The 230686-nt window shown below is 49.6% G+C and carries 221 protein-coding genes, 1 tRNA gene and 1 pseudogene (2 of these 223 running past the window's edge); 92 read left to right on the top strand and 131 right to left on the bottom strand.

Features of this window, described 5'->3' with window-relative positions; genetic code table 11:
- A protein-coding gene (locus ACZ5ZV_RS04355; protein ID WP_464120201.1) for a flagellar basal body-associated FliL family protein crosses the window boundary here: on the bottom strand, positions 1-148 show its beginning. Its footprint begins 842 nt before the window's first position; only the first 148 of its 990 coding nucleotides appear in the window; the start codon lies at positions 146-148; its stop codon lies off the left edge, out of view.
- A 96-nt stretch (positions 149-244) separates the two neighbouring features.
- Here ACZ5ZV_RS04355 and ACZ5ZV_RS04350 point away from each other — a divergent pair, with 96 nt between their 5' ends.
- Positions 245-883 carry a hypothetical protein gene (locus ACZ5ZV_RS04350; RefSeq protein WP_464120200.1) on the top strand — a complete coding sequence of 213 codons (639 nt, stop codon included), beginning with the start codon at positions 245-247 and terminating at the stop codon, positions 881-883.
- A 24-nt stretch (positions 884-907) separates the two neighbouring features.
- Here the strand turns inward: ACZ5ZV_RS04350 and polA are convergent, their stop codons facing one another.
- From polA to ACZ5ZV_RS04335, 3 genes are all read right to left on the bottom strand, one after another.
- Positions 908-3502 carry a DNA polymerase I gene (polA, locus tag ACZ5ZV_RS04345; protein WP_464120199.1) on the bottom strand — a complete coding sequence of 865 codons (2595 nt, stop codon included), beginning with the start codon at positions 3500-3502 and terminating at the stop codon, positions 908-910.
- 64 nt (positions 3503-3566) lie between these two features.
- Positions 3567-3866: a helix-turn-helix domain-containing protein gene (locus tag ACZ5ZV_RS04340; protein WP_464120198.1), complete on the bottom strand. Its 300-nt coding sequence runs from the start codon at positions 3864-3866 to the stop codon at positions 3567-3569.
- Between the two features lie 99 nt (positions 3867-3965).
- Positions 3966-4271: a septum formation initiator family protein gene (locus tag ACZ5ZV_RS04335; protein ID WP_464120197.1), complete on the bottom strand. Its 306-nt coding sequence runs from the start codon at positions 4269-4271 to the stop codon at positions 3966-3968.
- Between the two features lie 151 nt (positions 4272-4422).
- Between ACZ5ZV_RS04335 and ACZ5ZV_RS04330 the strand changes: the two genes are divergently transcribed.
- A complete protein-coding gene (locus ACZ5ZV_RS04330) occupies positions 4423-4914 on the top strand; it encodes an ankyrin repeat domain-containing protein (protein WP_464120196.1) in 492 nt (163 codons plus the stop codon).
- A 4-nt stretch (positions 4915-4918) separates the two neighbouring features.
- Positions 4919-6355 carry a catalase gene (locus ACZ5ZV_RS04325; RefSeq protein ID WP_464120195.1) on the top strand — a complete coding sequence of 479 codons (1437 nt, stop codon included), beginning with the start codon at positions 4919-4921 and terminating at the stop codon, positions 6353-6355.
- A 57-nt stretch (positions 6356-6412) separates the two neighbouring features.
- On the opposite strand, the gene eno is transcribed toward ACZ5ZV_RS04325, so the two are convergent.
- The 6 genes from eno to ACZ5ZV_RS04295 all read right to left on the bottom strand — a co-directional run bounded on the left by eno (position 6413) and on the right by ACZ5ZV_RS04295 (position 11623).
- Entirely contained in the window at positions 6413-7681 is a 1269-nt protein-coding gene (eno, locus tag ACZ5ZV_RS04320) for a phosphopyruvate hydratase (RefSeq protein ID WP_464120194.1), read from the bottom strand.
- Positions 7674-8699 (bottom strand): hypothetical protein, encoded by a 1026-nt coding sequence (locus ACZ5ZV_RS04315; RefSeq protein ID WP_464120193.1) that lies wholly within the window; start codon positions 8697-8699, stop codon positions 7674-7676. Before ACZ5ZV_RS04315 ends, eno begins: the two co-directional genes overlap by 8 nt.
- A gap of 257 nt (positions 8700-8956) precedes the next feature.
- Positions 8957-10063 (bottom strand): CpaF family protein, encoded by a 1107-nt coding sequence (locus ACZ5ZV_RS04310; protein WP_464120192.1) that lies wholly within the window; start codon positions 10061-10063, stop codon positions 8957-8959.
- A gap of 22 nt (positions 10064-10085) precedes the next feature.
- On the bottom strand, positions 10086-10598 hold the full coding sequence (locus tag ACZ5ZV_RS04305; protein WP_464120191.1) for a cupredoxin domain-containing protein: 513 nt from the start codon (positions 10596-10598) through the stop codon (positions 10086-10088).
- The gene (locus ACZ5ZV_RS04300) at positions 10558-10836 is read right to left on the bottom strand and encodes a cytochrome (protein ID WP_464120190.1); all 279 of its coding nucleotides are present in this window, start codon (positions 10834-10836) and stop codon (positions 10558-10560) included. The genes ACZ5ZV_RS04305 and ACZ5ZV_RS04300 overlap by 41 nt, the downstream gene beginning before the upstream one ends.
- 169 nt (positions 10837-11005) lie before the next feature.
- The gene (locus ACZ5ZV_RS04295) at positions 11006-11623 is read right to left on the bottom strand and encodes a hypothetical protein (protein WP_464120189.1); all 618 of its coding nucleotides are present in this window, start codon (positions 11621-11623) and stop codon (positions 11006-11008) included.
- A 146-nt stretch (positions 11624-11769) separates the two neighbouring features.
- Between ACZ5ZV_RS04295 and ACZ5ZV_RS04290 the strand changes: the two genes are divergently transcribed.
- Positions 11770-12552, top strand: coding sequence for a DsbA family protein (locus ACZ5ZV_RS04290; RefSeq protein WP_464120188.1), 783 nt, complete (start codon positions 11770-11772; stop codon positions 12550-12552).
- Positions 12553-12672: 120 nt separating this feature from the next.
- Entirely contained in the window at positions 12673-13056 is a 384-nt protein-coding gene (locus ACZ5ZV_RS04285; protein WP_347359667.1) for a HEPN domain-containing protein, read from the top strand.
- Here ACZ5ZV_RS04285 and ACZ5ZV_RS04280 read toward each other — a convergent pair whose 3' ends face one another.
- The 5 genes from ACZ5ZV_RS04280 to sfsA form a co-directional block, all read right to left on the bottom strand.
- Positions 13057-14922, bottom strand: a complete 1866-nt coding sequence (locus ACZ5ZV_RS04280; protein WP_464121387.1) for a hypothetical protein — start codon at positions 14920-14922, stop codon at positions 13057-13059. It lies immediately after the preceding gene.
- 53 nt (positions 14923-14975) lie between these two features.
- A complete protein-coding gene (locus ACZ5ZV_RS04275; RefSeq protein ID WP_464120187.1) occupies positions 14976-17168 on the bottom strand; it encodes a fibronectin type III domain-containing protein in 2193 nt (730 codons plus the stop codon).
- Between the two features lie 250 nt (positions 17169-17418).
- On the bottom strand, positions 17419-18189 hold the full coding sequence (locus tag ACZ5ZV_RS04270) for a murein L,D-transpeptidase catalytic domain family protein (RefSeq protein ID WP_464120186.1): 771 nt from the start codon (positions 18187-18189) through the stop codon (positions 17419-17421).
- A gap of 205 nt (positions 18190-18394) precedes the next feature.
- Positions 18395-19441 (bottom strand): NAD(P)-dependent alcohol dehydrogenase, encoded by a 1047-nt coding sequence (locus tag ACZ5ZV_RS04265; RefSeq protein WP_347359531.1) that lies wholly within the window; start codon positions 19439-19441, stop codon positions 18395-18397.
- An 11-nt stretch (positions 19442-19452) separates the two neighbouring features.
- Complete coding sequence (gene sfsA, locus ACZ5ZV_RS04260) at positions 19453-20184, bottom strand: DNA/RNA nuclease SfsA (protein ID WP_374001347.1); 732 nt, start codon at positions 20182-20184, stop codon at positions 19453-19455.
- Positions 20185-20512: 328 nt separating this feature from the next.
- Here sfsA and ACZ5ZV_RS04255 point away from each other — a divergent pair, with 328 nt between their 5' ends.
- The 3 genes from ACZ5ZV_RS04255 (at position 20513) to ACZ5ZV_RS04245 (ending at position 24417) form a co-directional block, all read left to right on the top strand.
- A complete protein-coding gene (locus ACZ5ZV_RS04255) occupies positions 20513-22126 on the top strand; it encodes a 2-oxo acid dehydrogenase subunit E2 (RefSeq protein WP_464120185.1) in 1614 nt (537 codons plus the stop codon).
- A gap of 64 nt (positions 22127-22190) precedes the next feature.
- Positions 22191-23612 (top strand): dihydrolipoyl dehydrogenase, encoded by a 1422-nt coding sequence (gene lpdA, locus ACZ5ZV_RS04250; RefSeq protein WP_464120184.1) that lies wholly within the window; start codon positions 22191-22193, stop codon positions 23610-23612.
- 79 nt (positions 23613-23691) lie between these two features.
- Complete coding sequence (locus tag ACZ5ZV_RS04245) at positions 23692-24417, top strand: substrate-binding periplasmic protein (RefSeq protein WP_464120183.1); 726 nt, start codon at positions 23692-23694, stop codon at positions 24415-24417.
- 33 nt (positions 24418-24450) lie between these two features.
- Here the strand turns inward: ACZ5ZV_RS04245 and ACZ5ZV_RS04240 are convergent, their stop codons facing one another.
- Together ACZ5ZV_RS04240 and ACZ5ZV_RS04235 are read right to left on the bottom strand one after the other, a co-directional pair.
- Positions 24451-25185, bottom strand: a complete 735-nt coding sequence (locus tag ACZ5ZV_RS04240; protein ID WP_464120182.1) for a hypothetical protein — start codon at positions 25183-25185, stop codon at positions 24451-24453.
- Positions 25186-25368: 183 nt separating this feature from the next.
- Positions 25369-26118, bottom strand: a complete 750-nt coding sequence (locus ACZ5ZV_RS04235; protein ID WP_464120181.1) for a tyrosine-protein phosphatase — start codon at positions 26116-26118, stop codon at positions 25369-25371.
- Between the two features lie 265 nt (positions 26119-26383).
- On the opposite strand from ACZ5ZV_RS04235, the gene ACZ5ZV_RS04230 reads away from it, so the two are divergent.
- Entirely contained in the window at positions 26384-27373 is a 990-nt protein-coding gene (locus ACZ5ZV_RS04230) for an extracellular solute-binding protein (protein WP_464120180.1), read from the top strand.
- 2 nt (positions 27374-27375) lie between these two features.
- Positions 27376-29571 (top strand): TonB-dependent receptor family protein, encoded by a 2196-nt coding sequence (locus ACZ5ZV_RS04225; RefSeq protein WP_464120179.1) that lies wholly within the window; start codon positions 27376-27378, stop codon positions 29569-29571.
- A 169-nt stretch (positions 29572-29740) separates the two neighbouring features.
- Here the strand turns inward: ACZ5ZV_RS04225 and ACZ5ZV_RS04220 are convergent, their stop codons facing one another.
- Positions 29741-30754 (bottom strand): sterol desaturase family protein, encoded by a 1014-nt coding sequence (locus ACZ5ZV_RS04220; RefSeq protein ID WP_464120178.1) that lies wholly within the window; start codon positions 30752-30754, stop codon positions 29741-29743.
- A 109-nt stretch (positions 30755-30863) separates the two neighbouring features.
- Here ACZ5ZV_RS04220 and ACZ5ZV_RS04215 point away from each other — a divergent pair, with 109 nt between their 5' ends.
- Positions 30864-32174 (top strand): imelysin family protein, encoded by a 1311-nt coding sequence (locus ACZ5ZV_RS04215; RefSeq protein ID WP_464120177.1) that lies wholly within the window; start codon positions 30864-30866, stop codon positions 32172-32174.
- Positions 32175-32220: 46 nt separating this feature from the next.
- Here ACZ5ZV_RS04215 and ACZ5ZV_RS04210 read toward each other — a convergent pair whose 3' ends face one another.
- From ACZ5ZV_RS04210 to ACZ5ZV_RS04200, 3 genes are all read right to left on the bottom strand, one after another.
- Complete coding sequence (locus tag ACZ5ZV_RS04210; protein WP_464120176.1) at positions 32221-32949, bottom strand: Rossmann-fold NAD(P)-binding domain-containing protein; 729 nt, start codon at positions 32947-32949, stop codon at positions 32221-32223.
- Between the two features lie 163 nt (positions 32950-33112).
- Positions 33113-33694, bottom strand: a complete 582-nt coding sequence (locus tag ACZ5ZV_RS04205) for a hypothetical protein (protein WP_464120175.1) — start codon at positions 33692-33694, stop codon at positions 33113-33115.
- Positions 33695-33703: 9 nt separating this feature from the next.
- Positions 33704-34735: a hypothetical protein gene (locus tag ACZ5ZV_RS04200; RefSeq protein ID WP_464120174.1), complete on the bottom strand. Its 1032-nt coding sequence runs from the start codon at positions 34733-34735 to the stop codon at positions 33704-33706.
- A 177-nt stretch (positions 34736-34912) separates the two neighbouring features.
- On the opposite strand from ACZ5ZV_RS04200, the gene lipB reads away from it, so the two are divergent.
- Positions 34913-35602 (top strand): lipoyl(octanoyl) transferase LipB, encoded by a 690-nt coding sequence (gene lipB, locus ACZ5ZV_RS04195; RefSeq protein ID WP_464120173.1) that lies wholly within the window; start codon positions 34913-34915, stop codon positions 35600-35602.
- A 69-nt stretch (positions 35603-35671) separates the two neighbouring features.
- Here the strand turns inward: lipB and ACZ5ZV_RS04190 are convergent, their stop codons facing one another.
- The 5 genes from ACZ5ZV_RS04190 to ACZ5ZV_RS04170 all read right to left on the bottom strand — a co-directional run bounded on the left by ACZ5ZV_RS04190 (position 35672) and on the right by ACZ5ZV_RS04170 (position 39053).
- Positions 35672-36100: a DoxX family protein gene (locus ACZ5ZV_RS04190; protein ID WP_464120172.1), complete on the bottom strand. Its 429-nt coding sequence runs from the start codon at positions 36098-36100 to the stop codon at positions 35672-35674.
- Between the two features lie 70 nt (positions 36101-36170).
- Positions 36171-36599: a BLUF domain-containing protein gene (locus tag ACZ5ZV_RS04185; RefSeq protein WP_464120171.1), complete on the bottom strand. Its 429-nt coding sequence runs from the start codon at positions 36597-36599 to the stop codon at positions 36171-36173.
- Positions 36596-37015, bottom strand: a complete 420-nt coding sequence (locus tag ACZ5ZV_RS04180; protein ID WP_464120170.1) for a MaoC family dehydratase — start codon at positions 37013-37015, stop codon at positions 36596-36598. The genes ACZ5ZV_RS04185 and ACZ5ZV_RS04180 overlap by 4 nt, the downstream gene beginning before the upstream one ends.
- Positions 37016-37034: 19 nt before the next feature.
- Positions 37035-38378 carry a PhoH family protein gene (locus ACZ5ZV_RS04175; RefSeq protein WP_464120169.1) on the bottom strand — a complete coding sequence of 448 codons (1344 nt, stop codon included), beginning with the start codon at positions 38376-38378 and terminating at the stop codon, positions 37035-37037.
- A 165-nt stretch (positions 38379-38543) separates the two neighbouring features.
- Positions 38544-39053: a PilZ domain-containing protein gene (locus ACZ5ZV_RS04170; RefSeq protein ID WP_464120168.1), complete on the bottom strand. Its 510-nt coding sequence runs from the start codon at positions 39051-39053 to the stop codon at positions 38544-38546.
- A 92-nt stretch (positions 39054-39145) separates the two neighbouring features.
- Here ACZ5ZV_RS04170 and ACZ5ZV_RS04165 point away from each other — a divergent pair, with 92 nt between their 5' ends.
- The gene (locus tag ACZ5ZV_RS04165; RefSeq protein WP_464120167.1) at positions 39146-40036 is read left to right on the top strand and encodes a TonB family protein; all 891 of its coding nucleotides are present in this window, start codon (positions 39146-39148) and stop codon (positions 40034-40036) included.
- Here the strand turns inward: ACZ5ZV_RS04165 and ACZ5ZV_RS04160 are convergent.
- Both ACZ5ZV_RS04160 and msrB read right to left on the bottom strand, forming a co-directional pair.
- On the bottom strand, positions 40033-40746 hold the full coding sequence (locus ACZ5ZV_RS04160) for a DUF3750 domain-containing protein (RefSeq protein ID WP_464120166.1): 714 nt from the start codon (positions 40744-40746) through the stop codon (positions 40033-40035). The two genes, ACZ5ZV_RS04165 and ACZ5ZV_RS04160, sit on opposite strands and share 4 nt — an antisense overlap.
- A 69-nt stretch (positions 40747-40815) precedes the next feature.
- On the bottom strand, positions 40816-41232 hold the full coding sequence (gene msrB, locus ACZ5ZV_RS04155; protein WP_464120165.1) for a peptide-methionine (R)-S-oxide reductase MsrB: 417 nt from the start codon (positions 41230-41232) through the stop codon (positions 40816-40818).
- An 89-nt stretch (positions 41233-41321) separates the two neighbouring features.
- On the opposite strand from msrB, the gene ACZ5ZV_RS04150 reads away from it, so the two are divergent.
- The 9 genes from ACZ5ZV_RS04150 to ACZ5ZV_RS04110 all read left to right on the top strand — a co-directional run bounded on the left by ACZ5ZV_RS04150 (position 41322) and on the right by ACZ5ZV_RS04110 (position 52113).
- Complete coding sequence (locus tag ACZ5ZV_RS04150) at positions 41322-41894, top strand: outer membrane beta-barrel protein (protein WP_464120164.1); 573 nt, start codon at positions 41322-41324, stop codon at positions 41892-41894.
- The gene (locus tag ACZ5ZV_RS04145) at positions 41882-42946 is read left to right on the top strand and encodes an aminopeptidase (RefSeq protein ID WP_464120163.1); all 1065 of its coding nucleotides are present in this window, start codon (positions 41882-41884) and stop codon (positions 42944-42946) included. Before ACZ5ZV_RS04150 ends, ACZ5ZV_RS04145 begins: the two co-directional genes overlap by 13 nt.
- A 250-nt stretch (positions 42947-43196) precedes the next feature.
- Positions 43197-43733, top strand: coding sequence for a protease (locus ACZ5ZV_RS04140; protein ID WP_464120162.1), 537 nt, complete (start codon positions 43197-43199; stop codon positions 43731-43733).
- A 21-nt stretch (positions 43734-43754) separates the two neighbouring features.
- Entirely contained in the window at positions 43755-46463 is a 2709-nt protein-coding gene (locus ACZ5ZV_RS04135) for a hypothetical protein (protein WP_464120161.1), read from the top strand.
- A 3-nt stretch (positions 46464-46466) separates the two neighbouring features.
- Positions 46467-47048 (top strand): cation-transporting ATPase, encoded by a 582-nt coding sequence (locus ACZ5ZV_RS04130; protein ID WP_464120160.1) that lies wholly within the window; start codon positions 46467-46469, stop codon positions 47046-47048.
- Positions 47049-47080: 32 nt separating this feature from the next.
- Positions 47081-48217, top strand: a complete 1137-nt coding sequence (locus tag ACZ5ZV_RS04125) for a protease (RefSeq protein ID WP_464120159.1) — start codon at positions 47081-47083, stop codon at positions 48215-48217.
- A gap of 32 nt (positions 48218-48249) precedes the next feature.
- Complete coding sequence (locus ACZ5ZV_RS04120; protein WP_464120158.1) at positions 48250-49830, top strand: hypothetical protein; 1581 nt, start codon at positions 48250-48252, stop codon at positions 49828-49830.
- The gene (locus tag ACZ5ZV_RS04115) at positions 49827-50891 is read left to right on the top strand and encodes a hypothetical protein (RefSeq protein WP_464120157.1); all 1065 of its coding nucleotides are present in this window, start codon (positions 49827-49829) and stop codon (positions 50889-50891) included. Before ACZ5ZV_RS04120 ends, ACZ5ZV_RS04115 begins: the two co-directional genes overlap by 4 nt.
- 4 nt (positions 50892-50895) lie before the next feature.
- Entirely contained in the window at positions 50896-52113 is a 1218-nt protein-coding gene (locus tag ACZ5ZV_RS04110) for a hypothetical protein (RefSeq protein WP_464120156.1), read from the top strand.
- Between the two features lies 1 nt (position 52114).
- On the opposite strand, the gene ACZ5ZV_RS04105 is transcribed toward ACZ5ZV_RS04110, so the two are convergent.
- From ACZ5ZV_RS04105 to ACZ5ZV_RS04095, 3 genes are read right to left on the bottom strand one after another with little or no spacing between them, the layout of a single operon-like run.
- Positions 52115-52600 (bottom strand): hypothetical protein, encoded by a 486-nt coding sequence (locus ACZ5ZV_RS04105; RefSeq protein ID WP_464120155.1) that lies wholly within the window; start codon positions 52598-52600, stop codon positions 52115-52117.
- Between the two features lie 24 nt (positions 52601-52624).
- On the bottom strand, positions 52625-53104 hold the full coding sequence (locus tag ACZ5ZV_RS04100; protein ID WP_464120154.1) for a hypothetical protein: 480 nt from the start codon (positions 53102-53104) through the stop codon (positions 52625-52627).
- Between the two features lie 9 nt (positions 53105-53113).
- The gene (locus ACZ5ZV_RS04095) at positions 53114-53734 is read right to left on the bottom strand and encodes an RNA polymerase sigma factor (protein ID WP_464120153.1); all 621 of its coding nucleotides are present in this window, start codon (positions 53732-53734) and stop codon (positions 53114-53116) included.
- Between the two features lie 362 nt (positions 53735-54096).
- Here ACZ5ZV_RS04095 and ACZ5ZV_RS04090 point away from each other — a divergent pair, with 362 nt between their 5' ends.
- On the top strand, positions 54097-54447 hold the full coding sequence (locus tag ACZ5ZV_RS04090; protein WP_464120152.1) for a hypothetical protein: 351 nt from the start codon (positions 54097-54099) through the stop codon (positions 54445-54447).
- A 2-nt stretch (positions 54448-54449) separates the two neighbouring features.
- Here the strand turns inward: ACZ5ZV_RS04090 and ACZ5ZV_RS04085 are convergent, their stop codons facing one another.
- From ACZ5ZV_RS04085 to ACZ5ZV_RS04070, 4 genes are all read right to left on the bottom strand, one after another.
- Entirely contained in the window at positions 54450-55382 is a 933-nt protein-coding gene (locus ACZ5ZV_RS04085; protein WP_464120151.1) for a diguanylate cyclase, read from the bottom strand.
- A gap of 37 nt (positions 55383-55419) precedes the next feature.
- Complete coding sequence (locus tag ACZ5ZV_RS04080; RefSeq protein ID WP_464120150.1) at positions 55420-56637, bottom strand: glucose-6-phosphate isomerase; 1218 nt, start codon at positions 56635-56637, stop codon at positions 55420-55422.
- A gap of 223 nt (positions 56638-56860) precedes the next feature.
- The gene (locus ACZ5ZV_RS04075) at positions 56861-58000 is read right to left on the bottom strand and encodes a hypothetical protein (protein WP_464120149.1); all 1140 of its coding nucleotides are present in this window, start codon (positions 57998-58000) and stop codon (positions 56861-56863) included.
- Position 58001: 1 nt separating this feature from the next.
- The gene (locus ACZ5ZV_RS04070) at positions 58002-59345 is read right to left on the bottom strand and encodes a hypothetical protein (RefSeq protein ID WP_464120148.1); all 1344 of its coding nucleotides are present in this window, start codon (positions 59343-59345) and stop codon (positions 58002-58004) included.
- 545 nt (positions 59346-59890) lie between these two features.
- Between ACZ5ZV_RS04070 and ACZ5ZV_RS04065 the strand changes: the two genes are divergently transcribed.
- Together ACZ5ZV_RS04065 and ACZ5ZV_RS04060 are read left to right on the top strand one after the other, a co-directional pair.
- Complete coding sequence (locus ACZ5ZV_RS04065) at positions 59891-61687, top strand: alpha/beta fold hydrolase (protein ID WP_464120147.1); 1797 nt, start codon at positions 59891-59893, stop codon at positions 61685-61687.
- Positions 61688-61694: 7 nt separating this feature from the next.
- Positions 61695-63386, top strand: a complete 1692-nt coding sequence (locus ACZ5ZV_RS04060) for a GMC oxidoreductase (protein WP_464120146.1) — start codon at positions 61695-61697, stop codon at positions 63384-63386.
- Positions 63387-63412: 26 nt separating this feature from the next.
- On the opposite strand, the gene ACZ5ZV_RS04055 is transcribed toward ACZ5ZV_RS04060, so the two are convergent.
- From ACZ5ZV_RS04055 to rlmN, 3 genes are all read right to left on the bottom strand, one after another.
- Entirely contained in the window at positions 63413-64321 is a 909-nt protein-coding gene (locus tag ACZ5ZV_RS04055; protein WP_464120145.1) for a hypothetical protein, read from the bottom strand.
- A gap of 173 nt (positions 64322-64494) precedes the next feature.
- A complete protein-coding gene (locus ACZ5ZV_RS04050; protein ID WP_464120144.1) occupies positions 64495-65403 on the bottom strand; it encodes a PfkB family carbohydrate kinase in 909 nt (302 codons plus the stop codon).
- A gap of 10 nt (positions 65404-65413) precedes the next feature.
- Positions 65414-66613 (bottom strand): dual-specificity RNA methyltransferase RlmN, encoded by a 1200-nt coding sequence (gene rlmN / locus ACZ5ZV_RS04045; protein ID WP_464120143.1) that lies wholly within the window; start codon positions 66611-66613, stop codon positions 65414-65416.
- Between the two features lie 330 nt (positions 66614-66943).
- Here rlmN and ACZ5ZV_RS04040 point away from each other — a divergent pair, with 330 nt between their 5' ends.
- The 6 genes from ACZ5ZV_RS04040 to ACZ5ZV_RS04015 all read left to right on the top strand — a co-directional run bounded on the left by ACZ5ZV_RS04040 (position 66944) and on the right by ACZ5ZV_RS04015 (position 71832).
- Entirely contained in the window at positions 66944-68119 is a 1176-nt protein-coding gene (locus ACZ5ZV_RS04040) for an MFS transporter (protein ID WP_464120142.1), read from the top strand.
- A gap of 60 nt (positions 68120-68179) precedes the next feature.
- Positions 68180-68965 carry a hypothetical protein gene (locus tag ACZ5ZV_RS04035; protein WP_464120141.1) on the top strand — a complete coding sequence of 262 codons (786 nt, stop codon included), beginning with the start codon at positions 68180-68182 and terminating at the stop codon, positions 68963-68965.
- Positions 68966-69065: 100 nt separating this feature from the next.
- Positions 69066-69368, top strand: coding sequence for a KH domain-containing protein (locus ACZ5ZV_RS04030; protein ID WP_464120140.1), 303 nt, complete (start codon positions 69066-69068; stop codon positions 69366-69368).
- Between the two features lie 8 nt (positions 69369-69376).
- Positions 69377-70102: a substrate-binding periplasmic protein gene (locus tag ACZ5ZV_RS04025; protein WP_464120139.1), complete on the top strand. Its 726-nt coding sequence runs from the start codon at positions 69377-69379 to the stop codon at positions 70100-70102.
- A gap of 141 nt (positions 70103-70243) precedes the next feature.
- Positions 70244-70987: a TIGR02147 family protein gene (locus ACZ5ZV_RS04020; protein ID WP_464120138.1), complete on the top strand. Its 744-nt coding sequence runs from the start codon at positions 70244-70246 to the stop codon at positions 70985-70987.
- Positions 70984-71832, top strand: a complete 849-nt coding sequence (locus ACZ5ZV_RS04015; protein ID WP_464120137.1) for a hypothetical protein — start codon at positions 70984-70986, stop codon at positions 71830-71832. The genes ACZ5ZV_RS04020 and ACZ5ZV_RS04015 overlap by 4 nt, the downstream gene beginning before the upstream one ends.
- Before the next feature lie 31 nt (positions 71833-71863).
- Here the strand turns inward: ACZ5ZV_RS04015 and ACZ5ZV_RS04010 are convergent, their stop codons facing one another.
- From ACZ5ZV_RS04010 to rfaE1, 3 genes are all read right to left on the bottom strand, one after another.
- A complete protein-coding gene (locus ACZ5ZV_RS04010) occupies positions 71864-72343 on the bottom strand; it encodes an FKBP-type peptidyl-prolyl cis-trans isomerase (protein ID WP_464120136.1) in 480 nt (159 codons plus the stop codon).
- A gap of 202 nt (positions 72344-72545) precedes the next feature.
- Positions 72546-72923, bottom strand: coding sequence for a DOPA 4,5-dioxygenase family protein (locus ACZ5ZV_RS04005; protein WP_464120135.1), 378 nt, complete (start codon positions 72921-72923; stop codon positions 72546-72548).
- A 16-nt stretch (positions 72924-72939) separates the two neighbouring features.
- Positions 72940-73968: a D-glycero-beta-D-manno-heptose-7-phosphate kinase gene (gene rfaE1 / locus ACZ5ZV_RS04000; RefSeq protein WP_464120134.1), complete on the bottom strand. Its 1029-nt coding sequence runs from the start codon at positions 73966-73968 to the stop codon at positions 72940-72942.
- A gap of 115 nt (positions 73969-74083) precedes the next feature.
- Here rfaE1 and ACZ5ZV_RS03995 point away from each other — a divergent pair, with 115 nt between their 5' ends.
- On the top strand, positions 74084-75001 hold the full coding sequence (locus ACZ5ZV_RS03995) for an alpha-ketoglutarate-dependent dioxygenase AlkB (protein WP_464120133.1): 918 nt from the start codon (positions 74084-74086) through the stop codon (positions 74999-75001).
- Here the strand turns inward: ACZ5ZV_RS03995 and ACZ5ZV_RS03990 are convergent.
- Positions 74973-76682, bottom strand: a complete 1710-nt coding sequence (locus ACZ5ZV_RS03990) for a hypothetical protein (RefSeq protein WP_464120132.1) — start codon at positions 76680-76682, stop codon at positions 74973-74975. The genes ACZ5ZV_RS03995 and ACZ5ZV_RS03990 overlap by 29 nt on opposite strands.
- 109 nt (positions 76683-76791) lie before the next feature.
- Between ACZ5ZV_RS03990 and ACZ5ZV_RS03985 the strand changes: the two genes are divergently transcribed.
- From ACZ5ZV_RS03985 to ACZ5ZV_RS03960, 6 genes are all read left to right on the top strand, one after another.
- Positions 76792-78066 (top strand): Glu/Leu/Phe/Val family dehydrogenase, encoded by a 1275-nt coding sequence (locus tag ACZ5ZV_RS03985; RefSeq protein ID WP_464120131.1) that lies wholly within the window; start codon positions 76792-76794, stop codon positions 78064-78066.
- A 30-nt stretch (positions 78067-78096) separates the two neighbouring features.
- Positions 78097-79083 (top strand): quinone-dependent dihydroorotate dehydrogenase, encoded by a 987-nt coding sequence (locus tag ACZ5ZV_RS03980; protein WP_464120130.1) that lies wholly within the window; start codon positions 78097-78099, stop codon positions 79081-79083.
- A complete protein-coding gene (mutT, locus tag ACZ5ZV_RS03975) occupies positions 79070-79531 on the top strand; it encodes an 8-oxo-dGTP diphosphatase MutT (protein ID WP_464120129.1) in 462 nt (153 codons plus the stop codon). Before ACZ5ZV_RS03980 ends, mutT begins: the two co-directional genes overlap by 14 nt.
- Complete coding sequence (locus ACZ5ZV_RS03970) at positions 79519-80631, top strand: hypothetical protein (RefSeq protein WP_464120128.1); 1113 nt, start codon at positions 79519-79521, stop codon at positions 80629-80631. The genes mutT and ACZ5ZV_RS03970 overlap by 13 nt, the downstream gene beginning before the upstream one ends.
- A 3-nt stretch (positions 80632-80634) precedes the next feature.
- Complete coding sequence (locus ACZ5ZV_RS03965) at positions 80635-81894, top strand: glycosyltransferase family 4 protein (protein WP_464120127.1); 1260 nt, start codon at positions 80635-80637, stop codon at positions 81892-81894.
- A gap of 114 nt (positions 81895-82008) precedes the next feature.
- Complete coding sequence (locus tag ACZ5ZV_RS03960; protein WP_464120126.1) at positions 82009-82305, top strand: HU family DNA-binding protein; 297 nt, start codon at positions 82009-82011, stop codon at positions 82303-82305.
- 49 nt (positions 82306-82354) lie between these two features.
- On the opposite strand, the gene ACZ5ZV_RS03955 is transcribed toward ACZ5ZV_RS03960, so the two are convergent.
- The 5 genes from ACZ5ZV_RS03955 to ACZ5ZV_RS03935 all read right to left on the bottom strand — a co-directional run bounded on the left by ACZ5ZV_RS03955 (position 82355) and on the right by ACZ5ZV_RS03935 (position 89877).
- The gene (locus ACZ5ZV_RS03955; RefSeq protein ID WP_464120125.1) at positions 82355-82636 is read right to left on the bottom strand and encodes a hypothetical protein; all 282 of its coding nucleotides are present in this window, start codon (positions 82634-82636) and stop codon (positions 82355-82357) included.
- A gap of 155 nt (positions 82637-82791) precedes the next feature.
- Positions 82792-86463, bottom strand: coding sequence for a tail fiber domain-containing protein (locus ACZ5ZV_RS03950; RefSeq protein ID WP_464120124.1), 3672 nt, complete (start codon positions 86461-86463; stop codon positions 82792-82794).
- Between the two features lie 208 nt (positions 86464-86671).
- Positions 86672-88258 carry a hypothetical protein gene (locus tag ACZ5ZV_RS03945; protein ID WP_464120123.1) on the bottom strand — a complete coding sequence of 529 codons (1587 nt, stop codon included), beginning with the start codon at positions 88256-88258 and terminating at the stop codon, positions 86672-86674.
- A 152-nt stretch (positions 88259-88410) separates the two neighbouring features.
- Positions 88411-89628: an EF-P lysine aminoacylase EpmA gene (gene epmA / locus ACZ5ZV_RS03940; protein ID WP_464120122.1), complete on the bottom strand. Its 1218-nt coding sequence runs from the start codon at positions 89626-89628 to the stop codon at positions 88411-88413.
- 12 nt (positions 89629-89640) lie between these two features.
- Complete coding sequence (locus tag ACZ5ZV_RS03935) at positions 89641-89877, bottom strand: hypothetical protein (protein ID WP_464120121.1); 237 nt, start codon at positions 89875-89877, stop codon at positions 89641-89643.
- Between the two features lie 256 nt (positions 89878-90133).
- On the opposite strand from ACZ5ZV_RS03935, the gene ACZ5ZV_RS03930 reads away from it, so the two are divergent.
- The 11 genes from ACZ5ZV_RS03930 to ACZ5ZV_RS03880 all read left to right on the top strand — a co-directional run bounded on the left by ACZ5ZV_RS03930 (position 90134) and on the right by ACZ5ZV_RS03880 (position 103332).
- Positions 90134-91537, top strand: a complete 1404-nt coding sequence (locus tag ACZ5ZV_RS03930) for a TldD/PmbA family protein (RefSeq protein ID WP_464120120.1) — start codon at positions 90134-90136, stop codon at positions 91535-91537.
- 11 nt (positions 91538-91548) lie between these two features.
- Positions 91549-92886 (top strand): TldD/PmbA family protein, encoded by a 1338-nt coding sequence (locus tag ACZ5ZV_RS03925; RefSeq protein ID WP_464120119.1) that lies wholly within the window; start codon positions 91549-91551, stop codon positions 92884-92886.
- A gap of 8 nt (positions 92887-92894) precedes the next feature.
- Entirely contained in the window at positions 92895-93218 is a 324-nt protein-coding gene (locus tag ACZ5ZV_RS03920; RefSeq protein ID WP_464120118.1) for a DUF4286 family protein, read from the top strand.
- Between the two features lie 65 nt (positions 93219-93283).
- Positions 93284-93757 carry an actin-binding protein gene (locus tag ACZ5ZV_RS03915; RefSeq protein ID WP_464120117.1) on the top strand — a complete coding sequence of 158 codons (474 nt, stop codon included), beginning with the start codon at positions 93284-93286 and terminating at the stop codon, positions 93755-93757.
- 278 nt (positions 93758-94035) lie between these two features.
- On the top strand, positions 94036-94368 hold the full coding sequence (locus ACZ5ZV_RS03910; RefSeq protein ID WP_464120116.1) for a hypothetical protein: 333 nt from the start codon (positions 94036-94038) through the stop codon (positions 94366-94368).
- Positions 94369-94480: 112 nt separating this feature from the next.
- Positions 94481-96238: a phospholipase D-like domain-containing protein gene (locus ACZ5ZV_RS03905; protein ID WP_464120115.1), complete on the top strand. Its 1758-nt coding sequence runs from the start codon at positions 94481-94483 to the stop codon at positions 96236-96238.
- A 39-nt stretch (positions 96239-96277) separates the two neighbouring features.
- The gene (locus tag ACZ5ZV_RS03900; RefSeq protein WP_464120114.1) at positions 96278-97054 is read left to right on the top strand and encodes a hypothetical protein; all 777 of its coding nucleotides are present in this window, start codon (positions 96278-96280) and stop codon (positions 97052-97054) included.
- 58 nt (positions 97055-97112) lie between these two features.
- Positions 97113-98297: an MFS transporter gene (locus ACZ5ZV_RS03895; RefSeq protein WP_464120113.1), complete on the top strand. Its 1185-nt coding sequence runs from the start codon at positions 97113-97115 to the stop codon at positions 98295-98297.
- A gap of 130 nt (positions 98298-98427) precedes the next feature.
- Positions 98428-101301 carry an aminomethyl-transferring glycine dehydrogenase gene (gcvP, locus tag ACZ5ZV_RS03890; RefSeq protein ID WP_464120112.1) on the top strand — a complete coding sequence of 958 codons (2874 nt, stop codon included), beginning with the start codon at positions 98428-98430 and terminating at the stop codon, positions 101299-101301.
- Between the two features lie 3 nt (positions 101302-101304).
- On the top strand, positions 101305-102306 hold the full coding sequence (locus ACZ5ZV_RS03885; RefSeq protein ID WP_464120111.1) for a glycosyltransferase family 9 protein: 1002 nt from the start codon (positions 101305-101307) through the stop codon (positions 102304-102306).
- Between the two features lie 9 nt (positions 102307-102315).
- The gene (locus tag ACZ5ZV_RS03880; protein WP_464120110.1) at positions 102316-103332 is read left to right on the top strand and encodes a small ribosomal subunit Rsm22 family protein; all 1017 of its coding nucleotides are present in this window, start codon (positions 102316-102318) and stop codon (positions 103330-103332) included.
- Here the strand turns inward: ACZ5ZV_RS03880 and ACZ5ZV_RS03875 are convergent.
- A complete protein-coding gene (locus ACZ5ZV_RS03875; RefSeq protein ID WP_464120109.1) occupies positions 103279-104073 on the bottom strand; it encodes a substrate-binding periplasmic protein in 795 nt (264 codons plus the stop codon). The two genes, ACZ5ZV_RS03880 and ACZ5ZV_RS03875, sit on opposite strands and share 54 nt — an antisense overlap.
- 171 nt (positions 104074-104244) lie before the next feature.
- Between ACZ5ZV_RS03875 and ACZ5ZV_RS03870 the strand changes: the two genes are divergently transcribed.
- Positions 104245-107427 (top strand): Ig-like domain-containing protein, encoded by a 3183-nt coding sequence (locus ACZ5ZV_RS03870; RefSeq protein WP_464120108.1) that lies wholly within the window; start codon positions 104245-104247, stop codon positions 107425-107427.
- A gap of 164 nt (positions 107428-107591) precedes the next feature.
- Here the strand turns inward: ACZ5ZV_RS03870 and ACZ5ZV_RS03865 are convergent, their stop codons facing one another.
- Positions 107592-108017, bottom strand: a complete 426-nt coding sequence (locus ACZ5ZV_RS03865) for a DUF4423 domain-containing protein (RefSeq protein WP_464120107.1) — start codon at positions 108015-108017, stop codon at positions 107592-107594.
- Between the two features lie 154 nt (positions 108018-108171).
- Positions 108172-108678, bottom strand: a complete 507-nt coding sequence (locus tag ACZ5ZV_RS03860; protein WP_464120106.1) for an SAM-dependent methyltransferase — start codon at positions 108676-108678, stop codon at positions 108172-108174.
- 54 nt (positions 108679-108732) lie between these two features.
- On the opposite strand from ACZ5ZV_RS03860, the gene gcvT reads away from it, so the two are divergent.
- The 8 genes from gcvT to ACZ5ZV_RS03820 all read left to right on the top strand — a co-directional run bounded on the left by gcvT (position 108733) and on the right by ACZ5ZV_RS03820 (position 115473).
- On the top strand, positions 108733-109821 hold the full coding sequence (gene gcvT / locus ACZ5ZV_RS03855) for a glycine cleavage system aminomethyltransferase GcvT (RefSeq protein ID WP_464120105.1): 1089 nt from the start codon (positions 108733-108735) through the stop codon (positions 109819-109821).
- 10 nt (positions 109822-109831) lie between these two features.
- Positions 109832-110221, top strand: coding sequence for a glycine cleavage system protein GcvH (gene gcvH, locus ACZ5ZV_RS03850; protein WP_464120104.1), 390 nt, complete (start codon positions 109832-109834; stop codon positions 110219-110221).
- A gap of 100 nt (positions 110222-110321) precedes the next feature.
- A tRNA-Leu gene (locus ACZ5ZV_RS03845) sits at positions 110322-110404 on the top strand.
- Positions 110405-110557: 153 nt separating this feature from the next.
- Positions 110558-111313, top strand: coding sequence for an SDR family NAD(P)-dependent oxidoreductase (locus ACZ5ZV_RS03840; RefSeq protein ID WP_464120103.1), 756 nt, complete (start codon positions 110558-110560; stop codon positions 111311-111313).
- Position 111314: 1 nt separating this feature from the next.
- Entirely contained in the window at positions 111315-112961 is a 1647-nt protein-coding gene (locus tag ACZ5ZV_RS03835) for a CRTAC1 family protein (RefSeq protein WP_464120102.1), read from the top strand.
- Positions 112958-113290: a nuclear transport factor 2 family protein gene (locus ACZ5ZV_RS03830; protein WP_464120101.1), complete on the top strand. Its 333-nt coding sequence runs from the start codon at positions 112958-112960 to the stop codon at positions 113288-113290. The genes ACZ5ZV_RS03835 and ACZ5ZV_RS03830 overlap by 4 nt, the downstream gene beginning before the upstream one ends.
- Before the next feature lie 145 nt (positions 113291-113435).
- On the top strand, positions 113436-113888 hold the full coding sequence (locus ACZ5ZV_RS03825) for a hypothetical protein (RefSeq protein WP_464120100.1): 453 nt from the start codon (positions 113436-113438) through the stop codon (positions 113886-113888).
- A gap of 127 nt (positions 113889-114015) precedes the next feature.
- Positions 114016-115473 carry a substrate-binding periplasmic protein gene (locus ACZ5ZV_RS03820; protein ID WP_464120099.1) on the top strand — a complete coding sequence of 486 codons (1458 nt, stop codon included), beginning with the start codon at positions 114016-114018 and terminating at the stop codon, positions 115471-115473.
- A 10-nt stretch (positions 115474-115483) separates the two neighbouring features.
- Here ACZ5ZV_RS03820 and ACZ5ZV_RS03815 read toward each other — a convergent pair whose 3' ends face one another.
- Both ACZ5ZV_RS03815 and ACZ5ZV_RS03810 read right to left on the bottom strand, forming a co-directional pair.
- Positions 115484-117346, bottom strand: coding sequence for a hypothetical protein (locus ACZ5ZV_RS03815; protein WP_464120098.1), 1863 nt, complete (start codon positions 117344-117346; stop codon positions 115484-115486).
- Positions 117347-117519: 173 nt separating this feature from the next.
- The gene (locus ACZ5ZV_RS03810) at positions 117520-118581 is read right to left on the bottom strand and encodes a linear amide C-N hydrolase (protein WP_464120097.1); all 1062 of its coding nucleotides are present in this window, start codon (positions 118579-118581) and stop codon (positions 117520-117522) included.
- Positions 118582-118715: 134 nt separating this feature from the next.
- On the opposite strand from ACZ5ZV_RS03810, the gene ACZ5ZV_RS03805 reads away from it, so the two are divergent.
- On the top strand, positions 118716-119081 hold the full coding sequence (locus tag ACZ5ZV_RS03805) for a zinc ribbon domain-containing protein YjdM (protein WP_464120096.1): 366 nt from the start codon (positions 118716-118718) through the stop codon (positions 119079-119081).
- A gap of 29 nt (positions 119082-119110) precedes the next feature.
- On the opposite strand, the gene ACZ5ZV_RS03800 is transcribed toward ACZ5ZV_RS03805, so the two are convergent.
- Positions 119111-119668 (bottom strand): hypothetical protein, encoded by a 558-nt coding sequence (locus ACZ5ZV_RS03800; RefSeq protein WP_464120095.1) that lies wholly within the window; start codon positions 119666-119668, stop codon positions 119111-119113.
- A gap of 72 nt (positions 119669-119740) precedes the next feature.
- On the opposite strand from ACZ5ZV_RS03800, the gene ACZ5ZV_RS03795 reads away from it, so the two are divergent.
- Positions 119741-120898, top strand: coding sequence for a DUF2914 domain-containing protein (locus tag ACZ5ZV_RS03795; protein WP_464120094.1), 1158 nt, complete (start codon positions 119741-119743; stop codon positions 120896-120898).
- Positions 120899-120954: 56 nt separating this feature from the next.
- Here the strand turns inward: ACZ5ZV_RS03795 and ACZ5ZV_RS03790 are convergent, their stop codons facing one another.
- Together ACZ5ZV_RS03790 and ACZ5ZV_RS03785 are read right to left on the bottom strand one after the other, a co-directional pair.
- Positions 120955-121197, bottom strand: coding sequence for a hypothetical protein (locus ACZ5ZV_RS03790; RefSeq protein ID WP_464120093.1), 243 nt, complete (start codon positions 121195-121197; stop codon positions 120955-120957).
- 236 nt (positions 121198-121433) lie between these two features.
- Positions 121434-123287: a monovalent cation:proton antiporter-2 (CPA2) family protein gene (locus ACZ5ZV_RS03785; RefSeq protein ID WP_464121386.1), complete on the bottom strand. Its 1854-nt coding sequence runs from the start codon at positions 123285-123287 to the stop codon at positions 121434-121436.
- Positions 123288-123402: 115 nt separating this feature from the next.
- Here ACZ5ZV_RS03785 and ACZ5ZV_RS03780 point away from each other — a divergent pair, with 115 nt between their 5' ends.
- Together ACZ5ZV_RS03780 and ACZ5ZV_RS03775 are read left to right on the top strand one after the other, a co-directional pair.
- Positions 123403-124605 carry a TCR/Tet family MFS transporter gene (locus tag ACZ5ZV_RS03780; RefSeq protein ID WP_464120092.1) on the top strand — a complete coding sequence of 401 codons (1203 nt, stop codon included), beginning with the start codon at positions 123403-123405 and terminating at the stop codon, positions 124603-124605.
- A gap of 49 nt (positions 124606-124654) precedes the next feature.
- The gene (locus tag ACZ5ZV_RS03775) at positions 124655-125254 is read left to right on the top strand and encodes an NUDIX hydrolase (RefSeq protein WP_464120091.1); all 600 of its coding nucleotides are present in this window, start codon (positions 124655-124657) and stop codon (positions 125252-125254) included.
- Positions 125255-125581: 327 nt separating this feature from the next.
- On the opposite strand, the gene ACZ5ZV_RS03770 is transcribed toward ACZ5ZV_RS03775, so the two are convergent.
- Positions 125582-126520, bottom strand: a complete 939-nt coding sequence (locus ACZ5ZV_RS03770) for a hypothetical protein (protein WP_464120090.1) — start codon at positions 126518-126520, stop codon at positions 125582-125584.
- Between the two features lie 90 nt (positions 126521-126610).
- Positions 126611-127456 carry an NAD(P)H-hydrate dehydratase gene (locus tag ACZ5ZV_RS03765; RefSeq protein ID WP_464120089.1) on the bottom strand — a complete coding sequence of 282 codons (846 nt, stop codon included), beginning with the start codon at positions 127454-127456 and terminating at the stop codon, positions 126611-126613.
- 25 nt (positions 127457-127481) lie between these two features.
- Between ACZ5ZV_RS03765 and map the strand changes: the two genes are divergently transcribed.
- From map to ACZ5ZV_RS03745, 4 genes are all read left to right on the top strand, one after another.
- The gene (gene map / locus ACZ5ZV_RS03760; RefSeq protein WP_464120088.1) at positions 127482-128240 is read left to right on the top strand and encodes a type I methionyl aminopeptidase; all 759 of its coding nucleotides are present in this window, start codon (positions 127482-127484) and stop codon (positions 128238-128240) included.
- A 77-nt stretch (positions 128241-128317) separates the two neighbouring features.
- Positions 128318-128821, top strand: coding sequence for a GlcG/HbpS family heme-binding protein (locus ACZ5ZV_RS03755; protein WP_464121385.1), 504 nt, complete (start codon positions 128318-128320; stop codon positions 128819-128821).
- 107 nt (positions 128822-128928) lie between these two features.
- On the top strand, positions 128929-129324 hold the full coding sequence (locus ACZ5ZV_RS03750) for a hypothetical protein (RefSeq protein WP_464120087.1): 396 nt from the start codon (positions 128929-128931) through the stop codon (positions 129322-129324).
- A gap of 213 nt (positions 129325-129537) precedes the next feature.
- Positions 129538-130065 carry a MarR family winged helix-turn-helix transcriptional regulator gene (locus ACZ5ZV_RS03745; protein WP_464120086.1) on the top strand — a complete coding sequence of 176 codons (528 nt, stop codon included), beginning with the start codon at positions 129538-129540 and terminating at the stop codon, positions 130063-130065.
- 63 nt (positions 130066-130128) lie between these two features.
- Here ACZ5ZV_RS03745 and ACZ5ZV_RS03740 read toward each other — a convergent pair whose 3' ends face one another.
- From ACZ5ZV_RS03740 to ACZ5ZV_RS03730, 3 genes are all read right to left on the bottom strand, one after another.
- A complete protein-coding gene (locus ACZ5ZV_RS03740; protein WP_464117088.1) occupies positions 130129-130974 on the bottom strand; it encodes an IS3 family transposase in 846 nt (281 codons plus the stop codon).
- Positions 130971-131375, bottom strand: a complete 405-nt coding sequence (locus tag ACZ5ZV_RS03735) for a transposase (RefSeq protein WP_464117089.1) — start codon at positions 131373-131375, stop codon at positions 130971-130973. Before ACZ5ZV_RS03735 ends, ACZ5ZV_RS03740 begins: the two co-directional genes overlap by 4 nt.
- A 127-nt stretch (positions 131376-131502) precedes the next feature.
- Positions 131503-132750, bottom strand: a complete 1248-nt coding sequence (locus ACZ5ZV_RS03730; RefSeq protein WP_464120085.1) for a hypothetical protein — start codon at positions 132748-132750, stop codon at positions 131503-131505.
- A 207-nt stretch (positions 132751-132957) separates the two neighbouring features.
- On the opposite strand from ACZ5ZV_RS03730, the gene ACZ5ZV_RS03725 reads away from it, so the two are divergent.
- The 3 genes from ACZ5ZV_RS03725 to ACZ5ZV_RS03715 are packed head-to-tail and all read left to right on the top strand — an operon-like array spanning position 132958 to position 134809.
- Positions 132958-133260: a hypothetical protein gene (locus ACZ5ZV_RS03725; RefSeq protein ID WP_464120084.1), complete on the top strand. Its 303-nt coding sequence runs from the start codon at positions 132958-132960 to the stop codon at positions 133258-133260.
- Positions 133257-134156, top strand: coding sequence for an SAM-dependent methyltransferase (locus tag ACZ5ZV_RS03720; RefSeq protein ID WP_464120083.1), 900 nt, complete (start codon positions 133257-133259; stop codon positions 134154-134156). The genes ACZ5ZV_RS03725 and ACZ5ZV_RS03720 overlap by 4 nt, the downstream gene beginning before the upstream one ends.
- Positions 134132-134809, top strand: a complete 678-nt coding sequence (locus tag ACZ5ZV_RS03715; RefSeq protein WP_464120082.1) for a flagellar brake protein — start codon at positions 134132-134134, stop codon at positions 134807-134809. The genes ACZ5ZV_RS03720 and ACZ5ZV_RS03715 overlap by 25 nt, the downstream gene beginning before the upstream one ends.
- A gap of 145 nt (positions 134810-134954) precedes the next feature.
- On the opposite strand, the gene ACZ5ZV_RS03710 is transcribed toward ACZ5ZV_RS03715, so the two are convergent.
- A complete protein-coding gene (locus ACZ5ZV_RS03710; RefSeq protein WP_464120081.1) occupies positions 134955-135737 on the bottom strand; it encodes a hypothetical protein in 783 nt (260 codons plus the stop codon).
- Between the two features lie 76 nt (positions 135738-135813).
- On the opposite strand from ACZ5ZV_RS03710, the gene ACZ5ZV_RS03705 reads away from it, so the two are divergent.
- Complete coding sequence (locus ACZ5ZV_RS03705; protein ID WP_464120080.1) at positions 135814-136473, top strand: hypothetical protein; 660 nt, start codon at positions 135814-135816, stop codon at positions 136471-136473.
- Here ACZ5ZV_RS03705 and smpB read toward each other — a convergent pair.
- From smpB to pal, 6 genes are read right to left on the bottom strand one after another with little or no spacing between them, the layout of a single operon-like run.
- Entirely contained in the window at positions 136418-136876 is a 459-nt protein-coding gene (gene smpB / locus ACZ5ZV_RS03700) for an SsrA-binding protein SmpB (RefSeq protein ID WP_464120079.1), read from the bottom strand. The two genes, ACZ5ZV_RS03705 and smpB, sit on opposite strands and share 56 nt — an antisense overlap.
- On the bottom strand, positions 136873-137700 hold the full coding sequence (gene rsmA / locus ACZ5ZV_RS03695) for a 16S rRNA (adenine(1518)-N(6)/adenine(1519)-N(6))-dimethyltransferase RsmA (protein WP_464120078.1): 828 nt from the start codon (positions 137698-137700) through the stop codon (positions 136873-136875). Before rsmA ends, smpB begins: the two co-directional genes overlap by 4 nt.
- Positions 137697-138734, bottom strand: a complete 1038-nt coding sequence (gene tsaD, locus ACZ5ZV_RS03690) for a tRNA (adenosine(37)-N6)-threonylcarbamoyltransferase complex transferase subunit TsaD (RefSeq protein ID WP_464120077.1) — start codon at positions 138732-138734, stop codon at positions 137697-137699. The genes rsmA and tsaD overlap by 4 nt, the downstream gene beginning before the upstream one ends.
- A gap of 4 nt (positions 138735-138738) precedes the next feature.
- Entirely contained in the window at positions 138739-139416 is a 678-nt protein-coding gene (locus tag ACZ5ZV_RS03685; protein WP_464120076.1) for a tetratricopeptide repeat protein, read from the bottom strand.
- Positions 139413-139724: a DUF4398 domain-containing protein gene (locus ACZ5ZV_RS03680; protein ID WP_347358989.1), complete on the bottom strand. Its 312-nt coding sequence runs from the start codon at positions 139722-139724 to the stop codon at positions 139413-139415. The genes ACZ5ZV_RS03685 and ACZ5ZV_RS03680 overlap by 4 nt, the downstream gene beginning before the upstream one ends.
- A gap of 19 nt (positions 139725-139743) precedes the next feature.
- The gene (gene pal / locus ACZ5ZV_RS03675) at positions 139744-140247 is read right to left on the bottom strand and encodes a peptidoglycan-associated lipoprotein Pal (protein WP_464120075.1); all 504 of its coding nucleotides are present in this window, start codon (positions 140245-140247) and stop codon (positions 139744-139746) included.
- A 122-nt stretch (positions 140248-140369) separates the two neighbouring features.
- Here pal and ACZ5ZV_RS03670 point away from each other — a divergent pair, with 122 nt between their 5' ends.
- Positions 140370-143327, top strand: coding sequence for a TolB family protein (locus tag ACZ5ZV_RS03670; protein ID WP_464120074.1), 2958 nt, complete (start codon positions 140370-140372; stop codon positions 143325-143327).
- 125 nt (positions 143328-143452) lie between these two features.
- Positions 143453-143962 (top strand): hypothetical protein, encoded by a 510-nt coding sequence (locus ACZ5ZV_RS03665; RefSeq protein WP_374001263.1) that lies wholly within the window; start codon positions 143453-143455, stop codon positions 143960-143962.
- Positions 143963-144311: 349 nt separating this feature from the next.
- Here the strand turns inward: ACZ5ZV_RS03665 and ACZ5ZV_RS03660 are convergent, their stop codons facing one another.
- The 8 genes and pseudogenes from ACZ5ZV_RS03660 to ACZ5ZV_RS03625 all read right to left on the bottom strand — a co-directional run bounded on the left by ACZ5ZV_RS03660 (position 144312) and on the right by ACZ5ZV_RS03625 (position 152303).
- Entirely contained in the window at positions 144312-144497 is a 186-nt protein-coding gene (locus ACZ5ZV_RS03660; RefSeq protein WP_464120073.1) for a YgaP family membrane protein, read from the bottom strand.
- Positions 144494-146683, bottom strand: a pseudogene (locus ACZ5ZV_RS03655) (efflux RND transporter permease subunit); the annotation flags it as partial. The gene ACZ5ZV_RS03660 and the pseudogene ACZ5ZV_RS03655, both read right to left, overlap by 4 nt.
- Positions 146684-146759: 76 nt before the next feature.
- On the bottom strand, positions 146760-147509 hold the full coding sequence (gene istB / locus ACZ5ZV_RS03650) for an IS21-like element helper ATPase IstB (protein WP_464117240.1): 750 nt from the start codon (positions 147507-147509) through the stop codon (positions 146760-146762).
- Between the two features lie 14 nt (positions 147510-147523).
- On the bottom strand, positions 147524-149140 hold the full coding sequence (gene istA, locus ACZ5ZV_RS03645; protein WP_464117241.1) for an IS21 family transposase: 1617 nt from the start codon (positions 149138-149140) through the stop codon (positions 147524-147526).
- A 99-nt stretch (positions 149141-149239) separates the two neighbouring features.
- Complete coding sequence (locus ACZ5ZV_RS03640) at positions 149240-150343, bottom strand: efflux RND transporter permease subunit (RefSeq protein ID WP_464120072.1); 1104 nt, start codon at positions 150341-150343, stop codon at positions 149240-149242.
- Between the two features lie 2 nt (positions 150344-150345).
- Entirely contained in the window at positions 150346-151677 is a 1332-nt protein-coding gene (locus ACZ5ZV_RS03635) for a TolC family protein (RefSeq protein WP_464120071.1), read from the bottom strand.
- A gap of 71 nt (positions 151678-151748) precedes the next feature.
- Positions 151749-151946, bottom strand: a complete 198-nt coding sequence (locus ACZ5ZV_RS03630) for a YgaP family membrane protein (protein ID WP_464120070.1) — start codon at positions 151944-151946, stop codon at positions 151749-151751.
- A 21-nt stretch (positions 151947-151967) separates the two neighbouring features.
- Complete coding sequence (locus ACZ5ZV_RS03625) at positions 151968-152303, bottom strand: ArsR/SmtB family transcription factor (protein ID WP_464120069.1); 336 nt, start codon at positions 152301-152303, stop codon at positions 151968-151970.
- 46 nt (positions 152304-152349) lie between these two features.
- On the opposite strand from ACZ5ZV_RS03625, the gene trxA reads away from it, so the two are divergent.
- Positions 152350-152724, top strand: coding sequence for a thioredoxin (gene trxA, locus ACZ5ZV_RS03620; RefSeq protein ID WP_464120068.1), 375 nt, complete (start codon positions 152350-152352; stop codon positions 152722-152724).
- Positions 152721-153167 carry an OsmC family protein gene (locus ACZ5ZV_RS03615; protein ID WP_464120067.1) on the top strand — a complete coding sequence of 149 codons (447 nt, stop codon included), beginning with the start codon at positions 152721-152723 and terminating at the stop codon, positions 153165-153167. The genes trxA and ACZ5ZV_RS03615 overlap by 4 nt, the downstream gene beginning before the upstream one ends.
- A 459-nt stretch (positions 153168-153626) precedes the next feature.
- Here ACZ5ZV_RS03615 and ACZ5ZV_RS03610 read toward each other — a convergent pair whose 3' ends face one another.
- On the bottom strand, positions 153627-154076 hold the full coding sequence (locus tag ACZ5ZV_RS03610) for a trypsin-like serine protease (protein WP_464120066.1): 450 nt from the start codon (positions 154074-154076) through the stop codon (positions 153627-153629).
- A gap of 28 nt (positions 154077-154104) precedes the next feature.
- Here ACZ5ZV_RS03610 and ACZ5ZV_RS03605 point away from each other — a divergent pair, with 28 nt between their 5' ends.
- Positions 154105-155040 (top strand): hypothetical protein, encoded by a 936-nt coding sequence (locus tag ACZ5ZV_RS03605; protein ID WP_464120065.1) that lies wholly within the window; start codon positions 154105-154107, stop codon positions 155038-155040.
- Here ACZ5ZV_RS03605 and ACZ5ZV_RS03600 read toward each other — a convergent pair.
- A complete protein-coding gene (locus ACZ5ZV_RS03600) occupies positions 155037-155279 on the bottom strand; it encodes a hypothetical protein (protein ID WP_464120064.1) in 243 nt (80 codons plus the stop codon). The two genes, ACZ5ZV_RS03605 and ACZ5ZV_RS03600, sit on opposite strands and share 4 nt — an antisense overlap.
- Positions 155280-155282: 3 nt before the next feature.
- Entirely contained in the window at positions 155283-156194 is a 912-nt protein-coding gene (locus tag ACZ5ZV_RS03595) for a DUF2802 domain-containing protein (protein ID WP_464120063.1), read from the bottom strand.
- A 161-nt stretch (positions 156195-156355) separates the two neighbouring features.
- Between ACZ5ZV_RS03595 and ACZ5ZV_RS03590 the strand changes: the two genes are divergently transcribed.
- The gene (locus ACZ5ZV_RS03590; RefSeq protein WP_464120062.1) at positions 156356-157573 is read left to right on the top strand and encodes a hypothetical protein; all 1218 of its coding nucleotides are present in this window, start codon (positions 156356-156358) and stop codon (positions 157571-157573) included.
- Between the two features lie 71 nt (positions 157574-157644).
- Here the strand turns inward: ACZ5ZV_RS03590 and ACZ5ZV_RS03585 are convergent, their stop codons facing one another.
- The 14 genes from ACZ5ZV_RS03585 to ACZ5ZV_RS03520 all read right to left on the bottom strand — a co-directional run bounded on the left by ACZ5ZV_RS03585 (position 157645) and on the right by ACZ5ZV_RS03520 (position 170591).
- Positions 157645-158847: a pyridoxal phosphate-dependent aminotransferase gene (locus ACZ5ZV_RS03585; RefSeq protein ID WP_464120061.1), complete on the bottom strand. Its 1203-nt coding sequence runs from the start codon at positions 158845-158847 to the stop codon at positions 157645-157647.
- Between the two features lie 23 nt (positions 158848-158870).
- Entirely contained in the window at positions 158871-159353 is a 483-nt protein-coding gene (gene coaD / locus ACZ5ZV_RS03580; protein ID WP_464120060.1) for a pantetheine-phosphate adenylyltransferase, read from the bottom strand.
- A complete protein-coding gene (gene rsmD, locus ACZ5ZV_RS03575; protein WP_464120059.1) occupies positions 159346-159927 on the bottom strand; it encodes a 16S rRNA (guanine(966)-N(2))-methyltransferase RsmD in 582 nt (193 codons plus the stop codon). Before rsmD ends, coaD begins: the two co-directional genes overlap by 8 nt.
- The gene (locus tag ACZ5ZV_RS03570) at positions 159924-160277 is read right to left on the bottom strand and encodes a response regulator (protein ID WP_464120058.1); all 354 of its coding nucleotides are present in this window, start codon (positions 160275-160277) and stop codon (positions 159924-159926) included. Before ACZ5ZV_RS03570 ends, rsmD begins: the two co-directional genes overlap by 4 nt.
- Positions 160274-162310 (bottom strand): ATP-binding protein, encoded by a 2037-nt coding sequence (locus tag ACZ5ZV_RS03565; RefSeq protein WP_464120057.1) that lies wholly within the window; start codon positions 162308-162310, stop codon positions 160274-160276. Before ACZ5ZV_RS03565 ends, ACZ5ZV_RS03570 begins: the two co-directional genes overlap by 4 nt.
- Entirely contained in the window at positions 162231-162914 is a 684-nt protein-coding gene (locus tag ACZ5ZV_RS03560) for a hypothetical protein (RefSeq protein ID WP_464120056.1), read from the bottom strand. The genes ACZ5ZV_RS03565 and ACZ5ZV_RS03560 overlap by 80 nt, the downstream gene beginning before the upstream one ends.
- Positions 162901-164355, bottom strand: coding sequence for a glycosyltransferase family 9 protein (locus tag ACZ5ZV_RS03555; protein WP_464120055.1), 1455 nt, complete (start codon positions 164353-164355; stop codon positions 162901-162903). The genes ACZ5ZV_RS03560 and ACZ5ZV_RS03555 overlap by 14 nt, the downstream gene beginning before the upstream one ends.
- Positions 164356-164411: 56 nt before the next feature.
- Entirely contained in the window at positions 164412-165974 is a 1563-nt protein-coding gene (locus tag ACZ5ZV_RS03550) for a glycosyltransferase family 9 protein (protein WP_464120054.1), read from the bottom strand.
- Complete coding sequence (locus tag ACZ5ZV_RS03545; RefSeq protein WP_464120053.1) at positions 165974-166585, bottom strand: hypothetical protein; 612 nt, start codon at positions 166583-166585, stop codon at positions 165974-165976. Before ACZ5ZV_RS03545 ends, ACZ5ZV_RS03550 begins: the two co-directional genes overlap by 1 nt.
- Before the next feature lies 1 nt (position 166586).
- Positions 166587-167633 (bottom strand): tetratricopeptide repeat protein, encoded by a 1047-nt coding sequence (locus ACZ5ZV_RS03540; protein ID WP_464120052.1) that lies wholly within the window; start codon positions 167631-167633, stop codon positions 166587-166589.
- Positions 167634-167779: 146 nt separating this feature from the next.
- Entirely contained in the window at positions 167780-168205 is a 426-nt protein-coding gene (locus tag ACZ5ZV_RS03535) for a hypothetical protein (RefSeq protein ID WP_464120051.1), read from the bottom strand.
- 23 nt (positions 168206-168228) lie between these two features.
- Complete coding sequence (fliS, locus tag ACZ5ZV_RS03530; protein ID WP_464120050.1) at positions 168229-168636, bottom strand: flagellar export chaperone FliS; 408 nt, start codon at positions 168634-168636, stop codon at positions 168229-168231.
- Positions 168637-168672: 36 nt separating this feature from the next.
- A complete protein-coding gene (gene fliD / locus ACZ5ZV_RS03525) occupies positions 168673-170040 on the bottom strand; it encodes a flagellar filament capping protein FliD (protein WP_464120049.1) in 1368 nt (455 codons plus the stop codon).
- A gap of 173 nt (positions 170041-170213) precedes the next feature.
- Positions 170214-170591, bottom strand: coding sequence for a flagellar protein FlaG (locus tag ACZ5ZV_RS03520; RefSeq protein WP_464120048.1), 378 nt, complete (start codon positions 170589-170591; stop codon positions 170214-170216).
- 156 nt (positions 170592-170747) lie between these two features.
- Here ACZ5ZV_RS03520 and ACZ5ZV_RS03515 point away from each other — a divergent pair, with 156 nt between their 5' ends.
- The gene (locus tag ACZ5ZV_RS03515; protein ID WP_464120047.1) at positions 170748-173096 is read left to right on the top strand and encodes a phosphoenolpyruvate carboxylase; all 2349 of its coding nucleotides are present in this window, start codon (positions 170748-170750) and stop codon (positions 173094-173096) included.
- Here the strand turns inward: ACZ5ZV_RS03515 and ACZ5ZV_RS03510 are convergent.
- Both ACZ5ZV_RS03510 and ACZ5ZV_RS03505 read right to left on the bottom strand, forming a co-directional pair.
- Positions 173086-175242 carry a zinc-dependent metalloprotease gene (locus ACZ5ZV_RS03510; RefSeq protein ID WP_464120046.1) on the bottom strand — a complete coding sequence of 719 codons (2157 nt, stop codon included), beginning with the start codon at positions 175240-175242 and terminating at the stop codon, positions 173086-173088. The two genes, ACZ5ZV_RS03515 and ACZ5ZV_RS03510, sit on opposite strands and share 11 nt — an antisense overlap.
- A gap of 316 nt (positions 175243-175558) precedes the next feature.
- The gene (locus ACZ5ZV_RS03505; protein ID WP_464120045.1) at positions 175559-176392 is read right to left on the bottom strand and encodes a flagellin N-terminal helical domain-containing protein; all 834 of its coding nucleotides are present in this window, start codon (positions 176390-176392) and stop codon (positions 175559-175561) included.
- Between the two features lie 421 nt (positions 176393-176813).
- On the opposite strand from ACZ5ZV_RS03505, the gene ACZ5ZV_RS03500 reads away from it, so the two are divergent.
- Positions 176814-177470 (top strand): transposase, encoded by a 657-nt coding sequence (locus ACZ5ZV_RS03500; RefSeq protein ID WP_464120044.1) that lies wholly within the window; start codon positions 176814-176816, stop codon positions 177468-177470.
- A 182-nt stretch (positions 177471-177652) separates the two neighbouring features.
- Here ACZ5ZV_RS03500 and ACZ5ZV_RS03495 read toward each other — a convergent pair whose 3' ends face one another.
- The 6 genes from ACZ5ZV_RS03495 to ACZ5ZV_RS03470 all read right to left on the bottom strand — a co-directional run bounded on the left by ACZ5ZV_RS03495 (position 177653) and on the right by ACZ5ZV_RS03470 (position 183575).
- Positions 177653-178477, bottom strand: coding sequence for a flagellin N-terminal helical domain-containing protein (locus ACZ5ZV_RS03495; protein ID WP_464120043.1), 825 nt, complete (start codon positions 178475-178477; stop codon positions 177653-177655).
- 468 nt (positions 178478-178945) lie between these two features.
- Positions 178946-179902, bottom strand: coding sequence for a hypothetical protein (locus ACZ5ZV_RS03490; RefSeq protein WP_464120042.1), 957 nt, complete (start codon positions 179900-179902; stop codon positions 178946-178948).
- Positions 179902-180933: a hypothetical protein gene (locus ACZ5ZV_RS03485; RefSeq protein ID WP_464120041.1), complete on the bottom strand. Its 1032-nt coding sequence runs from the start codon at positions 180931-180933 to the stop codon at positions 179902-179904. The genes ACZ5ZV_RS03490 and ACZ5ZV_RS03485 overlap by 1 nt, the downstream gene beginning before the upstream one ends.
- Complete coding sequence (locus ACZ5ZV_RS03480; RefSeq protein WP_464120040.1) at positions 180924-181862, bottom strand: N-acetylmuramoyl-L-alanine amidase-like domain-containing protein; 939 nt, start codon at positions 181860-181862, stop codon at positions 180924-180926. Before ACZ5ZV_RS03480 ends, ACZ5ZV_RS03485 begins: the two co-directional genes overlap by 10 nt.
- 105 nt (positions 181863-181967) lie before the next feature.
- Positions 181968-182720, bottom strand: a complete 753-nt coding sequence (locus ACZ5ZV_RS03475) for a 3D domain-containing protein (RefSeq protein ID WP_464120039.1) — start codon at positions 182718-182720, stop codon at positions 181968-181970.
- Positions 182721-182831: 111 nt separating this feature from the next.
- Complete coding sequence (locus tag ACZ5ZV_RS03470) at positions 182832-183575, bottom strand: substrate-binding periplasmic protein (protein WP_464120038.1); 744 nt, start codon at positions 183573-183575, stop codon at positions 182832-182834.
- A gap of 118 nt (positions 183576-183693) precedes the next feature.
- Here ACZ5ZV_RS03470 and ACZ5ZV_RS03465 point away from each other — a divergent pair, with 118 nt between their 5' ends.
- Positions 183694-186423, top strand: coding sequence for an ATP-binding protein (locus ACZ5ZV_RS03465; RefSeq protein WP_464120037.1), 2730 nt, complete (start codon positions 183694-183696; stop codon positions 186421-186423).
- Here the strand turns inward: ACZ5ZV_RS03465 and ACZ5ZV_RS03460 are convergent.
- The 6 genes from ACZ5ZV_RS03460 to ACZ5ZV_RS03435 are packed head-to-tail and all read right to left on the bottom strand — an operon-like array spanning position 186420 to position 190907.
- Positions 186420-187058: an ATP-binding cassette domain-containing protein gene (locus tag ACZ5ZV_RS03460; protein ID WP_464120036.1), complete on the bottom strand. Its 639-nt coding sequence runs from the start codon at positions 187056-187058 to the stop codon at positions 186420-186422. The genes ACZ5ZV_RS03465 and ACZ5ZV_RS03460 overlap by 4 nt on opposite strands.
- Positions 187030-188493, bottom strand: coding sequence for an ABC transporter permease (locus ACZ5ZV_RS03455; protein WP_464120035.1), 1464 nt, complete (start codon positions 188491-188493; stop codon positions 187030-187032). Before ACZ5ZV_RS03455 ends, ACZ5ZV_RS03460 begins: the two co-directional genes overlap by 29 nt.
- On the bottom strand, positions 188490-189530 hold the full coding sequence (locus ACZ5ZV_RS03450; RefSeq protein WP_464120034.1) for a thiamine ABC transporter substrate-binding protein: 1041 nt from the start codon (positions 189528-189530) through the stop codon (positions 188490-188492). Before ACZ5ZV_RS03450 ends, ACZ5ZV_RS03455 begins: the two co-directional genes overlap by 4 nt.
- 3 nt (positions 189531-189533) lie before the next feature.
- Positions 189534-190016: a DoxX family membrane protein gene (locus tag ACZ5ZV_RS03445; RefSeq protein WP_262553639.1), complete on the bottom strand. Its 483-nt coding sequence runs from the start codon at positions 190014-190016 to the stop codon at positions 189534-189536.
- Positions 190017-190030: 14 nt separating this feature from the next.
- Positions 190031-190684, bottom strand: a complete 654-nt coding sequence (nth, locus tag ACZ5ZV_RS03440; RefSeq protein ID WP_464121384.1) for an endonuclease III — start codon at positions 190682-190684, stop codon at positions 190031-190033.
- Entirely contained in the window at positions 190671-190907 is a 237-nt protein-coding gene (locus tag ACZ5ZV_RS03435; protein ID WP_464120033.1) for a ferredoxin, read from the bottom strand. Before ACZ5ZV_RS03435 ends, nth begins: the two co-directional genes overlap by 14 nt.
- Positions 190908-191071: 164 nt before the next feature.
- Between ACZ5ZV_RS03435 and ACZ5ZV_RS03430 the strand changes: the two genes are divergently transcribed.
- The 5 genes from ACZ5ZV_RS03430 to ACZ5ZV_RS03410 all read left to right on the top strand — a co-directional run bounded on the left by ACZ5ZV_RS03430 (position 191072) and on the right by ACZ5ZV_RS03410 (position 197015).
- Positions 191072-192163 carry a GNAT family N-acetyltransferase gene (locus ACZ5ZV_RS03430; RefSeq protein WP_464120032.1) on the top strand — a complete coding sequence of 364 codons (1092 nt, stop codon included), beginning with the start codon at positions 191072-191074 and terminating at the stop codon, positions 192161-192163.
- On the top strand, positions 192160-193029 hold the full coding sequence (locus ACZ5ZV_RS03425) for a hypothetical protein (RefSeq protein ID WP_464120031.1): 870 nt from the start codon (positions 192160-192162) through the stop codon (positions 193027-193029). The genes ACZ5ZV_RS03430 and ACZ5ZV_RS03425 overlap by 4 nt, the downstream gene beginning before the upstream one ends.
- 70 nt (positions 193030-193099) lie before the next feature.
- Positions 193100-193753, top strand: coding sequence for an isoprenoid biosynthesis glyoxalase ElbB (elbB, locus tag ACZ5ZV_RS03420; RefSeq protein WP_464120030.1), 654 nt, complete (start codon positions 193100-193102; stop codon positions 193751-193753).
- Between the two features lie 44 nt (positions 193754-193797).
- Positions 193798-194889, top strand: coding sequence for a D-alanine--D-alanine ligase family protein (locus tag ACZ5ZV_RS03415; protein ID WP_464120029.1), 1092 nt, complete (start codon positions 193798-193800; stop codon positions 194887-194889).
- Between the two features lie 191 nt (positions 194890-195080).
- Entirely contained in the window at positions 195081-197015 is a 1935-nt protein-coding gene (locus ACZ5ZV_RS03410) for a response regulator (protein ID WP_464120028.1), read from the top strand.
- On the opposite strand, the gene ACZ5ZV_RS03405 is transcribed toward ACZ5ZV_RS03410, so the two are convergent.
- Positions 197012-197956, bottom strand: a complete 945-nt coding sequence (locus tag ACZ5ZV_RS03405; RefSeq protein ID WP_464120027.1) for a hypothetical protein — start codon at positions 197954-197956, stop codon at positions 197012-197014. The two genes, ACZ5ZV_RS03410 and ACZ5ZV_RS03405, sit on opposite strands and share 4 nt — an antisense overlap.
- A 195-nt stretch (positions 197957-198151) precedes the next feature.
- Here ACZ5ZV_RS03405 and ACZ5ZV_RS03400 point away from each other — a divergent pair, with 195 nt between their 5' ends.
- Entirely contained in the window at positions 198152-198358 is a 207-nt protein-coding gene (locus ACZ5ZV_RS03400) for a hypothetical protein (RefSeq protein ID WP_464120026.1), read from the top strand.
- A 43-nt stretch (positions 198359-198401) separates the two neighbouring features.
- Here the strand turns inward: ACZ5ZV_RS03400 and ACZ5ZV_RS03395 are convergent, their stop codons facing one another.
- The 12 genes from ACZ5ZV_RS03395 to ACZ5ZV_RS03340 form a co-directional block, all read right to left on the bottom strand.
- On the bottom strand, positions 198402-199790 hold the full coding sequence (locus ACZ5ZV_RS03395) for an aldehyde dehydrogenase family protein (protein WP_464120025.1): 1389 nt from the start codon (positions 199788-199790) through the stop codon (positions 198402-198404).
- Between the two features lie 5 nt (positions 199791-199795).
- The gene (locus tag ACZ5ZV_RS03390; RefSeq protein ID WP_464120024.1) at positions 199796-201358 is read right to left on the bottom strand and encodes a chemotaxis protein CheB; all 1563 of its coding nucleotides are present in this window, start codon (positions 201356-201358) and stop codon (positions 199796-199798) included.
- Positions 201355-202122: a chemotaxis protein CheW gene (locus ACZ5ZV_RS03385; RefSeq protein WP_464120023.1), complete on the bottom strand. Its 768-nt coding sequence runs from the start codon at positions 202120-202122 to the stop codon at positions 201355-201357. Before ACZ5ZV_RS03385 ends, ACZ5ZV_RS03390 begins: the two co-directional genes overlap by 4 nt.
- Positions 202119-203855: a chemotaxis protein CheA gene (locus tag ACZ5ZV_RS03380; RefSeq protein WP_464120022.1), complete on the bottom strand. Its 1737-nt coding sequence runs from the start codon at positions 203853-203855 to the stop codon at positions 202119-202121. The genes ACZ5ZV_RS03385 and ACZ5ZV_RS03380 overlap by 4 nt, the downstream gene beginning before the upstream one ends.
- A 350-nt stretch (positions 203856-204205) precedes the next feature.
- The gene (locus ACZ5ZV_RS03375; protein ID WP_464120021.1) at positions 204206-205714 is read right to left on the bottom strand and encodes a di-heme oxidoredictase family protein; all 1509 of its coding nucleotides are present in this window, start codon (positions 205712-205714) and stop codon (positions 204206-204208) included.
- A 12-nt stretch (positions 205715-205726) separates the two neighbouring features.
- A complete protein-coding gene (locus ACZ5ZV_RS03370; protein WP_464120020.1) occupies positions 205727-206812 on the bottom strand; it encodes an imelysin family protein in 1086 nt (361 codons plus the stop codon).
- Positions 206813-206849: 37 nt separating this feature from the next.
- Complete coding sequence (locus ACZ5ZV_RS03365; protein WP_464120019.1) at positions 206850-208187, bottom strand: hypothetical protein; 1338 nt, start codon at positions 208185-208187, stop codon at positions 206850-206852.
- 151 nt (positions 208188-208338) lie between these two features.
- Complete coding sequence (locus tag ACZ5ZV_RS03360) at positions 208339-209361, bottom strand: NAD(P)H-dependent flavin oxidoreductase (protein ID WP_464120018.1); 1023 nt, start codon at positions 209359-209361, stop codon at positions 208339-208341.
- A gap of 9 nt (positions 209362-209370) precedes the next feature.
- Positions 209371-209613, bottom strand: coding sequence for a DUF1653 domain-containing protein (locus ACZ5ZV_RS03355; RefSeq protein ID WP_464120017.1), 243 nt, complete (start codon positions 209611-209613; stop codon positions 209371-209373).
- A gap of 1 nt (position 209614) precedes the next feature.
- Positions 209615-210166 carry an inorganic diphosphatase gene (locus tag ACZ5ZV_RS03350; RefSeq protein ID WP_464120016.1) on the bottom strand — a complete coding sequence of 184 codons (552 nt, stop codon included), beginning with the start codon at positions 210164-210166 and terminating at the stop codon, positions 209615-209617.
- A gap of 16 nt (positions 210167-210182) precedes the next feature.
- Positions 210183-210581: an HIT family protein gene (locus ACZ5ZV_RS03345; RefSeq protein ID WP_464120015.1), complete on the bottom strand. Its 399-nt coding sequence runs from the start codon at positions 210579-210581 to the stop codon at positions 210183-210185.
- 103 nt (positions 210582-210684) lie between these two features.
- On the bottom strand, positions 210685-212202 hold the full coding sequence (locus ACZ5ZV_RS03340) for a L,D-transpeptidase family protein (protein WP_464120014.1): 1518 nt from the start codon (positions 212200-212202) through the stop codon (positions 210685-210687).
- Positions 212203-212446: 244 nt separating this feature from the next.
- Here ACZ5ZV_RS03340 and ACZ5ZV_RS03335 point away from each other — a divergent pair, with 244 nt between their 5' ends.
- Entirely contained in the window at positions 212447-214177 is a 1731-nt protein-coding gene (locus tag ACZ5ZV_RS03335; protein ID WP_464120013.1) for a hypothetical protein, read from the top strand.
- Positions 214178-214258: 81 nt separating this feature from the next.
- On the opposite strand, the gene ACZ5ZV_RS03330 is transcribed toward ACZ5ZV_RS03335, so the two are convergent.
- From ACZ5ZV_RS03330 to ACZ5ZV_RS03305, 6 genes are all read right to left on the bottom strand, one after another.
- Positions 214259-215398, bottom strand: a complete 1140-nt coding sequence (locus ACZ5ZV_RS03330; RefSeq protein ID WP_464120012.1) for a citrate synthase — start codon at positions 215396-215398, stop codon at positions 214259-214261.
- 131 nt (positions 215399-215529) lie between these two features.
- Complete coding sequence (locus tag ACZ5ZV_RS03325; protein ID WP_464120011.1) at positions 215530-216423, bottom strand: PP2C family protein-serine/threonine phosphatase; 894 nt, start codon at positions 216421-216423, stop codon at positions 215530-215532.
- A 23-nt stretch (positions 216424-216446) separates the two neighbouring features.
- Positions 216447-217616, bottom strand: a complete 1170-nt coding sequence (locus ACZ5ZV_RS03320; protein WP_464120010.1) for a hypothetical protein — start codon at positions 217614-217616, stop codon at positions 216447-216449.
- Entirely contained in the window at positions 217594-218346 is a 753-nt protein-coding gene (locus tag ACZ5ZV_RS03315) for a class I SAM-dependent methyltransferase (RefSeq protein WP_464121383.1), read from the bottom strand. Before ACZ5ZV_RS03315 ends, ACZ5ZV_RS03320 begins: the two co-directional genes overlap by 23 nt.
- Positions 218328-219395: a prenyltransferase gene (locus ACZ5ZV_RS03310; RefSeq protein WP_464120009.1), complete on the bottom strand. Its 1068-nt coding sequence runs from the start codon at positions 219393-219395 to the stop codon at positions 218328-218330. Before ACZ5ZV_RS03310 ends, ACZ5ZV_RS03315 begins: the two co-directional genes overlap by 19 nt.
- A complete protein-coding gene (locus ACZ5ZV_RS03305) occupies positions 219392-220348 on the bottom strand; it encodes a polyprenyl synthetase family protein (protein WP_464120008.1) in 957 nt (318 codons plus the stop codon). The genes ACZ5ZV_RS03310 and ACZ5ZV_RS03305 overlap by 4 nt, the downstream gene beginning before the upstream one ends.
- A 92-nt stretch (positions 220349-220440) precedes the next feature.
- On the opposite strand from ACZ5ZV_RS03305, the gene ACZ5ZV_RS03300 reads away from it, so the two are divergent.
- From ACZ5ZV_RS03300 to ACZ5ZV_RS03290, 3 genes are all read left to right on the top strand, one after another.
- Positions 220441-220869 (top strand): acyl-CoA thioesterase, encoded by a 429-nt coding sequence (locus ACZ5ZV_RS03300; protein ID WP_464120007.1) that lies wholly within the window; start codon positions 220441-220443, stop codon positions 220867-220869.
- A gap of 9 nt (positions 220870-220878) precedes the next feature.
- Positions 220879-221334, top strand: coding sequence for a YkgJ family cysteine cluster protein (locus ACZ5ZV_RS03295; protein WP_464120006.1), 456 nt, complete (start codon positions 220879-220881; stop codon positions 221332-221334).
- Positions 221335-221486: 152 nt separating this feature from the next.
- Positions 221487-222098 carry a L,D-transpeptidase family protein gene (locus tag ACZ5ZV_RS03290; protein ID WP_464120005.1) on the top strand — a complete coding sequence of 204 codons (612 nt, stop codon included), beginning with the start codon at positions 221487-221489 and terminating at the stop codon, positions 222096-222098.
- Positions 222099-222114: 16 nt separating this feature from the next.
- Here the strand turns inward: ACZ5ZV_RS03290 and ACZ5ZV_RS03285 are convergent, their stop codons facing one another.
- Positions 222115-222774, bottom strand: coding sequence for a hypothetical protein (locus ACZ5ZV_RS03285; RefSeq protein WP_464120004.1), 660 nt, complete (start codon positions 222772-222774; stop codon positions 222115-222117).
- Between the two features lie 153 nt (positions 222775-222927).
- On the opposite strand from ACZ5ZV_RS03285, the gene ACZ5ZV_RS03280 reads away from it, so the two are divergent.
- On the top strand, positions 222928-224850 hold the full coding sequence (locus tag ACZ5ZV_RS03280) for a hypothetical protein (RefSeq protein ID WP_464120003.1): 1923 nt from the start codon (positions 222928-222930) through the stop codon (positions 224848-224850).
- Positions 224851-224856: 6 nt separating this feature from the next.
- Here the strand turns inward: ACZ5ZV_RS03280 and ACZ5ZV_RS03275 are convergent, their stop codons facing one another.
- From ACZ5ZV_RS03275 to menA, 4 genes are read right to left on the bottom strand one after another with little or no spacing between them, the layout of a single operon-like run.
- Complete coding sequence (locus tag ACZ5ZV_RS03275; RefSeq protein ID WP_464120002.1) at positions 224857-225174, bottom strand: (2Fe-2S) ferredoxin domain-containing protein; 318 nt, start codon at positions 225172-225174, stop codon at positions 224857-224859.
- Entirely contained in the window at positions 225171-226334 is a 1164-nt protein-coding gene (locus ACZ5ZV_RS03270; protein ID WP_464120001.1) for an AMP-binding protein, read from the bottom strand. Before ACZ5ZV_RS03270 ends, ACZ5ZV_RS03275 begins: the two co-directional genes overlap by 4 nt.
- A complete protein-coding gene (gene menC / locus ACZ5ZV_RS03265; protein ID WP_464120000.1) occupies positions 226310-227302 on the bottom strand; it encodes an o-succinylbenzoate synthase MenC in 993 nt (330 codons plus the stop codon). The genes ACZ5ZV_RS03270 and menC overlap by 25 nt, the downstream gene beginning before the upstream one ends.
- Positions 227299-228186: a 1,4-dihydroxy-2-naphthoate octaprenyltransferase gene (gene menA / locus ACZ5ZV_RS03260; RefSeq protein WP_464119999.1), complete on the bottom strand. Its 888-nt coding sequence runs from the start codon at positions 228184-228186 to the stop codon at positions 227299-227301. The genes menC and menA overlap by 4 nt, the downstream gene beginning before the upstream one ends.
- Before the next feature lie 118 nt (positions 228187-228304).
- Between menA and ACZ5ZV_RS03255 the strand changes: the two genes are divergently transcribed.
- Together ACZ5ZV_RS03255 and ACZ5ZV_RS03250 are read left to right on the top strand one after the other, a co-directional pair.
- Entirely contained in the window at positions 228305-229528 is a 1224-nt protein-coding gene (locus tag ACZ5ZV_RS03255; RefSeq protein ID WP_464119998.1) for a DNA recombination protein RmuC, read from the top strand.
- A gap of 91 nt (positions 229529-229619) precedes the next feature.
- On the top strand, positions 229620-230570 hold the full coding sequence (locus ACZ5ZV_RS03250) for a hypothetical protein (protein WP_464119997.1): 951 nt from the start codon (positions 229620-229622) through the stop codon (positions 230568-230570).
- A 50-nt stretch (positions 230571-230620) separates the two neighbouring features.
- Here the strand turns inward: ACZ5ZV_RS03250 and fliW are convergent, their stop codons facing one another.
- Positions 230621-230686: the final stretch of a flagellar assembly protein FliW gene (fliW, locus tag ACZ5ZV_RS03245; protein ID WP_464119996.1), read on the bottom strand. The gene runs 462 nt beyond the window's last position; 66 of the gene's 528 nt are visible here — the last part of the coding sequence; the start codon falls outside the window, past its right edge — the gene reads right to left on this strand; it ends in the stop codon at positions 230621-230623.

The following is a 230686-nucleotide window of genomic DNA, read 5'->3' as shown; positions in this document are numbered from 1 at the left end:
TCAGGGATTTGGCAAACTCCGGATCTTCTTCGGCCAAAACAGAGTCCAAGGACTCCAAGGACATCAAATCTTCGCCTTCCCCTTCGGCGGCGCCATCTTTGATCTCTTCCTCAACTTTGGTCGTGTTTTCCTGTTCAGCCAACTGCATTCCCCCAAGACGATTGTAAGGAAGGAATCAAATACGCCGCAAGAACAATTTATAAACAGAAGTCCATCGGCTAGCATTAAAAGGTAGGAGTTTTTAATGAGAGTATTGATTTCGGTATTGGTGGCCGCAATGGCCTTGTCGGGTTGTGCAAATTTCCATCGTTCCGCAGAAAGTGGATACGCAGGCAGTCCTGAAGACATCCGCTACAGCGATCAAGCAGATCGCGGCAGCTATGATCGCGAAACACGCCAGACCGCCTACGAACTGGGCAAAGACCCCGCCTATCTGAGCAGCAAAGACCTGCAGGATATCCGCAATCGTCAGCAGGTTCGCCAGCTGGAAAGAAGCCTGTCCTCGCGCAAAGAGCGCGAACAGTACTCAAAAATCCTGCCCTGGCTGAAGAATGACGCCGAAAAGATTGAGTTTCTGTCGGTACCTTCCATTGAAGGACGTCAACAATGGATCAATCGCAACAATGTCTGGAGCCGGGCACAAGCTCCCCAAGAGGAGATGAAAAGCCTGATCGAAACCCAGGACATCGCCGTGGGCATGCCCCAGGATTATGTGAAACGATCCTGGGGAGACCCCATGAGTGTCGAAGTGTCCGGAAATCCGATCTATAAGAACGAACGCTGGAAGTACCAGAAATTTGTCTCCGCCCCCGAAGGCTATCGCAAAGAAACGCGATACGTTTACTTTGAAGGCGGGCGCGTGGTGGGTTGGGAAACAGAATAGTTTCCCTCCCCCTGCAAGGCCGGCTTAGTGGGCCTCGTCCCAGTTGTTGCCAATGGCGTAATTCACCTTCAGAGGCACTTTCAACTTCACCACATTTTCCATGATAGAGACCAACTGAGGTGTGTGCTTCTTTAAGCTTTCTTCAAAATCCTCAAAGATCAACTCGTCATGCACCTGCAACAGCATGCGCACAGGCACTTTTTCAAACACTTCGATCATGGCCTTTTTCACCAGATCGCTGGCAGTCCCCTGAATGGGAGCATTGATGGCTGCCCGTTCACCGAACTTCTTTAGGGCCATGTTCTTTGATTGAAGCTCTTCGATATAACGACGGCGGCCGAACAGAGTTTCCACGTAGCCCTTTTCGTGCGCCATTTTTACCGTGCCATCAATATACTCACGCACATTCTTGAAGCGATTAAAGTAGCGTTCGATAATGTCCTTGGCTTCAGTTCTGGAGATTCCCAGGTTTTCTGCCAAACCAAAAGCTCCCTGCCCATAAGCGATCCCGAAGTTCACCGCCTTGGCGGAGCGACGCTGTTCGGAAGTCACATCTTTCAAAGGAACTCCGAAGACTTCAGAGGCTGTCGCCGCATGAATATCCAGATCATCAGCAAACGCTTTACACATATTCGGATCTTCTGAAATGTGCGCCAAAATACGCAGTTCAATCTGCGAATAATCGACAGAAAGAAGTTTCATGCGAGGAGCCGCGATGAAGGCCTTACGCACCTGCTGACCGCGCTCTGTTCGAATGGGAATGTTTTGCAGATTGGGCGCAGTGCTGGAAAGACGTCCTGTGGTCGTTAAAGCCTGATTGAAGCTGGTGTGCACACGATCATCCTTCGGATCAATCATGGCTGGCAAAGCATCCACATAAGTGGATTTCAGTTTCGACAGTTCACGCCAGCTTAAAACCAATTTGGCGATCGGATGATCCAGCCCCAGCAAAACTTCCTCGTCCGTCGAATAGCCTGTTTTCGTCTTCTTACCCGCTGGCAGCCCCAGTTTTTCAAACAAGACCACGCCCAGCTGTTTGGGGCTTCCGACATTGAAGGACTCTCCCGCGGCGGCATGGATCTTTTCTTCCAAACTGGAAATTTCTTTGGCCAGATCCGCACTTTGTTGCGCAAGCAGCTCTTTATCAATCCGCACACCATAGCGCTCCATGGACAGAAGCACCCGGGCCAGTGGCAGGTCCAACTCACGATAGACTTTTTCGCCCTGGACGTTTTTCAGTTGATCCTGAAGAGTTTTGGCAAAGTTTAAATGTGCATTGTACAAATACGCCGGCGATGCCAATTCTGGCAGAACATCTGCCATGAAACGCGTGTAGATCTTACCGAAATCTGATGTGTCTCCGGCTTTCAGTACATAGGCCGCCAACTGAGAATCCCATGCCGCCGTCGGAGTTCGTGCACCGATTTTGTGCCAGAAACTTTTCAGGTCATATCCGTGCCATTGAATCTGGAAGGTGTCTGTCAACTTGCCCAAAAATTCTGCGTCAGACACCTCAATGATCTCGGTCTCGGTGCCAACAAAAACACCGCGAACATTAGCAAAGCCCCACAAGTTCTGTTTTTCACTCAAAATCTCGGCAAGCTCGCGTGTGCTCAGGCTTTTTTCAACGAAGTTTCTTTCATCCTTGGCGATCACGAGTGTCGGAACCACGTCATCTGGTTCAGACGAGGTCGTCCCGACAGGCGCTGCCGTCACCAGCTCTTTTGAGACTGCCGCAGGAGGTGGTGTCGCGGGGGCTGTTTCGGAAACAGTTCCAAACAAGCTCTTTTCAAAGCTCTTGAAGTTCAACTCATGCAATAGTGCTTTGAGCTCTTCTGTATGGAAAGGTCTTAATCTGTACGCCGCCAGATCATCCGGCATTGGCACATCCAGAGAAATCGTGACCAGCTTTTTGGACAAAAGAGCATTTTCTTTCGACGCCAGCAGCTTTTCTCGGACGCTCTTGCTTTCAACCTTGTCGATGTTTTCGTAGATATCCTCTACGTGCTTAAACTGCTCCAGAAGCTTGATAGCTCCTTTTTCTCCGATACCCTTCACTCCAGGCACGTTGTCTGAGGTGTCACCCACAATTGCCAAATAGTCTATGAATTGATCAGGGCGCACGCCCCATTTTTCAAAGACACCCTGGGCATCGTAACGGACACCTTTCATAGTGTCGTAAAGAATGATGTGATCATCAACCAACTGCCCGAAGTCTTTATCACCACTGACAATGAAAACTTCCATGCCATTGCGGCGGCCCCATTTGGCGGCAGTTCCAATGATATCGTCGGCCTCAAAGGATTCCACTTCAAAGGAAGGAATTCCCAGTAAGTCCGCCAGCTTTTTGATGTAAGGCACCTGTTGCGCCAGCTCATCAGGCATTTCCGTACGGTGAGCTTTGTAGGCCTCATACATCGTTTTACGGAAAGAAGGTTCTTTACGGTCATAGCAGAACACCAGGTACTCAGGCTTTTCTTCCTTGAGCAGCTTGATGATCATCGCCAAGAAGCCGTAAATGGCATTGACTGGCAATCCTGAAGGTGACGACAGCGGACGAATCGCATAATAAGCGCGAAAGAACATGGCGCTGACGTCAATGAGGTAGAGTTTTTTCATGAGGACCTCCGGATGTAAAACCTAAGGTCTACACCGCAGGGGCCCGAATGTCGATGCTTGATGCTTATTCCAAGTCGGCTTTCACGCGGGAAAAGTCGATCTGTTCCAAGGCCTTTTTATCCAACTCAGCTTCAGCAGCTGGTGTGTACATGACCTCATCACAGCAAGCCTCCGCCTGACGAAGCAGGATCTCCAATTGACCCTTCAAGGCTCCCTCTATAGAGCGGTGGCCCGCTTCAAGCGCTTCAACATCCAAAGATGAACAATTTAAACGACGGGCCAGATCAGAACGGCTCCAACCCAAACGAAGGCGAAGCGTGTGAAGAGATTCTTTAGTCCAATCAAGCATTTGATTCTCAAGCATATAAACCCCTAGATTCACTTAAAAAAGTATCCTCTAATAGAGCAGGAATACTATTTCTATTATAGGCGGTTTGCACTAGATAATGCGACGAGCTACAGACTATTGTTCAGGGAAAACAAAGACAAGGTCGTGTTCGCCCGCCAGATCCAATTTATCACGGGCCTGACGCTCGATAAACGCGGGGTCTTTGGCTTGTTTGAGCTGCCCCGACAACGCTGCAATATTCTGACGCGTTTGCTGAATCTCATAAGTAATACGATCGAAATCCCGGTGCAGACCCCATAGACGGAAGGCATTGCCATTCACAACGATGGAAGTGGAAAAGACCGCCAGACAAGCTACGGCTACTTTTCCCGGGCTGTTTAGAAAACGTCGCAAACCTACTGCAAACTGAGTGTAAGACATGAATTTATTCTAGCCAGATCTTGGGTGTGTGGCTACAGGACTGAGGCCTAGGTCCAGCTCTTCACCCATAGATAAAATCAATAACATAGATGACTTTTATCGATTCGATTTATTCATGGAAATCACCGATCTTAGCGGCATGAGAGGTGTTATGAGAACATGGTCCGACTATCTTAAAACGGCGCAGATCGAAGACCCGATTTTTGCGTCTGTGCGCGAGGGTCAATATGCCGAGGTCCTGGAGTATTTGGAGAACCTGGGAAATCCCAATTTGCGTAATCACAAGGGGTATTCCCTGCTGATGCTGGCAGCCTACAATGGGCACCTGGCCTTGGTCAGCCTTCTGATTTCCTGCCATGCAGATGTGGACTCTCGCGATGATTCAGGCAACACCATCCTGATGGGTGCGGCTTTTAAGGGCCACAAACAGATTGCCCAGCAACTGCTTCGCGCCGGAGCCGATCCGCATGCAGTGAATCCCAAAGGGCAAACGGCTTTGACCTTTGCCGAAGCCTTTGGACGCCATGAAGTTGCGGCATTGCTGGCGGATCTGGATTCCGAACGTCTGTCGGACCGCCCCCGTTTTCTTCGTCGCATTTCAGCCTTGATGAAACTTTTTTCCCTTCCCGTAAAAGGAGCTTAATTCCATGAGCAGAAAAACACTGACGACAACAGCAGGTATACCCGTTTCTGAAAATCAGCACAGTCTGACCTCCGGCCCCCGTGGCCCGGTGGCCTTACAGGATTACCATCTGATTGAAAAGCTGGCCCACTTTAACCGCGAACGCATTCCCGAACGCGTGGTTCATGCCAAAGGTTCTGGAGCTTACGGCACCTTCACTGTCACTCACGACATCACCCGCTTTACTAAAGCAAAAATCTTTTCTCACATCGGCAAGAAGACTCCTGCCTTCCTGCGCTTTTCAACCGTTGCGGGCGAAAAAGGCTCGGCCGATACGGAACGAGACCCCCGTGGCTTTGCCTTGAAGCTGTACACCGAACAGGGCAACTGGGACATTGTCGGCAACAACACACCGGTGTTCTTTGAACGTGATCCTTTAAAATTCCCGGACTTTATTCATTCACAAAAACGCGATCCGCAGACCGGTTACAAAAACCCTGTGCGTATGTGGGATTATTGGGCCAATGCGCCCGAAGCCCTTCATCAGATCACAATCTTGTTCAGCGATCGCGGCCTTCCCGATGGCTATCGCTTTATGAATGGTTATGGCAGCCACACCTTCAGCTTTATCAATGACAAGAACGAACGCGTGTGGGTGAAGTTCCATTTCAAATCCATGCAGGGAATTAAAAATCTGTCTGTCGAAAAAGCCGTTGAACTGGCCGGTACAGATCCGGATTATGCAGGTCGTGATCTCTTTGAAGCTATTGAGCGCGGCGAGTTCCCCAAGTGGGCTTTGAAGGTACAAATCATGAGCGAACGTCAGGCTGAACAATTCCGCTTCGACCCCTTCGATCTCACCAAGGTGTGGCCACACAAGGAATTCCCCCTGATGGATGTGGGCGTGCTGGAACTTAACCGCAATCCAGAAAACTATTTTGCGGAAGTGGAGCAGGTCGCCTTTTCGCCTAGCAATGTGCCTCCGGGAGTGGGGTTCTCTCCGGATAAAATGCTGCAAGGACGATTGTTTGCCTATCCGGATGCCCAACGCTATCGACTGGGAGTCAATTATCAGTACCTGCCGGTAAATCGACCGCACTCGGAAGTAAACAGCTATCACCGCGACGGAGCCATGCGCTTTGACGGCAACAGCGGCCGCTTAGACAACTACGAACCCAACGGCTTTGGTGGACCTGTGCAAGACGCCTCCGTGCGCGAACCCGCTCTGGCCTTGTCAGGCACTTTGGATCGCCACGACTCTCACAAGGACAATGATGACTTTACGCAAGCCGGGAACTTATACCGCATTCTAGGTGAAGCCGAAAAAGACCGCCTGACCACCAACATAGCAGGCACCATGAAGTCGATCCCCGAAGAACTGCAACGCCGAAACATCGCCCACTTCATGAAATGCGATCCAGACTACGGAACACGCATCGCCACCAAACTAGGTTTGAAATAAAAAAAAGCCCTGTGATTTTGACCTCACAGGGCTTTTTAAGTTCTCTTTTTTTGCAGACTATCTGAAAGCTGCTTTGTCCCAGTAAAGACCCATACCGCCCAAGTCTTCTTCAATGCGCAGAAGCTGGTTGTACTTCGCGGTTCTTTCGCCACGGCACAAGCTGCCGGTTTTGATCTGATGGCAGTTCAATGCCACGGACAAATCAGCGATCGTCACGTCTTCGGTTTCACCAGAACGGTGAGACATGATCGTGCGATATTTGTTTCTTTGCGCCAAATTCACGGCATCAAACGTTTCAGACAAAGTACCGATTTGGTTTACTTTCACAAGCAAGGCGTTTCCGGCTTTCTTCTCAAGGCCCATACGCAGACGTTTTGGATTGGTCACGAACAAGTCATCACCGATCAGCTGCATGGTGGAACCCATCTCAGATGTCGCCTTCACCCAGGAATCCCAGTCGTCTTCAGCAAAACCGTCTTCGATGGAAACCAGTGGGTATTTCTCAGCCCATGATTTGTAGATACCCAGAAGTTCTGCTGGGCTGATGTGGCCACCTTGCCATTCGTATTTACCGTCTTTGTACATTTCAGTGGATGCCACATCCAAAGCCAGGAACACGTTTTGACCTGGATCATAACCAGCGTCCACGATCGCGTTCATCAACAAATCCAAAGCCTCCTGATTGGAACCCAATTTCGGAGCAAAACCACCTTCGTCACCCACTGCTGTGGAAAGACCTTTTTTCGCCAGAATCTTTTTCAGCGTGTGGAAGATCTCTGCACCGGCGCGCAGGGATTCAGCGTAGGAGTTATTCACAGTCGGAACAACCATGAATTCCTGAATATCCAGGCCGTTGTTCGCGTGCGCACCACCGTTTAGGACGTTCATCAACGGAACCGGCAAACGAGTCGCCTGAGAACCACCCACATAACGATACAACGGAAGATTGCAGTCAGCGGCTGCGGCTTTTGCCACCGCCAAAGAAACACCCAGAATCGCGTTTGCGCCCAAGTTTGATTTATTTTCAGTGCCATCGATATCGCGAAGGATTTTGTCGATGTATGTTTGTTCAGTCACCTGCAGACCGATAATTTCCGGAGCGATCTTCTCCCGAACGTTATCCACAGCCTTGAAAACGCCTTTGCCAAGGAAACGGTTTTTGTCGCCATCACGAAGCTCGCAAGCTTCATGGGCACCCGTGGACGCTCCAGATGGAACCGCAGCACGGCCCATGTTGCCATCTGCAGTGGTCACCTCAACCTCAACAGTTGGGTTGCCACGGCTATCAAGAATTTCACGAGAGACGATGTTGATAATTTCAGACATGATGAGTTCCTTCCTTCTCGGCGTTCTTATTCATAGTTTTCTTTACCAAGTCCATGCTTTCAAAGACCGTACGTGGATACTGGGTCTTGACGAACTCCCAGTCCACTCGGCGCATGGCCTCTTTCACCGCCGGGGTCATTTTCCCCTGAGCAGCGAGCATGGTGATCAGTTGCTGCGCTCGCACCATGTAGTCGTGCAAGCGAGCCAGATTCTGACTCAGAACATACCCCGGTGTTTCGCTGTCAAAGTTCAAGTGTGACAGAGATCCTTCGTGAGGCAACAGGGAAGAAGCATTATTCGTGGCTTCCTCCGCCTGCACTCCCGTGGAGGTTTTCAGATTCTGTTTTTCAATTGTGCGGATTTTTTCTTCCAGATCGCCGACGTATTTTTGCAGATCCTCACGCTCACGCTGAGTGCGCTGAAGATCGTCAATCAGACTCTGGAACAAGGCCGGACTGACTTGATGTCCGACGCTTTCACTGAAGATCGAACTCTGCTGTGTGGACCAGTTCAACTGGATCGTGATGCCTTCCCAGTGACAGACCGCCGGCGGTTGACCGACATAGACTGGCAACGACTCAAAGGCCGATTTCAGGTATGTCGTCACCAAAGGGTACTGCTCTGCCGGAAGTGGCAGATCAAAAGAGATGCTAACTTCGTCACGACGAAGATTTTCAATCGGCGGTTTCGGAGAAATAAAGTACGACAGGAACTGTTCCGGCTGATTGAAGATCTCCTGAGGATGCGGCATCATGCGCAGAACGCTATCCAGCACACCCCAGGCACGCAGCTCCGGGCCTTCATGCCCTGCCCGCTGCAGAATATTTTCTTCTCTTTTCAGGGGAAGACGCAGCACCGACTCCAGAAAATTTTCCATTTCTGGCGCCGTCATCCAATACGACGAGTCCTTGAGCAGCTCCATCGGAAGATGGGCCTGCTCATACAGCTGGCTAAGGTCTTCGCCTTGCTGTTCCAGAACGGTTAAAACTGCGTTTGAAATCTTACAACTAAAGTGCACGAAGTAGGTCTTAGCCTAGTTTTCCCACTCTTTAAACACAAAAAAACACACCCTCTTTTCACTCGAAAAAGAGCACCCGCGTCACAATCATGACGCAATATCGCCAGAAAAAACAACCAGGCACCTTTTAAGGTAAAGCGGTCAAAACCGTTCCAGCGCAAGGCGGAGGGCGTTTCGCGCAGCGGAGGCGTGCTCCCAGCACGTCGGAGTGAAGCGGAAGGCCCGACAACGCAGTCGATGGGGCGGTTTTCACCGCTTTAAGCGGCTTTGGTAAATTTGGATTTGGGGAATGGGAGGTTATTGTCGATGATCTCTTCCATAAACGAGGGAACGTTTCCGGTTGGGATCAGCTTGCCTTCCAACGTTCCGTCGGGACGGCGTGTTAGGCGCGACATTTCAAAGATCGGAATCACGTTGTATGAACCATCTGCATTGAATCCGCATACTTCGCTGATTGCCGCAATACGTCGAGATCCATCGGAAAAACGCGAGACCTGGATGATAATTTCGATCGCCGAAGACACTTGAGAGCGCAAAGCCTTCTCACTGACCTTGGCGTCGCCCCCTTGAGCCAGGGCTTCCAAACGCACAATCGCATCTTCGGGCGTGTTGGCGTGGACCGTTCCCATACAGCCTTTGTGACCGGTGTTCATCGCATTAAGAAGTTCCATCGCTTCACTGGAACGAACCTCCCCCACAATGATTCTGTCGGGACGCAAACGCAGAGCGGACTTGAGCAAGTCCTTGATCGTCACTTCCCCCTTGCCGGCCGCATCGGCCTGGCGGGTTTCAAACATCACCACGTGCTCATAGTCGACCTGAAGCTCGGAAGAGTCCTCAATCACCATCACACGCTGACCTTTCGGAATGCGCGTGCACAGCAATGACAACAGCGTGGTTTTACCAGAGCCGGTACCACCGCTGACGATGATGTTCTTGCCAAGGAACATGCAAATATCCAGGAAGCGCGCACCATCTTCGGTGATCGCTCCGAACTTGATGTAGTCGGCGAAAGTGATTTTGTTATTGGTGAACTTACGAATGGAAAGAGTTGTTCCCTTGCGCGACATGGGCGGGATCACCGCCGCAATACGCGAACCATCCGGCAGACGCGCATCCAGACGAGGCGATTCATCGTCGATACGTCTTCCCACGCTTTGCGCGATACTGTTGACCGCCGCACGCAGATCATCTTCTGACGGGAAAGATTCCGCAACCCTTTCGAGTTTGCCTTTTCTTTCCACAAAGATTTCCTTATGGCCGTTTACAAGAATTTCCGACACACCCTTGTCTTCGAGGTATTTCGCAACAGGACCGAGATTCTGCTGAATGGTCTGTTTGAAAACGTTCGACTGATCAGACATGGGTGCCTTTCCTCACTAAAGATTAGTTCGATGCGGGCTTGCGGTCTGCCGCAGCCGAATCTGAATAGATGATGAACTTCCCCTGCACCGCGGTTTCAGGGCACTGATAAGAGAAAATTCCATCGGTCTTTGGATTCACAAAGAAAGTTTTTTGTTCGCCAAACACCGTGTTGTGGTGCTCGGAAAATGCATCCAGCACGAAGCTGACGTTCTTTTCCTTGCTGTTCACATTCACGATATGAACCCGGTAGTTACCCCCCTTTTTAAGGCGCACCTGCTCGGGCACAAAGCCCTTGTCCGTATTCATGATAACGATGTCCTGAGTCGGCTCTACCGAATCAAAGACCTTGCTTAGAATATTGACGGATTGATCCTCCTGCACACTGGCCGGAAGACGGTCTTCATTTTTGACTTTATTGAATTCGACCTGACGACGGGAGAAGTCCACTTCCCACGCATTCGCTACAGAAGAAAACAACAACAGGCAAAGAACCTTAGTGCAACTCTGTGCGATCCTGGAACTCACAAAACTCACGGGCCACCTCCATAGCGATATAATTCACGGACCTTGGGTCCATCATGTGGAGCTTCTGAATCAGAAGATCTTTGTCGCCGCGGCAGCCGTTGATTGTCTGAAAAGCGTCGCTCAGGATTTGTGGGTTTGCCATCATCTCCTTCGTCACTTCACTCCAATCCAACTTCAATACAGGGTCGATCGCCCCTACGCTGTAGAGAGCATCAAACACTAATTGCAAATCGCCTTGCAGAAACATCGAATCCTCCTAATTGCTCAAGGGCATCCAGCCCACATGGTGTTTCTATCGGTAGGAGTTCATTAGAACTTGAGTCAATTTGAGGCGATTTTTGAGGACTTGAGGAGATCTATCGTTTGACGCTGGCCCAGAGTCGAATCGGACTTGGGCCCGGTCAAGTCGAGGGAAATTACTGTTCGGAGGCGGCAGAATCTGCCGGTTTTTCGGTTGGAGCTTGAGAAGATTCAGTCAGAATTTTGCCCGCAATTTCGGACGGAGACGTTGTGTCCTTCATCATACGCAGCTTTCTTTCACCGACCGCTTCTTTAGAAACTTGGATTTTTGCATCCCGAATGCGCTCGGCAATCTTTCTTTCAAATCCGTCATTCTTGATATAGGGCTTGATCTCTGACAATAGATTTTCAAGAAAAACGACGTAGGTTGTTTGGACGACGGGTTTAAAAGCCCGAGGATTTTTCAGAGCATTGATGGCTTCGTCAGTAAGTTGACTGATCGTTTTTTCCCAGGACTCCAACTCATCGAGGTTTGAACGCAAAGGTGACACGATTTTTTCGATCATCTCATCATCGTTAGGACGAGAATACACAGCTTGAAGTGCCTCTTTCAAAGGCACCACTTTGCCGCTGGATGACTTTTTGGACTCAGTCACCTTGTCACTGACCAACTTGTTCATTTGATCCAGATCTTTCAGGGCCAGTTGAGAATAGTTAAACAGCAAACCAGCATGCGCCGTGCCGCCAAGAAACATAAGAGCGAACATTGTTAAAAGGAAATTTGATTTATTCATAGAACTCAGTTTAAAGGGGTCCCAGAGTGAGACAAGTCCTGATTAGCAGGACCTTGGACCGGGATTTTTTCCTTCCCTCTAAACTGAAAATGATGTCAATATAAAGGGGCTCAAAAAATTACAATCATCCATCTTGGAGGAAGACATTGAAAGCACTTAAGTTATTTGGAATTTCAGCACTGGCACTTACCCTGGTAAATTGTGCCCCTTCAGCTAAACAACTCAAGGAAGCAGTAGAAAAGGATCCGAGCATCGTTTTCGCAGCGATCGAAAAAGATCCTGAACAATTCATCGAAGTGGTGAACAAAGCCGCCCAGAATGCTCAACGTAAAGCTCAAGAAAAAGCTGTTGCCGAAGAAGGCAAAAAACGCGATGACGAATTCAAAAATCCGTTGAAACCAGCTATCGAAGAAGGCCGTGTTATCTTTGGCCCTAAAGATGCTAAAATCACGATCATTGAATACTCTGACTTCGAGTGCCCATACTGCGCTAAAGGTCACGCGACTGTTGATGAAGTGATGAAAGCTTATCCAAAAGACGTTCGCGTTGTTTACAAGCACCTTCCTTTGGATTTCCACCCAATGGCTATGCCTGCGGCTGAGTACTTCGAAGCGATCGCTCTTCAAGATCACGCTAAAGCTGAAAAGTTCTACAACCTAGTGTTTGAGAACCAAGGTGACCTGCGTACTAAAAAGGAAGGCGCTTTGAAAGACTTCGCTAAAAAAGTAGGCGCGGACCTGAAGAAAGTTGAAAAAGACCTTAAGTCTGAAGTTGTGCAAAAGCGTATCGAAGCGGACATGGAAGAAGCTCGTAAATTCAACTTCTCCGGCACTCCAGGCTTCCTGATCAACGGTGTTTCTTTGCGTGGTGCTTATCCATTTGCGGACTTCAAAGAAATCATCGATCGTCACCTTAAAGAAGCTAAGTAATTCTTCTTTAAAAAAGATCAAAATAAAAACCCACAGCCTCAAAACTGTGGGTTTTTTATTTGCCCAGACCCACGTCCTGCCTCTAAAGTGGAAGAGAACCAAACACCAAGGAGCTCCACCATGAGCGCGCACGCCAAGTCGATGATTCTCAAAGCCCAGGACGATCTCGACATCGCCAAAAAACACCTGAACGACGAAAAACAGCACGACCTGGTTGGCTACAACCTGGCACAAGCCTGCGAAAAATTCCTGAAAGCTCTTTGTGAAATGCGTGGTTTGGAATATCCCCACGACGACGAAGGCCATGACCTCGATGCCCTGATGCAAGTTCTGGAAGAAAATAACTTCTCCGCGATTTCCTCTCACGCGGATGTGATCGAACTGACCCCTTACAACTCTCCGAACGCCCATGTCCGCGCTGATGAACGCTTGGATATGGAAGAATACGTTGGCTACGTCGAAAACCTGAAGAAACTGGTCGGCGAGCAACTTCGCCTTCTGTAGCTACTGAGTGGGGCTTCCATCCCCAGCTAACGGCACAATCGCAAAGCCACTGCGCGGCTGGAAGTTGACACGATCAAAAGATCCTCCGACCAGCACCTTATCTGATTGGGCACTGAGTGGAACTATATTGGCATTGCTCTTTGCCGACCAGGATGCATCGATATTCAGCGAACTCCCTTTGGGGGTTCGCACCAGAGTATAACCAGGAACTGGAACCGCCCCGAGCGTATACTGATATACTGAACTGTTTGATACAAAGATATGCGCGTCTCCGACCTTCACGCTGATACTTCCAAGACCATTCGATTCTGGGGTATTCCAAATCAGGTTAAGATTCTTATCGAAGCAGGCCAAATTTCTTTGCGTGCCACCAACGATCGCACCGCTGATAACGAGGTTGTCGGCATCAGCATCCACCCGCGTATACGAGGTATGACCGGATATAACCTGAGGCTCTAACTGCAGATTGTTATTGAATATCGCAAATCCCGTCCGACTTTCACCGGCAATGACATTGAAAGATCCAGTTGCGATGAACCTATCAGCACCAAATTTCACAAGTTGGGTAACCGTGCTTGACGGGAATGGGTCCCAGGAATCCAACACACCCGTCAAAAAATCCACGGCCCCCATGCGTGTACGACTGTTATTATTCAAACCACTAAATGATCCAGCCAACACCGCCAGGTCGCCATTTGCTATAATTCCATTAACGGCTCCTGCTGCTGCAATATTCGCCGGCTTCACGTTACCATTAACACTATCAAGTCGGGTTACCGAACTGGTGTTCACTCCTGATGTGGAACTAAAGCCTCCAACCGCAAAAATATCACCGTTGTATTTAATAACATCTTTGACGTAGGAGTTTGCAGATGGACTCCAGGCAGTAAGACCGCCTGAGGCAAGATCCACCGCTGCCAAATTGCTTCGGTTCACAAAGCTATCAATAGTCATAAAGCTGCCCGCAAAGAGATATTCCCCACCCAGAGGTACAATCTTCGTTGCCGAGCCTCCTTTTACTGACATGAAATAGCCGCCAAAAACCGGGGGACTTACGCCTGGTAGCGCATCACGAATAACTCCGGCACTACCACCAAGTAAAATTTTAGAATCGAGCTCCCCAATGACCCTGGTGCCACTAACACCGGAATTAAGAATGGAAGGAACGTGTGTGGAAGTGTTGATTCGGCTGAAGGTTGAGTTTTGAGTCGCATACAAGTCCCCGCCTTTTTCAAACAAGCTTGTTATCGCAAATGAACTGGAAGTCGAGGTAGAAAAAGAGGTGCCTATCGGAGTAAACACACCCGTTGCCAGGCTCATTTTCGTCAGGAAAATACTGGAGCTGCCATTGACCGTTGTGAACTTACCGCCAATAAAAAGATTTGAGCCCACTGTCACCACATCCGTCACAGTCGAACTAAGTACCGGGCTCCAACCATTATCCAGGCTTGCACCTAAAGTATCCGGGGTCGAAAGTCTTACAAGAAACTTTCTGCCTTGCCCGGCGAAGCTCGTAAAAGAGCCATACACATACAACTTGTTATCACTGCTTTCATAGTGCATTCCATTTATACTGCCGCCGACTGAAAAAGCGGATCCCATCAATACCGGAGCGCTCGGAGCCGTGATATCAAGATGAACAAGACCTGTCCTTGCTTGCCCGTTGATACTTGAGAAGCTTCCTGAAATATAGAGGTTTGTTCCAAAAACTATAGCTGTACTAATGACCCCATTCGCTGTCAGGCTCAAACTTGTATCAACGGACTTATCTGCCTTGATGCGGATGATATTGGCCGCTGTATAAGCTCCCTGCTTATACACAAAGTCACCATGAACATAGTAACCGCCGAAGCCGTCGGAAACCATTCCAGACACACTCCCCGCCACGTTGAATGATGAAACAAATTCACCACTAGAATTCAACAGGACCAATCCGCCCCGACAGGTGCCGACCTCTGTAAAGGTTCCGCCCAAGTAAGCGACATTCCCCTGCGTAGTGACTGCATCACGCTTCCTTTATTATTCCCATTTGTAAAACAGAGTGGACCCGGCAATGTCGTTTCAGCCTGAGCTGTCCAGCCATCTGAAGATAGCACGGCAGATACATTTCCCGCTGCGTCCGTGGCCCGAATCTCCACTTTGTAGGCAGTACCGGCGGTAAGACTTAATCCAGCAAAAGTATAACTTCGCACATCCCCCACGGACACCCACGGTTTAACCACCGTAAATGGAGTTGCAGCCAGCTTTATCTGCAGTTCATACTTGGAAATACCTGAAAGATTGTCCGTGGCTGGGCCCCAGGAAAGATAAGGACTGAATGACTTCAGTGCCATAGCCCCATCATCAAGCACCGCCATGGTTGCAGGCGGTGAATTGTCAAAGGTGTAGCTGAATGAACCTGCAGAACAACTGGAGTAATTTGTTCCATTAAAAGCCCGTGCATGAAATTTATAAATACCATTCGTCGACAACGATGGCGACAGTGTGGCGGAAGAACCTGTCGCTGTCACACTGGCCAGTGGGTCATCACTGCAATCGACTGTTGCATGCAGGAAAATGATATTACCACTGGCGGTCCCCGCGACCTGAATTGACGGCGCATTCACATTGGAAACAGGGGTCGCGGGCGACAACAATGTCAACGTGCTGGGTGCATCCGGGAAGTCACCCACAACAGCCAGGTAATGTTCCGTTGTGGATATGTTCCCGGCTGAATCTTTAGCCCGGATATGAAGGTAATAAAACGCGTCCGGCGATCCCACGGAAATCGCATACGAATTGGTGCCTACAAAGTTATTTCCGGGCTCTGCCGTCGGGAATTCATCCACGACAAAATCATAAGTGCACGGAGGCTCAGAGCACCCCCAAGTCCACGTATGCGACGGCACTGCGGTAGTACTGCTGGAAAGCCCGGTCAAACTCGGTGGTGTTGTATCCAAAGCCACGGAAGTACTGGCGCAAGTTGAAATATTCCCGGCGATATCTTTAAACTCCACACTGATATTTTTGACGCCATCACCAGCCCCCATATTCCAGGCAGGATATTGAGGTGCATAAGCAGTCCAGGCAGAGCCCCCGACCGAACAGGTGGCATCATTGAATATACGCATCAATTCCGGCCCGTCTCCGGCTGCCAGAACCAAATTCACATACTGGGTGTTTACGACCGCCGGTGTATCCGCGACCAAGACCGCAGGCCCCGTGGGTGCCATGCGATCCAGTGAATACGCCAAAGAGGCACTGGAACAGGCCGATTCATTTCCGAAACTGTTCCGACGTTTTGCATGAAGGCTATAGACTCCATCAGAACCCAAAATCGTGGCATTTAGAGTCGCGGTGCTGCCCGCGGCAAGTCCTGAAACCATTAAAGAGGCGGGATTACAATCGCCCGCTGAATACACAAATACCGTGTCCCCTGATGCAACCCCGTCCACTCGAACAGTTAGAGTCAGCTCATTGGAAATACTTTGCAGCGGAAAGAGCAGTGCCAAAGCGGTCGGTGCTGTCACCGAACTATCCACAGTCAAGGTCAACAACTGACAGGGACTTTGATTCCGGGCAAAGTCCTGAACCTTATAGTAAACTGATTGCGTGCCCTCGGTAGCGAAGGTCCATGGCAGTCTGTTCTTGTCGAGGCTGCGCCACTGACCACCACTCAAACAGGTGTTTTGATCGGTAAGGTATATTTGAAAAATATCGCTGTCTGTGGTGATCAATTCCAAAACTGTTGTTGGATTAGGCAGATTGGTAATCGCTCCTTCAGCTTGCAAAACGGCAGTGGGTGCGGTCATGTCGATGGCGATGGTCTTTTCCAAAACATTGGAATACCCCGACGGCATCACACTTCGCAGACCCACTTTGGAAACTTGCGGATAACCCGAAAGATCCAATGCGAACGAAAATTCTTTTTTGGTTTCACAGTCCAAAACCAGGTTTTTTACGACAATGGATTCTTTGGCGGACTGCCAATTCGTACCGCCATCCAAAGAGTACTGAATGTCGATGGTCTTGCTGTGACATTTTCCATCAACAAAGAACTCCGTCGAAACCTGCCCGGCAATATTTGGCGCTGGAACGGCAATGCCATCTGCGGGCGTCAGCAGTTGTTTCACCTGGGAAACTACAGGGGAACAACCTCCTGCCACCAATAGCAACAAGACAAGAGTGCATTTAACATAGAGTTGCCGGAGAGCCTCGAACATGAGGTTCGTTTCGGAATAAATACAAATATGCTAAGTCCTGTTTATAAAACTCGACCAAAGGCATGTCAGACCGAAAGAAGAACAGAATAAAAGAAGCTCATAGGATTTTTATCGGAGGAATGCCGTCGTCCTATGAGCTTTAAAAAAACGAACTGAATTACTATTTAAATGCATAGAGCAAACTGCCGCCCTTGATCAGGTTGATGACCTTGTCGCGGTTGGCTTGGGACACCGCCGGGCAGCCCCAACTGCGCCCCTGGATCACAGTTGAATCCTGAACATAGCTGGCCCCGTGAACCACAATGGCGCGAGAGCGCGCATTGGAGTTGGTGGAAGACAGCCCATCCAGGCGCAAAGAGTAGCCGTTGCTGCCTTGGTAGGTTTCTGCGGTTTTATAGGCCCCTAATGAAGAAGCATTCGAACCAGACACGTTACTGAATTTTTCAGCAAAACCGTCATGGTTGCTGTCTGATCCTTTTCCATGGGACACATGCACATTCCACACGGCCCCGGTTTTCATATCGATAAAATACCAGCGTTTTTGCGAGGATTTCTGACTGAAATCCAAAACCGAGATCACAGACTGATTCTTAAACTGGGTCTTGTTCTTATGGAAGTACAACACCGCCGCCTTCAATCCCGCTGTCGGCACGATATGGTTTGGATCAAGATAGTCGTACTGTTTTAAAATCGCCTCGTCCCCGTCCACAACCTCGTCAGGCACAGTCGGAGTTGGTGGTGTTGTTACCGTGGGAGGTTCAACAACCCCCGGAGTTTCAGTACTGCCTTGCGAGTTATTGCCTTCACTAGGCATCTCGGCAGTCGGTTCGTTATTCGGGTCGTCCGGCAACACGGGAAGCCCAGGTCCGCACGCTGCCAGTAAAAATGTCGTGGAAAGTACCAAGAGTGTTTTTGAGTTTATAAGAGCCATGGTGATCCTCCGTGATAGTTCACGGAAGGCAGATCGGCCGCTCATATTTGAAACTTTAAAGACCGAAGAACTGGCTGAATACTGGTCAGACTTTCAGAGGGAAAGTGTCGAGATTTCAGACACTTTCCAGACCTTGGAAAAGGCCTCAAAAAAAGGGCGAGGATCACTCCTCGCCCTCTCTGAATAATCATTTTACGAACGCGTCTTACTTCAAAGAAGCAATATCAATCACGAAACGATATCGCACATCACCCTTGAGCATTCTTTCATAGGACTCATTGATTTTGTCGATGTTAATCAACTCGATATCAGAGGTGATTCCGTGATGAGCACAGAAATCCAGCATCTCCTGAGTCTCTTGAATCCCACCAATCAAAGAGCCCGCTAGACTGCGACGCCCGCCGATCAGAGGGAAGGCATGAATGGCTTCTGGTTTGTCAGGCACACCCAACAACACCATAGTTCCGTCACGTTTCAGCAACTGCAGGTGAGCGTTGAGATCAATCGGCGCAGACACGGTGTTGATAATCAAATCAAAGCTGCGATTGTATTTTTTGAAGGTTTCTTTTTCAGAGGTGGCAGCGTAATTATGCGCCCCCAGGCGATGTGCATCGTCCTTCTTTTTATTGGAAGAACTGAGCACCGTAACCTCTGCCCCCATCGCAGCAGCCAACTTCACGGCCATGTGACCCAGGCCACCCAACCCCATCACTGCCACTTTCTTACCAGGGCCGGCTTGCCAATGACGAAGCGGCGAATAGGTTGTAATTCCCGCACACAAAAGCGGAGCCGCTTTATCCAAGGGCAACTTTGGAGAAATCTTCAGCACAAAGTCTTCATTCACCACAATCTGAGTGGAATACCCACCTTGAGTGACCGTCACACCGTCCTTTTCAACAGAGTTGTAAGTGCCGACAGAACCATTTTCACAGTACTGCTCAAGCCCTTCCCCACAAGACGGACAAGTACGACAGGAATCCACCAAACATCCCACCCCGACCGAGTCGCCCACCTTGAATTTCTTCACGGAGCTTCCGACGCTGATCACCTTTCCCACGATTTCGTGGCCCGGAACCATCGGGAATTTAGAGCCACCCCACTCATCACGCACCTGGTGCAGATCTGAATGACAGACGCCGCAGAAATGAATGTCGATTTGGACATCATGAGGTCCCGGTTGACGGCGTTCAAACTTGTAGGGCTTCAAAGGTTCTTTGGATTGATAGGCGGCATAGGCGTTCACTGGAATCATCACAACACTCCTTACAGTTTAAGCGGAAGAACTGTCTCTGATAGTTCAATGGCTTCCGGGGTCAAGTCCAGCACAAGCGGCGAAACCTTCACACCTTTTTGATGAGCCTCCCGAAGCAAACGGCCATACTCAGGATCGATATCATCTGCCGGAGCAAACGTTCCGCAGTCGTGACGTTGAACAGTGAAAACAATTTCAGCAGTGTGCCCTTGATCCATCAAAGCCATCAGCTCACGCAGATGCTTTTGCCCCCGCTCAGTCACAGCATCCGGGAATTTAGCCACGCCATCTTCCCCTAAAGTCACATTCTTCACTTCGATAAAATGCAGGGACTCGCTGCCTGTTTTCTTCAACGCAAAATCCAAACGGGTCTCTGCGCTGATCTTGTATTCAGGCTTCACCTCATCAAAACCCGCCCAATGGGCAAAAGTGCCAACGACCTCTTTTTTGTGACCCACGACATGCTGTAAAGTCTCACGCACCACGGTGTTCGGTGTGGCGGTGTTAACCCCTACCCACGCTCCCGTTGGAGATTTGATCATTTCCAATGTGAACTTCAGCTTGCGTTCCGGATTGGTGCTTTCAGAGAACAGACAGTGCTGTCCCGGATTGTTCACGCTTTTTAGGCTGCCCGTGTTAGGCACATGGGCCGTGATGGTCTGGCCTTTCCACTCAATGTCTGCAAAAAAGCGCTTATAGCGTTTCAGGAAAATACCTTCTTGCAACTTGCTGTGAAACTTCATGAAAACCTCATTTGAAAATCGAATTCTTTCTCATGAAACTAGTCTGTGAGGCGCCCTTTTGTCGATTCCTTTCAAGCCCCGCCCGACACCCTACAGCTTTAGGGCGTCCCTGCAAAAATGACACTGTTGCCTAGCAGCCAGGAAGAGCCCTTCAGATATCCCTTTATGCGGGGTGTTAATGGGTGCAAATACTCTACCGTGAGCATAGAACGGGATGCTGCTCTCAACCCGCCACTTTGATCTTCGCTAAAGTCTCTTCTTTGCGAAAGGCGAGAGCTTTGAATTTGATTTGTTTAAGTTATGCAACAAGGAAAGGAACTTTCTCAACATGGCAACTGATGTAAAACTGCCCGAACTTGGTGAAGGTGTTACTGAAGGTGAATTGGTAAAATGGTTGGTGAAACCCGGCGATTCTGTAAAAGCTGATCAGGCAATCGCAGAGGTATTGACCGACAAGGCAACGGTTGAAGTTCCGTCTCCTGTTGCTGGCGTGGTGAAAGATTTAAAATTCAAAGCCGGCGACGTCGTTAAAGTCGGCTCCACTATGATCACTCTTGATGGCGCGGGTGCGGCTGCAAAACCAGCGGCGCAACCAGCAGCAGCAGCGGCTCCGGCCAAACCTGCGACTGCCGCCCCTGGCAAAGCCCAAGACATTAAGCTTCCTGAACTGGGTGAAGGCGTTACTGAAGGTGAACTGGTTAAATGGTTGATAAAACCAGGTGACTCTGTCAAAGCAGACCAGGCAATTGCTGAAGTTCTGACTGACAAAGCGACTGTCGAAGTTCCGACTCCAGTTGCAGGTCTTGTCAAAGAATTGAAATTCAAAGCAGGTGAAGTTGTTAAAGTCGGCTCCACCATGATCACTCTTGAGAGTGCAGGTGGCGCAGCTTCTGCTCCGGCTCCGGCAGCTCCAAGTGCTGGTCCAGTGCAGCCTGCGCCTGCACACTCCGCAGCTACCGCCGCCAAAGCAGCTCCAGCGGCAACAGCTTCCACTTCCGCAGGCATCTTCCCGCCTGTGGCTGACTCCAAAGTATTGGCAACTCCGGCGACTCGCCGTCTGGCGCGTGAAATGGGTGTTGATATCAACTCTCTGACCGGTACTGGTCTTGCGGGTCGTGTGACTCGTGAAGACGTGATGGCTTCCGGTGGCGGCGCAGCTCCTGCGGCAGCGAAATCTGCTCCGGCAGCAGCGGGCTCCATCTCTATTCCTAAGCCTTCTTATCAGGGCCCTGCCGGTGCCGCGGAAGAGCGCGTTCCATTGATCGGTATTCGCAAGAAGATTGCTGAAAACATGCAGCGCTCCAAACACGTGATCCCTCACTTCACCATCATGGATGAAGCAAAAGTGGATGCGATGGTGGCCCTTCGTGAAGGTCTGAAAGACCATGCTGAGAAAAACGGAACGAAGATCACTTACCTTCCAATCGTGATGAAGGCTTTGATCGCAACGATCCGCGAATTCCCAATGTTCAACGCGTCCATCGACGATGCGGCTGGCGAAATCGTTTACAAAAAATACTTCAATCTGGGCTTCGCAGCGGACACTCCAAACGGACTTGTTGTTCCGGTGATCAAAAACGCGGATCAGAAATCCATCCTGGAAATCTCCAAAGAAATATTGGATCTTTCCAAGCGTGCTCGTGACGGCAAGTTGAAACCGGATGAAATGAAGGGTGCGACTATCACTGTGACTAACATCGGTTCCATCGGTGGAACTTATGCGACTCCGGTGATCAATCACCCTGAAGTTGCGATTTTGGGCATGTACAAAATTGACGAAAAAGTCGTTCTGAAAAACGGTCAGGTTTCTGCGATCAAAGTCATGAACTATTCAATGACTGCGGATCACCGTTTGATCGACGGCGCTGTTGCTGCAAGATTCCTTGCTGCCTTCATCGGCCGCATCGAAAACCCAGGCAAACTTTTGGTGGAACTGGTTTAATCGGCCCCGCCGAAGAGGCTGAAACGCCAGCCGGCGTTTCAGCTGGACTAAATTTGGAGATTATATGCAAAATTTTGACGTAGTAGTTATTGGTGCGGGTCCCGGCGGTTATGTCGCTGCGATCCGTTCTGCACAACTTGGTTTTAAAACAGCAGTTATCGAACGTGAATTCCTGGGTGGCGTGTGCTTGAACGTGGGTTGTATCCCGTCCAAAGCCATGATCACTGCGACTCACCTGTTGCATAAAGCTCAGCACAATTTCAAGGAAATGGGCTTGAACATCAAAGGTGGCATCGACGTGGATATGAAACAGCTTGTGAAATGGAAACAATCCGTTTCAGACAAGATGTCCGGCGGTGTGAATCAGCTTCTTAAAGGTTACGGCGTAACCATCATCAAAGGTGATGCTGAATTCAAATCCTCTAAAGAAATCTCTGTGAAATCCTCTGCAGGCACTGAGTCTGTTCAGGCGAAGTACTTCGTTGTGGCAACAGGCTCCCGCCCGATTGAAATCCCTGGTTTCAAGTTCGACGAAAAAGACATCTGCTCTTCCACTGGCGCGTTGGCGTTTGACTCCATCCCTAAGCGCGTGGCGGTTATCGGTGGTGGTTACATCGGTCTAGAGATCTCTTCTTACCTGCGCAAGCTGGGCACCGAAGTGACTGTGATCGAAGCACAATCGGCTTTGTTGGCGGGTGTGGTTGATCCGGACTGCGCGCAGATCGTGACTCGCAAGCTGACCAAAGCGGGCGTGAATGTTCTTTACGGAGCAAAAGCCAAGGGCCAGAAAAAAGTTAAAGACGGTTACGAAGTCACTGTTGAGATCAATGGCAAAGACGAAGTTGTAAAATGCGACAAAATCCTCGTCACTGTCGGCCGTCGTCCAAATGGCGATCAGGCAAACCTGAAAGCGGCTGGCATTGCCGTGGACGAGCGTGGCTTCGTAAAAGTCGATGCTCAACGCCGCACGAATGTTTCCAACATCTTTGCTATCGGTGATATCGCCGGTCAGCCGATGCTGGCGCACAAAGCATCCCACGAGGGTGTTCTGGTTGCTGAAGTGATCGCGGGCCATAACCGTGTTTACGATGCGAAAACAGTTCCGGCAGTTGTCTTCACCGATCCTGAAATCGCAGCAGCCGGCATGACTGAAGCTGAAGCGAAAGCCAAAGGTCACACCGACCTTCTGATCAGCAAGTTCCCGTTCGCAGCCAATGGCCGCGCGGTGAGCATGATGGAAACAGACGGCTTCGTGAAAATGATCGCTGATAAGAAAACCCACGTTTTGTTGGGCGTTCACATCGTCGGTCCGGAAGCTTCCAACTTGATCTCTGAAGCTGTTTTGGCGATCGAGATGGGTGCACGCATTGAAGACCTGGCGCTTTCCATCCACCCTCACCCAACTTTGGGTGAAACCATGATGGAAGCCGCTGAGGCGACTTTGGGTCACGCGATCCATATCATTCAAAAACCTTTGAAAGCATAAGCTTTCGCACAAAGGCCGGCCGTCAAAAACCGGCCTTTTTTTTAGCTGCACTCCAACCTCAAGCTGCTATCATCTTTTCATGCGCCATTTTTTGCTGCTGATATCGACATTGCTTCTATGTGGTCCCGCGTGGTCGGCAAAAACCAAAGCTCCGCTCAGGGTGGCTATCCCTTACAGTCTGGCCCCCCCTTTATTGATCACTGACGCGAAAGGCCAGGCCACTGGGATTGTGCGGGACTATATTCATGCCATTGAAAAGCGCGTTGATCGCAAATTCGAATTCATCGTCATTCCCAAGTTCCGTATTCACGAGATGATCAGCAAGGGTTTGGCCGAAATCAACTGCTACACCAGTCCGTCCTGGGTTCCGAACCCTGAAAAATTCACTTGGTCCAAGGTTCTGTTTATAAAAAAAGAAGTGCTGGCCTCACGCAAGAGTGTGCACTCTTATTCCGATATTAGGGGTGAGCGCGTGGGAACAGTTCTGCGCTATATTTACCCGAGTCTTGACCCACTCTTTAAAAATGGCCGGCTGATTCGCGAGGACGTTCCCACCGAAGAACAGAATCTGCGAAAGTTCGTCAATAAACGCATCGACAACGTCGTGGCCGACGAAACTCATCTGGATTATTTCCTGAAGATCGATAAAAACAAAGCCCCTATTTATAAGATGGTTATACAGGAATATCCGATTCACTGCCTGATCGCCGCCAAAGACACTGAGTTGACTGCTTCATTTAACAAAGCCATTGAGGACATCAAAAGCTCAGATGAGCTGGACCGCATTTTTGCTCATTACAAATGATCGGAATCCACGATTCGTAAAGTCGAAAAATCTTTATCGGATTCGAAGCCAGGTCCTTTTCACATTCAGATCCCACAGCCGTTTTCGCAAAGGCTTCTTTCGCGACTCCACTGTGCTGTCAGCGAAGAACACTTTGGTTGGCGTCGACTGGCTGAGAATGGAGCTGACGTCGGCAAAAACGGCAAAACCACTTTGCCCGGGTTGCACACCACTGTAAAGACCGCCATAACCTGAGACGCCGTTTGAACTAAATCCCGTAAAAAGGTTGGCGATAATCCCGGCACTGATTGCATCTGTGCCCAAGGCATAACCCAGAACCACTTTCGATGCCGCCAGGTCCACATTCAAATAGAGTTTGGAAATACGACTGTCACTTAAGGCGATCGAATACCAATTGTCAGTTTTAACCCCCATCACCGGGAAGAAGGTTCCATTGGGAAGACCTTTTTCCGCCTTCATTGATGGAATCTGCGTCACACGCGTAAAGTTCACCAATAGATCCACTTCTGTGGTTCCGGGAACTGGAGAGTTCACTTGCAGCATACCCAAAATTTCCAGCGGACTGTCAGGATTATAGATCGGCAGCTGGACATTCATAATCTGAATACTGTTGGAATCCAGATGCGTCTTCAGGCCCACAAACAGGTTTCCCTGCTGGGTTTGAGTGGTCAATTGAGCCCCCTTGATCACACTTTCCTGAGAACAGGCGGTCAAACTGACTACGGCGGCAAGGGCCAAAAACAGATGTTTCAACGGGGATGCAATCATTCTGAGTCTCCTTGTTGTTGCAACTCGCGCACTAAGTTTCGGCAGGCCGGGCCTAGACTTAAGCCCCAGCATCAGAATCTTTGCAAAAAGGAAACAGCGCCAGAATGTGGTTTATGAAGTTCTGGCTCAGAATAAGACGAATTCTGGTCAGTGAGTCCCAAGCTCGTAGAGAATCTAAAATAGCTATTCCAGGTATTTATCCTGAAGGGCTTTCAGACGATCTGGTGTTAAATTGAACTCTGCCGCAAAATAGCGATCCATGCTGCCATAACGCTGATGGATTTCGTGAAAAGCCGCATTCAGGAACTGCTCTTGGACAGACATCAGATAGTGCAAGGTCTCAAGACTTTTACTGGAAAGTTTCTTTTCGTTCTGATTCAGGATCAACTCGCGGAAAGGCTGCAGGGTCTGTTCGGTGCGCAGATAGTCCTCGATAACTGTTTCCTTCTTCACACCCAAAGACATCAACATCAGGGCAGATCCCACGCCGGTGCGATCCTTTCCCACTGCGCAGTGCTGAACCAGGGCCCCGTTTTGCAAGGGCTCCACCCGCTCAAAAAGACGCTTGTAAGCGTTATTGGAAAACGGCAGCTGCTGATACAGGCTTTCCATAAAATTGCCGGGAATTGCCCGCAAGGATTCTTCGGCATAAAAGTCATGACCCGCGACATTCACTGCATGAGAGTCCGGGTTCGCCGGGCAACATTCATAGTGAGCTCCCTCCCAAATCACGTCCTTATCTTGTTCAGACTCCTTGATGTCGCGATAGTCATGTATGTGGGTGATCGACAAAGCTTCCAACTGAGCACAGTCTTCAGCGGTCAGACGAGAGAGGGAACCTGATCGATACAAGCGGTTCTTCTTCACACGACGGCCATCGGCCGCCAGATATCCACCTAAATCTCGAAAATTAATTCCGCCCTGTAGTTTCATTCCAACTCCTTCCACAAAAGACCATCATAACACGAAGCGCACCTATTTTATTTTCATTTAACTCGGCCCTGATTTGAAAAATACACAAATTCCATCAGTCCACCCGGGTGGCAGATGCAATTAATCGCTATTTGAGGGTCTCTAGCACTTTCATTTGGTTTTCATCTTCAGTCGCTTCTCATTTAGACCCACTTATCAATCATCAGTTGTGAATCGGGCTTCTTTTGAGGTATTTCCTGCGCCATTAACTAAAAGGAGTCTTTCCATGAAAAAGCTTATCGCCGCCGCACTTGTCTCTTTGACGGCTGTTGTTGCTTCTGCAGAAACACTGACAATCTACACGGACCGCCCTACCGCACGTGTTCAACCGATCGCGGATCAGTTTAAAGCACAAACAGGTGCAGATGTTGTGATCGTGGAAAAAGCTTACGCTGACGTTTTGGCGCAGCTCCAGGCTGAAGGCGAAGCAACTCCCGCAGACCTGATCTTCACGAAGGATCTTGTTTTCCTTTCTGACCTGACTCAAAAAGGTTTGTTGCAGCCATTGGCTTCTGCTTCCTTGAAATCTCGCGTTGCTCCGGCAATGAAAGATCTGAACGACAACTGGATTGGCATCACTTACCGCGCCCGCACTTTGGTGTATGCACCAGACCGTGTAAATCCGTCTGAGATCTCTGAATACGCAGACCTTGCCGATCCTAAATGGGCTGGCCGTGTGTGCATGAGAACTTCCAAAGGCACTTACAACGTGGCATTGATCGCAAGCCTTGTTCACCACAAAGGTGCTACCGCGGCGAAAGACATCATGGCTGGCATCCTGGACAACCTGGCAGTTGACGTTTATCCGAACGACACAGCGATGATGACAGCGATGGCTAACGGTGTGTGCGATATCGGTATTGCCAACACTTACTACCTGGCGGGCATGTTGGATCAGAATCCAAACTTCCCAATCAAACCATTGTTCGCAAACCAAAACTCCACAGGTGCTCACGTTAACGGCTCCGGTGTTGGTATCGTAAAGTATTCTAAGAAAGCGGCTTTGGCTGAACAGTTTATCTCTTTGATGCTGCAAGAAGATAATCAACTTTGGTTGTCTGGCAGCCACTTGGAATACCCAGCAGCTTTGGGTGTGACTCCAAACACTGTCATCAAAGACTGGGGCACTTTCAAAATTGACCCAACAAACTGGACTGTGCTTGGCGAATCTGTTCCGGCAGCAAAAGAAATCATCAAGGAACTTGACTACAAATAATCATGAACAAGTTTGTTTCCACACTTTTTGTTATTTCCCTCTTCGGCCTGTCTTCACAGGCCGAAGACGTTTCTGAGGTCTCCACTTCAATGTCCGAATTGGGCGCCGTGAAGGTCATTGGCAGTTCTGAAGAGGAGCTGACTCAGCCCAATTCCGCCCACTTTTTCGGCAAAGAAAAACTGGAGCAGCAACAACAGACCGACGTGACCCGCGTACTAAAACAAATTCCCGGCGTTTACGTGCAGGAAGAAGATGGTTTCGGTCTTCGCCCGAACATCGGGTTGCGTGGAACGCATCCTCACCGCAGCCGTAAAGTTGTTATTCTTGAAGACGGCATTCTGATCGGGCCGGCTCCCTATTCAGCTCCGGCGGCTTATTATACTCCTTTCATGAGTAAGATTGAGTCCCTGGAGGTCTTTAAAGGGGTCGCCTCTGTTCCCTATGGCCCTAACTCCATCGGGGGCGCGATCAACTACATCACGCGCAGCCTTCCCACACAAAACCGCGCAGAAGTGGAAGTGGCTGGTGGCAGTTACAACACGCAAAAATATCGAGGCAATCTGGGCTATGTCTGGGACCGCGGTGCCATCATGTTTGAAGGCACACACCTGAAGACAGACGGTTTCAAGAAACTTGATACGGGTCGCAATACCGGCTTTGATAAGAATGACATTCTGATCAAAGGTGAATACAGACTGCCCGGAGACCGCCAGCAGTCCCTTTCTTGGAAGCTTGGTTATGCCGACGAAGCCTCTGACGAAACCTATCTGGGGCTGACCCTGGATGATTTTGCCAGCTCGCCGTTCCGTCGTTATGCCGCTTCTGAAAATGATTTGATGAAGTTCGAACATGAGCAAATGCAGTTGACCTATAAAACCCAAATGACTTCCACTTGGGGCCTGTGGTCCACCGCTTATCGCAACAACTTCCACCGTGACTGGAATCGTTTTAACAACTTCCGTGACACGACCGTCGATGTGAACAAAGTTCTGCGTGATCCGACAACGGGTTCTAATCAGCTGTACTATGACGTCATCACAGGCCAAGCGGATTCCTCCAGTGTAGGTGCTGGTGCGGATATCGTGATGGCGAACAACGATCGCTATTTCTACAGCCAAGGTCTGCAATTGGGGTCTTTCTCGGCTCATCAGGCTGGGGAATTCCTGCACCAGGTAAGTCTGGGACTTCGTCTGCATGAAGATCAGATTCGCCGCGATCACACCGAGAACATTTTCTCGATGACCAACGGACGCCTGGTACGCACCGCCGATGCGGAAAAGAACACCAACAAGATCCAGGACACAACTCAGGCAGTCACTGTCACCGCTTCGGACGAGATTCTGTGGAACTCTTGGAAGTTCACAGCCGCCGGCCGCTTTGAAAGTCTGAACTATGAATCCTACAACGGTCTGACCGGTGTCACCACCGACGGCAGTCAAAGTGTCTTTGTTCCGGGCGTGGGAACGCTATATCAGTTTAATGAAAACTGGTCCTGGCTTGCCGGGGTCAATCGCGGCATGAGCGCCGTAGGACCTGGCCAGACACAAAGCAATAAGGCGGAAGAAAGTGTGAACTACGAAACAGGCGTGCGTTATTCCAATGCCGATCGCGAGTTCTTTGCTGAAGCCATCGCCTTCCGCGCCGACTACAAGAACATCAAAGACACCTGTTCGTTCTCTTCCGGCTGCACTGGCAATTCATTGGATCAGGAATTCGATGGCGGCAAAGCCTTGATTCAGGGTCTTGAGGCGCGCTTTGCTAAGGGCTTTCAATATAAGAACGTATATATGCCAGTCAGTTTGAATGTGACTGTGACCAAAGCAGAGTTTGCCTCGGACTCTCAGTCTTCCAATCCTGAATGGGGTGTGGGGAACATTCAATCCGGTGATCCATTGCCTTACGTACCGCAAGCCCAGTACAGCCTGAGCTTCGGAACTCAATACCGCAAGTACACCCAGGAAGTGATCCTGTCCTGGACTGGAAAAATGTACGACCAGACTGTCGAAACCGATCGCTCTGAAATCCCTGCTTACGGGGTCGTGGATTGGACAGCGAAGTATCAATACAACAAACAGGGTAACTTCTATGCCCGTGTTGATAATATCTTCGACAATGACTATCTGGTTTCTTTGCGCCCGTTTGGTGCGCGACCAGGCAAAGCCAGAAGCCTTCTGGTGGGAATCAAACACGTATTCTAAACATGACCATCCACCCGTCGAGGACCCGAAGGGCTGCTTGCAGCACGTCGCTTCGGACAGTCCTCGCGGACGCCCCTCCCCTTGGGAGGGTGCTGCTGTGGAACTTGCGTCGTGCTGCAAGCAGCCCTTCGGGCCCTCGCCGGACGGCGTTCGGTTTCTTTAAGTCTATTTAATTACTTTTTGGGGAAGGTGCGTGGGGGGAGCGCTTTTTTGGCAATAGAGCCAGGAATGGGTCTTTGTAGTGGTGCCATAGGGATGTGCGGAAGCGTTCGTTGAGGCCGACTTTTAGTTTTCCTACTTGTTTTGACAAGATCAGGGTGCCGAAGAGGGCGTCCCAGATTGACAGGCTGACTCCGAAGTTTTTGTCGTAGTGGGCCTCGTCTTTAGAGTGATGCACTTGGTGCTGGATCGGGCTGATCAGAAGTCTTTCAAAGGGGCCGAAGCTTAACGGGATATGGCTGTGTCTTAGGTTCGCGCCGACCAGATTGAACAGAAAGCCGAAGCCGTTGATTCCCAGTAGCGTCCACAGCGAAAAGCTGGAACCGAAGAGGAAAATGAAGACCCCGATGGAGGTTCCCAGGCTCAAGCTGTTGCGGAGGATGGCCAGGACGGATTCCACGGGATGAGCTCGGTACAAAGTCACCGGGGTCAGGACGCGGGCACTGTGATGCAACTTGTGGAAGTGCCACAAAAACGGAACTTTATGCATCAACCAGTGGTGGAAGAATCTGAGGAAGTCGTCCCAGACGAACACTCCCAACGTGAAGGCCAGCAAATAACCGTTGTTCACCGGGATGTTCAGAACGTCGCCATCACTGAAGCGCACAAGGAAACGAATCACGATTTGTGAAATCACGAAGCTGCATTCAAACAAAGGCACAAACAGGAAGCTTTTGAACAAAGCATTGAGGAAATAGATCAGATAGTCCTGCTTGGCCGAATGATTCCACCAGTATTTTTTGCGCAGAACCCAGCGGCGTAACAACGTCCCCAAGGGGGTTTTCTGCTGACGGGCCAGAACAAACAAAACCACCAGAATCAAAGCCAGGCTGGACAGAATATTGACGTGATAAAGCCTTGATGTGGGCTCATCAAACTGAAAGAGTAATTTTTGCAGCCTTGTCCAATTCTCGGGCATTTCCAGCATGGATTCTTTGTAGCATAAAACGCTGCTGAAGAACACTCGCAAGTCCCGATCCTCATTGGGTTTTCAATTATACAGGGGTCCCTATGAAAACTTGTCATTTCGGGGGGTTTTCAGGCACAAAGAGCCTTTGAAAAGTGAGGAATTCATGATGGCAAAATCTATGATTTTGAAGGTTTCTTTAGGGGCCGCGGCCTGCCTGCTAATGGCATCCTGCTCGGACTTCTTTGACACTGACAAACCCACCACTTCACGTGGCACTCTACCGGGCAACAACTCTAACAAGCCCCAGGACGGGTCCTTACCGGGTGAGTTCCAAAAACCCAACGACGGTCCTTTCACAGAAGAAAAAATGCTGATTAATATCGGCGTGAATGTTCTTTCCCGTTCGGCTGATAACTTCGCTGCCACAATTCCAGTTCTAAAAAACTCTTTGCGCCAGTACTGTGAAGCTTTGTCCAGTGGTTCTTCCGCGCGCCGAGAAGAAACCCAGGCCCAGTTGGACTGGGAACGCGCCATGCTGGCTTTCCACGAGCTGGAAGCCGCCCCATTTGGACCCTTGATGGATGATGGCCGCTTTCTGAACGATTACATCTATTCCTGGCCTTACCTGAACACCTGTGACATCGACAAAAAGGCTTATGAAAACTCCAACTCATCCATCAGCAGCGATCGCCTGTTGTTCAACGTGCGTGGTCTGAGCGCGATTGAGTATCTTTTGTTTGAAAAGTCCCTGAAGAGCACCTGCAACCTGCGCGCAAACCCAGCGATGAAGGAATGGAATGATCGTCCAGCCTCCCAGAAAAAGCTGGACCGCTGCTTGTGGGCCCAGGAACTGGTGAAGGATGCCGAAGCCAAGTCCGCCACTTTGAAATCCCGCTGGTCTGTTGCTGAAGGCAACTTCACCAAAGCGCTGATTGATGGTTCCCGCTACAAAAGCATCAAAGAATCCATCAACGGCTTGACCGATGCTCTGGCCCATATCGAAAAACTCAAAGACGCCAAACTGGGTGCACCCATGGGACGCCACAAAGACTGCAGCGAAGACAAATGCGCTCGCACGGTGGAGCACCTGTACTCAGGACTTTCTTTGGGATCTGCCGAAGCTCAATTGAGAGGCTTCCGTGCGATCTTCACAGGCAGCTTCAGCAACCAGCCAGCTTATGGCTTGGATGATCTTCTGGAAAGATCCGGCCGTAGTGACGTGGCTGCCAAGGTTGTAGCAGCCCTGGACAAGGCCATTGCCTCTCTTCAAGCGGCTCAGGACAAAGGTTCCCTGTTTGACCAAATCGAAGCCGTGGACCCCGCTCTGTGCAAAGCCACCACAATGACTGACCGTAAAGAGGAAATCTGCGCGGTTCACGCGGATGTCCGCGAAGTGGCATTCCTGCTAAAAACAGAAGTGCTGGCGGCTTTGGCATTGCGTGCACCGCCGACTCATCAGGGCGACAACGACTAGATCCCGGCCCGAACTTCCTGCAAGGGGTCCTTTTCGTGGACCCCTTTTACAGTCTATCCAACAGCGGACAGCTCCACTGTGTGTGGATACTTGCCAAAACTTCGGATTTCACAAGTTTTGCGTTCCCCGCTTCCTGACGAAATGACATTTCTGCCAACCCCAGCTTCCGGGCCCAACCGGTATAATAATCCATTCTGCTGAGATGAAAAGGCGCCACCGCATTGATCAAAGACGGTGGCGATGGCACTTGTGCCACCGCCATGATGATCTTTATCAGATCTTCACGATGAATCAGATTCACCGGAGCAAGCCCGTCGGCCAGCATTTTGCGACCGGCAAGATGATAGACCGGATGCCTTGCTCCACCAATCAAGCCTCCCGGCCGAATGACGATGACTTGATCTTTAAACTTTGCCACAAGCCCCTGCTCGACCTGGCGCAACCATATCTGGGAATCATTCAGAGGCTGCGGCAAGGTGCTCTCGACCACCTCACCCCCCTGGCCACCGTAAACAGAGGTGGAACTGATGAAGATAATCCGTTGTCCTTTTTGACTTGGAATCTTATCGATATAGTCCTCGGGGGACAGGTTAGGAAGTGGTGGCGTGTTCAAGAAAAGAACATCACAGAAATCCCCCGGGAAGCGATCTTTGCCCCAATCAAAGTCACTTCGGTGAGTGCCCCAAAAAGGCTGCCCGGCCAGCTCCAGTTGCTGCGCCAAAGCGGATCCCAGCCAGCCTAATCCAATGATTCCCCAGGTCTGTTTTTTTCCCATAACAAAGGCTTACTTTGATTCAAAGTCAGTTTCAAACAAGAAAAACCACCCCCCAAAATCAGAGGTTGTTCAAAAGGGTTCAAGCGCAAGGCGGACAAGGGCCCTCGCAGCGCAGGCGTGCGCCAAGCACGTCGGAGCGAGAAGGCCCTTTTCACCAACCGACCTATTTTAGGCAAGAGTAATAAACTTCGTAGTTACCTTGAGGCAGCATCTGGTCGAACACCAGGTTAAGGCCTTCCATTTTTCTTGTTCCATCATACACCTGCCCGTCTTTCAGGACCAGGATCGAGCGCATAGCATCGACCACGGGCGCACAGGACAATGTGATGGACTTCAACGTTTTGCGTACACCTTCCGCGATCCCCTGCACTTGCGCAGCATAGTCTGTCGCACAGACGTCACCGATCACACCACCAGTAAGTTTGGAAATCTGCTCATAGCGGAAGCCGGCAGAATAACCTTCACCCTTCAGACACGCCTGGTCCCCAGGACGTGCAATGATGGAATGGAAGCTCATGGCCTTCTGGGAACCAAAGCTGTCCTGCACGAACTTCACAAAGTTGGCCGGATCATTCTTAGCTCCATTGGCGGATTCGTCTTCATCTGAAATCACCACCACAGCCAGCTGCGAATCATTGCGGATAAAGTTGGCATTGCCACCGGTAGCGCTCAGGGATCTTTCTATCGCTCGATAGGCGGCATAGATACCCTGCTCACTTCCGCTGCCTGTTTCACTTCTTTGCAAAGTGTTGCTCTAAGTGTTTCTGGCATCTGTGTCATTCATGGAAGATGTCAGAATGTACTGACCCGGCTTGTTTGCAAGTTGCACCAGACGACCGTCACCCAAAGTCTTATGAACCGGATCTGTGGTCGTCACAGCAATCTGCCAATCAAGACCCTTCACAACATCCAGGAAGTTGCGTACACGCGAAGCCATGCTTTTCTGTTCGTATTCCATCGAACCGGAGTTATCGACCACGAACAAAATATCCACTTTCTGATACTCGTTCACACGCACATTGTTCACCATCTGTTTGTACATGGACGACACTTTAAAGCTGACGGATTTTTCTGAAGCATTTCCCAGCTTGTCTTTGGCGGCCACCTTCAATGTATAGTCGCCACCGGCCATTTTCGGGAACGTGATCTTGTTCGTTCCCGCAGCACAGGCCTTCGTGGTCGTGCCGAGCGAGCATGTCACACTCGCCACCCCGGCTGGCACGTCAGAAACAGTGAAGACAATCTCCACATCCAACCCTTCTTCCACCGGAGCAGATGGATACTTGGCAAAAATGATTTCCGGACCTGCCTGGTCAATATAAATGCTTCGGGTATAACAAGAACTGGTTCTGCCGTCATGGTCGCGGAACTGCGCACTGACTGGAACATTCTGATTGATCTTAGAGCTGTTCAGAACGCCGGAATCCACATAGTCCACCCAAGTGCCTGTGGCGCAGGTATCACCTTCAGAAACTTTCACATAAGCTGCAACAAACGGAGAGTAGAAATCCAGAGTCAACTTGGCGGAACCTGTCAACGTGGCACCTTTGTTTATTTCAAGCCCCTCCGTCACCGGCACAGGAGGAGTCGTTGGAGTGGAACCACCCCCGGCGCTGCCCTCGTCGGTATTGCCGCCAGAGTTGCCGCCACCATCTTCCGGATCTGTAACAACACTGAAGTCTCCGTTGTTGAGGTCTTGTTTGACCTCGGAGCCACCACCGTTATCAAGACACCCTGTCAATGCGATCATCGCCACCAAGATGCCCATCAGTCCTAGATTTTTCATAAGATCCTCTCCCTGCTCTATGTGATCCTGAATCCATTGTGACGGCATCTTTTGGGGCTTTTCAAACGAATCTCATTTTGAAATTTTTGTGACCAAACCCTTTACACACTCAAAAACATTGCTGTCTAAAGATTTCTCACTCCCCTCTGAATTGGACCTTCGAAGAGAATACATGACATGTCCAAAGATCAGTGGCACAAAGAATTCATGGCAGATCTGATTTTTCAGGATTGGGGTCTCATCGACTATGAAGAGGCTCTAAAAAAACAAAATGAGCTGGTGGAAAAGGTCCATAACAACGACCTTCCCGGCTATCTTGTCTTCTGCTCTCACCCACCGGTTGTGACCGTGGGCAGAGCCACCAAGCCTGATGATGTTTTCGCGTGGGAGGGCCGCATCGTTGAAGTCACACGCGGAGGCCGCGCCACTTATCACGGCCCCAGCCAACTGGTTGTGTATCCAATTTTGAATCTGACAATGAATCGTAAGGGACGCCAGGAACGCGACATTTCCGCCTACCTGCGCGTTTTGGAAGAAGCAATTGTTGACGTGGTCAGAAGCTATGGTCTAACAGGCGTGGAAAGCCGTTCGTCGGCAAAACATGCCCAGGCTCCGGGTGAAGCCGACGAAACCGGCGTGTGGGTTCAGGGGAAAAAATTGGCGTCCGTCGGTGTGGGCGTGCGCAAATGGGTGAGCTTTCATGGCGCCGCCATCAACATCACTCACGACCCCAAAGCCTTCCAGGGACTTCACCCCTGCGGCTTCAGCTCAGACACCATGATCAGTCTGGAAGATCTGCTGAAGCAATCCCTTCAACTGCCGGAGTTCAAAGAAAAACTTAAAAGACGTCTCCTCGACGTCCTTTAAATAAACACCACACTTTAAAACCGTCAAAAAGGTTCAGCTGCAAGGCGGAGGGGCCTTTTTCCCGGTTTTTTACTTGGATGACAACTTGTGGTCGATGGACCAGCGACCAGCACCGTGAATAACGAAGAACAAGCTGGCGAACAGATACAAAAGCGACATTTCCTTTTTAATAAATGGATCGGCCGCGTGGACCCCAAAAGCTGCAACGGCCATCGTGAACACCACAAAAGCTGCTGCAGGACGAGTCAGAAGACCCAACGCCGACAAGATTCCACCGACAAACTCAGCCAGGCCGGCACACCATGCGAAAAACTCTGGCATAGGGAACCCCAGAGAGGCAACTCCACTCACCAGCATCTCTGGTGGGGGCAACTTACCCAAACCGTGAGAGAACGCCATCGCCAGACCGATGAACACACGTAAAATCGTCAGTGCCATATCGTCATACTTGGTGTTGAAGTTTCTTGAAGACATGATTTTTTTAAGTAGAGATGTCATGAGGAAAACCTTTCTTTCGATGTTTAACTCCTGATGCATTGGCGATCCAAAAAAAGAACCAGGAACCTTTTTACTTCAAATCGGGGGCAGAGGCGCGGAACTTTCTCAGAATCGGCATGATCAGATTTTTCTTGGTCATGCCACCTTCCAAAACCGCTTCAAACAAATCCACCAAATACTGCGTGGAATTCGTCGAAATGTCTCCGTCGTAAAAGGCCATGGACCAACCCTCAAAAAGGCGGTCGGCACTTTCTGTTTCAATCATCACTCGGATAGAGTAATTGCGATCATCTTCACGGATTCTGTTTAATATATCCCGAACGTCTTTTTCTGCGCCTTCCAGAAGCTGCAAAAAGAATCCATCCCGAAAAATCAGCAGGCCGGTAATGCCCAGGGCGGTGTTATTCCGCCGGGACACATCAAGGACCTCACGGATGTCCGTGTAACTAAGATCCTCGGCCGCCCTGCTGTAGTAGACAAGATGGAAAATGGAACTCATATACCTGCAGGACCAGTGGATGACATCATGATAACAGCATCACCCTTCACCACAACATCGCCATTAAGTTTCGCGACGTTTGTTTCAACCGTGGCAATGCCTTTTTCTTTTCTAAGACCTGTGATTTTGATGGTGATCACAATTGTGTCGTCAACAAAAACCGGGTTCACGAATTTCATGTTTTGCGCCAGGTAAATACCACCCTGACCGATACCATCAACAAGCGCTCTGGAGATCAGAGCGCCGACGATCATACCGTGAGCGATACGACGACCAAAGCGTGTTTTTGATGCATATTCATCACTTAAATGAATGGGATTATGGTCTCCGGATAGCTCCGCAAATTGCTGGATCATTTTATCCGTCACTTGCACAGTTACCTTTGCTTCAAATCCTACATCAATCACTTCAGCCATGAAATACTCCTAAAAAATCCTACAAGATATTAGCTGCCAGTTCAGCCAGCTCAGATCTTTCACCCTTCGTCAGAGTCACATGGGCAGCAATTGGATGGCCCTTGAATCTTTCGACCGCGTAAGTCAAACCACTGTTCGCGGAGTCCACGTAAGGATTGTCGATCTGATAAACGTCACCCGTGAGGACAACCTTCGTCCCACGACCGGCACGCGTAACAATTGTCTTGATCTCGTGCGGAGTCAAGTTTTGTGCTTCATCGACGATCAGGTATTGCTTTGGAATGCTGCGACCGCGAATGTAAGTCAGCGGTTCAATATTCAACATCCCTTGATTGATCAATTCCTGTGCACGACCCGCAGCTTTTTTGTCCGCACCCATCAAGAACTCAACGTTATCAAAGATAGGCTGCATCCAAGGATTCAATTTCTGCTCGATGTCACCCGGCAGATAACCGATATCGCGGCCCATAGGGAAGATCGGACGAGAAACCAACAATCGTTGGAACTGACCTTGATCCAAAGTTTTATGAAGACCTGCCGCGATTGCCATCAAGGTTTTACCCGTACCGGCTTTACCCACCAGCGATACGAACATGATTTCATCATTCAACAAACAGTCTAATGCGAAGGCTTGCTCGACATTTCGCGCATGAATACCCCAGATCGAATCAGCCGCCTGCATCAAAGGCACAATCGCTTTTTCTGCAAGGCTGTAACGACCAATCGCCGAGTGATTCGGATTCGCTGTGTCTTTCATGATCACGTACTGGTTGCCGTAAAGTTTCACATCCGTGACGAAACGCTTTTCTTTGTAGAAAGCATCAATCTGGCCAGGTGACACCATGATTTCTTGATAACCTTCATACAGATCATCACGGTTGATGTCGTTGGCATCGTAGTCATTGGCGATGACACCATAAACGTCAGCCTTGATACGAAGATTGATGTCCTTGGTGATCAGCTCCACCTTGTAGCGCGGATGCTGCTTCTGCAAAGCCAACGCCGTATTCAGAATACGGTTGTCCGCCTTTTGGTGATCCAGTTCTGATGGCATACCTGCCAACATCAGATCCGTGTTGATGTAGACCATCGTTTCTGAATTGTCGATCTGAACACCACTGGCCAAGGAACCCTTGGAGCGCAAAACGTCGATAAAGCGGCTGAACTGACGGGCATTGCGTCCGTTCTCACCCTGATCTCTTTTGAACTTGTCCACTTCCTCGATAACAGAGATAGGGATATGAACATCCGCCTCTCCAAATCTCAAGATTGCCTGAGAATCGAAAAGGATTACGTTCGTATCGACCACGATTTTTCTGCGTTTTGCTTTACTCAATGGACACCCTCCGTAGTTATAGTCCATGTGATCTGCCGCTTAAGAGCTGCAGATACTCCACAGCTAAATTGCAACAAATCGCAGGACCAAAGTCCACGTAAAAAGCATCACTAAGCAGACAGGTCAAAATCACCGTCTGAAAAATAAAAAAGCGAGGGGACTGTGATCCCCTCGCCAGTTATCAAACTTTTTTTAGGAAATATGAGATACGAGCACGTCGCCCGTGTCGGTTTTCAGACTTGCACTGACGTTTTCGATGAACTTCACAAAATGATGAAGTGCAACATCATTCATCGTGCCCTTTACAAAGCCCGCACCATGACGAACAACGCCTTCGTCTTCAATCGCACGGCTGTTGGACACAACAATCGTGAATGGGAAGTACGTTGAATGATTCAGGTACACGCGCATTGCCACTTCATCCCCTGGAGCAAAACCACCATCGGCCAACTCCAGGTCAAAGGCCATCCCGTTTTCTGAGATGTCATACAAAGCGGCCTTCAAAAGACCCCTTTCAGGCAATACGACAAAAGCTCCTACAAATTCAGTTAAAATGGTTCTTTTTACATCACGGCGATCGCGGCTCAGAATCTCTTGACGAGCCTCCGTAATGTCGAGCACCTCCGCACGAGCCTCAATTCCCTTTTTTTCCGAAGAATTTTGAGATCTTAGGCGTGGTGTGATATCCAGAATTTTCCCCATTTGTCCCCCTGTGACCTAATTCTTATCGGCAAGATGTGTTTCAACTTTAGCCGTCTTGCCCTTAGGTCTAGTTTCGGCTTAAAATGAGACACATGGCGGTTGTCAGGGCGATTCTATGCAGTTTTATGTTCCATTTGCTGGTTATCATCGGCCTGATCTGGCTTGCGCCCAAACTGCAAATGCCCGAACCCGAAGTGATCGAAGTCACACTTTCCCCAGAACAGGAAATCCTGCAGGCGCTCAAACCCAAAGACCGCAGCGTGGTTCGTCAGGCTTTGGTTCCCGAAAAGGTGAAACTTCCCGAAGACGACACGCTGGCGCGATTTCTCTCTGAAAGAAATCAGCGCGTGAAAGAAGAAACTCAAGCTGCGAAAACCGGGATGACTCAAAACCGCAGCAACCGTGACAGCAGCGTTCCACAACAAGACCTCAACAAAGCTCCTCAAGTGGCCGAACAAAAACGCGAGCAGCTCAAGACTGAAGAAACCGACAAAGATGGCTATCGCAATGTGGATATCAGCAAAGAACTGGCTGAAATGAAGCGCTTCAATGATGGTTATTCCTCCGTCGGTGAATCTCTTCCCACGGACGTCAAGGTGGGCTCGTTCACGGCCCTGAACACGGACCGCTATTTGTTCTATACATTCTATGCACGCGTGGAAGAGCTGATTCGCTTCCGTTGGGAGACCCGGGTCCAGCAGGCCATCGACAGTTTCGATCGCATTGATCGTATCAACGCTGGCAACCGCAACTGGGTGACTCAGGCCGAGTTCATTCTGGATAAAAATGGAAACCTAAGATCGGCTTTGATCATGAAAAGTTCAGGCATTAAAAACTTTGATATGGCCGCGATCAATGCCTTTAAAGAGGCCCGCATCTTCCCCAATCCCCCGCAAGAGATGGTCAAAGAAGATGGCTTTATTCACCTGGTGTTTTCATTCACAGTGCGCTACAGCCCGCCAGCTCTGGTGAACCGCAACTAAGGCTTGTCGGTCATTCCCACCCTGCCGACCATCGGAAGCTTCAAGGCCGGACGCCAGAAGTCGACACCGAAATTCAGACCCAGCAAATTAATCTCCACGCCTTCATGCAGCCCCACGGTCAACCCCAGCATTCCCAGCAGTGAAAACTGCACGCCAGTTCCGGATTCACTCCAGCCCACGACATCAGCATCGTTGATCCAGTCCTTGCCGATGGCGTTGGGAGGAAGCTCCACCGTCAACTCGGGAACATTACGAATGATATGTGAAATGAAAGTGTTGCTGTTCGGACCCGGATAAGCCCGGTAGGTGTTTTTATAAACATAGTTCCGCGCCAGTTCGTCAATCTTGGGAATGGCCGCCTCAGCCCTTTCGCCACGCAGATCCTCGATAAGTTCGGGCTTGGCTCCAAACCAGTGACGGTCCGGGATGTCGTTTTCGATTCTGACGGACTCCAGCCCCCGCTTCACGCGCCAGCCGATCACGTGATAGGTGGTGTATTGGGAAGCGTCTTTGGCTTTGGTTGCAATCCAGGAGTGAACGGAAAAGTACCCGCGCCAGCTGAAGGTGCGTGCCGCATAGACCTGCACCACGGCCTGCTTTTCTTCCTGAGGGGTCGGCGCAAGATGAGCGCTTTCACGCGTGGCGGTTCGCCAATCCTGAGCAAAAACTTGAGAACCCCAAACGAACAAAGAAAGAAAAAGTCCGAACATTTTCATCGTCACATTATGGACGATTTTCCCTTCCATGCGGGAAAAAAATGCTGAGCCCGCCTCAGCACATCAGGACTTCTTGGGAATAAAACGCAAAGACGCCGAATTGATACAATAGCGCAAACCTGTCGGGCCGGGGCCATCGTCAAACACATGCCCCAAATGCGAATTGGAATCCCTGGAGCGCACTTCGATCCGGGTCATACCATGGGAATGATCCACAATTTCCTGCACAGCCGCCTTGTCAATAGGGCGTGTGAAGCTGGGCCACCCCGTTCCGGAATCAAACTTGTCCTGACTTGAAAAAAGGGGCGTGCCAGAAATCGCATCGACATAAACCCCTTCCTCATGATGATTCCAATAAGCATTTTGAAAAGGTCTTTCCGTGCCGTTTTGGACCATGATTTGAAATTGTTCAGGGGTCAGTAGTTTTCGCAGTTCCACCTCATCCGAGGGCAATCCGCATTTTAAAGTCTTTCCATCCATACTTTGGTTTTACCCGGTCCAGCAGCTTTAGTCCAGAGTGTGAATGAGGACATGTCGTTCGCCATTCAACCTTGCTAAGATCTAAGGATATGAAGAAGTTTTTATCTCTGACCACTCTGGCCGTTTTACTGTCAACTTCCCTGCCCGCACACGCCCTGTTTACCGAACTCGGGCTTTCCTACGGAAGAAAAACCACCACGTTCGACCAAGACAACTCCTTCGACTCTGAGTCCATCACCGGCTCGCTTTCTCTTTACTTCCTAGAGCGAATGGCGCTGGAGCTCAGCTACACCGATGCCAAAGGTGTGCGCGAAGAAAAAGCCAGTGCAAGTGATGCTCGTCGTACCACGACTCAAAAATCACAAATCCTGGGGGCCGACTTGATTCTGACCTTTGCCGACCGTAAAGCGCTTTTCCAGCCCTACATCAAAGGCGGCGGAGCCCAGATCAGTCGATTCCAACAAATCAAGATCGAAGGGCAGGACACCTATACCATTGAACCTGAAAGTGTCACTGTGCCCAGCTACGGAGCCGGTTTGAAAATTCAAGTGACCGAGTCACTGGGAATCAAGCTGAGCTATGATGTCTGGAAAACACCCATCGGTGGCGGCCTGCAAACGGATGACAGCTCCGTGCGTGCGGGTGTGACTTGGGCTCTATAAAACAGCTCCTTCCGGTGACTCTGCTGGCAACAGCCCTGCTCAACAGTGGTTGCCAGATGGGCTATCTGATGAAGTCAGGGTACGGCCAGATGAAACTTCTTGGCAGTCGCGTTCCTCTGAACGAAGCACTGGAAGATCCGAACCTGGACGAAGCAAAGAAAAGAAAATTGCGTCTGGCCGAGGAAGCCCGCGTTTTTGCCGAGCGGGAACTGCATCTGGCAACCTCTAAGAATTACACCTCTTATGTCGAACTCGGGCGCCCCTACGTCACCTATGTCGTCAGTGCAGCTCCGAAGTGGGAACTGAAGCACTATCAGTGGTCGTATCCCTTCATGGGGAAAATGCCCTACAAGGGTTTCTTCAATGAAGCCGATGCTGTGGAAGAGGAAAGATCCCTGCAGCAAGAAGGGCTGGACACCTACATGCGCGGTGTTTCTGCCTATAGCACCCTGGGATGGTTCAACGACCCTATTCTGAGTTCGATGCTTCGCTATGACGACTATGATCTGGTCAACACCATCATTCATGAAACCGTGCACGCCACTTTGTACATCAAACATGCAGCGGACTTCAACGAACGCCTGGCGACCTTTCTGGGTAACAAGGGGGCCGAACTGTTCTATCTGAAAAAAGAAGGAGCTGACTCAAAAACCCTGAAGCAGATACAGCTGGAAAATGAAGACAATAAACTGTTTTCCACCTTCATTTCCTCTGAGCTAAAACTACTGGAACAATGGTACAAAGAACTTCCACCCGACGAGCGAAAAGAAGAAAAACGCAGCGAACGCATTCGTGAAATCCAAAAGAAATTTGCCGCAGAGGTCATTCCGCAACTGAAGACCGACAACTACAAAAAATTCGGCGAGGCCCGCCTCAACAACGCCCGCCTTCTGGTTTATAAAACCTACCTTCAGGATCTCAGTGACTTTGAATCCCTCTACAACCTGGTAGGACAAGACTACTCAAAATTCATTGAAAGTTGCCGCAGCCTTGAAAAAGCTCAAGATCCAGCCTCCGCCCTCAAGGCTATCCTTGCAAAAATGCAACAATAGAGACCATTTTCAGTGTCTAAAAATGGTCAAACATTCACATTCTCCTGTGAAAATTTAAACAAATAAAAGTTTTCAAAAAGACGTAGCCCATTCGGGCTACTCCATGCAGTAAAAATTCTTTACACTCGCCAAGTTTACAGTGGCGAAACGTGAGGATTAGGACTAAAACCCAACCACTTTTTAAAAACCTGTCAGGAATCAAAGGTACGTGCACAGCACCTGACGGATCACAAAAAAATCGGAGAGCAATATGAAATTGAAGTTCCTTGCTGCAGGCCTTGTCGCCTTGGCAATGTCCCTGAACGTTCACGCAGATGAATTCGACGGTGGCAGCCCAGATTACGATCCTCGTCCCAACCCACACTACTCTGAAGCCGAGATTCAAAGAAAGATCGAAAACGAAATGGCCGTTGCTTGCCGAGGCAACCTTTGCTCGATCGTGGGCACCGATGGTCACGGCGAAGGTTGGACTGTCAGCTTCCAGGTTGGCTACGGTAACAATCCAAACTCCGGCGGCAACAACTTCTACATCGGTGATGGCAAAGGCTCTCAACAGCAGGATGGCTCCGATTACTACGCGGGCATCACTGTGACTTACAAGAACTACTCCTGTAACTCCACCCTGCGTGTGACTCCATCCGTTTATCGCTTCGTGAACACCTACATGTACAACATGGTGAACTCTGACGGCTCTACAAAACGCAATTTCTCTCCGGCTGATCAGACTGTGATCCTGTTCTACACAACGATGTTGAACAAAGTTGATAACTGCAAAGCACTAAACTAATTGCTCACTGACTGAGGACTCATGAAGATCACTGCAAAGATCTCAATTCTAATTTCCGGATTTATTCTGGCAGGATTCGTCCCTGGAATGGCGCTGGCACAGGTGCCAGCGCACCAGACGACACTTCTGAGTCCTCTGAATTTCACCAACAGAGCGCAATGTGCCTTGGATGCTGACAAACCGACTTCGTCAGTTTTGGTGATGATCGATGGTTACAACGCTGGGAAACTGGCTAACTCCGTCGCAAAACTTCAGGGTTTTGCCCCGGAAGAGTACAGCAATAAGGCCATGAAAGAATTCCGTCTTTCTGTGGCTTACATGACCCTGAATATCATGAACAAAATGATTCGTGGCCACTTGCCGGTTTTGCCAACGAATCTGAAAACGGCCCAGCTTCCCAAGTATGTGGGTGCCTCCCAACGATGTGAAAAAGCCGGCAACAACTGCAGCGACATGAACGATTATCTGGCGGGCATCTGGGCCCGAGCTGGCAAACGTGCGGACCTGACCGCTTATGATCGCTTCACCCAGGACAACTTCCCTCTGCATGCTTCCAAGGACCGCCTGGGCTGCTACTACATTAAAAAATTCTCGGCCCTGCAAGGGCACCTTCACAACTCCGAGGTCAACAAAGCCAATTTGCAGGATATCGCCCTGGCGTATCTGAACGAGGCGGACTATCTGACGGGCTGCTTTGATTCTGATGACAAACTGCCGAATCGTTTTGTGACTTTGCAAATCGACTGGGAGACCAACAAAAACTCTCTTGAAATTCAGGGCTTCGATTTCTGGAACAGCCTGAAGATCTATCTTTCCTGGGCATGGCGCAACACCAATGAAGTGGAAATGCTAAGCCCTTCCTTTGGTCGTTTGTTCCGCTCTATCGCGCTGGAAGAATCCATCATGTTCTCTCCAAACGGCTGCAAGAGCATGAACAAGCCTTCCTGTGACAGCGAATATCTTTCCGTCAACAGTGTTCGTGAACTGGCAAAACTCAGTGACTCCGTGACTCCGGAACAATTCGACAATGTCCCGGTAGGCACCGAACTGGAGCTTCTTGAAAAAGGCGTTCGTGGCGTCAACAACGACTTCCTGGGCACGCAGTCTCACGACACAGCTCAGGGCTGGCTGTCTAATTTCCGCAAGAACCTGATTCAGTCTCGTGCGCTGATCAAAACCAAATATCAGGCGGCCACCATGCATCTGAATCTGTTGCAGGATCAGTTGGGCGTGGATCTCTTGACCCATGGATTGAACAAAGAACTGGCCTCCAATACTTCATCGGAAAACCTGATGAACGAGCTTTATTATCTGTGCACGGAAGTGCGCCTGGCCGGTGATAACTCTTTGGATTTCCTTAAATCCAATATCGACCGTATTGCTGAACTTAAGAACATGACTCAGATGCAGTACTCCGAAAGAAGACCCATCAAAGAGCACATTGATTTCTTCAACAAGCTGGCCGCTCCGATTCTGGCGACCTGCAATCAGCTTGAAAAACAAAACTTCTGGAATAAACCCGGCTACACCGTCAGCAAAAACGGTTTTTCCGCCTGGGCCAAAGAAATGCTGCAAATCGGTCCAGATCCCGAGGCCGCTCCGTTTGTGCCAGCCACATTCTCTGGAAAGCCCACTCTTTCCTGGAGCAGTCAGACTGTCGGCGGCGCTCAAGCCATCTGCAGCAGCTCCATTGACTGCGCCCGTTTGGCCGTGAAAAGCGTTGTCGATCTTTATGCGGTTTCCGTCTATGCGGATGCGCTGATCCCACTGGCTGGCAAATCCTCAGATCCCAATCTGTTCAACCCGTATGCGGAACTGACGACTTGCAAAATGTATGATCCATGGTTTCAAACCCAGCGCATGAACAAGGTGTTCATGATCGATCTTGCCAACACAGCTCTTTTCGGCTGGAACATCCTTCCCATCTATCTGGACGTGAATTTCACCGCCCCGAAAGTGGTGTCGTTTAATCAATTGATGAAGAATGGGGTCCTGAAGTTTGATCCTCGCCTTGAAAAGTCCAAAGCCCAAACTTCGCTGGTTGCTGACTTCGGTCCTTTACTGGGAGCCCCTTGTGCGGTGTCCTTGAACACCAACGGGATCAAACACTATAATTTCTATTCTTTCACAGGTCTGACCGTGAACTACTGTGATTCCAAACAAAAAAGCGAAGTCATCTCGTTGAAAGCAACAGACTTCGCCAACGGGGCCAGCACCGAGCGTTCTTTCTGCGGTGGCTGCACCTTGAATTTCACCGCGGTGGCAGCGGCCTCTACGGCCAGCTGGAGTGGTGGCGTGAATCCGGCCAAGTTCATCGTTTATCTGTTCCGCACATTCCAGAAGTACTTCAAAGCCAAAAAAGACAAGGTCAACATTCCACGTGGATGGACAGTGAACCCGGCTTATGCCGCCGAGGTTTACAAAAAGTATGGCGAGATCCCTACTCACTGCGTGGACATGCTGGGAAAAGGCCTCAACTGCTTCGCGGACACGTGTGCCGCCAAAGCGGCTCAGTACTTTGAGCAGACCTATAATGCCAAGGTTCACAGCGCCTACATCCACAATAACGGGGACTACCAAGGTTTGAGCACGGACACTGTCCTCAGAACCAATCTTTGCGAAGGTGATATTTCTATCACCGCATACTGCAACGAAAACCGACTTGAGAAGTTCCGGGTCACGAATGTTTATGGCTGGAGCAAAAGCTGCCGCAGAGCTTTGGGGAAATAGACTATGAAGCATTTTTTGACCGCCCTTATTCTGCTAGGAACCATGAACGCCCAGGCCTGGACTATTGAATCCAAAGTCCAAGTGGGGTCCAAAGGGGAATTCATCGACACCGTGACTTTGTTCTGCCGGGCTGATGAAAGCCTGTGTGAAACCGTCTGCAGTGACAAAAACGCCTGCCACAAAGAACAGGAGCTCTGCTTCAACTGCCTGGGCACAGCCAACCCGGTTCTGCGCACAGTCTTCACTGAGGTGGACCGTCTTTATCGCAACACCCTTCAGGCTGTTCCGGTGCAGGATACGGCCAAAGTTTTTAAAAGCAGTCACGTCTTTATTGCGGCTCGAAGCATTTATAACTTCTATTCGGCTATCGACAGCGTTGAAGTGCAGACTCGTTTCCAGAATCTGTGCCCCAACCCTTCCGCGCAGCCGTTGCTGGTTCTGGAAAAGAACCTCAACAATGAGCCGACTCGTATCAAGTACGTCATCTGTGACGGTACGGGTCCTTATAATCAGGAAATGCAGGTGCTGGAATACTCACCCCGAGTCGAATCCGGCGCCCAAGAAATTAAGTTAAACAAACCTTAAAAACAGAACGTTAGATCAACAAGGAGAAAACAATGACTAACATTATGAAATTCGCAGCAGTAGCTATGCTATTGATCTCTGCACAAAGCGCGAACGCAATTTCTTTGCGTTTCAAATTCAAAACATTCAGCTCTGGTCCAAGCATCTATGCTTGTAACGCGGGTATCCGTGCAGCAGCTCAAACTGGCAAAGTTTGCTACAACCAAACAACAGGTGCTTCCTGTACTCCAACTGCGTGTGACACAGCCAAAGAAATCTGTGACACTCAGTGCGTGTGCTCTGGCACAAACGGCGGCGACACTTTGATGAACTACATGAAAGTTAGCTATGCTCCTTGGACAGATCACCCTTCTGCTGGTTCCGCTGGTCAAGCTTTCACTAACACTGTAACTAGATCTTCTGAAGACGGTGGTGCTTGGAACGCATTGTTCAACGGCAGCAACGGTGAAAACGAAGCCTATGGCAACCGCATCGGTGACCTTTCTTTCAACTTGGGTTCTGAGCTTTATATTGCTGAGTACTTCGTTGATATCTGCTACCGTGGACCACAGATCGAGTACAATGCTGACAATGTTGTTGCTAACTTCAACATCATCGCTCAGGTTTCTGCAACTGACTTCCTGAACTCTGCAGTTGGTCACGCACAAGACGGCACTGGCGCAGTAGGTACTCCTGGTTTGGAGCAAGCTACCGCTGAAGCTTTGAAATACACTAAGCTTTCCGGTCTTCAAGTTAAAGCTCACGTAGTTTGTGACCAACAAGGTTTGGGCAGCTTGCAAAATGCGGCTAACAACCAAGGTTACTATGACACTACTATCAACGAAGCGACATTCCAGTTCAACGCTTCCAAAGCAACTGAGAAACTTGCTGGTGACTTGTTCGCAACTGCGACACCTGCTTCTTCCTCTTCCTTTGGGACAACTGATTTCGGCAGCAGCGCTTTGAACCTGAACTTCTCCGGACTTCAGTCTGTTGGTGGAAACAACGGTCAATGGTTGAACGTAAACAACACAAAAACTCCACGTTTCTGCAAAGTTAGATACGTATTCACAGAGACTAACGGTCGCCAGACTTTGAACTCTGCAAATGCATTGAAATTCAACTTGAGAAAATGGCAGCGTCACGGCGCTGAGCTTTGCACTCACACAACTATTGAAGAAGTTCACTAGTCTCTGACACCGGATAGCTCCAAGAGGATGTTATGAAATCAAATGTTTTTAAAATATTTATCTTCGCGACTCTTCTTGGGGTTCTGGTCTCTGCATCGTCGGCCTTTGCGGTCTGCAAAATGCAGAATCTCGGTGCCTTGAACATCTTTTTGAATTCTGAAACTGGTGGCGTTGGAAGATTCTCCAACGGTGCCAAGACTTCCCAAGTTCCCTCTCTTGTTGAACACTGTGCTGCGACGGATGGTCCTTTCCTGATGTTGGCAGTCGGCATTGTTTCACCTCAGGTGGATGCCAACTTTTCTGATTTGGTGTTTGACGGTAAAATGGAAGCACCCCGCTGCTCCTTCAAAAACTCTCCGTTCCAGCTTAAGGAACCGACTTATCCCACAGCCGGACTGGTGGCGCGACAACATCAGATCCTGAAATCATGCACCTACCTGTCAGTTGCTGATCTCGAAGGTCGCGCCCTCAACTTCAAAGTCGATCAAAAAGCCTGCAAGGTCACGAATGACAATCGTGGTTACATTCGTATGGAAGGCGATTATTGCTTCCTAAGGCTCAGACCTTTCAACCGTGTCTCTATCAGCGTAGCGATCAAAGAAGAATGCCAAAGCCCTGAGTTCCTAAAAACTCACGGCATCAATCCTCAGGATATCCCATTTGCTCTAAACTCTTATCTTTCCGGCGATGACTCCGGCCTAAGCCCCGATCTGACGGCCTTGGGAACACGCCAGGGGCGCCTTTATATTCAGCCTTCTCAGCAGCTTCTGTCTTTAACGGAAGACAATGGCGAAGAAAATCCCCGCTTCCCAACCGACTTTATGGTTGATACCCACATGGGCAATATCAGCATCACGGGTCAAAACAACACCTACACCATCATCACGTCTTTGGCGGCTTCGAATCTGGGCCAAAGCAGCTGCAAACAAGGGGTCTGCTCAACACCGAACAGTTTTATGGCTCCGGTGGCAGCCGAGATGGAGCTTTATCGTTTATCCCCGAACGGCAAAAAGGAACTTGTCGATTCATGGTGGTACGCGGATTTTATCTTCCCACAATGGCAGGGTCTTTTGAAAACTGTGCCACACAATCTGCAAGAAACTCACATCGAAACCGGTGACGAATACGAATTAGTCACTCTGTTCGTTGACCCCCTTGACGACTTTACCATGGCAACTCAAGACTTCTTCCAGTTCCTGATCAATATCCAGGGAACGCTGGGAACTGCGGGCATCGACCCTATCAGTTCTTTGCCGGGTTTCACGAGCAGTCGCGGCTTAAGACCGGTGGCAGGTTTGCCCTCTTTGAGTTCAGGCGATGCCAATCAAATCGTAGAGCAGGCTATTCAGTCCCTGCGCATGTTTGGCGACAACAACCAATGGCCGTCTTATTACAAAAAAGTCTGCAATCCGTCCAAGTCATCCTGTGCTGATGCCGGGAAGACTAAATTCTACTCCAAGCTAACAACGCGCTTTAAGGTTCTTGAAGCAAACCCGTCATCCGGAGCCATCAAGCTGGGTGAATACACTTACAAGCGCGAATCTCCTGTCTTGGGCAATTACAGCAAGTCCTTCCAGCAGGATCCTGCAGTTCACTGTGAGGCTCCGCAATGATTCGCCTGGTATCAGTCCTGTTTTTGATTCTCTTTCTGGGCCTGCAAGCTTCAGCCAAGGTGAATGTAAATAAAAAGAAAGACGAGCCCCTTCCCAACGGAGCTTATTCCGAGGACCTTTATCTGTGCAATGTGGGGATCTCTCATCCTCGACAGCCCGCGCCCGTCTCTGGAGCCTGTGAAAACTCGAACTGTGAATCAGATGTCATCACCAACCCAATGGCAGGAAGTGACTCCCTGATCTTCGAACTTTCTGACCGTCACAACAATCCGATCGATAAAGATGTGCTGGTGTCTTCTTCGGAGCCTCTGGTTTATTCCCCTCCACAAACCCAGTGGTTTAACAACATCACCGAGCTGACCGTGAACTTGGCCAGTGAGCGCTATGGAGCCACCTACCACCTTGATTTCTGCTATCTGGGACCGGTGTATGAAACGCCTTCCAAAAATGGGGTTTGCGACAAGGGATTGAAAAAAAGCAATGGCAACTGCTATGGCCAGTTCAAAAATCCCAACAATGCCAACGACCCAGAAAGCGTCGGCAATGAAAACCCTGGAAACGGAAACGGCCCCGGGGGAAATGGCAATGGCAATGGCAATGGCAATGGCAATGGCAATGGCAATGGCAATGGCAATGGCAATGGCAATGGTGGGTCCAATCCTCTCGAGGATCTGTCAATTGGTAAATACAGCATCCAAACTCTTTTGGGGGCAACCCACCGCAAATACATTCAGAATTCGGGTCTGCAAGTTCGCTCTTATTATGTTTGCGACTACCGCAGCAACGGTGGGCCTCGCGAATTGGACGAAGTTTCCGCTCCGGGCCTGATCCTGGGTGATTCCAGCGCGCCCTTCATGAACTTCCCTTCGCTGCAATTGACATTCTATCGTCTGCTTCTGAATTCAAACCCGATGAATGTGCCGCGTTTCTGCCTGATTCGTTTCGAATTCCAGGAAACCAGTCAGGCCCCCCGCAAGAATACAGAAGATCAGGTTGAATTCACCGTCGGAACCGACATCATCAAAGAGGCCACGGAATCCTCCTGGCCCGGATTGAACTAACACGATGAAACAGCTGGTTCTTTGGTCCTTGTTTCTTCTGCTGCCTTCATGGGGACATGCTGCCGTGTGGAGTATCCACCAATCGTGGACTCCCCAGCATGAAGTGGCCTTTTCTGTTTTCATTGAAAAAGACTTTCATGCCGAGATCTTTTCATCCCCCACTTCGCCGTTCTATGGTCTGAAAACTGACTGTGCAGATGCCGTCTATGCCGCGCGAATTATCTTTGCGGCGAAAAATGGTCTGCCGGTTCAATTTGCCGACCCGACTAAAAGTGGCAGCTACATCACGCAGAAGATGTCCCGCTGGGATCATCTGCCCGAGGCACAGCGCCTGCGCGGCTTTCTGGAATATGTCAGCGATCTCAGCTCCACCTACACGCTGGAGCTGGACACCTATCACGTGCAGATTTCCAAAGAAGGCTTCCGCCCAGGCGTGATCTTCCTAAGCCCCCACCTGTCGGACGAGGAAAAGCGCCGCACCGGCTTTAATGGCGGACATGCAGAGTATGTCAAATCCATCACCGACACCGGTTTTGTGGAGGTGATTTCATCTACCTCTCCGAGGCTGGTGCGCACTTTGAGTCAGAGTAAAAATCCGTATATGGCGCCGCTTTTAAAAAGAGCCGGTTACAGAATCTGGAAACAACCCGGTCACTATGGCCAGCACCCGGAAAATCTGCCCAATTTCGGCTTGAATCAGTTTGAGCTTGCAGACTGGGCACCGCTAAAACTGATCAACCGCCGTCAGATCTTTCAATGGCACGAAGAAATCCGCCGGCTGCTGCGCACGCGCATCCCGACTTTTGAAGAACGTGTGGATGTCGTCGTGGAAAGTATCTGTGGCCTGCTAAAAACTCGCGCCAAGCTGGTTCATCAGGGATGGAGCCAAGTCGCCAGCAATGGCAACCGCTGCCTGTCGGGTGACTTGCGCGACGAGTTCTCAACCGACAGCCGCGACAAACGCATCCGGGATGCTTACCTGCAAGTGCGCGATCTTTATGACTGGAAGAAAAGAACTGATGGCGATGCCGATCTGGCTGGTGATATCAGCGATGGCCAGGCTCTACTGGAACAGTGCCGCTTTGAGCACTGGCCCGGCCGACAGACATCCGCCTGGGAAATGGCCTCCAGATCCCTTCAAGGGGAACTGGTTTCTTCAGCAGACTATGCCCCCGCCGTACGCTGGGGGGACCGACGTCCTGCCGGGAAAGACTGCCGTTAGTTTATTTTTCCTCGATCAGCTTGGGTGAAGGCAGCGGCTTGGTGGCCTTGGGACTGCCTTCAGGATTGGTCAGCATCGTCTTGATTCGATTGGTAAGATCCTGCTTGATTTGCAGATACTGCACCATGCGCTCCGGCCCCAGCAGAGTCTTAAGCTTGTCGAACTCTTCCTCGCTCATACGACCATAACTCTGCAAGGATTTGCGATAAGAGGTCAGTTCCTCCTCTTTGGCTTTGGTCGTCGCCGCTTTATTCATCCTTTCAACAGAAACCTGAAGCTCCTGGTTGAATTGGGCTTTCTTTTTATTGATCTCCCGGACGATGTCGGAAAACTTCTTTTCCTCAGCGGTGTTGAGCTTCAGCTCATCGCTCAGTTTCCAGATTAATAGTTCTTCGAGTTGGTTGCGTTTCTCCGCAGCGTGGGCCGCCACGGAGAAAGCCGAATTTAGACAGAAAATTGAAAGTAAGAACAGAGTCAGTCTGCGCACGTCTTATCACCCGAAGTCAGGGTGTTAGCGTCCGCTTTCACCCATGATTTTATTGAATTTATCTACTGATAAATTTTCGAATGATTCGCGAGCTACGTCCATAAAAAAGTCAGATTCGCTCTGCGTGGAGATCAAGGTCTGGGAAATTTCCTCTGGGGACAAAAGGGCCTCAGAGACAATTCTTTCATGGCCATCACTCAGCAGGCCGGCGCGGGTCATCGTCTGGTTTACTTTTGACACCTGAGGGATCAAAAGTGACGCCAGTACGAACAGGGATGCTACGCCGCTGACGGGATAAAGCCATCCTCGCCAGTGCGAGCGCAGCAAGTTTCTGGGGGTCATCAACACGGGGGTGGGTTGAATCACGGTTTGTTCAACCTCTGCCATGATCTTGTCGTGCAAACGATCGAAGAAATCGTCGTTCATGGGCAGTTCAAGATCATCGGCTGATTTCAACCCCTTTCGCACTTTATCCATGCGATCCATACGGTCCACTTTGTCCATGTGCTATTCCTATCCTTCTGCTTCCGCAAATCTCTGGTTTACTTCGAGGAAGAAGCCACCTACTTCTTCCGTCCAGTTTTTGAGCTCTGATTGTTGCTCAAAAGTCTGACGAAGTTTCATCAACGCATGTCTGTAATTCGCCTTCGCTGTGTCGTATGGACATTCCATGATATCAGCGATCTCGTTAAAGCTGAGATCCTCGTAAACACGAAGAACCAGGGCTGTTTTCTGTTTAAATGGCAACTTTTCTACTTCATTCTTAAGAATGTCAGAAACCGCCGTATGAACCAGTGTCGTTTCAGCTTCCGCATCCACTGCCAACTGAACATCATCGATATCCACGGTGTCTCTTTTCCACTCGCGAATTTTGTTCCTGGCAGTGTTCACTGCAATCTGGAACAACCAGCTCTTGAAAGAAGCGCGACCTTCAAAGGTATTGAGCTTCTCGTAAGCTTTGATGAACGCTTCTTGCGTCACATCCTCCGCTGTGTCCATGTCCTTTACAAACCTCAAACTCAACCGCAGCACACTTCTTTGATGTCGTTTCACGAGTTCGGAAAAAGAACGTCTGTCCCCAGACTTAACTTTTTCTACCAGTTCAAGATCCGTCACGTTTAGATCTCTCTCCATACTTTGACTCGTTTCTGTCTAAATTCGGTTAACGTCCTGAATTTTTTTCCCAGAAGAGCCATTCTGCCCCCCTCAGCCCCCGGTAAATTCGCCCCCAAACCCGCGGTGCCTACACTCTTTCACTACTGCAACGATGATGCCTAAATGACAGGAGTCAAAGTGGCTCTAAATATATGAAATATCTTAGAAATTATGCATTTTATTATGACACCCATAAGCATCACTTATGGGCTGGACCAAGGTCTATAACGTTGCATTCTGCTTTCTGCGCAGCAGTGTTTGACCCGTCCTCTATATAATATGTTAAAGCCGCCGGCTTTCTTGGATAGAGTTTCAGGGAGCCCTTAAAAACAGGAGGCCTCGTGAAACACCTGTCTGTCTGCCTTTTCCTGATTCTGCTTTCTTCGCTGAGCCATGCCACCAGTGTGCGCGCTTTCCGCATTTATTCTGTGCGGGAGCTGACCCCTGTTGTGGATCGCTATTACGGTCAGGATGGTTCTGCCTTTGCGACCTTGTTCTGCAATGACAAAACGTCTGAGGTCATGTTTGTGGACAGCCGTTATTCTGATCTGGATGGCAAAGTGTTTTATTTCAGTTCGCAGGAAGCCTGTGCAGAGGCCCGCCGAGTTGCCAAAACCAGCCGCTGTGGCGCAGATCTGGTTTTGAATACAACAACCACCGGAGCCGCCATTACAGCAGCCCGATGCAAATAGTTTTATGAAACAATCGTGGTGCGGTTACGGCCGCCCTGTTTGGATTGGTACAAGGCCTTATCGGCACGGTCGTATACTTGAGTCCACTCGGTCTCGTTCGGAAGTTTTGTGGCAACCCCAACAGAGATTGTCACCGGAATCTTCTTCCCTTCAAAAACAAAGTCATGGGCCTCAATAGTCTGGCGAATACGCTCGCCGACTTCGCCAGCAGTCTTTGACGGAGATCCGGACAACAGCAAGACGAACTCTTCTCCGCCATAACGGGCAAAGAAGTCATTGGAACGAATCAGTTTCGTGATCACGATACGGCACAGCTCTTTGAGAACATAGTCACCGCCCGGGTGACCAAAGCTGTCGTTGATTTTCTTAAAGTGATCAATATCAAAAGTCACAAGACTGAAGGGTTCATTCAGAACTTCGGCGCGCTTCATGGCCTCAGGTCCCTTATCCAAAAGAGCCCCTTTGGAATGAGCCCCGGTCAAAGCATCCTTCTGCGCACGATCGTACATCGCCGCGTTGGTCATGGCTTCAATACTGCCTTTTTCCAGGAACTTGAAAATCACGTTACCAGTTTTGATCTGATCATTGTTTTTCAGAAGACAAGAGGCCAAAGGCGGAATCACCTGCCCATTCACGATAGTTTTATTGGTGGAGCCCAAATCAATGACAGACACTTCACTTCCGTTCACGGCAAATTTCGCGTGAGAACGGCTTAAACTTTTATCATCAATGTAAACCTGGCTTTCAACAGAGCGGCCAATCACAATGTCACTGGCCGTGATGGGATATTGTTTTCCGACGTAACCCGGAGGTCCAATCAATACAACAATTGCCGGAGGCACATCATCGGCCTCCTTCAAACGACCTTTGAAGGTGTCGCTGGCAACAATACTGGTTTTTTCTAAGTTGTCTGAATTGTCATCATTGTGAGCCATAGGAAAAAGTATAAGTCCCCGAGGCGACGAATGACAATCATGCTTTCTTCAATTTCTCTTTCGCTAGTCTCTTGCCCAGCTCGACACCGGGTTGATTGAAAGCGTCGATCTGCAGATATTCCCCCAGACCCGCAACAACAAGCTGCCAGTACATGAACATGTACCCCAAACTGTGTTCGTCTAGGACCTTCGTCTTAAGAGTCATCGTTGAAATCCCATTTTGACTCAAAGCCTCTTGCGTGGCCAAACACTCTGCCCGCAGAAGCTCACCCATCGTACGACCTTGAAGATCCTGCGTTTCTTTAAATTGAGCCCGATGAATTCGCTGAGAGCCGCCCTCGGATTCCTCTACACGCTGGAAGATCACAAACTTGTCTTTCGTGCCTTCCATCACCTGCTGCAAAATGGAGTGCTGATCTGAAGCCCCCACCGCGCACATTGGAGTGCTGACGCGTGCTGCTGGTTTCCCGTCACGTGTGACAGGCTTCCCCAAAGACTCTGCCCAAAGTTGCTGATACCAGGCTCCGAATGATTTCATACGGGAATTATAGATCCACAACAACGTGATCCATTCATCCCGCTGATAACTTTGCACCACTTGCGCCATGGTCTGAGTAATCACCGCCGTATCGTTCAGGGCCCGCATCGCGCCCACACGGAATTTTTCCAGGTCCAAGCCGAGGAAGGCCGCTGGCATCATCCCCACAGGAGAGAGCACAGAAAAACGCCCTCCGATATCCAGCGGGATTTCACAAATAGCCACAGAATTATCACGCGCCCACTTCGTCAGACTGCTGTCTTTGGTTTCAGAAATAACAACACTGTTGCGAGCAAGGGACAGCCCTTCCTCCTGATAGATCTGATCCACCAGTTCTAGAGCACACAAGGATTCAATCGTCGTTCCGCTTTTGGAGATAAACGCCCAGGCGACATCTTTCAGATCACCCAGTTCCTCGATCATGGCTTCAAAATCCAAAGCATCGACATTGTCGACAAAGTACATGTTGCGAGCGCGAAAAACCTCGGCAATCACACGAGTGCCCAGAGAACTTCCGCCAAGACCGACAATCACCAGTTTCTTAAACTTCTCTGCCAGCTCCGTACCCACTTTATAGGACTGCTGCCACAAAGAAACCCGCTCCATCAGTTGCGGAAATCCAATCTCTTTGCGCTGTAAAAACAACTTCAAAGACTCCTGACACTTTCCCAAAACAACCGGATCCACCTTATGCAGCCCCTGAGTAATCTCCAACATACCAATGTCTCTTTTCTGAAATATTAAAATCCTGTTTTAAAAAAAGGGATTATACCCAAAGCTGAAGGTCAATCAAAACGGTCCAAGCGCACAAAAATGCCCTGGCATTTTTGAGGCGAAGCCCACGCGGAGGGAAACCCTCGCAGCGCAGGCGTGCTCAAAGCACGTCGGAGCGAGAAGGTTTTCCGACAACGCAGTCGATCGGGCTGTTTTCATCGGCCGGTTAGGAAATAGCTACGTCTTCTTCGATTTTGTGGTAACCCTTCCACTCCTTCAAACGCCCTCGCGGTCGTCCTCCGTCTTCCGGGTACTCGATAAGAACATAGGTCAGCTTCGTGATTTTTCCCAAAGACACGATATCCAAAGATGTGACTTCAGTCCATGTTCCTGTGTTGAAATATTCTTTATTTTCTGACCACTGGCGATACTGATAAACGTGCGTGTGGCCAAAAACCACAGTGTGGACACGTTCATCGTTCAGAATCTTGCGGGCGGATTCACTCAGATCAGGGAAAATGGCACTTTCAGCGATCACCTGGATGATCCGCTTCAAGGGCCAATGGCGTCGAGGATCCTTCACAAAGGCACTTTTAATAAAGTATCCCACGGCCATAAAGAAGGCCTTGATCATGGTCCCTGTTTCATTCAGGAAAGCCCAGCGCAACATCTTTCCGAATGGACGAATCTTGTCCACATGCGGATAGTGCTGCTTGATCTTCAGCACGACCTCCAGGAAAAAGTGAGATCCAAAAGGCAGATTCAAGATGGGCTCCACCAGATCCTTTTTCAGGAAGAATTTCTTGGGGTCCATGCGATTGGCGGCCTCGTGCATGTGACCATGCTCGATGTGCACGCCATCAAAGAAGTACACGATATTTTTAAAACGAATCGGCGTGCCAATAACCTGATTCAGGTAAGCACGACAGGCGGGCCACAACATGCCTTGGTCATGATTGCCAACGATATAGGTGATGGTGTTCCCGGGTTTGGCGGCAAATTCGGCCAGCGCGGCGAAAACATTGCGATGACCGTTCACGCAGTCTTTCAGAATTTCAAGAGTGACCGCTTCTGTGATCACAGAAAGAAAATGCCCTTTGTAGTCGCACTGCAGGAAATTCAGGAAGTCGCCGTTGATAATCAATTCAACTTCGTAGTCACGATAGATACCGGTGGAATAGTAGTGGATGAACTCCACCAGTTTTTCACCATAGTAGAATTCTTCCAGCGAGTTGATCCCGCCCTGTTCCAATAGGCGACCCTTCCCCAAATGGAGATCACTGATAATGACCTTAACCTTTTTAATGGGAGCGGGCTTCGCGACGGCGGTGCCTTCGCTACTCTCAACCTGGGAAGTGGCTTCCATACTACTCAGCTTTCTTCAACGGAACGAGATTCTCTTCCTTCGCCTCCAGGTTCGTCAAAGCCAAACGCAGTGCGCGCTCGGTTCGTTTGACCTGATCCTGATTGGCCTCGATCGTCTTGTTAAGCTCAAGACATTTCTTACGGTAATTATCGAGTTCCTGAGAGAGCTGATCAATCTTTCTTTTCTGTTCTAAAATATACTCATCTTTGGACCGAACAAGGGCGGACTTTTCCGCACGGAGCAATTCCAGGCGGTTTTCCAGCTCCCGTTCGCGAACGCGGATCTTCTTGAAGTCGGATTTTAGTCTAGCTTCAAGCTCTTCCACCTTGATGCGGGCCTTGGCCACTTCATTTTCTTTGTACTGAAGGTTGCCCTTCAGAATCAGAATCTCGCTTTGTGCGGATTCCTGCATTTCAATTTTTTCTTTTTCAATCTCGGAAATACGGACGGTCAGGTCATCCGTGCGGGAGCGGATGATTTCGCCGGCAGAAGCCAGTTCTTCATTTTCCGCACGCAGGAATTCCACTTCCTTTTCCAGTTCCAGAATGCGCTGCTGCGCCAGCTTCAGGTTTTCAGCCTGAGCCAGACTGGCATCCACGGACGTCATCACGTTGGCAGAGCCACGGCTGCCGCGGAAATTACCCACGCTGACCTTAACATCCACTTCCGGAGCCTTGCGGGCACCGACACGGGCATTGGCAAAACCTTCGACCGCCACAGTCTTGTCGGCATCAGTGCCTACCACAGAACTGGTCGCACCAAAATCCTGCTGTATGGAAACTGTTTTATCTTCCCCCGCCGGAGCCGGAGAACTAAAGACCGGACGAGTGGAGTCATCATCCATCGTCGGAGTCGGAGGGGACGCAAGATCCTCTGCGGACTGATAGCCCGCATCTGCGGAAGGACCGTCAAAACGCTCCTCCTCACCCACGGACGGGCCCACCATGAAGCGCTCGGAGGCTGGTATATCACCAAACCCTTCGGGCATTTCAAAGTCACCAACATCCTCTGAATCTTCAGAGCTTTCAAGAACGGCCTCTTTGAAAGAGCCCTCGTAAGAACTTGCTTCGGGATCTGCCGAATAGTCTGCCCCACCAATAAATTCTGAGGCATCCAGTTCCTTGCTGGGATCTTTGCCGATATCTTTTTCAAGACTGTCCCAAAGATTCCCGGCCGAGGTTTTCTCCAGACGGTGTTCATCAGCATCAAGACCCGGCAAGCCGGCAAAATCATCATCAGAGCCGCCCGCACGATACGAGGACTCGGATTGAATATCCTTGAGGTCATCCATCAATGACTCAATGAGATTCTCAGCAGCTGAAGATTTCTTTTTCTTTTTGCTCATGTCTAAGGGAAATATCGGAATTTTCCGGTCCTCCCTTTAAGGATAAAACAAAGCCCTATCAATAACAGGATCTAGGTCGGGCCTGTATCATTCCGAGACATCAAGAAACTATTCCGCATCCCTCTTCTTCTTCTTTTGCAAATAATCCAGAATGAAAAACGCTGAAACCAGAACAACCAGAGGGATAAGAATAACCAAAAGGTTCACGAACTTCTGAGGAAGATCCATGGGCACTCCTTATGATGGCGACCCTACCATCCATAAACTTCCGGAACCTAGTGCCCCGGAACCCAAAGATTCCTTTACTGATGTAAAAATAGATTAACAAATAAACCACCTCATGTCCGCATCAATCGGATTTTTTCAAGCTGCGTCTTTTTCAATAATTACAACTTTCCATGTCGTTTGATCGGCTGGTGCGTTGTGAACAGTATTTCTTTTTGCGTCCGTGAAATCATCGCTGCGTCCATGAAACCTAGGCTTGTGACGTATTTACTGACCGGCGAAAAATACGTAATTTGAATCAACAAACAAAGGATTGTTGTATGCCCAAACAAGCCACAGCACTCAAGTTTCATGAAAGAATGTCTGGTTTCTTTGTCGCCAAGAAGTTCACCCTGTCGCCGTCTTCTCCCCTTTCACAAAAAGAATTTGAACAAGAAGCTGAACGTTTTGACCGCCTGCCCTTCGAGTTCAATTTAACCATTCAAGTTCCGAACCTGGAAAAATTCTTCGGCGACAACAGCGCTCCTTCGATGGTTGCTGGCACTGTCACAGACATTCGTTTTGGTGATTCCCTGCCTATTGAAGAGGGCTATTTTCATCTCTTTACCCGGCCCGCCGCCAGCCCGGACCGCAATACCGCCAAAGAAATGCACTACACCCTCTTTTTTACGGACCGCGAGAAAAAAAAGTGGACCTTGTTCGGATACAAAAACCTGCTGAAGGAAAACACAGCCGACATCTGGTCACAAACCACGACTTTGTACTTCTATCTGTGGGAAGGTCATTCCCTATATGAAAACTTCAGTGACAAGACCATCACCGGTGTCGGCATTCTAAAAATCAGTCCGGCTGATTTTTTAAAGCAGCTTACGACTTTCAGAACCAACGCCCCGTCCGCCATTAAAGACAAGCAGGTGATCCTGAAATACTTCAAAGCTTTTCTGGGAAATCTGTGGGAGGTCTACGCACCTTTCGTCTTCAGCACAACCACACAACGCTGGAATGAACACTTTTTCCCGCCCCAGACCATTCAAGGTGTGCATCAAGGTGAATGCACTCTGCACCCCCTGGACACCCGCGACGGACTGAGCATTTCAATCCAGCGCTTTAAAACCCAGCCCAGTCAGGATGTGGTGCTCTTAATTCACGGACTGACGTCTTCCACCGACATGTTCATCATGCCCGAACACGAAAATCTGGTGAATCACCTGCATAAATCCGGTTTTAGTGATGTTTGGTCGCTGGACTGGCGAGGCAGCGGCCGCTTTACATACAATCTGACCCCACATCGCTACACGATCGATGATATTGCAGAGTACGACATTCCCCGCAGCCTTCAGCACATCCGAGAGCAATGCGGAAGGGATGTGCGTATTCATGTGATCGCCCACTGCGTGGGATCGCTGGCGTTTATGGCCTCCTATGCCGCTGGGTATGTGGATAACCTTGCCAGTATCACGGCCAACAGTGTTTCTCTGACTCCTCAGGTTCATCGGCCCGCGATGATGAAGATGATGGTCGGGCCCGAACTGCTTGAGAATATTCTGGGATATCCTTATATCAGTCCGCGCATTCCCTACATGCCAGGGACCACCTTCGGAAAATGGATTCCCGCCATGGAGCGATCATTACGTCACGAATGCAAAGAGCCCGCCTGCCATATGATCAGCTTCATGTGGGGCTGGGGCTTCCCGGCCGTTTTTAACCATCGCAATATTCATCCAACCACCCATCGCAGACTGGCAGATCTTTTTGGTGGCACCAGCTTTCACTACCATAAGCACATTCGAAAGATGTTGCTGCAAAAACAATCGGTTTCTTGGGACGGGAAGATCAACTATCTGGAAGAAATGAAGAAACGGAAGCTCCCCCCGACTCTTTTAATTTCCGGTGCCGAAAATCATATCTTCCCCCAATCCAACAGACTCACCTTTGAAGCCTTCAAGGGAACTCTGAACGAAACGCAAGTGCAGTACCGGGAGTTCGCTCACTATGGCCATCAGGATATATTCATGGGGCAGTTCTGCGATCAGGAGATCTTTCCGGAACTTGTTCAATTTCTAAAACAACACTCTGTTCAACAACCTCAGACAAAGGCACGCTTGCGCATTGCCTAGGATTCTTATGGACTTTGACTATATCGTGATTGGTTCGGGATTCGGCGGCTCTGTCATGACCTGCCGTCTGGTGGAAAAAGGATATAAAGTCTGCCTGCTAGAGCGCGGTCGACAGTGGAGGATGAATGAATTTCCCCGCCGCCCCCACGACATCCAACAACGGATGTTTTGGGACCCGGAAGATCAGAAGTTCGGTTTGATGGAAATTCGTGACAACCCTGACAGCGATGTTCTGACTTTGACCGCCAGTGGCCTTGGGGGCGGCAGCCTTATTTATGCCAATGTCCTGTATCGCATGCCGGACCGGTTCTTCAAAGGTTGGCCGCAGATTTACCGCCGATCTTCCCTGGACAAATACTATGACCGAGTTCAGCAGATGATGGAAGCCAAACCCTACCCCTTCGAAAGCCAGAACTACTATCGCAACACTCCAAAGACGGCTTTGCTCAAACGTCTTTCCGAAGAAATGCCGTCGCCAGAAGGCAGCACAGAACCGCCTCGTTTTGCTCTGCCCGCCTTGGCGGTGCGTTTTGAGGGAGGCTTCCCCGGCCATCAAACACATAACATTCACGGAGCTTTGCAAAGTAAATGCAACAAATGCGGCGACTGCGACATTGGCTGCAACATCCAGGCTAAGAACACATTGGATTTAAACTATCTGTTCCGGGCGCGCCATCTTCGCAGCGGCCCGGACGCTCTGGATATTCGAACTCACGCCCAGGTCGTACGCATTGAATCCGTAGGCGATCACTATAAAGTGACTTATGTGATCCCGGAGTTTCCACAGCAGGAAAACAGCTTCACCTCCCGCAAAGTCATTCTGGCGGCGGGATCTGTCGGTTCCACATCATTGCTTCTTAAAATGAAGAAACACGGTCACCTGCCACATCTGAATCGCTGGCTGGGAAAAAAATGGAGCGGCAACGGGGATCTTCTGGGGCTGATTTTTGGTTCCAAAGAAGATGTCGATGCGACCAACGGTCCGGTGATCACAAGCACCATTGAATACAACTTTCAAGACTATGCCGATGGCTATCCGCACGGTATGTATCTGCAAGAGGCCGGTTTCCCCGTGGGCTTTGCGTGGTACTTGTCGGGGAAAATCCCGCAACTGCACGGACTGGCCGGATTGACCAATTTGATAACACAAAGTCTAAAGAAATACGCCTTGAGAATCCTTGGCGCCAAAGACACTGGCCCCGTCAATGTCGGAGAAGAGTTCGCTCGCGCCATTGATCGCGCCGAGTTCACGAAAAGATGCTTCGTTCTTTTGGGAATGGGACGCGACAAACCCGATGGTGAAATGCAGCTACGCGAAGACAACCAAGCGGTGATCAAATGGAAAATGGAAGGCAGCCAGGAACACTTTGATCGTCTCAGAACACAGATGAAAAAGATCGCGGAAAGAATTGGCGGATTCTTTGTTGATAACCCTTTGACCTACTTAAACAAGGTCGTGGCCGTTCATCCCCTGGGGGGCTGCCCGATGGGAGAGACCCCCGAAACCGGCTTGGTCAGTCCCTTGGGTGAAGTTTATGGACACCCCGGCTTGTACGTAGTGGACGGCAGCATTCTGCCCACTTCCACCGGCCCAAATCCCTCGCTGACCATTGCCGCCATTGCAGAGTACATCGCCGAACAAATCCCCACAAAGGCTGTTGCCAAAAACAAAGAGACCCTGGAAGCCCAGAGTCTCTGAAAATTTCATAGATTTTGAATCCAATTCTAGTTGTTCACACCCGGCCAGTCCGGGTACTGATCCAAGCCACCTGTCGGATCTTCATTTTCATCCGAGATCATGACTTTGATGCTGAAGACAGGTTCGGCCCAGAATGTTTCACACCACACGTAGTAGTCATTAAAGGTGCCGCCAACGCGCTCTCTGGAGGCCGCTAGATCCGCCGGAGCATTCGCATTCGCAGCGCGATCAGGAGTCGGAAGGTCATTGGTCACCAGATAGTTCACGCCAGCGCCATAATAAGAGCGCAATTTATTTTCTGAATCCAAGGTGTAGCTGGATTCCGGTGTCACCTGAGGCAGGAAGTAGCGACCCGTATTTTCCGGGAATCCTTCCACCATGTGAGGAGCGGCACCACCAAAACACAGAGCCTCTTTGCCATCAGCGCAAGACAGTTCCGTGTCAGAGCCCGATGGAGTATACCCTGGAGCAGTTTCATCGCCCGGTGTTCCCGGATCATCCGCCACCGGCGACGCCGCTGACTTCTGATAATAATACGGACGGAACTTCAAAATCGGGCAAGAGGCTGCCGCTTTACTTCCCATTCTAAACTGAAGAGTGCTGTAGTAGAGCTGCCCCTCTGGAACCGTGAAGCTGCAGGTGATATCCGGTGTGACAGACGTCACAACACAGTCCCCGCTTTCGGCGCGACTCAGATTCGTAAAGGCGGAATCTTCAGCAGCCGATTCCCATTTGATTCCCAGACGGAAATACAAACCGGTGCCATCCGGTACTGTCGCATCCAAATCTGTCCCGGTGTCTGTTCCTGGATCGGTTCCCGGATCTGTGCTGGGAGTTTCCGTCACGGACGGAAATGCCGCTTCGTCTCCCGAACAGGAGATCGTTCCAAACATAGTAAGACAGAGAACCCATGCTAAGATATGCTGTGTTTTCATATACACTTCTATCGGCAGAAGTTCGCATCTTATTGATACGTCAGAATATTTTTACCTAAATTTTGTTTCGTTTGCCTGACCAAGCCAGACCAAGGATCAGAAAAGATGGCGGGGTGTCGCGCAAGAACCAGACCAAGGGCCTTCTGGACAGAAGGCCCCCTGCTTTACAGACATTAAACTGTGATGACTTTCTTGTACTCAGCCAATCGTTTTTCAAGATCACCCAACGTGACATTCGCCAGCGCCTTCACAGAGAAATCCTGAATCGTATGAGAAGCCATCATGGAACCCATGATGCAGGCTTGCTTCAGATGCGCAATCGTTGGAACTTCTTTTTGAGCTGCCAAGTAGCCAAAGAATCCACCGGCGAAGGTGTCCCCAGCGCCCGTTGGATCTACAACGGTTGGAATCGGCATCGCCGGAAGGATGAAGTAACCTTCGTCCTTAGAGTACATGGCAAAACCGTACTCACCGCGTTTAATCACAACAGCCTTTGGGCCCAACGCCGTGATCAGAGGGGCTGCCGAGATCGCATTGGCCGCGCCCGTCAACATCTTCGCTTCACCTTCATTGATCAGAACCAGATCCACCTTCTTCAAAACTTCCACAAGCTTGTCTTTCTTGATAGAGATCCAGAAGTTCATGGTGTCCATGCCGACAAATTTCGGGGACTTCACCTGCTCCAAAACCTGCAACTGCAGTTCCGGCGCAATATTCGCCAAGAACACAAAGGAAGAATCTTTGAAATGCTCTGGCAACTGTGGATTGAAGTCCGCAAAGACATTCAGATCTGTTTTCAAAGTTTTAGCCTCGTTCAGGTCCCCTTCATAGGAACCCGCCCAGTGGAAGGTTTTCCCCGGAACTTTGGAAAGACCCGCCAGGTCCACACCACGATTGTTCAGAAGATCATAGTCCTTTTGGTCATAGTCCTCACCCACAACACCGACAACACGAACCTTAGAAAACAAAGACGCTGCCAAAGAGAAATAGTTCGCAGAACCGCCCAAAGCGCGGTCCACTTTACCGGATGGAGTTTCGATGGAATCGTAAGCAAGACTGCCGACAACAAGAATTTCAGACATAATGTTACCTCTAGTGTTGATTGTTTTGTTCTGCTTCCTGCGCAGCCAAAAGTTCACGTTTATATTTAGGAAGACCCGCCAGACGAGAGTTGGAAATATCCATCGTCTGAGGACGCTCTTTCACTGTGGTCAACTGACCGCAAGCTGCAAAGATGTCACGACCCATGGAGCGACGAAGAAGAACATGCGCCCCCAGGTTCATCAGCTCGGTATGGAACGCCTGGATCGTGTCATCGTCAGGACGCTCGTAACCAGAACCCGGATGTTCATTGAACGGAATGATATTGATTTTGCACGGAACGTCTTTCACCAGTTTCACCAACTGACGTGCATGTTCCAGTTGATCGGTCACGCCTTTAAGCAAAACGTACTCGAATGTGATCTTGTCTTTGGAAACACGGTAGTGCTCTTTACAAGCATCCAGAAGTTCTTTGATGTTCCAGCGTTTATTGATTGGCATCACCTGAGAACGGATTTCGTCGTTCGGACCATTCAAGCTGACAGCCAGACGGACCTTCGCATCCGCCACACGCCACATTTCAGGCACGATACCGGATGTGGAAACCGTGATCTTCTTGCGGGACAGATTGATACCCCAAGGGGAATGGATCACGTCGATGGTTTTAAAGACCGCTTCTGGATTGTCCAGCGGTTCACCCATACCCATGAACACGATATTGGTGATACGCTGGCCCTCACCCAAACGATCATGCACCTGCATGAACTGACCAACGATGTCTTCAGTGCGCAAACGGCGTTTTAGCTTTTGTTTGCCGGTGAAACAGAATTTGCAGGCCATGTTACAGCCCACTTCAGAGGAAATACACAAAGTCAGACGGTCTTCGGAAGGAATGACCACGGCTTCAACAGACATGCCGTCTTTCATGTCGAACAGGAACTTCTGAGTGCCATCGACAGATTTCAAGTGCTGAAGCACCGGAGGAAGATCAAAGGACAACAAACTTGGCAACGCCTGACGGAATTCTTTGGACAGATTGGTCATCTGTTCGGGATCGGTCACACGCTGTTCATAAACCCATTTGAAAATCTGCTGAGCACGGAACTGCTCTTTGCCTTTGCTTTTGATATAGGCTTTCAGATCTTCCAAAGTCAGGGAGTAGAAATTGACCGGTTGATTTTCAAGGGGTTTGGCGACGTTGTCGTCAGAATAATTAACGGGCGCAAGAATGCTGCCGGCGTTTGCTTCCATCTTCGGGCTCCTTGGCTTGTTACAGCCGTGCTTGTTACAGCTGGGATCTTCACCGATCTGTCGGCCGACCCCGTTTGGTTAAAGGATTATGTGTGCAGGGTTTGTAGCATAAGCCCCCTTCATTTCCTAGGGATTTCATATAATTGGGACCTCAGGAAGGGGGTTTTTGAGGGCTTTTCGGGAAAACTTACAAGGAATCAGAGCTGTCTATAGCCTTAAAGCCACGCCCAATATGAGGGCTCGGTCACAAGCCGGTCGGCACCTATGGAAAGAATCCAGTTGCAAACTTCCTCTCTTGTTTTTCCCGGGCGCATCTCTATATTGAAGGGCATGATTTGGCCCTTTATTTTCCTGTCCTATGCCAGCCTTTTTGTTTTCGGTCTGACCGACAATATCCGAGGGCCCCTCTTCCCAGAAATCCTTAAGCAGTTCGCCGTCAGTGACGGCATGGGCTCTTTGATGTTCGCTCTCAGCAATATCTCGGGCCTGATCTCCAGCTATGCCTGCCGCTATCTTTTGCGCCGTTATGATCGCCTGACCGTTCTGAAAGGTGGCACCATCGGACTGGTTGTTTCACTTTTGGGCTTGGCGGCTTCTCCGATCTTCCCGGTCTTTCTGATCTTCAGTTTTGGTTTTGGATTCAGCATGGGAATTCTGGGCCTGGTGCCGAATGTTCTGGTCCCCATGGGTTCCAGTCCCGAGCGCAAGCAGCGGATGCTGGCCGGACTTCACACCATGTATGGCTTGGCCAGTCTGATGGCACCTTTGCTGGCGGCATCCATCGAATATTTGACCGGCAGCTGGCGCTGGACTTTTGCCATCGCCTCGGTGGGGCCTTTGTGCCTGCTGGCGTATACCTATCATCCCAGTCACAAGTCCCTGCATTCCCGCTCGACCGTGACGGACGATGAACATCGCGCCAATAAGAAAAAGAATCTCAAGCCGCAGCTGTTTCTGGCCATCATGCTCAGCTTCGCCGTCGCGGCAGAGATTATGATCTCCTCGCGCCTGGCTCTGTACATGCAACGCACCTGGAGTTTCTCGATGGAAGCTTCCAGCCTGTATGTGACTTACTTCTTCGTGTGCATGATGGTGGGGCGCCTGATTTTCGCGGTGATTCACTTTCACCAGTCTGCACGCTTTCTGCTGTCCGCGTCTCTGGTCGGAAGCCTGATCCTGATGCTGGCGGGGCTTTTCATTCATCCTCTTTTCCTGGCGGGATCGGGGTTGGCCGTGGCTCCTTTTTATCCGTTGGCAATCTCTTGGATTTCTTCCGAGTTCCCGCAGGATCTGGACACCGCCGTCACTTATATGATGACCACAGATTCCCTGATGCTGATCCTGATGCATCTGGCGATCGGAAAACTGACAGACTTTATCGGAATCCAGAATGCCATTTTGGCCGGGTCCTTCTTCCTGATAGCCTCCTTCGTCATGGTCAACAGCTACGCTTGGCTTTTCAAAAAACCTTCGCTGCTGGTGCAAGCCTCCACACAGGCCCGTTAATATTTACAATTTCCATGATTTCAGAGGAAATTCGCACCCATTTTATTTAAAAACAAGCCCATGCGCTCTGGGCTTTTTTTAATCCTTATTTTGATTTCGCAATTTGCACAAGCCACTCCGGTGAACTTGCCACCCGAGGCTCAACTGCCGGTCTTGATGCTCAACCAAAACGACGAACAGCTTTACCTGCGTGGAATCATCCCGGGGAAAGGGCCCAGCTCTTTGTGCGGTCCCGCCAGCGCCATCAACTGGTTGCAACTTGAATACGGCACCTTTGATAAGGACCAGCAGATTCGACTGCTTCAGCAGGCCGAACTGCTCAGTCGAACTCAAGGGATCGACATTCACCGCGGACTGATTGAACCGCAATTGATTCAATACATGCAGAATTTGGATTCACTGCTTGGAAGAACACACCGCTATGCGGGCAAGGGGCGTTACTTTTCCGACAGCGAGCTGACTCTGAACGATCTCTTGTCTCCAGAACCACAGATTCTTCTGCTGCGCTATGATTCTCGCCCAACACCGCCTCCCCCTATGGGACGCCGTGATCGCGGGCCTCGTGGAGGCGATCCGATGATTCCCATTCTTGACGAAAGTGAAATCCGCGGATTCCATTTTGTCCTAAAGGTAACAGCTGATTCAAACGCTCAGGAAATTCTATTTTTAGACCCCGAAAACCCTTCCCGCTATTCACGAGCCCGACTGGAAATGCGCTTGAATCCCCGCAATCAAAAGCCGGAACTGCGCCTGCTGCCACTGTCGCGTGAAGACCTTGCCAGCTTTACCGGTGGAGGCCCCCTGCTTTGGACTGCGCTTTCAGCGATCGAAAAAGATCTTCCATAGCTCGAGGCTTTTGCACAAAGCCCCAGTTTCAATTGTTCGATAGTCGCGTTCTTTTGCACACCATCTGCACATCCTCGGGGAACTTGCGTAAGCTGATGGCATGAATACACCGAAGATTGTTTCCAGCTCTGATGATTCAAGTCTTTCACAACACCGGGAAGACGGACGCCAACTTCTTTTTGATCTGGTGAAAGAACTTGTGACCGACAGTTCCAGCATTCAAGTCAGCCTCGAGGTGGGTGAGGGCACCACAGTTTACCATGTGGCATGCAGCAAAGACTGTATCGGGCAAATTTTGGGATCCAAAGGAAAGAACATCTCTGCGGTCAGAACTCTTATTGGTTCTGTCTCTGCCCGGAAAGGATTTCGCGCCATAGTTGAAATTCCCTTCTTTCGAGACTAAGATGGCGCGTGCCTATTTGGAGAATTTTACTTCTTTTATTGTGTCTGATTCAGACTGCGCAGGCCGCACCGTCGCTAAAAACGGTGATCGGCGAAAACATGTCGGCGCCATGGTATATTGCCAACCCTCAAGGCCCTCCCAAAGGAATTACCGCAGAATATTTGTTCGCCCTGAGTAAGGAAATAAACCAAAAGATCGAAATTCTGGTGCTGCCAAAATTTCGCATCAAGGAATATTCTCAAAAAAACAAAATTGATCTGAACTGCTACACCTCCCGAGAATGGGCCCACATCAGCGATGAAGACGTCCTCTGGTCCGAGCCTCTTTTCGTTTCAAAAAACCTGATTGTTTCAAAAACGACGCCCCCGAAATCTCTTGATCAATTGACGGGGGAAAGAATCGGCACCGTATTAAAGTACAATTATCCAACTCTGCAAGACAGGTTCGATTCCGGAAAACTGATTCGAGACGACTCTTCCAACGAAGAAACGAATTTGCAGAAACTCGAAAGCTCTCGTTTCAACTATGCCTTGGCTGAGGCCGTTCATCTGGCCTATTACCTTAGTCACAACAAAAACTCCAAGATCCACAGTCGGGGCTTGGTTGTGGAAGAAGTTCCCGTGCGCTGTTGGTTGCGCAAAGGCGCCCCTCTGCCCATTGGGGAACTTAATGCCGCCATCCGCAAACTTAAGACCGACGGAATTCTTGAAAGGATCTTTGCCAAGTACCGCTAAGATCTCAAATTTAAAGGCCCCCTGGGACTGGCTTTGAATCTCGCCAGATCTACCGCAACGCACCATGTGGCTTTGACTCAAGCCACATTTCCTATGGGCGCCGCACTTTTTTGTTTAAAAGCAAGGTGGAGTCATGAATTAATGAACTCCATGACTGTACAGAAATTCATGCAATCTCAGCTGAAGAAACGCCAAGAGAAGAATCCCAAGTTCTCTCTAAGATCCTTCGCCCGACTGCTTAAGACGGACCCCAGCTCTCTTTCAAAAATCCTCAATGGCCTGCGCATACCCTCGGACGAAACGGTGGCCAAGTGGGTGGATTGTCTAAAGCTTTCTGCAGAGGAAGCCGATGCCTTAAAAAATGCCGTTGCCGAAACGCACTCCTTCAATCCGTTGAATGCAGAGTTCTTTGAGTCCACCTACAGTTGGGTCCATCCCATTTTGCTGGAAGCCCTGAAGCTTCCGAACACTTCCCGCAACCTTCCGATGCTGGCTGAACTTTTTGGCATGTCCATTGGTGAGGTTGAGCAGACTATTGCATTCCTGGAAAACCATCAAATTCTGCAAAAGAACACTCAAGGAACGGGATATACGCCTTCAAATCTGACCACGGTCCAAATCCCTTACACAAGTGATCTGCGCCGCAACCTGCAAAAGAAGTATCTGGAGATGGCCCAAAAAGCGCTGGACGAAGTTCCCTTGGAAAAACGCGACAACAGCACACTCACCGTTGCAATTCACACCGATGACATCCCGGCGATGAAGGACATTATCCGTGAAGCGCGTCTTAAAATTCATCGTCTGGCTGAAAAAAGAAAAAGCCAACTGAACGCAGTCTATAACTTTAGCAGCGCCTTTTACCCCGTCAAAGAGGACGGTCTATGAAACTGACACTGACAGCTTTACTAATCTGTATTCTGAGTTTCTCAACCCACGCATCAGCCATGAATGACGGTCAGGAAACCAACGGCGGTGACCCCTTTGTGGCCGAGTTCTTACTCGTTTTAGATTCGACTCTGGACCGCCTGCCTTGGACGTTACCTCTTGAAAACGGCGCCTCCATCCACCGCGAAGTATTGGAGAATGCCAAAACCACAGTGGTCTTTTCTTCGGTCGAAAAACTTGTTTTGGAAGGCCGAGAAGTGGCGGCCATCAATCAGCCTCTGGCCGTTCCTCCCCGAATTGTGGTTTCACGAACCGCCTGGAAAAATCTCAGCGAAAAACAGAAAACTCTTCTGGTTCTGCATGAGCTTCTGCCCATCGTTGGAATCTTTGACGAAGACTACAAGAACTCCATCGCACTTTGGCAGCTGCTGCAACCGGACAGTCCCCTTTCTTTTGCTACAATGGAAACTGCAATCATGCAGTGCAATCGCGAGCAGCTAGAGTCCGTGCCTGAACAACGATTTAAAAGAATGATAACCCCATCTCAGATCGAATCTTTGATCTTCCGCGCTCTGGATTACGAGTGCCCGGCCTTTATCGGCAAAATGAAGGACTGGAACATCAATATGGATCTTTGCGTCGGTTCAATCAGCCTGACCAACTGGTTTTTACGAAGCGACATCCAAAGTGCCCCAGCCGCCCTTGAAATTCTGCAAACACTGCGAAGCCAGGGCGTTCCGACATCCAAGATATGTGCACATAAGGTCAATGATAGCTGCGAACAAGTCAAAAAGACGAAGCTTCCATTTCAGTCTGAGCTCCGCACCGTCATGGGTTGTGAATAAAAAGGGCGTTTGAGGCCCTTTTTATCATTCATCAGTGCAAGACAATACCTTCATCCTCTTCAGGAAGTGACTCCCGGATCTCTTCCGGCGTGGCCTCCCGAACCTCCAAAGCCTCGATTTCAAAAATCAGATCCTGGCCGGCCAAAGGGTGATTGCCATCCAAAGTGATTCGGTCCTGCGACAGATCGGTCACTCTGAACTTTTCGACCTTTTTGCCTTCACGGGCAAAAAGAACACTTTCCCCCACTTTTAATTGAGAGCCTCCGACCAATGATTCCCGCGCCAGCTCCAACACCTTGCTGGTGTCGTAGAACCCATAGGCTTCTCCAGCGCTCAGTTCAATCTGGCGCTTTTCACCTTTGCGGATATTTTTTAAACCAACGGATAAACCCGGCAGAGAGTGATCTGCACCCGGCAAAGAGGTCAGAACATCGCGGTTGTAGGTCGAACTGATGACCTGACCCAGCCTGTTTTTAAGAACACAGTGAAACGATACAATCTGAACGTTCATAGCATGTCCTTTGTTGGCGAAACATTGTTGGGTTCAAAACCCTGATGCATTTGCGGTTCAGTATCTAAAAAAACAGCTAACAAGTATCAATTTGAGTCACGTGGATCACATGGGCGACCTGGCAAGAACTGCGGTCTTGCTTGCCAGTATAACATCCTATCGGCATCTGGCCAGTCCAAATAAAGAAAAAATAACACGAAGATTACTTAAATCTATCGTATTTGAGCTCCACGGCCGGGCCCAGCCACAAGGCCGCCTGAGTATGGTCATACAAATCATCCCCGGTCAACTCATGCACCAGGACCGAAAGCTCGCCGCGCTCATGCATCAGCCACAGAACAACTTCCGTAAAATGCTCTTTGGGGAAATTGATTTCAAACATAGGTACGGGGTGAGGTCCGATGGCTTCGGGAATCATCTCACCCACAAAAACTTTTTTACCTTCAAACATCCGAATGGCTTCATCACGCAAGTGAGCCGCCTTTTCGCGATGAGCTTCATCAAAGTAAATGTGCGCATCAAATTCACGGGGAAAACCTGCTGGCAAAAGCTTGCTGTTCACAGTGTAGGTCTTTTGCATCGCTCCCCCCAATCGCTTAGTGAGCTGTTTGGATATACTCTTTCAGCTCAGGAATTTCACACGGAACACAGCCCACTTTGCCAACAACCACACCTGCGGCGTAGTTTGCCAACATACAAGAGTGAACCAAAGAAAGACCCGACATCAAGCCCAACGCCAATGTGGCAATGACGGTGTCACCGGCTCCGGTCACATCGAACACCTTGCGGGCGTAGGTCGGAACTTCCGTGATCTCGTCACCGGAAACGATGGTCATTCCATCTTTTCCGCGAGTCAGAACAACTTCCTTCGCGCCGGTGATCTTTTGCAGTTCACGCGCCACTTCGATCACCTTATTTGGATTGTCGCGCAGATCATTGAAGTCCTTGCCCGTCAACACAACAGCTTCATCGTAATTGGGCTTGATCAAATCCACACCCTGATAGAATGAGCCATGGTTGTTGCGGTGTGGATCGACCATCAGCTTTTTGCCGTGCTTTTTACAAATAGCAGACACTTTTTCCACCACATTGCGAGAGATCACACCCTTAGCGTAATCTTCGATCACCACACAGTCCGCTTTGGCCACATTCTTTTCCACAGCCTCAATCAATCGGGCTTCGGCTTCGGCAGAAAGATATTTTTTTAGCTCGTAATCCACCCGCACCAGGTGATGGTGTTTGGCCATCACACGCGTCTTGCGGGTTGTCGGACGGGCTTTATCCACGATCATGTATTCCCAGCTGACGCCATTTTTTTCAAACAATTCGCGCAGCAGATTCGCCCCGGTGTCGTCGCCGACAACAGAAATCAACATGGCTTCCCCACCCAGGCTGGCGACGTTCTGAGCGACATTGGCCGCCAACCCCAAACGCATGTCTTCTTCTTCCACCTCAAGCACCGGAACCGGAGCCTCGGGGCTGATACGACGAACCTGACCCATGACGTATTCGTCCAGACCGACGTCGCCAATAATCAGGATCTTTTTACCCTTCAGAAAGGGGATCTGATTTAAAAGAAGCTCTTTTTCCTGAGGGCCTACGGTGGCCTTTACGGGTGTTGTCATTTTTTCAATCTCCGGAAGCTGATATGGCTCTTTTGTAGCCCATGGGGACGGGACTGTCACCCCTAAAACCCCGGACTTGGCTCTGGGGCGGGCCTCGTGATAGAACCTGCAGCCTATGTTCAAACCCAAAGGCAAGTTTCAAGGCAAATCCCCCGCCCACAAAGGCGCCCCTGTTCGCAACCACGGGACTGAGCGCTCCTCGGAAAAAACCCTGCCCTATGGTTTGATCTATAAACAGAATTACATCTCAGCCCGGGAAAAGGCCGAGATCATGGAATACCTGCGAACACTTTATCCGATCTGGGAAATGCGCTATTCCAAAAACAATCCGCCTCCGGAAAACCAAAAGCAGCGGCCACTTCTGCGCCCGGTGTACTGGCTGGGGAACTGGCAGTTTGCCTGCCTGAACTACTATCACCCTCCCAAAGGAATTTATAACCGCTGTGTAACTGCGGAAGGTTACCCGCCGATCCTGGAATACCTGATTCAGAAAATTGAAGCTCTGATACACGACACCTATGCTCCACGCGACATTCCCCGGGGCTGGCATCTGAACACATGTCTGATTAACTATTACGGCGACCAGATTGGTGAAGACGGCAAGAAAAATGATTGCGCCCGAGTGGGCGAGCACAAGGATTTTGAACCAGGGCCGGTGGCTTCAATTTCCTTCGGTGAACGTGCGTTCTTCCAGTTTGTGTCCAGCCAGGGAACAGAGTCCAAATCCAGCGTCGTCTTTCAACAGTGGCTGGAAGACAGTTCTTTGCAGATTTTTGGCGGAGATAAATTCAAAAAGCATCTTTTCCACCGGGTGCAGCGTGTGGACCGCAAGGAAAACCATATCTTCCCATTAAACGAGATCGACAACTTTGAAACCCGCCGGATCAACTTCACGTTCCGCTATGTTCCCGATGAACACGTCACACCGTTTTATCGCCTGTCTGCGGAAGCCCAAGAGGACGTCCGCGGTTACATGACAAAACTGGCCGAGCACTCCGAGTTTTTTAAAGAGCAACTGGCCAAACAGCCCTAAGCGTCGCCCTGCCCGCACTCTGGTCGATGGAGATTTTCAGATTCTGATTCAACCAGCGCACGATCATTTCCTGCTCGGATCCAGTCATATCCTGATTCAGGAAACGGAAGTCAAATTGTGACAGTGGCAGGCTCAGGTTCATGGACTTTTCTTTGCCCTTGGTATTTTCCACTTCCAGCGCGATGGTCACAAAGCCGGATTTCTTGCCGGGCTCTTCAACCTCAAACCGCACCCTGGAACCCTGATCAAAGAAGCCTTTCCATTCCTCGTCCGACAGATCCACATCCAGATGTCTCTCGGTCATTTTGAAGTCCGGGGAATGAGACAGAATATACGACTGGAACAAGGACGTGATCGCAGACCAGTCATAGGGCACCGGTAAAGTGCAATGAACCCCTTGAGGCAGCTCCACGACCCGGATGTTTTTACTGTCCACTTTCAATTCTTTGTTCTGCAACTGCTGGGAGTTTAAATCGTAAGGCACCGCCGGGTCCTGCTCAGTTGCATAAACCAGCACGGGCTCTTCCACATGTTTGTAGTGACGCCAGAAATCGTTGAGCTCCCAGAAGTGAGTATTGTCTTCAACCCCCGGAGGCAGTCGGACCGAGTTCACATACGAAAGACCGCCATGATATGTTCGGGCAATTTCAGAGATGGCCTTGCTCAGGTAAGAGAAGCTTTCAAAACTTTCAAGCGCCGGGATTTTTCTATCCAACCCCTGCAAACGCTGACGGCTCCATAAATCCACAAAGGCTGACTTCACCCCACTGTGGGTCAGGCTTTCCATCGTCGCGCGCAAGTTCACGACCGGACACAGGGCCGTAAACGAGTTGATCAGCGGTCCTCGCTTCGGCGAGTTGTATTTGTTCAACAGAGACGAATACAGAACCCCATGCCCCCCCAGGCTGATCCCGAAAAGGTGTATGCTGTCCACCAACTGCGACAGTGGCTCCACCGGGTCCGTCAACAACCGGGCCACCTGAATGTTCTGAATGCCTTCGTCATAACCGCCGAAGGAGAATCGACTGTTGTTGGCCACAAAGTCAGGGCTCGACATGTTTTCAAGCATCAGGACATTGAAGGGCGACTGTTCAAAGAGCATCATCAGCCACGCACGCTCGGGCTTGAAGTCTTCGACATTTGAGAAAATTCCCAGACGCACAATCACCAGCGGACGGCGTTTCATATCCCCCTTGAGTCCCAGCAAACCTTTGAGTTTTACATTGCCCGGCAGATTCACGACCACCCGGCGCAGGAAGGGATGCCCCTGAGGATCGTACTTCATCGTCATCATCCGTCGAACGTTCATAAACCAGCCGTCGTCGCCGGTCTCTAGCTCCGTCCGACAGTCCTGGAAGTATTTCTGAACCAACGCCCCCTGCAACTGAACCGACTTTTGGACGCGCGGGTCCTGCAATCGTGCCGCCCACACTTCAGGGGAACATGCCGTGGACATCAGCTTCGGCGCTCCTGTCGGAATCCAACTGATGATGTTGGTCATTATAAAGTTCAGAGGCTCTGGATAACGCCCCGGGCTGTCTGCCAAAAGAGGAGAATTGTCGCCGGGGAAACTGATGCGAGAGCTTTGAAACTGCTCAAGAAAAGCTCGTTGCGGGTTGGCGGCAAAGACGTTGGAGCTGACGACTATAAGGCTGAAAAAACATAACCAAGACCGAAGCATAGGGCCTCATTGTGGCCAAAAAGAATCATCGAGTCATCACCTTTTTCCGGAGTGACTTTGAGTATTTACTTCAATAAAATTTTTCGGTGTATTTAAGGAGACACATACCATGGAACACAAGATAGAGCCTCTCTATGACGGGCCTCTTTTCAGAAACGCCATTCAAACTCTCGATGAAGCTGCCAAAATTATCAACTGTGATCCCAACATCCTAGAGCGTCTGAAAAGGCCTCGTCGTTGCATCACTGTTTCCGTCCCTGTGCGCATGGACGACCACAGTGTGAAAGTCTTCACAGGTTATCGCGTGCAGTATTCTCCAACCTTGGGCCCTTACAAAGGGGGCATCCGTTACCACCAGAATGTGGACCTTTCTGAAGTTGTGGGCCTTGCGGCTTTGATGACTTTCAAGAACTCTGTTTTGGGTCTGCCATTGGGTGGAGCCAAAGGTGGTATCACTGTTGATCCAACCAAACTTTCCCGCGCGGAAAAACAAAGCCTGACTCGTCGTTATGCTTCTGAGATCGGGCCTTTTGTTGGACCGACAAAAGACATCCCGGCTCCGGATGTGGGCACAGATCCTCAGACCATGGCTTGGTTCATGGACACTTATTCTCAGGAAAACGGCGGCTTTGCACAGCCGGGTGTTGTGACTGGTAAACCAGTTGAGGTCGGTGGTTCTTTGGGTCGCAACCATGCCACAGGTCTGGGTGTTGTTTATGTTGCGGAAAAAGCTTTTGAAGCTTGTGGCATGAACTTGAAGGGCGCGTCCATCGCCATCCAAGGTTTCGGTAACGTGGGCTCTTTCGCGGCGAAATTCGCTTTTGAGCGTGGCGCCCGTATCGTGGCTGTCAGCGATGTGTCCGGTGGTATCTTCAACGGTGACGGTTTGGACATTCCTGACGTCATGGAATACATCAAGGCTCACAAGTTCCTGAAGGGCTATCCAAAAGCTCAGCCGATCAGCAACGAAGAACTGCTTGAAGTGAAATGTGATGCTTTGTTCCCGTGCGCTCTGGAAAACCAGATCGACACGCACAATGCTGAAAAAATCCAGGCAAAAATCATCGTCGAAGGCGCCAACGGTCCTGTCACAAATGCGGCGACCAAGATCCTTCATAAACGCGGTGTCTTCATTGCTCCGGATGTTATTGCCAACGGCGGTGGCGTGATTGTTTCTTACTTCGAGTGGGTGCAGGACACTATGTCCTTCTTCTGGGACGAAGAGGAAATCAATGGTCGCTTGAAAGGCATTATCACAAAAGCTTTCGACAAGGGTTATTCCCTGGCTAAAGAAAAGAACATTGACATGAGATCCGCAGCAATGGCGGTTTCTGTTCAACGTCTTGAGCGTGCGATGCTTTTGAGAGGCCTGTACCCTCGCTAGTGCTTGGGGCAGGATGTGGGACTGGATTTCATGAAAAAACCCTGGCTTCTTTTACCACCCCAGTGGGCTCACGACCTGAGCTCGCTGGCCTTACCTGCCTACGCACTTCTTCATGGCAAAAAAATCCCGCACTGGAAAAGCTTTACGTGGCGGGATCTTCACTTCCCCAACCCTGTGGGCATTGCCGGTGGTGTTGATAAAAATGCGGAACATCTGAAAGACTGGTGGGCCCTGGGCTGTGGTTTCGTGGAAGTCGGCACCGTCACTCCCCGAGCACAGACACCGAATCCAGGCAAAATCATGGACCGCGATCTGAATCTTCAGGCCATGTGGAACAAGATGGGATTTCCCAGTCATGGCGCGGAAGAGGTGTTTTATAATCTGGCCTCCTATGCGCCAAACTATCGCACCCCTATCTTTGTAAATATCGGAAAAAATCGTCACACCCCCAACAACAGTGCGGTGAATGACTATCTGACCTTGGTGGACCATTTCCGTCCGTTTGCAGATGCCTTTGTTGTGAATATCTCCAGCCCCAATACGACCGGCCTGCGAGATCTTCAGAAAAAAGAGAATCTGCGCTCTTTGATTTCTCCGATTGTGGAACGCGTCTCTCACTTTGAGCCCACACCCGTTCTGGTAAAACTGTCGCCGGACATGGGCGATGAGGGCCTGGCTGAAGCCGTAAACAACTGTCAGGAGCTGGGTGTTGATGGCTTTGTGCTGACAAACACCACTCTGTCCCGCCCTGAAGGCTGCCACTTTCCTGCCGAAGGGGGCTTGTCGGGAGCTCCTTTAAAGAATCTTTCCAAGCATGCACTGGAAGTGGCTGTTCAAACTTTAGGCAAAAAACGTGAAGGCCTGCTTTTAGTCAGCGTTGGGGGCATTATGAGCCCAGAAGATGTCTTTGAAAGATTGCAAATGGGCGCCGATCTTGTTCAAATTTATTCTGCACTTGTGTTCCATGGACCAGGTTTCTTCCATAACGTAGCAAGAAGGTATAATGACGGGCGATAGCGCAGTGGAGACAAAACCTAAGAAATCAAAAATCCGCAAGGGTCATTGGATTCCTGTGGTGGCTGGTTTTTTGCGCAAAGACGGCAAGATTCTTGTCGGTCAACGTCCTGAGAACAATTCACTGGCTGGCCAGTGGGAATTCCCTGGTGGCAAAATTGAAACCGGCGAAACCCCGGAAGAAGCTTTGGCTCGCGAATTAAACGAAGAGCTGGGCATTGAAGCCGAAGTAGGCGAACTGAAGCTGGCTTGCACTCATTCCTACGGAGATGTAGGGATTCTCATATTATTCTATGAAATCCTATATTGGAAAGGCGAACCCCGTGCCAAGCATCACATGATGCTGGAATGGATTCATCCGGAAGAGCTCAAACACCGCAATATTCCGGAAGCCAACCGCAAGATCTTGCACAAGATCTACAAAGCTTTAGGACTTGAATGGCGAAAATAATACTGGTGAGCAAACATGTGAATGCGACTTCCTGGCAGCTTGCACAAGCTCTCAAGGCGCAACAACATGAAGTTATTCTGCTGACCAGTTACGGTGAAACTCCCCGCGACACCAGCGGTATCGAGTTCATGGGTTATTTCAAAAAATGGAGTTTCCTGGAAGGTATTCGCATCATCCCGGGATTGTTCGGCCTGCAACCGCAAATCCTGCATGTCCTTTTGGATGAAGACCGCATGAGCCCCGCGCAGATGGTACTTTCAACCTTCGCCAAATCCCATCCGACTTGTGTTTTAACGACGTCCCTTCTGAATATCCGCAAAGGCCTGAGCCGCAGAAATCCGGTTCGCTATCTGATCGAAGAAAGTGACATCATCACCTGCCCCACCGTGGAAGCACTGGGGTTGTTGCGTGGACTGGATGTTCGCTCCAACCGCCAGGGTCGCGGAATTTTACCGCCGGTTCTGGATTTGAAGGCGACTCCTCCCTCCGAAGAAGCCGTCGAAAGCAGCGAACTGCATTTACTGGAAACCCTGGCACAAAAGCCTTATGTGGTGATTCCTTTCAATGAACCTCGTTTCAATCCGGAATCTGAAAGCTTCATCCGCCTGCGCACGGTTGCGCAGAAGTATAAAGTGGCTTTGTGGGGAACGTATTCTCACTGGTCGCTGCGTGATCGCAAAAGATTCGCCGCCTGGATGGAAGAATTCCAATGCGGGGATCGCTGGCTGCTAACTGGACCTCTGTCTGCTTCACTGACTCAAAATCTGCTTCAAAAAAGCACGGCTTTGATGCTCGCAGGCCAGCAGTTTACTCCGGTGGAAATGACGGAATACTATCTGCGGGCGATTCAGTCTCAGGCTGTTTTGATACTGGACTCGCGTCAGACCAGTGTGCATTCCGACCTTTGGAAAAACACGGTGAATTGCTGGGTTCTTAACCAAGGACAGTTGCAAAAAGACCTCATCAAACTTTTGGCCAAAAGCCATCTGAAACTTCCGGAGTCCCTGTCTGAAAAACTGGCTGAAGACCGCCATCTGATCGACTCTTCCATGAATGAACTCAATCGTCTGTACAACAAGGCCTTGAATCATCTAAGATAGGACATGGTCAAAAAGTCCCGTCTGCCGGAAACCCTCAATATCTGCCTGACATCCCATCGCTTTCCGATTCTCAGTCGTGCGACCGATCATGGTTTTTTGTGGCCAATTGCCAAGGGTCTGGCTCGCGAAGGACACAAGGTCACAGTTCTGGCGGCCAGCTCTGCCATGAAAAAGCCGGAAGTGCTTCGCGATGGTGTGAAAGTTCATTATCTGTTCGAGGGCGAAAAGAATCTGTCCCATTTAAGCTTTCAAATGGCGGTTCGCCAGAAGTTCGCACAACTTCATAAGGAAGATCCATTTCACATTCTTCACAGCATCGACAAGTCCGGTTACCGCGTCGGGACTCGCAAAAAAAATTTCAAAGTGGCGATGGCTTACGATGTCGAAGCTACTCAGATGTCCCAGCTTTTTGCCATTCTGGCGATGAAGCAGGAAACCCTGGGCAGCATGCTGACCACCGGAATCGCGACAGCCTATAAGTTTTTGACCACCTACTATGGTGGCGACCGTCAGTTGCTTTCGACCGCCGACGGGATTTTCGTCACCAATCCCCAACAAAGAATCATTCTGGAGAGATATTATCTTTATCCGGATTTCCACACCTACACGGTGCCTTACGGGATCGAACTGGGCGACTTGAATCCGAAAGAAAAATCCCTGGAGCTGAGAAAAAAACTGGGCATTCCTGAAAACGCCCATGTCGCTGTTTCCATCACCGACATGACCGAAGTTCAAGAGGTCATTCCGTTGTTGCGGGCTTTCGAAAAGGTCGCCATCAAAAAACCAGGCAGTTACCTTTTACTTGTCGGCAATGGGCCGAAATTTAAAGAAATCGAGTATCAAGTGCTGAACCTGGCCCTGGGCAACCGCGTGATCATGACCGGCGCGGTTCCAACGGGGGAACTGGAAGATTACATTGTTTTAGGTGATGTCTTCGTCAATATGGGCTCTCGTACAACCGGGTTTGAGCCCTCCACCTTAGAAGCTATGGCTCAGAAAAAGGTCGTTTTAGGTTCGGAAGTGTCCCCAATTGCCAATATCATCGAAGATGGCCGCGACGGGTTCCTTCTCAGACCTGCCGACGTCGACTCTATGAGTAATTTGCTGGTTGAGATCTTTTCCGGGACGATGCCCGCCGAAGAAATCGGCGAAAGAGCCCGCCAGAAGGTTGTTGACCTGTTTGACACCCAGAAAATGGTCCAGTCGGTCCTTGATGCTTATCGTAAAATCCTGCTCAATACGGGCTTGTATAAGAAGCATTGAGTTAAATCATTGAAAAGTGGTAGTCAGCCCCCGGCTCTTCTGTATAATCGAGAGTGTTATCAATACTTTAAGTAGGTCAGTTGAGATCTTGGAAGTTCTGAAGGACGCGAGAACATGACAAAAGCGGATTTGATTAATTTGATCTCTGAAAAAGCGGGTATCACCCGTGTAAAAGCAGAAACCGTTGTGAACACCATTTTTGATTCTATGGTTGAAGCTTTGATGCGCGATGACCGTATCGAAATCCGTGGTTTTGGTTCCTTTGTGAACCGTCAGTATGGTGCCTATAAGGGGCGTAATCCCCGCACAGGTGAAATCATCAATGTTGATGAAAAGAAATTGCCGTTCTTCAAAGTCGGCAAAGAGTTGAAAGAGGATATCAACGGCGGCCCGGACGACGGCAAAGAATAAAAAAAGGGAGCTTCAAAGCTCCCTTTTTAATTTCTGCGAATGAAGCAGCTTACTTACAAGTCGTATAATTCACTTGATAGAAGTACTCAGAGTCCACAAACGTCGTCACGCAAGTATAAGTCTTGCCATCGTAAACACGAACAGTGGTTTGCACAGCCAGATCAGCCCCGGCGACGCTCACAAATTTATGACCTTCGATCGCGGCGATTCCTTCATCAAAACCCAAAACTTCATAAACGCTTTCGTTGGTCATCGTGTAGATCTCTTTCATTTTCCCGGCAAATGCAGGAGCAGAAACAAACACCAAAGCAGCAATCAAAAGACCTTTCATATTGGAACCTCCGTTAGAATTTAAAAAGAGGCCCCTTTCTAACGGAGGCCCCGCAAATAAAACAGTCAAGATTCCCTTTTTGTCTTTTTTTCACCCGCCAGAGCACATGCTCGTCTCGGCTTTTCCGTCCGAACATCGACGATTTATCGGAGGCCCTACTTCTCCTCTAGGCAGAACGCAAGACTCGCATCCTTGCTGCATAGAGACTTTTTAATGATCGTAATCTCTTCGACTTTCTTTTTAAGACGTTCGTTTTCCTCTTTCAAAGAGGCGATCTCACGCTTTTGTGTCGAAAGCTCACTGCGAATTTCCCGGGAATCCCCCAGCCATTTCGCATGAAGATCCTTGAGCGCCTCAATCAGGGGCGCCACCAGATTCTGATAGGCTACGGATTTGTAACCACTGGCATCCGTTTCAACAACCTCGGGGAAGACCTTTTCCACTTCCTGAGCAATCAAACCCATCTGTTTGCTTTGATCTTTCTCTTCGTCTTTCCAGTAATAAGTCACACCCCGCAGGTTCAGAATGTCATTCAAAGCTCCGTCAATATCGACGATGTCTTTTTTAAAGCGAAGGTCTGAGGATTGAGTCAAGGTTCCAGCCAAGGTCGCATTTCCGGTTGTGTACAAACTGAAATAACAAACACCAATGGCAAAACACATGGCGTTCGCTCCTAGAGGAGCCGCCGTGGACGAGGACAGCCACTTCCACTGCTGACCACCCGCGGCCGTGTTGGCATTGACGATCGATGTGTATTGCGCGTTGGAAGAAACATGCAGATGACCTATGGGATTGTTGGTGCCAATCCCCAGATAGCCGGAACTGGTCAAACGCATTTTTTCTGACATCGCCGAGCCGCTTTGTTTGTAAGCAAAGCGAAGACTGTCCTGAATGTCATCACCAAAATAAAGCGTCGTATCGCCATCATTTATTGTGGCGGAATCTTCATCGCGATCCCACAAAGTCAAACCACCGAGATCATTTCCAGCACCATAGACAGCAATTCCCAACCCCGTCATATCAGTTCCACCCACGTACAAATCAGCAACGGTGAATTTGCTGATCGGAGTTGTCATATTCACCCCGACATTTCCCGTAGCAGCAACCGTCATTCGAGGAATATCACTGGTCACCAAGTGCACTGGATGAGCACTGCCGGTCCCCACCCCAAAGTTCGCTACCGGATTTGTTGTATAACTTCGAAGCATGACTGAATCCGCCTTGGGAATCGTGCCTCCCCCCCAGTTGCCGGTCACTCCGGTCCCATAACTGATCAATTGCACACCACTGCCATCAGTTTCCAAATCCACCGCCGCCATGGCATTATCACTCGTGCTGGAGTTTTTAATTAGCAGTGCTGTATCAGACGCCTGATCCTTTTGAATATGGAGGTGCTTGTTTGGAACAGAAACACCGATCCCGACCATCCCGTCCGAGGTCACACGAAGCTTTTCCGTCGAAGAGCCTCCGGTCATCGTGACAATACTTAAAGCGCCGTTAATCGTGCTTGGAGTGGCACTATCCCAGACAGTTTCTGTATAAGTACGTACACCCGCGGCCTCGGCAAAGCTCGCTCCGTTATAAGCTCGCGATTGGATAGAGCCCACCAAGCTTCCCGCCGGCATCACAGCCGGGGCGGCGGCAGTACCATAAGATCTGTTCATGATGAGAGCCGGAGTGTTGGTGGTTGAATACGTGAAAATACCAAGATCATCGTTGGCATCCCCGACACCATCATTGACCAAAGTCAAACCCGAAGCGGGAGCCGTTGTGCCAACTCCCAGGCGTCCTGTTGTTGTCAAGGCCATGCGAGCGGTTCCACCTGTTACAAACTGCAGATTTTGTGCATCGGTCGTTCCAATATTGGCAGTCGCTCCGAAGGCGTTGCCGCCCTGTTTGAAGTACGTGCTGTCATATCCACCCGCAGGAAGATCTGCCGCCGCAATAGTTCTAAACGTCGGAGCTCCACTGGCACCCGATGGTGCGGCAAAGAAAGTCTTTGCTGACTGCGACCCAAAGTTCACTTTAGCCGAAGCAATCGAACCGGAGATATTGGATTCCGTAATGGAGATGTTCTGACACGTGAATGAATCTGTCAGCGAAGACCAGGTCAAAGTTTTATCCGCTGCACAGGATGAACCAGGGAAGATCGTATTTCCCGGAGTCACAGTCGAGCGAATGTCAGCAAGACTCAAGAAATTTGGTACATACTGAGTGCCATCATAGCGAAGCAACTGTCCTGCGGCTGTGGGTGCCGTGGCTGAAATCGCTTTTCCACGCAGCTTCACCACATCGGGATTGGGATAGGTCCCGTCCAGATCACCACCTGCAGTTCCCGCAGGAGCAACACCGGCAATGGTCACCTCTGTGACCGCCGTCAAACGACCTTGTGCATCCACCGCAAGCTGCGGAACTTTTGTCGCCGTCCCGTAAGTTCCCGCCACAACGGAGGTGTTAGCTAAATTCAACGTGACTGCTCCGGAAGAGCCGCCCCCTGAAAGACCGGTGCCCGGATTGACTGAGGTGATCGTCCCACCCGTTCCCGTGGCACTGATCGTAATACCACCGGGACCGTTATTAATACTGACACCACTGCCGGCACTTATCAGCGCCGCTTGCGGAACATCCCCTGTTTTACCAATCAGAATTTGCCCGTCTGTCAAGGCCGGGGCTTCAACAATTTTCCCGGCGTTGGAAATCATAATCCGGTTGTTATTAAGTGCCGTCCCACTGCCGGTACCTCCCTGAGCAACCGGCAGTACCCCGGTGATGCCACTGGCTTTACCAGCAATATCCCCAGAAATTTTGGCCCCTGAAATCGAGCCGGAAATCTGAGTTTCGGTGATTGTTAAAGTCTGACATTCAAATTTGTTGGCCGGAGTCACAAACACCACGGCCTGCCCTGCTGTACAAGCGGCCGATGGCAACACGGAGGAAGAAAGTTTATTGCCCATCGCCGTATCCAATCCGGCAATATCAGCAGATGTCAGCGTCGCTGGCACCCAGGTGCTGGAGCCGTCCAGTTTCAAAACCTGTCCCGCAGTTGGCGCCGTCGCACTCACGCTGACCCCATGGATCTTTTCGGCATTCAAAAATCGATTGTCATTGCCCGCAGCCAGGGTGCCCGCCGAGTTCCCGATGACAGCCGAGATCGTGGGAATAGAGGCCGTTCCACTTTTCACAAGGTAGGGGCCTGTCACATTCAAATCTGAAACCATTCCCGCTCCGCCGGCATCATTCTGGCAAAGGAAGTTGGTCCCATCGAACGTCAGATACTGACCCGCCATACACGAGGTCACTTCATTCTTCAGAACAAAGTCTGTCGGCAGCTTGTCACCGATTCGTGAAGACGAGTAAGCATAGTTTGCAAAGGGCACGGCCCGGATGATGTTGTTGGGGGTGATTGCCTTCCACCCGGTTCCGTCATGAAACTGAACCCGTAGAACCCGGACTTCGTCATGGGCCGGAGTGTAAGGAGTGGCAACACCGCTGCAACTGTGCGCGATGGAATTGTTAAAAACGTCACGCAGACTGTACGTGCTGGCCGTCGGAAACAGCTTGCTGCCTTCGCCGATCGCAATATCAAAGACCCCTTTGGATCCCTGCATGTTCACGCCATCACGTTGTTCACGGTAAAAGACACAAGATCCACTGGCATTTGTGATTTCAAATGCAAAGCTGACGTTGTTATATTCCAACGCCGTTCCGTCGGGTCGCAGAATACGCCCCTGATAATTCAATGTTGTCGGAGTGGCCCCTGCCAGATCTGAAAAAAGCAGGAGGATCACAGCCATATACCAAGTACGTGCCGTTATATGTGTTCTCATATAGTACTTTTCGGCGACATTCCCAGATGGCGTTAATAAAGTTTCGCAATATTAATTCGGATTTGGACGAACTGTTCCGTGGTTGTACGTCAGTTTATTCGGGAACTGTCTCGATATAAGACAGGCTCTGACAGCAGGCTTTTCAACAAAAAAACCCCGAGGATTTCCTCGGGGTTTTTTCACTTTATACTCTAAAAGAAAAGCTGGACTATTGTTTGACCAGCTTCAAAGTCATGCTGCGCTCTTCGTTGGCGTTTTTAGCAAAGTGTTCGTTGGTCGCGCACTCTGCTGGATTGGAAAGATCCGCCACAAAGTTGTTTTCAACAGTCACAGACGCTGTTGTAGAACTTGTTTGCGTCAAGGTCATCTTGTCGATGTAAGTACCACCGCAAGTGATTGTGCCTGTGCGATCTGCATTTGGGAATGTGGAGTTAAAATGATGATTTTCCATCACAGTCCCTACGTTACCGATGATGAACAATTCCCCCAGCATGAACTGGTCCTGGGCTTTTTCCATCTGGAACAACACTTTGCCGGAAACGGAATCACGGCAACCGTCAAAGGACGTGTCAGAACACGTTCCGCTAGCGAACACACCTGCATCCGAACCCGGTCCTTGATAGTCCTTATCTGATGCCAGTTCATTGTTGTTTTCCCAGAAGACTCTGTAGCGTTTTTTACAAGTCGCCGCACCCCAATCAAAGTCAGGATTGTCGCCCCCGCTGCTCAAAGCGCCCATCACGCAATAAAGCTTACAGGCATCTTCACCCATGCCCCAGCCACCACCAGTGAAATCAACTTCACTGCAAAGTGTAGTTCCAGAAACGATCGCGCCGCCGCCCGTCTTCGTCGTTTTTCCACACACCGCCGTCATCTGGCTGTTGTGATCCGGATGCATTCTGACTTTAGCTTTCGTCGCCAAGGTCCCCAGCTTGTTGGTGTTGCTGATATCCATCGACACGCCACCAGTCATCGCACCAGCCCAGCCACCCGTCGCCGTCCAGCCACCATCCAAGGTGATACCTTCTTTGTCACCACAAGCCAGGCGAGCCGCCGCGTCTTTCCAAACTGACAAGCCCGTTTTTGTTGCGCCATCTTTTGTGGCTTGCAACTGTTTCAGATAAACGGAGGTTGGAATGTCATCTGCGCCTTGTGCCCCGTTACAGCTGGTCACCGGAATCCCGTTTTGATTTAAGGACGTTTCACAAGCGCCCGTGATGCTCCAAGTCCCCGTCGGATCAGCCCAGGCAACTGCCGGAGCAACCGATGAATTTTGAGTGATGTTTGCCACGGGAACAGACACCTTCGCATCCGTGATAGACAGATCTGTTGGAAGCTGAATGGCCGTGGCTCCTTGGTTGACGGCAAGACCGGATCCACCTGTGGCCCCAGTCATCCCGGCTTCGGCGGCCGTGAATTCAAAGTCTGCTACACGCTTTCCGGATTTAACCACCATACATCCAATGGGCTGTCCGGCACCGCCCGTGATGGACAATGAGAAACTGCCATCATCCGACAGCGCGCTGTGACCTGCGGTGAAGGGTTCAACCATCATGGCGCAAATCACTGTGTAGTCAGTGGCCGCAAATGTCGTGAAGTCGCCGTTTTTCGCCATGGGCTTTTTCAAGGACTGCAAACTTACGCCGGAAAATCCACCGCTGATCACAAGGGCGGCGCTGTCCGAAGGACTGTCTGAGGAACCTCCGCCACTGCATGCAGAAATCAAAAGTGCTGTTCCAGTCACCGCAGTCACCATTCCAGCCACCACTCTTACTCGAGAGCTTTTAAATAACATTCGCTTGTCCTTTCACTCTAAATGAGTCTTTATTTAAAGATAATTTCACATTAGCTTTATTCGCTCTGAAAGACTGACAAGGAACAATAAAGAATGGGAGTCCTTTGGACTCCGAACTAGACTGAAGTTTTCAAGATATAATAAAAGTGAACTTAGTTTTGTTGAGAAAACAAACGAAGGTCTGAGATGTTCTGGACATCGGTCAAAGCCATGAAAAGACGTTCCACACCCAAAGCAATCCCACCACTGGGCGGAAGTCCAGCCTCAAGACACTGGAAAAACTCCTCGTCCAAAGCGACGGCCTCTTTACCCATCAACACTTTCTTTTCAAGATCCTCTTCAGAACGCAATCGTTGAACCATAGGATCATTCAGCTCATGAAAGGCATTGCAAAGTTCAAGGCCCTTCCAGTAGGCCTCAAAGCGATCCCCCCAGCCATCCGCTGTCAGCCTTGCCAACGCGGCCTGATAGGGAGGATATTTTTCCACGAAAATCAATTCATCCGCAGGAAGCTGGGTTTCGATTTTATCCATGAAGATCAAAAAGAAATAATCATCGATACTTTCGGCGCTGCGAACATCAACACCGCATTTTTCAGCCAGCGCCTTCAGTTCGTCTTTGGAGGTCTCTGGTTTCAGTTCAAAACCGCAGTGAATTTTAAATAGCTCGGCCACCGTAAACGAGCGCACGGTTGTGGGAGCGGAAACGCCCAGAACTTTCGCCAACACCTGCACTAGCGAAATCATGTCTTCTTTGATGAGTTTCAGGTTCGCATAAGCCCGATACCATTCCAGCATCAGGAACTCGGGCTGATGGCGTTCCGTCACTTCGCCGTTACGAAAACACGGCGCCAGCTCAAAGATTTTCTCAGCCCCCAAAGCCAGGGCCTTTTTCAAGTGCAGTTCAGGACTTGTCGGCAAAAACAATTTTTGTTTTTTAGAGCCCACTTTCAGTTCGGTTGAAAACACATCCAAACTCGGCTCCGTTCCGGGGCACACCACAAGGCTTGGAGTTTTTAATTCCACGAAACCCTGGTCGACAAAAAAAGCCCGTAGAGCTTTCAAATAAAGCCCCCACCGCATCGTCATTTCTTTGTTCCAGGACCGATTCGGCAGCACCTGGCGTTGCGGCGCCAACAAGATCAGCTCTTGCGCAGAAATCACGGCGACCAAGTCACCTTCCATCAGGTGTTCGGAATAAGGCGGTGCTTTTTCAAATTGAATTTTATGTGTCTTTGAGTCGCGGTGAAGGGTCAGCTTTAATCCACCGTCTTCCCGCTCGATTTGATAAATGCGCCCGGCGGCCCGAGCATTGTCGGGCATTGCGGGATAGGGAGACCAAATCTGGGTTAGGTATTCATTTCGATTCAAAGCCCTGCCACTTTAGCGGCAAAGGCCCTGATCGCGCAAGGAATCAAGCTGGGACAAGATCGAATCCAGGTCATTGGCGCCATAAACGACATCTTCGTTCACTACGATACGGTGCTTCACCCAAGCTCCGTCGAAAAGACCTTCACTTTGCATCTGACAGCTGGGAGTTTCCAAGGTTGCCGCCTGAGCATTGAGGTGCACAACCATCATCATGAAACCTGTTGCTAACGCTGCTAGAAGTACTCTCATAATCTTTCCCCTCCCCTTGTTGGGCTGTAAGCCGGTTCCTTATGGCACCAGCAACCTCCTTGGTTTTATATAAAGCAAATGCCTTGCCAGAACATTTTGACCCCTTTTGCCACCCTCGCCCCCAGAGTACCAACCCACGAGACTTTTCATTCCGCGCCTTGAAAGGTTGTTTTTTGCCCCCTCTTCCGCTATGGAAGTGCTTAATTCCATTTAACTATTCAAAAAAGGACTGTGGATGCTTCACCTTGAAAGAACCATGAACTCCCTGAAAGGGGCGGCCGACTGGATCAGTTTGCGTCACGTGACTGAAAAAACCACCTTCCGCACCGTGCGCGATGAAAAACCCGATCGCAATCACATCTCGTTCGATCAAGGGATCATGGTCGAGGTTCTTGTGGACGGACACTTCGGCTTTGCTGGCACCAGTGACCTCAGTGAAAACGGTATCAAGCGCGCTTTGCACAAGGCCGTTTCCATCGCCAAAGCAGCCGCCTTGCACAAGGTTCATTCTTTCAGTGCCGAACACCGCCCGATGGCTGAAGGCAAATACAGCTCTCCGGTGGTAAAACCTCTGGATTCCTTCTCGGCCAAGGAAATTTCTGACATCTTCGTTGATGCCACTCGTGCCATGAAGGTGTCTGACAAGATCGTCAGTCGTTCAGCTACGGCCATGATTGTAGAAACCCACTTCCACACTGTGACTTCCAGTGGTTCAGACTTTGAACAGCGTTTTTCCATTGTCAGCACGGACTTCTCGGCCACGGCTGGAGCCGGGGGTGAAATGCAAACCCGCTCCGACAGTGGCGGTCTGGCCCGCTGTCTGCAAATCGGTGCGGAGGTCTTTGATCGCGCTTCTATTATCGACCGCTCCAAGAAGCTGGCCGATGAAGCTGTCGAACTGCTTTCTGCTGAAAACTGCCCGGATACGTCCATGGACTTGCTGCTGGCACCAGACCAGATGACTTTGCAGGTGCATGAATCCATCGGGCACCCACTGGAATACGATCGTATCCTGGGCGATGAAAGAAACTATGCCGGCTGGAGCTTCGTAAAGCCTGAAGACTTCGGAAAACTTCAATACGGTTCCAAGCTGATGAACGTGACTTTCGATCCGACGGTGTCCGATGCCATGGCTTCTTACGCCTTTGATGATTCCGGTCACAAAGCAACCAAAGAGTTTTTGATTCACGATGGTTTGCTAGTCCGCGGCCTGGGAGGGCTTGAATCCCAATCCCGTCTGAACCTGCCGGGTGTTGCCAACTTCCGCTCATCTTCTTGGAATCGTGCGCCGATTGATCGCATGGCGAATATCAATCTGGAGCCCGGCACTTCCAAGCTGGAAGACATGATTGCTTCCGTTGAACGTGGCGTGTTCATGCAAGCTAACAAATCCTGGTCCATTGATGACTATCGCAACAAATTCCAGTTCGGCTGCGAATACGGGAAGTTGATCGAAAACGGTCAGCTGACCAAGACTGTGAAAAACCCAAACTATCGCGGCACGACTGTGAAGTTCTGGAACAGCCTGAAAGCCGTCAGCGAAGTGCGTGAGACCTTTGGATCTCCGTTCTGCGGAAAAGGTGAACCAAATCAGGTCATTCGCGTGGGTCACACCAATCCTTATTGCCTGTTCTCTAACGTTGAAGTCTTCGGAGCCTAGAGGAGTCGCCTATGAATTTTACTGAAAAAACAAAACTTGCCTTCAACGCCGTGGCGGACCATCTTCTGGGAAATCTAAAATCCAATGAGCAGGCTTTGGTGAATCTTCATGCCGAAGAATCCCTGTTCGTTCGTTTCAACGGCAACAAAGTCCGTCAGAACACCCACGTCGAGCAGCGCTCTTTAAGTCTGCAACTGCAAAAGAATAAAAAAACCGCCAACATCACTTTTTCCATCACTGGTGAAGCGGATGAAGACAAAAAACGCGCGGACTTCTGGTTGGAACAAGCCCGTCAGGAATGTGATCTTCTGCCTGAAGATCCGTATCAGGTTCCCATCACCAACAACGGCACCAGCGACAGCACTTTCAAAGGCGCGCTATTGACCGACGAAGACGTGGTCAAAGCCATCACCACGCCGGCAGCAGGAACCGACCTTGCGGGGCTTTATTGTGCAGGACCGATCATTTCTGCCAATAAAAACTCTCAAGGCCAAAGTCACTGGTTCGCGACAGAGAACTTCTTCGTGGACTATTCCCTTTACTTGGGTGAAAAGGCCGTGAAGTCCATCTATGCCGGAACCAACTGGGACCAGAAGGCCTTTGAGGAAAATCTGGCACAAGCCAAAAACCAGCTCAGTCTGATGGATCGTCCTAAAAAAGTTCTGCAGCCGGGAGCTTACCGCACGTATCTGGCTCCGGGGGCTGTGGCGGAACTGTCCACAATGTTTGCCTGGGGAGCCTTGAGTTTTAATGCCTACAAACAAGGGGCCAGCGCCCTGCAACGTCTGGCTGACAAGGAGCGCACCCTTTCACATTTGTTCAGCTTGCGTGAAAACTTCGCCATGGGGCTGACTCATCAGTACAACTCTTTGGGGGAACTGGCGCCGGAGAAACTGGATCTAATCAAAGAAGGACAACTGCAAAGCTTCCTGATCAGCAGCCGTTCAGCCAAAGAATATGGTGTCACCAGCAACGCCGGTGACACTGGTGAAGGTCCACGGGCGATGGAGATCCTTCCTGGCACACTGAAAAAGAACGAGATCCTGAAAGAACTGGGCACCGGTCTGTATCTTTCGAACCTGCACTATCTGAACTGGTCGGATCGTCTGAACGCCCGTATTACAGGAATGACCCGCTATGCCTGCTTCTGGGTGGAAAACGGGGAAATCGTGGCTCCGATCGCGGATCTGCGATTTGACGAGTCTCTTTTTGATTGTTTAGGTGCGAACCTTCTGGCTGTGACCGACTTCCAGGACATTGACCCTCAGGTTTCCACTTATGAGAGCCGCGCTTTAGGTGGCAAAAAAATTCCGGGCATGCTAATCAAGGACTTTAAATTCACTCTTTAAGGGGCGACATGGTTACTTATATTGTTCATATCTCTGTCAGACACGAAGTTTACACTGAGTACGTTGAGTGGCTCAAAAACGAACACATCAATGAAGTACTTGCTCTACCTGGCTTCATAAAGGCCGAACTTTGCTTGAGAAAAGGCGGCAGCATGGAAGCCTCCAGCAAAGACGTTAAGATCGTTTACACACTAAAAGACGAAGACGCGATGAAGACTTACATGACTGAATACGCAATGGGATTGCGTGAAAAGGGACTTGAGAAGTTCCCGGGCCAGTTCTCGGCCCACCGAGAAGTCTGGTTGGAAACAATTAATTTTACGTCAAAATAGGCTTGAGGGACTAGGAAATCCCCCGGGCGCAGTGTATGTTGGGAATGTAAACAAAGGAGACCGTTGTGGCATCTGCAGCTTTCCAAAAAATTCTTGAGAATCTTTCTGGTAACAAAAACATCCAAAACCTTCTTGAAAGCTTCCAAAAGCTAAGCGACGAAATCAAAAAGAAAGAAGCGGAACTAAAGGGCCGTTTTGATCAGGAAAAAGAAGACAAGATCGAACTTGCCTGGAAGAAATACCAGGAGATCGTAAAAGCTCTTTCTGTTTCTGAAGCAAAATTGGAAAAAGAAGTGAACAGCACTATTTCCAAAATCAAAAAGTCTGCTGATGACCTGGAAAAGAACATTCAGGCTTACAAGAAAAAAGCCATCGTTCAAAAAACGAAGCTTGAAAAAACTTTGTTCAAAAAACAAACGACGAAGAAAGCTTCTTCCAAAAAAGCAGCTCCTAAAGCAAAAGCTGCTACGACAAAGAAAGCGACTGCTAAAAAAGCTGTGGCTCGCAAAACCACCAAGAAAGTCGCGAAGAAAAAATAGTCTTCTGACTTTTCGTAACTTTAAAAAGGGAAGGCCAAAACCTTCCCTTTTTTTATTTTCAGATCCAGGCACCTTCACTCGCTTCCCCACAAGACCCAACGCACTTGCTGTCGGCTCTGTTGCCAAGGGGTTTTGACCAATGATCTTTCTGTATATACTGGCGCAAGACACAGAAAGAGGTCGAGCCCCAAGTCTTGTTCCACGATAACCTGTGGACAGCTCTTCTTTCGCCCTGAGAGCATAAATATGTTTGAACGTTTTTCGAGGGGGAAATTATTATGAAACACCTATTACTTTCTTTGACCGTTTTGCTGTCTGGAGCTGCGGCGCAAGCCCAGGATTTATTCTGCAATCTGAAGGTTAACAACGACGTGATCGTAGACACGAAGGTGTCAACGATTGAAGGTAAAAACGTGACCTTTGGAAATTATGGAAGCTACCAGGCCAGCGTGCGCAACCTGGGGTCGTCTAAGTTCTATATCGAAATCTATGAAACCAACGTCTCTCGCACCTATGCGGACGGTGTTCTAAGAACCGAGGACGACGAAATCAAGTGGACTCTTTGGAGCCGCGAGATCCTTATGGAAGCCTCCTGCCGTCTGGCGATTTAAGGTCCTTTCCCGGCAAGGGTGACAGTTTTGGGCTCACCCCCACCCCCCTTGCACTGCCATTTCAAATATAAGCCATCCTCAAAAAGGCAGGGTCCTTGCTGTCTTTCAGAGAATGGTTAAGAAGTTATTATTCTTTAGTTTGTTCGTCCTTCAGCTTCTGGTCACCCCGGCCTGGGCGGACTCTTATGACTATGCTCGCATCTTCGATGTCACCTTCAAAGCCATGACCCAAAAGGACCTGTACAAGGCCCTGAATGAATCTGTCCTGCAGCAGAAAAAGCCGCTGACACAGAGTCAGCTTGTCTTCCTGCTGAAAAGGAACCCCGAATACATCCGTATTCTTGAACAGACTGTCAACCGCCTGAAGGATTCCCAGGCAGAATCCCCAGAGTCCTATGCTCAGGCTTTGAGTGAAATCAAAGTTCAACTGAAAGCCGTCGTACAGACACCGGCCTTTGCGGCTCAATTGGCCGCCTATGAAAGTCCGTCTCACCCCCTGACGATGGATCTTCCCGGTGGAGCCCCCGGGTTTCGCTCCATGCGCCTGTTCGTCAACCATCCTCGTCTGAAAGATGCAACAGATCCAAAAAGCCGTGTTCTGCCCGGGGAGGATCTGCGCAAAGTGGTGCTCGACTTTATTCGCGGGGCAGAGCAGGAAATCTGGTACAACGTTTTTGATTTTGACCTGAAAGTCATTGCGGAGGCTTTGAAAAACCAACATCTCAAAAAAGGAGTGAAGGTCACCGGCGGTATTGATGCCGGAACCATCAACGTCCGCCCTGAAGTCAAAGCCATCTTTGATGATCTGGCGACCTTGGAAAGTGACACCTTTAAAACTGTGGCCGTTCGTTCGGTCGGGTTGAACCACCAAAAAATCATTCTGCGCGATCCCTTCGGCCCCAAGGCGGCCGTGCTGTTCCTGTCCGGAAATTTCACGCAAAGCTGTATCGGACCGGAAGGAGATCTGGTGGATCTTCCCAAAGAAAAACGCACCGAGTACTCTATCCCCAATGCCAATCACGCCTTGCTGATTCTGGGTTCTTTGCCGGCTCAGGCGACTAAGGCCGAACTGAAAAAAACCCTGGAACACAAAATCCGCGGTCAAAGCCAGTACCCGATCAGTGGCAGTTACAAAATTTTTGGCGAAAAACTTAAAGCCGATGAAGAGGCGCCCTACATCATTCTGTCCTTCTCCCCGAATGGCGGCGAAGGGGACGTGAACAAAAGCATTTATGTTCCCTTGATTCAAAATACCAAAGGCTCCATTGAAGCAGTGCACTTCGCATTTTCTTCAAAACAGATTCAGAATGCGTTGTTGGAACGCGCCACCCGCGACATGCAGGAAAAAGGTCATTTTGATTTCCGCTCTGTGGGTGACACTCCGTTTGCCCTGCGGGAGTGGAGCGCCTTCCTGTTGCTGTCCGGTCTGAAAAAAGATCTGCCTTCCGGCAAGTATCTGGCCGACGGCGAAGCCCCGATCCTGCAGGCCCTGGGCGCTGCGGGAGTCACCGACTTGCAGAATAAAATCAGAACCGCTCCGGCGATTTATGGGGAACGTCATTTCCGTTTGGAGGATGGCAGTGCTGTCAAGACCACATCGAAAATTCATCACAAGGTTTTCATTTTCCCTGAGGACTCTTTGGCGGTTCTGGGTACCTCTTTCAATCCCAGCGAAAACGCCGAAAATAATAATGAGCAAATCGTGATTGTGAAGGACGCCAACATTGTTCGCCAGGCCCGAGGTCTGTTCGGATATCTGTATAAGAACTCCGCTCGGTCGGTCACGGCCGAAGCCAACCGCCGTAATTTGAAGGCCTTGCCAACCCCGGACGAGACTGTGGGCGGTGAGCCCAGCGAGCGGGATCAATAGAAGCTGACAGACTGATGCGTTTTTGTTAATTATCACCCTATGAGATTTCTGCGTAGCTCCCTTAAATACTTTGCCTTCTTTGTGCTGGGTCTGTTGACCTGTGCCTTCGTGGGCCTTGGGGCTATTACCTACTATGCCGTCGATTATCTGACGCAGAATCCTTCGGCCCCCCCGACCCAGAAAAAACCTTACCCGGTTGCCAAAGCCTCGCTGACACCCGAGATAAAAACCTCTAAGACCTCCACCGCCGACGATCTCATTCCCGAATCCTCCAAAGAAAACTTCCGCAGCGCCTTTAACACCAGCCGCTCTTTCTTGGAAACCAGCGCGCAGATGTCCAGTCTGCTAGGAAAACTGGATAAGCTCTCCATGCCCCCCCTGTGTCCGTCACTGTGCGACGCCAGCGCCATGGACAAAGAACAACTGAAAGCAGACGGAGTGGCCTATCTTGAAAGGTATTTACGCACTGAAGGGACTCGCGCCCTGCAAGACCCCGAGTTCCGCCTGCTCACCGACAATATTGGTCGCATCTATCACCTGATCGCTCCCGCACAGAAAATTATGGCAAAGATAGATCGTCTGAAAGCTCAGCAGGAAAAACCCGATGGCGCCAGCACCACGGACAAGCTTCTGATCACAGCTGAAATTCAAGGCATACTTATTTCTGATTTCTACAGCTTCGCGAATCACGTCGAACGACTCAAAGAGGACGGCGGCAAAATGAAGCTTGTTCGCGATCTGCGCCGCGCCTGCCACAGAGGCAAGTCTGTAAAACAGCTCATATCAGAGTGCGACTCAATACTGTCCCAGCAATAATTCACATTGATATCTATTGATTGAATCTAAGATTCAAATGAATTACCTATAGGAGCCTATGGGAAAAGGCCTTTCGCGTTCACAAGTTTTCTTTATGACCCTGACCTGCATTCTGGTCGTGGGCAACCTTTACTACAACCAGCCCCTGCTGGGAATTCTGGCGCGCGAATATGGTGTGACCGAAGCCAAGGTGGCTTTGGTTCCGGCCTTCACCTTGATTGGCTATGCCTTGGGCATCTTGTTCCTGGTGCCGATGGGTGACATGATCGAGCGCCGCAAACTGATTCAAGGCGGTATGACGGCTGCAGGTCTGTTGGCGGTGACATTGCCTTTCAGTCCTTCGCTGGGCGTGTTCTGTGCGATCAGTTGCGTGATGGGTTTCTTCAACGTGTCCCAATCCATTCTGATCCCCTTTGCAGCAAATCTGGCCAAGCCTGAAGAGCGCGGGAAAGTCGTCGGCATCGTTCTTTCCGGCATTCTGATCGGCTCTTTGATGGCGCGCACCCTGGCGGGGTTTATTGCCCAGTACTTCGGCTGGAAGACCGTTTTCATTTTTGCCGGCTCTGTCAGTCTGATTCTTTCCGTCGTCAGTCAGTTTGTCCTGCCGCGCTCCCAGCCGACGTTTAAGGGAACCTACAAAGAACTGATGGCATCCACCGCCCGCTTATTCAGAGAACTTCCCACCATCCGTGAAGCCGCTGTCATGGGTGCTATTTTGTTTGGAACCTTCTCGGCCTTCTGGACAACTTTGACCTTCCTGCTGGAAGCGGCTCCTTTTAACTTTGAACCAAAAACCATCGGCCTGTTCGGTGCGCTGGGGATGATCGGAGCTTTGGCCGCCCCTCTGGCCGGGCGCTATGCCGACAAAAAAGGGGCTGCAGCCACCATTCGCATGGGACTTTACAGTGCGATGGCCGCCTTTGGTTTGTTGGCCCTTTCCTCTCAAGTGGTGATTGGAATTGTTCTGGGCGTTCTGCTTCTGGATCTGGGCATTCAGGTGGCCCATATCTCAAACCAATCCCGGATTTTCAACTTTGCCCCGGAAGCCCATTCCCGACTGAATACGATCTATATCTTCTTCTACTTTGTCGGAGGAAGCCTCGGATCTTATATCGGCTCAGCTCTTTGGAGCTGGGGTCAATGGCCTGCCGTCAGTCTGGGCGGCCTCGGCTTTTGCCTGATTGCCACGCTGATCTTCATGCGTGGGCAAAAAATCCGGGCAAGCTCTGCGAAAATGGCCTAAAATAACCTCATTTCGCCTTGCATTAGCACTTCTTCCCCACACTTCAACGACGCGGCCACGCAGCAAAAATGTTATCTGACGAAGTGGCCGGGGGTGTGCTAGTCTCGGGGCGTCTATTTTAGAGGTGCTCATGAAAATTGCAGATCTTTCTTCCAAGAACGAATTTATTCCCCGTCATATTGGTCCAACAGATTCCGACATTCACGAGATGTTGAAGACTCTGGGCTTCAACTCTTTGGACCAAATGGCTGACAAAGTTATTCCTTCGCAAATCCGCACAACTCACAAATACGAAGACGTGGGTTCAGGTATTTCCGAATACGCGCTTTTGAATCATCTGAAGCAGATGGTTTCCAAGAACAAGGTTTTCAAAAGCTACATCGGCATGGGTTACCACGACACCATCACCCCGACTGTGATTCAAAGAAACATCTTTGAAAATCCAGTGTGGTACACCGCCTACACTCCTTATCAACCGGAAATTTCCCAGGGCCGTCTGGAAGCCCTGTTGAATTTCCAAACCATGATCGCGGATCTAAACGGCATGGAAATCGCCAACGCCTCTTTGCTGGATGAAGGAACTGCCGCGGCGGAAGCCATGTTCATGGCCCATTCCCTTTGCAAAAACAAAGCAAATGCCTTCGTGGTTTCCCCGGACATGCACCCGCATGTGATTGAAGTTCTGGGCACACGTGCTGAGCCTCTGGGCTTTGAGATGATCATCGCAGATCCGGCGAAATATGATTTCGCCAAACCTGTCTTCGGCGTGTTCTTCCAATATCCGAACACCCATGGAAAAGCTGAAGACTACTCTGCCATTGCCAAAAAATACAAAGATCATGGCGCCTTGGTCACGGCTTCCACGGACCTGTTGGCAATGACCCTGTTGACACCTCCGGGCGAATGGGGTGCTGACATGGTGGTTGGTAACTCTCAACGCTTTGGTGTGCCGATGGGCTTCGGTGGTCCTCACGCAGGTTACTTGGCGACGAAAGATGCTTACAAGCGCTTGATGCCAGGCCGCCTGGTGGGTGTCAGCGTGGATTCTCAAGGTAAACCTGCTTTGCGTCTGGCTTTGCAAACTCGTGAACAGCACATCCGCCGCGAAAAAGCGACATCCAACATCTGTACAGCGCAGGTGCTTTTGGCGAACATGGCTTCCATGTACGCTGTTTATCACGGTCCACAAGGGCTTAAGAAAATCGCGTTGCGTGTGCAGCGCCTGACCGCGATTCTGGCAGAAGGTTTGAAAAAACTGGGCCATAACGTAGCTGACGGCGCCTTCTTTGACACTCTGACTGTGACGACCGACAAAGCAGCGGCCATCATCGCACAAGCTGAAAAGATGCAGATGAACTTCCGCAACTTCGGCGACAACAAGCTGGGCATTTCCTTGAACGAAACAACTTCTTTGGAAGATGTGGAAATGATCTGGGCGGCGTTCAATCTTGGCAACATGGCCGGCTTCACCGCCTTGTCCATCGATGAAGCGCTTGGTGATGTGACAATGCCAGCGGCGTTGACTCGCTCCACGGCGTACATGACTCATTCCGTGTTTAATTCTCACCACAGTGAGACTGAGATCCTTCGTTACATCCACCATCTGCAGAACAAGGATCTAACCCTGACTCATTCCATGATCCCACTGGGCTCCTGCACGATGAAGCTCAATGCAACAACGGAACTGGTTCCTGTTTCCTGGCCGGAAATCAGCAAGCTGCACCCGTTCGCTCCAACAGCGCAAGCGACCGGTCTGATCGAGATGATCCATGACCTTGAGAAAAAACTTTGTGACATCACCGGCTTTGCGGCTGTGAGCTTGCAACCAAATGCCGGCTCTCAAGGCGAATACGCCGGTCTTTTGGTGATCCGTAAATACCACCAGTCCCGTGGTCAGGGGCACCGAAACATCTGCTTGATCCCATCCTCCGCACACGGAACCAATCCGGCCTCTGCGGCTTTGGTGAACATGCAGGTTGTAGTAGTGGCCTGCGATGACCAGGGTAACGTCGACGTGGCAGACCTGAAACTGAAGGCTGAACAACACAAAGACAATCTGGCAGCATTGATGATCACTTATCCTTCCACACACGGTGTGTTTGAAGAAGGCATCGTGGAAATCTGCAAAATCATCCACGACAACGGTGGTCAGGTTTATATGGATGGCGCCAACATGAATGCTTTAGTTGGTATGTGCCGACCTGGCGTGTTTGGTCCGGACGTTTCTCACATGAATTTGCACAAAACCTTCTCCATCCCTCACGGGGGTGGCGGTCCGGGTGTGGGCCCAATCGGTGTGGCAGCACACTTGGCTCCGTTCCTGCCAAAACATTCCATGGTTCCTGAAGCCGGTCCGAAAGAGGGTATTTCTGCGGTGACGTCTGCTCCTTGGGGTAGCGCCAGCATTCTGCCGATCTCGTGGGCTTACATCACGATGATGGGCGCTGAAGGTCTGCGCAAAGCCACTTTGGTCAGCATCCTGAGCGCAAACTACATCGCGAAAAAACTGGAGCCGCACTACCCTGTTCTTTACAAAGGTAAAAACGGCCTGGTGGCGCACGAATGTATCGTGGATGTGCGTGAGATCAAGAAAACATCCGGCATCGACGTGACAGACGTTGCAAAACGTCTGATGGATTTCGGCTTCCATGCTCCGACCATGAGCTTCCCGGTGGCGGGCACCCTGATGATCGAGCCGACTGAATCCGAATCCAAAAAAGAACTGGATCGCTTTATTGATTCCATGGTGACCATCCGCAAGGAAATCAGCGCTATTGAATCCGGAAAGATGGACAAGGAAAACAACGCTCTTAAAAATGCCCCGCACACTGCACAGATGCTGATGAAACCTGAATGGAATCATCCGTATTCTCGCGAAGAAGCCGTTTACCCGGTTGAATGGCTGCGCGCGAACAAGTTCTGGCCGGTCGTGGGCCGTGTGGACAACGCCTACGGCGATCGCAACCTGGTTTGCTCCTGCCCAAGCATTGAAGAGTACACGTAACGAATGAAGCGTGTTCTTCTGATCCGTTTAGACAAAATCGGCGACCTGATCTGCACCATGTGTGTAGATCAGGTTTCTTTTTTAAAGGACTGGGATCAGCAGTGGGTTATCGCCAAAGGATTGGGGTTTGTCCCCGACCACGCCGACCCCCGCCGGAAGTACATCGAGCTTTCCAAAGAAGACTCTAAAGAGTCCCTACAAAAACTTCGCGCTTTTCTGAAAGAATACAAACCCGACGTGGCCGTGAGCTTCCAAGCCCCCTGGTGGGTCAGCTTTGCCCTTTGGGCGGAAGGTGTGCCGGTTCGTGCCGGTGTGCGCTCGCAGTGGCACAGCTTCTTGTTTTTAAATAAGGGTCTGCGCCAGCGCCGCAGTCTGGCCGTGAAGCACGAAGCCGAATACAATCTGGATGTTCTTAAACATGCGTTGGACAACACCAGTGCTGATACGGCCCCTGTCTTAAAGCTTCAAGGCCCGACAAATCCCGGGCTGCTGACAAATCATCAACTGACTGCCAATGGCTATGTCGTGGTTCATCCGGGTATGGCCGGGTCAGCGCTGAACTGGCCTATTGCCAACTACATCGAGTTCATCAAACAAGTCAGCCCCCGCACCCAAGTTGTTCTGACAGGCACGGCGGCGGACGAAAAGTGGCTGACCGATATCAAAGCCACTTTCAAAAATGACCCCAACGTGATTTGCCTGCAAGGCCTTCTAAAAGCCTCTGAGCTGTTCACCGTACTTAAAAACTCCAAGGCCGTGGTTGTGCCCAGCACGGGTGTCGCTCACATGGCAGCGTCTTTGGGCGCGGTGGTTTTGGGTATCTATCCGCATGTGCGGGTGCAAAAGCCTGTCCGTTGGGCGGCTCGCGGGCCTCATGTTCATATCTTTGAAGCCCCGACACTGAACCCGGACGGCAGTCACTGCGATGGCACCCGCTGTGAAGAATTTCACTGTATGGAGAAAATCACAGTGGAACAATTGCTTCACACCCTGTCCTCGCTTTAGAATATCGGCATGCAAAGAGAATTCAGTTTTCCCGCTTCATTTGAAGAATCCATTGACCGTGCCCTGGCGACTTACAAAATGTCGTTGAAGGACTCCAAGGCCTTGGCAAAGTGTGTGCTGGCTCTTTCTGATTACTTTATCACCAAGCCCGACAGTCCAACACCCTGGAATGAATCCTGGGCTCAGGTGGCCTATCTTTGCTACTATCTGCCGCTGAATTCCACGCGTCTGAATGGGATTTTTGCAGAAGCCGACAAAAGAAGCTTCTTCCAGGGTCTTGAACGGGTGATTGATTTCGGCGCGGGACTGGCAACGGCTTCGATCACTTTGAATGAACGTCATAAGTTCAGCTATCAGTTGATTGAGCGCGCCTCTGAACCTCAGCAGATTATTGAAAAGCACTTCCCTCAATTTCCACCTCAGGAATGGCAGCGCACCTTCAGCTCCGCTCGCATGAAAGATGGGAATAAGACTTTAGCATTGTTCTCGTATTCCCTGACCGAACTCAGTGACCTGCCCGATTGGGCTTATCAGTGCGAAGCCTTGATGTTGGTGGAACCTTCCACCCAGCAGGACGGTCGCAAACTGTTACAACTTCGCCAAAAGCTTCTGGAAAAAGGTTATCATGTCTGGGCACCGTGCACCCATGAAGGGCCATGCCCGCTACTGACCCAATCCAAAACCGACTGGTGTCATGATCGAGTGCATTTCAAAGCCCCGCAGTGGTTCCTGAATCTGGAAGCCGAACTTCCGATGAAGAATCGGACCTTAACCATGAGCTATCTTCTGATGCGAAAAACCCGCCCGACTGCCATTGCAGCCGCTAGGGTTGTCGGCGATCGGTTGAAGGAAAAAGGCAAGGATCGCCAGATGATCTGTCGCGGTTTTGATCGCGAGTTTTTGGCCTGGATGCACAAGAACAAGATGGAACAGGAAATTCCTCGTGGTGTTCTGATTGAACTACCAGACAATCTACAGAAAGTTTCCAACGAACTTCGCGTCAGTCAGGAAATCACCATCTTGTAAGTCGCTTTTGCTGCCCAGAAGCTTTTTCCATTCACCGGATCGACGCAAACGCTGGATTTCACCTTCCAGCCACTTTTGCAGATTTTTATCCGCATCTCTGGATAAAAGAAACTTCCGCTCAAACTTCTCTACCGAGCGGTCGGAGATATAAATATCCTGACCCAGTTTCAAATCCTGAATCAGATAGTCTGCCACCAGACGACCGGTGATCACAAAATCAATGCGTCCCCGGGCAAGCATTTTCAGGCCGTTACTTAAAGAGTTTGTCGCCTGGGAATCCACTTCCCCTGCGTGCTGCAATTTGCTGACGGTTTCCATGCTATGACCGGTGACGACAGTGGTCTTCAGATGCTTCAGGGATTCCATACCACGATAGTCCACTGGTTTTTTGCGCGAAGACAGGACCAGGTTTTCATCATCCATCATGGCCGAAGTCCAAAAGAATTTCTTTTCATCCGTGTCTTCAAACCACTTCGGTGCCACCAAGGGAACGACCACAACCCCGTTTTTTTCCAATACTTTCAACAGACGTGCCCGGGGCAGAACCGTCACTTTAAATTCATACTTCCCCAGGGATCGGGCCGTCAGCAAAGATGCCAACTCAAACACCAGTCCCGTTTCTTTCTTCTGATCCACAATAAATGGAGGAGTATCATAAGGCGATATCATCTCGACGACTTGCTTAGCGAAAGCCTTTGTGGAAACTGCCAGAACAATTATTGTGATCCAAAGCAGACGCATAATTAACAGCTCCTTCGCCTGTATATCCATTGTAGCACAGTCATAGAGGCCCCATTGATCTAATTTGAAACATGAAAATTACTGGCACGTCATAACATGGACCTTAAAGATACATGTAAACAAGCCGATATATATTTGTAACGGGGTTTTACTTTGAATACATGGAACGTAATGGGAAAATTCATTGTATGGATTTGCGTCAGTGCCTGGATTGCTGGTTGCACGATTAAGACCAGTGTTCACAACGGTGAACTCAAGGCTTCCCTGCAAGGCGCAGAGTCCCCGGCCTACTATACCAACAAGTCCCCGGTCAAAGTCCGGATTCAGTTCAACCGACCTCCGGATGTTGTGCACGCTGATCAATTCCAAGCTCAGAATGCCACGATCTCTGGTATTACCCGCCTCACAGGAACTGAGTATATAATTGAGTTAGTTCCAGATCATCAGGGACTGATCCGAATGCAATTGCCAGCCGGCATAGCCGTTGGAAGCCGGGGTGAGAAATCCGAGCCCTCTGAAATCTTTGAAATTCACTTCGATGACATTCTGCCCACGATCGATACCGCCACTGTTCTGCCTGGTGCCGTCAGCTCGGTGGCTCGCCCCTCCGTTGCCGGCACAACAGAGCCCAAGGCCATTGTGACTTTATTTAATTCCATCACCTGCAGTGGTGATATTCTGGCAAACACCACGGCAGATGCCACCAGCGGAAATTATTCCTTCGAACTGGGACAAGCCCTGACGGCGGAAGGCTCCTATGCCTGGAGCCTTCTGACTGAAGATGCTGCAGGAAACACCTACTGCTATCCTTACCCGTTGGCTTACACTTTGGATCAGACAGCTCCGTCCACGCCTGCCATCTCCTTGGTTCACGGGACTATTTCCGACAATCCGGTTGCTGTGGATCTGGGCTCCTGTGCAGATGACAACCAGAATCCTGATTCTTATTATCAGGTGATTTTCACTCAAGACAGCTCGACTCCGCCAGCCCTGGACGATCCCGCATGGATGACCTGCACCGCCGGGACTAATCATTTCACACTTTCTGGTGCTGATGGCGCCCATACCATCATCTTGTGGGCCCGCGACGAGGCAGGGAATCTGACTGCGAGCAATACCATCCATCTGACTTTGGATACGGCAATCCCCAGCCTGACTTTACCGGCGACGATCAGTCTGGATCGCAACAGTGCCAGCACCGAACTTTTTGCTGATGCTTTGGTTGATTCAGACGAGGAAGGTGCTGGAACTTACAGTCTGGCGACAGCCGATGCCCCTCGATGTTCAGACTTCGGAAGTGTGTCGATTGATGCCGCAACGGGAGCTTTGACCTACGCCCCGACGACTCATTACTTCAATCGCTACAGCGGAGCCGACTATCATGGTGGCCCCTGCAACATCAAAGTGCAGTTTGCCGATCAAGTTCTGCCTGCACCTCACACCGTCACTGCCGATGTGGCCGTGACAGTGAATTTCGTTAACGAGCCGGTCCAGATCACCGTCTGGCCAGGCACCAACGGAACCACGTTGGAAAAATGTGGTAACAAGTGCTTTGCAAATTCCATCTTTGATCTGGCCTTTACCGTGTCCCCGGGCGGCAATGCAACCTTCCCGGACCCACAGCCTTTGACTTGTGCAGGCTCCACTGCCGATGCATATTACGTGGATATCGCCAATTGCGGAGTCTCTGGCACCACGGGGACGTTGGCGGTGCAGATGGGCACGGCTCACGCGTCTTCTAGTGATGGCACTGTGATCACCTTCACAGCCAGCGATGGGATCGGCACGGACTCAAAAACTTTCAGCCTGCATGTAGACAACTATGTGATGAGCATGTATCCAGCCCTGGCCGTCAGCAAACAGCTTTCATGTATTTTGTGTCACGCTAACATTCAGGCCGATATCGTCACTGATTTCGGCGTCTCTCAAGCCAACTATGGCAATGCCTCGGACATTTTGGGTGTGGCCAACCTGGCTGGTTCATACATCTATCACAACGACAACAGTGTTATTGATTTTCTGGTCACGGGCTCAATCTATATGCCGAACATCACAGTGACCGACAAAAACTTTATCAAACAAACTTCCGGTAATCCGAACTCAGGTCCGCTCAACCTGCGAAACTTCCTGCAAAACAGCTGGAATCAGTACAGCCCCATCACCGACAGCCAGGGCACCATCCTGATGGATGGCGATGGTTTTATGCAAGTAAACCCCACCCCAGTGGCCAAGGCCCCTCAACTGGTTCCTCCGAAAGTTCAAGGAGGACTGCAACTGAAGTCCTCGATCACGATCCGGGCCCCTTCCGATGCAGAGGTCTTGGCGCTGGACAGTTCTTTAAGCGCCGGAACAACGGCTTTTGTCTATAAAGGCCCGAACTCCAAACCGGGTTTAAGCGGTCTGCAAATTCATGACTTCGGTTATGGATCGTTTGTGCGCAACAATGGCACGATCATCTGTCATGGAAGTATTATCATCAGCGGAACCTTGTATTTGAATAATCCCGACATCCAAACCGATGACGTCGGCTGTTCTATTTATGTTGCAGGTAATGTCTTTATCGAAACCAATCGCGGCACCGCGATTCAGTACGTGGGGGGCGCAGCTTCGCCGACTTTACAGATCACAAGTTCGCGCAATATCCATATGGGTATCGGATTGTACGACATCCGCTTTATCCGCCGAAGTTTGAATAATTTTGAAGACGCCCAGAAGATCGTCAACGCCGCCAATCCGGGAGGTCTTCGCGACGCCGCAGAAGGCGCTCTGACCATCAAGTCCAACAATGATGCCGGAGCCTGGGAATGGATGCGCTGTCCACTGCGCCCTGAGCATGCCCAGTATCTGGATGCTCACTATATTTCCAATGGAAACTATTCCGCTTGCGATCCTGGTGTCGATCCATGGAAGTGTGGCATGGCCAAAGAATTGTTTGATGATTGGACCGGGCCGGTGACGGGTTATGATCATGTCTTGGGCGTCAAGGTCATCAACCAATCCGGCACTTTGGTTAACCCCATCGTGGCCTATGAAAACATGTGCCGCTGGAACGGCTATCAGATGTCGAACTATGCTGCCCACTCGTGGCAGTGGTCAGGATACTGGGGAGAACAACCCGATCGTGTGGGCGCTCCGACGATCAATGCCACCCGCGTTTCAACGGTTTTTGATCACATTCGCATCAACGCGCAGAACGTGCACAGCCGCTATTATGGAGAATTCCGCGGATCCGTGATTGCCCCCTGGGCTCTGTTCGCGGTCGGAAATCTGGTCTTTAAATACGACACTCGCTTAAACAATGTCGTACCTTACCCCCGCCTCATGGTCCCCAATCCCATCTTCGATGTACAGTAATCGGCCCGGCCGAGCAGTGCTTCCCCCCAGGGGCAGTGCTTCCCGCCAGGGGCCGTGCTGGAGCGCCGGCAGGCGCGCAAGCTGAAGCAGCTCCCCAGAAAATAAAAAACCGAGAGCTTTTGGGCTCTCGGTTCCTAGTCGAATTTAACTTTTGAATTCCGAAGCTACTCAGTCACGTAGCCAGAAACAGGGATCAAGGACACAGAGATCTGATAAGTCTTGCCTTGAACAACCCCAGCATCCAGGAATTGCGCCAGCTCACGCCGGAAGCCTTTGATTTTTTCTTTAGCTTCAGCCAAACGCGCTTCATCCACATTGATTGTGATCGTGGAATGTTCACGTTCTTCACTTGGCATTTTCTCCAGAAGACGTTCCAACTTGCGTTTCATCTTCTTTTCGCGGCTGATTTCGCCGAAACGCTGAAGTTCATCCGGAGTCAGGTTCAAACGCTCCCCGAACATACGGATGGTTCTCATTGTCACAGTACGTTTGCCGTTCAGAATTTTGGACAAGAAAGACGAGTCCACTTCCAAATGACGAGCAAATGCACGCAAAGAGTAACGGGGATAGTTTTGGCTACGGCGAGCCAATTCATCTTCAAGAAACTGTCTAAAATCTGAGTTTTTATTTAAGTCCTGCATGAGGACACAATTATTTGCAGGGCCCCTGATAATCAATATTTTGTTCACAGTCTTACAGACATTTAATCTAGCCATTCGGAGCGCGTCATAAAGCCCTCGAACATTACAGAATTTTATCAAATATCAACAACTTACGATTTCGACCGCGCTCTTCGACGGAAAGCATTTCAGAGGCCCTCGTGAAGTCGTTCGTCAGGGTTTTTTGCAATAAATCAGACAACATCTGTTCGTCTCTTTGTGGACCCAATATCAGTCTGTCAGCCCTAAGAAGTCCTTTTTCCCGCAAAGTTTGCACAATTTTTAGAATCGTGTGGGCTCCCACTCCGGTAATGACCACCGTGCCTGACACAGACTGCCGCAGATCCTCCCCGGGCCGAGAGTGAAAAGCGGCCTGCGTAACAGCGCCTTCGCGGAAATATTCTGCCAAAAAACGAGCCTCCAGCTGTTCTACGATGTGCGGCACCTGATCCACGAAATGAACCTCGGAAAAAAGCCCGCTTTCATAGGCATTCAGCCCCAGATACCCGTGGTCGCAGCAGAAGTCCCAGACGGGCTTTCCGGGCAAAAGGTGATCGTAGATAAGCTGCATGCGGCGAGAGAGTTTGAACATCGGGTCGCAAGATAGAATCCTCATTGACTGAATGTCACGGGGAAAGGGATATTCATGCGCATGAAAAAGACTCCATTAGCAGAAACACACGAGAAGCTCGGCGGCCGCATGGTCGATTTCGCCGGTTGGTATATGCCTGTTCAGTACGTGGGTGTGCGTGAAGAGCACAACAACGTGCGCACGAACGTAGGCCTGTTTGACGTTTCCCACATGGGGGAAATTCGCGTTAAAGGCCCCAAAGCCCTGGAAACCCTGGAATGGCTGACGACCAACGACGTGGCAAAACTGAATGTCGGAGAGGCTCAATATTCTTTGCTGCCGAATGATCAGGGCGGCCTGGTGGACGATATTATCGTTTATTGCCTGGAAAAGGATGCCGATTACCTGGTTTGCGTGAATGCCTCCAACAAAGACAAAGACTTTGCCTGGATGACCAAACACAATAAAGGCGCGGATATCACCGATGAATCCGACCGCTGGGGTCAGATCGCCATCCAAGGTCCAAAAGCTCTGGAGCTTTGCGACCGTGTATTCGACATCAAAGTCAGTGAAATGAAACCTTTCACTTTGAAGTCCGGCCAGTTCAAAAATCACAAGATCATGATCGCCACAACTGGTTACACCGGCGAAAAAGGCTGCGAAGTCTTTATCGAAGCCGCAGGAACTGTGGATCTGTGGATGACTTTGCTAGAAACCGGCAAAGACCTGGGCGTGATGAGCATCGGTTTGGGGGCCCGTGACACCCTCAGAACTGAAATGAAGTATTCTCTTTACGGCCACGAAATTGATGACACGACGAATCCCTACGAAGCAGGCCTAGGCTGGGTGATTAAACCTGCCAAAAAGGACTTCTTCAATAAAGCCCAGATTGTGGGCAAAAAAGAAGCCGGCTTAAGCCGAAATCTCGTGGGATTTAAGATGCTTGAGAAGGGCATCCCTCGTCAGGGCTACAGCCTGTTTTCTTTTGACAACAAAGAAATCGGCAGGGTAACTAGTGGTACTCACTCCCCGACCCTGGATGAACCTATCGGTATTGCTTTTATCGATGTAGCTTACGCAAAAGAAGGAACCGAGTTCCTTCTGGACATCCGCGGTCGCAAAGTGAAAGCCGTGGTTTGCAAAACACCGTTTGTAACGAAATAAGGAGCCAGACATGGGATATCACATTCCTGAAGACTATTATTACACTAAAGAACACGAATGGGCTCAGGTTGATGAGAACATCGTTACTGTAGGTATCACTGAATTTGCTCAGGATTCCTTGGGCGAAGTCGTTTACGTGGAGCTTCCAGAAGAAGGTCAAAAGATCACTCAAGGCCAAACTTTCGGTGTTATTGAGTCCGTTAAAGCGGTGAGTGACCTTTATGCCCCTGTTTCCGGCACGGTTATCGAAGTGAACTCATCTCTTAGCGATGACCCGTCTGTTTTGAACGACGACCCAGTGAATGAAGGCTGGTTGGTTCGTATCGAAATGGATACCGAAAAAGAGCTCGCAAACCTTATGAGAGCTCCAGACTACAAAAAATTGATCAGCGAGAAATAAGCTGAGTTGAGGCCAAGCGGACGTTTTTTTGAAATTTCCGCTTGCAATCTGACTCTGAAGTAAGCTATCAATAGTGCTTCCTTAAGCCTAGAGATGTGTTGCCCCGCTGGTGAAATTGGCAGACACGCTAGACTTAGGATCTAGTGCGCAAGCGTGGGGGTTCAAGTCCCTCGCGGGGCACCAAATCTCTAAGCTTAAGAACCACTAAAAAGCCAACTGAATAAGTTGGCTTTTTTTATGCCCAAAATCTTCAGACGACCACGAACTGTTCCTATTCCTAGACCTTCCTCTGGACCCGGCCTTGCTGAATAACACGCTGAAATTCATACTTTAATTATGGATTTATTTATCGTTACAGGCGGCTCTAAGGGGCTGGGGGAACAGGTTTGTCTTAAAGCTCTGCAGCAGGGCCACCAAGTCGTAAATCTGTCCCGCTCCCGTCCCTCATTCAAATCACCCAATTTCAAACATATTACCGCTGACTTCAGCCGCGGCCTGGGGACGATCCAAAAGATCGAAGCCGTGCTGGAGAATCTGGATCTGGCTTCTTTCAAACATATCCATCTGATTAACAATGCCGCGTTGATCAATCCCGTGGGCTCTTTGGTCGATCTGGATCTGTCTGAGATGAACACACATCTGGTGACCAATCTGATTTCTCCTGTTCTGCTGTCCCAGGTCTGCGCCCGGCTCGCTGCTGAAGAAAAAAAGCCTTTGACGATATTCAACATCGGCTCCGGCGCCGCGTTCCGGCCCATTTCAGGATGGTCGATGTATTGTTCCTCCAAAGCCGGCCTGAAAATGTTCACCGAAAATACGGCTTTGGATCTGCAAAACTCTAAGAACAAAAAAATCAGAATCTATCACTTCAGTCCCGGTGTGCTGGATACACAAATGCAGCAGACCATTCGCAGCTTCAAAAAGAAGGACTTCCCCGAAGTGGCTAACTTTAAAAAGCTGAAGACGGATCATCAGCTGCGCCAGCCCGCAGATGTCGCTGATCTGGTCGTCCGCTTCTGTCTGGAACCGAAAAAATTCAAAACTCAATCGTCTGTGATCTCCGTCCAAGATCTGGAAAAGAAGGTACGTTAAAATGAAACGATTATTTACCGGTGCTCTCGTTGTCGGGTTCTTTATTCTTGGCTTCAGGATCTCTAATCCCGAGGGGGGCTTTAGCACCGCTCCCGTCAGTTCGACTGAGTTCAGTTCAACCTCTTCGCAGTTCCAGGACATCACGGCGTCCTCGGGCCTGCCGGCGATCCATTCGACAACACTGGCTTTTGGTGACTACGACAACGACGGCTGGGTCGATTTGCTGGCTGGCGGACGTCTGTTCAGAAATGTCAGCAGCAAAATGAACATTCTTTTCTCTGATGTGACAGATCTTGTGGGCATTCGCGACATGAAGGGGGCTCCTTTATTTGCGGATCTGGACAACAATGGCCTGCTCGACATTCTGACAACCAAAGGACAGATCTTCATGCAGGTCTCCAAGGGTCAGTTCGTTGAATCCTCACGCCAGTGGGGCTTTTCTTTGCCAGAGCACGCCCATGCACTGGCTATCGTTGATGTGAACAAGGATGGGTGGATTGATATTATGGCGGGCTTCAGCGAACCCAAATTTGGCGATCCCCTTCTTCCCCAGAAGATGTACACCAATGTCAAAGGCAAGTTCCTGATCGACAGCACCCCGGTGGCCTTCCGGATGAACCCAAACTATCTTCGTGGCATTGCCGTGGCGGATTACAACAACAACGGTTCCATCGAAGCTTACTTTTCTAATTATCGCCTGCGCCCCAACAACCTGTACAACCTGGGAAGTGCGATCCTGATGGATCAAGCAACGGCCATGAACATTCAAGGGGATCACGACCCTAAAAAATTCTACGACCAGTCCCGCAAGGCCTACTATGGACCACAGTACGGTCACACGATCTCCTCGATCTGGGCGGACTTTGACAATGACGGAAATCTGGATCTTTGGGTTTCCAATCTGGTGCATAAGTTCGTGGGTATCAATGGCAAGGGCGTCTTTGATCAGCGCGGCTATCTGTGTGACGATTCTAAAATTTATCGTAACACCGGAAAGCCCTTCTACCGCCTGATTGACGTTCGACCTTCTTCCGGTATTGCCTATCGTCCCATTGGTGATTTCTCCAAATATAAGGGTGACGAACTGTGGGCGCAAACGACGCCTGCTGATTTTGACAACGATGGTCTGTTGGATGTTTACATCAGTCAGGTTTACGATCTGGCCTATTCTTACTCTCTTCTTTACAAGAATATGGGTGGCTTCAAGTTCAGGGACGTCAGCGCAGAACAAGGCACTCGCGTTTTTGACAGTTATGCGGCGGCTTGGGCTGACCTGAACAACGACGGAAAAATGGACTTGGTTCAGTCAGGACGACTGCGCAACGGCGCCACTCCGGCACTTCGGGTTCTGCAAAACACCATGGGTGACAACAATAACTTCCTGCGCGTTCGACTGAAAGGCACCCGTTCCGGCACTCAGGCGGTGACGGCACAGGTTCGCGTTTACCATCGCAACGGGGTTTTCCTGCGCCAACAAGATGGTGTGACAGGGACCATGAATCAGCAAAACGATCCGACCCTGCATTTCGGCCTGGGCCCCGTCAAAGAGATCACCAAAGTGGAGATCCGCTGGCCTTCTGGAAAAGTGCAAACACTGGGACCGACTTCCGTAAACCAAACACTTAAGATTGAGGAACCACGCCAATGACCACGGAACAAAGAGTCGCCCTGGTACAGGGGCAACTGGATGCCTATAACAATCGCGACATCGAAAAGTTTTGCTCTTTTTACCACCCCGAAGTGACCGCCTACCGCCTGGGACAGGAAAGCCCGTTCTGCGTAGGGATGGAGACCTTCCGCAAACTGTATGATGAAAAGTTCAAAAACACACCTGACTTGCACTGCACCCTGAAAAGCAGAATCGTCCTGAACAACAAGGTGCTTGATGAGGAATCCGTCGTGCCTAGCGGGTCTCACGTCGTTGCCATCTATGATTTCAAAGACGGACGGATCAAAGACATCTGGTTTGCATACTAAGGCCTTAGGGGCCTGACAGCGCCTCTGATCCGCGAAGAGGCCCCGATTCATTATGCATTAAAGGCATATATACTTTCTTTTAATATAATTTACAAATAGCCCTCAAAGACCTACAAAAGCCCCATCAAAACATGGAGTTTTAATTATGAAGTCTTTGCTGGTGCTTTTATTGACTGTTTTTCCTTTGCTTTCCCTGGCGTCTTCCCGTGGTGAAGATCAATTCATTGAAAAAGTTTACTCTGTGATCGAGGCCAAAAACGGAACTTTTAGGGAGGTGGCTCCAGCAGACCTCAACCCAAAACAGCTCGCGGGTCTTATGAAAGCCGCACGCGAAGAAGCTGATATCTGGTATGACACCATTCTGGAGGGCGACTACATGCTGAACTCCGAAGCTGATATTGAGGTGGTCGAATTGAGCCAATACTATTCTGCATCTGGTGAACTTGTAGCTTACCGCGCGGTCATTCAACATGCGGCCTTTGACGTGGGAGAGGACAACTGCACCCCGGGCTACATTTCCAGCGGCATCTTTATCAGTCCTGACTTCAGATTCCACTTCCGCGACGAAGATGCCATTGAGGACTTCACCGAACTGTAATGACCTCTCAGGGACCTGTCACCATTTCAGGTCCCTTTGATTTCCGACAAAGGAACATCAAGCCGGCAACAATGTGTCTGGAATCATTTTGACAGCCAGGGCGCGATTTCCAGATCATGATGCCACCATGAACATCAGCCGCCTCATTCTGATCTTTCTATTTTCTGTGACCGCACAGCTTGTCCCTGGCTTTGCAGTTGGCGGCCTGAAGTTCGGCTTCAATCCCAGCAATGCGCCCCCTTTGCTTTATCAGTTTGAAAATAACGGCAACCCCATTCCCACGGGGGGATTGATCTACGAAGTTTCTGTCGCCATTGGCGACGAGCTGGGGGAAGACTACACGATCGAACGCATCCCCAGAAAACGTATTGCTCAGCAGATTGTGGAAAATCGCGTGGATTTGATCTGCCACAACAGCATCCGGTGGCGCCATGAATTTGCTGACAATGTGTTGTGGAGCACTCCTCTTTTTACCACCTCCAATGTACTGGTCAGCACAACGGCGATTCCTTTTGAAAAAGTCAGCCAAATCACAGGAATCACCATCGGCACGGTGGAAAACTACGTCTACGCAGACTTGGAAGATCGCTTTAAAAACAAGGAACTGCAAAGATCTGACAGCGCCTCCATCGAAGTCAGTGTTAAGAAGCTGCTCAATGACCGTGTCAGTTATATTATTCTGGCCGAGCCCGAATACATCTATTTTAAGTCCCGGTATCCGCGCCTGGTACGCAGCTCCTTTAGCTTCGATCAGACAGATATACAATGTTCTTTGTCGCGCAAGTCCTCTTTGTCATTGGAGCGACTGAATCGCGCGATTGCCAATCTTCACCGCAAAAAGGTTCTGCAAAGAATTCTCGAGCGCTATTCCAACTCGGCGACGATGCCCCAGCCCTTCAGTTATGGTTTGAATAGCAATGATTCGCCCCCATTTATCTTCTTTGAGAAAAATGGACACAACCTGAATCGTGTGCGTGGTGGATTGTTCTTTGATATCGGTCGCGAAATCGCCAAAAAGCTTCGCCGACCCGTTCATTTTGAATTGCTGCCACGCGGACGCTTGGATGCCCGTCTGGCCGCCGGGCTGATTGAGATGGTCTGCTACGACAACGAGGCCTGGGCCGGTGAATACGCCAAACAATATCAATGGAGCCAGCCAATCTTTCGTCAAAGTGACCTGATCGTCAGCCTTCGCAACGACAAGGCTGACACTAAAGTCCGCTCGCTGGAGGATCTGAAGGGAAAGCGTCTTGGCACTGTGCTTAACTTTGTCTATCCCGCTTTATCGCCGCTTTTTGAAAACCGCAGTGTCCTGCGTGAGGATGCAAGTTCAGGAGCCTCCAATCTGGAGAAGCTCTTTTCCCAGCGAATTCCGTTTATCATTCTGAACAATCTTGAATACCAGTACTATGAAAGCAAACACCCACACCTGCAAAGAGCCGCTTTGGAAGTGGACCCGGTCGATGTGAAGTGTGCCGTTTCAAAAAAAGCTGACTTGAAAATTCAAGAGGTGGACGCCGCCATTCGGGAACTGCAATCCTCGGGGAGGATGCAGAAGATCTTTTCGCCACCTTATGAACCTTAAAATAAAAAACTTACCACTTAAGACTAACCCAGATCATGCCGCGAAGACGGTCATTCACCCGCTCACCCTGCAGCTCCGGAGTAAAGCCCTTGTCATAGAGCGGATAAGTGCGACGCCCCTGTTGATAGGACACTTCGGCTCCGGCCTGAACGAACTTTGCAAAATCCTTTTTCAGCCCCACACGGAACGAGTTGGAAGCCGGAATATCATAGAAAGGATCCTGCTCTTTGTTGCTCATGACCTTGGCCATGTCGAAAGCGACATACACCTGTCCCATGCGTCCAGCCGGGAAACTGGCTTCTACAGTGTTCTTCAAAGCCGTCGCCGACATGTTTTCAACACCTTCGAACAAGAAGACTTCTCCGCGCACCAAAAGATAGACCTTGCCAATCTGCTTATCGAAAACCACAGACACTTTGTCAGCCTCAGTCACCCATTCAGTCTTGGATGAATAGTGACCTTCCTTCACACGACGGAAAGAACGTTCATAGCCTGCACTGACGTTGTCAGATACACGCTGGTCTACTCCGGCACGAACAACCAGATCCGCCGCACTGGCATCACCACCGTGAAGATTTGCATCCAGGTTGGTTCGTTCCAGTTCCACTTTGCCTGTGGTTTTATTGATCCGCGCTGTGCCTGTAAACTGGATGCCGTGAAAAAGAACTGTGCGCTCCTTCTCACTCCAGGTCATCGTTGGATTCAAAGTCGGGGAACCCACTTGGCCGATGCCGGCATATCCCTTGGCCACCAAACCGATTTCCTCTACGACCGAGTTCACGGCAATATTACCTCCGGCCTGCCCGGAAACACCCATACCCGAGAAACGATAACTGCCCTCGGCAGCATTGTGCTGTTGGTGCAACATGAAGGCGCGAACGTATGAGCTGTCTTCAAACTTTTTTACGACCTGAACACCGACAGCATTGTCCTGATTCCCGATACGCAACTGCAAGATGGAACTTTCCGTCGACTTATAGGCCAACGAAGTAATACCTTCCTTGATCCACAAAGCTGTTTGAGGCAAATAGGAGTGATAACTGCCCTTGACGCCTTCCACATAGACCGTACCCACCAAAGGCCCCAGAACCCGATTGCTGACTTCCAGCATGTTCTGCTGCGTCTTTTGACCGGTTGCAATCACCTGTGAATAGTTCTGGATATAATACTGACCTGTTTTGGGATCTTTAAAGTGATAAATAAAATGACCACCGGAATCTTTACCTGATTTATCCTTCTGCCACACACCTGTGTGCATACCCACATCAGTGAAACCCAATGCCCGCGCCTGCCCGGCCAGATACTTATGAATGTCCCCGCAAACTCCGCCTTGATTGCCGTTCATCAGGGCGTTGCGGAAGACTTCTTCTGAGGTGTTACGGTTTTCCGTGGTCACTGAATAAAATCTGGAAAGATGCGATCCAGACAAAGACAGGATCAACAGTTTCTGATCCCGGCTTAGGACGATGGCCTCACGTTTCAAAAGACTCAGACTGCCTTCGTACGAAAGGGCTTTGGAATACATCGTGTTGTCCATGCCCGAAGCCGCTTTATAAAGCTCCACGGCAGCCCGATAATCATCCGGTCGATTCTTAAAGACATCGTTAATACTGAAGGCCGACACGTCAAGATTCGCACCTGACTTGGCGGTGTTGTAATAGAAATAAGAATCAAAGTACTTGGCTTGTTGGGCCTGTCCCTTGGAGGAGTTTCTAAGCTTGTCCTGGTAAGCCGCCTCCCGGCGAGCCGCTTCTTCCTGGAATGCACGGTCCATATCCTCTTCGTATGTGGAAGAAGATGGCGTGTCTTGAGCCATAGCCACAGAGGCCGATACCAACAGAACAGAACTGACAAGAATACCCAAACGCTTCATAGAGCACCTCAATAAGGAGGTCTCTATCCAAGAATCCGGCCAGCCTCACGACCACATAAAATGCAAAAGAGTCTCGCAACTGCCTAAAGTGCAAATAAAAACGCCCCAAATTGTCTCTGCAATAAGGGGCGTTTGTTAAGGTAAATCGAACACTTACCAAATATTAATGAGTCTTAAAGCTGCGCCTTCATCCCGGCAGGAACATCAGGTTTCAGGAATTGGAAGACCTTGGTGGGTTTAAACTTCCTGGTGATATCTCCACTCAACTCATAGTTTTTCACCAGGTTGATTTTTTTAACTCCGGCATTCTTTTTAAAATTCAATTTCGGCAGATCCACCCATACGATGAAGGGACTCATGGTGCTTTCATAGAAGTATAAGCCCCGAGTCAGATCGGCTACGGTTCTCCAACGGGTCGTGGAAATATAGGGACGGGTTGGATCAGGAGTGCCAAAGGGCTGGGATACGTTTCTTAACACGCTAAAGACGCCGGCAATGGACTCTCGATAGTCGTTTGGCTGCGGCAGCTGCTGAGCATAGAAAGCCGCCCGAACAAAGCGATCCGCCGCCGCTGTTGTGCCAGGCAGGTCTTTGTTTCCGCCAAAGCCCTTGTACTGCTTCATCGTCACAAGCTGCTGATCAAACGGAGGCGAATTCGTCATTACTTTGTATTCACGTCCATGATAGATCTTCGGCTGACCCTTGATGTACTCAATCACGGCACTGTCACCCGTCTTGTCAGAGATCGCCAAATGCACAGTCCCTTGTTTGATTCCCTGAGACGTTTGCACGCTGGCCATCAACACCTGGAACGGAGTTTTTTCCATCGCAGCCACAGCTTCCGCCACGGTTTCAAAGTTATCCAGGAAATACTGAGCCCACATACTGACGGACATGCCCGGGATCTTTTCATCTCGCACACCGAAATCGCTTTCAGTCAAAAACAACAGATTCGCCGTCAGACCTTTTTCATTAATACCATCCCCGGTGCCCATGTCATACATGGACAAAATGACGCTTCCGTATTTGGAAGTCCATTTCAAAGAGTTTTTCTCTGCCAGGCCATCGCGCTCCATCCCCCGGGGAAAAAGCCACATATTTGAACCTGTGTCCTCGGCCCAATCCATATTTCGACCCACGATAATATCGTGTTTCTTGGTGTCCCACAGAACACGAGTGCATGGATAAGCCGGAACTGCCAACAAAACGGTCAGTAAAAAAGAAAGTGTTTTCATGCCCCATAGCCTAGATAAGAAGAATGTGGAAGCAAAGTCCAGATATAAACCAGGTTGGGTTTTAACATATTTCTTATATTTGCGAGTCCTGTTTTTAATGGTCAAATCGACCTCGATATGATTTAGATGTACTCATGAACAATCCAACGAACTGTCCAAAATGTAATTCAGAACACATCTACCAAGATGGAAATTTATGGGTCTGCCCTGAGTGCGCTCACGAGTGGAGCCCCGAGGCTGCCGCTGCCGCCGCTGCCGCCGCTGCTGCCGAAGCGGCCGCCAATGTGATCAAGGATGCCAACGGAAACATTCTTCAAGATGGCGACACGGTCACCGTGATCAAGGATCTGAAGATTAAAGGATCTTCCTCTGTGGTGAAAGTCGGAACTAAAGTGAAAAACATCCGCCTGGTTGACGGTGGCGACGGTCACGACATCGCTTGTAAGATTGACGGCTTTGGCGCAATGAACCTGAAGTCAGAGTTTGTTAAGAAGGTCTAAAACGAAGGCTCCGCAAGGGAGCCTTCTTCTTATCTAATCGGCAAAATACGAATTTGATCTGGAATTCGAACGATTCGTCCCAAGGACAGCGTTTTCACAACCTTCGCAGATACGCCTGCGGCCCTCTCGGACACCTCAACATCCACATCTTCATGCACGACGATCATATAACTTGTGGTCAGAAAATCCCCGCTGCCGACATGGCGGAAGCCCACAAAGTAAGTGTACTGGGCGCCAGCCGCAAACCACCCCGCACGACCAAATGCTGTTTGAGCGCCGTGCGTGATCTCAATCCCACCGCAGTCTTCCACCCAACCGTCACTGCGTTGATCTGAATCCCTGCAATTTTCATTTTCGATGGTTTTGCGCAGCTCTGTCAGTCGTGAATCAGGATCATCCAAAATCATTTTCAGAAAACGCTCATTGTCGCTTCCATCCACATAGTCATGGGCCTGCACGGACTGCGACTCTTCCACCGTAAAGCTGATAACGGCTCTTTCAGCTGACACTCTTTCCATAGAGCGGGATTCCGCGGCCTGACAGACGCACGCAAGACTCATAACACATAGACTGATCCATGCTTTCATTCGCTAACTCCTTATTTTATGAGCGGCCATAGATAGCCCCCAATCTGCAAGAAAACAAATGAAGATCAATTAATGAAAACTCTGTCATCGGCGAGTCTTGCCAATATGCAAGACTCTGTTAACCTTAAGCCCATGACACAGCTTAAAGAACGCCTGCTCAACTTTTACGAAGAACATGAACGTACAGTAGATATCGCTTTCTTTCTTGGCGGCTTCTTCTTCGACGTCTGGACTCTTTCTGATATCGATGATCCCTTAGCCATACTTCAACAGGTCGTTTACCTGCTGATTCTGGGTGGTCTTCTTTATTTTGATTTCCTCAAATCCCACGGCTTTATTAAAATTCATCAAAAACTGGAGAGGGTGTGGGAATACCGCCGGCTGGCTGTGCATTTTCTTCTGGGCAGCTTGTTAAGTGTTTATTCTCTGTTCTTCCTGAAAAGCGCCTCGCTGTTCTCATCGTTGATTTTTATTCTGTTGCTGTTGGGACTGATGGTGGCCAACGAACTTAAACGAGTTCGTGAAAGTGAAATCAATCTGAAAATAGGCCTTTTCGTCATTTGTCTTTTTTGTTTCTTTTCAATGATGGTTCCCACCGCCCTGGGCTTTGTCGGTCTGGTGCCATTTACCCTGTCCCTGCTTCTGACTGCAGGGGCTCTATTCGGCATCTATAGTTTGCTGAAAAAGAACATCCAGGACATCACCGTCTTAAGAAAAAGTCTGATCATACCTTCGGGCACCGTTCTGATTCTTTTTATGATGTTTTATCTTTTGGGCTGGATTCCACCGGTGCCACTGTCCGTTCAAAACATGGGCATCTATCACAGCGTTGAAAAGGTCAATGGCACCTATGTGCTTTCTTACGAAACACCTTCCTGGCAGTTCTGGCAAAGAGGGGATCAGAACTTTAAGGCCGAGCCGAACGACAGAATTTATTTCTTTGCCCAGATCTTTTCCCCCGCCCGGTTCAGCGATTCGGTGATTCTTCACTGGTATTACAAAGATCCGGTTCAAGGCTGGCAGACCACGGATAAAATCCCCATGACCATCGCGGGCGGCCGCGAAGGTGGCTATCGTGGTTTTGCTTCGAAACAGAACTATTCAGAGGGTCGCTGGCGTATCAGTGTGGAAACCACCGATGGCAGAGAGATCGGCCGAATCTATTTCAACGTCACAAAGGTCAGTGACATCAATCCGAACAGAGCCTTCTATAAAGACATCTTTAGATAAAAAAACACCGCCGGGGGACAGCGGTGTTTGGGGGAAATACTGTCAAATTTTCTTAACTAGTGCCGAGCCTGCACCAAGCGAACTTCAAAGTCCTGGGAGGGGCTTTCTGTTTGAAGTTGCTCAGTCGCTTGTTCATTGGCCGCCACCGCCACCTGCTGCGAATTTAAAATTCGCAAGAGCTTCTTTCTGAGAAGCTTCTGACTCATCGAAGCCTCCTGAATCATCCCGTTAAAGTTCTGAACCTCAGCCTTCGAAAAGGCCGCCCACAATAAAACCGTCATCACAATCAAGAAGCGCATCCGTGCCCTCCTAACAATTCCTATTAGAAAGACCCAGAACCCACCCCAAAAAGGTTAAAAAAAATCCTCCGCCTCTAATCCCTCACCTCACCTACCCTCCACCGCCCAGCAAAGCGCCGGCAAAAGCGGCGGCAAAGCCCAGCCAGAATCCCCCACCTCCGTCTCCCCAGAAGGAGCAGGCAGGTCAAAAAGGCCCAGCCGCAAGGCGGAGGGGGGCCCCCGCAGCGCAGGCGTGCTTAATGCACGTCGGAGCGAGGAGGCCCCCCGACAACGACGTCGGATGGGCCTTTTTCACCTGCCTGCGGTTCGATGTAGGTTTTTTCGGCGTCTTCTTTGAGAACCTGAGCCAGTTGTTGAGCCGCCTGTCTGGATACATCTATAAAGCTCTTCTGATCATGGCGGACTTTGAATTGCTCCAACAACATCAGCTCATCATGACGACGGAACCGCTCGATAATCGCGTGTGCCCTGGCTTCCGGCGTTCCCATGGCAATCAAAAGCTGACCGCTAAGGTGGATGCTGGAATCCAAAGTTTCACGGCGAATAGACTTAACTCCAGCGTCAAGCAAATCGAAATTGTGCTGGCGATTGCGGGCACGGGCAAACACCTGAACGTGCGGGTAGTCTTCCTTCAGGATCTGGGCGATCCGATTGGACGTTTCAACATCATCCACGGCCAATATGAAAAACTTGGCATTACGAATCCCGGCAGCTTCCAGGATTTCCTTGCGAGCGGCATCGCCGTAATAAACCTTATTCCCAAATCGACGAAGCAATTCAATTTGTTCGGTATCATGCTCGATGGCCGTAAACGGAATGTCCTGAGTTCTTAGGATGCGACCGAAGATCTGGCCGAAGCGACCGAACCCCGCAATGATAACGGGATTGTTGGTTTCCTCAAATTTATCAAATTCCCGTCCCCCTGCCGCCGGGCTTTTACAAGCAATCCAGGCTTGTATCTTTTCGTTCAAAACAATGATCAGCGGACTGGCAATCATGGACAAGGTCACCACCAATGTGAATCGTTGTGTCCAATCAGCAGAAATCACCTGTGCACTCTGCCCGACGCCAAAGATCACAAAGGCAAACTCCCCGCCCTGCACCAGATAAACGGACAAATTGTTGGCGGCCTGAGAATGCAACTTCATAATTCGGCCCACGGCAAAGATCAAAAGACCTTTTAAAACCATATAACCGACCAACAACGACAGAATCATCGCCGGGGCTTGCAACAGCAACGAAAGCTTGACCGACATACCGACAGAAACAAAGAACAACCCCATCAGCAGCCCTTTGAAGGGTTCCAGATCGGCTTCCAGTTCGTGCCGGTACTCGGATTCCGAAAGCAGCACTCCAGCTAGGAAGGCGCCCAAAGCCATCGACAGGCCGACACTTTCCATCAGGAAGGCCACCCCAATCACAATCAATAAGGTCACACCGGTGAACAGTTCGCGACTGCGGGTTTCAGCCACCACCTGCAGAAATCTTCCCATAAGAAAACGACTGGAAATCGCCAGGCCAATAAAGATCGCAATAGCCCCACCCCAATTGACAGAAGGCGTGTTAGCCGCCACCAGTCCCAGGCTGGGAATCACCGCCAACGCCGGAATGGCCACCACGTCCTGCATTAGTAAAATCGCAAAAGAGGCCCGGCCAAATTCTGTGTTCAGAACTTTTCTTTCAGCCAGGGATTGCAACGCAAACGCCGTGGACGACAAGGACAGGGCAAAGCCCACGACCGCAGCACTGGCCCAAGGGATGCCCAGCTGATATCCGATCACGGTAAAGACGACCGTGCAGAATAGAATCTGCATCCCACCAAATCCAATCAGGGTTTTCCGCAAAGACCACAGCTTGCGAGGCTGCAGCTCCAGACCGATCATGAACAACAGGAACACGACACCGAACTCTGCGATGTGCTGTACGAACTGGAAATCGGCTATCAATCCCAACCCCATGGGACCGATAAGAATTCCCGCCGCCAGATAACCTAAAATGGTTCCCAGTCCCAGTTTTTGAAACAAGGACACCAGAACAACGGAAAAACCCAAAAACGCCAAAATCTGCAAAAGTTGCTCGTGTAAAATCATGCTCACAACGCTATCAAGAGTGCCCGGGTCACGCAATTGGATAGAAAAAAGTAAATTTTTATTAATCTCAAAACAGCTGCTGACATTTACAGGTCGCTCTTCTAGCCTGAATCCTATGAGGAATTCAAAAGCAGGCATCTGGTTTATTTTTATCACCGTGACATTGGATATGATCGGACTGGGACTGGTGATCCCCTCCCTGCCGGATATCATGCGCCGGTTTGTTTCCAGTGAAACCTCCGTTTCGGAATACTTCGGCTATTTTATTTCTGTTTATGCTCTGATGCAGTTTTTAGCCTCTCCTCTTTTAGGTGCGCTGTCAGATCGTTTCGGCCGCAGATCCATCTTATTGGTGTCTCTGCTGGTAGCAGGCCTTGACTATATTCTGATGGCCTTTGCTCCGACCCTGGGAATTCTGTTCGCCGGACGCGTGATTGCCGGTCTGACCGGGGCCAACATCACTGTCGCCATGGCATACATCGCCGATGTCAGTGACGAAAAAAATCGCTCTGCCAACTTTGGCATGGTTGGGGCCGCCTTCGGCCTGGGCTTTATCATCGGACCCGCCATCGGAGGTCTGCTGGGGCACTTGGGGCCTCAGTATCCATTCCTGGCCGCGGCTGGCCTGAATCTCCTGAACTTTCTGTTTGGACTTTTCATTTTGCCGGAATCCCTGCCCCAGGAAATGCGCCGTAAGATTGATTTGCGCAAAACCAATCCATTGCACTCTTTGGTCACCGTCTTCCGCTCCAAGCATCTGTTGGCGTTGTTGCTGGTTTATTTCTTTTTCCAACTGGGTGGTCAGACTCATCCATCCATTTGGACATTGTACACGGAAACCCGCTTTCACTGGACAACCTCGCAAGTGGGACTTTCCCTGGCGGCGGTGGGTTTGCTGTCGGCCATTGCCCAGGGCTGGCTGACTCGTCTGGTGATTCCCAAACTGGGTGAACATCGCACGGTGGTGATCGGAGCTTTTGGTTATGCCGTTTCCTTCGCGCTTTTCGGGTTCGCCACGGAAGGCTGGATGATGTATGTCATTCTGCTGGGCTCAGCGATTTTCTGGGTGGCCCCCCCAGCCTTGCAGTCTTTGATCAGTCACAACACGCCTCCGCAAGAACAAGGTGAACTGCAGGGGTCTTTGGTCAGTCTGGCAAGTCTAGCTGCAATTATCACCCCTTTGGTCACGACCAAGCTGTTCGCTCACTTTTCCGCACCGGCGGAAGGTGTGCCCTCCATTCCAGGTGCCCCTTATTTTTTTGCCGCGATCATCTGTCTGATTTCATGGGCGATTATGGCTCGCAGGAAGGTTTCCTAAAACGGCTGGCCTTGCGGGCCCTTCCCGTCAGGAGTACTCTTAAGAAGTCATGGATTCTGGTATCAAGTCTTTACTTCAAACTGCCATCACCGCTTTAGAGCCTCTGGATCTGGCCTCGATAATGGACCCGCATGCCTGCGTGGCGCTGATTCTGCGGGGACAGTCTGAAGAAAATCTGGAGCTGGGCTTTATCCAAAGAGCCCAACGTCCCGGTGATCGCTGGTCGGGTCAACTGGCTTTTCCCGGTGGCAAGCGTGAAGCCTTTGACATCACTGATCTGGATGCCGCTTTCAGAGAAACTCTGGAAGAAATCGGAGTTCGCCTGAGTTCCCACGAACTGCTGGGACGCCTGGATGATATTCAGGCCCGCAAAGCCGGAACACTGCTGGATTTTTATATCCGACCATTTGTGTTTTACACTGAACAGAACTTCCACGTGACTCTGGATGCCAACGAAGTGGCGGACTATTTCTGGGTGCCTTTAAAGAACATCCGCGATCCCCAAAGGCAAACCGTTTACAAAGTTCAGCGCGAAAACATGTCGATTGAACTTCCCGCTGTGTATCTGGATCGCGAGCCGCCTTTATGGGGTCTTTCCTATATGATGACTTTGAATCTGTTCGAACGCTTGCACAGGCTTTTAAAATAGCTTCGTCGCGATCAGAAACGGTTTTCCCGTTTCAAAGCAGCACAATTCAATTTTTTTAAACTTTTTCATTAAAAGTGCTCAACTATCCCAAGGTCCAGCCGATAAGTCTTATGAACCCAATGAGGTTCACCTTGCACGAAAGGAGCCTTCAATGGCTAATAAGACAGTACGTAAAGAGTATATCTGGAACAGGGAGATTCGTGAATTGGTTCTCCTGACCGGAACGGGGCCACCATAACTCCAGTAAATTTTAAATTGGTGATTAAATAAAAAAACCAGGACGAAAAAGGCGCCCTGGTTTTTTTATTTTTCAATTTGAGACAACTCTTAAAGAATCGAGAAGATGGTCGAGAAGCTCAAAGTTGTGGATTCCGCTTTCAAATCTTTCGGGTAGAAATTCAAGTAAGGTGCAAAGTAGATGTCGCGGCTGAAAGCATAACCCATGCCCAAGCGACCGCTCAGGGTTTTGTTCAAAAGATCCCATTCCCCATCACGGGCGCGTGGATTCCAGAAGTTCATCGCCACAGAAGTGTAAACGTTCATCTTGTCAGAAACATTGTACTTCACTTGCGGATAGAAACCCAGGTGATAACGGGAAGCCTTGCCATCTTTCTTTTCGTATCCACGCTCATACAAGAAGACACTCAAGCCAGTATCCAGGCCTGCCGCGAAGCCGGAATTGCCAAGGTTGTAAACCAAAGAGTTATCATAGGACAAAGAAGCGTACTGACCCACATCACGGAAGTTTGGAACTGTTGTCCAAGAAGCCCCATAAGAGTTTCTGACTTGCAAATCGCCCAGACGAGAATTGCGGTCATAGCTGATGAACGGCGTTTTTACGTCCGTGCGCTCAACCCCGTGGAAGGGAGTCAAAGCGTTGATGCCTGTTCCGGCACTGATCGCGCTTTTTGAATCCAAACGGTAACGTCCGCTGATGGAACCGCTCAAAGAAACCTGATTCACACCGATGGAACCATCCGGATTTGGCTGCATTTTGCTGGAAAGATCACCCACAGGAGGGCCGAAGTAAGAAAGAGAGAATTTCAGGGAGTAACGGGACAAGGAACCGGATTCAGCTTTGAGCTTTGAGTCTGTGATATCTTTGTCGTCCTCAAATTTTTTGTTCTTCAGAACATCGCCCACAGAAGTGGATGTTTTTTGAGTTCCGGATTCCACAGAAGGAGTGGAAAGTGTGGTGGAAGAAGTCTGCGCATTGGCTGCCAAAGAAATCCCCACAATAAACCCGATCAAAAGCCCTTTAACCATGAAAACCCCCAAAAGTTTCGAGAGTTTGTACCTGCCCCGAGGCCAAAAGAAAAGTCATGCTTTTGTTATGTAATGCGCCAAGTAGAATTTTCAATCACCCTGACGAAGCTTATAGAGGACTTGAGGCAACATTTCGACCACATCCGAGGCCGTCATCGACAAAAGGTCCTTTTTTTGCGCTTTCCAGAGATTCGCCGTGGCCCCGTGCACATAAGCCCCCAAAAGTGCCGCCCGGGTTGGAGACAATCCCTGAGCCCTCAGGGCCGTGATAACTCCTGAGAGCACATCCCCGGTCCCTGATTTCGCCAAGGCTGCATTCCCCGTTGAGATTCTGTAAACACGCCGCCCATTGGCCACCAAAGTACCGTGCCCCTTTAAAAGCACCACACACTGAAAAAGTTCTTGCGCCATCTTGATAAATTCATAGCGATGCGCAGAAATTTCCTCGGCCGAAACTCCCAGACAGCGGGACAGTTCCCCCGTGTGAGGCGTGACGATCCAAGTACGAGGTAACGGGAACAAGTTCTGTTCCGCACAAACCGTGATGGCATCAGCATCCAGAATGACATTGGAAATATTTCGTTCTTTCAGCTCACAAATAATCCGGGCCGTGAAAGAATTCACACCAAAACCCGGTCCGCATAAAATCGCATCGAACTTTTGCGCTTGCCATTGTTTCTTGGCCAGATCCAACAGAAGAAAATCCGGGTTTTCCAGCGACACGGAAATATTTTTCTGCGCCAGAATCACATAACCGCTTCCCATGCGCAGAGCCCCGCGGGCGGCCAGAATTCCGGCCCCGGGATAGTCGGCACTTCCCGCCAGCAGCAGACTGCGTCCGCGCGTGGCTTTGTTATCCTTTGCGGAAACAGCAGGTAAAAGTTTCCTCGCAGATGATTTTTTCAGAATACGCACGGGATCGTTGGCTTTTTCCATAAGGATCAGTGTATAACCCGAAGTCATGATCGTAAAGACAGAAGCCGACCTGGAAGGTCTTAAAAAAATCGGAAAGATTGTCGCCAACTGCCTGCAATACATGGCGGGCAAGATCGAACCGGGCATGAGCACCAAAGAGCTCGATGACCTGGGTGGCAAATATCTGGAGCTTCATGGAGCCAAGTCCGGCCCCATGGCAGTTTACAACTTTCCCGGCTACAACTGCATCAGCCTGAATCACGAAGTGGCTCACGGCGTGCCTTCTGACACTAAGAAAATTCACAAAGGCGACCTGATCAACATTGACGTGTCTGCCGAGCTGGGTGGCTATTTTGCAGATAATGGTGGATCCTTCGTCGTCCCGCCGGGGAAAAAAGCTGACGAAGAACTTCTGAAAGTCACACGCCTTGCTTTGGAAACCGCCATCAAAGCGGTCAAAGCCGGTGAGCTGATCAACGTGATCGGCTACAATATCGAAAAAGTCGCCAAAGCCCACGGGTACAGCGTGATTGAAAATCTGGGCAGTCATGGTGTGGGTCGCAGCTTGCACGAAGAGCCAAAGTTCATTGCCGGTTACTACGACAAAGACGATCGTCGCAAACTTAAAGAAGGCCACGTCATCACGATTGAACCTTTTGTATCCACCGGCGCCCGCTTTGTCGATGAGGAGTCTGACAATTGGACTCTGGTGGCTGGTAAAAATCATCGCACAGCACAGTTCGAACACACGATGGTGGTGTTAAAAGACCGTGCACTGATCGTCACGATTCCTGATCCTGTCTAAAAACATCAGGCCTTTCTTTGCGACAGACCCGTCTAAAGTTCTAAGATTTCCTTTCAACCTTAGGAGACCTTATGAACATGTCGAACTCACTTCTTTTTGTTTCCCTGCTTCTTGCAAACACCGCGGTGTCAGCCGCCCCCACTCCGGCAGCGGGGCTTAAATTTGAAGCCACAATTTCCCTGGCCCTGGCAGAAGAGGCTGCTCGCGAGGCCGTCGCCAACTGCGCCACCAAAGGTTATCAGGTCGCTGCCACCGTCGTCGATAAGGCAGGCGACATCAAAACTCTCTTTCGTGCCGACGGGGCTGGTCCGCACACTGTTGATGCCAGTCGCCGCAAAGCCTACACAGCAGCCTCTGCCAAGAATGGCACCTCCGCAATGCTTGCAACATCTCAAAGCAATCCTACCGCCCAAAATCTTGGGGACATTGACGGATTCCTTCTGCTCGGCGGGGGGCTTCCCATACGAGCTGGCAGTATCGTCATTGGTGCTATTGGTGTGGGTGGCGCTCCAGGCGGTCCTTTGGACGACCAGTGCGCTCAAGCTGGAATCGACAAAATCAAGGATCGAATAGGCAACTAGTCCACCAGATTCCGCTTGAAAAGAAGCTAGACACACTGCCTAAAGGCTTTCAGGGCGGAATAAAAGGTGAAAGGCTATGGATGTTTCATTTATCACGGAGGACCTTTATGAAAATGTTTTTTGCAATCGCTTCTTTGTTCGTTGCTTTCTCAGCTCACGCTTCGGACCGTAAAGTTGGAAATGTCATCGCAGTTGAAAGAGAAATCTCTGACCTTTACAACACCTGCTTGAAGGCTGTTGAAGGCCCTACGGACAAACCTCAGAGCTTCTTCTCTTGTGCGATTAAATATGTAAAAGATGGCGAGATCCCTGTGAGCAAAGGTCGTCTTTTGAAATTGATGGATGAACGTTGCCAAGTTCACGGTGAAGCAGTGAACGGCGTTGTTTTCATCACTTTCTCTGGTCCTAAAGCTCCATCTTCGTTCGAAGCTTCCCGCGCCTGCCTGGAAAGAGCTCTGAGCGATAAAGATTTCGCAAAAGTGATCGTTTACACTCTAGAGTAAGTGATCTTCACATATCGCCCGATTTTACGAGGAAGAAGTGCTCCACACTTCTTCCTTTTTTATTCTCCCTCAACTGCAAATAAACGGCGTTTTAGAGGAGAAAGGCGAGATAAGTTATGCTTTTTGTGCGTCCTTTTGCTTGCTTGATCTTAGCCCCCTAATTAAACTGATACGGTGACTTGAATATGTTTGCTGACAGCTCCAGGAGGTTTTATGGCAAAGCTTTTTTTAACAGAGATTCCCTCCCGCGAAGCTATCCAGGAAGAAGCTGGTGTTTTGTGTCCCCAAGTGAATCCTGAAGCTTGGTATTCGCACATTCTGTTGCGCAAGATCACCACGGAATTTGAAATCAATCTGGATAAGTTCTTTTCACAGTACAACCTGTCTTCCGGCCGTTTCACGCTGATGATTCTTTTGAATAAATACAGCGATGGTCTGATGCCATCCGAACTGGCGCAGATGGTGGGCGTAACCCAAGCCACGATTTCCGGTCTGATCAACAGCTTGGAAAAAGCCAGAATCGTGCAAAGAACCACGCACGAAAAAGACGGTCGGTCTTATGTGATTAAACTGACGGAAAAAGGAAAGGCACAAACTCAAACCATTCTTCCCGAGTACCAAACGCGCATCAACAACTTCTGGGCCGAATTCGCCTCTGATGAAAAAAACTCGATCAACGATTTCTTCATGCGTCTGATCAAACAGATGAAAGAGATCGGACAGAAATCCACCGAGTCCTAAAAAGAAAAAGCCCGCTGAGATGATCTGTACCCCAAAAAGTGGACAGATAAATAAAAGGGTCCTCTAAGTGAAACCTCGGCATTCTGCCGGGGTTTTTCCTTTTAAGCCCCATTGGGGACGTTCGTTATTGTAGTAGTTAATATAACGGTCTATCTCTGCTACCAATTCCTCAAACGTATGGCAACTTTGAAGATCCACTTCATCTTTTAAATGACCAAAAAAACTTTCTATAGGCGCATTGTCCAGGCAGTTGCCTTTTCTGGACATGGACTGGGTGACACCCCACTTAGACAAAAGATCTCGATACGTCTTGGATGTATAGTGACACCCTTGGTCCGAATGCATGATCAAACTCTCTGGCTTTCGGCTGAATAGGTCTTCCAGGCCTCGAATCGCAACGTGTAGTCCAGCTCCAGGAGAAACCGTATAGTGGACGATATCTTTCACTGCCAAGTCTTTTACGGCTGACAGATAAGCCCTGTTTCCTTTGCCATAGTCTAAGTAGGTAATGTCTGTTGAATAAACTGTGTCTTTCTTTTCAACATTAAATTGCCTGCTTAGGATGTTCGGACTTACCCGGTGTTCCTCACCTGATGCCCAGCCTTGCTTGTACTTATTCTTACGTCGGATAGTCGCCTGAAGGCCGTACTTCTTCATTAACCGTCTAATTTTCTTCAGGTTCATGTTGATCCAGAAGTGGCGTTGCAAAAGCATCTTTATTGTCCTAGCGCCGGCTTTACCCCTTCTATACGCAAAAATGATTTGCACCCATTCCGCGTCTGTTGTGATGACCTGGGGAGATGCTCTTTGGGCAAACCAGTAGTAATAGCCACTGGTACTGACTTGAGCCTGAGCGCACAGCCTGCTGAGACATAGATCAGGCCGATGATTGACCGCCTTGCTAATCAACGCGAACTTTTCTTGTTTGCGTATTTTGCCTCCAAGGCGCGGAGCTTTTTTAGGAAGTCGTTCTCCGCGCGAAGATAAGCGATTTCATCTTCTGCTGATTTAAGCTTTTTTCCCTTGGGTCGACCTGTAGACTTAGAACCTCGGCGGTCTTTCTTTAATCCACCTTCTTGGGTAGACATCTTTTCCCAACGCTGAAGGCACTTCTTGGCATAATCCACACCAAATAAGGATAGGTTAATACCAGCATCTTTAAAAATTTGACTAGGAGTTTGTCCCTCTTCCCGAAGCCTTAAGGCCCTAACCTTAAATTCGGGGGTATAGGCAACATTGGACTGCGTTACCTTTAGAACATTCGGATTCTTCTCAAGATCTCGGCGATCTCTTTCGGACAGTGAGCCCATGATCTGCTTCCTTTTTATACGAAAATACCCCAAAAATGGGACAGGGTCTTTTATTTTCCTGTCCGAAATTTGGGGTACAGATCAGAGAAGCGGGCTTTTTCTTTTATCAATCCCTTACTTTTCAATCTTACAAGCCACCCGCCAAAGAGCAGCTGACGATTGTGTCGAGCGTATAACCAGAAGTATTCTGGAATGGACCGAAGTGATTGTAAGAGCGACCTACGGCCATGTGTGGGCTCACACAACGCTCTGCTGGAGCTTTCAAAGTGCTGTTGGATTTCACATTGTACGGATGCGTGTTCTTGGAACTTGTCGCATTCACTTGCACCGCAAAGCTGCCTGTCACTTTCGCCGCCGCACAGAAGGCGTTGAAAGTCTGCAGGGAGCTGCCAAGGATGCGGATCAATTCTGCTTGAGAGGCATTCGTTTTGATCGCGTTTCTTGGATACAACTGATTCCACTCACGGATACAAGCCTGGATATTCCCACCAGCATCTGGCGTGAACTGGAACAGACCGATATTCAAACGGGATTCTGCCGGTTGGTAAGGATCTTCATAGAAGTTCACACCTGCTGGGCGTCGATAGCCCGCTGGAGCATACTTAGCCGCCACATTTTTTGCTTTTTGTGTGTCCGCGGTCGTCAAAGACTCCATGTACGACAGACACATCATGAATTTAGACCAGAGCTTGGAAGCCTTCACATATCCTTCACGATTGCCGGACAACGCCTCACGACGATAGCCATTCATCAGATCTGCAAACGTGTTGATCTTTTTGATTGTCGCTGCCGAAGGAATGTTCTTACCGGACAAAGTTGTATTCAAAGTCGCTGAGGTCACATTACATAGTGGATGTGAAATCAAGCTGTTCGGCAGATAAGTGTTAACGTCTTTATTAAGATTGAAGTAAGACGCCACATAACCCAGTTGCGCCTTGGACGGCTGCATTTTCAGTTCAACTGCATAAGCGATGCGATCTGCGAAACGGTCTTTACCATCCAGTTGTGGATCGGCGCTGTCGGTCGCGTGACCTTCCTGTGCATTACGAACCGGCAAAAGCTCGCGGTAGTTTTTATAGTTGTTATCTACAACACCACCGACGGGATAAGAAACTTCGGTAAAGACATCAAAGTTTTCCGGAGTGATGGAGTCAGCGATCGCCGCGGGTTCACGACCCGGAGCTGGAGCCGGGGCTGGACCCGGTGCCGGTGTTGTTGGAGGCGTCGTCGGTGTCGTCGCTGGTGGCTTCGTGGAGCCGGAGTTGTTTCCCGAGTCGATCGGCTTTTTCGCCATCGCGAACGCCGCCGGAGAAATAAGGGTTGTCGTAACGATAAGGCCTAGCAAGATGTTGGTTGTGCTTTTTTGTGTTTTCATACCTCCTAGATCGGAGCTAGGTCGCGCGACTAAAGGCGTCCTAGACCATTTTGAGGTCCAGTTTTCAGGATCTTGGTAAAGTCGGGGAAAACTGAAAAATTATTGTTCAGCCATATCCACGACCATAGTCGATGAACCGGGTTTAAGAACTCCGCAGGGGCATCCGATAATATGAAAGTAACCAAACCTACAAAAGGGAGTCTCATTATGAGTCAAAAATATGATGTACCGAACCTCTATAATTTCCTGCTGCACACTCCAGAGGGCGGTCTCAGAAAAATGCTCGTGGATAACAAGCCTTTCACGGAAGCGCACTTCAATCTGATGATGAAGGTTGTTCGTGCCTGCAACGAAAGTCAGTTTACAGAGCATTTCGACAAACAGGATTTCCCAAAGGTAAAAATGGGTCCTGGCGATATCAAAATTAAAGAGAAGTTCTGGGCCGACTGCATGACCGTCTGGGATAACCGTGGACTTCTGACTCCGGCTGTGGCAACTAAGGCGGCATGATCGCGTATCTTGCCCCTGAAAAATTTCTGCCAGAACTTCTTGAAGAGCTTAAAGACGTAAAGTCGGTTCACGGGAATCTGGTACTCACTGATGGGCCCTTGCAGAATTCTGTCTGGGCCCAAAACATTTGGCTTGATGCCCAGATCATTCCGTTTGAATCCATTTCCCAAGCGGCCAAGGCATTAAAGAGCCTGGGAAAACTCTGGGCTTGTTATACCTTCGAAAATCATCGCCGCGCCCAACTGATTCAGGACCAGCTTCCGAAGTTGCGTCCGCGTGTTCTGGATTTCCTCAGCGAACTACCTGAAGACAATCTGGGAGCCTGGACTTTGTTGGACAAAAACACGCTGCTGGCCTCCCCGACCACGAACTCCCGCTTTCCTTTAGGGGAAGTAAAATTCAACGAAGACAAAAAAACACCGCCGTCCCGGGCTTACCTGAAACTGTGGGAGCTTTTCACCGTCTATGGCATCCGCCCTGAACCCGGTCAGAAGGTCGTTGATTTCGGCAGTTGCCCCGGGGGATGGACGTGGGTGCTTCAACGTGTGGGCTGCGAAGTCATCAGTATCGACCGAGCTCCTTTGGAGCCTTCCATTGCGGCCCTGCCGGGTGTGAAGTTTATGAAGACCAATGCGTTCAATGTGAAGCCGGAAGATCTTGGCCGCATTGATTGGTTCTTTTCCGATATTATTTGTTACCCTGAAAAACTGCTGGAGCTGGTACAGACCTGGCAAGCTTCAGGACTTTGCTCAAACTTCGTTTGCACGATAAAATTCCAAGGTGAGACTGACTACAAGACACTGAAAAAGTTTTTGCAGATGGAAAACACCCGAATTCAGCATTTGCACCACAACAAGCACGAGGTCACGGTATGGATCAAACCACCTTCAAGCTGATAAGTCGCGCTGACGAAAAGGCGAAACTTTGGGATGATATGGCAAAAGCTCGTGGCGAGTTTTTGTGCAAGGGCACCGACGACTTGATCTGCAAACTGCGAGTGCAGCTGTTCAACTCCAAACTTCAGGCTTTGGAATGCACCTTTGAATCCCCGACACAAATGAAGGATCAGGAAGAATATCTGGGACACTTCTTTTTAGGCGGTGAAAAGTATTACTTCCAGGCCAAGGCGCAAGTTCAAAATGGCAAGGTGTTGATCCCGGTTCCACAGGAACTCTATCACTTGCAACGCCGCCAGAATTACCGGGTGCATATTCCGGATGGTTACCATGCGTTCTATAATATCATTCTGGTGAATCAGAAACCGCAGAAAATCACCGGACAACTGGCCGACCTCAGCGGACAGGGTTGCCGCGTGATCTATCGCCTGGATGCCCCACTGATGAAAGTCGGCGACCAGGTCACAGGTCATCTCTTGATTGGCAAACGAGCTCCGATCGAAGTTCAGGGCGTCGTCCGTCATATCAAAGTCGATGACAGCAATAAAGTCATCCAAACCTTCGGCATTGAGTTCACCCCGCTGCCTCCGATTCTGGAAAACAAACTCTTCGCAATCACTCTAGAAATCCACAAAGAAATCTTCCGCCGTTAAAAGGTGCCTGGTTGTTTTTTCTGGCTACTGCGCAGCAGACCCCACAAAAAACAAAAAAACCAGCACAATCTCGCACTGGGGCTCACCTTAGTTACGACAATCCACGACTGATGCGTCGTAGCCAGAAAAAACAACCAGGCACCTTTTACTCCGATCCTAGGACTGTCGGGTCTTTTTTGCGGATCGATTCGTATTCCTGATCGAGTTGTTGTTGCAGCTGCTTCTTTTTTAGCTCGGCTTGTTTTTTCTGATCGGCCAGAGCTTTCTTGTTTTCTTCAAAGCGTTTGGAATAGTCGCGGTGAAGCTGGTTGAATTCATCGGTTTTAGAGCGAATGTAGTCGTCGAAGTTCTTACGTTTGTCGCGCATGTCGGCTTCGAAGGAATCACGCTTTTCTTTTTGATTTGCATAGAAATCTTTCCGCTTGGATTCCAGATCATCATAGAATTCCCGGCGTTCGTCCGACGTCGCCTTTTTCTTGGCAAAAGCCTTCCTTTGATCTGCCAGTTCTTTCGTGAACTCATCGCGCTCTTTCTTCTGCTGCTTGCCGAACTGTTCACGGGCCTTGGTCATGTCTTTGTTAAAGGCACTGCGCTTTTTATTCACAATCGAACTAAATTGGTTGCGAACCTCGGATGGAGACCTGGAAAGATCTGACACCAGTCCGTCCATGAAGGCCTTTTCATCGTTTTCCTTGCGGACCTCTTCAGGAATGTTCTTGCGTAGAGCCTCCAAAGCCTCGCGGTCTGCTTTCAAAGAATAGTTTTCATCCACCAATGCCCCGCCGCCCGGACCTTCTGCTTCTGCCCTGGCCTCCAGGAAAGACAGCATCACGACCAAGACACAGAAAAGAAGAGTCAAAACAGACTTAAGTCTCAATGTATCTTGCGCCTTGGACCCTGCAAAAGAAGGTGCCAGTGGTAAACTCATGGTGTTCTCCTTACGAATGAATCTTTTTGAGAATAATTGGACTCTACTCAAAACACAACAGACCGATAAGGAACCTATGTTATACGGTAGAAGAGTCATCGAACCTCAACGCGTACCACACGGGCAACACCCGCGTCGCTTTATTCTGAATAAAGCCTTTCAGTACAAATACAGCTGGTACATGATCACAGCCGTCGCTGGCGGAGCGTTGCTGTTCCTGATTCCGGCCTTTTACTTTATTAATCAGAACTATGACCTGTTCAAAAGTCTGGCTTACGACACCTATCCAAGCCTGGTTCAGCACCTGGAACGCGAAACAACGTGGCTGCGCATTTTCCTGGCCGCCAGCTTTGTCTTCCTGATCGGCGTGACATTGTTCCTCAGTATCCGCATGACCAAAAATCTGCTGTCCCCTTTGATCAGCATGGAAAAGCACATGCACCAATTGATGCTGGGTCAGTGGCATATCCCCGACTATCAAATCCCGGAAGAAGATGACTTCCGCGATCTTTCCATGACCTATGATTACTTCTATCGCGCCCTGAAAGCGAACACGGAAACCGAACTGAAACTTTTGGAAAAGCTCAGCATCGATCCGCAGAATCGCGAGGCCTATGCCGCCTGGAAGACTTTATTGTCTGAAAAACGTGCGCGCCTGGGTATTAAGGAAGAATTTATCCTTAGCGAGAACGTCGTAGAGATGAACGAATTTGATCAGAGACGTCGCGTTTCTTGATCGCCTCACGCTTGTCGTGTGTCTTTTTACCCTTCACCAAAGCAATCTGAAGTTTCGCGCGGCCGTTTTTGAAGTAAATCTTCAGCGGCACGCAGGAATAACCTTTTTCACGTAAAGCCCCGAAAATTTCATCGAGCTCTTTTCTATGCATCAAAAGTTTGCGATGTCTTTCCGGGACGTGATTGTTATAGCTGGACGCTTTGTATTCAGCGATGTGGGCATTTTGCAAATAGGCTTCATCCCCTTTGAAAGAGATGTAGGAATCCTTCAGCTGAACATCCTTGTTGCGCAGGGATTTCACCTCACTGCCCGTAAGCTGCAAGCCCGCCTCGTAGGTTTCCACGATCGTATAATCAAACCGGGCTTTTTTGTTCTCATGAACAATCAGGATGTTTTCACTCATTCTTCAAATCCAAAATGCTTGTACAGCTTTACGAACTGAGCCGGACTGAGTTCCTCAGCACGGGCGGTTTCTTTAAAGCCCAGTTCTGACAGCCAACCGATCAGCTGCTCTTCAGTTAGCTTCTTTTGACTTAAAATACCAGACAAATTTTTCTTCAAAAGCTTACGTCTTTGCGCAAAGGCCGACTTCACAAAACCCAGGAAAGCCTTGCGGTTTTTGACCTCAGACTCAATACGCTCAAAGGACAACACTCGGCTGGCCACCCGCGGAGGCGGCTGGAAGTCCCTTGGACCGGCTTCTGTCACGGTTTCAATTTTCCAGAAAGTTTGTGCAAAGACACTTAAAAGACCGTAAAGCTCGGCCCCCACGGAACCGCGTATCTTTTGGGCCACTTCCTTCTGGAACATCAGCACCATGGCTGCCACACCTTCGTTTTCCAAAGATCTTTCAACCACAATACTGGAAGAAATCTGATAAGGCAGGTTGCTGACAAAGACCACGCGTTTTCCGGTATAAAACTGCTTCCAATCCAGGCGAAGGGCATCTTCTTCAATGACCGGCATTCCCTTGTCACGCCAGTAAGCCGCAATGGCATGATCCAGTTCAATCAACTGCAACGGCAAATTCAGTTCACGCAACAGATCCGTCAAAGCCCCCGGGCCCGGACCGACTTCGATCAGGGCTTCGGGCTCAAAAGCCTTCACCTGATTGACGATGCGCTCAATGACCGTGTCGCTGACCAGAAAGTTCTGACCTAAAGATTTTTTGGCGGCAATGCCCATGGCTTCTTGCGCGCGTTGCAGACGTTCTCTGGAATTACTCATCTAAAATCCGTAGCTAAAGGTTGAGGCGATGGCCCCAGATCCAAACTTGAAACTTCACCGCGGGCCATGCGCAAAGCCCCCACATAACCAATCATCGCGGCGTTATCAGTGCAATAGCGAAGGGGCGGAATCACCAAAGTGTATCCCTTTTTATCCGCCCATTCCTGAGCACGCTGACGCAAGCGCGAGTTCGCACTCACCCCGCCTGTCAAAATCACCCGCTTGGAGCGGAATACTTTGGCAGCGCGATCTAATTTTGCAATCAACACATCGACGATAGCTTCCTGGAAAGACGCACATAGATCCGGCAATCTTTCCTGAACCAGTTCAGGCCCCAACTGCTCGATCATGCGCTGACCCGAGGATTTGAGCCCCGAAAAGCTCATATCGAAAGTGTCATCATGGATCATACTGCGCGGGAATTCGAAAGCTTCGGGGTTGCCGGTTTTGGCCATTTGATCCACGCGGACTCCACCCGGGAACCCCAGACCCGCCATCTTGGCAAATTTATCGAAACATTCTCCGGCAGCATCATCCTTGGTGGCACCCAATATGCGGTAATCGCCAAGGCCTTTGATTTGATACAAACTTGTGTGTCCACCACTGATCGCCAGCCCCACATACGGATAACCGAAGTCTTCCGGTGGAGCATACTTATCATCGCGCAGGAACGGCGCCAGCAAGTGACCTTCCAGATGATTCACACCCAAAAAAGGCAAATGTTTGGCTTGGGACAGCGACTTCGCCGTCACCAACCCCACAATCAGGGCCCCGATCAAACCCGGACGATTGGTCACGGCGATCCCTTGAACGTCGGACCAGTTCATGTTGGCTTTTTTAAAGGCTTCTTCGATCAGCGGAATCAGAGCGATGGAGTGGTTGCGGGCGGCGATTTCAGGAACGATACCGCCATAGATTTCGTGATCCAGATCCTGAGAAGCGGCCACCACGGAGTGCACCCAGCCCGTGCGATCCACGATCGCCACAGAGGTGTCATCACAGCTTGTTTCAATGGCCAGAACTCTTTCAATCACGATATTACTTTTTTAAACCCTTCAAACGGATCTTAGCACGACGAGCCTCTTCTGACTTCGGAAACTTGCTGACCACCTCGTCATAAAAGGTTTTGGCTTCGTCTTTCATGCCCAATTCCTGGAAAGAGACCCCGATTTTGTAAGTCGCATCCGCAAACTTAGGACCTTTCGGATTTTCATCACGGTATTTCTGGAAGTTCAGGATGGACTGCTTCCAGTCTTTCTTATTGAAATGGTCCTGAGCCGCCTCATAAGGGTCTTTTTTCGCCTGTTTGGCCGCTTTCTCAGCCGCCTGGGCATTGGCCACGCGTTCGGCGCGCAAAGCATTGACTTCCGTGTTCAGCGCATAGATCTGCTTTTCCATGGTTGCGAGGGCTTCTTGCATAATGCTGACTTTGGTATTTAAGTCGACATTTTGCTGTTGAGAAGCCTTCAAAGCACTTTCCACACCGGAATGGCTTTGACCCAGCTTATTTTCAACCACATCCACGCGACCATTCAGTTCACGGATTTGCTCTTCAATCTCGGCCACACGTCCGGCGGCGTCGGCGTTGGTTTTTTGCAAAGTCACCACTTGCTGTTGCATCACCTGACGCTGTTGATTGTCGCGAACGTCGTTGCGAGTTTTCAAACAACCTGTCAAAAGCAAAGAGGCTGCCGCCACTGAGATAATTAACTTCATAGGATGTCTCCAGTTTTCTGACGGATCAGACGGGCTGAGTTTTCAGCCTTTTCCGCTGCCATACGGGCGCGGATGAATTGTTCTTTGGCTTTTCCGTAATCACGATCTTCGAAGTAAATGCGTCCCTTGCGATAGGCCTCTTCCGCCTGATGCCAGTATCCGGGAGAGTGTCGGGCCGCTTGAACAGAACGAGCCGCATCCAGTGCGGCTCGAGCGAGAGAATAGTCATCTATTGGAACTGGCGCAGTTTGACAGCCGACGATCACCGTAAAAAGTAGAACTCCGATGAAAAGTCTCTGTAATTTCACTCTGCGCCTTTCTTAAGGATTACTGAGCAGGTACGAAGTTCGCACGACGGTTTTTCGCCCAAGCTGCTTCAGAGTCACCCATCTCAAGTGGTTTTTCTTTACCGTAGCTGATTGTGCTCAAACGCTCTGCCGGGATACCCAAAGACACCATGTAAGCTTTAACTGCGTTTGCACGTCTTTCACCCAACGCCACGTTGTACTCGATTGTACCACGATTATCACAGTGACCTTCGATTTGTACGCGAACAGAAGGATTTGCTTTCATCCACTCGACGTTAGTCGCGATGTCTTTCTTGGAAGAAGCATCCAGGCTGGATTTGTCATAACCGAAGTGAACAGTCACCAAACCAGCGATTTTACCAGAGTCAGAACCCATTGGGTCAAAGCTGAGCGGTGTGGAATCAATAGCCGTTTGATCGCCTGTAGGCATCGTTTGAATGTCCTGATCAGACTGAGTTTGTTTTCCTTTACAACCTGCTACGAAAGCGATGGCAACAAGACCAAGAGCCAATTTACGAACCATGATGTCCTCCTATGAAGTTCGAGTCGTTATCATTAACAGTAAAAACTTTAATTTATAGCAGCTCATTGTCAAACCTTAGATTTCCGAATTGATGTTGCGTTGCTGTACGGCTAAGAAATCATATGCAAAAAAGATCCTTTGTTTACGGGCTGGCGTCTCTTTTTATAACAACGTTCCTTTCGATATTCCGAGCTGAGGCGCAACTGGAAGTTCCGCCCGATCTGAAGTGGAAGACCCTGCACACCCCACATTTTGAAGTTATTTTTAATGCCGAGCAGCAGGACCTTGGGTATCTGTACGCCGAAAAATTAGAAAAAGCCTATGCAGAGCTGCGCTCCTACTTCCGCACACAGCCCGAAAAAACCGTCGTTATCATCAACGACAAAACAGACATCACCAACGGTTACGCCACTCGCATCCCCTATCCCCACATCATGGCCTATCCTGTTTTGCCCGGCCCCGAAGAAAGCCTGGCCGACACAGGGGACTGGGCGTTTGAACTTCTGGCCCACGAATATACACACATCCTGACGTTTGAACCGGCCAACGGAATCATGAAACCTTTGCGAGCTGTGTTCGGCACCATTATCGCTCCGAACATCCTGATGCCTCAGTGGTGGAAAGAAGGCGTGGCCGTGGAGATGGAAACCCGCCTGGGCCACCATGGACGTTTGCGTTCCTTGTATCAGGATGCCACGGTCCGGGCCATGGTGGATGCTCAGAACTTCTATGAATACGACATCGCCGAAGCCAATGAATCCATTTACACATGGCCTCAGGGGGCTCGTCCCTACTTGTTCGGCTCTCTGATGTGGAGCCAGATGCTGGCCGATCATGGCAACGCCCTTGTCGCCGATCTGCACGAGGCCCAAGGTGGTCGCGTTCCTTACTTTATTGAAGGCCCTGCCCGCCAATACATGGGACGCAGTTACACCAGCCAATACGGTCACATGATGAAGGACACCGAACAGCGCGCTTTAGAACAACTTAAAACTTTGCGCGAAGTCAGCCCCACAGAAATTATTCTTCCTAAAAATAATTTCCAGTCCGTCAGCGCACCCGCCATCTCTCCGGACGGGAAGCACCTTGCGGTGATCACCGAAGATGATGGCAACTCGCGCGCAGTTCGCATCATCAGCAAAGAGAACCTGCAGCAAAGCTTCCTGGATGCCAAAGCCGCCAACACGGTGGAACGGTTTAACGAAGGCTTTATCCCGGCATCACAAAAAGACGGCCCACCCACCGGAAGCATCCAGCGCATCAGCTGGTTCCCGGATTCGCAAAAGCTGATCTATGACAAAATCGACTACACCAATCGCATCCAGCGTTATTCAGATCTGTTTGTCTATGATCTGGGTAACAAAAAAGCCCAGGCTCTGACCAAGGGGCTTCGCGCCCGGGAACCTGCAGTCTCTCCGTCCGGACAACGAGTGGCTTTTGTTAAACTCGACGGCAACCGCACGCATTTGGGAATACTGAAATTGAACGGAGAAAAAAATCCTCCGTCTGAAATCATCTTGTCCCCCAAAATGCAGGAGCGCATTTCCTATCCCACTTTCTGGGATGAAAACACTTTGATCTACTCCTTGCGCAAAGTGGACGGCAGCGAAAATCTTTATCGAATCAATTTGGATTCGCGTCAGCCTGAAATTCTTTTTGCCGACTACCCCAGCGCCCGCTTCGCCCGCAAAACCAGCGAAGGGCTTTTGTTTGCCTCGAGCAAAAACGGTGTGCTGAATCTTTACCTGGCAGATCTGAATCTGCAGAATGTCCGACCTGTTTCTCATACCTTGACCGCTCTTTTCACAGCGGATCTGGACCCGGTTAAAAAAGAAATCTTCACCACTCAGATGACCAGTCAGGGATTGCGTGTTTCCGCGATTCTTCCCGAAGAATGGCAGAAAACTCCGACCCTTCTACCGCAGGTTTCCTCGATGGTCGGCGATCGCTATGAGGCTGTTGAAAAAAATCCGAAGGCCGAAGCTGAAGCCCAAGCGGCGGTGGCCGAAGCCACCGTAGAGGATTATTCCCCCTACGGCTATCTGCTGCCTCGTTACTGGATTCCATTTATTTCCGGTTCTTCCAGTGAAACCGGCGTGGTGTTGCAGGCGCAAACGTCAGGATTTGATCCACTGAAGAAACACTCCTATGCCATCGCGGCCTCCTGGGATACGGCTCTTAACAAAGGCAGCTTGCTGGGCAGCTATCTGAATCAGACAACGTCGTTGCCTGTGTCCTTGCTCGCCTACAAACGCAGCTACTATCTGGGCACCACCATCAACGAAATTGAAGACACGGGCACTCAACTGTCAGTCCTTCCCGACAGCCACTGGATGTCGATTTACACCAACTTGCAAGTCGGTTGGCAGTACCTCGAACGCACCAATGCGGTTCATACAACCGTCAAGCGTACGGGCCCTTTTGTCTATTTGAACTATGCCAATTACTCAGAGTCCGGCGCACAGATTTCTCCTGAATCCGGCGGCGGGGCCTATGTGGGTGCTTACAACTATATTGCTCAGGATGGCTACCTGAACCATTCGCAATTCCTTGCGGGTGGTGAAATCTATCTTTCCCGCTATCTACCTAAACATCACGCCATCATGTTACGAGCCAATGGAGCCCACATACCAGAAAAGGTGTCTTCGATCTACGGAGTGTCCACCGAGTCCATGGTGTTCGTTCCCGACAGCCCCCTGCCACAGTACATTCTGCGCGGATACAAGCGCGGGCAGCTGTTCGGCCGAAATCTGGTCACCATGAATGCGGAATATCGCCTGCCGCTAAAAGAAATCTACAGTGGCTCTGGCACGGACCCTCTGTTCCTGCGTCGAATCTATGGTGCGGTGATTGTGGATGGCGCAGCCGCGGACGGAGTTTTCATCAACGAAACCAAGCCCTCCGAAATCGTGTCCTTCGATAAGAAACAGTTCTGGAGCTCCGGAATTGAGCTGAAATTGGAAACCACTTTGGGCTATGTCGTCCCCGTCACTTTGGTCGCCGGATACTATGTGGCTTTCCAAACTGAACAAGGTCCGGAAGGTGTTCTGGCAACAGCTCTGCAAATAACCGGCTTCTAAGTTGATATAGTGCGGTGAGCCAAACCGCTCCATCTTGACAAAGACACAGCCCCTCGAAATTATTGAAGATATCGACAACTAGCGGCGAGGATGCCGCTCTATGCTGTCACCTTGGGGGGAGATTCATGGAAAAAATCAGCTGGATTAAAGAACTTGTGAAGGCTGAGCAACAGATGGAGGAATCCGGTCTTGTTGATATGAGCTTCGGCTTTGACGCCGAAAAGATTCTTATCAACGACACGATTCAGTTCCTTCTTGCTATGAAAACCGAGTTCGTGGACGCGTCAACGTCCTTCAACGAACTAAAACCGTCGGCTTTGGGCCGCATTAAAATCTACGGTATCGCAAAAACTCATGCAGACTTCATGCTTTTCCGTAACGGCTTTAAAATGATCTTCTCATTGAAAGCTCCGGGACAGATCAGCATCCGCTTCAACTTCATCGGCACCAACTACATTCCAACTCCGGGCATGGAGGCAGCACAAACTGCAACCAACGTGATGGATGAACATATCGTTGAAGCCAAATGGGGGGCCTTCGGCGAAGTGATCTGGACTTATCAAGGTCAGCCGATCAAGCTGGAGTACATGGTTCGACACTACATGACTCTTTTCATCAAAGAGAGCTCCAAGTAAGAAAGGCCCCGATGGGCTTACTATTACCCACAACTTTATTAGAAGTTGTGGGTTTTTGTTTTTTTAGAAGTTAAGAACATCATAAACCTGTGCAGCTCCGGTAAGCTGTAGCCATCCAGACCAGAGGGAAAAATCGTAAAGGAAAACTATCACAACGTTGGTTGGTGGCAGTCTTTATGAAGGCAGAAGAAAACTTCCGCACAGTGAAAGGGTATCAGCACATAAAAACAGTGATCGAAAGAATTGAAAAAATCCAAACAGAAACGGTTGACAACAAAATCAAAAAGGCAGCATAGTCGGGTTCACTTCACGAAAGCGGTTCCCGACTTTCAACTGAAAATGAGACATCTCATTTATTCTGAATTTTCCTTAAGATAATTTCCAACGGGCAAAACTTGGTAAAACTTGATTGTAGCAAGTTAAGGCCCACAAACACCGTAAAGAAAAGCCAATAGGGCGAATAGAAGTAGGCCAACGCCACACTGATTAGAATGAATGTTCCTGCAAAGGCGCGGATTTGGTTTTCGATTGTCATACGTCACTCCCTTCTGTTTTCATTTCATTATGGATGACTCGCGCTCGAGTCTTTCCAACAAGCCAATAATAAAGGACCGGAACGGCAAAACGACTTAACACCGTCGCAGCCACCTCCCCAAAGATCAAACTCACAGCCAGCCCTTGGAAAATCGGATCAGCCAACATCACCGAACTTCCCACCACCACTGCAGCGGCGGTTAAAAGCATCGGTCTAAATCTCAAAACACCGGCACTCACCACGGCCTCTTTAAGATTCATACCCTGCCCCAATTGGTGCTCAATAAAGTCCACAAGGATAATTGAATTTCGCACGATAATTCCAGCTCCCGCGATAAATCCAATCATCGACGTCGCCGTAAAGTAAGACCCCATCATCGCATGACCAGGCAAAATACCGATCAAACTTAAAGGGATCGGTGTCATAATCACCAACGGAACGGCGAAACTTCTAAACCAACCCAAGACCAAGATATAAATCAGAACCATCACGACACCAAAAGCGCCGCCAAGATCCCGGAACACCTCGTAAGTAATGAACCATTCTCCATCCCACTTCACAACCGGGGCATTGGTGTTCCAAGGAACATCCGCCGTCTGTAAAGGGTATTTGATCTGCGGAGCCAACTTCAAGATCCCATAGACCGGAGCCTCTTCACTTCCCGACAACTCACTCATGACATAAGAAACAGGTTTCAAGTTCTTTCTATGCAAAACCTGATTGGGAATCTCTTTAGGAATCTTTAAAACTCTTTCCGCCTCGACAGATCCCGATTCAAAAGAGGGCACCGTCAAACCTTCAAAAGGACGACTGCCCGATCTGGCTTTTTGTTCAAAAGAAAGATCCACGTTCACATCTTCAGGAGAGTTCACGTCCTGCAGACTCGTCACCGGGGTCTCTGAGAATACCAGTCGTCCTAAGGCCATCAGTTCGGATGACTTGGTTCCAAAGACACCCCCTTGAGCTTGATCGTATTCATAGACCTTTCTAGGACGTCCAGAGCGGAGAGTCGTATCCAAGTCCACCACGCTGGGTTCGTTTGCAAATACCTGCTCAATTTCTTTAGTCACCAGCTCCCGAGATTTTTCATCCGGTCCATAGACTTCTGCCATCATCGTGGCCAGAACCGGAGGGCCCGGCGGAATCTCTAAAACCTTCGTGATCGCCTGTTTTTCTTTTGCAAAGTCCCGAATCACAGGACGAAGACTTTCAATGATTTCGTGACTGGAAACTTTACGCTGACCTTTTTCTGTCAAAACAATCTGTAAATCGTTTTGATAGTCGGCATTACGCAAGAAGGTGTGTTTCACCATGCCTGAAAATGAGTACGGAGCAGATTCTCCAGCAAAAACCTGCACCGCCTCAACTTCTTTATGTTGAAGAATTCTTTGCGCCAACTCTGTCGACCACGCCTTGCCTTGCAAAAGAGGTGTTGTCACAGGGTAATCAATCAAAACTTGAAACTCCTGTTTGTTATCAAACGGAAGCATCTTCACTTTAACAGATTTAAAGTAAACCAAGCTGGAGGCTGCGATCAAAAGAACCACCGTGAAGGCTCCAAAAGCCAAGGCGGTCTTTTTTGTATTGAGCAACGCCTCCATCACTTTTTGATAAAGAAGATCCAACTTGCTGACCTTGGGGGCTTCGGTCTTATCGCCCTCATGGTGATGACTCTTAAGCAACTTCACCGCCGCCCAAGGGGTCACAATGAATGCCACGAAAAGAGAAAGAATCATCGCAAAACTTGCGCCCACGGGGATGGGTTTCATGTAAGGTCCCATCAACCCGCGCACAAAGGCCATTGGCAAAATCGCGGCTATCACCGTAAAAGTTGCAAGGATCGTTGGATTGCCGACCTCAGACACCGCCTTGATGGTGGCCTTCACTAAACCATCTTTGTGATTCTCTTTCAGATGCCTTTCAATGTTTTCGACAACCACAATGGCGTCATCCACCAAAATACCGATAGAAAAAATCAACGCAAACAGTGTCACGCGATTCAGCGTGTAACCCATCAAATAGTAAATGGCCAGGGTCAAAGCCAAAGTCACAGGGATGGCAATCGCCACTACCAAAGAAGCCCTGATTCCCATAAACAGGGCGATCAATGCCGACACGGACAGTGTCGCTAACAGCAAGTGCTCAATCAACTCATTGGACTTGTCTTCTGCAGTTGAACCGTAATTGTTCCGTTTCACTTAGTTTGACCGGGTTCGTTTCAGATACTTTGACCACCTGATTTTTGAGGGTTTATTGGTCTTTCTACTCGCTGTCAATATCGTTGAAAGTTATTCGTCCCTTCATGCGGTGACTGGGGCCTTCAAAAATGCAAATATGGGCATTCTCGAACATCCTGTCGATGGCAGCACTTGCCAGGATCGGATCGGTAAAAACTTGTGGCCATTCTTCAACGTCGCGGTTGCTGGTTAAGATCATAGCCGAATTGTGCTTGCGTCGATCAAATAAATCGAAGATCTCCTCACTCACGTCTCGTGGCATTGTTACGACGCCCCAGTCATCCAAGATCCATAGCTTTGATGTTAGAATTTGTTTGAATAAAACATCGAGCTTATTGTTCTCGCGCGCTTTACGGATCTTTGTCCCAAGTCTTTTTACACTCGTACAAAAAACACTGTGACCAGCCTGCGCAGCGCTCATCCCAAGAGCAATCGCAAGATGACTCTTGCCCGTGCCGGGACTTCCCAAAAACAATGCAATTTCGTTGTTCTCGATAAACTTTAAATCTTTCAGATCCTCGATTTTTTCGCGCGGGAGTTTTTTATTGAAATCCCAATTGAACTGCTCAAAGCTTCTTCGCTCTGGGAACTCCGCTTTCTTAATCCTTTTTTCTACGGCGTTATCTGCCCTTGCATCTAATTCCGTGGATAGAAGCTCACTGAGCCACTTAAGATCCTGGCTGCGTTTTCCTTTTTGAACTAAACCCTCGATCTCTGCGGATGCCGCGGGCATTCGTAACTGCTTTAACTGATCGCGTATCACATCTATTGTCATAACTGTCTTTCCTTTCAGTGGGCCTGGTTGCTATGAACCAGACGTAAATGGTTTTTATACTCACTCATGTCGCGCGCAAACTTACCTCCCACCGTCTGCGCGGATAAAACCTCCTCATGACGAGGAGCTTTGGGTTTTGGCTTTGCCATAATATTCAATAGTTGATGAACTGTTTTTAAATTTACCTGTGATAACTCCAGCGCTGAAAGGCAGGCCTTGTCGATGTCGGCATTGCTGTACTTCTTGTTCAGCGTCAGAAGACCCCATACGCTGCGTGTATCAACAAAACCTTCGCCTCGAGCCAAAATAATTCCTACAAAGCGCTCAACATTGACGCCGATAATTTTTGCTTGCTTCAGATAGTGACCATGATCTTGAAGAGTCTTCTCCCAAGACTCCTTGTAATGATCTTTACAGGCTTTACTTGTGAATTTATCTTGGATGCGCTCGTAAACTTCTAACAGTCGACCGTTGCAGTAGATACTTACTTGAACTGAATTACCAATCACCAAAGCTATTTCGCCTTTGAGTCTTGTGTCTACTCGGTAGTACTTGTTTGCAAAGCGAACATAACCATCAGACCTCACTGTTGAGCGAGTGATGGTTTCCACTTCGTAGCGTAATAAAGGAAGAGGCTTTAACAACGAGGCTTCATCGTTAAGAAACACATCCAAAGGTTTTTGTAGGTGAGTCCCGTGCTTTCTCTCATTGGCGATACTCATCTTTTTATTCATGTGTGACTGTGCGCCGCTCAGTGAATATTGGGACTTATCGTAGGATTCAAAAAGGCGACGCTTCATTGGAACCATTCGCTCCACTTTGCCTTTTTTCTCTGGAGAATAAGGCGGCAATGCCTCGACAACGAACCCGTAGTGCGAGGCCAGTCTTTCAAAGGCCGGGTTCAACGTCGGCTCGTGCTTTGATGCCTCATGAACAAAGACTTTGGGATTATCAGAAGTCACTTTACGAGGGACTCCGCCAAGTTCCTCAAACATGCTTATTAAAACTTCGGCAGTTGTTTCAAAGTCGAGTTTCTCTACAACTCGGGCCATCTCGTAACGAGAATGCCCAAGAACGCCAACGAAAATCCAAATTGTTTTTTTCTTTTTTGTGACAGGATCGACGACGTCAAAGAGCTTTCCCCAGTCCACCTGCAGACATTCCCCCGGTGAGTGAACAAGCTCCATCACATTGCGCGCAGGTGCGGATCGCATAAGTTTGTGGCGGTGAATGTAGCGGTAGAAGTTAGATCGCGGGACAGAGAGCGGAAGCTCTTCAAAAATACTTTGCGGACTCCAGCCAAGTTCAATGCGCTCCTTGATCCATTCGCGCTTGGGATCTAAGATGGCATCCGTTTCAATGGCCTTCTCGCTGCGACCATCGCGCAGCGGAAACAGCGCCTCTGGGTAAGGTGGGATTTCTTTTGAGGTTTTGCAGTAGATTTTCTTCTCTGGGTTTGCGACGGCTACATAGCCATGCTCTATCGCCTGGTCGCGGATTTTTATGACGTAACCTTTGCCTTTACCAGTTGATTTAGTCAGTGCGGTGAGTGAGTGTCCTTCGCGAAGGCCTTCGACGATTTTTCGGTCCACTGTGATTTTCTCCAAGTCCTTTTTTCTGAGTTTCCGCATGCGTATTCCTTGCTGTAGTCTGGTTGTTAAACCAGCAGCTTAGCGCATGGGATCAGATGGAGAAAATGTGCTGAAAACGTAAGCAATTGCCCGGTCAAATTAGGTGGGATTTACTTCCCCCAAAGCCGGTCCACTTACGTGGGATTTGCCCCCCTTGAAACCGGTCAAACTACGTGGGATTGGACAACCGTAATCACGGACCACGCTCATTTTAATATCAGTCCCTACTTCTTCAGGACGTTCTTTTAAAAAAGTTTCCGCTCTTTGCAGAAGCTCTTTTGACAAGGTCACCACATTGGTGCCTTTACGTTTAGCAAAGACGATGGAAACCGCTTTTTCAGGTTCTTTGTTTTTTTCTAAAAGAACAGAACTTCGCACTAACTCTTCAGGTCCATCCACCACTTGAGCCACATCTTTAACTAAGACAACTCGACCGGCTCTTTGCCCGATAGCAAGGTTTGATATCTCCGTCGCAGTACGAAGGCGTCCGCCCACTTCGACATCAAAAACTTCTTTATCTCCCCAATTTTTACCTGCTGGAGCCAAAGCATCGTTGGCTTTCAGGGATTGCATCAAGGCAAACAACGAAACCCCGTGAGTTTGAAGTTTACGAGGGTCGGCAATCACTCGCACGGCCCGCTTTTGTCCTCCTAAAAGCTCCACGCGTGCTAGATCCGGAGTACTGGAGAGCTCTCGTGCCAACGGAGCTACGGCGGTTCTAAGTTGATACTCACTCAACTTATTGGACGTGAACGTCAAAACCATGAAGGGAACATCATCAATAGAAAATGACTTCACTTGAGAGTTTAATGCGTTCTCGGGAAGTGAGGATTTTATGGTCATTAGCTTATGGTGAATTTTCACCAGACTTGGTTCCATCGGTTCGCCCACTTTGAAGCGAACTGTCACCAAACTGCCATGGGCATGACTGCTGGAGTAAACATACTCAACTCCATCCAATCCCCAGACCGCCCGCTCAATAGGCTCTGTCACCTTGCGTTCCACTTCCTTCGCCGTATATCCCGGCACCGGAGTCATAATATCAATCATCGGAACTGAGATTTGGGGCTCCTCTTCTTTCGGCGTCAAATAGACGGCCATCAATCCCAGCAAAATACTCGCAATCGCAATGACCGGAGTCAGCTTTGAATGAACGAAGGTCTGTCCCAGCTTTCCTGCAAAACCAAGTTTATCTTTTTTCATAACTACTTTCCTTGTGACAATTCTTGCGGAAGTTCAAAACGAGTCTTCAATACTTTTTGCGAAGATGTCTGAAGCAGACTCAACCCCGCCTCAGATTGGGAGGTCACCAAATCCACTCGACGATTCAAAACCTCGACGAACTGAAGGGCATTGATCGAACCATTCTTAAATAATGATTCGGCGACTTGTGACTGCTCCACCAAGATTTTTTGACTGTCTTCAAGAAGACGAATGTTCGACTTGAGAGCCTGGATGGCCTGATCCAAAGATAACTTTTCGGCTCTCTCTTTTTGCTCCATAGCCTCTGTGTACTTTTGAGCGGCCAATGATTTGATTTGAGCTTCTTTATGAGTTCCGTAATCGGAAGGATTAAAGAGACTCCACTGCAGATAAACTCCCGCAGTATAGCCATTGGCCGTGTCACGGCTTCCGTTAAAAATGTAACTTTCAGCAAAGGCCCCTACGCGAGGGAGAAAGCGGGCTTTCTCCATCTTAGAAGCTTCCTGCGCCACCAAAGATTTCTCTTTCAACGACTCAACCTGAAATGAAGACTCGGCGCTTTGACTTGCCAGATACTTATCAACAAAGACAATCGTTTCTTCCGCCTGAGGCGACCAATTGGCCGTTGTAAAACCCATTTCTTTAAGAGCCACATAGTAGGCCTGACTTTGGGCCTCATACTGCACCAAAAGACCCTGAACACGATTGGACAGGGACTTTAAGCCCAGCAATCCGGAATAGCCGACAGGATTTGATTTCACGCCAATTTGATAGCTCTTTAGCAATCTATCAATAATCTGTTTCAAATTTAGAAGCTTTTGCTTTTGTTGCTCCAAAAGGCCCAAGGATCCATAGGCCTTCGCCACTTCAGAATACTGCTCGACCTTCACGCTGGCCGCTTCATGATCTTGAGATTGCGACAAGTGGTTTTGCAAGCTGGACTGAGCGGACTTCATTCCTCCTTCATACAGAGGTAAATCCACACCCAAAGATCCTCGAGTGAAAACTTCAGAATCAGGATTATTAATCGAATCCGGATTAAAATCACTTTGTCGCAAAGATCTTTGCTCAAGAAGTCCGAAGAAGGACTGCCCAGGAGCATTGGTCTGATAAGATCTTGCGTCTAAATAAAGTCGCGGCAACCAGTGGCGCCCCGCTCGGTCTTTGGCCTCCAGTGCGGCTTGAGACTGTAACTCTGCCGCTTTAAGACCTGGAGAGGTCTGAGAGATTGAATTCCATACTTTACCAAAGGACACCTGCTCTGCCTGTGCGTTCAAGCCAAGGATTATTAGCTGTAAAAAGACAAAAGAAATCCATTGAGCCATTTTGCCCATAAAAATCCGCCCTTATTATATTGTTAAATTTAAGCCAACCCTGTCCCTACAAAGACAGAACTTTCAGTCGACTATTTTTTGTCTTCCAAACGGCAAGTGCTGATTCCACACATTGCATAAGGAGGGCACCATCCTAACAAACCGGTCGCCAAAGGAACTAGACCCAATAAAAACCACAGGTTCGCTGGTCCCACAAAGGCCATACTCACCAACACCACTCCTGCGATAATTCGTACAACGCGCTCTATTGAATGAATATTTTTTTTCATTTTCTAACTCCTTCTTAATGTTTATCGACAAAAGATATTTTGAATAACAGCAATCAATTGAATCAAACGCTCATCCGCCACGGCGTAATACTGGAACTTCCCCTGACGCTCGCTTTTGACCAACCCTTCGGCCTTCATTCTTCCCAAAAATTGGGAAAGCTGAGACTGGGAAACCTCACACAGTTCCATCAGTTCTGTGACGGTCTTCGCGCCTTGAGTCAGATGCCCCATAATCATCAAGCGTTGGGGATGAGAAAGGGCTCTTAAGAGATCACTGACCTCTTGGCAGGACTTTTCCATTTTTGAGACGGAAATCTTATTCACCTGTCTTGCGGGGGACTTTTTTTCGTTTGACATATTATCACTTTATAATATGATAATATGTAAATCAAGGAGATTTTTTATGGAAATTCTCAACAAAGAAACCTTTAAAGAGAAAATCTTTAACTTTGAGCAGCACAAGGAATGGACCTTTAAGGGAGGACGCCCCGCCATCGTGGATTTTTACGCCGATTGGTGCGGCCCCTGTCGAGCCCTCTCCCCCATCCTTGAGGAGCTCTCTAAGGAGTACGCCGGCGCTGTCGATATCTATAAAGTCAATACCGAGCTCACCCCCGAGTTGGCTTCAATGTTTGGAATTCGCGGAATCCCGTCTCTTCTGTTCATTCCTATGAACGGAGACCCCGCGATGGCCTCAGGGTTTGCCCCCAAAGAAAGTCTACAAAAAGCGATTCATGAAATTTTTGACATTGCCCCTATCCAACAGAAAGGAACATGATGAAAACCATCCTTAACTGGACCGAAAAAATGAGATTCACCGCGGACTGCGATGGCAACACTGTCTCGATGGATACCAAGGCGCCTTTGGGTGAAAATAAAGCCATGACCCCAAAGGAGCTGGTGGCAACAGGGCTGGGCGGCTGCACCGCAATGGATGTTATCGCCCTTCTTAAAAAACACAAACAGGACTACAAATCCCTTCAGGTCGAAGTCGATATCACTTCATCTTCTGGAGGCCATCCTGTGGTATTTACCGACGCCACTCTTGTCTTTCGAGTCACCGGAGATGTCGACAGGGCGATTCTTCTAGAATCTGTGAAGCTGTCACAAACCAAATTCTGCGGGGTGAGCGCAATGCTTTCAAAAGCCCTTCCCATTCATTATCAGGTCTTGCTGAACGATGAAGAAATTGGCTCCGGCCAAGCAGACTTTGGCAATTAAAGAAAGCCTCCCTTAGTGGGAGGCTCCTTCTTCAGTTTTCTTATTAAGAGCCTTCGCGGCCTGCTGAAGACCTCCTAAGTTTTCCAAATCTTATAAGTTCCAGTGAGGGCAAGTTGACCGCCAGAAGCACTCAACACAGGAGTGAGGCTTGCTGTGGCTTTCACATCACCGATAGTTTCCGTTGTTCCAAGACCGTCACCGACTTCATAATTGCTAACAGAGTCGTTGCTATAAATCAGATCAAGGTTGCTTGAGTAAATAACTTTACTGCTAGGAACAACTCTCGGGTCAATCTTCACGCACGAGTTATTAGAACCGCAGTCAAAACCGTTGGTGTTGCTTTCATGTGCGTATCCGATAGGAGAAGAGATACTAAATGTATAAAGGTCCTTTCCTCCGTGTGTCCCCTTAGTAATTTGCCCTTTGGCTTTTACATTAGGCCAGCACTGCTCACCATAGCTAGGAAACGAACAACATCGGCGCCACTTGGTATCCTGCTGGAGCCTCCCCTTCAAAGCGAAGAACCGCAATATCATTCGTGTCTTTGCTTTGCACTTCACCTGTGTAATCGTCATGAACAACCTGTCCCGTCACACGACGGATCTGTTCTTTGCCGGCTTTTTTCATTTCCGGTGCAAAGATCACGACGAGATCTTTGGCTTTAGGGTCCACACAGTGAGCCGCCGTCAAAATCAGATTCTTTGCAATCAAAGTTCCAGAACAGATGTAGCCGAGTTTGGATTCATAGATACCCACTGTGCTGCGACCGATATTGCTGGAGCTTTCAACCTTGTCACCACCAACGATCTGAGAGGAGTCTGTCGGAAGGACTGTTTGTTCCTGAAAATTCTGAGGCGCACAAGCCACAACCAGGAAAAGAGACGCGATCAATAATACTGCTTTATTCATAAAGCCTCCGTTTTGTATGGGCGGAGGTTTGCTTCTACTCCCATGGTCCTCTTGGGCCGGGGCAGACTATGCTGTCTCTGAAGCCTCTATTCGTCAGGCCCGCTGCCGTTTTGAGGTGGCACAGACAGATCAAGAAATTCAGCGATACTTTCACAACAGAGCCGATGCCGTGATCAGCGGAACCACGGCGCAAGGTTTTACTTTCAAAAACGACTCAGCAGAGTTGATCCGGGTCTTTAAAAATCTGACTGAAGCCGATCCTTACCGGGAAACAAGGCAGGACACACGCGCTTTCAGTGGAGCGGCTCAAAACTGCTCCACCGTGATCTGCGCCACGGAGTATCTGTTCGGAAAAGAAAATGCCTGGAAGGTTCTATACCTGAACAGCCGCTTTAATCTGAATGTGTCACACTGGCGTTTTGAACACGCCTCGGCGTGGACAGCAGCTGAATTGAGCACGATCTTAAAAGCCTTAAGCCTGGTGCCGACAGAACTAAGTCGTTTTACTGAAAACAAGAAGCTCGTCCACTATCGTCGGGGCACCAAAGATCCCCGCAATGAAAGCGCTGCGGTCGCTGCCAACAGTGAGATTCTGGTGTATGATTTCTGGAACACCTTAAGCGAAGAAAAAAAGATCTATATTCTGCTGCACGAATTTGCCCACCTGTGGGCCCTGCGCGAAGATGGCAACGACCTGGATCGCAGCGAACCGTGGTTGCAAATCACCGGCTGGGAAATGATCCCCGCAATCCCGGATGTACTGTGGCAGCACAACGGTCGCAAAACCTTCTGGGTGTCCAACTATGCTCAAAGCAATTCAATTGAAGACTTTGCCGAAAGCGTGATGGCTTATCTGTTTGAACCAAACAAGCTGCAACAAAACGACCCGGCCAAGTTTCATTACCTGAAGAAGACCCTTTTTAGGGGTAAAGACTTTCAACAGCCCGGTCAGTGCGAAAACTAAACCACACGCTGAAACTTGGGACTGCCTGACGAAAATATCTGAAACTGCAGGGGGTGCACACTTTGCACCTGCAACTGAATGGGGTCGCCTTTTTTAAGGGGGCGGCCCGTGTGATTGAAGATCAGTAAAAGCTCACCCTGGAAATTGCACAGAGCCTCTGTTGAAGAGGTCACCTCTTCAACGATGGCGTTCAGAATGCGGCCTTTTTCCAAAGAGCGAATAAAAGCCGCGGATGCCATGACTTAGTCCATGTCCTTGGTCAGATCAATGCGACGGAATTGCACAGGACGGATCTCGGGTTCACCGATGTACTGCACTGGCTTCTGAGTGGCCACAGTCGCCGCCGTTGGTGCGGCTGGCATCGGTTTTTCACTTAAGAACGTCTGTGCAATATTCTGAGTCACATTGAACAAGGCCGATACATTGTTCGCAGTCTGTTGCGCGGCTTTTTCCTCCGCCTTGACTTCCTCGCAGGCGGCTTTAAATGCATCACCCAGTTTCTTCAAGGCTTCTTTATCAGCCTTGGGCACCTCGAAGGCGGTACTGATTTCAATCGGAATCTCTTTTTGCAGTGGAGGCATGAAGCTGATGTTGTCCACGTCACTTAGGTCCGACGAGTTTGCTTCTTGTTGAACCTCGTCGTTGACCCACTCTGGAAGACTGTCTTCGCAGAACATCAGCTGGTCGCGGTTTACTTTGGCGATAAACTCAATTTCACCACGGGACAGATCCACTTCGCGAGCGATTTCATCCACACTCATTCCCTGATGGGCCATGCGCGCGGCTTTGACATATTTTACAGTATTCTGACGTTCAATGATTTCCGTGTGGGGAATACGATCCTGGAAGATCTTGGCCACTTCCAGACTCTTTTGCATATTTTGTTCGATTTTGCTGATTTGTTTGTCTGCTGCCTGAATCTTGGCCTGGATGTCTTTGACCTTTTGTTCCAACAAGGCGGTGAGTTGATTGACCTGGGTTTCAGTGCGATCTGACAGATCTTCTAAAACCGCGATCTTGCTTTGCAGAAGCTGCAGACCCTTGCTGAGGCGTGGATCATCTTTTGGCGGACGATTTAAGCGCACCCACATACCAACGACCCCGGCCAAAAGAATCAAGTTCACCAGAATTTGTAATAAGACCCAAAAGCTCACCCATCGCCTCCCCGGCTACAGCACTCCTTTAGTTTAGATGGGCTTGGTCCGTCTCACAATGAGACCTAGGTCCTAAATGTATCAAAGCAGGACCTAGACCCCAGATCGCTTTGGGACAGAAAATTCAGTGTGTTATTATGCAACAAAGGGGAGTTTGTATTATGTCGTTGAAAAGATGGCGTGGGGTTCGTTGGACCTCACTGTTGCTGGTGTTGGCCCTATCCGCCTGTGGACCTGTAAAATTTTCTGCGCCATCTTCTGATGATGTAGATACGGACGGAACTGGCATTGCGCCGACTCCAACCCCGAATATTCCGCTCAGAGATGTTCACTACTCAAATCAAGTTCAGGCCACCGACAATAAACTGGATATCGTTCTGATTGTCGATGACTCCAACTCAATGAAACCGGACAACTTGAAGTTGGCGGCGAAGCTCTCCTCCTTCGTCAATAAGCTTCAGGCGTCCAATATTGACTGGCAAATGTGTGCGACCGTGACGCGCGCTCTGCCCGTCAGTGCGACAGATTCTGCCTGGGGGGCTTCAATCTTCTGGCAAAACAGTGCCACTGAAAGTTATCAGCTGGGCATGGTCCTTAGAAAAACAAGCTCTTCTGACCTGAACAGTGTCTTCGTGCACACGATGGAATATATCGATGCGGGCTGGAAGAACTCTGACGATGAGCGCGCGATTAAAGCGGCCTATCACCACGTCTATAACGGTGACTACAATGAAACCCCGAACAATGGCTGCTATCGTCAGGACTCTGCGATTGCCTTCATCATTATTTCTGATGAAGACGAACGCAGCATCGGGGGCGATGCTTCCCAGCAGGTTTACACAGGCGAACTGAAACCGTTGGAAAACGAAGACAAACCACAGGTCTTTGTGGACTATGTCCGCCAAACTTTTGGGGCCGATCGCCGATTCACCGTGAACTCGATCATCGTAAAACCGGGTGATTCCGCCTGTAAGCAGGCGCAAGACACCGGTTCTGCAAAAAGCCACTATGGCTTTAAGTATGCCGAACTGTCCAACCTGACAGGCGGTGGTATCGGAAGTATCTGTGACAGCGATTATTCCACGAACCTGAATCTGTTCATTGATAAGATCAAAGATTCTTTAAGCTCTATTCCTTTGGAATGCACCCCCATTGGCGCGGTGAATGTGACTATCACACCAAGTATTGGGGTGGTTGAATCCCGCATCGAAGGCATGAACCTGATCTTCAGCACGCCGGTTCCGGCTGGTAAAACCATTGATGTGACTTACCAGTGCGCCGACAACCGCGCTCCGAGCTCCGTGGGCGGAAAAGTGATTCCTCTGAAAGAAGAAGGCTTCTTTGCCCGCATCATGTCCTTCTTCCGCAATCTGTTTTAAGATTTAAAGCTCTAAAATAAAAAAAGGCGTTGAGAGATCAACGCCTTTTTTATTTCCTATGATCGATCTGATTAAACCAACTGCCCCACGAAGTCTTTCATGCGGGCGATGCCTCGTTTCATGGTTTCTTCCGAAACCGCGAAGCTCAGACGCATATACCCCTCGGTCCCACATTCGGCTCCCGGCACGGTGGCGACAAAGAACTTCTCCAACAGCACATCACAGAAGTCCTTGGAGGTCCGAATCACGCGATCCTGATAGGTTCTTCCCAGACAGGCTCGGATATCGACCCAGAAATAAAAGGCCCCTTGCGGCTCTGCCGTTTTAAATCCGGGAACTGTGGCCAGCTCCTTCAGACCGCTGTTCTTACGCGCCACCAGTTTTTTCACAACCTCAGCGATGTCCGCCTCAGATGATCTAATTCCTTCCATCAAAGCGTGCTGTGAAATACTGGAGGGCGAGCCGGTGCTTTGACTTTGATAATCTGCCATCGCCGTGATCAGACGCTCCGGGCCCGCCGCCCAGCCGATTCTCCACCCCGTCATCGAATACGCCTTAGATCCACCGTTCACCAACACACAACGATCCTTCAGATCGGGTGCCACCGTCAAAATATGCGGCGCCACCAGGCTGCCATCAAAGACCAGACGGTTGTAAATATCGTCAGAGATGATCACCACCTGCGGATGCTTTCTTAGAACTTCCGCCAGCGCCTTAAGCTCTTCCGCCGAATACTGCAGGCCCGTCGGATTGCTGGGTGAACAGAATAAGAACCCTTTGGTTTTGGCATTGATAGCGGCTTCCAACTTTGCCGGGGTGATTTTAAAGTTTTCAATTTCACCGCACTCGACGATATGCGGAACCCCATCAGCCAGCTCCACCATTGCCGGATAGCTGACCCAATAAGGAGTTGCGATCACCACTTCATCCCCGGGTGAGCAGATCATTTGCAGGGCGGAAAAAATTATGTACTTCGCACCTGAGGCCACTGTGATTTCCTTGGGCGAATATTCAAAGCCCAATTCGTTCTTCAGTTTCTGTGAAATGGCTTTGCGAAGTTCGACGGTTCCATTGGCGGGAGTGTACTTGGTAATGCCTTTTTGAATGGCTTCAATCCCCGCCTGGGAAGGGCCCGCGAAAGTGGGCCAGTCCGGTTCACCAACCGTCAAAGAGATCACATCATGGCCCTGGGCCGCCAGCTCTTTTGCTTTAGCCACCAAGAAAAGCGTTGGGGAAGGCTTTAGATTTTGTGCTCTTTTGGAAAGCTGGATCAAGACACACTCCTTTATCTTTATCTTTATCTTTTCAATTTTTCATTCATGGCATCAATCACGATGTCCGGAACCAGGTCCTTCAAAGCGCCACCATTGGCCGCCACTTCCTTCACACCTCGTGAAGAGATGTAGTAGTACTCGGGACTGGCAAAAACCAGCATCGTTTCAAAGTCGGGAGCCAGTTTGCGGTTCATATTGGCCATGGTCATTTCGTACTCGAAGTCGACCACCGCTCGCAGACCACGCACAATCACCTGAGCTTTGGCTTTCTTCATGTATTCCACCGTCAGGCCACCAAAGATGTCGACTTTGACGTTCTTCAGATGCGCAAGAGACTTTTCTATCAACTGTTTACGTTCTTCGCCAGTGAACATGCTCTGCTTCTGGGAAGATTGCGCAACTAAAACGATCACCTGATCATAAAGCGGCGAAATGCGGTTGATGATATCCACATGTCCCATGGTGATCGGATCAAAGCTTCCCGGATAAACGGCAATTCTACTCATGGTTTTCCTCTTCCTGTTGCAAAGCACTTTCGTGGCAGAACATACTCAAGATCTTGTCGCCATATTCTTTTTTGCTGTAACGAACCAGTGCGCCGTAGCGATCTTCCATTCTTTCTTTAGCCTGTGATTCTATGGCCAGCAAAGTCGTTGGCCCAAAGGCCACACTGCCACTGGCCGCTTCCATCACTGCATGAGCCATTTTTTCAGTGAATGGAGGATCGGCAAAAATGATGTCGAAAGGCTCTCCCGAATAAGATTTCAGGAAGGCAATCACGTCCATATTGACGATCTTGTAATCCGAAGCAGGCACGCGCAGCTTTTCAAAATTCTGACGAGTGATCGCCAAAGACTTCGGATTCTTTTCCACAAACGTACAAAACTCAGCACCACGGGACAGGGCCTCAATTCCCAGATTCCCCGTGCCACAGAAAAGATCGGCCACACGAGAGCCTTCAATTTCAAACTGCAATTTATTGAATAAGGTCTCTTTGACTCGATCGGTTGTGGGGCGGATATGGTCTGCATTGAAAGAGACCAACTGGTGTCCACGATATTTCCCCGCAATAATTCTCATTTTTCCAAATCCTCGGCCATCTTAACGACAGCAAAAATATCTTCAAATGGTTTGGGTACAAAAAGATTGGCCCCCATTTGCAAAGCCGTTTCCATGTTATGTTCACCGGCAAACGCCGACATCAAGATCACCTTGGCTTCGGACTGTTCGCGCATTTCCTTTAAGACTTCAGGTCCGGTTCGACCCGGCATCAAAACATCCAAAAAAACCAGATCGGGCTTGGAGCTCTGCCACAACTGCAGACCTTCATTGCCGTCCACAGCTTCCACGACATCATGACCCTTGCCTTTTAAGGCACGGCTCAAAGAGCGACGCACCAGAGCCTCATCATCCACAATCAAAATCTTCACGGCGCATTCCTTTGCGGCAGCATGATCACAAAGCAAGTGCCATGCGGCTCGACGTTACGGAACTCGATGGTTCCCCCGAATTTTTCGATGACTGACTTAGACATACTTAACCCAAGACCCGTACCATGTCCCTCTTTTTTTGTCGTAAAGAAAGGCTCAAAAATACGACGGCGAATGTCCTCTGGAATCCCCGGCCCGGTGTCTTCAATTTCCAGATACACATGCCCCTGATCGTGACGGGTTCTCACACTCAGACGTCCGGCTTCTTTCATCGCCTGACAGGCATTGTTAATCAAATTAAAGACCACCTGCTGCAAAAGATGAGGCTCCACATAAACTGTCTGCCCTAAAGTTTCCAAATCCACTTCCAGACGATGGGTGCGCAGCGCCGACTTCAGCATCGGCAGGGTTCTTTCGACCACTTCATCGACGCTAATGTATTCGGACGGCTGATCCTCGCCCTTTGAGAAATCCAGAAGATTTTTGATAATTCTTTGCGAACGGGCGGTGGCCTTTTCGATTTCCACCAGATCCGAATGCAGGTTGCTGCCAGGCTCTGCCTCTTGCAGTAAAACCTGTGACAACGAACGCAAACCTGTCAGAGGATTATTCAGTTCATGGGCGATATGGCCCGCCAGCATCCCGATCGCACCCATTTTTTCACTTTGCAACATGCGCAGGTACAACTCGCGCGATTGAGTGATATCCACATACTGATTCACAACGTTGGTGGGTCTTGTGCTTTGATCCAGAAGAACCGGATAGCTATGCACCTGATAAATCCGCCCATCCACCTGAATCTGACCTGCCGCTGGCGCACCGTCTTTCAGGGCCTGCGGCACCGGACACCCCTCACAGGCGGCATTACGACGAGCAAAGCTTTCATGACATTTATTGTGCATAAAACGATCGCTGAACTTGCGATTGGCGCGAACTACATTGTAGTCAATGTCCACAATCGCAATCGGATCACGCATACCATCGAAAGTTTTTTCCCAGCGATAGGAAAATCCTGAAAGCTGACTTTCCAAAAGAACGCGATCCAGGGCCATACTTAAGGGGCGCACCCGATCGCTCATAAAGTCCATGAAAGGACCCATCTCTTTGTCGTTCAAAGAGTTTTCAATACATAAAATAGCCTCACCCTGCCCGCTGGTCAGGTGACTGGTCAGACGCAGCTCAAAGGGCACAATATAGGCTTTGATAAAAGGTCTCCCAAAGTGATTCGCAAAATAGCGGGTCAGCTCGGGGCTTGGCACCTGGGCTGCTTTAGGAAACTCAAAGTAGCTGGCCGTTTCAGTTTGGGTGAAATGCCCGGACTGGAAGCTTAAGAAAAAGGTCTTCGCGCCCCCCAGGCGGAACGACAAGATGGGGTCACCCATCTTGTGGAACTTGCGAAGCTCCTTGCGCAGGATCGCCAGAATATCCTCGAAAGAGGTCTGCGTCGCCAGATCCTTGATAAACCGGATCAGTTGCCTCTCACGATTCAGTTTCTCACTTTCCTCGTGGTGGGACATTTCGATGTACTGGGTTCTTTCTTCGACCATCGCCTCTAACGAATGGGTCAGAGCTTCCAGCTGTTTGTTCTGGTGGGAGGATTCCTTCAGCAGCAGGGAGCGGGATAAAAACATCGAATGGCGTTGCAACGCCAGATCCAGCTGCTCCCAGATCTCGTGCTCCGACAGTGGCCAGCGCATAAAACGATAAACTTGAGCCTTATTGATGCCCTCGCGCACTTCCTGTTCATTCAGATCCTCTGCAATCAACAAGCGCGGCGCCATTGGCTGCAAAGTGCGAGCTTTAAATAAGAACTCCAAGGCATCACTGTCCGAAGAACCCTGGACCAAGATCGAGGAAAATCGCTGGGTTTGCAAAAGAGGCAGAGCCTCACTGGTGGAGGCTCTGAATATGATCTCAACCTCCCGCTTTTGAAACGGGAAGAAATTCGGCAGTCTAATTGGCGATACGTTTCCGACCCACAGGATTGGATCCAGTTTGTTCGGAATCGAAATAAGACCCTGAGTACTCGCCATTCAGTGATTTCTCCAACACTCTCAAGTGGTCCAGCCACATCTGAAGAACATTGTTCAAATCATACTCCAGGACGTCGGCTAAAAGAACAAAATCCTTGTTTTCCAAAGCGCGCAAAGCCTCAAGAACCGTTCTTTTACTTTCAGCTTCGGTCTTTTCCCAGCGAACTGGACTTCCCCCTAGGAATTGATCTCCCATGGTTTCTTTGATCGTCATGGCGCTGTCGATCAGGAATTCGCAGTTCTGCACCAGATCGTGAATGGGCTTGAGCAGACCACTCAATCCCTGAACGCGCATGCGCTTAGCCAGATTCTCCGTTCTTTGCATCAGTTCCGGCAAAGCCTCCATCCAGCCGCGCAATACCAGTGCGGTCAGATCACGGCTGTTTTCAGTCAGGTACTCCAGAGTTTCAATCTGCTCCAAAGTCACTGTGGAAAAACGGGCTTCGTCGGCTTCGGCGATTTCCAGACCGTTGACGATATAGCGACACACCACTTGGTTGGTGTGTCTTAGATCCTGTTCGATATCACTAAAGACTTTGGCCAAAGAAATGTTCTCTTGATAAAAATTGCGAAGATCCTCTCCGCTGACTTTAAAGCGCTCCATTGCCTACCTCTTCCTTGAGTGCCTCATGCGGAATGTATACATGAAGATGGCGTTTCAAACGCTCATGCACATTCAAAGTTGCGGTACGGATTTCCTCGAGCGTGCCGGGGGCAATGCGGATTCTTTCCGCATGATACCAGCTTACTAAAGGACTCAATTCCGGAACCATTCGGCTAATATTTGAAATAACTTCTTCAGCACTGTCCAGGAACGGAGCCACCTTCTCCACCCCTAGGGTCGGCAACAGTCCCAACTGCTCCATAGCAAAATTGTTGATATCATTGAGCTTCATCGCCCCCTGAACAATTTCCATGCGCTCGGCCACCGGGAAGTCACCCCCCAGATAAAGTGCCTGAACCAGGTCCCACTGGAATCGCTCGGCCACGGATTCTTCGCGAGCATAACTCACAAGACCGCCACTTCGAACAATCAGCCCCGGATCCACATGACCTGCCAAGAGGTTCGCAATCGCGGCTCCCACCTGTTCCGGCACCAGTATTTCCTGATTTTCTGCGCGATAGATAAAGCCCAAGCTGGCTTTCGGACCCGTTTCCCAGAAGTTCACCGGTCCGACACTGATGTTCAAAGTCGGGGTGTCCGTCAAAGACGCCACATGAATCGGCGCACTGTCGCAACCGATCAGCAATTCCGCATTTTTAAGAATCGCAAACAAATCGGACATCTGCGTGCGGCCGGCCAAATTTACAAACTGAAGTTCCTTCACTTCAGTTTCAATCTGCAATGCCACCGGCGCTTCCCCCGCAGAACCGATCAAAACCACCGGCAGCTCTGTAAACTGCCGCGCCAACTGACGAAGTGCGCGCACCCAGGCCCCCGCCGACAAAGCTTTGTTGGCATCACTGGCGCCCACATGCAAAACCAGATAGCGTTCCGGCAGCGTCAACTTGCATTCCGGAATCTCGGCAATGCTCCAGTCCGCTTCCGTATATTGAAGTTCAATCATTGAGGCCATGACATCGGCCACGTGTACCCGGTTGGGTTTGTCCAAACCCACCTGGGCATAAAAATAAGCACTGACCTCATCGGCCAGACACAAACTGCCATCTTTAAAGCGGGTGTATCCCTGAACCTCGGTATGCAACTCAGAAACTGCATGGGTCAGGTAGCTGGAAAACGGAGAAAATGTGAAGTTAATTATTCGGTCAAAGCCTTCCGACTTCAACTCGCTCACAAAACGATCCATTTCCTGCAAAGAGGCTTCAATATCCGGTTCTGCCTGAACCAGTGGAGTCAGGATTTCACTGGAGGGCAAAGACCAATGACGATCCACCGCCTGCAGACCCATTAAAGCCCCTTCAAAACGAGGACGTGTCAGCAGATGGATCTCGGCCTTCGGATACATACGACGCAAGCCCTGCAGTGCCGGCCACGTCATATAGATATCGCCCAATCTAGCGAGTTGCAGAACGAGTATTTTCATTTTTGATCTGTTCCTTCACAAGCTCTTTGAGCATTTGAATTTTTTCAGCTTCTTTACTATAGCTCTGCGTTTTCAGGATTTCGCTGGAGGCTTTTTCCAGTCTCTTCAAAGCCGCTGATAGGTAATTGTCCAATTCCTTTTGCATAGTATGCTCCTTCCCTGGAGAGAGATTGCAAGTGACGGTAAATATCCTCACGGATAGTTAACAACTCGCCCTGCTCCTGCAAGGCGGTCAAAACACGGTCCACGATCTGCACCGGTTGGGTATAACGTGCAATCAGGGCTTCCACAAAACCCTGGAAGTAGCCGGCTTCGTCCTTTTTGGAGCGCACAATTTCCTGTGCCACCAAAACCAGGTCCGCCATTTCCGACGCCTGCACCGACTTCTTCTGCAGCATCATTTCCCTGGAAGGCAGAGCCTCCTGGATCCTCGCCTGCCAGCTCTTAAACAGATCTGTCCGTTCAGCAAAGTCCGCAAGGATCTCTTTGGCACCTTTTTGGGGTTGCTCCCGCAACAGCCCTTGAACAGCGGTCAGCAGGGATGCAGGCGCTTGATCCAGATAGGTCTTCCAAGTGGCCCGTTCCAGGGCCTGGGCAAACTGGGTCACCTGATGTTTTTCATCACTCAGCTCGTCCCACACCGCCTCAAAAACCTTTTCAACTGTTATATCCTGCGCGCACAAATGACTTGGCTGAGAACAGGCTTGAGAATGCCCGCACGGTGAACAAGGCACCTGCGTTGTCAGCATTCGAACCCCTTGAATGAAGGCTCCGGTCTTCGTGGCATCACTGCTTCCCAAGACAAGCTCCACCAGGGGAGTCCCCAGTTGTGCCGCCAGATGCTTGATACTGGTGTCACCGGTCACAAGAAGGGCGCAATCCTGCAGGTGACGACGGGCCTCATTGAGATCACAAATCAACAGATCCTTCTCCGCAAAGGCTTGCAGCAAAGTCTCTTTTTCAAAAGACGCCCCCAGGATTTGAACCTTATAGTCCACCAAGGCGACTTCAATAGTTCGTTTCAACTGGGCAAAGTTCTCTAGCCCCCAGTTCTTCTTTTCATTGCTGGTCAGGCACTGAAACAAAATGCGCTTGTTTTTCTTTTTCTCTCCGCGAACTTGCGGCTGAACCGGCAAATCAAATGAATTCCCCAAAAGTTCGACGTAATGGAAAAGTGACTTTTGCGAACCCGCGAAACGTTCATTGAAGTAGCGAATCCAGCGGTTATCCAAACCTCGGAAACGCCCCTCACTGTGATACAGACCCTTTTTCACAGGAATTTCCAACGCCCCCAGCAGATAGCCGCTAAGCTTGTTGTGAGTGAAGTTAAATGCCATATCATAGTTCTCGACATCCAGGGACTTCACCAGCTCCTGCACCTGAGAAAAAGACCAAAGAATGTTGAATCCGCCTTCCCCTAGGCCTCGCTGAATCATTTCGCGATCAAAATAGATATAGCGATCCACCAGTCCCTGCAGCAGTTTTTCCACCTGAGAAAATTGACGGTTGACCAGAAGGTGAATCTCCGCCTCAGGATGCTTCGCACGCAAAGCGCGCAACAGCGGTTCCTGCTGAATGATGTCACCAAGCCTTAAAAGGGAAAGAACCAGAATTTTCATTATTTCACCAGCTCACCGAGCACTCGAAACATCTGCTTTTGCTTTTCAGCCATCGCCGATGTTTCCACTACAGGTGTAATGTCGTTAATGGACAAATTATGACGAGGAAGATTGTACAGGGCCTTCATGTTGATGCCGAACTCCTGGAAATGATACTTCAAAGAATCCAAAGAACGACCTGTCATGTGAGAGAAAAGTTCGGCGAAGAAGTCCGCCTGCTGACCCCAGCACTCACGGAAAGACAGAACGAAAGAGCGATGATTCAGGATCTCCTGGAAAAGGTCGGACTTGAAAAGTTCCTGAGCATCCTGAACCACGCGGATTTCGACGCGTTCTTCAAGCTCGGGGAACTGCGAACGGAACACCGGGATCAGAGACTCGCGGGATTCAACCACCGTGATACGCACATCCGGGTCGACGTCAGCCAGTGCGGCCACATGGAAACCCGCACCCAAACCGACAACGATGACATGTTCGGCCGGCAAAACACCCAAAGAGTAAGCCCATTTCAAGCCCTCACCACGAGGGTCCTGCAAAGAGGCCAGAGGCTGACCTTCTTCAAAAGCAATCAATGAAGATTCGTGGTTTTCAGAAAATGTGATCATTGACATGTTAAGCAACCTTCTGTGAAGCGATGATTTTCTTTTTCAAGTTACGAACTTCCTGATGATCCGGATTCCAAAGAAGGACACGTTCCATTTCCAGCAAAGCCTGATCCACCTGACCTGCGCTGCACAGCAAGTTGATCAGAACCAGCGACATATCCTCGTCTTCTTCCACACTGGCAAGATAACCCTGAAGCGCTTCGATGGCTTTTTGTAACTTACCATCGCGCAGACCCCAGTTCGCCGCCAGATGAACAGCCGTTCGGTTTTGTGGATTGATATCAATAGCAGATTCAATGTTTGCCCAGGCCAGTTCAAGATCGCCGAACTGACTGTGTACCATGGCAAGTCCCACCCAGGCCTTGTCGTTTTCTGGATTGATTTCAACAGCCTTGCGGAAGCAGAACAAAGACTTATCATAATCATTGCGCTGCACTTCCAGTGTGCCGAAATTCACCAATAATACATCCGACTGAGGATTCAGAGTGTAGGCCTTATTATAGTATTCTTCCGCCCCGTCAAAATCACCCTGACGCACAAAAATATTACCCATGTTTTTGTAAGTCTCAAACAGCGTGGAGGTCTCTTCAGTCAGAACGGCCAGCGCCTCGTAGTACTTATCCAAAGCTTCCTGGTCACGGCCCGCTTTATACAGAGCGGTGGCATAGCCATGCAAACTTTCAAAACCATAATCCACTTCCGCCAAAGTCTTGCGTACAATCAAAGACTCTGAGCTGCGTGACATCTTATCAAGGCAGTTTGCCAGCATGTTCAAAGTCGCCGGATTCTTGGAATCCTTATTGGAGGCTTCTCTGAGAAGATTCATCGCTAGAGGATATTCACGGTGCTTCATCAGCACTTGTGCATTGCGAATGAACTTAGCTACGCGCTCATCGACAATCTTTTCTTCTTTGACTTCAGACACTTCCGCTTCGAAGTCGGCAATAGCCTGTTGCGGATCAAAATAAATTTTGGGTGCATCCTGATAGCTTTCAGGATTTGAATTAATACCAGAAATTTCACTGGACTTTTGAACGATCTGATTTTCCAACATCTGACGTGATCTCCTCGCGCAGAATTGAAGGAGCAACACAGATGCCAAAGGGTGCTTTGTGCTTTAATTGATTCTGAGGCAGACTCAGCCAGTTGTTTGACTCTTTGACCGAATCTGCCGTCATGTTTTTGTCAGGAATTTTTTTCCTAGACCTCTTCATCCAGACGCTGATTGAAGGTCTTGGTCTTGTAACCACCGACTGCTTTACGGCTGCGGCGGACTTCCTGCAATTCACGGATGATGGAGTTCTTGGCCATTTCAATGCACGCCAGGACCTGAATATCCTGCTCGATAATGCGGGCTACATACTCGTCTTTGATAGCCAGGGCTTCCTTCACCTCGCGGCGTTCATTTTCCGGAATGACGGCTCCAGCCCCCATTTCGTCGTGAGCCTTTTCGATCTGCGCATCCACATATTTCAGAACATCCAGAATTCTATCGCGGGTTTGATAGAAGTGTTCCAGATTGTCGAACTGCCCTTGGGCAAAGTTCGCCAACTCCACTTCATTCAAAGAGTAGAACTTCTCGAGGTAGTGATTCTTTTCGTTCAACAACGTGATGATTCTGGTCATGTCCCCTCCACAGTGACTCATTCTTAACCCGCTTTTTTATCTGTATTGTTGGCTTCTTGTTTCAGTTTTTCCACGGCTTGAACCCAACCATCATAAAGAGTGTTGAGAAGCTTCAGATTCTCTTTCAGCGGCTCTGGGCTGCCAGAGATGTTGGCTTTCGTGTACTGCTCCATCATGAACATATAGAGCTGTTCCAGTTGATTAGCGACTTCACCACCGACCTTGTGATCCAGGGTGTTGTTCAGCTCCATAATGATGTCGAAGGCACGGCCGATATTCATGCCGCGATCGGCGATCTTCTTTTCTTCTGCGGCCTTGATCGCCAGCTTGGTAAACTTAATGGCACCCTCGTATAGCATCAGCAGGATTTTTTCCCTGCTGGCACTTTGCACGGAAGTTGTTTTGTACTTCTGATACGCATTCTTATTCATAGCCCCTCACTCCATCATGTTCAAAAATCAACGCTCTTAACCCTGTGGTTGCGCCATTGCCGCAAACTTCGCCTGTTGCGCATTCAAGGCAGACATCTTCTGCTCCAGGTCCGCAAACTTACGTCTTAGGCTGTCTTCTTTTCTTTCCAATTGGCGTTCTTTCGTCTCAATACGGTTGTTCACCTGCTTGATACGATCCTCCAAACCGCGTTTGCGGTTGGAAATGGTGCCGAACTGCCCATTCACCAGATTTCCAATCTCACGCTTGACCGTGACCACAAAACCGGTGTTAAAGCCATCCCCTCTCAGGAAGGCAGCCACCCCTTGGGGATTGGCCTGCAGTACTTTATTGAACTTGTCCTGGGAAAAGTTCAAAGTACCGTTTCGGTTGAACTCAATCCCCAGCTCACCCACGCGGCGAATCGGAGACTCCACGCCCATCTGCGGATTCAGAATCACCCGGCGCAGACTGTTTTCAATTGAGCGCAACATCCCGTCACCACCCAAAGGGCCCAGTGACGGATTCTTGCCGTTTCCGGCCTGCAGCTTGTTCTGCTTCTGGATAAACTCCAAAGCCGCGTTATAAGCATCAACGAAGCTTTTAATCTTGCCGCTGATGACTTCGAGGTTCTCTTTCACAGAAAGACGAATCTCGCGCCCCGGAGCCGCTGATTTGAAATCCAAAGTCACACCCGGCACCAAATCCGTGGATTTGTTGTCAGGAAGTTCAATCTCAAATCCGTCGACTTTCACTTTCGCGTTCTGAGCCTTGCGGGATTCATCGAAGTACATGTCCTGATCGCCATCCAGAAGATAGATCTTCGGGAAGCTCACCTGACTGTCGCTTCCAGTCGCCAAACCGGAAACCAGCAGCTTGAATGGATTCTCGCTGTCTTTGCGATCCTCCAGCACCTGCGCCTTGAGTCCCACATTAGAAGCATTAATCTGCTTGGCCACCCCCTCCAACGTGGAGTTGCTGCCATTGATATAAACTTCCTTTGTTCCTTCCGGAGTCTGGAATTTAATATATCCAGTCCCCATCTGAGTTTCATTTTTGTCCGGGAAACCGTTGGAGATCGCCGCCGGCTTCTGCGCCAGCTGCACGACTTCAATCGCATAGTCCCCTGGAATTGCACTTTGCGGATCGACCAGGCCATCCACCACATTGGGATCACCACTCAGGAACTTTTTGTCGATAAATCCGCTGGTCGATGTCAACTCACCCAGATTCTTGGTGATATCATTGACCTTCGTTTCCAGATCCTGCACCAGCTTGAGTTTGTCCTCTTGCTTGGCGCGACCGGCTTCCATCTGTTTCACAGGAATACGTTCAGCATCCATCAGCTGCTCAACGATATTTGGTGGTAGCCCAGAGGCCATGCCTGTAATTCGGAATCCTGCCATGAATTCATTGTGTCAAAATGATTCAGCAACCGTGAGTCAATTAAATGTCTCTAGGAAAGGCCAGTGGCAAGGCTTTCAGGGCTCTAATGAATTTTACGCAGCAGGGATTTTGACAGCAGGTCTTTTTGCTGGACCTCCATCCGGGAATCAAATGCTCTTTCGGAAATGAAAACTTATGCAGAACGCTTAAGTAGCTGTCCTCTTGGAGAGTCATCCGAGGGTAAAGTCCACAGCTCCAATTCGGGAATACGACGTATCAAGGTGCCCAGATTGTCTTTCACAAGAACGAAGCGTCCACTTTCTGTGACCTCAAGCTCCACAGTCCACTTGTGTTCTTTCATCGCCGGAAGATTGCGAAGATGCTCCATGGATTTCTCCAGCTGCTCCTCTGTCATCGGCTCGCGATGAGGCTGTTCCTGACTCTGATACTGTTCTTGCCCGTTGGCATCGCGATCATGAGTGGAATCGGACTTGATAGTTTTACCGATGGACTCGACATTGCGAACCTCGTTATTCGGTAAAATGTTAGAGATCAGTCCCTTGATATTCATGCCCATCTTATCGGCACATCCTCCCTCCCCCAAAAGGTGCCTGGTTGTTTTTTCTGGCTATAGCGCATCAATCCAAGACTCTTGCCCAGAAAATAAACGTGCTACCTAGACGAATGAAAGAGGCGTACCCTGTCCCTATGTAGAGGAGGCTCCCCCATGCAGCAGCAACTTGCCAAAGAACTCACCTCTCTTGTGGATTGGTCGGTCACCGAGTTAGGAAATGTCATCCGCGCCGAACTGGGGGCCGCTGCCTTCAATCGCATTGAAAAGATTCGCCGCTATGTAAAATCGCCTGCCAGCAATCACCTACAAGGATTACTAAAACTAAAAGCGCAGCTGGAAAAGCTCTCTGATCAAGAACGCTTTGGCATTGCCCACTCGTTTGCTCTGATGCTGGAACTGATCAACGCTTGCGAATCCGCTTATCGCACCCACCGTCTGGAAGAGGAAAGTTCCGCAGCTATTAAGAGGGAAAAATATTCTTACGGTCGTGTGATTCACGTCCTGACGGCGCACCCAACAGAATCCCGCAACAGCGACATGCTTATTTACCTCCGCAAAATTCATGACCTGCTGGTGCAACGCCTGAACTCAGAACAGCCTTCACAAACCCATCAACTGCGTTCCCTGCTAAGAATGGCCTGGAACCTCCCCATGTCCAAACAGCGAAAGCCCAGCGTGATGGACGAAGCTGAATATATTTACTCGTTGGTGTTGCAAGACAATGTCATTGAAATTTACCTGCAACAACGCCAGGAACGGCATCCCTTCTATATCCGCACCTGGGTCGGCGGAGACAAGGACGGACATCCCGGAGTAAATGAAAAAACCATGCTGGGAAGCCTGGGCATGTCCCGCCTGCGCCTGCATCAGTGGGTTGTTCGACAATTTTCTCAGTATCTTGCAGAGATTTCGCCTCTGGCACGTTCCGGACTGGAGCATCGTCAACACATTCAGAAGCTGCAACGACAGGCGCAGCAAGTAAAGGCTCACCTGATAAAAGTCCGCCGCATTTCCGCTGGAGATGCCGGTCGAGTGCATCGGCTGACGGAATCTCTGCAACATCTTTCCCATGAACAAAATCGCCTGTTTGGCGCCGAATCCGAGCCGCTGAACCGCATTCGCTACCTGCTCAAGATCTTTCCTGGCCTGGTCGTCCCCCTGGAACTTCGCGAGGACAGCTCCTTGGTTCACGAAGCACTCGCCCAGCCAGACAAACAGACAAATATCTCTCGTATGCTGCAGACTTTGGCGCGACTTTGCCCTGATCACAGTCCCCGGAATTATGTGCGAGGGTTCGTTCTGAGCCAGTGCGAGTCCGCGCAGGATATCGACGCAGGAGTTCGTTTGAGTTCAAGGTTTCTCAAAGCCCCTCGTCTTCCCGTGGTTCCGCTATTTGAAAGTTCACGCTCCTTAAAAAACTCCAAAGAAATCATCACAGCGTTTCTGGGGAAACCCAGGAACGTGCAACTGGTCAAAAAACACTGGTCAGCTCAGATTGAGGTTATGCTGGGCTATTCGGATTCGGCCAAGGAAAATGGCGCTTTTCCATCCCGTTATCTGATTCAATCCGCCATCGGAAACTTGGAAAAAACCATTGAAACCCACGGCCTGACGCCTATTTTCTTCCATGGCTCCGGAGGCAGCATTGAGCGCGGTGGCGGGTCTATACAGGAACAAACCGAATGGTGGCCATTGTCTGCGATGAAGACCGTCAAGATGACCGTACAAGGAGAAATGATTTATCGTAATTACAACTCTCCGGCTATTTTGCAGCGACAGTTGAATCTTCTGGTGCAAAACCGAGATGCCCGTAAAAAGAAACCCGCCATGCGTGGTTCTGTCAGGACAGAAAAAGCCCTGCGAACGCTGGCTGATTCGGTACAAACCAGTTACCAGAATATTCTGAAGCAGGAGGACTTCTTAGAACTGATCGAAAAGGCCACGCCGTATTCTTTCATGAAAGACCTGCGCATGGGCTCCCGCCCCTCAAAACGGCAGGGCTCGGTTCAACTCAAGAGTCTGCGCGCAATTCCATGGGTGCTGTGCTGGACCCAAACTCGGGCGTTATTCCCGACGTGGTGGGGACTGGGTGCCTTCTGGACGAATCTAACCGTGAATGAGAAAAATCAATACCGCCGGGCTTTCAAAGAATCCTCCATGTTCCGCACCTACGTCAAGGCTGTCGGTTTTACCTTGGAAAAGATCGAACTCGACGTGTTCTTCATGTATCTGCGCTCTTCAAAGCTTTCCGCGGATACGGTTGCCAAATACGAAAAAAGCTTCCGCACTGAATATGCGGAAGCCATCAAATGTGTCCGGGAGATCACCGGAGAAAAAAGTTTGCTTTGGTATCGACTGTGGCTAGAAACCAGCATCCGCCTGCGTTCCCCGTTGATTCATCCACTGAATGTGCTGCAGTTGATTGCTCTTGAAAAGAAGGACATCAAACTGCTGCGCGAGACAGTCACGGGTGTTGCCAGTGGAATGCTGACTACGGGGTGATTTTCAAGGAGTCTCGCAGCCTGCTAAGATCCATTAGTTTTTCAACCTGGCCGCCAACATTCTGATCCATTCTGGCGGCGGCCTCACGAAGACCTTCCTTCACCACTGACACTTCACCTTCACTCAGGCCCAGATTATTCAACTTGCCTGCGGCAATCGCAGCCTCAGCCTGATTAAAGAAGAAGTTAGGTCCCATTTCCACCTGTGGATTCAGGGACTTCAGATAAGCCTCCCAGCCTCCCAGCGCCTTGATCTGTTCGACGATCAAAAGATCCCCTTCGCCATACTCGTTACTATTAAAGTCCGGCGCCCCTACCCCCCACTTCATATAGGGTTTTAGATATCCGCCGACCAACGAATCAATTGTCAGGAACAGATTCTTTTTCTCTGTCTTATAAAGCTTCTCCGCCAAAGAGAAGCTCGGAACGAAATTCACTCCAACGGACTGCTTATACTCATACTTAAATCCGGCTTTTTTGGCGTAGCGAATAGTCTCAAGCGATTGGTCTATCACCTTCATGGCCTCTTGCAAGACCTCTTGCTTCGCCTCAAAGAAGATATTTCCATAAAGATCGTGGCGTTGGCAGCCAAGGATCTCGCGCTCGCCCATCATGGCTTCCAGGATATGCTCATCCGAACAGTAAGCATGCTTCACCTTGCCGGATTCGATGTCGGCATACGCCCAGCCTATTGCCTTCTTGTCGTAAGAAAGCACATTATTTTTGATGTAGCCACCCACCACCAGCGTCGGCGCATCTGTCGTGTAGTCCATCACAGTGCTACTTAAACCGACTGGCTTTGAATTGTCTCCTCGAGAAGCTCTTTCCACGGCGTTCTTAATGTCCAGATCCGATGCATCCGGAACAAAAGTGCCGGCAAAATTGTGGCGCAGCCCCAAAACATGCCCTATTTCATGGGCGATCACACTTCGCACTGAATCTTCCTGTTCAATCAACGGACGATCCACGACCAGCCCACACAGATTTCCATGCTTTAGAGAAAAGAAGCCATTAACTTGTGCTGACTCATGCTTCTTTGTGAAGCTTGAAGTCATGTACACATATCCGCGGAAGGCCTCACCCGTCAAAGGGTCCACCTGAGCATTGGCATAAGCACCAAAGCCTTCATCCCATTTGATCCAACGAATGACGATGGACCGATCCGTCTGCGGCTCGCTGTCTTTATAACCATATTCCACCTTGAGCACATCTCGACCAAAAACCCGGTTCCAGTATGTCACGCCATCTGTCACCGCGCTCTTCATCGCCTCGGGCACGTTCGCATCCAGAAGGACACGAATATCCCCGTCTTCTGGAGCCACACTCCAGCGGGCGATCTGAGTCGTCATGTCGTTCTCGCCGGATCCAAAGGTGTTATTGATAAAGAATCCAAAACGATTTTGCTCGTCCGAGGCCTTGGCTTTGAAGCTCTCTTTGGCAATGTAGGGCTTGATTTCAAAGAAGACAGTCTTGCTGCTTTCCACTTTTTCAGGAGCCGCCATGCCCATCATGGCCAGCTTATCCTGCTCGTCTTTTTTTCTTTCTCCGGCATAGGGATTTTTGTACTTTTCAACGACTCGCACAACCTGCTTCATCAGGATCGAGTTATTACGAATGGAAAGTGAGCTCACGAAAGAATCTTTGATATCAAAGTGGGTTTCTTTCTTATTTTGACCCATGAACTCCACGTCCACATAAGTCTGAGGAATCAGAATGTCCATGGCTGTTTGATAGTTCATGGACAGGAACCCCTGCCCCATATCAAACACCAGCTTGTCGTCCGTTTCCTCGACCACCGCGAAAGTCTGCAGAAGTTGATCGGCTGTGACGGATTCCACGCTGTCCCGGACAGTTTTATTGAAGACCGCAATACGATCACCGTTTCTTTCAAAGGAAATCAACTGCGGTCGAAAGAAACTTGGTGCCGCGGCACGGGAGCCATCTATAACAGTCGGAACCAGAAGGAACAGTTTACCCAAAGATGACTTTTCAAAGGTCACAAGATTTTTTCTGACCTGTGCAGAGGATTCGATTTTGGCCGGAGGCAGGGACTCTTTTACGATGACTTTCTCTGTCTCTTTACTGCAGGAAACCAGCAGGGAAGAGCACAAAAGCATGACAACAGACGTACGGCTCCAGGAACTCATGAAGTACTCCCAAATAAGATAGAACCCCGGAACAATGTCTAAAAAAGAGACAATGAACCCAAAATTGGTCAGGGCCGGAACCCAGTTCCAATATATAAAGTCCTAATTTTCAGGAAGTCTAAGAAAGCAAGAAGTGCTCCTGCATGAAACGCAAAAAACCCCGAGGATCCGAGGCGCCTGTAAGATTCAAAATGTGCCGCAAGATGCCCCAACCCGTTAAGTACCCCAGGAAGCTCAAAGTCTTCCTGGGTAGGTTGGTACCGAGAGGGAACGGAGGTACCCTCTCAGGTCAAATCCTTATAAAACAATTCTAATATTAACCAATCAATCTTAGTGCAGAGTTTGGCATCGCGTTGGCTTGAGCCAGTACGGATGTATTTGCCTGCAAAAGAACCTGGTTACGAGTGGACTCCGCTGTTGCTGACGCCACGTCTGTATCACGGATACGAGAGTTGGCTGCGGAGATGTTCTCGTGTTGCACACCCAAGTTATCCACTGTGGACTGCAATCTGTTTTGAAGGGCACCGAGACTTGCGCGGAAACCGTTCACCTGAGACTGCGCCTTATCCACTGCTGCTAGGGCGTCTTGCGCTCCCTCTTTGGAAGAGAAGTCGAAACCTTCAATTCCCAAGCTGGAAGTTGTTGCATCTGTTTCACCGGCGTTGAAGGAGATTCTGTCTGCTTCACCGTCATTGTTGATACCTACCTGGAAGTCGAACTTGTCGCCGGAACCATCCAGAAGTTTTGTTGTACCGAATCTAGTTGTTTGCGTGATACGTTGTGCTTCAGCTTTCAATTGCTGAACCTCTTTATCAAGGAAGCCACGCTCTGTATCACCGATAGTGTCAGAAGAAGCCTGAACACCCAATTCTCTCATACGAGTCAGGATGTTGGAGATCTCAGACAAACCACCCTCTGCCGTCTGAACCATGGAGATACCATCGTTCGCATTTCGGGAAGCCTGACCTAGAGAGCGAATTTGTGATTTCAAGTTTTCACTGATCGCCAAACCTGCTGCATCGTCTGCCGCTTTATTGATGCGGGAGCCAGATGCCAATTGTGACATTGATTTACCGATTTCACGCTGAGAGTTCACCATTGTTCTCTGTGCGTTGATAGCGGATACGTTCGTAGAAATTCTCATTCCCATGTGGGACCTCCATTAATTCGGCCGCCTTATACCTACTTAGGCTGACCAAGTTGTACACGTTGGTGACTCAAACTTTCGTCTGGCTCTCTCAAGCGAATCTTCGTAAGGCAATCACTCCTTGCGGGTTCCTCGAGAGCTTCGACTTGGTTTGCGTCGTTGCTTCTGACATACCTTTCGGCGAGGTCTTGAAAGGCTTTAGTCGCGTCTAGCACTTCTGGACCATCATCCAGTAAAAGCTAGACCAAGATCCTGAAAAGCAGACCAAAACCCGGCATTTTTCAATACCAAGGTCCAGCCAAACCAAACGTCTGCCCCGACCAACAAAAGGTGCCTGGTGACTTTTTACACCTACACCGCATCAAAAAATTCAGAATACGGACGCAAAACAAAGGTCTGAGGGGCTTTGATCCAGGAGCTTGAATTGAAAGACAGTCTTTTCATGGGAAGAAAGAAGTTCGTCTGCCACACAGAATTGCCATATCACATCACCGCAAGATGCATTAATCGTGATTGGTTTTCAGTCGATCCAGAACAAGTCTGGAGAGTGATGACGACTCATCTGCACTTTATCCACTTGGCTTTTGATCTTCGAATTCATGCATTTGTCTTGATGAATAACCACTTCCACATGATCGCCTCTGCACCACAGGGAAATCTTAGTGAAGCCATGCGGTTCTTCATGTCGGAATCCGGAAGGGATCTTCGGACGCTGAGTAATAGAGTCAATGTTACTTATGGATCACGATTTCACCGCAGCCTTTTATCCAATCAGCTCTACTATCAACATGCTTACAAATACTTATATCGAAACCCGGTGAAAGCAGGGTTATGTGCCAGGGTCGAAGACTATCGGTACTCGACATTAAGAAGTCTTCTTGGGTTAGAAAAGATGGAAATTCCCATCAGTGATGATTCTCACTGGGAAACTTGGGGCTCGCGTTTCTCCACATTAGAGTGGCTGAATACGGATCCCGGACAAGATGATTGGGAGAAAATTCAAAAGGGTCTGAGAAGAAGTGTTTTTAGAATTAGCCCTTATAAAAATCGTCCATCCCATTTAGAAGTTGACGCGCTGTAGGTGTAAAAAGTCACCAGGCACCTTCTAAAATCCCCGGGGACGGGTGTCCCCGGGGTGGGCTTAAGACGAGGAGTATATGTGGGCGACCCCTCTTCCCGAGAGAAGCCTTATCCCAGAACAGGCCTCTCCCGACATCCGTTAATTTCGCGAATGTGAATCTTAAATATTTAGGCTGATATTAATTAGACCAACTTCATTGCCACTTGTGGCAACTGGTTGGCTTGAGCCAGTACCGACACCGCCGTATTCTGTAAAATACTTGCAGAAGTCATTTCGGCTGTCTCTTTCGCCACGTCAGTGTCGCGGATACGAGAATTTGCCGCTGACAAGTTCTCATAGGACACATCCAAGTTACTCACCGCGGACTCCATTCGGGATTGCATCGCACCGAAGTTCGCACGCATACCGGAAACCTTTTCGATGGCCTGATCCACTGTCTCCAGCGAGTCACGCGCATCACCCCGGTCTGCCATGGCAATACTGTCGATACCCAATGCTCCCGCCGTCGCGTCGGCATCAAATTCAAATTTAATCACGTTATTCTCATCCGAGTAAGCACCCACCTGGAACTCCATCGCTCCGGCAGTACCATCCAGCATTTTCTTCGTACCGAAGACCGTGGTCTTGGCAATACGATCCGCCTCTTGGATGAGTTGTTGAGTTTCTTTATTCAGGAACTCCCTCTCTGTATCACTCACAGTATCGGAAGCTGCCTGCACGCCCAGCTCACGCAGACGTACCAGAATGTTAGAGACCTCGTTCAAGCCCCCTTCACTCACCTGCACAAATGAAATCGCATTGTTGGCGTTGTTTCGCGCCTGACCAATACCTTTCAATTGTCCTTTGAAGTTTTCAGAAATCGCGAGGCCGGCGGCATCATCCGCCGCATTTACGATACGGCTACCAGAAGCCAGTGCCTGTGCGGCATGCTCTGCGCGTTTCTGCTGTTTGGAAAGCACACGTTGTGCTGCGATCGATGCGGTGTTTGTTGCGATTCTTAAGCCCATTAGAACCTCCTAGGGATAAGAGATCCGAGCCGTCGGTTTTTTGTGGAATCTAAAATGATCTAAGGTAGCACCACTTACCTTTTGAACACCCGAAATCCGCCTACGTCCCGTGATCTGTATTGTTGTATTTCGTTTCTTCTTAAATTTTTAAAAACAAAAATTATGGTTGGAGCCGCCCCTCTAAGAAACGGTGATTGGACGTTTCTTTCGAGGAGCATGAGCTTCAAGAGGAGGTATCCTGATTTGATCTGGAGATCCTTTTTAGCTGGCCCAACGTGTACAACAAACTCTTCGGACCTAGGTCCTGAAAACTTTAGCCTAAGGTCTAGGATTTTTTTTGGCGCTTTGCTTAGTATTTGATTTTACTGGAAATTAAGGACCCAAAAATTTTTGACCTAGGTCTAGTTGAAGCTCGACCTAGGACTAAAAAACGATGATTTATCAAAGTGTTATGTTACGCGCTAGCCGCTATGGGAGCTTGATATCCTGATCTACAGGAATATTACGATCAAATACGAAGTCGGCGTTCTGCTGAACGAGCTCTGAAATCAACGCATCTTCTAAAGAAACCAGCTCCACTTTGTTCGAGAATCGTCCCACTCTATAGCTTCCAGATCTCGCAACTACGTAATAAGCAATGTCGAATGAAGCCTCAAGTGCAACATGCATCCTTCCCATAATTGCAGCTAATTGTTCTCTATTAACAATGCTTTCAGGTAAATTTGCCAATACAAGCAATGGCGAAATCATCAGATGTCCCCAGGCAAATCTACCAGACAAATAGCTCTTCCGAGAAACCTCATGTATGATTGCTAACTCAGCCATCAAATACAACGAGGAACTTGAATTTAAATATAAAAATGCTAATTCATTCCTAAAGATATAGCTCAATAACTTAGAGTCAACATTCCTACATTTCTTATCTGCCAAAATACCGGCAATAGAAACTGCATCTTGCTCAAGCATTCTTGCCTGCGCCCATCGCAAAAAGAACACTGTGGACAACACTTCAGAACATGCCTTCAGTTTAAACGAAGTTATATCTGCCATAGACGACGACAGTTGAATTATCAAAGCCCCACGAATATCCAAGTTCATTGCTCGCTGACGAAAAATGAACTCCCCACTGTGCATCAAAGAACTAAAGACCTCTCGTCTTTCTAGCAATGTGTACACATCAGCATTGCCCCTATTTACCACAATATCAAATATCTCATTTACCTGGTCGTCACTCAAATCTATATCTATTTTGCTTAAAAATATTGAAACTTGCTCTGGGGTTTCATTCATAACAGCGTTTTTAAGAGCGTCGTATTTTGAGGAAGAGATTGCAGCCAATTTATCTTCGGGCACATCATCTTTTTTCGAAAAAGAGCATCCAGCAAAGACTAAAACAAGCACTAATAACGCTATACAATTTTTCATTAATGCTCCTCCTCACACTCAAAAAAGTTCTTAATACCAGTTAACGACACAACCACAGATCGTCGCTCGTCATACCTGTCCATCGATTCGAAATCAGATATCAGAGCTCTCCCTGAGCCCACCTGAATTCTATTCTCTTTCTGAACTGCAATTTCGTAGGCCATCCCAGATTGATCTGGGAATAAAGAGCTCAGCTCATAGCGCCACGCTACTAGATCAGACTCATTGCTGAATGGATTCCCACAAATCTGCCGAAACTTAACCAAAAAAAACGGATTCAAAATCCCAATAAGATTCTGGTTTTCCGCAACGATAGTTGACCTATGGGGAATTCTTGCCGCCAAGGTCTTTAGCAAAGCCAAGTCACCTGAATAAGATCGCAGAATATCAAAAAACTCTTGAGTAAATATCTTTGCAAGACGTTGGCTGGAGATATTCTTACACTGATCGTGATTCAATATGGCCGCAGCGGCATCATTAAGCGCACTGCGGGAGTTTCGAGAACGAACATCTCGCAACTTCTCCAAAGTCATTTCACAAGGGATAGAGTTTCCCGCGAAGACCTCAACAATTTTCAGAGTCGAACCCGTCTCAAGGCTCTTGGACAGATGTGCCATAGTAAGTTCAACTTGGGAAGTAATAACAGCTCTAAACCTAGCGGGATACAAATCGACAGAATCAAATGCGCTTTTTCCATCAACTTGCAAAGGTACAAATGGTGAAGCACCATAGCTCATGAGCACTGCTGCGATCTCAAAGTCACCTCTCCGTAACGCAACAGAGAGAGCCGTTTCACCTCTCCAAGAAGCATTAAGGTCTATATCAGGATTCTGCTCAATAAAAAGTTGAAGATCATACAGCCTGCCGGCTACCACAATATTCCAAAGAGCTTCCTCATCTGTCAGCAAATGAGTTCTATTAGCGGAAACTTTGTTGCCGCTACCATCTTTTTCGGTGGGATTCTTCTTGAAGCTACACCCAGCCAAGATTGCCACCGAAAGCAGAATGAAACTCAAGCTTTTTAAAACCACTGCATTCCTTCCGAAAAAGACAGCACATTTATACCGGCGAATGTCTGATCATTGAAGTTACTTCTGACATACTCAAGCAGAGGAACCTCGACTACGTACTGAGCGCTTTTTTTAAAGCTCGCATGACGGAATATAATTTCACCATTTTTTTCGAAGAAGATTCCTTGATGGGAAATATCCAAATCGGTGCCAATAAGGCCCTTAACATTCCAGTTTTTTCTTGTGATGTTAATAACGCCAGCCTTCGGAAACCTCTTTATCAAGTCGGGCTTATCGGCTAGCAGCTCTTTGCTCAGAAAATTCAAGCGAGACATCTGGGGTTCCAGAACTCTCGTCTTATCCAGAATGGTAAGAATCTTAGATTCTTTGTCGTCTTCGGTCAGAATCATAGACGGAGCCTGCTTATGATACCAAGATCTCTTGTCGATTACAGTCTCTAAAACGGAAGTCTCGCCCTTGCCGATCTCTGCCGTTACATCCTTTAGAATACCTAACTTTTCAGCATTTGGATTCCAATCTACGCTTGTAAAATGATTGCGCGACACAAGACCAACAGAGCCGCTTCTGTATCTGATTGCATTCATATTCTTCTTAAATTGAGGTTCACTAAACGATATGGCAAGTGCGGCAACGGTTTCCACCAACGTCGTACAATCAAAAGCATCAAATCTATAAAGTGGGTCATTATCGAAAGCTGACTGAGATCCTTCTCCCAGAGCTCCGCCAAGATATGGTCTTCCTAAGAACAGACCAGAAAAATACTCTACCCTATGCTGAATTGAAAGCTTCTCCAGCTTTTCAACATTCGATTGTGAGTACAATTGTTTAAGATATAAATCTGCACGATTCTGGTCAAACTCTGCGAGCGCAGATTGCGCCATTAGCAAAATAGAAATCGACAAAAACGTGAACTTCCGGGCTAGATTCATATACACCTCACACCCCCAACACCCGGGGGCCGCATGGCATACAAGCAAGATCGGGGCTGGAAGCTACTGCCTTCTACGGGGGTTAGAGGCAGAAAAAGGTGTGTATCAATTTGACACGGCGACGTTTTCAGACACTCCGTCTGTGATCTGGCCTTCGGCCAAAACGTCTTTGCGAAGACCTGGATAACCTCGTCGTTCACGGGCCGCCACAGCTTCACTTTCCGTGGCCATGCGATAGTGGATGCGACTGCGAGGATCTCCGAATCCCAGACGAGCCAGGGGATTGTTTTTATCTTTGTGATTTAAAAAGCCCGTAAAGAAATCAAAACGGCCGGCTCCATTGATGCCGCCGCCCGCATCGCGAATCACCAGGAAACCATCGTGGACTTCGCCGTTGGGCATTTGCACGCCCACCAAGCGGGGCACGTAGATCACTTCCCCGACCTTATGAATCTTCAGGTCCGCCGCAACTGAGAAGTACGGATCCAGACAAACACTGCTGACTCCATAACCATAGGGGCACTTCTTCAGATCCGTTACTATGAAGCGCGCCACGCCCTCTTTGGTTGAATGGTAGTTGTAAGACGTCAGCACACCATCGTCCTCAACAAAGCAGGATCCTTGCATCAGACAAGACTTGTAATCAGCTTCACATAACGTGGCCAGGGTGATCCCTTCCGGGGAAAGAATTTCGCGCAACTGGGAGGAGGCACACTTTGTTTTACCCAGTTGAATTGTCGGCTTGTAGTAGATCGTTGGCGTCATTCCGCCCGTGTCCGACGATGTCTTGGGAGCCGCACATGAAATCAAGGTGGATGAAATAAAAAGGAGCGACAACAGCATTCGTACCGACTTCATATTTAAGCTCCTTTCCAACAGGCTCAAGATATATCAAACCTTCGGCCTTTTGAACGGAGCACCCGATAAAATACAGCAAAGTAGTGAAAACCTTACCGGGCTGTCAAAACTTTAATCAAGACGACGCATGTACTTAAGCAAGTAATCGTCGACGATGCGCTGATAATTCACTTTGGTCAGCGCCTGATTAAGCTTCTCAACTTTACCCTTGTTGTGGATGTTGAACGCAAAAAAGTGATCCTTATCCTCGACAATGCGAGTGCTCACAGACACACGCCCGGCAAGCTTGGGATGAGTCACATGCATTAAGTAGCGGGCATTATTGATATCCATCAAAGCCCCATCCAGCTGCCCCAACGCCACCTTCCGCAGGTTCGTGTCATCACTCTTTACGGCCTCCACCTTCAGCACCTTTTCCTCAACCAACCGATTGAACTCCCTTGTGTTGCCATATCCCTCAGTGATGCCGATCTTCTTGCCCTTAAGATCACTCAGCTTGGTCCACACCAACGGTCTTGAACGCTGCTGGATAAGTCCCAGAGGAGATCTAAAAAGCAGGTTTGAAGGACTAAATCCGGGACGAAATGTCTCGGGCCAAACAGGAAAGAAGCCGACAACTTCAGGTCGCTCGCCTCTTTTGATGGCCTGGGTCCAAGGATAGAAAACAAATTCGACGCTGACACCGACGGTTTTCAGCGTGTCTTTCAGGGCTTTGGCGGCGGCCCCGTTTTCTGGGCAACGAGAACAAGTGAACGGTGGCCACTCCAAAGTCGTTACAACCCAGCGCTCAGCAAGGGCCGAAGAGGCAAACAACTGTATGACGAGAGCTAAAACAGCGCCTTTGATTACACTCATTTAACATCTCCCTCGAACGACTAGTTTCATGCCTAGTTTACTCGCTTTTTGCAACTCGCCCATTGCCCATGGAACACCTATACGATATCACTAAAACTGCATAGGCTAATCAAAAAGCATGACGTTACGTTTAAGAATTTTCTTATTCAATCTTATCTCTGTCTTTCTTGCGACATTTGTTGTTGCGTTGATTGGCCTCAAGATCGTGGAATCCACAGTCATCGACAGCACTTATGAAAGACTCACTCAGATTCGCATCAGCAAAACCAGTGCTATTGAATCCTATTTCCGAGATCTGCAGACGGCCATCAACCTCATATCCTCTCATGAATTGACCGACAATCTTCTGCAGGACAAGCGTCTGGACAGCCATCCAGAATTCCGTCGCCTTCTGGACAACTACGTTCTGGACTTCAACATCTACGACATGGCCTTGGTCAACAAGGACGGCGCCGTGGTCTATACCACACGCAAAGATATCGAAGATGGCGTCTCTGTCTTCACCGGCTTGCCTCCGGGGGTAAAGCTCAAGGATGTGTACACCTGGGGAGTGAAAGCGCAGGAGGGTTCAACCCTGTTCCTGGACTTCGACAAAGATGCCCTGAATCCCACCTCGGCAACGGGCTTTGTGGCCTCCCCGATCTATCGCAATGGCAAGGCCCTTGGGGTTCTGGTCCTGAAGATCTCTATTTCTGAGATTGATCGCATTACCAGCGACAACTACGCTTGGCCAACTCATGGAATGGGTCAAACCGGCGAAACTCTGATTTACGGCGAAGACTGGAGTCTGCGCAACACCGGACGCTTCCGTGTTGAAGCCGGCGCCCAGGGAGAGACCGGCCAACTGGAAGCCGAGGTCCTGTCTTCAAACCGTGGCGATGAGGATATCAAAAAGATTGAAAACCTCAGTGAAGTGCGCGAACTGGGCACGGACTATCGAAATCAGAAGGTCATCCGCTCTATTGGTAAGATCTATCTGCCGAATGGTGAGTTGTGGTATATCCAGACCAAGATCGATGAAAGCGAGGCCTTTGCCGTCCTGGACCGCATTGCCATCGCCTCCAGCGCCGCGGCCGTTCTGATCTTTATCCTGTTCTTCTTTGCCACCTTTGCCGCCACCGGAAAAGTCGTGGAACCCATTCAGCTTCTGACGGATCGCCTGGAAAAACTGGGCACCAGCAACCTGACCCAGAAGATCAACTATAACTCCCGCGATGAAATCGGTCTTCTGGTCAGCAAGTACAATCAGCTGGCGGACCGCTTGGAAACCACGACCGTTTCCAAAGAGTTCCTGGACAGTGTCATTCAGTCCATCAAATCGTTCCTGTTCATTGTCAAAGTGAGCCACCACGAGGACTGGCGCCAGTCTTCGTACGCGATCTCTCAAGCCAACGAATCAGCGCTTAAGTTCCTGGGCTATTCCATCAATCAGATATCCCAGGTGGATTTAAGAAAACTGATTCATGCCCAGGACGAATTCAACAACTACACCTGGCTGCTGCAAACCCGTCACAGTATCGAAGCTGAAATCATAGCCCATGACGGACGCCGACTGCCGATCCTGATGAACTGGACGGCACTTCCCAACCGCACCAGCAAAGATCTGACTTTTGTGTTCGTCTGCACTGACATCACCGATCGTATTACCGCTGAACAAGCCCTGATCGAGGCGCGTGAGCAGGCCGTCAAAGCCTCTCAGGCCAAGTCCGAGTTCCTGGCCCGCATGAGTCACGAAATCCGCACTCCGCTAAACGCCATCATCGGAATCACGGACATTCTGGCGGAATCCGACCTGAAACCCGAACCGGAACAACTGGTCAAAGTCTGCGCCAATGCCGGAGAAAACCTACTGGCCCTGATCAACGACATTCTGGATATTTCCAAGATCGAAGCCCGTGAAGTCCGTCTGGAGAAAATCGCCTTCGACCTGGAATCCACAACCACCAACATCTGCGACATTCTGAAACAAAAGGCCACCGAGAAAAATCTGCAGTTCAGCCTGACCATGAACCTGCCGAAGGACCGCGCGCCACTGGTTGTCGGCGATCCGACTCGCCTCCGCCAGATCCTGTTTAATCTGATCGGCAACGCCATTAAGTTCACACAAAGAGGCCGCATTGAGGTTCACGTCGACTTTGAAGGCAATCTGAACAGATTTGTGCGCTTCTCAATCAAGGACACCGGGACTGGAATTCCAGAGGACAAACAACACCTGTTGTTCCAAAGCTTCGTGCAGGCAGACAGCTCGATCACGCGTAAATACGGTGGAAGCGGCCTGGGTCTGACAATTTCAAAAAATCTGGTGGAGCTCATGGGGGGACGCATCTGGTTCCAAAGTGAAGAGGGCAAAGGAAGTTCCTTCCACTTTACGATTCCGTATGTTCCTACAGAGGGCGGCCTGGAACTGGCAAGTTCTGAGATCTCCATCAGTGGTGCACCGGCCCCGGACCGAGGTGAAGAGACTTTACTGACTCGCACCGCACGCATTTTGGTGGTGGATGACACCGAAGACAATCGCTTCCTGCTTTTGACTTACCTTAAAAAATTACCATTTGAAGTAGTACAGGCCGAAAACGGAAAAGATGCGGTCGAGAAAGTTCTGGCAGAACCATTTGATCTGATCCTGATGGACATTCAAATGCCGGTGATGGACGGCTATGCGGCAACAAGAAAAATCCGCGAGTGGGAGCAGAAGAACCACACCAAGCCCACCCCTATCATCGCAGTCAGTGCCAACGCCATGGCAGAAGATGTTCAAAAATCTTTGGATGCGGGATGCTCCGAACACATGACCAAACCCATTAAGAAGTCAGCTCTGCTGGAAATGATCCAGCGATATATAAGCTAAGACTCCACCAGCTTCCCGTTACGAATGGTCGTGATTTTATTGGCCATCACCTCAACGTCGCGCTGATCATGTGTGACCAGCAGGGTCGGAATTTTTTCCCTCTCGATAACATCCTTGACCAACTTACGGCTTTCTTCCCGCAGTTCCTGATCCAGGGCTGAAAAGGGTTCATCCAGCAGCAGAAGACGCGGCTCCCCCATGATCGCGCGCGAGATCGCCACGCGCTGCTTTTCCCCGCCAGACAGCACAGAGGCCGGCCTGTTCAGAAAGGGTTCCATTTTCAAAATTTCAACAAGCTCTTTCATTCTGGAGCGTGCCTTGCCAGGCTCCACTTTGCGAGCCCGGGCGGCAAACATCATATTTTCTTCCGCCGTCAGATGCGGAAACAGATCCAGCGTCTGAAACACCACACCCAAACGACGATCCGGTGTTTTTAACCGAGCCAGATCCAGTCCCTGGTAAGTCCACTTCATGCCGGGACATTCTTCTAAACCCAGCAAAATGCGAAAGACCGAGGTCTTGCCCGAGCCCGACGGCCCCCACAAAACGGTGACTCCTTCATCCAGGATCTCCCATTTGTCTATGGACAATTTGAAGTCGCCATAATCACGGTGCAAATTTTCGACTAAGGACACGGCTTCCTCCCACACAAATCAGGAAACAAATCAATCCGGCAACAATGATAAGACTGCTTAATACGATGGCCTGATTCAAGCGATAACCTGACATCAAAGTTTCAGTCATCATGGCAATGCTTAAATCACGATGAGCCAGAATGCGCGAAACCGCAAAATCACCACACGCCCAGATCGAAGCCACACCTGCCAGCAGACCTGCCCGACGCGATAATTGCGGGAACAACACTTCGCGGAAGATCTGTCCGGACGAGGCCCCCATGGAATACGCCACAGTCATTTGATTCTGCAAAGCATGAAGTTCAGAATCCCAGCCCATACGGAACAGGCTGTTTAAACTTAAAATGGTCAGTGCCAGCGGAATTTTAAAAAAGGGAAATAAACCTTCATTAGGTCCTAAAATCAGCAAACTGAAACATGCCAACGATGTCGAAGGAGCAACATACCCATTCAAGAATCTTTCAAACCATTTTTTGGGCCAGCAATAGGCAATCCACATCAGACCCACATAACAAAGAAGGCCAACGGACAACCCCAAAACGATACTGCCTAGAAAATTCCAGATCAGCGCGGACTGCAGTTCATAGAAAGTGGAAATCATCGCCAGACCTGAAACAAAGCCCTGCACATATCCGAACAGATACACAAAGGAAAGAACGGCGATCACTATCAGCCCCGAGTAGCTGCGCAGTAACTTCAAATTGGCGGGCCGGTGATACAGACTTCCTTTGCCTCTGCTGGCGATAAAAGACAGAGCAAAAATAAACACCGACTGCAGGAAGGCCAGCAGAACCGCGTCCCCCCACTGACTGGATAAGCGGATCTTTTCATAGATCAGAACTTCAACGGTGGTTCCGCGCCCCCCGCCGACTATCAACGGCACTGCAAAACTGCCGAAGCAAACCACAAAGATGAACAGCCCCAGAAGCCAAATATCTTTCTTTAACATCGGCAGCAGTCCCTGACGCAGAAATCTGAACCGGCTGGCCCCTTCGACATACGCCAGCTCAATGATTCCACCCAACTTGGTTTCGATCGTTGATGCCAACAGCACTGCCACCAGTCCAAAGTTCATCAGGCTGTGAATAATCACAATCCCAGAAATTCCCATGGGGAACGGATCAATCACACTTAAAGCCGACAACAGAATAAAAATCGGCGGCAGAAAGTTCGGCAGCAGACACAACAGCTCCAAAACAAATCTCAAACGACGTGTCCGGGGGGAATTCAATGACAACAATCCCAGCGCGACCCAGAAGCCGATCAATAAAGAAAAAACGGCCGACAGTGTGGCCTGAAGAAAGCTGTTTTTAAAGGCCCACGCCAGCTCGCCCATATCGGGCCAGCTGGTCACCTGAAACTGAGTCAGCAGGAATAAAAAAGGGAAGATCAGGAAAAGAACCAGTCCTATCCTGAGCGCCTGACGAAGATTCAATTGAGTTCGCCCCGGCGGATTTCAGTCCAGCGACGCAGAAGGCGATCCACTTCTGTGGCAGAAAGAATCTCAACCTGCTGCAGGGTTTTCACGTTCATCAATGGAGCAAAAGGAGTGTTTTCCATCACGCCCTTCATCACCGGGAACATATAGTTCTTTTCCATGATGATCTTTTGACCTTCTGGAGAAAGCATCAAATTAACAAACTGTTCGGCCAGGTCACAGTGCCGACAGAAATCCGGAATCCCCACAAACTCGAACTGCACCGGAAGCGCTTCTGTAAACGGCAGCGCCAGATAGTCTTTCTTTTTCTCTTCAGTTTCGTGATACAGCGGAGAAGTCACATACGAGTACACCAACTTGGTCTGCTTGTTGGTGAAAAGTCCATAAGCTGTTGACCAGGTCGGGGAAAAACTGTGAATTTGCGACATCAGCTTTTGCAGATAACGGAAGCCCTCTTCCTCACCTTTGGAGCGAATCACCCAATACAAAAACTGCATTCCCGGCGAACTGGTGCGAGGATCCTGCAAGGCGATTTTTTTCGCCAGCTCTGGTGCCAGCAGGTCATCCAAGGATCCCGGCATGTGGAGCAGTTCTCCACGACGGGCCACGAACGTCAAAGCGCCCCAGTCATAAGGCACAAAGTAACTGTTTGCCAGTGCCGGCTTCACAGCATCATAGACATCCAACTGTCCCAGGCTGAGCTTGCGCCAAGGTTGTTCAGCCGTCGCTTTGGAAAGATCAAACTGATCCAACCCCACGACAACATCCGCGCCCAGACTTTCCCCTTCGATTTTCAGACGCTGAAGCAAGATGCCCGAATCGCTGCCTTCGATAAATTCAACTTTGCACTTGCAGGTCTTTTCAAAAAGTTCCTTCAAGAGCGGACCCGGTCCCCAACGGCCGGTAAAAGACGCATAACCAAACACTCGCACCGTCGGCAAAGAGCTGGAGGGAGCGGCATTGTCCGTGCGATTTAAAACCGCCAGAAACAACGTCAAAAAGACAACAGAGATGAAAAGAACAAAATGCTTCACAATTTACCACCAAAGACCGCGACGGCGCTTGTAGAAGTAATAATCAAACCCAAGGCAACGACCGGCTCCGACCCAAGCCAAAATCAGATGAATCGCCAGGAAGGTCTTATAAAGATCTTCTGAGGCCGGTCCTGAAATAAAGAGCATCGTCACACACAACAACACGCCCAGCAAAGCCACCGGACGCACGACATATCCGACAATATAGGAAATGGCGATGGCAAATTCCAGACCCAGAACAATAAAGGCCACCGTCTGCCAATTGGGAATCATCGTGCTGCTGGCGAAAATTTTAAACCAGTTCGGTGCATGACTGGCCGGCAGCCACTCGGCCATTTGATCAGCGATGCGTGGACGAGTCAGATAGTCACCGCGATATTTCAAAAGGGCATGTTCCAGGTAGTAATAACCCAGGAAGATTCTAAGGAAAGAAATCGGCAAAAGATGACCAACGTATTTAACGCTCTCAAAGAATGAAACTAACATGAAGACATTGTGAACTAGACACCCTTCTTAGGGCAAGTCTCCTCGAGAAAGCAATGACTGCATGCAGGTTTTCTCGCCTTACAGACAGCTCGACCATGGGAGATCAGATAGTGCGATAACATGATCCAATCTTCCTGGGGCACCAGCTTGGACAGCTGACGTTCGATCAGCACGGCATTGTCTGTTTTGACCCACCCCAGGCGATTTGCCAAACGGGTCACATGAGTGTCCACGACAATCCCGCTGGGAATCCCGTAAGCATTGCCCAAGACCACGTTGGCCGTCTTGCGCCCCACACCTGCCAGCTCGACCAAAGCCTCGAGGTCTTCCGGCACATGGCCCTTATGCTTTTCAACCAAAGCCGTCGCACAGGCCTTCAGATTTTTGGCTTTATTCTTAAAAAATCCCGTGGAACGGATGATCTCTTCGATAGACACGACCGGGGCCTTCGCCATGGCCTTGGGGGTTGGGTATTTCTTAAACAAATGAGGTGTCACCATGTTCACCCTCTCGTCCGTGCACTGGGCGGACAAGATGGTGGCAACAAGAAGCTCAAAGGGATTTGTGTAGTTTAAAGCACAATGAGCGTCGGGGTAATATCTCTTGAGAAGTTCAATAGTTGCATGAACTGAGGCCTGCTTAGCAGAAACCTTTTTACTGGTCACCATCGTTCCCGATAGCTTCAACTGGACAGCCTTCCATCGCCTCTTTGCACAGAGCTTCTTCTTCCGGAGTTTCAGGCTGTTTTGCCACGAAAGCGTGACCGTCTTCTTCGTGCATGGAGAAGTTCTTAGGAGCCGTCAGGACACAAGCATCACAGGCAATACAAGATTGATCCACGAACATTTTGCCGGGCTTATTTTCTTTCCAACTCTGACCTTTATCTGCCATTGCAATCTCCTTAGGGTGCCAAGCCGCCTTAATATAAGCCTTTTGCCCTTGATGTCAAATCCCCTTCCCGACTTGGGTCGCATTTTTCAGGCCGTCCTGTGTTGAATGCTGGGTTCCCCCTCGCCCCCCGTATAGTATCTATATATGTGCCCCAGGGAGGGATAATGGAAGGACCTCGTTCTCCAATGGAAGCTGAGCTTCCTCAAGTTTTGGACTTTTTGAATAAAAAACTAAGAAATGAAGCCTCTTGGTCAATCGCCGCAGAGTATCCTACGGCCTTTTCCTCTAACAACTTGCACAACATGCGCATTATTGCCGATGAGGGCGCCGTCCTTTCGCATGCAGTGTTAAAGCCTCTCATTATCAAATCCCCGCATGTCATCTTCAAGGTCGGCGCTATCGGGTCGGTGGTGACGGATGACCAGCATCAGGGCCAGGGCTACAGCACCCAAATCATCAAAGACTGCCTGAAGTCGGCCACGGAACAATCCTGTGATATTGCCATCTTGTGGACGGACCTGTTCGATTTTTATCGCCGTATGGGGTTTGAGCTGGCCGGTTCCGAAATCAGCTTTGTGATCGAGGATGAGTTCGACATCCCGCCCATCAACCTGCGTTTCTCGACGGACAATAAAGTTTCTCCTGATGCGATCTATCGCCTTTATGCGGCTCATTCCGTGAACTCGGTGCGCACCATTGAAGAAACCAGAAAGTTCCTCTCAATCCCACAAACCAAGGTGTATACAGCCTGGGAAAGCAACGGTCAGCTGGCAGCCTATGCCATTGAAGGCAAAGGGGTCGATCTGGGGGGCTACATCCATGAATGGGGCGGCTCTGTTTCCAAACTGATGGCGCTGTTCAGCTTTATTCGCTCGCAGAAAGGTCAGCCTTACACCATTATCTGCCCACGCCACGCGCAAAATCTGATCAAAGCTTTGCAAACCAAAACAGTGACTATGAACAACGGCTTCCTGGGCATGATCAAACTTGTGAACTTTGACCAGTTGGCCGCGAAAATCAAACGTGCCTTCCGCGCCGAAGGTGTCGCGGATATCGTGCTGGAAAAGCACCCACAGCACTTTGTCTTTGGTATCGGTCAGGATCTTTACACCATTAACAATGAAACTGACATGGTTCGTCTGTTGTTCGGCCCAGTGGACTATCGTGCCCTGGGAATTTTTAAAGAAGAAACAGTTCTGCAGTTTGAAAAAATTCTGCCTCTGAATCTTTGGATCTGGGGATGGGATTCCATATGAAGCGCTACTTAAAACCCCTGCTGCCCGTTTTGCTTTTAACCTCTGCTATTTCCTGCGTGAAAACGCCGGAAATGGAAGATGAAGAAAATCCGTCCACCCTTCAGGAGGTCGCCGGAGCTCTGGGGGATGCCTGGGACAATGCGGATCCTCTGACCATGTCCGCCAATGACTTCGTCTTGCAGCGCACTTACCGCAAAATCGAAACTGGTGAAGACAAACTTTGGCTTCAGGAAGGAATCACGATCTCCAAAAAGGAAGAACGTGAAAATGACTGGCTCTACACATATCTGTATCAAACCGAAGTGCTGACCTCTGACGGCAACACACAGCAAAGCACTCAGGAAGAGCATCGCACAGTGACAAAGGCCGCTCCTGCCGTCGAAGTCATGGCGCGCGCCGCCCGCCTGAAGGGTGAAGTATCCACTATGGCTGATGACTTGCAAATGTCCTTGGGATACGAGCGGGTTTTGGGTTTGGCCTATGCCTGCCAGTTGTCCGATGCCCAACAAAAAATTTGCAAAGAAACTTTGGGTTACGACAGTTGCGAAATCAAGTGCTTCAATCTGAAAGTGTCTGAAGAGATGCGCCCGGCACCAGACCTGATGAAGACACAACCCAACTGTGGCGGTTTAAGCAATTGCACCATGAAAGTAAAAACTGTGTCGTTTGACTGGGCTGCTTACTACAAGAAGGGTGAAACGACCGAGAAGCAAAAGGTCAATTACAGTGTTTCAATCACTCCGGATCTGCCGTTCTTCTCGCGCGTGACCGACTACTGTTATCGCGCGTTGGCAAGTGCTGGCGACCAGAAAGCCCTGGTCACCGTCTGCAGCCGCTTGGCAAATTATCAAAAGGGCGGAAACTAGATTCCGTCCTCCTTCGTTGCCATGCCCCCACGAATCCGCTAAGCTAAAACCTCTTTCGGGAGGTTTTTTTATGAAAAAAGTGGCCGTTGTTCTTTCAGGCTGTGGCTTTAAAGACGGAAGCGAAATCACTGAGGCTGTGAGCCTGTTGATTGGCCTGAACCAGGCCGGTGCCGAGGTGTCCTGCTTTGCTCCCGATCTGCAAATTTCTGTCACCGATCATCTGACCGGAAAACCCTCCGGAGAAACACGCAGCCTTTTGGCTGAGGCCGCACGCATTGCCCGTGGCCGTATCAAAAGTTTGGACAAGTTGCACGCCAAAGACTTTGATGCTGTTGCCTTTCCTGGCGGCTATGGGGCAGCCAGGAACCTTTGCAACTGGGCTGAAAAAGGCGCTCAGTGTGATGTGAACCCTGAGGTCAAGCGTGTGATTCTGGATTTCTATAATTCCAGCAAACCAATCGGGGCTCTTTGCATTGCTCCCGTGGTGGTAGCCAAGGTTCTGGGCGACAAAAAAGTCACTGTCACGATTGGTGATGACCCAGAGACGGCTGCTGAAATTCAAAAAACCGGCGCTATCCATGAAGAATGCCCGGTGAATGACTATATCACTGATCGCGAAACCAAAGTAGTGACCACACCAGCGTATATGTACGGCGATGCAAAACCCAATGAAGTGTTCGCAGGTATTTTCGGCCTGGCCCATGAATTGGTGGAGTGGGCTTAATAACGTTTAGACAAATAAAGTTAAGTTAGGATTAAAGACAGTTTATGAAGCAAGTTGTAGCATTGATTTTTGGTGGCAAATCCGCAGAACATGAAGTCTCCATGCGCTCTGCCAAGAATGTGGCGGATGCCCTGGATAAAGACAAGTTTTCTCCTGTAATCATCGGCATCAGCAAAGAAGGAAGCTGGTATCGTTTCCCGGACATGAAGGTTTTTGCCGAGGCGACCAAGATTGTTGATCAATCCCTGCCCGCCAATGCCGAACCCGTAGCGTTGATGTCCTTGCAGGGAAAGCCCGTTCTTTACTCGTTGAAAGATCACTCTAAAACTCATGTTGATATTGCCTTCCCGATCATGCACGGAACCATGGGCGAAGACGGTACCATTCAAGGGTTGTTCAAAATGGTTCAACTGCCTTTCGTGGGCTGTGGTGTCTGGTCTTCAGCGGCGGGAATGGATAAAGAGATCATGAAGCGCCTTTTGCAGGTCGCCAACATCCCCAATGCCAAGTACATGCTGCTGACTCCGCACAAAAACACAACCTATGATGAAGTGGTGGCTCAGTTGGGTACGCCGTTCTTTATCAAGCCAGCCAATGCGGGATCGTCAGTTGGTGTTCACAAAATCAAATCAGCTCAGGATTTCACCGATAAACTGAAGGATGCTTTCCAGTTCGACAGCAAAGTTTTAGCCGAAGAATTCATCCAAGGCCGTGAAATCGAATGCTCGGTGATGGGTTTGAATCATGCTCCGAAGGCGTCATTGCCAGGTGAAGTGATCCCCCAGCACGAATTCTATTCTTACGAAGCCAAGTACCTTGATGATAACGGAGCTTTGTTGAAAATTCCGGCTGAACTTCCGGAGGCCACCATCAAGGCCATCCAAAAAATGGCCGAGCAGACTTATCAGGCCATGGGATGCGATGGTCTGACTCGTGTGGATTTCTTCGTCCGCCCGAACGGGGATCTTTACATCAACGAGATCAACACCATCCCGGGCTTTACCAAGATTTCCATGTATCCCAAGATGTGGGAAGCTTCCGGCGTCACTTACAAAGATTTAATCACCCAGCTTCTGCAGTTCGGTTTTGAAAAGTACCAGGCCGAACAAAAGCTCAAAACCAGTTATCTGGATTAATTTTTAGCAATACTTCTTATCTGGGCCTCTCTAACCTCGGGGAGGCTGGCTCCAATGTCCTGATGTTAATCAAAAAAGCTCTTTTGTTTACAACAATAGTCATATATGCCGATAAGTTATTGCATATGGGACTTCGACGTTTCTGGAAATTTCTTTCTGTAGCAAATAAACTCTATATCGTTATCGGAGTCATGGCGCTTCTGATTACACTGGAGCTCTTCACTCTTTACTTTGCCATGGACACTCTTTCATCCGTTCGTGGTTTTGTCGCCGGAGAGAGTAATTGGTCCAAAGCGCAAAAAGATGCTGTGCTAAATCTGCACAAGTACGCTCGCACCAAAGACAGTGTGTACTATGAGAAATTTCAAAGCAACGTCCGTGTGCCCTTGGGTGACAGCAAAGCTCGTCTTGCCCTTGAGGAAAATCCCCCGGACCTGGCACGCGCACGGGAAGGATTCCTTGAAGGAAAAACTCATCCCGACGATATTACCGGGATCACCAAGCTGATCCTGCGGTTTCACAATTTCAACTACGTGAGCAAGGCCATTCAGATCTGGCGAGAGGGCGACAAGATGACTCAAGAGCTGATTGGCTATGGAAATCAGCTTCACAGTCTTATCCAGCAAGGAGCCAAAGAAGACCAGATTATTGCCGCTTTGGACCAGGTGGATTTGCTCAATGAACGCCTGACGGTTCTGGAAGAGGCTTTTTCTCACACTCTTGGTGAGGGCTCCCGCTGGTTAGAGCAGGTCTTGATGGTGACATTGCTTTTAGCCGTTCTGCTTGTCGAAGGTGTCGGTCTTTTACTGACAGTTTCATTCAGCCGCAATCTTTCCAAAGGTTTGATAGAACTTAACGAGGCCGCCTTCAAAGTCGGTGAAGGCAAGTTCGATGTGAAGGTTCCCGTTCGATCCGGGGACGAACTGGGGCAGTTAGCCGAGTCCATTAATAATATGGCTCGCCACCTTAGCAGCAGCGTCGGTGGCCGCCGCCAGGCCGAACAAGCCAGTCAGTTGAAAAGTCTGTTCCTGGCCAACATGAGTCACGAAATTCGCACTCCCCTTGCCGCCATCATCGGCTTTTCGGATCTGCTGAAGGACTCTCACCTGACGGAAGAAGAACGTTTGCAATACGTCAACATCATCCATAGGACGGGCGAACATCTGACCCGGATTATCAACGACATTCTGGATCTCTCGAAAGTGGAAGCAGGACATCTGGAGCTGGAGTCCCACAATGTGAATCTTTCATCTTTGCTGAGTGACCTGCATATCCTGATGGTGGCTCGGGTGGGATCAAAACCTGTGCATGTTGAATTCAATCGCCGCGGGTTGGTCCCGGATGTGATCCGCACCGACTCCCTGCGCCTGCGTCAGATCCTGACCAACATTCTGGGGAATGCTGTGAAGTTTACCGATGAAGGCTACGTGCGCATGACTTATGAAATCTCCGGACCATATCTGGTCTTCACCATTAAAGATACGGGTGTGGGAATCTCCAGCGCCCAACGCAGCTTATTGTTCCAGGCTTTCAGTCAAATCGACAGTTCGATATCGCGCAAGTATGAGGGCACAGGTTTAGGCCTTGTGCTGTCGCGCCGCCTGGCCCAGATGATGGGTGGCGACGTCACCCTGGCTGAAGGTGAAACCGCAAAAGGCAGCACCTTTGTCGTCAAAATTGCGCTGGATATTCCCAGCAATCCGAAGACCAACCATTCTTTGGGATTACCAAAAGAGGTTCATCTGGGACAACAGCTTTCATCCACTTCCATTTTGCTGGTCGATGATGTCGAGGACAACCGCCTGTTGATCCAAAGAATGCTGACCAAACGCGGGGCCCAGCTCACCTTGGCCACCAACGGTCAGGAAGGACTCACGAAAGCTCTGGAAAAAGAATTTGATATTATTCTGATGGACATTCAAATGCCCGTGATGGATGGCTATACCGCCACAAAAAAACTACGTCAGGCAGGCTACAAAAAACCCATCATTGCCCTGACGGCGCATGCGATGAAAGATGATCGCGAAAGATGCCTTGAAGCTGGCTGCACGGACTATCTGACCAAGCCCGTGCAGGTGGAATTCCTGATACAAACTATTCTGAACTATTCGATGGAAGGTAACTAAAAGCAGGTGGCCTTTCCATCACGGGTCACACACGCCGCCTGAGCAATCCCACTTGTTCCTTCAGTTCCAGTAGGCCCAACCGGCCCGTCAGCACCGCGTGCCCTATCAACTTGGACTTTGCAGAATCTTCCACCCTTTCCGCTGGGACCCGGAATTCTGCTACCATCGATACCGCCTTTTCCTCCAGCTCCGCCCAGTCCCCCAGCCCCTCCCTTACCAGGATGTTTGGTCAAATAAACGGAAAACCCAATCTCCTTTTGTATGCTCAACTCTAGCGTTCCACTATGACCGCCGTTTCTCCCGGATTCTCCCCCATGACCTTGCTTTCCGTCTCCGCCAAAAGAGGGGATCAAATCTTGTGACGTCGATGAACAGCCCACTGTGATGGTTCTTCCATTAGCTCCATTCATGTTTGGTGTCGGAGGAGGGCCATCATAGCCATCACCACCGGCTTCCCCGCGCATTTCAATTGCTAAGCGTCCCCTACCGGTTCCTATATTCAGAAACAAATGCCCCCCGGATCGCCCAACAACCCCCTTTGGTGCTTTAGTCAGTTCCGGAAAAGTCCGAATCAAAGCCCCCTGGGAAACATTCAATTTGTCCACATGGAAGCGAACTCGATGCCCCATGGTATTCAGTATAGCCCCTTCTACAAATACCAACTCGGCAAAACGAAACTCAAAGTCACCCGTCTCGCGAGGTAAGGTCTTCTGCCCAGCCCTATACATCTCAAACTCCAACTCTTTCTTTTGTAGAAGTTTGCCTTTGAAAATAAATACCTCGCCCTCAATAACCAACTTATCTCCCTTAACCTCCTCCACCATTGAAGGAGTGACAGGGGCATCCCCAGCTGTTGGTTCGCTTTCATCTCTAATTTCGACGCAGCCGGATAGTAGAAGAAGGGGGACTGAAATAAATAGCAAAAGTAAATACGATTTCATTTTAAGATTCCTTTGTTAGGCCGATTGTCTGATTTCACTTCTTCTCAATTTCAGTTCCTGCCCGAAATCCCAGTACTTCAAGATTGAGTCCGGACGCCGGACTTTGGCCTGTGAACAGCTTTTGCATAGACACATTAATGCTCCGAAAAGGAGACTTCGTCAGGACGACGATGAACGCCCCAAGGATAGAGGCAAATGGAATACAGCAAGATCAACTACTTCGAAAAAGCCGAATCAGCACAACACCGCGAGTTCATCATTTCCCAAAACAATTGCATACTTTGCGGCACCGTACTGGAGCTAAAACATATCGCCGATCGAGAGCTTTCCGAAGTCAAAGAAGAGGCCTTCTGCCCACACTGCGAAGTGAAGACACGCAATCGCACCCATATTCTGAACTAAGTCCAGCCAATGTTTCGACGGGAATCTTGTCAGATGATTGACGTTACCGGGTTCCCGTCAAGATCTTAACATCCGAATAGAACGTCCCTGACCAGGACATATCGGGGTTGCCGAAGCTGGACTGCTTATGCCCAAAGATTGTCGGGCCTTCGCCCTTCATCCATTCGTTCATCCAGACCTGTGCACATTCTAACTGCGTGATCACCTTGTCCAGCTTTTCCGCCGGACCCCAGATCACTGCAGAGTGCGCAAGGTAAGAGGTGTTCACCCACTTGGCGATTTCATGCTGATACTTGACCGACGTTATTAGGAACAGAGGACCTTGAAGTTCATCCTGTTGCAAAACAGAGCAGTTTGGCAGATCCACCATCATCGCCGGCTTCACAAAGAATCCGGAACCAATCACCTTCTCTGCACCCCAGGCGACCTTCCCGTGTTCGGACACACCACCTTGAGTTTTCCTTAGAACCTCTTCCACTGCTTCGGCGGAAATCAGTGGTGTCCAAGGGGACGATCCGGATGGATCTCTTAACGGCTCTAACTGATCCAGCCTGGTCTTTAGGGACTCTATAAATTCTTTTTGGAAAGATTCCAGCAACAACAAGCGCGAAGTGTTCCAGCACATCTGCCCCTGTCCGATCAGGAAAGAGCGCAGAATTTCATCCATATGACTGGCAAAGTCAGTTCCGGCCAATACAATCGCTGCGTTTTTCACACTTCCAGACAACTGCATTTTTTTAAACTGAGAAAGGCCGGCCTTGGCAATACTTTCCATCGTGCTGGTTTTACCCGCAGCCGTCACTGCGTGAATGCTGGGATGTCCGGCAATGACTCTTCCTACGTCCTCATCGCCCTGTAATACGTTGACCACGCCGGCGGGAACCCCTGCGGCTTGCAAGACTTCGCCAAGAATCTGAGCCGTGATCGGGGACTTTTCAGAAATCTTGATCACACACACATTCCCCGCCGCCAGCGCCGGGGCCATACGTTCGGTGACCAGGCGCAAGGACAAGGACCAGGACGATATTATTCCCACCAGTCCCACCGGCTGCACCAGAATCTGCGACGAAAGTGGCTGTTGCAACGATTCTGCCGTCTGGCGCAAAACCTTAATTGCAACCCGGATTGAATTTTCCAGAACAAAACTTTGCGGCAGTCCCTGATGCAAGGCCTCTTGATAAGCATAGTGTGACGCTTTGTCTTCTAGAGCCTGCGCTACCTTCTTCAGTAACAACGCCCGCTCTTCAAAGGAAAGGTCTTTAAAACCAGGCAGTGCTTTTTTAGCGCTTTGAATAGCTTTGATCACATCCATCGCATCGGATGCAGTGATATCGGCCAGCAACTGTCCGTCAAATGGAGAATATTTTGCGATTTTTTTCTGACTGTCGGAAGGGACAAAAGCCCCTCCGATAAAGTTTTGCAGTTCCAACAAAGATCCTAGTATAAGTTTTGGTTTCGATACTGCATCAGATGATGCGCCAACATGTCGGCATTGAGTATCTCATCCGCCACTCCCAATTCAATGGCTTTCTGAGGAGCGTAGGGAAATTGCGCCTCGTCGGGGTGTTGCACCACAGTGGCCCCGCCGACCTTTTGTACATCCACGAGACCTTCCACACCATCACCCCCGAACCCACCCAACAAGACGGCATAAACCCCTTGCGAATAAGCTTGTGCCGCGGACTGGAACAAGACTGTGCTGGAAGGAAGCTGGGACGCCACCGGAGCACCTTTCATGATATTGATCATCGGCCCTTGGGGGCGTGACACGATTTTGCCATGGTGCTCAGCAGGAATGAAATACACATGGCCCATACGCAAGAAGTCGCCGTCTTTAGCCAGGACAGGTGTCACCTTTGAACCGGCTTTTAACTTGCTGATATAGGCCGTCACGAAGTTGGCAACGGTACTGCAGGCCACCACAACAGGAGGCGTATCGGCCGCAAGACCTTTTACGAACTTTTCCAGCGAATCTGCGCTTCCGGCATTGCCGCCCACGACGATCACTTTCAGCTCGGCCGCTTTCTTGCGCGGCATCGTCGAAAGAGTGCTCGTTCGGACCACCTGTGGCGCAGGAGCTTCTTTAAGTTTCTTTAGAATATTCACAGACGCAGCCGCACGCACTTTTTCAACCAGCATGCCGGCCAGATCTTTTAAAATCGCCGGATCGAACTGCGATGGTTTATGGACAAACTCAACAGCCCCCAGCTCTAAAGACTTCATGGCCGCTTCCCCGGTGCTGGCCAATGAAGAAACCATGACCACCGGAATTGGATGATGCTTCATCAGTTTTTCTAAAAACATCACCCCGGACATTTTGGGCATCTCGATATCCAGAGTCAAAACATCCGGCTTCTTGGACAGAATCAGTTCACGGGCCTGATAGGCATCCGCCGCAGCTCCAACGACCTCCAGGCCGTTTTTGGTAAACATATTCGTGAACAAGGTGCGCACCGTCGCGGAATCATCCACCACCAGCACTTTCACATTTTTCGCTGCCGCCAAAGGGCGGAAGCCGGACAAATCCACAGGCTTGTCAACACTGCCGCTTTGCGAAGATGAATTATGCAAAACCTCAAAGGTCGCCGTGTTCAACTTGATCGTGCGGGCCGCTTCTCCGGCGACGTTCTTTTCAAGGATTGGAATTCCCAGTTCGCGCAAAGTTTTTTCCGCAAATTCGATATTGCGCTTCCCAATCCCTTCTCCGATTTGCGCCACACTGATCACATTGCCGCCGCCATAGATTTTGGCCTGCAGCTTGCTGCGATTCGCTCCCAGCCGAACACATTCTTCGACCAACAGAGGAATCGCGTGAACTCCGTAGCGGGTGTTCACATGATCATCCGGGGCACCATCAGAAAGCAGATAGTGATTTAAGCCACCGATCCGTGTTGTCGGATCGTGCAGGGCCACAGCCACACAAGAGCCCAGAAGAGTTGAAATGATCGTCTCTTCGCGAAAAGCGGCGATTTTTCCAGGGAACAAATAGTGCGTATTCATGCTGCCACCAGTTTTTCAAGATCCAGCACCATAATACTGCGCGAGTCTTTGATAAAAAACTGGCGAATAAAGTCGGCAGACATCATGTGGGGATGGTTTTCAATATTTTGTAGTTCTGTTTCTTTCAGGGTGATCAGTTCCTCCGTCCCCGTCACCTGCAAAGAGAAGCGAATCCCCTGTTGTTCGCAGATGACATAAAAGCGACTGTCAGTATCCACTGACACAAAGCCATGATCCTGCAAATTCACCACAGGGACCGCTTCGCCCCTAAAAGGCACGACACCCAAGATGCCGTTTTGACGCTCAGGCAGACTGTACAAGGGCAGGCGTGGACTGATCTCAATCACACTCAGGATAGGAATTGCAAACTCCTGCTGGCCCGAACGACAGTGCAGCAGCTGCACCTCACGCAGATTCTGAGAGTTCAAAGCAAACCGCGTGGCCAGATCCGCGCTGTCTTCTTTTTCCTGCAACAGCGCTTCCGCATAAGACTTTAAAGTCTTCAGAGCCTTCAACAGTTCGCTGACACCTTGAACTTCCTCGGACTTTTGCTCAAAACTTTCCAGCCATAATGCCAGATGTTCAAACTCATTGGTGCGAGCATCCACGGCCCAACTGCGGGCTTGTTCTGCCACCTCACCGCGAATACGGCGCCAAAGATTTTCATCGGTCAGATCAGAAAACTTTTCGACTTCCTTGATCAAACTGTCCAGAAAGTAGGATTTAAGCTCGGCCGTGAAGTCATCACCGAAGAAATCGCTCATGCAGCCTCCCTGTTTTCCTCTGGCAGTGCCAGCAGCGCTAACATCTTTTCCGGATCCACGATATAGGTGATCTTCTCATCCGCCAGGATGGAAATACCCTTGAAGCCTTTTTGCTCACGAATCAGATTGCCGAAGGATTTAACCACCAGATCTGTCTGCGCTTCAATTCGATCCACCATCAAAGCCAGCACCTGATCCTTCACGCGAATAAACACCGCCGAAGAACCCCGTGCGACTTCGTCAGAAACCTTTAGGTTCAAATTCAGAATTTCATCATAATTCATAAACGGCACCGTCAAACCACTGAACTGGCAATAGCGCAGATGCTGGACGGTGTTGATCTTGAGTTCCTCACACGAGGTGATATGTGCCACGGACGACAGCGGAACCGCAAACTGATGTTCACCCCAGACACACAACAGGGCGCTTTCAACCATGATGTGCTGTGGAATTGGAAGCTCCAGATGGAAGGACGCCCCCAGGCCGGGATGATTTTCCACCGTGATTCGACCACCGTATTTTTCCACGATCGCCTGGACAACATCCATCCCCACACCACGTCCGGAGATCGTGGTGACCTTGTCTTTTGTGGAAAAGCCCGCTTGGAAAATAAATTTGTAAATCTCATCTTCTGAAAGACGGTCTGCCGCCTCGGCGGTGACCAGAGCGTTTTTTATCGCTCTTTGCAGGATGCGCTCCTTGTCCAGACCTTTCCCGTCATCTTTAAAAACCGCGTGGACCGAACCACTCTTTTCGAAGATCTGCAAATGCAAAGTTCCGATGGAGCTCTTTCCCTGCAAGGCCCGCTCAAACTGATCTTCGATACCATGATCAATGGAATTTCTAACCAGATGAACCAGACATTCATAAAGATCCTTGCCCAGCCCCTTGTCGATTAAAAGTTCGGAACCCACCACTTCCAGATGGACGTTTTTATTAAGTTCTGTCGAGGCCTGACGAACCAGCACCGGCAAAGCCTGTAAGCTGTCACCCGCCTTCTCTTTGCGCACCACCTGCACCTGATTCTGAAACTGGTCACAGATCTTACCCAGATTCTGGGCAAAGTCCCCCTGACGACGCTCGAAGACTTCCGGCTGAATGCGAAAGTTCACAGTTTGATTCATCATCTGGAAGAAGTTTTTTAGAACCAGCAGTTCCCCGGATAAACGCAGGAATTCATTCAACTGCGCCGTGGAAAGCCAAACACCGGGATCATCCCCGGAACTGGCTGCTGCTGCCGCCTCTCGAATGCGCGTCGGGCCTGACGGTGTTTCATTTTCAAAACTGAAACTGCCATAAGAGGAAATCACCTCAATGGCTTCGCTGAGCTCTTCGGGATAGACTTCCCTTTTTTCACGCAGGCTTTGCGCCAGCACTTTGAGAATGCGTGAACTTTTAAGAAAGATATCCACGCAGGCTTTGGTGACCGGCCGGGATTCGCGTTTGATTCGCGTCAACAAAGCTTCAAACTCGTGAGCTAAAGAGCCCAGAAGTTGCCCTCCGGGAACCGCCCCCACGCTGCCTTTTAACGTATGTATTTTTCGAAAAAGAATATTCAGTTGATCCTGATCCTGCGGGTTGGCTTCAAGCTTCAGAATCAAGGCATCCAGATCTTCGAGAATCTCTTTGGACTCTTCAAAGAATGCGCGGGAAACTTCTTCGACTTGCTCAAAATCGATGAAGACAGCACCTTCCTGCTGTGATTTCTCTAGTTGATTTGTATCATCTGCCATTTCTGGGAAGGCCCGCTTTCTGCTTAAGAGGTTTCCAGAATTTTATCGGCATTTCAGGGATTTATCTTAGGACCGGGATTTCAAATTAATAGATGATATGTGAGCTCAAAAAGGAAGAGCGACCTTCACGGTCGCTCCTGTTACAAGATTCTTTCGAATCCTCGGCGAAGGTCCAGTCGCCCTAAGAGGACGCCACCTCCGCCTTGGTTATGTCTACGTGTTTAACCATAAGCACCACCTCCTTACCAGCCCCAATAGAAGCTTGTATTCATGGTACTATGGTCAGACTGTTAGATGCCACTTTTCTGAGGTCCAGTTTTAACTTTCCCAGTTCAGATTGAAACAAGTCATTACAAAGACTTGATGAACTGAATCAAAGCGGCGCGATCCGTTTTGGGAAGTTGAGTATACCGAGTTTTTGAATACTCGGCCTCACCTCCGTGCCACAGAATCGCTTCTTCCAGTGTTCGGGCCCGGCCATCATGCAGGAAACCTGCCCGAGGATTGATCGTCTGAGTATGCCCCATCCCCCACAGCGGGCGAGTCTTCCACTCGCGGCCATCAGCATCGAAATCCTGACGTCCATCCGCCAGGCCATCCCCCATGTCATGCAAAAGCATGTCCGTGTATGGATAGATCTTCTGATTTGCAAACGCCTTGATCGGATGATCGCCGGTTGTGAAGCTGGGGTGATGACAAGTTGTGCAGCTGACTTGATGGAAAAGACCCGCTCCGCGAATGACTTCTGCTTCGGTGGCTCCACGGCGCGCAGGCACAGCCAAAGTTTGCGAATAGAACACCAAATCATTTGCCACCTGAGCACTGGCCTCCAAAGTCTGACTTGGCTGACGGCCCTGATTGAAAGCGTCCAGCAAAGGCGTTCCCGCAATGCTTTCAACTGGGAACACGTAGTTGGTCACCCCAATATCCCCACGCAAAGCCCCTAAGGACTGGTGCAGTACTGACGGCGTGTTATTCTTCAAACCAAAACGCCCCATGGACACTGGATAAGGATTCCCCGCCATGCTTTTTTCGATATCAAAAACATAGTTCGGACGACCGCTGACACCTTCCGCAGAAAGATCTCGGGCTGCCAACGCCAGAATGTCAGATTCTTGAATCGCCTCGAGCAATCCCAGGCCGATCATTGGCGTGCCGATGCGAGCCCCCATCTTCACATCCCTTTCATAAAGACGGCTTCGGATTTGACCTGTCACGGAATCAAAGTACTCGTCATAGGCCCCTGTGACTTTGAATACAGGTTTGCGCAGCTCCACTTCCTCGCCATCGGGATAAACAAACGTGCTTTTTTCGTACTTCATCCAAACTTGTGCCTGCCCGGCACCAGGAAGATCTTCACGAACTCCCAAAGACCCCAGGTGGAAGAGCTGATCCGAGAAGCCTGGAACCGGAACCGGCGCTCCCCAGTTGTTCTCCTTATTCTTTGGGCGCTTGACACCATCCTCAATACTGATGCGCAGGAAAACGGCTTCATTTTGACGAAGCAGAACCCACTCTTTGTTGAAGGGCACCACAGGCAATGCCCCCCGGCCATCTTTGGAATGGCAGGCATTGCAACTGGTATTGTTATAAACAGGCCCCAAGCCATGATCAAAACGGCTGGCATCATCAGAGAAATTTCTCTCAAAAAGAGCGTCGCCGGTCAGATGACGGGCGATCTCTTCTTCAGACAAATTTGCAGCCGGATTACGGAAAGCCCAGATTGATTGTCCTTTGAAGAATACCGTTGTATCTCCGCCGGACTTTTCCGCGTACACATAATCCATGTCAATTTGTGGGGCAGCCGTCGCCACCCCCGCCATAAGATTCAATACAGAAATTACAATCCAGGCCTTCATATTTTTTCCCGATTACATATCCAGAGTTGGAAGAACTTCAGATTCCAAAGTTGCATGGAGTGCATTCAATGCATCAATCGCCGTCTGAGTGCGCGCACGGCCATCTTTTGTGAAGATCGCCTGGCCGAAGTCGCCCCCATTTGCCGGGCGAATGGCTTCGATCAAGTTGATGCAGTTGATGATGTCCGCTTCCACGCGAGCTGCCAAAGCAGGATCCACTTTTTCTACCAGGGCTTTTACGCCCGGGCCTTTGTTTTGTTTATAGTGGCCAGTATAGATGCTGTAAACAGAGCGGATGTTGTGCTGGAAGTCCTTCAAAGAATTCCATGCAAAGGGAGATTCCACCAACGCCATGTTTGCAGAACCGATGTCGGCTCCCAGTGGATCCGCCATTTTCCCATTGGCAACCTCATCCACGATTCCCATCATGCCCTGAACAAATTCTTCCATCACGGCTCTTTCAGAGGAGTAGAACTGATTGTTCATTCCAGGGTTGCTGATGATTTTTACATAACCCGGAGCCTTTGGATTTTCCGGATCATAGTTGGTTGTCCAGGCATGAGCCAGTTCTGCTGTGTGTTCTGCCAACAACTGAGCCGAAGCCTGCAAATACTGAATTTGTTTTGCCGTCAAAGCAGAAGCCGGTTTTGTGTTCGTGACTTTGCCGTCGCCGAACAAAAGATACTCCAGAGTATGGAACCCTTGAAGGTTTGTACCCAAACCACGAACCAGGTCCGTTGTGATCGCACGGTTTGAGTTCATCACCGCATCCAGATCCAGCTTGTTCAAAGGCCATGTATCCAACAACGGATCGATTCCCAAAGAATCCACCGGACCAAACAGGAAGGATTCGGAGCTTTCCCAGGGAATACGAGCCGCACGCCAAGCAGCTTGGGCTTTATCCAGATTTTCTTGATTTACATTTGCCGCCAGAACCTCAACAGCTTGGGACAATTCTGCCGTTTTGGCAGCCAGATCATTGTAAGTCGCCAGAATCACATTGTAAGAAACGTGATTGATAATTTCTTTATTGGAGGCCGCTTGTGCTGTCACACCGGCAAAAGCCAAGGCTGCCACCATCAGTTTAAGAGCTTTCATTGAGTACTCCTTATGGTTGTTAATAAAATTTCAAAATCTATTTTTCAAACGCGGACAGGTCGAAGCCGAAGGCCACATTGGCCTGATATGTCTCTGGCAGACCTTGCAGTTCTGTTTTGTCACGGGAGTACTGCACTTTCATGAAGGCCGCTGTGTCCCACATCCACATAAAACCACCCGAACGACGGCTGACATCGTAACGAGGGTTCTTGGTGATGTTTCCCATGACGTCTGCAAACGTATTTACATGTTCGGCCTTCACATAGAAGGTCAAACCCGGCGCCGCCCAGTCATATGAAAGCTGCACGCTTTCCAGGCGCGCCTTGGAACCCAACGGAGCAAATGCTTTCGGTTTGGCCAGGCCACCCAAGGTGGCATTCGCCGCAGAAACCTTATCTGCATTGGTCAAGGAACCCTCAATGTATTCGGCCGCAATTCCAAAACCATTCCATTTATAGTTGCCCATCACGGTTGTGATACGGACCTCGCCAGGAACTTTGAGTTTGTCCACTTTATAGCGGTTGTCTGTGGTATCACCCACGTATTGAGCAATCGCCACACCCGTGCCTTTGGCAACGCTGCCCCACTCGATACTTGCCACTGTCGCCAGATTGTCAGCATTCATGTTTTCAAAGTGACGCTGATATCCACCACCGACCCAAGAATACGAACGGAAGAATTCAGAATTCAAACCATTCACCAAAGAAAGACGACCTGTGAAACCGCGGTATTTTTGTTCCACTGAAACACCGGTTTCAGTCCAACCCAAGGGAATCATGCGGGCTTCAAGATCCGAAGCCAGAATCGTTGGGTAACGATGAGGCTTGCTTAGCACTGTACCCAAGGAGATGAACAAAGGAAACTTACCGATTTTCAATGTCGTGTTGGTCTTATTGAAATCCTTCTTGTAATAGATTTCCTTAAGAACAACCTCACCACCTTTTTCGATCTCCTGTTCAAATTCACCGAACTCTTCAAAAGGATCAAATTCAACCGTCGTGCCTACCCCACCGTGTTCGATTTCCACTTCGAACTCCACTTTGGCGCTGTCGTTCAGGTGGTATTCCCCTTCAAAGGCAAATTCAGCCAAATCCATGGATCGACGAACGATCGGCTCCAGATTCTGAACTGTTTTAAAGGTCTCACCCTGACTGAAAGAGATATAGCCATAAGAAGTAAATTCGAACTGCGGAAAGTCCTTTTTCACTGCTGGCACAGAAGTGACTTGCGTTGCCTCTGCTGGCGCGACTTCTTCAACTTTTTCTGGTGTTGACTGAATCACCGCTGTGGTCGTGGTCGATGGGGTGGTCGGGGAAACTTCCTCAGCGTGAGCTGCGGAAGAAACAGCAAAAAGGATAGATAGGGCCCATTTCATTTAAAAAATCTCCGTGAGGCCCGTTTGTAGGCTCGCGGCAGACAAAGGTAAAGAGACGCGCTAAGATTTCTGCTTAACTGAGAATTTCCTGAATGTCAGATGAAAGCATATTGATAACAAGAATAAAAATCTGCGGAAACTCATGGTTTCCTCAGACGGGGTTGGTTAACTTTGCCATAAACTCCCGAACCGAACCAGCCTGCAGTGTCCCCAAACCCCGTCCTGCCCACAGGGACTGAAAGTCAGTGTTGCCAAGCTCCTGGGCTTTTCGACGAAGCGGTGTCGTCAACCAATGCTGAAGGGGATACGGCGGGATCTCGGCTTCGTGCACTTTCATTTCTGTCGTGAATCTGTTCGTCAGACCGCGCGCCCATCGGCCCGAAAAAACTTTGATCATTTCAGACTTTTCCGGACGAGCCGACAAAAGTGCCTGCTTATATTCTTTCGAAGCTCCGCTTTCATCACAGACCAGGAACGCAGTGCCAATCTGCACGGCGTATGCACCGGCAGTCATGACTTTATCCAGTCCTTCTCGGTCACAGATTCCTCCAGCCCCAATCACTGGAATCTTTAAATTCAACGACAAATTTTGCACCAGCTCTTTGGTAGGAATTAATTCAAACGTTTCACCAAGAAACGATCCACGATGCCCACCAGCCTCAGCCCCTTGAGCTACGACGGCATCACATCCCTGCTCTTGCAAGACAAGGGCTTCCGCCAGAGTGGTCGCCGTCCCCATGACATATACACCCTGAGCTTTCAGAGCTTGCATCTGCGGCCCCGTCAAACAACCGAAAGTAAAGCTGAAGGCAGGAACTTTTTCCTGCAAAACCACATCCCACTGCTTTTCAAACAGCCCCGGATCAAAACTCAATTCGGGGACTTCAGCAAAACCCAGCTCCTGATAGTACGGAGCCAGCCACTGTTTCATTTTTTCGACTTGGGACGTATCCACCGGAACATCAGAGGGAATAAACAAATTTACGGAAAAAGGATTCCGTGTTCGGGCCTTCACCGCTTGGATCAATAGGCGCAGGGACTCTGGCGCCATATACCCGGCCCCGATCGAACCCAGGCCACCGCACTCGGACACTTCCGACACCAACTCTGCTGTGGTAAATCCGCCCGCCATAGGCCCCTGGATAATCGGAAGTGATGTCAGTGTCCATTCCATCGCAAGCTCCTATTTAAACAGGAACTTGAAACGTGGCACCTTTTCCCCGTTTACATCCACAAGTTCATTCCACATGTGAGCCGGACGACTCCACAGGCGTCCCACAGGATTGTCATACAGAGACTCATACAGCACCACATCTTCCAGTGTTTCACTGTGATGCCCCAGTCCGATGACCTTGTAAAGCCGACCTTTGTAGTGCTGATAAATAGCGCCGGGAATAATGTCTGTTTCTGGCTTGGAATCTTGCATCCTATCTTCCCGCTTCTTTCAGAAGTTTTTCCTTCTCTTTTTCATAAAGCTCGAAGGATTCATTGATGATCTTCAATGTTTCAGGCAGATCCAGGAAGCCCTCCACTTCGACCTTCTTATTCTCCAGGCCTTTGTAGATCTCAAAGAAGTTTCGAATTTCTTTGAGCTTATGAGGCGCCAGATCCTTGATCGTCTGCACATGTGCCATCTCCGGATCGTCTTCGTGGACCGCAATGACTTTGTCATCTGATTCACCCTGATCAATCATCCGCATGCAACCCACCGGGCGAGCCCGCATCAGGGACAACGGATAAACCTCTGCCTGTCCCAGCACCAGAATGTCCAACGGATCATTATCACCACAATAACTGCGGGGAATAAAACCATAGTTTGCCGGATAGTGAACCGAGCTGTACAGCACACGGTCCACCTTCAGCAGACCTGACGCCTTGTCCAGTTCAAACTTGGTTTTAGAGCCCCGAGGAATTTCAATCAATGCCGTTACGATCTGCGGAGCCTTTTCGCCAGGACTGATGTCATGCCAAGGATTCATGGGGAACCTCCAGGAATTATAAGTTTTCCAGATGCTTGATAATTTCAGACTGAATCTGCTTCATCTCTGCATCGGAACGACGCTGAGCTCTTTTAAAATCCAGGTCCGGGATAGACCAAGCCGGGATCAAGTGCAAATGGTAGTGCGGCACTTCGAATCCCGCCACCATCTGGCCGACACGCGGTGAACCTGCCGCCTTCAAAATAGCCTTGCCGATTTTCTGGGACACCTTGTGAAGGTGAGCATAGGTTTCTGCAGGAACCTCTGTCCAATGGTTGATTTCTTCCTTACTGATAACCAGTGTATGCCCCAGATTGACCTGATCCAATGCCAGGAAAGACAGGACGCGATCATCTTCATAGATTTTGTAACAAGGCAGTTCGCCGGAAATGATTTTTGTGAATACAGATGGCATGATTTCTCCTCAAATTAAAATAGTACAGAAAAATCATGCCTTAATCAGTGACGTTTGGCCAGTCCTCCAACATCTTCAACACTCCCCATTAAGAAAGCAGCAGTTACCACGCACCCAAGCGTAACAAACGGGGGCCCTGCTTATAGGAATCTTCTGCGAATCTCAGTACACCGTCTGAACTCTGCTGCGATGTCAGGAAGACCAGATACACCGGCATGTGCTGCTTCAGCTGCACTCGGGTTTCATTTTCAAGAACCTCTCCGGGCTTAGCCATATATCTTTCAATGGCGCGACGATCCCAAGCCGTTCCCCGCATCAAGTACTCTGCCAGATCCACAGGCTTTTCAACTCTTATGCACCCGGAACTGAGCAGCCTGTGTGGCTCGGCAAAGAGCTCTCTTTGATTCGTGTCATGCAAATAAATCGCATAAGAGTTTGTCATCATAAACTTCAAAGAACCCAGGGCATTCATACGATGAGGTCTTTGCCGAATATAGATATTGGCGTCCTGATTAGGATCCATGTTGTACCAGTCGATACTGGCCGGATCGAGCTTCTGCGTGAAGGACTTGTTCCAGACTTCATAGTTGTGACGATCAAAGTACTGACGGATTTCCCAGGGCCATAGATTTTTGATTTCCTCCACTTTGTCTTCGCGGAAGATCGTCGGTGGCACTACCCAGAATGGATTGATGACCAGGTAAACGATCTTGTCTTTCATAGTGGGAGACTTTCTTTCAGGACGTCCATTGATCGTGCGAAAGCTCATGGTGTAAAGGCTGCCACCCGTCTTATCCACCAGGCTGAAATAGGACATCGCCAGGTTCACAAAGATATAACGATCTTCAAAGTGCTGTGGAAACCAGCGCAGCTTTTCCATATCCAGACGCACCTGACGCATTCGATCCTGACAAGACACATTCAAATATTTCCACGTCTTACCCCCCGGAGAAATTTTACTGTCGGGCTTAAAACGCAAGTTCCATTGAATGTCGTTCACCGCCGCAAAAACTTTGTCATCAAAGACATCGTCCAGATTGTTCATCGGATATCCCAATTGTGACATGCGTGTTTTCAACGGAATCAGAACTGGATCTTTGCTTCCCAGCTTCAATGTCTTTTTCACCTTGGGAAGAGGACCCCATTCCCCGGCTTGACAGATTCGGTCTATTTTACGAAGGCTGTCCCGCAAAGCCAAATACTGCGGGGACTGTGGTGACAACGCCTCCAGCAAGATCGATGGATTGGAGGCTGCGGCGACCAGCTTTTCTTCCAATTCTTTCACTGTCAGAAATGACTTACGGGTCAGTTTGACATCCACCCCCACCAAGGCCGGATCCACCACACCCGACGACACATCCCTTAAAAGCCGCAGAAAATTCAAGTTGGCCTGAGCCTTCAGGTTGGGATTACCTGAATCCTGCAGGTAAGTGGCCTCCATGGCATCACTCCAGTAGCTCTTTGCATTCACACCGTGGTCTCCGGACCGAATCATCGCCTCGCGCAGATCCTGCAAGGATATTCTATCTACAACGGTCAGGTACTCCTTTTGAGTCTGTGCATTCGCAAGCAGGGACAGGCTCAGAACAATCCAGAAAACCATGAGACGTATCAACTCCATAACCCCTCCTCATGTTCTTCCTTATCTAAATTTTGGCCATAAACGGGCTGCAATGTTAGGGTTGGACTGGGCCTCTGCCCGGAAGATTTCCAAAACTAAACCCATCTCATGCAATTAGACATTTTTCTGGCTTCAGGTTTGCTCCTTACCAAATGTGACAGGACTCTTGCTGCCGCAGGAAATCTAATGCGAGCTGATCGCATAAAAGATCTACACCTGTTGAACTTTTTTGGGAGGTCTCAAAATGAGATGGTCTAAAACAATGCTGACTTTGGGTATGATTGCTTCGTGTGCAACACTGACCGCCTGTAAGAAAGAAAAAATCGACGGTGCGAGCATTCACACAGTGCGAACCAAGCCAGCTGCTGAAAAAAGCACGACTTCTCAAAAACAAGCTGAAGACACCAAGAAGACTTCAGACCCAGCAACAACCGCTGACGCTTCCAATCTGACTGTCGGCCAACGCTGCTATCAGGATCTGTGCGCCGCCAATGCTGAGGTTTCTTTGACAAAACTGATGACCGATGCGGCAAGTGCCAACGAGACTTTGAAAAAATATTATGATGAACACCTTGCCCCCCAAGTGCTGGCGACAGTCAACGCCCGTATCGAACAGACCTCGGCAACTTTGGCATATTTCGCTGAAAAAGAAGCCCAGTTTGACAAAGTTGAAATCGCAGAGGATCAAGCCCGCCTGATCAAGGCCATCTATGTTCTTGTTCGTCCCGAAGCCACCGAAACCCAGAAAACCATTATCGGCCTTCTGGGCAATGAAGCCTTTATTAAGGCACATACGTTAAAACAAGTAAAAGGGGCATCGGCCTATTTCACTGCCATCCACAATGGCAAGAATCTGACCGATGCAACCAAGATTGAAATCAACAAGATTCTGGAGCTGGAAGAAAAGATCAACAATGCAGCCAAAGGCCGCATCCTGAATATGAAAACCGGAGCCTTGCAAAGATTCCTGAATGGCGAAGTCATTGAAATGGATGAACTTGAAGGTCTGGCTGACAACAGCTTTGCCTTGCGTCTGATCGATGCCGTGATGGATGAAAAGAACAACATCGCCCAGCAAATCAACCTGGATCTGGCAGAGATGAAACAAATCTATGGCAAGGCCACTTTGAAAGAACAGCTGAAAGACCTTGAGTCCCTTAAAACGGAAATGCTGAACCTTTGCCAAAAAGAAATGACCCAAGCCCTGAATTTGTATCCGCAAGAAAGTGAAGTGACCGCTTTCAAAGCAACGACTGAACAAGTTCGCAAGCAGGTCCTTTCTTTGTTAAGCGCTCAGGACCCCGCCTACCAAGTTGTACAAAAGGCCGTCGTCTACAGCCCTATGACAAACGAGAAGGCCGTGAAATTCTGGTCCCAAAGCCTGAAGGATTTAACTGCTGATTCCAAAGACGCCGTCAGTGACCTTAAAAACCTGGATACTTCTGGCACGTTCACCCTGGCCACCATCCTTTCGATGACCATCAACCCGAAACCAACTAACTGCTTCCACCTGGTGGATTTGCGGATCTCTGATGCCGCCCACACGACGGATACTGGAATCAAAGCCAGCTGGTTGTCGGTGAAAAAACCATCCTATGGCGTGGCGATTCTGGCACATGAATTCGGCCATTTGGTCTCAAAATTCAGCCAAAGCTTCAACTCACAAAAATCCTGCCTGGCAGGCAAACAGGGCAGCACCCGCTTTATTGAAGAAGACTTTGCAGACGTGATTGCCGGAAAAGTTATGACCGGCATGCAAAACAGCCTGAACGGAAAAAACAATTATGGCTGTCTCTTTGCTTCGACAGAAGGGACTCCAAGCCTTCAGGTCGAAAAAGAGGATACCGAGACCATTCATTCCACTGGCCTGTTCCGCGCTCTGCAACTGGCGCAGCTAAGTAAAGCAGCCATCCCCGAGAGCTGCAAACAAGCCGTGCAGCAACAAGCCCCTAAAGCTCTGGACAAGTGCGAGTAACAAAACAACTGCTGAAAATAAAAGAACCCACACTTTGAAGGTGTGGGTTCTTTGTTTTAAGCCTTGAATCAAATCCAGATCTTAGCGCTGGTTGGCCGGAGTCCATTTCAGACCCTCTTTGCCAGCCCATTTGCCGCGAGGACGGTAGATACGGTTGTTCGCGTACTGCTCGAAAGCATGAGCGCACCAGCCGGAAATACGAGACGCTGCAAAGATTGGTGTGAACAAATCTGTCGGGATACCCATAGAGAAGTAAACCGTTGCAGAGTAGAAGTCCACGTTTGGCATCAAACCTTTTTCGTTGAACATGGTGTCGTCGATCAAAGTGGACATTTCGTACATGTGGTGAATACCAGCATCTTTAGTCAACTTTTCAGACATGCCACGCAAGATACGAGCACGAGGATCGCCGTTTTTGTAAACGCGGTGACCGATACCCATCACTTTTTCTTTCGCCGCCAAAGCGTCCTTAACGAACTGCTGAGCTTTTTCCATCGTGCCGATTTTTTGCAGCATCAGGATAACCTGCTCGTTCGCACCACCATGCAAAGGACCTTTCAACGCACCAATCGCAGAAACGATCGCAGAGTGAAGATCAGACAAAGAAGAAGCCGTTACGCGAGTTGCGAAAGCAGAGCAATTCAACTCGTGGTCTGCGTGAAGGATCAAACAAGTGTCCATCACTTTTACGTGCTCAGCTTTAGGCTCAACCCCGCCGCCCAACATGTACATCATGTTCCAAGCGATGGATTTGTCAGTTTTTGGAGTTACAGGCTCTTTGCCTTTGCGGATAGCATCGAACGCACAAAGAAGAGTTCCCATTTTGGCAGTCAAACGAACAGACTTGCGCAAGTTTGCTTCAGCGCCGTTGTCGTTAGCATCTGCATCCCAGTGTGCCATCAAAGAAACCGCAGTGCGCAGCCAGCCCATTGGATGAACATTTGTAGGGATTGCTTTTAGAACCTTGATGAACTCAGGGCTCAAAGCCATTTCATTATGAAGCTGAGTGGAGAACGCCGCCAACTCTTGAGCATTTGGAAGTTTGTCGTTCCAAAGAAGGTAAGTGACTTCTTCAAAAGTGGAATTCGCAGCCAAATCTTCGATCGTGTAACCACGGAAATTAAGAGAATCACCGACGATAAATGATACTTTCGTCGTACATGCAACTACGCCTTCCAAACCCTTGTCCAAGGCGCCTTCATAGATATTTACTTCAGCCATCGCAGTTTCCTTTCTGACTTTTTCATTTCAATAGCATTGTAGACTTATCAATAATTTTGACAAGTTGTCACGGAGTTCCCGCCCCAAAGTCGCATAAACAACCCCACTGAAAACATAGTAACAATCAGGTTCTAGCGGGAAGCTAGTTTAATGACTCGATCTTTGACTTCGGTGACGATCAAGGTCTGATCTCGTACTGGGTCCGACTTGCCGGAGTACTTCTCATTGGCGAAAAGAACCTCGTTACGCAGCTCATGCACCCCTTGCTTCGGGGCCCGAGAAATTGCCTCGGAAATTCCATGTCCACCCCAGTTCACACCCAGGGAATTCTGAGACATCTTCAGCCCTTCCGTCGCCAGAATCAGGCGGTCTCGCGGATTGAGCTGGATCACTCGACTTTGAGGCTCCGTGTTAAAGTCTTTACTGAGACTCGGACCTGTCGGCAGAAGCTCCACCAAGCCTTCTTGCCCGTAGACCTGCATAAAGCCGTCGATATTGCCGACGGAGCAATACTGCATTTCAAAACTGCGACGGTCCACGATCCCGTAAAAGACGCTGGCCTTGTCTTCGTTCTGAATATTGGGAACCACTTCCTTGGCCAGGAGCGCCACAACCTTGTGTGCCTCCAGCCCCCGGCGTGCTTCGATCTGAGAGGAAATTTTGATGATCATGGACAGCAACAATGACGACAGCGAATAGCCGCTGGCACTGGAAATCAGGATCCCAAACTTCAGCTTGTCTTCATGTTCAAAAATATCGAAATAATCACCGCCGGACCGAGTGCCCGGCAGGAATTTGGTGCTGAACTCAAAGCCCTGCACATTGGGCAGTTCGGTAGGAGACAGGAACTTTTGCAGACTTTGCGCCAGTTTCAGTTCCTGACTGACTTGCACAATCATTTTTTCCAGGGCCCCATTGGCCTTGCCCAGTTCCAGACGATAGCGATGAAGCTCGGCTTCCTTGACCGCCAATTCGTGTTCAAGTTCTGAAATTCGCTCTTTGAGTTCGTCTTGTTCTTTTGCCATGACGGCTTATCTTAAAGGCTTTTTTAGTGCCAGTCGTGAAGGAACATATTCAACTGTTCTTCTTCGGCCTTTAGTCGAGCCTGTATCGGTGCCGGAACTTGCCCCTCTGTCAGGGTTCCTAATCCCTGCAGATGATAGCGGATCTCGCTGTGTCTTTTGTGGACCTTTTCACGAGCCCAAACCATCACGGGGGCTGACAACAAACCCCAGGCTTTCCAGTTTGAGCCAAAATATTTCGCATCCTGCATTTCATCCACCGGAGCTTCGGCCCCGAAGTGACCCCAGATCATCTGTGCCATCCACTGTGTTGCCAAAATCAATGCAAACAGCAACACGAACTGTAAGCTCTTGTCCTGAAATGACGCCAGACCGGAAGTGAATCCCAAGCCCAGGAAAGTTCTGATTTCACCCGCCAGCAATAGGCCCACCACTGCCCCCAGCGCAGAAACACCCGCAAACTGCAGGGCCATACGGCGGCATTGCTGATTTAGGGATCGGCTTTGCCACCAGAAAAAGATCATGCGCCCCACACGCTCCCCAGCGACAAGCCCCAGGGCTCCGTTGAAAGCGATCGTGTTTGTCAGAAGCAGGCTCAACGCCAGCGCCAGGGACCAGAACTCAATCTGCACCACCAGACTTAAAGCAGCAGCCAGCACAAAGAAAGTCACCACCGTCGGGAAACGACCATCTGCCAGGAAGAAAGCCAAATCACTTTGCCCCAGAATTGTCTGAATCACACTGGAATTACGAAGCATGCTTTCGCCGCCCACCAGGAACAGCCCCACGGCACCCACGAACAACAAAACGTTGCGGGTTTTAGCGCCGACAAAAACTGTCAGGCACAAAAGACCGGCAACCCCTAACAGGAAGAAGCCGTTGAAGCTCATAAATAGTACACCCAGAATCAGAACCCACCACGCCCCCAGCGTGCTTAAGCACATGACCAGTGCACTGGGACGGGCCGGAAGAACTCGCAAATTCAAAAGCGCCAATCCCGAATACAAGGATCTTTGCGAAGAAACCTCCAGCATCACCACACTGAAGGCACGTACGAACATCGTGCCGAGCTTTGCTTCCAAACCCTTGTCCAAAAAACTTTTTTGCAGACCGGACAGCAGCTTTGCCAGAAGTTGCTGGGAATACACCATTCCGGCCAGCATCAGAACAAAACTACCCAACCACATAAGTATCATAGCGAACCACCTTTCCTTCATAGGAATGACGAACTCCCGGCAGCAGTTCTTCCGCCTGCATGGGGCGCTTCACCACCACTCTTTGCACAGGCCAGGTCAGGGCTTCTTGCAAAACCAGACTGGCATCTTCGTCATGTCCGACCAAATCCCTAAATACAACCATCTCTTGCTTGGGAAGAGCGGACTTCTTTTTGTGCGGATACATCGGATCAAAATAAATGGAGTCGATTTCAAGCAGGCCTTTGTTCTTTTTTAAAAACTCCAGCGCATCGCCAAAATGAAGCTGATAGGACTTCAGATAATCTTTTTTCGTGCGAGCAAAGGCCTCGGACAAAAGCGCATACAGCACCGGGGACCGCTCCACACCAGTGACCGTGAACCCCAGTTGAGTCAGGAACACGCTGTCGATGCCCATACCTACAGACAGATCCAGAATGCGTCGGGCCCCTTTTGCAACCCCAAGTGCCTTGGCGATCAGCTCATTCTTGCCGCGATGACCTTTGCGCTCATAATCCAGATGATTCTTATCAAAGTCGATTTCCAGCAGACGCTTTTCCAGATCGCGCACAAACACGCGGTCGCCTTCGACACAGAAATGGAAAAAATAGTTTTCAGGATTTTCCGGATTGAGCGGCGCCTGCAAAAACGCCGCCCACTTTTGAGCTTTTTCAAGGCCGGCGTCATCGGCCCTGACACATATGCGAGAGCCGCCTAGCGGAGCAGATACCATAGACACTCAAAAACCCACATGCCGATGGCCAAGAGGAACAAATAAAAACCAGAGCGGAAAACAGCTTTCATGTCGCTGCCAACAGGGCTGGAGATGTTCTTTAACTTATGGATAAATCCCACCGACGCAAATACCAGCACAACCGTCAAATACAAGCCCCAGTAGAATCCGGCGTACAACAGATGATAAGCCAGATTGAAGATCACAAACAAAACCCACCACGCCGCGATCAGTCTGCGGGCTTTATCAAACCCCAGCCAATTCACAGTGTTGGTGAACCCTGCCTGACTGCTGGGGAAGATGTTCATGAAGTTGCGCAAGTGAACCATGAACAGAATCAACCAGCCCCAAACACATCCCAGCCAGAAGCTTTCGATATCCGCAGGAACCCCCATGGACATCTGAAATCCCACTGTCAGCAAGGGCCCTAACATCACAAAGAGCGCCAGCTCCCCGCCGATACGATATTTGAAAGAATTCTGTTTTTTAAACTGCGCCCACAGTCCAATACCCAGACTGGCGCCAATAATTCCGGCCAGTTCTGGAAAAGCAAAAATCAACGGGATCGCACACAAGATGGCCAAAACCAAGAAGACGGTGGACAGACTTTTTACCTGAGCCGCAGTCACCCATCCACTTTGAATGGCGCGGCTGCCGCTGCGCTCAAGCACGCGATCCACGCCCTTCATGTGGTCCATATAATCATTGCGCAAATTGACGGCAATAAAAGCCAGCAAGCCCCCCACAGTGGCGATGATTGTCGTCACCGGGTCCTGCATGGTGTGATCATCCACGTTCTTGGTCATGATCAAAAGCAGCGGCAGGAAAATCAAAAGAAAGCTGCGAACTTTATAAATCTGTGCAATCGCCATCCACAAAGACGGCTTGGGGATTTCATTTAAGGACATCACTTTGAACGTCACCGTTTCAGCAGCCGAATTCACATTCAGCGTCTGTTGTGGCAGCGCCCGTTGAGTCTTTGAAAATGTTCCGAGCAGATAAGATTCAAACTCCGGGTTCTTTTTGGAAAGCGTGATCAGCTCACTCACGAAGGCTTCCTTCTCCAGTACAGGATCTCTGTCAACGGACGAAGCTGGTCGATCAGTTTTTCCTCGCCCGGCTTCAGGAAGGTTTTCAGACGCTCCAGATGATGATCGTACAGCTTGATCAGGCCCTTGTTGATTTCGTCAAATTCCAGAAGCTTCTGATCAAAGCGGGCTTTTCCCCCCACGTTGGCATAGAATTGTTCCAGGTTTTTACTTTTGACGATTTGATCAATTTCATGACGAGTGGCCCCTTGGCACATGAATGCACCGAAAGAGTTCAGATAACCTGATTTCAAATCGCCCAGAATCGCTTTGCCTTCATCGTTGCGGATGTCATAGTCCAAAAGATCATCACTGCGCTGGAACAACTGCCCCAGTAAAGTTCCCATCTCAGACAGAATGTTGTGCAATTCTTCGTCGTAGCGCTCTTGCGCGATGAACGGAGCACGGATGCACCATTTGAACAGACTTGCGGTTTTCAGATTATGAATGCGATCCAGTTGTTCGATGGTCACAAAGAAGTCACCGACCACAGAGTCCTGCAGCCACTCCCCTTCCAAAAGATCCGAAATCACTTCGGCCGTGTACTGAACCAGCTTGATGTTCCCGTGACCGGACAGATTCACCATCACTCGCGCCAGCAGATAGTCGCCCGCCAGTACCGCGTATTCAGGAGTGTACTTTAGCCAGGCCGCTGTCTTTCCACGACGAAGATGAGAGCGGTCGATCAGATCATCATGCAACAGCGAAGCGTTGTGGATGAACTCGATTGTTTGAGACAACAAAAGCTCGGTTTTGGGTTCGATCCCCAAATTGGCCGCCATCATACGAATCAATTTTGCACGAAAGCCTTTGCCGCCGGAAAAGAGATCGTCATAAAGCTTGTTCAGCTTCGGCAGATAGGCCGGGAAATCCTTTGAATCATAGACTTTCAGATCAATGACGCTGCGTTGCAATTTTAACTCCTCAAGAGGGCGACTTGTCCCGCTAACTTCGCGATTTATCTGCTTGCTGTCAAGGGATCAAAGGCCGTAAAGTCCGAGACATTATGAATAAAGTCTTTCACACAAAGAAGACCATCACCTTCCGGGAAGCCGACCCCGCGGGGATCATGTTTTTCGGAAATATTTTTGGCCTGGCCCACGACGCTTTCGAGCAATTTATCATCGAGGCGGGCTACACATGGAATGAATGGTTTGGCAGCCGCGAGCTGATCATTCCCCTGCGCCATTCGGAGGCTAACTATCTGGCACCTTTCGTGCCGGGCGAAACCTATGACATTCACGTTTGTGTGGCGAGTTTTGGTGAGACTTCCTTTAAAATGAAATACGTCTTTAGCCGCAACGACAAAACAAACGCCGTCGTCACCATGGTCCATGCCGTGCTTGACGGAAAGACCAAACAAAAAACTGCATTGCCAACTTTGATGAAATCGCGCCTGGAGCCCTATTTGGAATCCACCGGTCAGGGTTGCTAAGGGAGCGTGATGGAAGATTTTAAATTTACCGGAAAAGAATGGTGGCGCGAAGGCGTTCGTTTTGAGTGCACAGGTTCAGGCAAGTGCTGCACCTCCCACGGCGAATATGGCTTCGTTTATCTGAGTCTGGAAGACCGCCAGCGTTTTGCCAAACACTTGAAAATGCGCACGGGTGACTTCACTCGTAAGTACTGCGAGATGACCGGTGGTATCTGGCATCTGAAAGAGGATCCCAAAAATCCGGATTGTATGTTCTTAAAAGGCAAAGGTTGCAGCGTCTATGAAGCGCGCCCCACCCAGTGCCGAACCTGGCCGTTCTGGCCCGAGGTGATGAACGCCAAGTCCTGGGCTAAGGATGTCAAAGCCTTCTGCCCTGGCGTGGGTAAGGGTCCGGTGATCCCGGCTGAAAAAATCGAGCAGCAGATCCGCGAACAGATCAAAAGTGAAAAAGGCTGGGGCAAATAAGCCCCCTTTTTTGCCCATTTTTGTCCCTTTGAATACTGTCTTGTCAGAGCGCACTGTCGACTCCTTTGACAATGCTGAATTACCTTCCTTCTCCACTAGATTCCGCACTTGCAATTCTCGGGGGCCGACAAAATATGGTACAAGGATGCCATATGAAAAAACTCATCTTCCCCCTATTGGCAGCAAGTCTTCTTTCCGTACAAGCTTTTGCGGGCAACCCAAAGGATCGCTCCTACAAATTCTGCGATGACATCACCCGCATCGACAAACTTCTGGATCGCAGCCGCGAATCTGTGGAGCGCATCAAGCGCGAAGGTTTAAACGTCGAACGCATCGTCGTTTCCAAAGACCGCCGCCAGCTTTATCTGGTTTCCGGAGAAACTTTGCTAAGAACTTACACCGTGGCTTTTGGCTGGAACTTCATCGGTCACAAACAATTCGAAGGTGACGGAAAAACTCCGGAAGGAATCTACACCATCGACTACAAGAATGCGCAAAGTGCTTTCACCAAATCCTTGCACGTGGACTATCCAAATAAAGACGACATCGCGTATGCAAAATCCCAGGGTCGCTCCCCGGGCGGCGATATCATGATTCACGGCTTGCCGTCGAATCCGGCAAAATACGAGCGCATCAGCAAAATCCATCCACTGGATTGGACACTGGGATGCGTGGCTGTGACCAACGCGGAAATCGAAGAGATCTTTGCCTTAACCAAAGAAAGAACTCTGGTTGAAATCTGCAAAGTCAGCCCAACGAAATAAGCCCCCAAGATTTGCCCTAGGGGCGACGCAGCAGATACTTTCGTTCCACACCCTGAAGGCAGGATAACTTGCCTTCATCGGTGAAAACCTTCTCACAGATTCTAACTTCATCAGCGACAATAAACTTATTGCGCAAAATCGCCAGGCACTGGATCTTTTCGTCATCAGAAAAACGGTCCGCGCAGAATCCCACCGCATCCACTGTGAAGAGTTCGGCGGCGGTGAGCTCTCTTAAACAACGGCGCTTGTCTTCATCAGTGAAGAATGACTGACACAATCGTGAAGCCGCCTGCAGTCCTGGAGTCGGATCCACCTTCAGACGGGTTCGATAAGGAAAAGGTCTGTTGATCTCAGCCAGACAGCGCGCCTTTTCATCATCAAAGGTCAGGGATTCGCAGACCTGCACTTCTTCAACACGGATATGGCTGTTTTGAATACCGCGTAAACAGCGAACTCGATCTTCATCGAAACTTTGCTGCATGCAAATCGGAAGGGCTTCTTTGGTAAACCAGTTTGCGGAACTTTCGATTCGCACACAGGCTGGGATCACTGTGTCGTCCTCAATCTGCGTGCAAAACTGCAAGGCAGCCATCACGCCCGGCACGGGATCGGGGACGGGAATGGCCTGAGCAGACACCGAACTCATCACAACAAAAATCAACAACAAGTGTTTCATATTAAGACCCTCCATTTCACTATTCCGCTGAATGTGAGCAGACTCAAGACATGCTCGGTCAAAATGATGCAAAGACCTTACATTCGAACAAGAACACTGCCGATTCTCAGTTTGACGCTTAAGGGGTCCTAAGAGCCTGTCGAAAAGTACAGCATGACGTACGTAACTGGTAAAAAACTCACCGCTTTTTTGTTTACATGCTTGATCCTGGTCGGATGTAAAGAGCCCGAGATGGAGATGTCTCCGCTGGGGAAAAAGCTTCCGGCGCCCGCGCTGAAAGGGACCAACCCTTTCCAGCAGGAATTTGAAATTCAAAACTATGCACGCCTCCAAGGAAGCTGCGACACACGGGTCAGCACCGTGCTTGTCAGTTTTGACAAGAAGGCATGGCACCAGGCTCCGACCACTCCTGATTCAACGAACACCTCTCTGCCAGTGGGGCAAACCAATGACACCGATTGCGCTGATGGCAGTTTTGATATTTATCTGACGAAGAATGATCTGCTCAACCTTTGGGGTATCAGCACGTCGGATGATGTGAACGCGATCTATATCAAAGGTCTGTCCGTGATTGGCGATACGGAAACCCTGACCCTTCTGGATATGAGTCCCGGCAACGGCGGCGGCGCTGGCGGAGGAAGCTCTGTCGCGACAACCTTGAATTTGGAAAAAAACTGGCCCCGCGGATATGCGGGAGCAAATCAATGTGGTTCTTTCTTCGTTTATATTAGCAATGCTTCCGGATACCGAGTCGCTCATAGCGCCGACGTTACTTTCAAAATCAGTCAAAGTGCTTCAGGCAACACTGCTAGCGCCATCACAGCTTATTCCAACTGGGGAGATTGTCACAGTAGCATTAATCCGAGCGACACGTTCAAGATCCCCGCAGGATCCGATTATGCCGAAGTGATTTACCGCTTCCCCAATACGCCCATTGATGGTTTGTTGGCCTTCACACTGTCGAACCTGTCAGCTTTGACCGCCAACCCCGTTGCGACCAATGTGATTCTGCGCAGTTCAGAGTATTCCTCCACCCAACGCTGGCTGTCCCTGGAACAAACTGTCCCGCAACTTTATAAAAATGTCTGCTATCCACTACGAATCCGCTCGCAGATGTACAACAACAGTCCTGCCAACGATCAATTTGGCGGCACTCTCAATCTCAGTGCCACGGATGCGCGGCTGAAGTTCTATTCCGACGAATTCTGTATGAATCAAGCCACCGAATATAGCTTCACCAGCTATGATCCGGTTCTTAAGGCTTATATGAAGTTTGTCCCCAGCGGGGCTGACACACAAAGTTTTGTCGCCTTCCAATTTACAGCGGCGGGATCACCGGGCAACTCTCTGACTTATGATGCCCAACCTTGGGATCTTCGGGCGGATCTCAGTGACAAAAATACGGTGACCCGACTTGAGTTCCAAGGTCCGCGTAATATCGTTAATGGTGATTGCAACGTGTACCAAGTTCTTACAACGAATGCCAATGGCTCGTTACTGCCAATGACGGGCGCTTTGAATGTCAGTCTGGCAACACAGGAATCCGGCCTGGGTCAGTTTTACTCTGATGAGGGCTGCTCCTCGCCGATCTCCTCCACCACCATCGCAAAAAATAAAAGCAGCGCCACCGTGTACTTCCGCCCCATGGCATCCAGTGCCGGAACATATCATTTCAATATCACGGCTTCCGGCCTGACCTCGGCCACGCCTCTTGTGGACATTCATTCCATTGCCCGTCAGTTTAAAATTGCGCCCATGGATCTGACGGCCGGGAACTGCAAGCCTATCTCTGTGGGGCTCATTGATGGAGCGGGAATCTTCAAGACAGCCCCCAGCACGATCACAACGGCTTTGCAGGTGTATCTGACGCCCGGTGGGGTGGCACCGCTTTATGCTGATCCGAACTGCATGACCCCGATGAGCGGCGGCAGCTCGACACCACTGACAATCACTGAAGGTGAAAGTATCGGGACCGTCTACATACAGACTTTGGGTCTTGCCGGAACTTCCTTCACGATTTATGTCAACAGCACAGCCGGTTACATGGGGGCCGACTTCAGTGAGATCTTCAAGTAAGCTGCACTAGTCGATTTTTTCGTGCAGGTATTTCAGGATCTTTTCGCGGTCCTTTTCCGGATGGATCGCGAAAGTTTCTGTGTCCCCATCGGTGCCGGCATAGGTGATGGCTTGAGTGTCATCAATACAAACATCCAAACAGCTTGAAGTCACCACGCGGATCTTGGAAGAATCACCGGATTCTTTAAATTTCTTTTTCAGGAACATTTTCAGATTTTCGGCGCTATTGCCCTCTTCTTCCAAAAGTTTGGGACTGATGGACTTATGGCATTTCGTGCAGATCAGCACAATACCCTTGGACCACGGATTCTTTTCGTGTTTCATAGTTTTCTCCTCAACTCCGCCCACAGGATTTTACCCAACTCACTGCGCGGAATCTCTGACATATAGTAAATCTTACGAGCTTTTTCGAACGGAAGCACTTTTTCCGCATACAACTGAAGGACTTTTTGCGTGTCTGCTTCAGACAAAAGACTGACGGCGTGAATCTCGGCCCCCAACCTGTCAGAAGGCATGTCCAGCAATGTCACCTTCACCGGCCAGTCCGGATTTAAATGCAAAGCACACGATTCCAGCACAGCACGCAGGCGAGCCACGTTGGTGCCCTCGCCACCGATCTTGATATAGTCTTTGCTGCGGCCCTCAATTTTCAGTGCGCCCTCAACAACCTCACCACGATCCTCCGTAGTGAACCAGCCATCTTCTTTTTTGGGATTCCAATGACGGGGGCCTTCAGGGGTGTTCTGAGCATAAAGACTGAACAAAGATTCCGCCCACACTTCCAGATATCCTTCAGCGTTCTTGCGAGCTTTCGCATGGGGCAACAATCCCACCACCGGGAACTCGTGCCCACTGAGTGATTCCAACGATGCCGTGGCAATCTGCGAGGCAGTCTCGCTCATCCCATAACTGGGAAGCACCGGCCAACCCAAGGCGCGCGCTTTTTTATAAAGATCCAACTCAAAGGCACCGCCTCCGACGACAATGGCCCTCATATGGGACGGAGCACGATAGCCCTGCGCCACCAGGTCATAAACTTGCGTCGGCACCAGAGCCGAAAGAGTGCATTTTTCATTGAGGAGTGTTTGATAGAAGTGATGCACATCCCAGCGGTTTTCTTTCAGGGCAGCCACCACTTTCGCCCCGCTGAGAGCCGCACGAATTTCAATCCCCAGCCCCCCCACATGAAAATGCGGAAGCACCTGAGTCCAGACGTCCTGCTCAGTACTTTGCAGATGGGCATTCACAGCCTTGGCAGAAGCCATCAGGGCCTTTTTAGAAAGCGCCACCAGTTTGGTGGCAGAAATTGAATGAGCCGTCGAACCCGAGGTCGCAATCCACACATGACCCTGCAGATTCAAAAGATCCTGCGTGTCTTGGGCCAATTTATACAAAGCCTGATAGTCCGCCTCGGGCCAGCGTGGGTTGAGCAGAATTTCGTTGTCGGAAGAATAAAGGTCTAAGGTCTTTGAACGGGTTGCCACGGCAAAGCCTCCAACAAAGCATCAAAGCCGACACCGACTCCTTTGGTCTTTAGTATATACGGTCCTTGAGTTCCTATCTCCGCCGAGAAAGAGTCCATCTGAAACAGTCGATGGGTCAGGCAGCCTGCCTCTAGCACCATATCACCGTGCTGTTTCTTGAGGTCCATCGCAACACCCAGGGCATGAATCACCCCAACGGGATGATCCATATAACTGGTCACCGTCAGTTTGAGATTCCACTTCTGACAGTATCCCACGGCTTTATCCACGTCTGTCTTCGCGGGCTTAACCACGATCACATCAAAAGGCGCCGACGGAATTTTTCCCCACGGAACCTTATCATATTGATTGTCCAAGGCGATCTTACACAGCTTGCGCGCCTCATTCCAGGCATGGAAATCAAACGGAAATGGATCTTCCACATAGTCGATCAAAGCACGCACTGAGGGGGAAAGTACCGTCATGAACTTTTCAAAAATCTGCCAGCTTCCCAGCGCATTGAAATCCAGTCGGATGCGCAGGCCTGCCGCCGCCAGGTGAGTCAAAGCCACCGCCTCTTGCTGAAGATCCTGCCCCATTTTGACTTTTACGGTGGTGAAGCCTTCTTTTTTAAGTTCATCCAGAAAACCCGGCTTTAAATCCTGATAGTTCGAAAGCAAAAAGTTATTACGGATCTTTTCACCCACATCAAACACGTTCTTGCGCTGTTTTCTTAAGACCGCATCCCGACGAGCCAGCCAGATGCTTTGCTCGATTTGCGTGGTCATACGCCCTAATCGCAGATCTTCCAGTTGCTCCGCCAAAGACAGATCACCCAGTTCAGGCCAGGGGTGCAAATCCGCATAGCCCACATGTCCGTCATTCCATTCCACCCGCAGCAAAGCCCCTTGCCGTGCTGTGGGCTTGGAGGCCGCATTCAGGACGGTCATGGGCTTTAGAAAATAAGGGTGAAAGAAGATTTTAATCAAAAGGCAAATCCTAACGCGATAAGAAGACCAAACACCAAGTGTAATCCCGCCGCCTGCCCCAGAAACTTATTGTAAGACGGACTGGGCTCTGTGTTGAAAATATTCTTGGTGATTTTGACAGCCAAAGGAATCGCCAGCAAAGAAACGATCGCGGCAATTTTGTATCCTTCAAACCACCAGTAAAGATTCAAAACAAACGGCAGGAAGCTCAAAGCGGCAATCTCCCAGCGGGAAAATTTCACTCCAAAGCGAACGGCCAAAGTTTTTTTGTTCACCAAACGATCCCCGGTGTGATCGCGCAGATTGTTGATTGCAATCAGCACTGTGGCATGCAGACCGATCTGCAAACCTAGGACAAACGCCTCGACCATCCATTCCCCGGTGTTCAGGAAGACGATTCCCATCACCGCCAGCAGGCCGAAGAAAATAATCACAAACAAGTCCCCCAACCCCAGATACGCCAAAGGGAAGGGGCCTGCGGTGTATGAATAGCCCATCAAAACAGAGGCAATCCCGATAGCAACGATCACCCAGCCGCCTTTCAGAACCAGCGGAATCCCACACAGCACCGCCAGTAGGAAACACAAGGACCCCAAAAGCATCACTTGATTAGCCGAAAGAATCCCGGCTTGCGTAATGCGCTGAGGACCGATGCGCTTTTCCGTATCCGCGCCCTTTTTAAAATCCACGGCATCGTTCACCAAATTAGTTCCGATCTGAATCAGGAAGGACGCCATCAGTGCGTAAAACAAAACCCACCCATCCCAGGAAAGGCCGATCGCCTTGACCAGCGCCGTCCCCGCCACACAGGGCACCAGGGCAGCAGTCAAAGTTTTTGGACGAAAAGCGAGAAGAATACTTTTAATTTGGCCAGCAGAGGTCATTTTGCATCGCATTGTTAAGAGTTAAAATCCAGTCTCTTTGTATCAGATTCTTTTCGCGTGACCAAAAGAATTTCTAAGGGCACAAAGGGGATGAATTCGATGATCTCAAGGGGGTTTTATGAGCGTATGGACAGCACTGGCATTTGTGGCGGGAGCCTTGATTTCCGGACTGTTGGTTTATTTTAAACTCAAAGCTCAAAACACCGCAGACCTGGCCCAGATGCAGGCGGATCTTTTGGCCGCGCAGATGAAAAATGATCTTCTGTCACAAAGCCTGAAGGAACAAAAATCCCTGATGGCCGAAACCAAAAAGCAGCAGGATGAACTGGCACAAAGAATGAACACCCAGTTTGAGGTCATGGCGCAAAAGATCTTTGAAGAAAAATCTGCCAAGTTCACCGACCAGAACCACAAAAATATCGCCTCTGTTCTGGAACCCCTGAAAGAACGCATTAAAGACTTCGAGAAAAAAGTGGAAGAAACTTATTCCACCGAGCGTTCTGAGCGTGGGGTTCTGCGTGGCGAGCTGACCAAGCTGATGGAACTCAACAAAGTCATGTCCGCTGAAACTCAAAACCTGACTAAAGCGCTCAAGGGTGAAGTGAAAACCCAAGGCAACTGGGGCGAGCTGATTCTGGAAAACATTCTGGAGCGTTCAGGCCTGCGCAAGGGCGAAGAGTACATCATTCAAGGCACGGACATGGATCTGCGTGGCGAAGATGGTCAAATCTTACGTCCGGATGTGATCGTCAATTTGCCGGATGAAAAACATCTGATTGTGGATTCTAAAATGACCCTGATCGCCTATGAGCAATACTCTTCGGCGGAAACTCCGGAAGAACAGGAACGTCTGGGCAAGCTGCACATTGATTCGTTGAAAAAGCATATCGATGGTCTTTCTGACAAAAAGTACCACGCAGCTGACAAGTTGATCTCCCCGGACTTTGTGATTTTGTTCATGCCACTGGAACCTGCGTTCGCATTGGCCTTTAAACTGAAGCCAGACCTTTTCCAATACGCTTGGGAAAAGAACGTGGCCATCGTCAGCCCGACCACCTTGCTGGCCACGCTGCGCACGGTGGCGGCTTTGTGGAAACAAGATCGTCAGGAAAAAAATGCGCTTGAAATCGCCAAACGCGGCGGACTTCTGTACGACAAGTTCGCGGGCCTGCTGAAAGACCTTCAACACCTGGGGAACAAGCTGGAAGACGCGCAGAAAGCGCATGAAGACGTGATCAAAAAGGTCTCTGAAGGTCGCGGCAATCTGATCGACCAGGTCGAGGATCTGAAACGTCTGGGTGCGAAGACCGAGAAGTCCCTGCCACAGTTGGAGCAGGCTTAGTTTCTGCATTTTGGCATCTTGTGAGTGAACACAAGATGCCCATCAAATTTGAATCTCTCCCCTTGAAAAATTAGTCTAATCAAGGGGCCTCATGACTGGAAATAGCTTTTTTCTTCTCGCCCTGGTTGTCATCATCGGCGCTTCGCTGTGGATGGTTCGCTCGTACAAGGGAATTCAGAATACCCAAACACAGCTTGTTGAACGTGTGGAACAAATCCAGCAGCGCCGCCCCGCCAGCGCGCCTGTGGTTGTAACGGCAGCCCCGGACAACAAGGCTGTTGCCGCCACCAAGGCCCGGCTGCGCAGCGAGGCTTTAAATCTGCAACAACAACTCACGGAAGAAAACCGCAAGTTGGAACAACAAAGACAAGCCTTGGAAAGTCTGCAGGCCCGACAGCAGGAAAATGCACAGGCCCCCAACCCCGACAGCTATGCCAATGAACTGCGAGAAAGCAATTTACAACTGCAAGACTTCATGATGGAGCTCAACAGTTATGATCGACTCAGTCAGGATATCAATCGTCGGGCAGACGAAATTCTGAAGGCACAAAACAGTCAGATGCAAGCGATCCGCGATCAGCTGGATGATAATATCCGAATACAACAACAAGCCATCCAACAGACCAGGGAACAACTCAATTACTGGCAAACCAACTTCAACGACATCACCGCCCGACAGAATGAACTAAGCGTTTTGAATGATTTGCTGTCACAACAAGAACAGCAGCTGGTACTGATGCAAAATGAAAAGCTCCTGCTGTCGCCGCAAGCGCTGGAAGCCCCCAGCCAAGTTCAAGCCGACCGCGAACAGGCCTTGGCCGAAATCAACAGCAATCGCCAGGATCTGCAGAATGAAATTATGGGAATGCGATCCCAGATTCAAAATCTGCAAGAAGATATCTATCAGTCCACAATCTCGGAAACATCCCTGCGTCGACAGATCCTGCAAACACAGCGGGCCTATGAACAACAGCAACAGCAGGTGCGAAAACTGGAATCCTCTTTGCTGGAAAAGAACGCCGAACTCAATGCTTTGGAATAAAAAAAGGAGCCTTGCGGGCTCCTTCGTCGTTTTTTTTGATTCTTCTGAAATTAAAGTTCAGCGTCGCGAATCACAGTCAGCTTCGTCGCAACGTCGATGCCTGTGGATTGATTCTT

The sequence above is a fragment of the Bdellovibrio sp. HAGR004 genome (genome assembly GCF_055397015.1).
Note: the sequence above shows the minus strand (reverse complement) of the source record. Positions and strands in the feature narration are given on the sequence as shown.

Coding starts and splice junctions, on each gene's coding strand:
- ACZ5ZV_RS04060 (WP_464120146.1), top strand. CDS start 61,695: ATGGACTTTGACTATATCGTGATTGGTTCGGGATTCGGCGGCTCTGTC.
- ACZ5ZV_RS04185 (WP_464120171.1), bottom strand. CDS start 36,599: ATGAGTTCCATTTTCCATCTTGTCTACTACAGCAGGGCGGCCGAGGAT.
- ACZ5ZV_RS04180 (WP_464120170.1), bottom strand. CDS start 37,015: ATGGCTGAAGTGATTGATGTAGGATTTGAAGCAAAGGTAACTGTGCAA.
- ACZ5ZV_RS03825 (WP_464120100.1), top strand. CDS start 113,436: ATGAAGTCTTTGCTGGTGCTTTTATTGACTGTTTTTCCTTTGCTTTCC.
- ACZ5ZV_RS03905 (WP_464120115.1), top strand. CDS start 94,481: ATGGTTAAGAAGTTATTATTCTTTAGTTTGTTCGTCCTTCAGCTTCTG.
- ACZ5ZV_RS03465 (WP_464120037.1), top strand. CDS start 183,694: ATGACGTTACGTTTAAGAATTTTCTTATTCAATCTTATCTCTGTCTTT.
- ACZ5ZV_RS03780 (WP_464120092.1), top strand. CDS start 123,403: ATGAGGAATTCAAAAGCAGGCATCTGGTTTATTTTTATCACCGTGACA.
- ACZ5ZV_RS03670 (WP_464120074.1), top strand. CDS start 140,370: ATGCAAAAAAGATCCTTTGTTTACGGGCTGGCGTCTCTTTTTATAACA.
- ACZ5ZV_RS04280 (WP_464121387.1), bottom strand. CDS start 14,922: ATGGTTTCCGACGGCTTCGGCGGTTACTATGTTCATGGTGACTTTGTG.
- ACZ5ZV_RS04225 (WP_464120179.1), top strand. CDS start 27,376: ATGAACAAGTTTGTTTCCACACTTTTTGTTATTTCCCTCTTCGGCCTG.
- ACZ5ZV_RS03615 (WP_464120067.1), top strand. CDS start 152,721: ATGATGAAAACCATCCTTAACTGGACCGAAAAAATGAGATTCACCGCG.
- pal (WP_464120075.1), bottom strand. CDS start 140,247: ATGGTTCGTAAATTGGCTCTTGGTCTTGTTGCCATCGCTTTCGTAGCA.
- eno (WP_464120194.1), bottom strand. CDS start 7,681: ATGTCTGAAATTATCAACATCGTCTCTCGTGAAATTCTTGATAGCCGT.
- ACZ5ZV_RS04350 (WP_464120200.1), top strand. CDS start 245: ATGAGAGTATTGATTTCGGTATTGGTGGCCGCAATGGCCTTGTCGGGT.
- ACZ5ZV_RS04150 (WP_464120164.1), top strand. CDS start 41,322: ATGAAGAAGTTTTTATCTCTGACCACTCTGGCCGTTTTACTGTCAACT.
- ACZ5ZV_RS04100 (WP_464120154.1), bottom strand. CDS start 53,104: ATGGACAAAGTGGACCGTATGGATCGCATGGATAAAGTGCGAAAGGGG.
- ACZ5ZV_RS03750 (WP_464120087.1), top strand. CDS start 128,929: ATGAAAATGTTTTTTGCAATCGCTTCTTTGTTCGTTGCTTTCTCAGCT.
- ACZ5ZV_RS03880 (WP_464120110.1), top strand. CDS start 102,316: ATGCAAAGAGAATTCAGTTTTCCCGCTTCATTTGAAGAATCCATTGAC.
- ACZ5ZV_RS03925 (WP_464120119.1), top strand. CDS start 91,549: ATGAATTTTACTGAAAAAACAAAACTTGCCTTCAACGCCGTGGCGGAC.
- ACZ5ZV_RS04300 (WP_464120190.1), bottom strand. CDS start 10,836: ATGTTTCTGCAAGGCGATTTGCAATTAGTGTTTGATGCTCTCTACAGC.
- ACZ5ZV_RS04160 (WP_464120166.1), bottom strand. CDS start 40,746: ATGTTCGGACTTTTTCTTTCTTTGTTCGTTTGGGGTTCTCAAGTTTTT.
- ACZ5ZV_RS03835 (WP_464120102.1), top strand. CDS start 111,315: ATGAAACGATTATTTACCGGTGCTCTCGTTGTCGGGTTCTTTATTCTT.
- ACZ5ZV_RS04035 (WP_464120141.1), top strand. CDS start 68,180: ATGCGCTCTGGGCTTTTTTTAATCCTTATTTTGATTTCGCAATTTGCA.
- ACZ5ZV_RS04085 (WP_464120151.1), bottom strand. CDS start 55,382: ATGGCTCACAATGATGACAATTCAGACAACTTAGAAAAAACCAGTATT.
- ACZ5ZV_RS03330 (WP_464120012.1), bottom strand. CDS start 215,398: ATGGCTGAAGTAAATATCTATGAAGGCGCCTTGGACAAGGGTTTGGAA.
- fliS (WP_464120050.1), bottom strand. CDS start 168,636: ATGAATAAGAATGCGTATCAGAAGTACAAAACAACTTCCGTGCAAAGT.
- istB (WP_464117240.1), bottom strand. CDS start 147,509: ATGACAATAGATGTGATACGCGATCAGTTAAAGCAGTTACGAATGCCC.
- ACZ5ZV_RS03430 (WP_464120032.1), top strand. CDS start 191,072: ATGGAAGGACCTCGTTCTCCAATGGAAGCTGAGCTTCCTCAAGTTTTG.
- ACZ5ZV_RS03885 (WP_464120111.1), top strand. CDS start 101,305: ATGAAGCGTGTTCTTCTGATCCGTTTAGACAAAATCGGCGACCTGATC.
- ACZ5ZV_RS03505 (WP_464120045.1), bottom strand. CDS start 176,392: ATGGGAATGAGAATTTCTACGAACGTATCCGCTATCAACGCACAGAGA.
- smpB (WP_464120079.1), bottom strand. CDS start 136,876: ATGAGTGAAAACATCCTGATTGTTCATGAGAACAAAAAAGCCCGGTTT.
- mutT (WP_464120129.1), top strand. CDS start 79,070: ATGACGGGCGATAGCGCAGTGGAGACAAAACCTAAGAAATCAAAAATC.
- istA (WP_464117241.1), bottom strand. CDS start 149,140: ATGCGGAAACTCAGAAAAAAGGACTTGGAGAAAATCACAGTGGACCGA.
- ACZ5ZV_RS04310 (WP_464120192.1), bottom strand. CDS start 10,063: ATGTCTGATCAGTCGAACGTTTTCAAACAGACCATTCAGCAGAATCTC.
- ACZ5ZV_RS03970 (WP_464120128.1), top strand. CDS start 79,519: ATGGCGAAAATAATACTGGTGAGCAAACATGTGAATGCGACTTCCTGG.
- rsmD (WP_464120059.1), bottom strand. CDS start 159,927: ATGAGAATTATTGCGGGGAAATATCGTGGACACCAGTTGGTCTCTTTC.
- ACZ5ZV_RS04285 (WP_347359667.1), top strand. CDS start 12,673: ATGAGCGCGCACGCCAAGTCGATGATTCTCAAAGCCCAGGACGATCTC.
- ACZ5ZV_RS04140 (WP_464120162.1), top strand. CDS start 43,197: ATGAAATTGAAGTTCCTTGCTGCAGGCCTTGTCGCCTTGGCAATGTCC.
- ACZ5ZV_RS04235 (WP_464120181.1), bottom strand. CDS start 26,118: ATGAAACTACAGGGCGGAATTAATTTTCGAGATTTAGGTGGATATCTG.
- ACZ5ZV_RS03945 (WP_464120123.1), bottom strand. CDS start 88,258: ATGTTATTTAAAAGCTCTCGAGTAAGAGTGGTGGCTGGAATGGTGACT.
- ACZ5ZV_RS03910 (WP_464120116.1), top strand. CDS start 94,036: ATGAAACACCTATTACTTTCTTTGACCGTTTTGCTGTCTGGAGCTGCG.
- lpdA (WP_464120184.1), top strand. CDS start 22,191: ATGCAAAATTTTGACGTAGTAGTTATTGGTGCGGGTCCCGGCGGTTAT.
- ACZ5ZV_RS03355 (WP_464120017.1), bottom strand. CDS start 209,613: ATGCAAGATTCCAAGCCAGAAACAGACATTATTCCCGGCGCTATTTAT.
- ACZ5ZV_RS04240 (WP_464120182.1), bottom strand. CDS start 25,185: ATGATTGCATCCCCGTTGAAACATCTGTTTTTGGCCCTTGCCGCCGTA.
- rfaE1 (WP_464120134.1), bottom strand. CDS start 73,968: ATGACAACACCCGTAAAGGCCACCGTAGGCCCTCAGGAAAAAGAGCTT.
- ACZ5ZV_RS03635 (WP_464120071.1), bottom strand. CDS start 151,677: ATGGGCAAAATGGCTCAATGGATTTCTTTTGTCTTTTTACAGCTAATA.
- ACZ5ZV_RS04170 (WP_464120168.1), bottom strand. CDS start 39,053: ATGGGGAAAATTCTGGATATCACACCACGCCTAAGATCTCAAAATTCT.
- ACZ5ZV_RS04215 (WP_464120177.1), top strand. CDS start 30,864: ATGATGGCAAAATCTATGATTTTGAAGGTTTCTTTAGGGGCCGCGGCC.
- ACZ5ZV_RS03705 (WP_464120080.1), top strand. CDS start 135,814: ATGTTATACGGTAGAAGAGTCATCGAACCTCAACGCGTACCACACGGG.
- ACZ5ZV_RS03335 (WP_464120013.1), top strand. CDS start 212,447: ATGAGATGGTCTAAAACAATGCTGACTTTGGGTATGATTGCTTCGTGT.
- ACZ5ZV_RS03710 (WP_464120081.1), bottom strand. CDS start 135,737: ATGAGTTTACCACTGGCACCTTCTTTTGCAGGGTCCAAGGCGCAAGAT.
- ACZ5ZV_RS04005 (WP_464120135.1), bottom strand. CDS start 72,923: ATGCAAAAGACCTACACTGTGAACAGCAAGCTTTTGCCAGCAGGTTTT.
- ACZ5ZV_RS04095 (WP_464120153.1), bottom strand. CDS start 53,734: ATGGAGAGAGATCTAAACGTGACGGATCTTGAACTGGTAGAAAAAGTT.
- ACZ5ZV_RS04130 (WP_464120160.1), top strand. CDS start 46,467: ATGAAGCATTTTTTGACCGCCCTTATTCTGCTAGGAACCATGAACGCC.
- ACZ5ZV_RS03410 (WP_464120028.1), top strand. CDS start 195,081: ATGGCGCTTCTGATTACACTGGAGCTCTTCACTCTTTACTTTGCCATG.
- ACZ5ZV_RS03510 (WP_464120046.1), bottom strand. CDS start 175,242: ATGAGTTCCTGGAGCCGTACGTCTGTTGTCATGCTTTTGTGCTCTTCC.
- ACZ5ZV_RS03380 (WP_464120022.1), bottom strand. CDS start 203,855: ATGGCAGATGATACAAATCAACTAGAGAAATCACAGCAGGAAGGTGCT.
- ACZ5ZV_RS03775 (WP_464120091.1), top strand. CDS start 124,655: ATGGATTCTGGTATCAAGTCTTTACTTCAAACTGCCATCACCGCTTTA.
- ACZ5ZV_RS03545 (WP_464120053.1), bottom strand. CDS start 166,585: ATGTCAATGATCACATTTTCTGAAAACCACGAATCTTCATTGATTGCT.
- ACZ5ZV_RS03475 (WP_464120039.1), bottom strand. CDS start 182,720: ATGAAGTCGGTACGAATGCTGTTGTCGCTCCTTTTTATTTCATCCACC.
- ACZ5ZV_RS03490 (WP_464120042.1), bottom strand. CDS start 179,902: ATGAAAAATTGTATAGCGTTATTAGTGCTTGTTTTAGTCTTTGCTGGA.
- ACZ5ZV_RS03600 (WP_464120064.1), bottom strand. CDS start 155,279: ATGGCATCCGCGGCTTTTATTCGCTCTTTGGAAAAAGGCCGCATTCTG.
- rsmA (WP_464120078.1), bottom strand. CDS start 137,700: ATGAGTAATTCCAGAGAACGTCTGCAACGCGCGCAAGAAGCCATGGGC.
- ACZ5ZV_RS03360 (WP_464120018.1), bottom strand. CDS start 209,361: ATGGAATGGACACTGACATCACTTCCGATTATCCAGGGGCCTATGGCG.
- ACZ5ZV_RS03790 (WP_464120093.1), bottom strand. CDS start 121,197: ATGCGCTTCTTGATTGTGATGACGGTTTTATTGTGGGCGGCCTTTTCG.
- ACZ5ZV_RS03955 (WP_464120125.1), bottom strand. CDS start 82,636: ATGAAAGGTCTTTTGATTGCTGCTTTGGTGTTTGTTTCTGCTCCTGCA.
- ACZ5ZV_RS03560 (WP_464120056.1), bottom strand. CDS start 162,914: ATGGAGCGCTTTAAAGTCAGCGGAGAGGATCTTCGCAATTTTTATCAA.
- ACZ5ZV_RS03515 (WP_464120047.1), top strand. CDS start 170,748: ATGCAGCAGCAACTTGCCAAAGAACTCACCTCTCTTGTGGATTGGTCG.
- ACZ5ZV_RS03425 (WP_464120031.1), top strand. CDS start 192,160: ATGAAGCGCTACTTAAAACCCCTGCTGCCCGTTTTGCTTTTAACCTCT.
- gcvH (WP_464120104.1), top strand. CDS start 109,832: ATGGGATATCACATTCCTGAAGACTATTATTACACTAAAGAACACGAA.
- trxA (WP_464120068.1), top strand. CDS start 152,350: ATGGAAATTCTCAACAAAGAAACCTTTAAAGAGAAAATCTTTAACTTT.
- ACZ5ZV_RS03350 (WP_464120016.1), bottom strand. CDS start 210,166: ATGAATCCTTGGCATGACATCAGTCCTGGCGAAAAGGCTCCGCAGATC.
- lipB (WP_464120173.1), top strand. CDS start 34,913: ATGTCCAAAGATCAGTGGCACAAAGAATTCATGGCAGATCTGATTTTT.
- ACZ5ZV_RS03820 (WP_464120099.1), top strand. CDS start 114,016: ATGAACATCAGCCGCCTCATTCTGATCTTTCTATTTTCTGTGACCGCA.
- ACZ5ZV_RS03295 (WP_464120006.1), top strand. CDS start 220,879: ATGGAAGATTTTAAATTTACCGGAAAAGAATGGTGGCGCGAAGGCGTT.
- ACZ5ZV_RS03320 (WP_464120010.1), bottom strand. CDS start 217,616: ATGATACTTATGTGGTTGGGTAGTTTTGTTCTGATGCTGGCCGGAATG.
- ACZ5ZV_RS04125 (WP_464120159.1), top strand. CDS start 47,081: ATGACTAACATTATGAAATTCGCAGCAGTAGCTATGCTATTGATCTCT.
- ACZ5ZV_RS03300 (WP_464120007.1), top strand. CDS start 220,441: ATGAATAAAGTCTTTCACACAAAGAAGACCATCACCTTCCGGGAAGCC.
- ACZ5ZV_RS03805 (WP_464120096.1), top strand. CDS start 118,716: ATGAACAATCCAACGAACTGTCCAAAATGTAATTCAGAACACATCTAC.
- ACZ5ZV_RS04335 (WP_464120197.1), bottom strand. CDS start 4,271: ATGTCTTACACTCAGTTTGCAGTAGGTTTGCGACGTTTTCTAAACAGC.
- ACZ5ZV_RS03895 (WP_464120113.1), top strand. CDS start 97,113: ATGGGAAAAGGCCTTTCGCGTTCACAAGTTTTCTTTATGACCCTGACC.
- ACZ5ZV_RS03640 (WP_464120072.1), bottom strand. CDS start 150,343: ATGAAAAAAGATAAACTTGGTTTTGCAGGAAAGCTGGGACAGACCTTC.
- ACZ5ZV_RS03745 (WP_464120086.1), top strand. CDS start 129,538: ATGGCAAAGCTTTTTTTAACAGAGATTCCCTCCCGCGAAGCTATCCAG.
- ACZ5ZV_RS03255 (WP_464119998.1), top strand. CDS start 228,305: ATGAGCGTATGGACAGCACTGGCATTTGTGGCGGGAGCCTTGATTTCC.
- ACZ5ZV_RS04040 (WP_464120142.1), top strand. CDS start 66,944: ATGATTTGGCCCTTTATTTTCCTGTCCTATGCCAGCCTTTTTGTTTTC.
- ACZ5ZV_RS04325 (WP_464120195.1), top strand. CDS start 4,919: ATGAGCAGAAAAACACTGACGACAACAGCAGGTATACCCGTTTCTGAA.
- ACZ5ZV_RS03565 (WP_464120057.1), bottom strand. CDS start 162,310: ATGGCGAGTACTCAGGGTCTTATTTCGATTCCGAACAAACTGGATCCA.
- ACZ5ZV_RS03275 (WP_464120002.1), bottom strand. CDS start 225,174: ATGAAACACGAAAAGAATCCGTGGTCCAAGGGTATTGTGCTGATCTGC.
- gcvP (WP_464120112.1), top strand. CDS start 98,428: ATGAAAATTGCAGATCTTTCTTCCAAGAACGAATTTATTCCCCGTCAT.
- ACZ5ZV_RS04255 (WP_464120185.1), top strand. CDS start 20,513: ATGGCAACTGATGTAAAACTGCCCGAACTTGGTGAAGGTGTTACTGAA.
- ACZ5ZV_RS03315 (WP_464121383.1), bottom strand. CDS start 218,346: ATGGTATCTGCTCCGCTAGGCGGCTCTCGCATATGTGTCAGGGCCGAT.
- ACZ5ZV_RS04020 (WP_464120138.1), top strand. CDS start 70,244: ATGAACTCCATGACTGTACAGAAATTCATGCAATCTCAGCTGAAGAAA.
- ACZ5ZV_RS03950 (WP_464120124.1), bottom strand. CDS start 86,463: ATGAGAACACATATAACGGCACGTACTTGGTATATGGCTGTGATCCTC.
- ACZ5ZV_RS03815 (WP_464120098.1), bottom strand. CDS start 117,346: ATGAAGCGTTTGGGTATTCTTGTCAGTTCTGTTCTGTTGGTATCGGCC.
- ACZ5ZV_RS03735 (WP_464117089.1), bottom strand. CDS start 131,375: ATGGGCTCACTGTCCGAAAGAGATCGCCGAGATCTTGAGAAGAATCCG.
- ACZ5ZV_RS03470 (WP_464120038.1), bottom strand. CDS start 183,575: ATGAGTGTAATCAAAGGCGCTGTTTTAGCTCTCGTCATACAGTTGTTT.
- ACZ5ZV_RS03665 (WP_374001263.1), top strand. CDS start 143,453: ATGGAAAAAATCAGCTGGATTAAAGAACTTGTGAAGGCTGAGCAACAG.
- ACZ5ZV_RS03935 (WP_464120121.1), bottom strand. CDS start 89,877: ATGAGAGTACTTCTAGCAGCGTTAGCAACAGGTTTCATGATGATGGTT.
- coaD (WP_464120060.1), bottom strand. CDS start 159,353: ATGAGTAGAATTGCCGTTTATCCGGGAAGCTTTGATCCGATCACCATG.
- nth (WP_464121384.1), bottom strand. CDS start 190,684: ATGGTGACCAGTAAAAAGGTTTCTGCTAAGCAGGCCTCAGTTCATGCA.
- gcvT (WP_464120105.1), top strand. CDS start 108,733: ATGCGCATGAAAAAGACTCCATTAGCAGAAACACACGAGAAGCTCGGC.
- ACZ5ZV_RS03875 (WP_464120109.1), bottom strand. CDS start 104,073: ATGCGTCTGCTTTGGATCACAATAATTGTTCTGGCAGTTTCCACAAAG.
- ACZ5ZV_RS03385 (WP_464120023.1), bottom strand. CDS start 202,122: ATGAGCGATTTCTTCGGTGATGACTTCACGGCCGAGCTTAAATCCTAC.
- map (WP_464120088.1), top strand. CDS start 127,482: ATGATCGTAAAGACAGAAGCCGACCTGGAAGGTCTTAAAAAAATCGGA.
- ACZ5ZV_RS03345 (WP_464120015.1), bottom strand. CDS start 210,581: ATGCCATCTGTATTCACAAAAATCATTTCCGGCGAACTGCCTTGTTAC.
- menA (WP_464119999.1), bottom strand. CDS start 228,186: ATGACCTCTGCTGGCCAAATTAAAAGTATTCTTCTCGCTTTTCGTCCA.
- ACZ5ZV_RS04245 (WP_464120183.1), top strand. CDS start 23,692: ATGCGCCATTTTTTGCTGCTGATATCGACATTGCTTCTATGTGGTCCC.
- ACZ5ZV_RS03495 (WP_464120043.1), bottom strand. CDS start 178,477: ATGGGCTTAAGAATCGCAACAAACACCGCATCGATCGCAGCACAACGT.
- fliD (WP_464120049.1), bottom strand. CDS start 170,040: ATGGCAGGATTCCGAATTACAGGCATGGCCTCTGGGCTACCACCAAAT.
- ACZ5ZV_RS03685 (WP_464120076.1), bottom strand. CDS start 139,416: ATGAAGTTAATTATCTCAGTGGCGGCAGCCTCTTTGCTTTTGACAGGT.
- ACZ5ZV_RS03965 (WP_464120127.1), top strand. CDS start 80,635: ATGGTCAAAAAGTCCCGTCTGCCGGAAACCCTCAATATCTGCCTGACA.
- ACZ5ZV_RS03630 (WP_464120070.1), bottom strand. CDS start 151,946: ATGAAAAAAAATATTCATTCAATAGAGCGCGTTGTACGAATTATCGCA.
- ACZ5ZV_RS03715 (WP_464120082.1), top strand. CDS start 134,132: ATGGATCAAACCACCTTCAAGCTGATAAGTCGCGCTGACGAAAAGGCG.
- ACZ5ZV_RS03445 (WP_262553639.1), bottom strand. CDS start 190,016: ATGTTAGTTTCATTCTTTGAGAGCGTTAAATACGTTGGTCATCTTTTG.
- ACZ5ZV_RS03370 (WP_464120020.1), bottom strand. CDS start 206,812: ATGAAAGCTCTTAAACTGATGGTGGCAGCCTTGGCTTTTGCCGGTGTG.
- ACZ5ZV_RS03250 (WP_464119997.1), top strand. CDS start 229,620: ATGACTGGAAATAGCTTTTTTCTTCTCGCCCTGGTTGTCATCATCGGC.
- ACZ5ZV_RS03375 (WP_464120021.1), bottom strand. CDS start 205,714: ATGAAGGCCTGGATTGTAATTTCTGTATTGAATCTTATGGCGGGGGTG.
- ACZ5ZV_RS04015 (WP_464120137.1), top strand. CDS start 70,984: ATGAAACTGACACTGACAGCTTTACTAATCTGTATTCTGAGTTTCTCA.
- ACZ5ZV_RS03990 (WP_464120132.1), bottom strand. CDS start 76,682: ATGCTTCGGTCTTGGTTATGTTTTTTCAGCCTTATAGTCGTCAGCTCC.
- ACZ5ZV_RS03920 (WP_464120118.1), top strand. CDS start 92,895: ATGGTTACTTATATTGTTCATATCTCTGTCAGACACGAAGTTTACACT.
- ACZ5ZV_RS04030 (WP_464120140.1), top strand. CDS start 69,066: ATGAATACACCGAAGATTGTTTCCAGCTCTGATGATTCAAGTCTTTCA.
- ACZ5ZV_RS03730 (WP_464120085.1), bottom strand. CDS start 132,750: ATGAAAACACAAAAAAGCACAACCAACATCTTGCTAGGCCTTATCGTT.
- ACZ5ZV_RS03400 (WP_464120026.1), top strand. CDS start 198,152: ATGGAATACAGCAAGATCAACTACTTCGAAAAAGCCGAATCAGCACAA.
- ACZ5ZV_RS03870 (WP_464120108.1), top strand. CDS start 104,245: ATGGGAAAATTCATTGTATGGATTTGCGTCAGTGCCTGGATTGCTGGT.
- ACZ5ZV_RS03290 (WP_464120005.1), top strand. CDS start 221,487: ATGAAAAAACTCATCTTCCCCCTATTGGCAGCAAGTCTTCTTTCCGTA.
- ACZ5ZV_RS03930 (WP_464120120.1), top strand. CDS start 90,134: ATGAACTCCCTGAAAGGGGCGGCCGACTGGATCAGTTTGCGTCACGTG.
- rlmN (WP_464120143.1), bottom strand. CDS start 66,613: ATGGAAGCAAACGCCGGCAGCATTCTTGCGCCCGTTAATTATTCTGAC.
- ACZ5ZV_RS03995 (WP_464120133.1), top strand. CDS start 74,084: ATGTTCAAACCCAAAGGCAAGTTTCAAGGCAAATCCCCCGCCCACAAA.
- ACZ5ZV_RS04055 (WP_464120145.1), bottom strand. CDS start 64,321: ATGAAAACACAGCATATCTTAGCATGGGTTCTCTGTCTTACTATGTTT.
- ACZ5ZV_RS04065 (WP_464120147.1), top strand. CDS start 59,891: ATGCCCAAACAAGCCACAGCACTCAAGTTTCATGAAAGAATGTCTGGT.
- ACZ5ZV_RS04175 (WP_464120169.1), bottom strand. CDS start 38,378: ATGGACTATAACTACGGAGGGTGTCCATTGAGTAAAGCAAAACGCAGA.
- ACZ5ZV_RS03405 (WP_464120027.1), bottom strand. CDS start 197,956: ATGAAATCGTATTTACTTTTGCTATTTATTTCAGTCCCCCTTCTTCTA.
- ACZ5ZV_RS04295 (WP_464120189.1), bottom strand. CDS start 11,623: ATGAATAAATCAAATTTCCTTTTAACAATGTTCGCTCTTATGTTTCTT.
- ACZ5ZV_RS04210 (WP_464120176.1), bottom strand. CDS start 32,949: ATGGGAAAAAAACAGACCTGGGGAATCATTGGATTAGGCTGGCTGGGA.
- ACZ5ZV_RS03770 (WP_464120090.1), bottom strand. CDS start 126,520: ATGGTTAAAGGGCTTTTGATCGGGTTTATTGTGGGGATTTCTTTGGCA.
- ACZ5ZV_RS03860 (WP_464120106.1), bottom strand. CDS start 108,678: ATGTTCAAACTCTCTCGCCGCATGCAGCTTATCTACGATCACCTTTTG.
- ACZ5ZV_RS03550 (WP_464120054.1), bottom strand. CDS start 165,974: ATGAAAATTCTGGTTCTTTCCCTTTTAAGGCTTGGTGACATCATTCAG.
- elbB (WP_464120030.1), top strand. CDS start 193,100: ATGAAAAAAGTGGCCGTTGTTCTTTCAGGCTGTGGCTTTAAAGACGGA.
- ACZ5ZV_RS04270 (WP_464120186.1), bottom strand. CDS start 18,189: ATGGCTCTTATAAACTCAAAAACACTCTTGGTACTTTCCACGACATTT.
- ACZ5ZV_RS03590 (WP_464120062.1), top strand. CDS start 156,356: ATGTCGTTGAAAAGATGGCGTGGGGTTCGTTGGACCTCACTGTTGCTG.
- ACZ5ZV_RS04135 (WP_464120161.1), top strand. CDS start 43,755: ATGAAGATCACTGCAAAGATCTCAATTCTAATTTCCGGATTTATTCTG.
- ACZ5ZV_RS04330 (WP_464120196.1), top strand. CDS start 4,423: ATGAGAACATGGTCCGACTATCTTAAAACGGCGCAGATCGAAGACCCG.
- ACZ5ZV_RS04340 (WP_464120198.1), bottom strand. CDS start 3,866: ATGCTTGAGAATCAAATGCTTGATTGGACTAAAGAATCTCTTCACACG.
- ACZ5ZV_RS03520 (WP_464120048.1), bottom strand. CDS start 170,591: ATGAATATCAAGGGACTGATCTCTAACATTTTACCGAATAACGAGGTT.
- ACZ5ZV_RS04165 (WP_464120167.1), top strand. CDS start 39,146: ATGGCGGTTGTCAGGGCGATTCTATGCAGTTTTATGTTCCATTTGCTG.
- ACZ5ZV_RS03980 (WP_464120130.1), top strand. CDS start 78,097: ATGAAAAAACCCTGGCTTCTTTTACCACCCCAGTGGGCTCACGACCTG.
- ACZ5ZV_RS03765 (WP_464120089.1), bottom strand. CDS start 127,456: ATGGAAAAAGCCAACGATCCCGTGCGTATTCTGAAAAAATCATCTGCG.
- ACZ5ZV_RS03325 (WP_464120011.1), bottom strand. CDS start 216,423: ATGGCAAAAGAACAAGACGAACTCAAAGAGCGAATTTCAGAACTTGAA.
- ACZ5ZV_RS03960 (WP_464120126.1), top strand. CDS start 82,009: ATGACAAAAGCGGATTTGATTAATTTGATCTCTGAAAAAGCGGGTATC.
- ACZ5ZV_RS03555 (WP_464120055.1), bottom strand. CDS start 164,355: ATGAAAATACTCGTTCTGCAACTCGCTAGATTGGGCGATATCTATATG.
- ACZ5ZV_RS03480 (WP_464120040.1), bottom strand. CDS start 181,862: ATGAATCTAGCCCGGAAGTTCACGTTTTTGTCGATTTCTATTTTGCTA.
- ACZ5ZV_RS03800 (WP_464120095.1), bottom strand. CDS start 119,668: ATGAAAGCATGGATCAGTCTATGTGTTATGAGTCTTGCGTGCGTCTGT.
- ACZ5ZV_RS03785 (WP_464121386.1), bottom strand. CDS start 123,287: ATGATTTTACACGAGCAACTTTTGCAGATTTTGGCGTTTTTGGGTTTT.
- ACZ5ZV_RS03625 (WP_464120069.1), bottom strand. CDS start 152,303: ATGTCAAACGAAAAAAAGTCCCCCGCAAGACAGGTGAATAAGATTTCC.
- ACZ5ZV_RS04080 (WP_464120150.1), bottom strand. CDS start 56,637: ATGTTGGAGATTACTCAGGGGCTGCATAAGGTGGATCCGGTTGTTTTG.
- ACZ5ZV_RS03365 (WP_464120019.1), bottom strand. CDS start 208,187: ATGAAATGGGCCCTATCTATCCTTTTTGCTGTTTCTTCCGCAGCTCAC.
- ACZ5ZV_RS03535 (WP_464120051.1), bottom strand. CDS start 168,205: ATGACCAGAATCATCACGTTGTTGAACGAAAAGAATCACTACCTCGAG.
- ACZ5ZV_RS03985 (WP_464120131.1), top strand. CDS start 76,792: ATGGAACACAAGATAGAGCCTCTCTATGACGGGCCTCTTTTCAGAAAC.
- ACZ5ZV_RS03810 (WP_464120097.1), bottom strand. CDS start 118,581: ATGAAAACACTTTCTTTTTTACTGACCGTTTTGTTGGCAGTTCCGGCT.
- ACZ5ZV_RS04050 (WP_464120144.1), bottom strand. CDS start 65,403: ATGTCTGAAATTCTTGTTGTCGGCAGTCTTGCTTACGATTCCATCGAA.
- ACZ5ZV_RS03285 (WP_464120004.1), bottom strand. CDS start 222,774: ATGAAACACTTGTTGTTGATTTTTGTTGTGATGAGTTCGGTGTCTGCT.
- ACZ5ZV_RS03280 (WP_464120003.1), top strand. CDS start 222,928: ATGACGTACGTAACTGGTAAAAAACTCACCGCTTTTTTGTTTACATGC.
- ACZ5ZV_RS03900 (WP_464120114.1), top strand. CDS start 96,278: ATGAGATTTCTGCGTAGCTCCCTTAAATACTTTGCCTTCTTTGTGCTG.
- ACZ5ZV_RS04070 (WP_464120148.1), bottom strand. CDS start 59,345: ATGAGCAAAAAGAAAAAGAAATCTTCAGCTGCTGAGAATCTCATTGAG.
- ACZ5ZV_RS03720 (WP_464120083.1), top strand. CDS start 133,257: ATGATCGCGTATCTTGCCCCTGAAAAATTTCTGCCAGAACTTCTTGAA.
- ACZ5ZV_RS03830 (WP_464120101.1), top strand. CDS start 112,958: ATGACCACGGAACAAAGAGTCGCCCTGGTACAGGGGCAACTGGATGCC.
- ACZ5ZV_RS03795 (WP_464120094.1), top strand. CDS start 119,741: ATGAAAACTCTGTCATCGGCGAGTCTTGCCAATATGCAAGACTCTGTT.
- ACZ5ZV_RS04200 (WP_464120174.1), bottom strand. CDS start 34,735: ATGAAAAATCTAGGACTGATGGGCATCTTGGTGGCGATGATCGCATTG.
- ACZ5ZV_RS03540 (WP_464120052.1), bottom strand. CDS start 167,633: ATGTTGGAAAATCAGATCGTTCAAAAGTCCAGTGAAATTTCTGGTATT.
- ACZ5ZV_RS03725 (WP_464120084.1), top strand. CDS start 132,958: ATGAGTCAAAAATATGATGTACCGAACCTCTATAATTTCCTGCTGCAC.
- ACZ5ZV_RS03390 (WP_464120024.1), bottom strand. CDS start 201,358: ATGAATACGCACTATTTGTTCCCTGGAAAAATCGCCGCTTTTCGCGAA.
- msrB (WP_464120165.1), bottom strand. CDS start 41,232: ATGGATGGAAAGACTTTAAAATGCGGATTGCCCTCGGATGAGGTGGAA.
- polA (WP_464120199.1), bottom strand. CDS start 3,502: ATGAAAAAACTCTACCTCATTGACGTCAGCGCCATGTTCTTTCGCGCT.
- ACZ5ZV_RS04230 (WP_464120180.1), top strand. CDS start 26,384: ATGAAAAAGCTTATCGCCGCCGCACTTGTCTCTTTGACGGCTGTTGTT.
- sfsA (WP_374001347.1), bottom strand. CDS start 20,184: ATGAAGTTTCACAGCAAGTTGCAAGAAGGTATTTTCCTGAAACGCTAT.
- ACZ5ZV_RS04075 (WP_464120149.1), bottom strand. CDS start 58,000: ATGGAAGCCACTTCCCAGGTTGAGAGTAGCGAAGGCACCGCCGTCGCG.
- ACZ5ZV_RS03610 (WP_464120066.1), bottom strand. CDS start 154,076: ATGAATAAAGCAGTATTATTGATCGCGTCTCTTTTCCTGGTTGTGGCT.
- ACZ5ZV_RS03660 (WP_464120073.1), bottom strand. CDS start 144,497: ATGACAATCGAAAACCAAATCCGCGCCTTTGCAGGAACATTCATTCTA.
- ACZ5ZV_RS03415 (WP_464120029.1), top strand. CDS start 193,798: ATGAAGCAAGTTGTAGCATTGATTTTTGGTGGCAAATCCGCAGAACAT.
- ACZ5ZV_RS04010 (WP_464120136.1), bottom strand. CDS start 72,343: ATGAACGTTCAGATTGTATCGTTTCACTGTGTTCTTAAAAACAGGCTG.
- ACZ5ZV_RS03435 (WP_464120033.1), bottom strand. CDS start 190,907: ATGGCAGATAAAGGTCAGAGTTGGAAAGAAAATAAGCCCGGCAAAATG.
- ACZ5ZV_RS03840 (WP_464120103.1), top strand. CDS start 110,558: ATGGATTTATTTATCGTTACAGGCGGCTCTAAGGGGCTGGGGGAACAG.
- ACZ5ZV_RS04120 (WP_464120158.1), top strand. CDS start 48,250: ATGAAATCAAATGTTTTTAAAATATTTATCTTCGCGACTCTTCTTGGG.
- ACZ5ZV_RS03755 (WP_464121385.1), top strand. CDS start 128,318: ATGTCGAACTCACTTCTTTTTGTTTCCCTGCTTCTTGCAAACACCGCG.
- ACZ5ZV_RS04190 (WP_464120172.1), bottom strand. CDS start 36,100: ATGACATCTCTACTTAAAAAAATCATGTCTTCAAGAAACTTCAACACC.
- ACZ5ZV_RS04115 (WP_464120157.1), top strand. CDS start 49,827: ATGATTCGCCTGGTATCAGTCCTGTTTTTGATTCTCTTTCTGGGCCTG.
- ACZ5ZV_RS03340 (WP_464120014.1), bottom strand. CDS start 212,202: ATGGAGTTGATACGTCTCATGGTTTTCTGGATTGTTCTGAGCCTGTCC.
- ACZ5ZV_RS04110 (WP_464120156.1), top strand. CDS start 50,896: ATGAAACAGCTGGTTCTTTGGTCCTTGTTTCTTCTGCTGCCTTCATGG.
- ACZ5ZV_RS04265 (WP_347359531.1), bottom strand. CDS start 19,441: ATGATTCCAGTGAACGCCTATGCCGCCTATCAATCCAAAGAACCTTTG.